The organism is Desulfatiglans parachlorophenolica, assembly GCF_055394735.1.
In genome coordinates this window covers 4,118,164-4,348,849 of record NZ_AP042460.1, presented here as the reverse complement: position 1 = coordinate 4,348,849, position 230,686 = coordinate 4,118,164, and the positions used below count along the sequence as shown (strand labels likewise).

Genomic DNA, 230,686 nt, shown 5'->3' with positions numbered 1-230,686 from the left:
GCCGGTCCGAACAGCAGTGGCAAGAGTACAATTCTGCAATCACTTTTGCTTGTAAGCCAGACTCTGGCCCACAAAGTGGGTAGCCGGTCTGTGGTGCTGAACGGGACCTTAGCGAGACTTGGGCAATTCGACGACCTGCGGTCTTATGAAGGAGAGTTTGACCAAATCACCATCGGCTGGGAATGCCATCCCACCGAAGATGCGCAGATGGCCATCATCGAAAACATGCGCCTCCCTGGCCCGGTAGTAATCTATGGGCGGCGTATCGATTCCATTAAGGAAATTGCCTGCAAGCTGTCCTTTGATACGAATCCAGGAAGCCCAGAACGCGAGTTGTATCAACTTCAGCCACACCTTTTCCTTTTCACGATGTCCCTTCTGGCCCGCGGCGAGGACAATACAGATAGGCGATATGAACTCACCGTCACAAGAACCAAGGATGGCAGGGCGAAAATTGCCAACCTCAATGTAGAAGAACCGGACAATGAAATCTCTCGCGCCAGTTTGGAATACGACATTGTCCTTGATCAAGACTCGTTAGACGAGCTACGCGAGGAACTCATAAGCGCCGAGCCAGTCGGGTGTATCTTGCGGCACTTTCTGCCAGACCGACTTTTCATCCGGGTCAACATGGTCGAGGAGATTGCTCGGTATATTCAAATGGTATTAATGGACGATGCACCACGATACCGCCGTGCGCCATTCTTGGATCGGGAACTCGTGATTCCTGATGCATTGATTATTCAACTGCAGACGGAACTGGGTGAAAAGTACGCTGCGTTGTTCGCCAAACAACCGGCGCTCTTCGAGGTGGGAGCGGGTATGCCCATCCGTGAATGGATCGACCGTACTCGGAAACTGCCACCGGACAAAAGACGCGAATTGCGTCGCGTATTGAGCGAATGGACAGATTTGCAAGCAATGATCGTGGACGTTCTGCGGTCTGAACGGAAGGCCACCGAGTCAGAGTATCAGTTGCTCCCGTATCGCCCACCGGTTGACTTGATGAACGCATCAGCTTACCTGGCAATGTTCTTTTCCAACTCGGTGAAATACCTCGGACCGTTACGTGACGAGCCGAAACCTTTGTATCCACTGGCGGCGCATGCAGACCCGACTGACATTGGACTTCAGGGTGAAATGACAGCGGCTGTCCTCAACCTTCACCGCGAACGGCTCATCCGATATATCCCTTCAGCGGTATTCGGCAAGACGCCTTTCGATCCAAGTCCCGTGCCTCGATCACTTGAAGCGGCGGTTACCGATTGGCTGAAATATCTAGGCGTTGCCGAGACCGCTCATAGCGTGGACAAGGGCAAGTTGGGACATGAACTGAAAGTCTCTCTGTCCGAGGGGGGACCCAATCATGACCTCACTCACGTGGGTGTCGGAGTTAGCCAAGTGCTGCCGATCCTTGTTATGTCTTTGCTTGCTGACCGTGACACCACACTCATTTTCGAACAGCCTGAACTTCACCTTCACCCGAAGGTTCAAACACGACTGGCTGATTTCTTCCTGTCAATCGTATTGTCGGGCAAGCAATGCCTCATCGAGACGCATAGTGAGTATCTCATCAACAGGCTTCGCTATCGGGCTGCTGCGGAAGACAAAAACAATCGTGTAACTGAAAACTTAAAGGTCTACTTCGTAGAAAAGACTGATGGTTCGTCCGTTTTTCGGGAAGTTAAGGTTAACGAATTCGGGGCCATCTTGGATTGGCCGGAAGGATTTTTTGACCAGAGTCAGTTTGAATCCGAGTCGATACTGCGCGCAGCAGCAGCCAAAAGAAAAAGGCAGAGAGGTAAGTAGACCATGCCCAGCGTAACCATTGACGCGGGAGTGTTGGCAGCTCCACCGGAACACGGGTCCGCTGACGATGTCCATCGTTATTTGGAGACACTGCTCGACTGGAGCCAGTTGCTGGACGAGCCATGGGTAGCTATCTACATGAGCGAACAGGCGTCCGAGGCGCTCTTCGCTGACGACTTATTTCCTCTACGGGATCAGCTCAAGCGGCTGTTCAGCGCAACCGGAATCGTTGAATATGACGTCAACACCGTTGCCGCGGTCGTGGACCGGATTCTCCAGTTGACACCATCCTTTGAAACTTACTTCCGCATCCGGGATGTTCTCACAGAAGGACTGACGACCGAACCAGACATTCTCCGGCTGTGTTCAGGTACACGGTTGCAATCCGATCTGGCCCGATGCGTTGTATTGATCGCTATCCTCCGTCGTCACTGTCAGGAGTCGGTGTCCGATCATTCGTTGATTCTGCGCCGCGCCCCGGATCGGATCATCCGGGTTCGTGCCATCATCCAGATGCTCGAACATGAACGTGACGACCTGGGTACGCCACCTGCACCGCCAGAATATTTCGAAGGCGATGTGCTGGTTTGCGATGATTTTAGGGGCCTAATCGGGTGCCTTGATGAAGCAACCATTCTGCTTAAGGCAGCGGATGCTGTCGGTGTTGAAACGGCCGTTCACATTGCAGTTTACAAAGCGCGTTTGGCTCGCGGCATGGACCCAGACTGGGACGACGTTCCACGCTTTAGTGTGGGCAACTGGTTTCTGAATTCATTCCAGAGCCACAATCCGTCACAGACACTTTCCTCCAATTTGCTGCACTCGGTTGTCGACGCGCTCGAAGGCACCAATATGGCTCGAACTCACGCACTGAGAACCGGTGCCGGTGGTGGAAATCCCCAACGAGTGAGAAAGAGTGATCGGGCCAAGGCGTATCGACGCGACATCGATAGCGAGCACCATCTGCACTACTGGGTCTGTGAGGAAGGCATTGTGGAGCTGGCGTCTATGAGTTTCCCGCATGACGACTTCAAGATTCCTGAGTGAGAAGCAATGAACATCACATGGGCATACAGCGAGGAATACGGGCAGGTTGGCAAAGTCATCGAGACCCAGACACTTTGGGGCGAGACGACCTGCCGCGTCTGGCTGCCCGGCCGCGACTCCGTGGTCCGCATCCCGGCTTCCAGGCTCAAGTCCCTGGAGAGCGCGGGCACCGGTTCGCCGGACAACATCGCCTACATCGCCGCCGCCGCGCGGGTAGCAGATGCCCTGACCCAGGACGTCCTGCTCGCGCCCATCGAGTCCTCCGTCATTCCGCTGCCGCATCAGATTCGTGCTCTGTCCCGCGCCATCGCCAATGACCGGGTGCGCTATCTCCTGGCGGACGAGGTCGGTTTGGGCAAGACCATCGAGGCCGGACTCATTCTGCGGGAGCTCAAGCTTCGCGGGCTGGTCAAGCGGACGCTGGTCATCGCCCCGAAGGGGTTGGTGAGCCAGTGGGTCAGCGAGATGCGCTTCCACTTCGGCGAGACCTTCCAGCTCGTGCTCCCCGAGGACATCAAGACCCTGAAACGGATCGCCCCGGTGACGGGCCCGGGAAACGGCGAAAAGGTCAATTCCGACTTGGAGGTTCTGCCCGCCAATGCCTGGCAGATGTTCTCGCAGGTGGTCGTGCCGATGGATTCGGTCAAGCCTCTGGACAAGCGGCGCGGCTGGAGTGCGGCCCAGGTGAGCGAGCACAACCGGGAGCGGTTCGAGGACCTGATCTCCACTGGCTGGGACCTGGTCATCGTGGACGAAGCACACCGTCTCGGTGGCAGCACCGATCAAGTAGCCCGATTCAAGTTGGGCCAAGGCCTGGCCGAGGCTGCGCCATATTTCCTGATGCTTTCGGCCACCCCGCACCAGGGTAAGACCGACGCCTTTCATCGGCTGGTTTCCCTGATCGACGCCCAGGAGTTCCCGGACGTCGGCAGCGTCACCTGCGAGCGGGTCCAGCCGCATGTCATCCGCACCGAGAAGCGCCGCGCTATCGATGCCGATGGAAAGCCCCTGTTCAAACCGAGGCGCACGCAGCTTGGCCCGGTCTCATGGGGAGAGCAGCACCGCAACCAGCAGCACCTATACGAGGCGGTCACCGAATACGTGCGGGAAGGCTATAACCAGGCCATGCGGGAGAAGCGGAGCTACATCGGCTTCTTGATGATCCTGATGCAGCGCCTGGTGGTCTCCAGTACCAGCGCCATCCGCACCACGCTTGAAAGGCGGCTCGAGGCGCTCGCCGCACCCCAGGAACAACTGACATTATTCCCGCTCACCACTGAAGAGGAATGGGCGGACCTGGACGGCCAGGAGCAAATCGACGTGTTGCTCCGCACCCGCCTCAAGGCGCTCAAGAACGAGCGCGCCGAGGTCAAGCTGCTCTTGGAAGCCGCGGCCCGCTGCGAGCAGATCGGACCGGATGCCAAGGCCGAGGCGTTGCTCGATTGGCTCTACCGCCTTCAGTCCGAGGAGAGCGACCCGGAGTTGAAGGCGCTGGTGTTCACCGAGTTCGTTCCCACCCAGGAGATGCTGCGTCGGTTCCTGACTGAGCGCGGGTTCTCGGTCGTCTGTCTGAACGGCTCCATGGACATGGAAGAACGTAAGCGAGTCCAGGAGGCATTTGCCAAGGATGTCCGCATTCTCATCTCCACCGACGCCGGCGGAGAAGGCTTGAACCTCCAGTTCTGCCACGTGGTGATCAACTACGACATCCCCTGGAACCCGATGCGCCTCGAACAGCGGATCGGCCGGGTGGACCGTATCGGCCAGGCCCATGCGGTGCGCGCGGTCAACTTCGTCTTCGAAGGCTCTGTGGAGCATCGGGTCCGTGAGGTACTGGAGCAGAAGCTTGCCGTCATCTTCGAGGAGTTCGGCATCGACAAGACCGGCGACGTCCTCGACTCGGCCCAGGCGGGCCACATGTTCGACGAGATGTATGTCGAGGCGATCCTCAATCCCGAAAAAGTGGAGGAATCCGTGGAGAGCGTGGTCGCCCGCTTGCAGGAGCAGGCCCGCGATGCACGCACGACCGCATCCGTCCTTGGCGCGACGGAGGACCTGGAGCCTGGCGAAGCCCAGCGGCTGCTGACCCACCCCTTGCCCCATTGGGTCGAGCGCATGACCGTGAGCTACCTGAAGGCGCATGGCGGCCAGGCCGAGAGGAGAAGCCAGAGCTGGAAACTCACCTGGCCCGACGGCGAGACATACGAGAATGTGGTCTTCACCGGTAAGGAAGCCGAGAGGCTACCGGCCGCCCGTCACCTTACCCTTGAAGAGCCGAAGGTCCGCGGACTGGCCATGCGGCTCCCGCGTTTTGCGCCGGGCCAGCCGGTTCCCATCGTGTCGATCCCAGGTCTCTCCGAGGAAGTTCAGGGCGTCTGGTCCTTGTGGCGGATCGCGATTGCCACCATGGAGTGGAACCGTCGACGGATCATGCCTCTCTTCCTGGCCGACAACGGCATGGTCTATATGCCGACGGCCAGACACGTATGGGACCAGCTCCTCGCGGCAAGCACAAAGGTCCGGTCCGTTCTTGACGCCGAGGTCTCCCAAGCCGCTTTCGCAAAGCTGCAAAGTGCCGCAGAGGAGCACGGGAAGCCAATCTACGAAGCGCTCGTGCAAGAGCACCGGGGCCGCATCGCACGCGAGCGCGAGAAGGCCGACTACGCCTTTGGCGCGCGCCGCAAGACCGTCGAGCGGATCGGCCTGCCCCAGGTCCGTAATTATCGCCTGAACCTTCTCTCGCAGGAGGAGCGGAGCTTCCAGGAGCAGCTCGATCAGAAGGCCCATGCCTATCCCGAAATGGTGCCGCTGCTTGTGATTCGGGTGGAGGGCGGTGTTCATGAGTAGCTGGCGCGATCAAATCCTGAAGGAATTTACCCCGAAGGTCGCCCGACTCACCCTGGTGGCCGATCCGGACGGACTCCTCCTCGAAGAAGGCATTCTCGAAGGCGTCCGCGAGCGCGGATTCGAGCTGATCCCGTTTGAGGACCACATCGCGTTCCGTTATGCCTACGAGTCGAAGTTCCGCTCCCGCTGGGACCGTGGCGAGCACATGGACCTGGTCGTCGTATTGCGCTCGCAAGCAAGCGACCTCAGTGGGTTGCCCTATGATCTCCTCCAGGCCGGTCGCAGACTCTCCTTCAACCTCGGCGACATCTTCCCGAACCTCAGTTACCCGGTTGTGACCGCCCTGGATCGCGGGGACCTCGATGCCTTGTATGAGGCGCAGAAGAGACATGCACCCGGTCAATTGGGCGACAACGCCACCAAGGAATTCGTCCTCCGGCACGTCTTTGAAATCGCGCCCGAGTTGGTCAAACAGCCATCGGACCTCCTGCGGGTGCTGCTGCGCCGTCACTACCGCGGCCAAAGAATCCCGGCTGACCTCGACGGACGGTTCATCCAGCTTCTGCGCCAGAGTAACGTCTTCGACGACTGGCCACTTGAGACCCTGGTGGCGGACAGAGAAGCCTTCTTCGCGTTCCTGCAAGAGCGCTGGCCGATCTTTCTTGACCGTGAAGCAGCCAAAGGGACGTCCGGCGTTCGTGAGGACGAGAAGCCCTACGGTCTGTCCATTGAGGGACCCATCGAACTCCCCTTCGACCACCATGACATCCGGGTCTACATCGATAACCTGTTCGTCGAGGGGTTGCTGCATTCAGTTCCGCACGAGCATGCGGACACCTTGTCCAAGACCTGGGTAGGCATCGGCGTTCGAACCGCTCCCATCGAAGACAGGTCCCGTCGCCTGGGCAAGCTCATCGACAGCCTGGAGGCATCCATTCCGGCCGAGGACGCGAAGCACACGGACTGGTTCCACTTTGCCCGCGGATGGGCGGAGGCGATCCTGCTGGCGAACGATCAGGCCGAAGCGATTTCCGAACCGACTGACACGCGCATCAAGAACTTGCAGGCACAGGTGGATGCCGGTTTCGCAGCCTGGCTCTTCAAGCGGTATGCCGGCCTGGTCAATCTGCCACCGGTTCCTCCGGTCATGTTGCATCACCTCCCGCGATTTCTTGCCCGCCAAATGGGAGAAGACCGCACCGCCAAGATCGCACTGATCGTGGTGGACGGCCTTGCCTTGGACCAATGGCTGGTGGTCCGCCAAGCACTTGCCACAAAACAGCCCGGGCTGCGATTCCGGGAGCAGGCGGTCTTTGCCTGGATTCCTTCGCTCACCTCCGTTTCGCGCCAGGCAACCTTTGCCGGCAAGGCTCCCATCTTTTTCCCGAACAGTATCCAGACCACGGACAAGGAACCCGCTCTCTGGGCGCAGTTCTGGGCGGATCAGGGCCTTATGCCAAACGAGGTCGTCTACCTCAAGGGCCTGGGCGACGGCGGCCTGGAAAACGTTTCCGAAGCGCTTTCTCATCCCAAGGCAAGGGTCGCCGGGCTGGTCGTGGACAAGGTCGACAAGATCATGCACGGGATGGAAATGGGCACTGCCGGGATGCACAACCAAGTGGGCCAGTGGGCCAAGCAGCCGTACCTGAACACACTCCTCGATCTGCTCTTGGATCGGGGCTTCCGTATCTTTCTGACTTCTGATCATGGCAACCTTGAGGCGGAAGGTTGCGGTCGTCCATCCGAAGGGGCTGTGGCGGACCTGCGCGGCGAACGAGTCCGCATCTATCCCGACGCAGCCCTTCGCGGAAAAGTGAAAGAACGATTTCCCGATGCGCTGGAATGGGGAACCGTTGGGCTCCCCGAAGATTACCTCGCCCTGCTGGCCCCTGCTCGGCGGGCGTTTGTCCAAGAAAAGCAGCGCGCCGTGAGTCACGGCGGCGTTTCAGTCGAGGAACTCATCGTCCCTCTGATCCAAATCGAGAGGAGGGGCGGATGACCAGACGGACCGACCAGATCGGATTCAGTCAGCGGGTACGTCTGGAATGGCTTGAGCAGACAGCCAACCTGATCCTGGCTGGGAATGACAAGGCTGCGGTCAACGATGCCTTGCAGGAGCTGCTGAAGGACAAGGTTTCCGTCGGCGGTCAGGCTGAACGCGGCAACCGCGAGAAGATCATTACGATTCTTCTTAAGACGTGGCTGACGGTTCCGAGCGAACTCGATTCGTTGCGCGTCGAAGGACTGCAGCTCCTCAAACGTGTTCCTCGATGCGATCATCTGGCCATCCACTGGGGGATGGTCATGGCCGTCTACCCGTTCTGGTCGGGTGTAGCCACCCAGACCGGCCGTCTTCTGAGGCTTCAGGGCTCCGCTGCCGCAGCTCATGTCCAGCGCCGGGTCCGCGAGCAATACGGCGAGCGGGAGACCGTTTCCAGAGCAGCCCGCCGCGTGCTGCGCTCGTATCTGGACTGGGGCGTGCTTCAGGAGACCGGCGCAAAGGGCATCTACTCTGGCGGGACAACGCTGGCCATTGATGATTTCCGTCTGATCGCTTGGCTGGCCGAAGCGTCTCTCCACGCCCGTGCCAACGGCTCGGCTCCGCTGAAAGATCTGATCGACAGCCCGAGCCTCTTCCCGTTTCGGATCAAGCCGGTCCACGCCGAGAGCCTTGTGGCTGCGTCATCCAGACTCGATCTTCTCCGCCATGGGTTGGACGACGACCTCGTCATGTTGCGGAAGCAGACGACGAAGGGGGGCGCACCATGAACCTGGCCCAGCGTGTCTCCCAGACCAATCCGCTTTCTGGCGAACCTGGTCAGCAAACGACTTTTACCGCATTTCCAGAAGGCACTCTGCTTGAATCGGGCAAGGTCCCTATTGCCGAGATCGCCGAGCTCGCTCTTCGTGAAGGTCAGTGCACCAATCCGATCTACCGGGTCCATCGCTGGTTTGCACGGCGTCTTGGCTCGCAGTTCAGGGCCATCCTGACTGGCCTATCCCTAAAACCCGAGGAAGCCGACCGGTTCTGGGACCTGTATCTCGGAGACCTGTCTCTGGACGGTGCGGTCGTGCTCGATCCCTTCGTGGGCGGAGGCACCAGCCTTGTCGAGGCCGGGCACTGTGGTGCCCGCGTGATTGGGTACGACATCGATCCGGTTGCCACCTTCATCACGCGATTCGAACTTGAAACAGCTTCTTACGATCCTTTGTCACCGGAAATCGCCGCTCTTTGTGAAACGGTGTCCGCACAGATTAGCCCCTTTCACCGGACAACCGTTCCAGGTACAGGCGAACGCGTGGTTCTCCATCATTTCTGGGTCGAGTGTCGAACCTGCAAAGCCTGCGGAACAACCTTTGAAATTCATCCCCATTACCAGTTGGCGTACAGCAAGGAAAAAGGTCTTCAATGGGTGTTCTGTAAAAGCTGCCATGAGGTCTCGGAGATTCCTATTGCCCGCAAGGAAATCCGATGCGGATGCGGGACGCGCACCCGCATCGCACAAGGAACCCTTGACCAGGGAAAGGTCAGATGCCCAGGGTGCGGTGACGTGTCGGGACTCGGCGAGCGTGGGGATGCGCCAATGCGGCCTGAATGGCGACTCTTTGCACAGGAGTATCTTGAAGAGACACGGACCGGTGTCACTCGCCACTTCAAAACGGCGAGCAAAGGCGACCGTATTCGCTACGGTCGGGCGCGCAGTCTTCTGGAGGATGTTGAAAAGGCCGACGGTGGCTTCGCACCCAGCCGCGCCATTCCGGCAGATGGTCGGTCCGACGCGAGGCCACTGATCCACGGCTTCACCCGATACCGCGATCTCTTCAACGACCGTCAACTGCTCCACCTGACACTGTTGGGCCAAGCCATCACCAGAGTCGAGGACCCGAGGTCGCGCAGGCTTCTGGCCATTGCCTTCAGCGAACACCTTACAACGAACTGCATGTATACGGCCTATGCGTTTGGGTATCGGCGCATTAGCCCAATGTTTTCAATCCACGGGTACCGGCACATCACCAGGCCGGTGGAAATCAACCCATGGCTCGACGGCATCGGACGCGGCACTTTCCCAAATGTCCTCGGCAAGATTGCCAAGGCAGTGGCGTTCGCCGCAGCGCCCACCAATCTGGACCCAAAGGGTGGACGAAAACCAGCGATGATCTATCGCCAAACCGCCGCGAAAGAAGTCTCAACGCACCCATGGAGAGTGCTGGGAGGATCATCCCGGGCTTCGATATCCACCAAGACCTCCGAAAGCCTCGAAGGGATTCCGGATGGCAGTATCGACCTAATCCTCACCGATCCGCCGTATTTCGACAATCTCAGCTACTCAGAACTTTCCGACTTCTACCTGGCTTGGCACCAGTCCCTCGGTATGGCCGAACCTCCTTACGACAATCCGGCCATTGCAGCCCCGATTAAGGAGAACCTCGCTCTAACGGATCGCGGCGACCAGTCTATCGAAGTCTACCGGAACAGCTTGCACCGCATTTTCTGTGAGTGCCGCCGCGTGCTCAAAAAGGACGGAATTATGGTTTTCACCTATCACCACAAGTCACCCGTGGCTTGGGGAGCTCTCGGGGACGCACTTGTTCGTTCCGGGCTGAAATGTGCGACCGTTATGCCCCTGCGCGGTGAAGGTCAGGGTGGACTGCATTCCTATAACGGCACCATCAAATGGGATGCCGTGTTTGTCTGTCGTAAGGGCAATCAGGTGCCGTCAGAGAGTTCGGACAATGTGACGGTTCCGCGTACCGCAATCAAACAGGCTAAACAGCAGGCATCTGCATACGCTGAAGATCTGGGTAAGACTCGACAGATCGGTTTCCGCGACCCGGATCGCCTGAACCTTGAACGCGCCATGATCGTGGCATCGGCTGTTATCGGGCAGGAGAATAGCGATCTGCTGTCACTCCAGGGCGCGCTTGATCTTACGAAAGAACATGGAGGCAGGCAATATGCCGAAACTCGATAAAGGGACGCTTGCCCTAACATTCAAGTTTGACTGTGACCGGTTTCTTAGGTTCAGACTCGCCTCAGATGCAGAAACAGCTTCCCTCGGGATTGAGTCTGACACATACAAACGGCCTGGTATTGAACTTATCAAGGCGGCGGGCCGACGATGGGAAGCCGATAAATATCAGGACCTGATCGCCACGTCGCCGCCTGACACCATCGAGTACGTTGAGCAAACTGACGTTGATGATCTACTCGGCCGCAGACCATTCGACAGAGTCGAAAATCTGCTCAGCATTTTGGAGCGGGAGACCCCGCCGACTGCAATCGTTGAAGGCGAATACGAAGTACCATCGAGCATCACTTCCGGTCTCCAGCAGGCTTACGATACTTATAGGCTGGAGCCGGTAAGAGCGCGGCCAGACATCATTTGGATTAGGTCTTACGGTACTGGCGCTCCGCTAATCGGAGACCCCGACCCTGCACCAGAATATGAGATTCATGTCATCGACGTGAAGATGGCTGCAGAACCGTCGCTTCGCCACTTCACCGAAGTTACCTATTATGCGCTGTCCTTGGCAGCGGCTCTGGTTGAGCGTGGGTTGTCCGGTCGATATGGCGTCAGTGCAGAAGGATTCATTTGGCCAGGTAGCCATGACGCGAACGCATTCAGGAACTTGGTTAGGGATATACAGGCAAAAGGGGAATCCGATCCTGTTACTTTGGCTTTGCTAAAGACACTGGTTCCAGTTCCATACGAGGTCTACCAAGTTCATGTGAAACAGTTTTTCGAGGAACGACTTCTTCGAGTTCTAGGCCAAGCCCCAGGGGATTCTCCGTGGCATGTGGGACCCAAATGCCAGCTTTGCGATTACGTTCGCTACTGCCGACAGGATGCTGAGAATTGTGATCATCTCTCCCGCTTGCCATGGCTCAACCAGGGGCAAGCCGAGTTGATCCGCCAGAACGGAATTGTTACGACCAACGCACTCAGAAATGCCATCGTAAACAATTCGCCCCAGTGGCAGGCAGCGGAATCGTCAAGCCATCAGCTCCGTGCAGATGCATCCATCCTCTCGGTCAGGGCAGAAGCCCTCGCGACGGGCCAGCCCGTGCCCATTGAGGGACGCAGGTGTGCGCTCATGCCTGCGTGGAGCGATCAGAACATCTTCATCACGATCCATTTCGATCCGGGCTCTGGCATCACCTTCGCCATAGGTGCTGCCCGCGTCTACTTCCGGGCCGGAAGAACTCAAGGCGATCCACCGCAGACAGAGGAGCATGTGTTTGTTGTGGACCGAGTGGATTCAATGAATCCCGACACAGAACGGGCCCGTTTGGTGGAATTCATCACACTCGTCTCGGGATGGCTTGAGGATGTTTCCACTACCAATGAAGGATTGCCTGCGGGTCAGCGCGTCTCCTCTCACATCTTTTTCTGGGACATGCTTGAAGTTCGTCAACTGCGTCGGGTATTCGAAAGACACATGAACCACCCAGAGGTCGTTAACCTCATCGAATTACTGATTCGACTTTTCCCGCCTGAACAAGTGCTTCCTGACCCTGACCTCTTCAAGTCTCAGCCGGGGACAATCGTCAAGGATGTTGTGCGGTTGCTACTTGGGCTTCCAATCCCACACGACTACTCCCTTTTTGAAACGGCAAACACACTTTTTCCGGTCAGGAATGAAAATGGCGACCCATATGAGTTCCGGCTGCCATTTGGATTCAGAACGCCCATGAGCGATCAGATTCCGTTCGAACGTGCATACGAGCTTTGGCAAGACACGATCTTCCTTCGTCACTTTGATTCCAGATTCCCGGGCAATCCATCACGATGGAGGAGGTACACACGCGACGAACTTTATGAGGGCATCAAGCATGCGACCAGCACTCACCTTCGCGCGCTTCAGCATGTGGTCCGAAGACTGAGGGAACAGTATCGTGACCGACTCATCTTGCGCAAGGCTCCATTCCGTGCGGCTCCTCCAGCGCAAACGAGAATTCCAGAACGCGCCCGGAGCCTGATCGCTTTTGAGAAGCTGAATGTGGCATGCCAAGAGATCGAGAATCGACAACGGCGATTGCTTCCAGTTGAAGAGCGTGAAGCCCATTTCTTCTCAATACGCGGGCTTAGTCCAGCGATAGGCGCAGAGGTCGAGGCCTGCATTGATGAGATAAGAGCAACTGATGCGAGATTTGTTAGCGCAGAGTTGCGGGCGTTCGCCTTTGCTCCTACATCGCGAGATGCAAGGATTAATGATGGTGACTTCCTGTTGGCGTTATCGAACGAGGATGACGGCATCGAACTCGATGTGCCATGGCGGAACTATCTGGGGCTATCATTCCCGGACGCCCAAACATTGCTCGCCACTGCAGGACTACCTGACAACTGGATGGTCAATATATCCCTCGGAAGGATGCTTCAAGTTGAGGTTGTACGTCTGGAGGCGATGCGGGAGCCTCCCTATTTGGTATTGAGACCCGGGCACAGCGGCCTATTCGGATTCGCTATCAATCAGGGGCTGCTTAATCTGCAACGACCGCTTGTCCTGGACCCACTCTTTCACGATTTCTCGAGTGAGCGGGTTGCGCAAGCGTTGCAAGCAGTGGGAGGCAACCCTCCTCCCATGCGGCGACGAAGGAGGAGGGATTAACCATGGCAGCGCGCAAACAGTATCCACGGGTTGAGCCAGCTCACGGATTGTTGTATGAGCCCAACGGTCTGCAAATGTCCCGCCCTGTGGACCAAGTCGATAACCTGCTGGTAGAGGCGTCTAATTATCTGAAGAACCCTTTTAATCCGAGACAAGAGGAAGCCTTCCGGGCTTCATTTACTCAACGCCTATCCCTTCTTTGGGGACCGCCTGGCACCGGCAAGACGACCGTCCTGGCAGGCATTATCCTCGGTTGGATTGAACAGTCGTGGCGATCCGGCCATTCCATCGTTGTTGGCGTTGGCGCGAGCAATTATAACGCTATCGATAATGTTCTCAGGGAGGTAGCAGATCTTCTTCAACGGCGGCAGGACCGTCAGGGGAATCCCCCATGCCATGTGCGCGTTATACGTCTTCGCAGCCAGTCAGCCAAGCCCCCTTTAGACGGACGGATTGAAGATGTGGCCAGGACGAGACCTGCCGCCACCGCCTTGCCAAGTGCTATTCATGAACGAGCGAGTTGCATTGTCGTCGGCGGAACATGGCAACAGATGGGACATGTGGCGCAGGCTGTATCAGGGAACGACACTCCTGTTGCCGAGTGGTTCGACCTGCTGTTATTGGACGAAGCATCACAGATTCCAGTCGCTCACGCTGCGGCCTATTTTTTGCTGATGCGCGAAGATGGTCATCTCGTCTTAGCCGGAGACCACAAACAATTGGGGCCGATATACGGATTCGAGATGAGGGACAGCGCGCAAGGGCTTTTCGACTGCATCTTTTCGTACATGCGTGAAACCCATGGCAAAGACCCTGTTGCCCTTGACCGAAACTATAGGACAAACACCGAGATATCGGGATGGCCAAGAGAACGCTTCTACAGCGAAGGATATGAGGCGTTCTTCCCTGAGCGCCGACTCTCCATTGTGGTTCCACCAGCGACAGGACAGCCCCCTGCCGATTGGCCTGCGAATCTACCTTGGACTGATGTGTTTCTTCGGCTCCTCGACCCAGAGCTTCCGGTTGTGGTGGTGAGCTATGGGGTACATACTTCGACATTGTCGAACCCATTCGAAGCCCAAATGGTTACGTGTCTGGCTTTGCTATACCGGCGCATCCTGGGAGCCGGCGGACAAGGTCCAGGCGATCAAGAATTCTGGACGGAACACCTCGGCATCGTGACCCCGCATCGAGCGCAGATGTCTACAATCCGAAACCTCTTAGTGGATGCTGCCGGCATGCCGATGGACCCGCCGCCGTTTGTCGATACCGTTGACAGGTTCCAAGGACAGGAACGCGACCTTATGATAGCCAGTTACGTGGTCGCAGACCGCGATTTCGTAGCTGCCGAGGAGGCGTTCATCCTAAACCCGCGCCGGTTCAACGTCACACTTACCAGAGCCCGCAGCAAATTTATCATGTTTGTAAGCGATGCCGTTCTGCAACATCTGCCCGCAGATGCCGATGTGGCCCGGGATGCGGCTCATTTGCAGCTTTTTGCTGAGAACTATTGCACGACAAATAACGAGGAGATCACGCTACCTTTTTTAGAGCGGGGCGCTCTTACGTCCATGCGCTGCAGACTGAGAGGGAAGAGGGATGTCCCGTGACGCTACCAACACAACAGAAGCTGATATATGTCAAGACGAAGAACCTTGCGTCCGAAAGGCTGACGGAAATACTAAACAACGCCGCTTCCGTTCCGCTGGGAACGGCCTGGTATTTGATAGCTTATTGAATCACAACGGTTTTCGGTTAACAGCCGGAGAACGAGAACGGTTATGAAAAGGGTTGCACATGGGGAGCCAGACAAAAATACGGTCGATTAAGCACCGATTTTATTTAAAAGGAAGCCTTGAGCAAGAACAGCTCAGGGCTTTTTCTTTGTCCAAACGTTTCCGGCCCCTTCCAGCTTCTTCCCCGCCCGCCCGGCCATCTCTGTTTTTGGCCGGTTTTTACTGTAACTGGACATAACCCCATGGTTGCGCCGCTATCTGACTGACCGTAGGCCGCATGCCGCCCCGCGATGCGAGGCGCTCCTTGCCTCCAGCCTTTGCCGGCGCCGGATTGCCAACCCCGTTTCCTACCGACTCCGCAAGGCCGGGATTGAAAAGGAACGGACGGCCCACGGCCTGCACACCCCTTTGCCACCCGCCTCTTCAAGGTCACAAGCGACCTTCTGGCCGTTCAGCGCGCCCTGGGGCACCCGGACGTGTCAACCACGCAGATCTACACCCACCTTGTAGATGGACATCTCGAGGAAGCCCTCGAACTCCTCTTAGTGAGTGAATTCGGGTAGACCCAAGCAGGCCAAAGGCGAGCGGTCCTTGACAAACCGGCACTTTGGTAATACATTGGATTCACAATGAACAACCCGGAGGCGCACCATGATCAAGAGACTAACCAAACACGGCAATAGCCTCGCGCTGGTGATTGACCGGGCCGTGCTGGAGCTTCTGAAGATCGATAAGGAAACCCCTTTGGAAATATCCACAGACGGCCAGTCTCTGGTGATCACACCGCTCAGGGACACAGATCAGAATGTAACCTTCAAGGAAGCGCTCGAATCCGTGAACACCCGCTACGGCCGGGCACTCAAGCGGCTGGCGGAATAGGGCGTGCGTCCAATTTTTCTATCATTTGCAGAGGTCCTCGACATTCACCAGGATCAGATCGAACGCTACGGCGGAGAACCCGGCATACGTGACCGCGGGCTTTTGCAAAGCGCCATCGCAACGCCAGCAGCCGGATTCGGTGGGCGCTACCTCCACGAAGACCTGAACGCGATGGCTTCCGCCTACCTGTTTCACATCGTTAAAAACCATCCCTTCATAGACGGCAACAAGCGCACCGGAGCTGTAGCAGCTCTCGTCTTCATGCTTCTGAATGGAATTCAGGTAGGAATCAATGAGGATGACTTGGAAAAAGCCGTACTCGCCGTAGCCGAGGGGAAATGGGACAAGGCGCTCGTCACCGAGTTCATCAGGAAAAACTCCCGACTTGACAGAAAATAGCTGATAAGCCATCCCCTGACCACCTATCAAAAATGTGCAAAGAACACGTCGTATCAGCAATTCTTCCGGCTGCAGGTTGGAGTAGAGTACCGTCGGCTGAGTACATCAAAAAAGACCTTTCTGGTGTTATGCGAAATTCTTTCCGTATTTTCTTGCGCCGGGGTCTTGTTGGCCAGTAAAGCGCTGAAAATTGTAAGGACAGGTACACGCGGTCTTTGCAACCTCGCCCACTTCTGTCAAAGCGTCTTGACCGTCAATGACGCCGTCCAAGCCCAAATCCAGGAGCGCGTTTCAAGGAAATGACTTATGCCCAAGCTAAAACGCCTTCTCGTATCCGCCTGCTTTGAAACCGCCCAGCGCAATAGAAGCTGTTGCCGGAATCGCGGACATGAGATCTGCAAGGGCGACAAATGCTTGATCGTTAAAGAAAATATGTCGTATCGCAAGTACTGCATGGAGTGCGCAAGGTTGATTCTTCAAAATGCACGCCAGGAATCGAACTGTTTATGTGATGAGATCGAGGCGTAGTAACCCATGACGGCGAAAAGTCAAAGCAACACTCAAGGACTTAATGTCCTGATCGTCGATGACGAGGCCAATATTCGCAAGACACTCACGGTCTGTTTGGAGTCGCGCGGCCATCGCGTGACCGCTGTCAGTAATGGAAAGGACGCCCGGGTGGAGTCCGACAGACAGGTGTTCGACCTGGCGTTTGTGGATTTGCGGTTGGGCACGGAAAACGGCCTTGACTTGATTCCCCCCATCCTCGGCGAATGCCCCTGGATCAAGATCGTCGTCATCACGGCTTATGCGTCCATCGACACCGCCGTCGAAGCCATGCGGCGGGGGGCAACTGATTACATTCCCAAGCCATTCACTCCCGAGCAGGTCCAACTGGTCACCGAACGGGTGGCAACCGTTCGCGGCATGGAGCAACGCATTGCGACCTTAAAGGAGGACCTGGAGCGGTTGCATCCGGAGGTTTCGTTCACCTCACAACATCCCGGCATGCAACGCGCCGTGAAACTCGCGCGGCAAGTGGCCGCCTCGGAGGCGGTTGTCCTGCTGCGAGGTCCCAGTGGAACGGGAAAGACAGTACTGGCTCGCGCCATCCACGGTTGGAGCCACAGGGCGGATAAGCCGTTCGGGACCATTTCATGCCCAACACTGAGCCCCGAACTCCTCGAGAGCGAGCTTTTCGGCCATGTGAAGGGCGCCTTTACCGGTGCGCTCCGCGATAATCCAGGTCGGGTCGCCGCCTGCGAGGGCGGGACCTTGTTCTTGGATGAGATTGGCGATTTGCCATTGGCGCTTCAACCCAAACTCCTGCGCTTCATACAGGATCGTGAGTATGAGCGGGTGGGCGATCAACGGACGAGACGCGCGGACGTCCGCATCATCGCGGCAACCAACACGGATCTGGATAAAGCGGTTCAGGCGGGGTGTTTCCGCGAAGACCTGTACTATCGCCTGAATGTGATTCAAATCGATTTGCCACCCCTGATGGATCGCCCGGACGATGTGGAACTACTGGCGGGAAACATGTTGGAGTTCTTCGGCGCGCAAAACCACAAGGTGCTGAAAGGCTACAGCGACACGGCCATCGAGGCCCTGCGCCAATATGCGTGGCCGGGCAATATCCGCGAACTGCGCAACGCGGTCGAGCGAGCCGCGATCCTGTGCGCCAGTGATGTTGTTCAAGTTGAGCATCTTCCCGCGTCCATCGCGCCGCATACTCCACCGCTCCAATTGGGTGACCACGTTTCCTTGAAGATGATCGAGGAACATCACATCCGCCGAGTTGTCGCCTCGACCAAGACCCTCCAAGAAGCCGCCAATATTCTCGGCATTGACCAGGCCACCCTTTGGCATAAGCGAAAGCAAAGCGGAATCTAACAGGCCAGACCTTTCTCTTCCCCGCCCTTGACCTTGCAAAACACAAGGTCGATTCGGAGCCGCCCTTGTCCATCACAAGGGATTTCTTTCCCAACAATGCGTAACCTGTTGCATTTACGCCGACTAAGCGATTGGCACAGCTTGTGCTTTGTTAGTGGGTGGAGGTCTTGGTCATGATTGGAATAAGACAAAAACTGATGCTGGGCTTTGGCGGGTTGCTCGCCGTCATTGCGATTGTCGGCGCGCTGACGATGGTTCAGATCAATGGTGTCCTTCCGGCAGGCGTGCTTAACACGCGGGGCCGGGATGTTATAAGGTAGCGCCATCCCATTTGGATTATATAAGGAGGATGGCGATGGAAACCACTTCGAGGAACCCTGTCCCATACAGCAGCCACTCCCAGCCCGACCTCGTCGAGGTCGAACGCCGGTTTGCCGAGTGGCGCCGGCAGCGCGGCAAGAAGCGCGCCCTGATCCCGCAGGAGTTGTGGGAGGCTGCGGTACAGCAATGCAGAGGGCATTCTGTTTCCGAGGTATGCCGCAGACTGAGGCTTTCCTTCACAGAGCTCAAGAAGCGTCTCTCCTCTGATCATGCCACTCCGGAGCTGATCCAGCTGGACACCACCTGCCTCTTCGGCCAATGGGTCGTCGAGTGCGAACGCGCGGATGGCAGCAGGCTGAGGCTCTCGGGCACCGGTCAACCGCCCGATCCTGAAAGCATTCTCGGGCAGTTTCTCTCATGATCCAGATCACTGCCCACATGCGGATCTTGCTGGCAGTGGACCCGGTGGATTTCCGCAAAGGCATCGACGGTTTGGTGGCAGTATGCCGGCAGAAGCTGGCCGTGGATCCATTCAGCGGCACCCTTTTCATCTTTACCAACAAGTCCCGTCAGGCCCTGCGCATCCTGGTTTATGATGGCCAGGGATTTTGGTTGTGCCATAAACGCTTGTCTCGGGGTCGTTTCTTGTGGAAGTTCGGCCCGGGCACCATCCGCGATCTGGCGGCTGCTCAACTCCAACAGCTTTTGTGGAACGCCGATCCGTTCAAAAAAATCCCGGAGGATTTTCGGCGGATAGAAAAAAATCGACCCATCCCTCAAAAAAGTACTGGCCACAAAAAACGTTCTTTGCTATAAGCAGGGCAACCTTTACCAAGAGGAGGATTACAGAGGTTGCTCATTTGTGGTCGAGACTTCACGCCAACCGATCTGGATTGGATCCGCCGTCAAGTTACCAGCGTGCCGGGATTGAACCGTGCACAGCTCTCACGCATGTTCTGCGAATGGGCCGAGTGGCGAAAGCCCGACGGCGGATTGAAGGACATGAGCTGCCGGGTTGCCCTGCTGCGCCTGTACCGGGCCGGTGTCATCCCGCTTCCAGCGCCAAGGAAAAGGCGCGTCGTGCCCAAGCGGATCCAACACACCCTGACAGGAGAACCCCAATCCCCGATCGAGATCGGCCCCGGTCGCATAAGCCTTTCGATCGAGCCGGTCGACCGGAGATCATCCCCTCTTTGGAATGAGCTGATCGACCGATACCATTACCTGGGCTATGCCCGCATGGGCGGGGCGCAGATGCGCTTTATGGTCTGGGCCGGACAGCATCTGGTTGCGCTTCTGGGTTTCTCGGCCGCCGCCTGGCGTGTCGCCCCGCGCGACGAGTTCATCGGCTGGAGCGACGATCAGCGTATAGAGAATCTACACCGGGTGATCGACAACAGCCGCTTCCTCATTTTGCCCTGGGTAAAATCTTTCAATCTTGCCTCACAGATCCTTGCGCGCACGGCGCGGTTGCTCCCCGATCGGTGGGAAGAGCGCTACCGTTACCGGCCTTCCCTGCTCGAGACCTTCGTCGAAAAGCAGCGTTTCACCGGCGCCTCGTACAAGGCCGCCAACTGGGTCTGCGTGGGGCAGACGCAGGGGCGAGGCAAGTGGGACCGGAAAAAGGCCTGTGACAAACCGGTCAAGACGATCTGGCTCTATCCGCTTGAGCGCCGGTTCAGGGAGGTCTTGTGCCGATGAAAAAATCACCCAAAAAGCTGGTGATATCCGCCGGCGAGTTCGAAGCGCTCCAGGACCGCATCAAAGAACGGAACCTGACCGACTCGGACTACGACGTGCTCCTGGGGCTTGCCGAGATGGTGGCGCGTCTGCGGGAGGTGCTTGCCGAGAAAGAAACCTCCATCGGCCGGCTGTGCAAGTACCTGCTGGGGGCCCCGACCGAGACAGCCCGAAACATCCTCAAGGATAAAACCGAACCGGTCCGGAAAAAAGGCGCCAAACCAAAACCCCGGGGGCACGGGAAAAACGGCGCAGGCCAGTACACCGGCGCTGCCAGGGTGCGCATCGAACACCCCGCTCTGAACTCGGGGGACCCCTGCCCAAGCTGTGAGAAGGGTAAACTATACGAGCTGGCCATGCCGTCGGTCTTTGTTCATATCGTTGGAACAGCCCCTCTCAAAGCCACCGTTTATGAGCGAATCCGCTTACGCTGCAATCTGTGCGGAGATATCTTCACCCCCGAACTGCCCGAAGGGATATCCGAGCAAAAATACGACGATTCCGCTACGCCCATGCTGGCGATACTGAAGTATGGCTGCGGCATGCCCTTCAACCGGATCGAGACCCTTCAAAGGAATCTGGGCCAACCTCTGCCCGCCTCCACCCAGTGGGATATCCTCGATACCGCAGCCGTAGCTCTGGCCCCGGTCATGGATGCCATGGTCTCATTCGCCGCGCAGGGCACGCTGCTCCACAATGATGACACCTCCGCGAAGGTGCTCGCTTTCCTCAAAGAGCAGGATCCGGACAGCAAACGCAAAGGGATCTTCACCACAGGGATGGTCACCGAATCCGAGGGCCATCAGGTCGCCATGTTCATGACCGGCAGGCAGCATGCCGGGGAAAACCTGCACGACCTGTTGAAACGCCGGGCAACGGGGCTCCCACCACCGATTCAGATGTGCGATGCCCTGAGCCGGAACGTATCCAAGGACTTTCAGACGATCCTGGCCAACTGCCTCGCCCATGCCCGCAGGAAGTTCGTGGAACTGGTCGAGCGATTCCCGGACGACTGCGCTCATGTGATCAACGAGCTGGCAACGGTCTATATGCATGAGGCGATCGCCAAAAGCGAAAAGATGTCTCCACAGGATCGACTGGCTTACCATCGGCTCAACACTGAGCCCGTCATGACAGCTCTCGAGGCGTGGTGCCATCAGCAATTTGCGGAGAAGACCGTGGAGCCCAACTCCGGCTTGGGGAAGGCGATCACCTACCTCCTCAAACACTGGAAGGAACTGACCTGTTTTCTCAGGGTGCCTGGAGCCCCGCTGGACAACAATATCTGTGAAAGGGCCCTGAAGTTCGCCATCCTACACCGGAAAAACTCCCTCTTCTACAAGACGCAACGCGGCGCCTATGTCGGGGATCTCTTCATGAGCCTCATCCACACATGTCAACTTTCAGGCGTCAACCCGCTCGACTACCTCACATGGCTCCTGAAGAATACCAAAGCCCTGCAGTCCTCCCCGCACACCTTCATGCCGTGGCATTACCAGGATCAAAACCGCTAACCCCATCCCGGCCGGGGGCCTCTTGGGGCCTCCCGCCCTCCGCTTCATCCTCGCACGCTAAAAATTTTCCACAAGCCGAAAATTTATTGACCTCTGCACGGCTGCCGAAAGGACACGATCAATGAACTCGGCGAGGCCATCGGAATGATCCTCAAGGAAAACTACCGTAGTGTGGCGGCGTGCCAGGACATGAAGGAATCCTTGGAACGAATGGACAGTGGCATGCTGTTCACACTTGCCGGGAATGAACTTGAGGGGAAACATCTCATTGAGGAAAACACCACGAAATTCCAAGACGCCTTGCATGTGCAACTTGGCAATATAACGCTTCCCGGTGAACGCGAAAAGGCTGAGAAAATCCAGGCCTTGTTTGAAGGGTACGTCAAAGTCATACCGCTTGTGACAGAGGTCGGACGATCTATCGAAGAGAGGAAGACCGAGTATTTCTCGAACGTGCAGCCGCTATTCCACGAGATCAAGGACATTGCACAAGACATTTTATTGATGAACCAAACGAACATGAGCGAGGCCAGCAACACCGCGAGAAGCCTCGCGGATACCGCCCATCGCCGCATGTTGACAGCAATCATGGTCTCCGCGTTCCTGGCGCTGCTATTCAGCTATCTCGCTCACCGATGGATTCTACACCCGATCAATCGGCTGATTGAATCCACGAACCAAATACGAGGCGGAAATCTTGACCTGGTTCTTGAAGGCGGCTCGAGAGACGAGCTCGGTCGGCTTTGGGAATCCTTTAATGAGATGGCGGCCGCCCTGAGGCAGGTGCGCAAGGAAGACAGGGTCAACCTGATGCGGACAAGACGTGCGACAGAGGAGGTCTTCAAGGCTCTCCCAACCGCCATCGCCTTGCTCGATCTCGATGGAAAAGTGGAGGTTTCAACTGAAACGGCCGACCGTCAGTTCGGCCTCAAGCCCGACGTTCTAGCAGGCGAGCTTGGATACGATTGGCTGCTTCCCCTGACCCGGAAAGCCCTCGACGAGGATAATATCGTCGAGCGCGACCCCAAGAACGGTTACGTCCAACAGTTCGTTGACAATCGCGAATACTTTTTCCAGCCGATGGTGGTTCCGATTCCAGTCGGCCCGGAGCGTCGAGAGCCCACGGGCCTGGCGTTGATTCTCAAGGACGTGACTCAAGTCCATGAGCAGCAAGAAATGAAGCGCGGCGTTGTATCCACCGTCTCGCATCAACTCAAGACGCCTTTGACCTCCCTTCGCATGTCCATTCACCTTCTGTTGGAGGAACGGATCGGATCTCTGAATGAAAAGCAGATCGAACTCCTCATGGCCGCTAGGGATGACAGTGAAAGACTGGTGGGGATTCTTGACGATCTGCTCGATATCAACCGAATCGAGTCCGGAAAGTCGAGGCTTGCGCTCGATCTCGCCACTCCGAGAACCCTTGTCCGCGACGCTATGGAGCCCTTCCTCGTGGATGCCAAGGATAAGGGAGTGACCCTGGTGAACGATGTGTCGGACGACTTGCCCGAAGTCATGGCGGACTCCGAAAAGATCCGTCATGTGTTCGCGAACCTCCTCTCAAACGCACTTCGATTCACCGGCCCCGGAGGCTCGGTGACCATCAGGGCTAAGCAGGAACAAGATCATGTGGCGTTCCTTGTTGAAGACACCGGCAAGGGCATCCCGAAGGAAGAATTAAAACATGTGTTTGAGCAATTTTATCGAGCGCCCGGTCAGGATGAGAATTCCGGTGTGGGACTGGGCCTGGCCATCGTGAAGGAAATCGTCCGCGCCCATGGCGGGGATGTGGGCGCTGAAAGCGCGCTCGACAAGGGGTCGACGTTCCGCTTCACGCTCCCCCTGAAAGCGGACGCGACAGGAAGCAAGCCGGTTAAAACAATGGAGGAGTAGCCATGCTGTTGGCATTGTATCTGATTCTTGGATTAGTCATTTTCGTCGCGCTGGCGGCCCTTACAGTTGCTTGCGACAAGAAATAAGGAGGCTGGCATGCCCTATCTTTCAGCAATCGTCCTGGTGTTGTGCATGGCGTACCTCGTTTACGCCATCATCGACCCCGAGCGATTTTAACGGAGAAACATCATGTGGATTGTTTTCATAGCGATAATTCTTGGAACAGCGGTATTGCTGTCATGGCCCCTGGGTAAAGCCATGACTTGGGCGATGAACCCCGGCGGCAAGATCGGTGGTGTTCGTGGCGGCGCTGAGAGACTCTTTGAAAAATCGGCGGGCAAGGTTATCGCCAAGGAGCAGACTTGGAAGGAGTATGTGTTGTCCATGCTCCTTTTCAACGGGTTCATGTTCCTTGTCGTGTTCGCGATTTTAGCGATGCAACAGGTGCTTCCCCTCAACCCGGATGTCAAGGGCGCGCTTTCACCTGATCTAATCTTTCATACGGTGGCGTCATTCACATCGAACACGAACCTTCAACACTATTCGGGGGAGGTCTCATTAAGCTATTTTTCGCAGATTTTCGGCTTGATGTGGTTGCAATTCGTTTCCGCCGCCACGGGAATCGCCGCCTTGACCGCCTTGGCCAGAGGGCTCGCCGGCAAAACGTTGCTCGGAAACTTTTATCGCGATCTCATGCGGGCGACCTTTCTCGTGTTGCCGCCACTGGCTGTGGCTGTGGCGGTGTTTCTTCTGCTGGGCGGTGTTCCCATGACCTTGCAGGGCTCAGCTACTGTCAAAACACTTGAAGGCGTTCTGCAAACCATCGCCAGGGGACCGGTCGCGGCTTTCGTGGCTATCAAACAATTGGGCACCAATGGCGGCGGTTTCTTTGGTCCCAACTCGGCGCATCCCTTCGAGAATCCGTCTTTCTTCACCAACATCGTCGAGTGCCTGAGCATCATTCTGATTCCAATGGCATCGGTGTGGATGTTCGGCCGCATCACGGGCCGGATGCGACACGCGGTTATTGTCTTCGCGGTTATGAGCGTGTTGCTGGTTGGAACGGTTGGACTCGCCGTCCATTTTGAAAGCGTTCCAACAGCCGCCTTTAGCGGATTGCCGATTCAGGCAACCGGAAACCTCGAGGGCAAGGAACTCCGCTTCGGTTCCGCCGCCGGCCCGCTATGGGGAACGCTCACAACCGCCACGAGCAACGGATCGGTCGACAGCATGCACGACAGCTTCAATCCGCTTACCGGTCTCATTCCATTGGCGGGAATGTGGCTAAACGTGACCTTTGGCGGAGTTGGCGTGGGTTTGATCAACATGTTCCTGTACATCATCGTGGGCGTGTTCATCTGCGGCATGATGGTCGGACGAACACCGGAATATTTCAATCGCAAGGTTGAAACCCGCGAGATGAAGCTCGCCCTCTTGACGCTTCTGATTCACCCGCTGTTCATCCTGGGCGGAACGGCCTTATTCGCCTTGACCCCATGGGGTGCCTCGACAGTGCACAATCCCGGCGCGCACGGGTTCACGGAAATCCTCTATGAGTTCAGTTCCGCGGCGGCTAACAACGGGTCGGGTTTCGAGGGCTTGGGCGACAACACGGTTCCCTGGAACGTGGCCACCGGCATCATCATGCTGCTGGCCCGATTCGTTCCGATCATTTTGCCCTTGGCCATCGCCGGGGCCTTGGCCGCGAAGAAACCGGCACCGGAAACCACAGGAACCCTGCGAACGGACGCCTTCCTATTCGGCATGGTCATTTTGGGCAGCGTGGTCTTCATTGGGGCGCTGTTGTTCCTGCCGGTGGCCGTCCTGGGTCCGATCGCGGAGCATTTGGCGGCCGGGCTATGAGCCGGGGCATGGGAAAAGAGGGTTGAAGCATGAATAATCATATAAATGAAAGCGTACAATTAAAGCTTGACCGTCGCAAGGCTCGACGGGCCTCGATCCTTGAGAGAGACCTGGTGCGAACCGCCGGGAAACAATCCGTGGTCATGCTGAAACCTTGGGTCATGGCGCGGAATCCCGTGATGTTCGTTACCGAGATCGGGGCGGCGCTGACCACTCTTGTGCTGATTGTGGATCTGTTTCACGAACAGTCGGCGTTCTTCTATACATTCGCAGTGACGGCCATCCTCTGGTTGACCGTGCTCTTGGCCAATTTCGCAGAGGCCTTGGCCGAGGCCCGGGGCAAGGCCCAGGCGGATACGCTGAAACGGACCCGGCGCAAAACCCTTGCCCGAAGAGTGATGAATGGCGTCGAGGAACAGGTGAGTTCCGACGAGCTTCGTAAAGGCGATGTCGTGTTGGTTAGCGCCGGTGAATCCATCCCCAGCGATGGCGAGGTGATCGAGGGAGCCGCGACCGTGGATGAGTCCGCGATTACGGGTGAGTCCGCGCCCGTGGTCCGGGAAGCCGGAGGTGATCGATCCGGCGTCACAGGGGGCACGCGCGTCCTTTCCGACCGGATCAAGATTCGCATCACCGCGGGGGCGGGCGAGTCCTTTCTCGACCGCATGATTGCCCTTGTGGAGGGGGCGGTCAGACAGAAAACCCCCAACGAGCTTGCCCTCACCGTGACATTGGCGGGGCTCACACTTGCTTTTCTGATGGTGACCGGAGCCCTTTGGCCGATCGGTCGATACTTTGGCGTGGACCTTCCGATCCCGACGTTGATCGCCCTGCTGGTCTGCCTCATCCCCACCACCATCGGTGCTTTACTTGCGGCTATCGGGCTTGCAGGCATGGATCGCGCTCTCTCGGCCAACGTGCTGGCCAAAAGCGGCAAAGCGGTGGAATTGGCCGGCGACATCGACACGCTGCTTCTGGACAAAACCGGCACCATCACCATGGGTGATCGCCAGGCAACTGCCTATCATCCGTTGCCCGGGGTGACGAAAGAATCGTTGGCCGAGGCCGCCATGTGTGCATCCTTTGGAGATCAGACACCCGAGGGCAAATCCATTGTCCGGCTTGGAGAGGGGACTCTTGGACCCGGAGCGCCGGGCGAATCGCCACAAGCCAAGGTCATTCCCTTCACGGCGCAGACACGCTTGAGCGGCCTTGATTTGCCCGATGGCCACAGCTACCGCAAAGGCGCTTCCGACGCTGTTTGCGCCTATATCCGTGAACAAGGCGCCTTGATTCCCGAGGCAACCCAGCGACTGGTAGATGATGTCGCGCGCCAGGGAAGCACGCCCATTGTCGTTGCCGAGGGCAAAAACATCCTCGGAGTGGTCGCGCTTTCGGATGTCCTGAAACCCGGCATCCGAGATCGATTTGAGCGGCTGCGGGCCATGGGGCTGCGCGTCGTCATGGTGACGGGCGACAATCCCCTAACCGCGGCGGCTATCGCCAGGCAGGCGGGTGTGGATGATTACATCGCGGAAGCTAAGCCGGAGGACAAACTTGAGTACATCCGGAAAGAACAGCGCGCGGGAAGACTGATCGCGATGATGGGAGACGGCACGAACGACGCTCCGGCGCTTGCCCAGGCGGATATCGGCGTCGCCATGAACTCCGGCACCCAGGCGGCCAAGGAAGCCGGAAACATGGTGGATTTGGATAGCGACCCCACCAAGCTGATCGAGGTCATCGAGATCGGAAAACAACTGCTCATGACCCGGGGCGCGCTGACGACATTTTCCATAGCCAATGATGTGGCGAAATATTTCGCCATCATCCCGGCCATGTTCATGCTGGCGATTCCACAACTGGCGGCCCTCAATATCATGAGATTGGAGACGCCGGGAAGCGCGATTCTTTCGGCCCTGATTTTCAACGCCATCATCATCCCGCTTCTGATTCCCATCGCCATCAAGGGAGTCAAGTATCGTCCCATGGGAGCGGAGAGCATCCTGAGACGGAACCTCCTGGTCTATGGGTTGGGAGGTGTAATCGCACCCTTTGCCGGCATCAAGTTGATCGACCTGGCCTTGAGCTTGACCGGATTGTTTTAGGAGGGATCATGGACGATACGATTGAAAGAACCGGCTTTATCACCCAGGCGGGCACATCGATCAGGATCGTGCTTGTTACGATGGTGATTTGCTGTCTTATCTATCCCTTGGTGGTATTGGGCATTGGGCAGACCCTGACGCCGAATTCTGCCAACGGGTCGCTGGTAAGCAATGGCCGGGGAGAAATCGTCGGCAGTAAGCTCGTTGCCCAGAAGTTTGACCGGCCCGAGTACTTCTGGCCGCGACCATCGGCGGTTGACTATAACGCGGCGGCCGCGGGGGGCAGTAACTTGTCACCCACCAATCCGGAGCTCCGCGAGAGGGCAAAGACCCTGGTCGCCAGGTTCAAAGCGACCGCCGAAGATCCTATTCCCGCAGATTTGGTAACCGCTTCGGGAAGCGGCCTCGATCCGAACATCACGCTTACCGCCGCCAGATACCAGGCGGGAAGGGTCGCCGCGGCCCGAGGTTTATCCAATGAAACCATAATGGAATTGCTGGACAGATATGCGCGCCGTCCGGGGGGAATGCTTACCCCGCAACCGCTGGTAAACGTATTGCTTGTGAATATGGCCTTGGACAGGTTGGGCAAATGAGATGAACGGAAACCGCGCGGACAACTTCCTGCGTCTGATCCGCCGCTCGCAGCGGGGCAGGTTGAAAATCTACCTCGGCTATGCCGCCGGGGTGGGTAAGACGTACCAGATGCTCCAGGAAGGTCACCGCATCAAGGAGGATGGCATCGATCTGACCCTCGGTCTTGTCGAAACGCATGGGAGGGCGGAAACCGAGGCCTTGATCATGGGATTGGAGGTGATTCCACGCCGTAAGGTCACCTATCGCGGGATCGAGATCGAGGAGATGGACCTCGACGCGATCCTGTCCAGACGTCCGAGCGTTGTCCTAGTGGATGAATTGGCCCACACCAACGTGCCGGGTAGCAGGAATGCCAAACGCTACCAAGATGTTGAAGAGCTTCTTGCCGCGGGCATTCACGTCATCTCAACGCTGAACATCCAGCATTTGGAAAGCCTGTATGAAACCGTCGAACGGGCCACGGGGGTCAAGGTGCGCGAGCGAATCCCCGACCGCGTGGTCGCCGAAGCCGACCAGCTTGTCAACGTCGATATTACCATCGAGGACTTGCGGCGCCGCTTAAAGGAAGGAAAAGTCTACACCAAGGAGCGGATTGAAACCGCGTTGGACCATTTCTTCAAGCCGACCAACCTGGAACAGCTTCGTGAGCTGACCCTTCGTGAGTTGGCGGCCCAAATCGATTCGCGCAGACGCGATCCTCAGGCCGAGGATGTTCCCGCAAGCCCGGATCAGGTCATGGTGTGTTTAAGTTCCAGGGGACCGAACAGCGAGGCCTTGCTGCGTTATGCGTCGCGCCTGGCCGGGCGGCTGAACCGTAACTGGTATGCCGTATATGTGCAGACATCCATGGAACAACCCACTGTCATCGACGCGGCAACCCAGCGGATGCTCTCCGACACTCTGACCCTTGCTCAGCAATTGGGGGCAACGGTCTTCACCTACAAGGGCGACGATGTCGTCAAGACCATCCTCCAATTTGCCAAGGAGTATCGTGTCGGGCACATTGTGATTGGTACCCCTGGGAAAAAGGTGCCTTTCTGGAAGCGATTGCGTGGGGAAGGCAGTATCCTGGATCGGTTGGTTACCGAGGGAGCAGGAATTACCGTCATTGTTCTGGACACGAAGGCCATACGGGAAGAGCGACCATCCCCTGAAATAATCCCTCCGGCTGTTGAATCGGATGAAGGACTCAAGGCACGTAAGGACTTCATCGGTGAGGGCGGTGCGGCGCTTTCGAGGACGACTATTCTGGTTTGGGAAAAGGTCATTGAAAAAGAGGATGCAATCAAGCGTCTGCTCGATTCCTGTCGCGAGATTGGTAAGGGGCAGATGGAATCGGCATTGGAATCCGTTCTCGACCGAGAAAAACAAGGCGGGACGTTCGTGGGCGAGGACGTGGTGATTCCTCATGCGCGGATAGCGGGTTTATCTCGCCCTATAATGGCTATTGGCGTCGGCAGAGAGGGTATCCAAGACCAAGAGGCGGGACGGAAGGTTCGGCTAATGATTCTACTGTTATCCCCCATTGCTCCGCCGGAAAGCCATTTGGAGGCGCTCGGCCTGATCAGCAGGATGGCTCGGGATGACCAGTGGCGTAAGGATGTGCTTGCCGCCACGAAACCCGCCGAGATCACGAGGGCCATTCAGATATGGGAAGCTGGTCAACAGGATTCCGTCGAGACGTGACACCGTCAGGATCATCGGGGCCAATATTTTGTCCTACTGTCCCAGGGCCCGACTCGTTGAGCAATCAGAACTCCGGGGATGGCAACCCAAGATGATTTATCTCCATAGTGGATTCACGGAAATATGACTTGACACCGCATCCGGTCCGCCGGGAACGGCCCGCTCTTTGATAACTCGTTGAATGATAAGCGCTTTCGGATTGACATCCGAATGGAGAACGGTTATGAAAAGGGTTGCACATGGGGAGCCAACAACGAATGCAACCCTCTTCGAACCGGTTGCTTAACGAATAGAGCCCCGTATCAGTGATGCGGGGCTTCGTTTTTAATAGAGTTGTAATTACAAAAGGTTACACCGCTCCCGACATTCCCTTCCAAGTTCTCCATTCTCCAGAAAGCCTGCTTTTTCATGTACATCACCGCTTTTTGAGTTCGAAGATGGCTTTTGGACCCCGAAAGGAACGCTGAATTCTCCCGTTCTCCGTTTTTCGGGTCGTCTTGTTTAACAGCCCGGTTGCATCTGGGTGTCCGAATTTATCTTTACGAACAAAAAGAGGTTGCGAATATTTTACCGGATGATATAACATCTGTAATCAAGTTCATTATTACCGTTGGATATCACTCTAAAGGATGACGTGATGAAACCAATCCATCCGGATTACCCGGCATTGGTTAAGGAGGTGCGGCGACAGCTTGCTATCAGCCAGGAGGATTTGGCTCGCGAGTTGGGGGTCAGCTATGCCACGGTCAATCGCTGGGAAAATGGTCAGGCCAAGCCGTCAAAATTGGCCCGGGCGCAGTTGGATGCTTTCTGTGAAAGAATGAAGACGGACGGAGCGTTGGATCTTTCGGGGAGCAAAAATGGTTAAAGGCCAAACTAAATCCAATGGGGCGCATAAATCTGAACGTCAAGCTATCAAGGATTGGCCTGTAACCGAACGTCCACGGGAGAAACTTCTCCAAATAGGGCCTGAAGGGCTCTCAGATGGGGAATTGCTGGCGGTTTTGCTTCGCATTGGGAAGGTAGGACAGTCCGCCGAAGACCTGGCTCGACAGTTGATTTCCATGTTTAACGGCATCAGCGGGATCGATCGCGCTCACGTGGAGGAGCTTCTTGCCATCCCCGGCATGGGCATCGCCAAGACGGCGCAACTGAAAGCCGCCATTGAAATTGGCAAAAGAGCCCGCAGGCAAACAGCCCGACCCAAGGATTTCAGCAATTCGGCGGAGGTGGTTGCTTATATCCGCCCGCGATTTGAAGGCCAGCGCCAAGAATGCTTTCTATCCATCCTTCTGGACGGTCAGAACCGCCTGCTCGCTGAAAGGCTCATTACGGAAGGCATTCCGACGCAAGCCACGGTCTATGTAAGGCGGGTGATGGAAGAAGCTTTGCGTGTATCGGCAAGCGCATTCGTTGTGGCTCACAACCATCCATCGGGGCATCCGAACCCTTCCCCCGGCGATGACAAGACGACGCAGGAACTGAAGCAAGCCGCCGGTCTTCTGAATTTGGTGTTTCAGGATCACATTATCATTGGCGGCGGAACCAGTTACTTCAGTTATGCCGAAAACGACAAATTATAATCGATATTGGGAGTGATGCGTGGCCAAAAAAAGCTATGTAAAAGCAGATGAAATCCAAGTCAAAGGCAGCCAAATTTTTAGCCCTGTCCGACGGAAATGGCTGCCGCTGACCCCTGAAGAACGCGTACGCCAGGAATACTTGCGCGTCTTGACCGAGGCGTATGGTTACACCCTGGACCAGATTTCCGAGGAGATGGATGTATCCGGTCGCGGCAGCGCCCAGGCACGGGCGGATTTTGTGATATGGCGCAGCCCCCTGGACAAGACCAATCAAAAAGCGCCGTTTATCATTATAGAGTGCAAATCGGACAATGTGACCATTAAGGCCCAGGACTATGCTCAGGGAGAGCACTATGCCCGGATGACCCATGCACCTTTTTTCGTGACACACAATTCGCGGGAAACCAAATACTGGCGCGTCAAAAAAGACCGGATGCCCGGATACATTGAAGAAATCGAGAACATCCCCCATGTCGATGCCACGGACAAGGAAATCGAGGAGTTGTTCTCGAAATTGCGCGTGTTCAAAGAGAAAGAGTTTGCCGACCTGCTGCACCAATGCCACAACGTGATCCGCAACCGCGAAAAAAAGGACCCGGCCGCCGCCTTTGATGAAATCGCCAAGATCCTTTTTGTAAAAGTATATGTGGAGCGCAAACTGCTCACCCGCCGCAGCAAGGAAAATCTCTTCACAGTGGATGTGCTCAATCGGCAGATTGCCGAAAACCCACTGGACACGTTATTCCAGGAGACCAAGAAATCCTATTCCGCAGATAGAATTTTTGACGATGATGAACGGATCAACCTGAAACCGGCCACGGGTGAGGAGATTGTTCGTAAGCTGGAAAAATACAACCTTTCCGATACCAGCGAGGATATCAAAGGTGTGGCTTTTGAACGCTTTCTGGGCCGCACTTTTCGCGGAGAAATCGGTCAGTTTTTTACTCCTCGAACCATCGTGGAGTTCATGGTGCACATGATCGACCCCCAGGAGGGCGAGGTGGTCTGTGATCCGGCCAGCGGGTCCGGAGGATTTCTGATCCGCGTGTTTGAGATCGTACGTGAAAAAATCCTGGCTGATGCCGACAGACAGTATAACGATTTTCGGGCAAAGGTTGAAAAGGACAAATCCCTTACAGACACCAAGCGGGCCAAGCTGCTCCAGGAAAAATTCGACGAAATCCAGCAGACCATCGATCAATCCAACGAAGGCTCGCGCCTCTGGAATCTGGCCAACCGCTGCATCTTCGGCACGGACGCCAACGACCGCATGGCCCGTACCAGCAAAATGAACATGATAATGCACGGCGACGGTCATGGCGGGGTCCATCATCATGACGGCTTTCTAAACGTCAACGGCATCTTTGAAACCCGCTTCAATATTGTCCTCACTAATCCGCCCTTCGGCGCAAACGTAGAGCCCTCGGACAAGGTGCTTGAATCCGACATTGCAGTGAAGGATTCAGATGAGCGCCGCTATGTGCGTGAGTTCGGCGAGCCTTATAAAGAAGCCCAGGCGCGGGTAAAGGCCGCCATCAATAAACCCATTGCCAGTCTGTTCGACTTGCCAAAGAGTAATGAATCCAAGATAAAAACCGAAATCCTTTTTATAGAACGCTGCCTGGACTTGCTCAAACCCAGGGGACGCATGGGCATCGTGCTCCCCGAAGGGGTCTATAACAATCCTTCCCTGACCTATGTGCGCCAATTTGTCGAAGATCGGGCTTATCTTAAAGCTGTGGTCAGTCTGCCGCAAGAGACGTTCATCTCTTCAGGTGCCAGCGTCAAAGCCTCGCTGCTTTTTCTCCAGAAATATAGCGATGAGGAAAAGGCGCAGTTCGACCAGATCTATTCGACTGCCAAAGCGGAGATTGAAGCCAAATATGGTGACGAGATTGCGACTGAAATCCAGCGGCTTGAAAATGCCATTGCAGAGGCAAAGGAAAATAAAGATGCCGAGAGCCGAAAATCGCTTCAAAAAGAGCTGAAAGATTACATCAAACATATGGAGGAGAAGAAAGCCGCCGAATCTCGACAGCTATTAAAAGAGCGTTTTGATTATCCCATTTTTATGTATGAGGCAGATAAGGTCGGTATATCCGCCACTGGTGAGGAAGGGCAGAACGAGCTTTATCCGAATGCGAATCAACCGAAAGGGATCGAGAAGAGTTGTTTGGAGTGGTATCGGGAGTTTCTGGCTGATCCAGAATCCTTTTCCGGGACGATAGGAGCTGAAGTATGAGCTTAGCGGATCAAATTCGCCCAAGAGTTTTCTCTATTGGTTTTCAAGACTTGACAACTTGGAGTGTCGCAGCTCAATTTTCCGCTGAATGGAATTGTCCTGTAGAAATCATCAAGCCGTTGGGTCGAATTCTTAAAAGACGGAGTGAAGCAGCGCTCAAAACATTGTCTCCAGAAGCAATGGTTACGTTGCTCACTATTCGTTTCGATGGCTCAATTGAGGCGCGCGAACCGATTCAAATCAAAGATATAAAGGGAAAATTGTTTCGCGTTCATCCTGGAGACGTGGTTTTTTCTAAGATTGATGTGCGCAATGGTTCAATTGGCTTAGCTCCTGACGATATCGAGTGCATGTGTGTAACCTCAGAGTTCCCCGCCTATTCGGTTAAATCTGATAGAGCGCTTCCAGAATATGTAAAACTTCTCTTTAGAACAAAAGCTTTTACAATTTTACTTAATTCAATGATCAGCGGTGCATCAGGAAGAAAGCGCATTCAGCCGTCGCAACTCGAGCTGGCCAAAGTCCCCATCCCCTCACTACATGTTCAACAAGAAATTGTGGCGCATTGGAAAGAGGCGTGGCAACATCAGAAATCGGCAGAAAAGGCGATGATTAAGTTGGTCATCGATCTCCAATCGTATCTTGTCAGGCAGACCCTTTCTTTCAAACAGGTAGCCCGTTCTAAGGTGTTTCTCGCCAACTACGCCGAAATCCAACAATGGGATGCAAAGGCTGGTCGTGCGGCGGCTTTTATTGCTGCCAATCCTGGCTTTGTGAGGCTGGGGGACTTTACGGAAGAATGCTCGGAAACCGTCAAGCCGTGGGAGGCGCCTGAAAAGGAATGGCCTATTTACGGCGTTAATAATAAGGAAGGGGTTTTCCTAAGCGCACATCAACGAGGCGCCAAATTTAACGCACCATATAAAAAAATCGAAAAAGACTGGTTCTTTCATAACCCAACCCGCGCCAATGTCGGTTCTCTTGGCATTGTCCCTAAGGTGCCAGACGATGCAATTACCAGCCCAGAATATCAGGTGTGGCGGCTAAAAGGCGGATATCTGCCGGGCTTCATGGCTTTGCTGACCCGCACAGATTACTTCTTGGCGCTTGTAGCGTTCAATCGGGTGGGAGGTGTCAAGCAGCGGATGTATTATGCAAATCTCGCTGAAATCAGACTGCCCATGATTAAGACTGAAATCCAACAAAAATTTGCGATAAAACGACAAGAGATCCTAAAACGCATTTGGCAGGCCAATGTGATGCTAATGCAAAGAAAAAAGGAGATCGAAAAAATGATCCTCGGCAATCGCTCCGTGGAGGATTTTTAAATGCCCACAGTCAGCCAAACCATCGAATTCGAAGGTTACTTCGCTGAAGGGGTATTGGGTATATTCAAAATCATTCGAGGTTTTGCCGATTTGCGGGATTTGGCGGCGATTTCGGTTCCCTATGAACTAAATGAAGGACCCGAGGCGGGGCGGGTAGTTGGCCACCAGCGCCAATTGAACGAAAAGCATGCTCTGGACATCAAGAAATACCTTGAACAAAGCGACAACAGATTAATACCGGAAATCATTCTGTCCGTTCGTGGTGAGTTTAATAACGTCACCGAGCAAGAAAGAGTTATCGGTGTTGGAACCGGTGAAGGGGCGCTGATTGCCGTCAGTCGCCGATTTGCGGGCAAGCATCAACGGGTTCAACAGATCAGGATTCAGCGCAGCGATCTGGAGGCCGTCAAGCTACAAAAAATGGTTCGCCGTATCGACGGCAATCACCGGCTGGCAATGGCCGAAACCCTTGAGGAAGATCAAATCGTTCCCACCAAGTATTTAGCCCCCTTTTGTCTTATCTTGTTGGGGCCCTCTGAGAATGATGCTGACGATTACGCCGAATCGCTGATCTTCCATACCATCAACAGCACCGCCCTAACGCTTGAATCGGAACACGGATTGCGGCTTTTACTGGGGCAGGACCCGGCCCATGCCATGACACCGGACAATGAGTTCGCGTACAGCCCCGACTTGCACCTGACCCGTCTGCTTTGCAGGCATTTGAACAACTTGCCTGAACAGGTCCGGCAACGGTTTGGTGTTCGTCCATTGAGTTCGCTATGGGAAGCGGCACGGAATCTGATTCAAATGGAGCCGACAATTACAGGAAACCGCGCAGCTCTGACCACCTTTGCCGATGAGCTTTTTGCAGCTCTGGCCGACATATTGACCCGGTTAACATTCCAGCACCCCTCACTCTGCCAGACTTACGCTTTTCTGGAATTGGCCGCCCGCGTCTGGCGTGGGAGCACCGGGAATACCCACGACGAACGAGTGAATGCCGCCGTGGGTTTGTTGGATCGCATCGGCCTATGGCTTGGTGCAGAGGGAATTACCAGCCTGCTTGATCCGCTTTCTCCAGCCAAGCAACTTCTGGAAACCTTCAAGGCTGCTCAACAGCGGGTACCCAAACGGGTATTTCTCGCGCGCTGGTATCCATCCCAAGAGGCAAAGCATAACGCCTTTAACAAGGCAAACTTGCGTTTACAGCAGTTGCAGGAAACGCTTACGGCCATCGAACGGGACCATGGGGTTCGGCTTGATTTGATCGATATGGGTACGGAAGAAGGCGGTGCATTCCCGATTCATAACCGTATGTACGATGCCATTAGATCATCTGATATTATCATCTGCGATTTGACCGGGCAACGCCCCAATGTTTTTGTCGAGGCAGGTTTCGCTCTCAAACACCATGAAAAGAATCGCCTTATTTTCCTTTTCGAACCACGCAACCGGAATGATAAAGTGCCTTTTGATCTGACAACATTTAAGTATGTGCCTATTACGCAAGCTGCTGAGATTCCGAACAAAGTGAAAGCCGAGATTGTTGCCATTTTGCGTGACACAGGCGCGCCAATTTGATCGAGAGGATTGAGACATGAGTACTTTAAATACAATTGAGGATGCCCAAAACTTGCCTTCCGGCGCTCGATTTTATCGCTGCGCGCTGCAGGTCAATCCGTTTGAGTATCTTGTGCGTCACAACAAGCCGACGGCCTTCAGCAATGAAGCGGATTACAATGCGGCGATCATTGACGCATGCCGCCGAATCGGTATCGAAGCTATTGGGATCACAGACCATTATCGCGTCCGGTCGGCACAGTCGCTCATCAAGGCTGCGCAGGCCGCGGGCATTATTGTATTTCCAGGCTTTGAAGCGGTCAGCAAGGACGGCGTGCACCTGCTTTGCCTGTTTGACCCCTCCAAGGATGTCCATTCCCTGGAACGTATCCTTGGGGATTGCGGCATTCATGGCGATGAAACCGTCTCCCCGGCAGGAAAGTACGATGTGATTGAGTTTTTGAAAGAATCCCACGAATGCTGGGGAAGTATTTGTATCGCGGCTCATGTCGCCAGCGAAGGAGGGCTCTTACATCGGCTTTCCGGGCAACCAAGGGTAAATGCATGGACCTGGCCGCACATGTTGGCCTGTGCGTTGCCAGGCCAGGTTAATGACGCCCCCGATGGTATGCGGCCGATCATACAAAACAAAAATCCAGACTATCGTCGTGATCGACCGGTAGCGGTGATCAACGCGCAGGATGTCTCCAGTCCGGAGGATTTGGAAAAGCCCGGTTCGTCCTGCTGGATTAAGATGTCAAATGTTACACTGGAAGGATTGAGGCAAGCCTTTCTCGATCCGGTTTCCAGGATACGCCTGGCCAGTGACCCATCCCCGGAAGAGCATACCGAGTTTATCGCCATGACCTGGCAGGGCGGCTTTTTGGATGGCGCGGCCATTCATCTCAATGAGAACCTCAATGTACTCATTGGTGGACGGGGTACCGGAAAATCGACGATCGTCGAAAGCATCCGTTATGTTCTCGGCATGGAGCCTCTTGGCGAGGAGGCCCTCAAATCCCATAGCGGCATTATCCGGCAGGTCCTGAAAAGCGGTACAAAGATATCCATGCTGATTCGATCTTATCACCCTGATAAGCGTCATTACCTGATTGAACGGACGATTCCCAATCCACCGGTTGTAAAAGACGAGACCGGTAACGTTCTCAATCTGACACCCACGGATGTAGTCCCCCAGACTGAAATATACGGGCAGCACGAGATTTCAGAACTCACGAAAAGCCGGGATAAACTGACCCGGCTTCTGGGCCGTTTTATTGAGCATGATACCGACATCGCAAAACGAAAAAGCAGCGTTCGCCGACAATTGGAGCGTTCGCGCACGCGCCTGCTTGAAACGCTAAAGGAACTTGCCCAAATTGAGGAACGCTTGGCCTCTCTACCGGCGCTTGAAGAAACGTTGCGCCGCTTTCAGGATGCCGGGCTTGAGGAAAAATTGAAGGAGCAAAGCCTGCTTGTGCGGGAAGAACGGGTGCTAAAGACTGCGGAGGAACGCATAGCGCCCTTCAAGGAGTTGCTCAGTCACCTCAATAATTCACTGCCCATCGATATCGCATTTCTTTCTGAAAAAGCCCTCGCCGATTTGCCGGGGAAGGATATCTTGAGTAGAGCAAACGGCATATTGAATCAATTGGCCGAAGAGATGAAGCGAATCGCTGAAGAAATAAAACAAGCGATTGAAAGATCGCAGACCGGATTGGGCGAGATTCGTAAGCGCTGTGAGGAACGGAAAATCGCGGTCATGAAAGCTTACGAGACTATCTTGCGTGACCTGCAGAAATCCAAAATCGATGGCGAAGAATTCATCCGCCTGCGACGGCAGATTGAAGAGCTTCGTCCGCTGAAGGAAAGACAGACTCTGTTGACGCGCGATATGCAGGCACATGAGTCGGAGCGACGCAATTTGCTCTCCGAATGGGAGGATGTCAAGGCCGAGGAGTTCCGGAAAATTGAGCGCGCCGCGAAGAAAGTCAGTAAGAAACTCGAGGGACGTGTTTTGGTCGATGTGGCTGCGGGCGGCAACCGGGAGCCGTTGTTTCAACTCCTACGTGATCAAATCGGTGGTCGATTATCCGAAGCGATCGAGACATTGACAAAGCGTGCGGATTTTTCATTGCCGATTTTCGCATCAGCGTGCAGGGGTGGCCGGGAAACGCTTTCCCGTCAATTCGGAATTCCCTCCAGCCAAGCCGAACGTATTGCCCAGGCAAAGCCCGATGCCATCATGCAAATCGAGGAGCTGGAATTACCGCCGACCACAGCCATCAAATTGAATGTGGCCGCTGACAATCAGCCCCCCATGTGGCAGGCCCTGGAGGATCTTTCCACAGGCCAGAAAGCGACGGCGGTTCTTCTTCTTTTATTGCTTGAGTCAAATGCACCTTTGGTCGTGGACCAACCTGAAGACGATCTGGACAATCGCTTCATTTCCGATGGCATCGTTCCGAAAATGCGTGAAGAAAAACGTCGTCGTCAATTCATTTTTGCCACCCATAATGCCAACATCCCTGTTTTAGCGGACGCCGAATTAATCGTGGGGTTGACAGCTTATGGCGAGGCGGGCCAGGGTAAAGCCAAGATGCCTCAGGAACACATGGGCTCCATCGACACACAGGCGGTCCGCGAAATGGTTGAAGAGATACTCGAGGGCGGCAAGGATGCCTTTGAGATGCGTCGCCTAAAATACGGATTTTAGAAAATTTAGGAATAGCGAGATGACTAAGACAGAGCTTTTAGAACTGATCAAAAATGGCGAAAACTCCGGAGTGGAGTTCAAGCGCGATACCATCGACAACCGGGCAATGGCCAAGGAACTTGTTGCATTTGCTAACCATTTTGGTGGCAGGGTAATCTTGGGCGTGGATGATGATGGTAGCATTGCGGGTTTAACCAGGGAGCGCCTGGAAGAGTGGATCATGACCGTCTGCAGGGATAAGATTCGCCCTGAATTGATCCCTTTTTTCGAGATCATCCGAGATGTGGAACCGGGCAAAGATATTGCAGTCGTTCAAGTCGATCGAGGCTGGGCGGTACATCACATGTGGCATAACAATCACCGTACCTACTATATCCGTGTGGGCACTCTGAGCCGAGAAGCTAGTGCCGAAGAATTGGAGCGATTGTTCCAACAAAGAGGCGCCTTCCGCTTGGAGGTGCGCGGCGTATCCGGCTCATCTATGGCCGATTTCGATTACCGTCGGCTCCGCGACTATTTCGAGAGGGTCCGGCAACAAGCTGTTCCACCAGGCGAGCCATTGCTGGGAGATATTAAAAACCAATGGTGTACACTTCTTGTGAACACAGAATTCCTGATCGAAGATGTCGATTGCAGACCAGCAACTGTAGCAGGTCTATTGCTATTCTGTGCCAATCCGAATCGCTTTTTGCCTCAAGCTGGAATTGATGCAGTCGCTTATCCCGGCAAGGAAAAAGATTATGCCGCGAAGGAACGTTTATCAATCCGGGGCCCGATGACGGCCCTTCTTGGAGATGAAGGCATTGTTGAAAATGGACTTGTTGAACAGGCTGTTGAATTCGTAAGGAGGAATACCGGGGTCGCTTCCTCACTTGCCGCCGGCGCGAGACTCGAACAGAAATGGACATATCCGGAAGAAGCGGTCAGGGAGGCCATCGTAAACGCCCTGGTGCATCGGGACTACCTTCTGTCTGGTACGACAGTGGAGTTGTCTATCTACGAGGATCGATTGGAGGTGATTTCCCCAGGACGTCTTCCTAACGGCATCACCCCCCAGCGAATGCTAACAGGTTGCCGTGCAGCCCGAAACCAATTGCTCAAGGATGTAATGAGAGACTATGGTTATCTTGAACACATGGGCATGGGGGTGCCTCGTAAAATCGTCAAAGAGATGCAGAAACATAATGGGACAGCGCCCGATCTGATCGAGGATGGCGAACTCTTCACGGTAAGACTTTGGAAAAAATGAGCGAAATGAAACCACCGGCAACTGTTGCATTTTATGCAATAGCTGCCGGTAAAAACATTATGTTTGGCACCGGTTAGCAGTTTCCCCCTATTCTCATCTAAAAGGGAATCACCGAGGAATCCTCAGCAGTTCAAAACCTAAGGGCTATGACATATATGAAACCGACCTCTGACAAATGCTTTGATATCGGACTTTTGCTCCTGGTTGACCGGAAATGTGATTCAACATCGTTTCCAGTCCGCCAATAACGGCTTTTATCGGATAATCCCTTGAATATATTATTGTTGCTGATCAAAAACCGAATGGAGAATGGTTATGAAAAGGGTTACGCTCGGGGAGCCAGTTTTAAATCCGCTGATTTCAGCGGTTCTTGTTTAACGCAAGCCCCCGTGGGGTGATCCCCTCGGGGTGTTGTCGTTTCTGGCGTGTCCACGCCCACTTACGCCACCTTTCACATCCTTCCCGATTCTCCGTTTCGAAGCCCGCGGTCCGGGGGCCGGATGCAACCCTGCGGGTTTCGCGCGCTCTCCGAAAATGTCCTTCCCGAATTCTCCCGTTCTCCGTTTTTCGAGTCGCCTTCTTTAACAGCCCGGTTGCATCCGGGCACCCGCTTCGACGTTTCGAACATACCTCTGGCAGGTATCTGCCGAAAGCCGGACCAGTGGGTCCGGCGCAAACGGATTACCAGACAGCGGAAACGGCCGTAAAAACGGAGACCGTTGTAGGTGCCGGGCGAACTCCAACGACGGCCGATGAAATCTTAATTTTCCTTGAATGTTCAGCAATGACCAGACATACTGTTATCACTTAAAAATAAGTGGAAACGTTTTGTCTGGAGCCCAACATGAAAGAAAGACCTGAAGAAATCTTCCGCAATCGTGCCAGAAGTGGCCATAGACCATTTAACGAGTTGCTTCAATATTATGCCATGGAGCGATTCCTCTACCGGCTGTCCCAATCGGTTCACGTCGACCGATTCATTCTCAAAGGGGCTCTGATGTTGAGGGTCTGGCGTTCCCCAGAACTTCGTCCGACCATGGACATTGACATGCTGGGAAGAACGAACAACGAGGAGACAGACATCGTCGCGCAGGTCCATGACATATTGACTGTGGATATTGAAACGGACGGGCTGGCCTTCGATCCTGCTTCCATTCAAGCCGAACGGATTAACGCAGATGCGGATTACGAAGGGATCAGGATTCGGTTCCTTGGCGCATTGGGCTCAGCGAGAATCAATATGCAGATTGACATCGGCTTTGGTGACATCGTTTATCCGGAGCCGGAAAAATTGGATCTACCGACCATGCTGAATTCCCCGGCGCCAAGGTTGCTCTGCTACAGTCGCGAAACCTCTATAGCGGAAAAGTTCGAAGCGATGGTCAAGTTGGGTATGCTGAACAGCAGGATGAAGGATTTCTATGACATCTGGTTATTGTCTCGACAGTTCGATTTTGACGGTCCAAGACTGACCGAGGCCGTTCGCCTGACTTTTGAACGGCGCGGCACGGAGTTGCCCGCGGAAATAGATGCGTTCTATGAACCTTTCGTCGAGAACAAACAGATCCAGTGGGCGGCGTTCAGGAAAAGGCTCGGGCAGGATCACATTCCGGTTTCGTTCAGAGAAATCGCGGCCTCGGTGGACAGCTTCCTATCGCCCATCGTCGCGGTCCTTTCTTCCGGCAAACAAAGCCCCACAAACTGGACAGCACCCGGGCCATGGGCCTAACCTGTTAAACTTCCATCAATAAAACACCTCCCAACCGGTAATCCTGCAAAAGCGGCCACCGGCTCTTCAAGCGCCCGGTGACGGCCAAGCGGTTCGTCACGGATAAGGCCTTCGCCGAACTCCTTGCCTCCATGGACAATCGCGCCTCGCTCCTGCTCGGCCATACCCGTTGGCGCACCCGAGGGGACGAGCGGGTCAACAGCAACAACCACCCGATCCGCGCCGGGGAGGTGATCGGAACCCACAACGGCACCCTCTACAACGCCGATTACCTCTTACGCCGCTGGAAAATGCGGCGCTTCGCCGAGGTGGACAATATGATTTCGGATTTCGGATTGGCGATTGCGGATTGAAAAGAATCTGTTTCGAATACTCACTGTTTCGAAAATCCGCAATCCACAATCCACAATTGTTGCGGCTCTTTGTCTACGGCACCCTGAAGCGCGGTTTCTGGAACGACGACCGCTTCTGCCGGGGCGTCCTGACGGTGGAGGACGCTCTGGTCCGGGGCCGCCTCTTCGAGACACCCTCCGGAATCCCGGTCCTGCAGGTCCCGGAAGAAGACATCCTCGCCGTCGGGACCACCAATCCACTTGCCGACGTGGCCACACAAGCGCACGCGACGGCCCGCATGTCCTATCCCGAGCCAACCCCCGACCGGCTTCCAAAGAAGGGCACAGGCGCCCCCTGAGCCCCAATGTATGGGGAGCTACTCACCTTCGACGATCCCGAGACCCGCCTTCCGGCCATTGACCGACTGGAGGGGTTCCACCCCGGACGGTCCCTGCCTCTACCGCCGCGTACTGGTCACCGTTCGGACAAACGGTGCCGAACTCCCGGCCTGGCCCTATTTGGTGAGGGATCGCTGGACTGGAACATTCAAGAGCGCTAACCAGCGGAATCCGGGGCTGATTTTCCCATCTGCGCTCCTAAGAGCATTTGACAGCTACTGTCAATAACTGTAAATTACGTGACTGCTACAATGCATCCTGGGTTGAATTTTGCCTTGAGGCCAGAGAGGTGCACTTGATGGAAGAAAAACAAGGCTATGTTCTAACCATCGAAGAGTTATCCGCCTACCTATAGATACCGAAATCGACGCTCTACAAGCTCGTTCGGGAAGGCAAGATCCCCTCCCAGAAAATCGGCCGGCACTGGCGTTTCCGGAAAGGAGCCATTGACCACTGGCTTGAAGAAACGCGAGCGAACGAGCCGGGTTCAGGAGGAGATCGCTAATGGCGGAACCACTCGCCGACAGAATCATACGAAGAATCGGCCACGCTGCCGAGCTGTACCACCGTCTTGTCATGCTGGTGGCCCCGGCCGGTGCGGGCAAGACCGCCGCGCTCCAGGATGTCCATGAGCGCACGATGGCTCCGCTGGTCAACGTCAACCTCGAACTTTCCCGGCGCATGCTCGACCTCACCGAGCGCCAGCGGGCGCTGCAGTTGCCCAGGCTCCTCGCGGAGATCGTGGGCGCATCCACAGCCGATGTGGTTCTTCTGGACAACGTCGAGGTCCTCTTCGATGTCTCGCTCGAGCAGGACCCGTTGCGGCTCCTGCAGGGGCTCTCCCGGAACAAAACGGTGGTCGCGGCCTGGAGCGGCTCCATCGACGGAGAGCACATGGTCTATGCGACGTCGGACCACCCTGAATACAAACGATATCCCTTACGAGATTTCCTGGTAGTGAACCCGGAGGCCGTTGCATGAAGAAAAGGAACGAAAGCGCAGGAGGGCAGACGCGATGAAATACGGAGACCTGATCCAATTCGAGCCTATCGAGTCCGTGGTCCAGCTACGGGACACCGACGAGGCCGCTGCTGCCCGGCAGCTTGTCCAGACCTATGTCATCTCCGAAGAGATGGCCGAAAAGCTGATCAGTCTTGTCGTTCCTCAGCTTCAGTTCGACCAGCCCATAGACAACAAGGGGCTGCTGGTCGTCGGCAACTACGGCACCGGTAAATCTCACCTCATGTCCGTGATCTCTGCTCTGGCTGAAAACGGCGATCTCGCAACGTATCTGAACGACAAGAGCGTGGCCAGCGCCGCGGGCAAGATCAGCGGGCGCTTCAAGGTGGTCCGGACCGAGATCGGCGCGACCACCATGTCCCTGCGCAACATCCTCGTGGCCGAACTGGAGGAGCACCTGACCGCAATGGGCGTGTCTTATTCCTTCCCGCCCGCAGACAAGGTGTCCAACAACAAACGTTCCTTCGAAGAGATGATGACCGCCTTCCACCAGGAGCATCCCGACCACGGTCTGCTCCTGGTGGTGGACGAACTGCTCGACTACCTGCGCACCCGCAAGGATCAGGAACTCATTCTCGATCTCAACTTCCTGCGCGAGATCGGCGAGGTCTGCAAGGACCTGCGGTTCCGCTTCATCGCCGGCGTTCAGGAAGCCATTTTCGACAGGCCGCGTTTTTCCTTTGTAGCCGACAGCATCCGCCGGGTGAAGGACCGCTTCGAGCAAATCCTCATCGCCCGCAAGGACGTCAAGTTCGTGGTGGCCGAGCGTCTGCTCAAGAAGACCGCCGACCAGCAGGTGAAAATCCGGGAGTACCTGACACCTTTCGCCAAGTTCTACGGCCGCATGAACGAGCGCATGGACGAGTTCGTGCGCCTCTTCCCCGTGCATCCGGACTACATCGACACTTTCGAGCGGGTCAGCGCGGTGGAAAAGCGCGAGGTTCTCAAGACCCTGTCCCTGGCCATGAAGAAGCTGCGCGGGAAACTGGACGAAACCAAGACCTTCCTAGAATCCCTGCAAGCCTACACCACGACCGGCAAGCTCAAGAACTTCCGCTATGACGCCTCGGAAGTAACCGCCCAGCGGAGTGGGCTCGAATCCCTTGCCGAGATCAAGTCGCTCGAGGAACTGGTGGTCGACCTCGGATCCACGGCCTCGTACCTCTCCACCGCCGAGGCGGTCCTGCCCACCGGTCACGATTGGATCGACATAATGAAAGCGGCGCGAGACGAGGTCTTAGCCCAGATCGGCGATCCGGCCAAGCGGAGCGTTTCAGTATTCCGTCAGCAGACCCAGCGCAAGCTTGGCAACCTCAAAATGGCCTACCGACTGGCCTACCTTTCCATGCACGCCAAAGCGCGACTCGGCGTGAACGAGGACAAGCGCAAGGCTCAGCTCAGGGGCGACGAGCGGCTCAAGAACCTCCAGAAGCTCTCCACCATCGACCTGATGCCGCGCCAGTACCTGTCAGATTTCCAGAACCGGCTCGCCGGATTGAAGAGTTGCTTTGCACCTACCGAGCAGGAACTGGAAGCCTCGCCGGTCTGCCCGCACTGCAACTTCAAGCCGGGCGCGGAATCCCGCCTGAGAGGAACTCCCGCGGCGACGATGCTGGACAACCTGGACCAGGACTTCATACACGCCTTGCAGGGGGTGCTCTCCGGGCTCACCAAGCTCTCGGTCAAGATTGCGGACTTGCGCGACGCCCTGCTCTCGGGCGGCTCACCGGCCACCCCGGCGGGCTGCCAGGCGGAATTACGCCGGAGAACATCCTCCGCCACGAGCCCGTTCCCCGAAATCCCGCGCTTGTGGATGCCTTGACCCGCCTCCGGCTCGTGAATCGGAGCAATCTTGGCGTACGGAGGATGTATCAGGCCCTTTTGATGGAAGGCAAAGAGCCGCCCACGATTCTTGACGAAGGCAACGCGGTACGCGTTATTTTTCGGGCATCCCGGCTTTCGGCCCCTTTCCGGATGTTTGTGGCTGAAGAATCGGATCGAGGGCATCTGCTATCGCTGGAACGGCTTCTCATCATTCAACATCTGTTGCGTTACCCGGAAATCGACACGGCGACCGCGGCCCGCATCACCCAGCAAGGAGAACCCGACGCACGGGATGTGTTGACCCATATGGAAACGGCTCTCGGTTATCTGGAACGCGGCGGAACAGGGCGGGGAACTTACGTGTCCTTTCGGCAGCCGTGCAGAGGTCAATAAATTTTCGGCTTGTGGAAAATTTTTAGCGTGCGAGGATGAAGCGGAGGGCGGGAGGCCCCAAGAGGCCCCCGGCCGGGATGGGGTTAGCGGTTTTGATCCTGGTAATGCCACGGCATGAAGGTGTGCGGGGAGGACTGCAGGGCTTTGGTATTCTTCAGGAGCCATGTGAGGTAGTCGAGCGGGTTGACGCCTGAAAGTTGACATGTGTGGATGAGGCTCATGAAGAGATCCCCGACATAGGCGCCGCGTTGCGTCTTGTAGAAGAGGGAGTTTTTCCGGTGTAGGATGGCGAACTTCAGGGCCCTTTCACAGATATTGTTGTCCAGCGGGGCTCCAGGCACCCTGAGAAAACAGGTCAGTTCCTTCCAGTGTTTGAGGAGGTAGGTGATCGCCTTCCCCAAGCCGGAGTTGGGCTCCACGGTCTTCTCCGCAAATTGCTGATGGCACCACGCCTCGAGAGCTGTCATGACGGGCTCAGTGTTGAGCCGATGGTAAGCCAGTCGATCCTGTGGAGACATCTTTTCGCTTTTGGCGATCGCCTCATGCATATAGACTGTTGCCAGCTCGTTGATCACATGAGCGCAGTCGTCCGGGAATCGCTCGACCAGTTCCACGAACTTCCTGCGGGCATGGGCGAGGCAGTTGGCCAGGATCGTCTGAAAGTCCTTGGATACGTTCCGGCTCAGGGCATCGCACATCTGAATCGGTGGTGGGAGCCCCGTTGCCCGGCGTTTCAACAGGTCGTGCAGGTTTTCCCCGGCATGCTGCCTGCCGGTCATGAACATGGCGACCTGATGGCCCTCGGATTCGGTGACCATCCCTGTGGTGAAGATCCCTTTGCGTTTGCTGTCCGGATCCTGCTCTTTGAGGAAAGCGAGCACCTTCGCGGAGGTGTCATCATTGTGGAGCAGCGTGCCCTGCGCGGCGAATGAGACCATGGCATCCATGACCGGGGCCAGAGCTACGGCTGCGGTATCGAGGATATCCCACTGGGTGGAGGCGGGCAGAGGTTGGCCCAGATTCCTTTGAAGGGTCTCGATCCGGTTGAAGGGCATGCCGCAGCCATACTTCAGTATCGCCAGCATGGGCGTAGCGGAATCGTCGTATTTTTGCTCGGATATCCCTTCGGGCAGTTCGGGGGTGAAGATATCTCCGCACAGATTGCAGCGTAAGCGGATTCGCTCATAAACGGTGGCTTTGAGAGGGGCTGTTCCAACGATATGAACAAAGACCGACGGCATGGCCAGCTCGTATAGTTTACCCTTCTCACAGCTTGGGCAGGGGTCCCCCGAGTTCAGAGCGGGGTGTTCGATGCGCACCCTGGCAGCGCCGGTGTACTGGCCTGCGCCGTTTTTCCCGTGCCCCCGGGGTTTTGGTTTGGCGCCTTTTTTCCGGACTGGTTCGGTTTTATCCTTGAGGATGTTTCGGGCTGTCTCGGTCGGGGCCCCCAGCAGGTACTTGCACAGCCGGCCGATGGAGGTTTCTTTCTCGGCAAGCACCTCCCGCAGACGCGCCACCATCTCGGCAAGCCCCAGGAGCACGTCGTAGTCCGAGTCGGTCAGGTTCCGTTCTTTGATGCGGTCCTGGAGCGCTTCGAACTCGCCGGCGGATATCACCAGCTTTTTGGGTGATTTTTTCATCGGCACAAGACCTCCCTGAACCGGCGCTCAAGCGGATAGAGCCAGATCGTCTTGACCGGTTTGTCACAGGCCTTTTTCCGGTCCCACTTGCCTCGCCCCTGCGTCTGCCCCACGCAGACCCAGTTGGCGGCCTTGTACGAGGCGCCGGTGAAACGCTGCTTTTCGACGAAGGTCTCGAGCAGGGAAGGCCGGTAACGGTAGCGCTCTTCCCACCGATCGGGGAGCAACCGCGCCGTGCGCGCAAGGATCTGTGAGGCAAGATTGAAAGATTTTACCCAGGGCAGGATGGGCGAAGGATGCCCATAAAGTTGATTTCGTTGAAGTCCACTATATCTTTCACCCCTATTTTGGGCAAAGGCTGAAGGTCAAGCGTATCTTTAAGGAGGAGCTTATTGTGGTTTCTCCTGAGGGCAGGAGACTTAGAGGAATACCCTTATGGATGACAGACAAGGAGGCCTGTAAACAGATCAAGATATCCCCCCGACCCTACTGTAGTTGTGACGCCCTAAGGAACTTAAGGGAACTGCTAAGCCATATAGGCGAAGAGTCGTAACCAAGCCCTTGGTCCTGTTTTCGTAACATAGTACCATGCCGCAAACTATGTCGGAAACAGGAGGGATGCAAATGCCAAAGCAGTTACCTTTAAGGTTTGGCGAGGAATGGTCGGTCAAAGTTCTTGCCTCGCTTTCCGATAAGGAGAAATACGAAGCGTTGGATGCCTTGAAAGAGATGCTGTTGGCAGCCTTTGAGGCAACAAGGAAGGGGGGCAAAATAAATGGGTAATGCCGAGATACAAAATGAGCACCTCTTGCGTACAGCTTATGTATATATCCGCCAATCCACTTCGTACCAGAAGGAGCATAACCTCGAAAGTCAAAGAAGACAATATCAACTTGTTGACAAGGCATATGCTTTAGGTTTTAAGGATGTTCAGGTCATTGACGAAGACCTGGGTCAATCTGGAGCCATTGGTTCTGAAAGGAGTGGTTTCAAGAAACTGGTGGCCGAAGTCAGCATGAACCGGGCTGGGATTGTTTTCGGCCTGGAGGTATCAAGATTTTCAAGAAATAATCGAGACTGGTACCATTTGGTTGACTTATGTGCAATATTTAATACTCTTATTGCGGATCAAGAGGGAGTTTATCACCCAGGCAACCCTAATGACCGCATGGTACTGGGTCTCAAGGGAACTATGAGCGAAGTGGAACTTAATCTGATCAAAAGCAGGCTTCATTTCGGTGCCGAAAATAAGGCAAAAAGAGGTGAATTGATTTATCGCTTGCCTGTGGGTCTGGTTAAGACTGATGAAAACAAAATAGAAAAAACCCCTGATTTGAGAATCCAGAAGTCAATCCAGCAAGTTTTTATTAAATTCAGTGAATACCATAGTGCAAGACAAACGTTTTTATGGTTTATACATGAAGAAATTTCATTTCCTGCAATAAGTAACGGGCACTATGGGATGGAGGTTGTATGGGGAAAACCCCGATATCGTGCGATTTACGATGTATTGAAAAACCCTTTCTATGCGGGCGCCTATGTTTACGGCAGGCGCGAGAGCAAGGCCTATGTTGAAGAAGGGGAGATAAGAAAAAGTAAGGGCCATGCTTTAGATATCAAGGACTGGAAAGTCTTAATAAAAGACAATCATATAGGCTATATAAGTTGGGAAGAATATACAAAAAACCAGGAAATCCTCAAAGAAAACAATGCGCGAATGGCTGGTTCCCGCCGAGGCCCCATTTTAAAAGGTAACGGTCTTTTAACCGGTATTTTGAGGTGCAAGCGCTGCGGGAGAAAGCTGTCCGTAGCCTATGGCGGCAAGAGAAATACAGTTCCCAGATATCAGTGCATTGGTGATCGACTTCAACGGGGAGGAAGCGATTGTATAGCATTTGGAGGTCAACGTGTCGATAATGCTATCAATAGGGCCGTCCTTGAAGTGGTGGAACCACTATCGATAAAGGCTTCATTAAAAGCCATTGAAGGTTTACAGAAAAATATCGAGGAACAGGTTAAGCTCATTGATATGGAAATTGAAAACGCTGAATATGAAGCTGAACGAGCTTATAGGCAATACAACAAAGCCGATCCAGAAAACAGGTTGGTATGCCGTGAGTTAGAAAATAAATGGAATATATGTCTTGAAAAAACAGAAGAGATAAAAAGAAAACTAGCTGCCATGAAAGCGCCCATACGGCCTATCACTGAACAGGAAATACAGGAATTGATGCGGCTTTCTGATTATTTGCCCAAAATATGGAACTCGCCTAGCACAACGAATGAGATAAGGAAAAGGATTATCAGAACACTTATAAAAGAGATAATCTGTGACGTTGATGACGAAAAGCACCTGATTCTTTTGGATATTCACTGGGAAGGAGGTGTTCATACCAACCTACAAGTGAAAAAGAATAAAACTGGGGAACGTAACAACAGCACAGACAAGTCGATTGTCGAATTGATAAAGCAGTTAGCGCGACAACTGCCGGATAAACATATCGCTCCTGTTCTTAATAAACTTAAACTGAAGACTGGGATAGGCAACACTTGGACTGCTTGTCGAGTAAAAAGCCTGAGGAACTATAATGAGATTCCACCCTATTGTCCCGGCGAGGGAAACCCCTTTTTAACGCTTGAAAAAGCGGCCGATCAACTGGGGGTGTGTGCTCAAAGTGTCAGAGATCTCATCAACAGGAATGTGATTGTTGCCGAGCAGGTTGTCCCCTACGCTCCCTGGGCGATACAGAAGCAAGAGCTCGAAAAAGAGGAGGTCAAAATGGCGGTCAAGGACATAAAAGAAGGGGCCAATCGGCGAAAGCAGTGTTCACAGTGTGAGAACCAAGCCAATCTTTTTCAATAATATCAACTAGGTGGTGAGGTGAAGTATCATGCAGGGATCCTGGGCAAAATGAGGAAGCGGCTGTTGTCGATCACCCGGTGTAGATTCTCTATACGCTGATCGTCGCTCCAGCCGATGAACTCGTCGCGCGGGGCGACACGCCAGGCGGCGGCCGAGAAACCCAGAAGCGCAACCAGATGCTGTCCGGCCCAGACCATAAAGCGCATCTGCGCCCCGCCCATGCGGGCATAGCCCAGGTAATGGTATCGGTCGATCAGCTCATTCCAAAGAGGGGATGATCTCCGGTCGACCGGCTCGATCGAAAGGCTTATGCGACCGGGGCCGATCTCGATCGGGGATTGGGGTTCTCCTGTCAGGGTGTGTTGGATCCGCTTGGGCACGACGCGCCTTTTCCTTGGCGCTGGAAGCGGGATGACACCGGCCCGGTACAGGCGCAGCAGGGCAACCCGGCAGCTCATGTCCTTCAATCCGCCGTCGGGCTTTCGCCACTCGGCCCATTCGCAGAACATGCGTGAGAGCTGTGCACGGTTCAATCCCGGCACGCTGGTAACTTGACGGCGGATCCAATCCAGATCGGTTGGCGTGAAGTCTCGACCACAAATGAGCAACCTCTGTAATCCTCCTCTTGGTAAAGGTTGCCCTGCTTATAGCAAAGAACGTTTTTTGTGGCCAGTACTTTTTTGAGGGATGGGTCGATTTTTTTCTATCCGCCGAAAATCCTCCGGGATTTTTTTGAACGGATCGGCGTTCCACAAAAGCTGTTGGAGTTGAGCAGCCGCCAGATCGCGGATGGTGCCCGGGCCGAACTTCCACAAGAAACGACCCCGAGACAAGCGTTTATGGCACAACCAAAATCCCTGGCCATCATAAACCAGGATGCGCAGGGCCTGACGGGACTTGTTGGTAAAGATGAAAAGGGTGCCGCTGAATGGATCCACGGCCAGCTTCTGCCGGCATACTGCCACCAAACCGTCGATGCCTTTGCGGAAATCCACCGGGTCCACTGCCAGCAAGATCCGCATGTGGGCAGTGATCTGGATCATGAGAGAAACTGCCCGAGAATGCTTTCAGGATCGGGCGGTTGACCGGTGCCCGAGAGCCTCAGCCTGCTGCCATCCGCGCGTTCGCACTCGACGACCCATTGGCCGAAGAGGCAGGTGGTGTCCAGCTGGATCAGCTCCGGAGTGGCATGATCAGAGGAGAGACGCTTCTTGAGCTCTGTGAAGGAAAGCCTCAGTCTGCGGCATACCTCGGAAACAGAATGCCCTCTGCATTGCTGTACCGCAGCCTCCCACAACTCCTGCGGGATCAGGGCGCGCTTCTTGCCGCGCTGCCGGCGCCACTCGGCAAACCGGCGTTCGACCTCGACGAGGTCGGGCTGGGAGTGGCTGCTGTATGGGACAGGGTTCCTCGAAGTGGTTTCCATCGCCATCCTCCTTATATAATCCAAATGGGATGGCGCTACCTTATAACATCCCGGCCCCGCGTGTTAAGCACGCCTGCCGGAAGGACACGTTGCGTTACCCGGAAATCGACACGGCGACCGCGGCCCGCATCACCCAGCAAGGAGAACCCGACGCACGGGATGTGTTGACCCATATGGAAACGGCTCTCGGTTATCTGGAACGCGGCGGAACAGGGCGGGGAACTTACTGGATTATGCGGCATAACCTTCATCGCCGCCTTTCCGCATCCGGGCATCCAGAGCGTGATCGGCGTATCGCCTGGGAAGCGGCCAAGACACGAGTGTTGAGCATTCTGATGGATCGGGCCAAACGAGGCGAGCCGGGACTCACAAACAAGGAAATCCGCCAAATAACTCGTTTCAACCGGCATCAAGCAACCCGAATGCTCCTTGAAATGCGCGGTGAGAACCAGGAGCTAAAGGCAACCGGCCACGGCGCCGGGGCACGGTATGAATGGAAGAAGGAATGATTGTCAATTGCTTGCCGGGCAATTCCGCGGTATTTAAACCGATAATTGCTCAAATAATTGCTTACGCCCAATATCTTAAGCAATTGACCACGGAAATGGCTCACGGAATGATCCTGCGCCATTTCCAGCCTGGATTGGAACCAAAAATGGGAAACTACCATTGCCTTTCCATTGGACAAAAGGGCCGACATGGTTTCGCATAGAAATGCGCATAGAATTGGCTTCTATGCACGAACAGAGGTGAAATCGCATAGGAGAGCGCATGGATGAGCCGACATATCGACGGCGATAATAGGCCCATTTCCGCTTTAATCGATTTTCCTCCCAGATTGTGGGGATAATGCCCACACAAATGCAAAACATGGAAATACAGCACGTTATCGAGTCAAGGGTCTGGAAAACGAGATCATGATGCCCTTAATGGGATCATCAACGACTGTTTTCGGGTTAAAAGTGACCAAGTAATGCCATATCCCCTGTGAACTTAGTCAGTGGGACAGTGACCAAGTTGATCGCGGACCGGAAATCAAAGGATCCTGAAATGGAGTTTACGGATGGTTAAGCACAATCAGCCACATACCCAAAGGACCATGTTGGAAATGGAAGGTCCCGAGACCCGCGACTCGGGACCCGTGACCTGCTTGGGCATGACGTTCCCGAACGACGAGGAGCGGCGGAAGCATTTCCTCGGCATCCTGCGCGAGAAGCTGAAGGACCCAGAGTTCCGCAAGATCGAGGGATTTCCCATCGGCTCGGACGAGAACATCCTGACGCTCTCCGACCCGCCGTACTACACCGCCTGTCCGAACCCGTTCATTGCCGACTTCATCAAGCGTTACGGTAAGCCCTATGACCCGAGCAAGCTATACAGCCGCGAACCGTTCGCGGCGGATGTGAGCGAGGGCAAGAACGACCCGATCTACAACGCCCACACCTACCACACCAAGGTGCGTCACAAGGCCATCATGCGATACATCCTTCATTACACGGAATCGGGGGATGTAATCTTCGACGGATTTTGCGGTACCCGGATGGCGGGAGTAGCAGCACGGCTGTGTGGAAGCAAACAGGCCATGGCGTCAATGGGCTATCAGGTCAGTACCGATGGAGCGGTTCTGGATTTCAGGAGTAATCGCATATCGCATATAGGAGCACGCCGGGCTATCCTGTCGGCTCTGTCTCCAATCGCCACCTTCATTGAGAGCCTTCGTGCCAAGGGCAAGGATCGCTGGTACGTGTCCGACCCGAACAAAGCGGGCGACCTGGAGAAGCTACGCGAGAGATCTCTGCTCAAGGAGTTGGAGGAATACCGGACGTCCAATCAGAAACGGTTGAAAGTGTTCCGACTCGAGGCGGTCCGTCCCGGGTTCAAGAAGGCCTGGCAGGAGCGCGACTACGCCACCATCATCACCGTGGCCCGCAAGGTTCCCGAAAACGTCCTGCAGGAAGATCCGAAACTTCTCATGTGGTACGACCAAGCGCTCACCCGATCTGGGGAGGAGTGATCCAGGGATGAACACGGATAAACAACGGCTTAAAGTCAACGATTGGAGGTTGACATGGCACACATAGAAGGAATTCGAATCAGAAACTTTCGCGTCTTGCGCGATATCACGCTTGGCAAGCTCTGGAATCTGCAACAGGCGGAACCCTTGACCCCCATGACTGCCGTCATTGGAAAAAACGGGGTTGGGAAAAGCTCATTGTTCGATGCCTTTGGCTTTTTGGCCGACTGTTTGAAATCAGGGGTGGAAGAAGCCTGTGATCTGCGTGGCCGCGGAGGTTTCCAGCGTGTCAGGTCCCAAGGACAACAGGGGCCTATAGAATTTGAGATATACTATAAAGAGGAAGGTAATGCCCGGCCAATAACCTACGAACTGGCCGTGAATGAAAATTCGGCGGGCCGTCCTTATGTGCAAAGAGAGAGACTCAGACAACGGCGAAAAGGACAGAAACACGGCTGGCCGTTTTCATTTCTTGTTTTGAACGATGGGAAAGGAGTTGCATGGAAGGGAGAACAAGAGGGGCGTAAAATTGACGAGGCAAAAATCCAGATTGACATCTTGGAGTTGATTAGGTCCGTTGAGGATATGGAAAAAGAAGAAAGTCGTGAAACGGAAATTGTTGAGCTGGAAGACCCACGGAAACTTGGCATTGCAACTCTCGGATCACTCAAACAGCATCCCAGAATATCCGCATTTCGACGCTTCATTGAAGGATGGTATTTGAGTTATTTCGCGCCTGATGCCGCACGAAGTCTTCCTCTTGCCGGTCCGCAGAAGCATTTGAACATCCACGGTGATAATCTTGGCAATGTCGTTCAGTTTATGGAACGTGAACACCCGAATAAATTTCAGGCCATTCTTGACCGCATCGCTGTTAAGATCCCGGGCATTCAGAAAATTGACACCGACAAAACAGCCGATGGTCGCCTATTGCTAAGATTCAATGACAAGGGCTTCAAAGATCCCTTTTATGCGCAGCAAATGTCCGATGGAACGCTTAAAGTCTTTGCCTACCTTCTGTTATTGGAAGATCCAACACCTCCGCCGTTCCTTTGCATCGAAGAGCCGGAGAACGGACTCTATCATAAGCTGCTGGAATCGCTTGCGACGGAATTTCGTAGTCATGCCACAGGACAAAAAGGCAGCTCTCAAATATTTATAACCACCCATCAGCCCTATTTCGTTGACGCGTTATCCCCGGAAGAAGTCTGGATTCTGGAGAAAGGGGAGGATGGCTTTTCCGATATCAAACGGGTCAGCGACATTGATATTGTGGGACAAATGGTCAAGGAGGGCCTACCTTTAGGCGGGCTGTGGTACAGCGACTATCTGGATGCGAGGTGAATATATGCATTTCGAGATACTCGTTGAAGACCAGTCCGGCAAAAAGGCGCTCGATATACTTGTTCGTGTCCTTTCGGCAGCCGTGCAGAGGTCAATAAATTTTCGGCATGTAAAATTTTTTTAGCGTGCGAGGATGAAGCGGAGGCCGGGAGACCCCAAGGGGCCCCGGGCCGGGATAGGGTTAGCGGTTTTGATCCTGGTAATGCCACGGCATGAAGGTGTGCGGGGAGGACTGCAGGGCTTTGGTACTCTTCAGGAGCCATGTGAGGTAGTCGAGCGGGTTGACGCCTGAAAGTTGACAGGTGTGGATGAGGCTCATGAAGAGATCGCCGACATAAGCGCCGCGTTGCGTCTTGTAGAAGAGGGAGTTTTTCCGGTGTAGGATGGCGAACTTCAGGGCCCTTTCGCAGATATTGTTGTCCAGCGGGGCTCCAGGCACCCTGAGAAAACAGGTCAGTTCCTTCCAGTGTTTGAGGAGGTAGGTGATCGCCTTCCCCAAGCCGGAGTTGGGCTCCACGGTCTTCTCCGCAAATTGCTGATGGCACCACGCCTCGAGAGCTGTCATGACGGGCTCAGTGTTGAGCCGATGGTAAGCCAGTCGATCCTCCGGAGACATTTTTTCGGTTCTGGCGATCGCTTCATGCATATAGACCGTTGCCAGCTCGTTGATCACATGAGCGCAGTCGTCCGGGAATCGCTCGACCAGCTCCACGAACTTCCTGCGGGCATGGGCGAGGCAGTTGGCCAGGATCGTCTGAAAGTCCTTGGATACGTTCCGGCTCAGGGCATCGCACATCTGAATCGGTGGGGGGAGCCCCGTTGCCCGGCGTTTCAACAGGTCGTGCAGGTTTTCCCCGGCATGCTGCCTGCCGGTCATGAACATGGCGACCTGATGGCCCTCGGATTCGGTGACCATCCCTGTGGTGAAGATCCCTTTGCGTTTGCTGTCCGGATCCTGCTCTTTGAGGAAAGCGAGCACCTTCGCGGAGGTGTCATCATTGTGGAGTAGCGTGCCCTGCGCGGCGAATGAGACCATGGCATCCATGACCGGGGCCAGAGCTACGGCTGCGGTATCGAGGATATCCCACTGGGTGGAGGCGGGCAGAGGTTGGCCCAGATTCCTTTGAAGGGTCTCGATCCGGTTGAAGGGCATGCCGCAGCCATACTTCAGTATCGCCAGCATGGGCGTAGCGGAATCGTCGTATTTTTGCTCGGAGATCCCTTCGGGCAGCTCAGGGGTGAAGATATCTCCGCACAGATTGCAGCGTAAGCGGATTCGTTCATAAACGGTGGCTTTGAGAGGGGCTGTTCCAACGATATGAACAAAGACCGACGGCATGGCCAGTTCGTATAGTTTACCCTTCTCACAGCTTGGGCAGGGGTCCCCCGAGTTCAGAGCGGGGTGTGCGATGCGCACCCTGGCAGCGCCGGTGTACTGGCCTGCGCCGTTTTTCCCGTGCCCCCAGGGGTTTGGTTTGTCGCCTTTTTTCCGGACCGGTTCGGTTTTATCCTCGAGGATGTTTCGGGCTGTCTCGGTCGGGGCCCCCAGCAGGTACTTGCACAGCCGGGCGATGGAGGTTTCTTTCTCGGCAAGGACCTCCCGCAGGCGCGCCACTGTCTCGGCAAGCCCCAGGAGCACGTCATAGTCCGAGTCGGTCAGGTTCCGCTCTTTGATACGGTCCTGGAGCGCTTCGAACTCGCCGGCGGATATCTTCAGCTTTTTGGGTGATTTTTTCATCGGCACAAGACCTCCCTGAACCGGCGCTCAAGCGGATAGAGCCAGATCGTCTTGACCGGTTTGTCACAGGCCTTTTTCCGGTCCCACTTGCCTCGCCCCTGCGTCTGCCCCACGCAGACCCAGTTGGCGGCCTTGTACGAGGCGCCGGTGAAACGCTGCTTTTCGACGAAGGTCTCGAGCAGGGAAGGCCGGTAACGGTAGCGCCCTTCCCAACAATCGGGGAGCATCCGCGCCGTGCGTGCAAGGATCTGCGAGGCAAGATTGAAAGATTTTACCCAGGGCAAAATGAGGAAGCGGCTGTTGTCGATCACCCGGTGCAGATTCTCTATACGCTGATCGTCGCTCCAGCCGATGAACTCGTCACGCGGGGCGACACGCCAGGCGGCGGCCGAGAAACCCAGAAGCGCAACCAGATGCTGTCCGGCCCAGACCATAAAGCGCATCTGCGCCCCGCCCATGCGGGCATAGCCCAGGTAATGGTATCGGTCGATCAGCTCATTCCAAAGTGGGGATGATCTCCGGTCGACCGGCTCGATCGAAAGGCTTGTGCGACCGGGGCCGATCTCGATCGGGGATTGGGGTTCTCCTGTCAGGGTGTGTTGGATCCGCTTGGACGCGACGCGCCTTTTCCTTGGTGCTGGAAGCGGGATGACACCGGCCCGGTAAAGGCGCAGTAGGGCCACCCGGCAGCTCATGTCCTTCAATCCGCCGTCGGGCTTTCGCCACTCGGCCCATTCGCAGAACATGCGTGAGAGCTGTGCACGGTTCAATCCCGGCACGCTGGTAACTTGACGGCGGATCCAATCCAGATCGGTTGGCGTGAAGTCTCGACCACAAATGAGCAACCTCTGTAATCCTCCTCTTGGTAAAGGTTGCCCTGCTTATAGCAAAGAACGTTTTTTGTGGCCAGTACTTTTTTGAGGGATGGGTCGATTTTTTTCTATCCGCCGAAAATCCTCCGGGATATTTTTGAACGGATCGGCGTTCCACAAAAGCTGTTGGAGTTGAGCAGCCGCCAGATCGCGGATGGCGCCCGGGCCGAAGTTCCACAAGAAACGACCCCGAGACAAGCGTTTATGGCACAACCAAAATCCCTGGCCATCATAAACCAGGATGCGCAGGGCCTGACGGGACTTGTTGGTAAAGATGAAAAGGGTGCCGCTGAATGGGTCCACGGCCAGCTTCTGCCGGCATACTGCCACCAAACCGTCGATGCCTTTGCGGAAATCCACCGGGTCCACTGCCAGCAAGATCCGCATGTGGGCAGTGATCTGGATCATGAGAGAAACTGCCCGAGAATGCTTTCAGGATCGGGCGGTTGACCGGTGCCCGAGAGCCTCAGCCTACTGCCATCCGCGCGTTCGCACTCGACGACCCATTGGCCGAAGAGGCAGGTGGTGTCCAGCTGGATCAGCTCCGGAGTGGCATGATCAGAGGAGAGACGCTTCTTGAGCTCTGTGAAGGAAAGCCTCAGCCTGCGGCATACCTCGGAAACAGAATGCCCTCTGCATTGCTGTACCGCAGCCTCCCACAACTCCTGCGGGATCAGGGCACGCTTCTTGCCGCGCTGCCGGCGCCACTCGGCAAACCGGCGTTCGACCTCGACGAGGTCGGGCTGGGAGTGGCTGCTGTATGGGACAGGGTTCCTCGAAGTGGTTTCCATCGCCATCCTCCTTATAGAATCCAAATGGGATGGCGCTACCTTATAACATCCCGGCCCCGCGTGTTAAGCACGCCTGCCGGAAGGACACGGAGAATGGGATTGTCTGGATTTCCGGCCTGCCGGGGGCCACATGCTCTTTGACAGTTCATTGAATCACAACGATTTTCGGTTAGCAGCCGGAGAACGAGAACGGTTACGAAAAGGGTTACACCCGGGGAGCCAGATAACCAATGCAAGCCTTTTGGAACCGGTTGCTTAACGAATAGAGCCCCGCATCAGTGATGCGGGGCCTTACCTTTATAATAGCTGTTATTTCCAACACTTACGCCATTTCGACATTTCCTGCCCATTTCTCCATTCTCCTGAAAACCTGCTTTTCCATGTAGATCACCGCTTTTTAAGTTCGAAAATGAGTTGTCGACCCCGAAACGGACGCGAAATTCTCCCGTTCTCTGTTTTCCGTCTTGTCTTGTTTAACAACCCGGTTGCATCCGGGTGCACGAATAGTACTCGGAATCAGCAATCTTTAGTTGCTCCCATATCTCACTCGTTATAACATGCAACAACTTTTTCACGACGAGATTCGCGCAAGCAAATTCAAAGGAATTCATGATGCAGCTGGACCAAAAGGATCTTCCCGCATTGTTCAAGAAAGTCCGCAGGCAATTGGCATTGAGTCAGGAGGGGCTGGCGCGGGAGCTGCGTGTGAGTTTTACCACGGTCAACCGGTGGGAAAACTCACAAGTCAAACCTTCCCAACTCGCCAAGGCGCAATTCGAAACGTTTTGTTCAAGAATGATCAAACAAGGGAAGCTAAAGCTTTGAGCCTCACCGACTACCAGGCCAAGTATTACGCCCATGAGCTGACACGTCGCTTTCCACCTGATAGTGTGGAGAAAGTCACGGTAGCGTTTGCCGGTGCCCAAGTAGACCTCAATCCTCATCAAATCGATGCAGCCCTTTTCGCATTTAAGTCGCCGCTTTCCAGAGGCGCGCTACTGGCTGACGAGGTTGGGCTGGGCAAGACCATCGAGGCCGGCTTGGTGCTATCCCAAAAATGGGCTGAGCGAAGGCGAAAAATCCTTATCATCACGCCATCCAATCTGCGTAAACAGTGGTATCAAGAGCTGACTGAAAAGTTTTTTCTGCCTTGCCGGCTGCTGGAAACCAAATCTTATAATGCCGCTTCCAAACAAGGTGCCCTGCGCCCTTTCGAAACGCCTGAAATTATCATTTGCTCCTACCATTTTGCCAAGAACAAGGCCGAGGACGTTCATTCGGTTTCCTGGGATCTGATCGTGATCGACGAAGCCCATCGGCTGCGTAATGTCTATAAACCATCCAACGTCATTGCCAACACACTGAAAATCGCGCTTGCCGGTAAGGACAAGCTCCTGCTGACCGCCACACCGTTGCAGAATTCGTTGCTGGAGTTGTTCGGCCTGGTGAGCTTTATCGACGAGCACACCTTTGGCGACCTCAAAAGCTTCCGGGAACAGTTCGCCAATCTCAGCCGGGAGCAGGTGTTCAATACCCTCAAAACACGGCTGAAGCCGGTTTGTCACCGCACCCTACGCCGCCAGGTAATGCCTTATATCAAATACACCCAGCGTCTGCCGATCCTTGAAAAATTCACTCCTGCGGAAAGTGAGGACCGGCTTTATCATCTTGTGTCCGACTATCTGCGGCGCGACAACCTTCAAGCGCTGCCGTCCGGCCAGCGTTCCCTGATGACGCTGGTCCTGCGCAAATTACTGGCCTCATCCACCTTTGCCATTGCCGGCGCAATGACAACCATGGCCAACCGGCTGAAAGCCAAGTTGCGCCGCGCCGAATCCGCCAAATCCCTGGAAGAAGCACTGGATAAGGATTATGAGGCGCTTGCCGCCATTGCCGATGAATGGGACGAGGAGGAACCGGTGGAACGCCTTTCCGAGGCGGACCGTAAAGCCATCAAACAGGAAATCGCCGATCTCGATGCCTTTACGCGGTTGGCCACTTCTGTCGAACACAATGCCAAGGGCCTCGCCTTGCTCAAGGCGCTGGATATTGCTTTTTCCAAGGCAGTCGAAATCGGCGCGGCCCAAAAAGCCGTCATCTTCACAGAATCGCGGCGTACCCAGGACTACTTGCTGCGCCTCTTGGCGGACAGCGCATTTTCCGAAGGCATTGTCCTATTCAATGGTTCCAACACCGATGAGCGTTCGAAACAAATCTATGCGGATTGGTTCGAGCGGCACAACGGCACGGACCGCGTGACCGGCTCGCGAACAGCGGATATACGCTCAGCCCTGGTGGATTACTTTCGGGAACAGGGGCGCATCCTGATCGCCACCGAGGCCGGCGCCGAGGGGATCAACCTGCAGTTCTGCTCGCTGGTGGTAAACTACGACCTGCCCTGGAACCCGCAGCGCATTGAACAACGCATCGGCCGCTGCCATCGCTACGGCCAACACCATGATGTGGTGGTGGTCAATTTTCTAAACAGCAAAAATGCGGCCGACATCAGGGTGTTTGAGCTTCTATCCGAAAAATTCAAGCTTTTCGAAGGCGTCTTCGGCGCCAGTGACGAGGTTTTGGGCGCCATTGAATCCGGTGTGGATTTTGAAAAACGCATCGCCGCCATCTATCAGCAATGCCGCAAACCAGACGAAATCCAAGCTGCCTTTGACGAGCTCCAGCGTGAATTAAGCATGGAGATCAACTCGGCTATGACCCGCACGCGCCAGCAGCTGCTGGAAAATTTTGACGACGAGGTCAGGGAAAAACTGCGGATTCGCGATGAGACATCCAAAGCCTATCTCAACCATTTTGAGCGCCTGCTGATGCAGCTGACCCGGCATGAGCTGAACGGGCACGCCGAATTCATCACAGAAGGGGGCTTCCGTTTGTTTTCCCAGCCCTTTGCAGGGTTGGGTGACAAAGTACCGCTGGGCCTTTACGAATTGCCGCGCCGCTCCGGCGAAGCCCATCTGTACCGACTCAGCCACCCATTGGCCGAGGCCATTGTCGCCCGGGCAAAAACACGCCGGTTGCCTTTGGCTGAAATCCGATTTGACTATGGGCGCCATGACGGCAAGGTCTCCATTCTGGAGCCTTTCATCGGACAATCCGGTTGGCTGAATGCCTGGGTTCACACCGTGGAATCCTTGGATCAGGTCGAAGATCACCTCATCCTCGCGGCCATCACGGACCATGAGCGCCCCTTGGATGAAAAGACGGCGGCCCGATTGCTCAGTCTTCCAGGAGACGTTGTCGGGACGATAGCCAAGTCGCAAACCAACGGTGCCTTGCAGGCGGTTTTACAAGAACGTCAGGCCTTGATCCAAAAAGAGATATCCGAGCGTAACGCCCGCTTTTTCGAGGCCGAAGCCGACAAGCTGGACGGCTGGGCCGATGATCTTAAAATTGGTCTGGAACGCGAGATCAAGGAACTGGATCGGCAGATTAAGGAAGCCCGCCGAGCCGCCACCGCCGCATTGACCTTGGAGGAAAAGCTGGCCGGCCAGAAACAAATCAAGGCCCTGGAAGCCCAACGTAATCAGAAACGACGGTTCCTTTTCGATGCCCAGGACGAAGTGGACCGTCAGCGGGAGAAATTGATCGCGACGATTGAGGGCAAGCTGCAGCAAGAGACGCAACTCGTTCAGCTCTTTGAACTGCGATGGAGATTAATATGACGGTCGAAACCCCCATCGAAATGCTTCAACTGCCTGAACAGTTGCGAAATAGGTTCGCGGGGAAACTGCCAGAGGCGGTATCCGGCACTCCACAGGAGCGTGAAAGAAATTTTCTGTCACGGGCATTGGCTGCCTATGCCATTCATAAACTGGGTGGCACGGAATTGGATGTGGCTGCCGCTGCAGTCGTCGATGGCGGTGGGGATGGCGGCATTGACGCAATTTTCCATTCAGCCACGACCAATACCTTATGGATCGCCCAGGCAAAATTTATCTCAACTGGTCGTGGTGAACCCGATCTGGGAGCAGTGGGCAAATTCAAGACCGGCTTGGAAAATCTGATGCAGGGCAACTTCGACGCCTTTCGTTCCAACACGCTTTGGAATCGCATGCTTCCGCAAATCCAGTCGATCTTTGAGCGCGGCGGCTTGCAGATACGCGCCATCCTTGTGTATACCGGTATCAATCTCGTCTCTGAGGACAGAAAACGGCTGTTCGAAGACCTTAAACGTCGCTTTTCAGCAGAATCGGACTATTTTGATATCCTGGTTTGCAATCTCACGACAGTTCATGACTGGTTGATCGGCCTCGACCAAGGCCCCGGCATCCCCAAAGCTGAATTGACCCTGATGAAGCCTAGTTGGATCAGGGAACCCTATGAAACGATTTTCGGCATCATCCCGCTCAAAGAGATTGCCGGACTCTATGTGCTGCACGGCAAGCGGCTGATCGCAGCAAACATAAGGGCATATAAAGGCCGCACGGAAGTCAACGATCAAATCCTTGAAACCGTGCGCGAAGAACCACAGCATTTTTTCTATCTGAACAACGGATTGACCGCCTTTTGTGAACGTCTTGAGGTTCACAATCTCGATCGCGCCAATGCTGAAGCCAAACGCATTACGGCTTACAGCCTATCCATTGTCAACGGCGCACAGACACTTGGTTCCCTGGTTAATTATTTTAAAGAGTTGCCCGAGGCTACACCCCAAGGTTTCGCATTCTTAAAAATCATTTCTCTTGAGCGTTGTTTTGACGAACGTGAATTTGCCGAACGGATCACCCGCAGTACCAACCTGCAAAACCAGATCGGCTCACGAGATTTCGTTGCCTTGGATGAACAGCAGGAAACCATTGCCAATCAGCTCAAGCTGACCGGCGTCGCCTATCATTATAAAACGGATGTTGAACGGCCGGCACCAGATGAGACCAACTTCTCGTTGGAAGACGCTACAACAGCCTGTGCCTGCCTGGACCAGCACGGCGACTGTGATTTTTGCACGAGGGTGCTGGCCAACCGGCAATCCCTCTGGTCCATGGATGAGATCTATCCACCAGAAGAACTGATGCGTAGCAGATACACCAGGGTCTTTCGCCCGGATCGATCCGCACGAACTGTTTGGCGCGCAGTTCAAACCCAACGCTTGGTGATTGCAATCATGCAAGATAGTGCTCGTGCCGAGAGCGGTAGCCGAAGAACGTTTTTTGAAAACGCACGCTGGCTGGTTCTCAATCTGGTTTTTCTCAAACTCCGTTGCGAAAATGGGGCAGAACTCACCTTATCCCAAGAGGAAAAGCACCAAATAACTCGGAGAACTATTGAAATTGCCGAAACGCTATGGCGTGCATGCGAAGCGCTTGGCTTTATAACACGAAGAACGGATATACAACCCGGTTACGATGTTTACGAACAGCCGCGGCATTTTCGATCCATCTTCAGTGCGGCAGCCGATTGCCAGCAGCTTCGCGCCAAAGCGCTATCTTTATTGGCCCAGACGGTGTAGGCAAATGGAGGTTAGAATGAAGACGCCGGATCAGGCAGTAGCAGACAGAATCCTTGAAGAATTCAGGAAAAAGCAAATGCTTTCTGAAAAAGGCCTTCGCAGCATCAGCCATTCATTGCCGACCGGATCGCTGAAATCTGAAGATTGGCGTTTGCTGTTTGAAACAGACCGTTTGGAGAAAGAGACGGACCATGGCGGTGAAAGTCAATAAAATCAGTCTGCAGGGGTTTCGCGGGGCGACGGCGCCCATTGAGATCCCCCTGGATACGACCAAACCCGTGATCCTGATTTTCGGTGAAAACGGTACCGGCAAATCCACCATCGCCGATGCCTTTGACTTCGTATGCAATTGCGGATTGGGATCGCTGGAAGATCGCAGCATGACGGGTCAAAAAAAAGGCTATGTCGCGGCGCTCGGTGGAAGCTCAAACAATCCTAAGGTGGCGCTTTACACCTCAAACGGAAATTTCATCGCATCAATGGCCCGCACCGGCCCGACCGTTTCCCCAGAAAGGGGCTGCCCGGATGCGCGTATCCTCAGACGCAGCAATATCCTTAAATTGCTGAACGCCCAACCCAAGCAACGCTTTGATGAACTAAAGGCGTTCATCACGGTTCCGGGCATCGAAAAATCGGAAAATGCGTTACGAGATGCCCACCGAAATATTAAGGCCGATGTAGACGAGACTGTTAGGGCTCATACACAAGCAAAAGCTGAATTGGACAAGTTTTGGGTTGCCGAAGGCAAGCCCGGCAAAGATCCCCTGCAATGGGCGCAGGCTGAAGCCAAAAAGAATGTCGCGGAATTAGAAAGCGCCATTGATTCAATAGATACAATCACCGAACATTTCAGGGATACCGACACATCGATGCGGTCCCTCAAACTCGACGAGGAGGCGTTATCGAATGCACGAAGCGCCCAGGAAAGCGCCCAGCAGGAGCAGCAAAAAGTGGAGGCTGAGCAACCCAAGGTGGACACACCACTGCTCAAGCTGCTTCAGGATGCAAAGTTTTTCATTTCCGGCAAAAAGCCAGGACAGTGCCCGGTCTGCGAACAGCAAGTCGAACCAGATGCACTATCCGCCCGACTCGATGAGCGTTTGTCTGAGATGAGCGGGCTTTCCTCGGTTGTGAGGGCCGTAACCCAGGCCACGCATGATGTTAAAGGCAAAGAAGCAGTCGTTGCACAGGCGCGGAAATCATTCATTGAGAAATCCAGCGCCCTTGCCAAGACCCTGAAAGAGAGCAGTTTAAAGGAAATTGACGCGTTAAAGCTCGAATGGTCTGAGTTTCAAAACCTGTTGGTCCCTGAGGAATATACAGCAGACCATGAAAAGAAGGCACGCGACTTTTTAATAGCGGTGCAGTCGTGCCGCCAGCCCCTTGAAGCCTCCAAACAAGCCTCCCAGAAGTCAATCAATCAGCGCAATGCCGTCAAAGGGCATCTGGAAATCCATGCCGAAAAACTTCAGGCCGCCAAGGAGCTGACCCAGTTATCCCAAAAGCTTGAGAAAGCAGTGGAAATAGTATCCAGACAACGCAAAAACTACGTGGAAGAGATTCTGGCCGCGATTTCCGGAGAAGTTGAACGGCTCTATACAGCACTTCATCCCGGCGAAGGCATCGGCAAAGTGCGTTTCTATCTCAAAGATAAAGGTATCGGGTCGTTGGAGTTTTTCGCTAATTTCCTCGACATTCCCGATGTTCCGCCCCAAGCTTACTACAGCGAATCCCACCTGGACACGCTGGGCATTTGCGTTTTTATAGCCCTTTCGAAATATTTTATTACGGAAGACACGATCGTTATCCTCGACGATGTTCTGACCTCAGTGGATGGGCCGCACCTAGACCGGTTCATGAACCTACTGCATGCGGAAGCCGGAAATTTCAACCAGGTCATTGTGACCACCCATTATCGCCCCTGGCGGGACCGCTATCGCTGGGCCAAGGGACCGACCGCCAACATCCAGGTTATTGAACTCGGCCCATGGACCCTGCAAAGCGGCCTTCAGCTCGGATATTTCATGACTGCCCTGGAAGAATTGAAAGCCGCTCTTGCCCAGCCGGTTTGGGACCGACAAGCGATCGCTTCCAAAGCAGGCATTGTATTGGAATCTCTGCTCGATTTTCTAACTTTGAAATATCGTTGCTCGGTGCCGCGTAACGCTCGCAACGAATATACTTTGGGGGATCTGGCTGGCGGCATCGATGCCAAGCTGGCCAAGACGCTTTGCTGCTGTCTGCCATCCGGCAATAATGGTGATAAGGTCGAGCTTGCGCTCAAACCATTAATCGATGCCGCCACTAGTGCCCACTGGGTTCGCAACTGCGTGGGCTGCCATCTTCATACGCTAGGCAGTGAAATTACAAACAATGATGTGCGTGCATTTGGCCAAAGCGTCCTTGTACTGGCGGATGCACTGATTTGCAAATCTTGCGGCGCATTGCCTTCCCGCAGACCCTCAGGCAGTCACTGGCAGTGCACCTGCGGCAATCTTGAACTTCATCCCCTGGTCAAACCAGGGGCAGACCTGAGGACTGTTGCTGATGAATTCTAAACAAAAACTGGGACTCACCTGGATCGGGAAAGAGAATCGGCCGAAGCTGGAGCCGAGGATTCTACTGGAAGATCCCGAGAAGTCTTATCATGCCAAGCATAAGGTGTCCGAAAAGGATATTTTCGACAACCGGTTGATATTTGGAGACAACCTGCTGGCATTGAAGGCCTTGGAGCAAGAGTTTTCAGGAAAGGTGAAGTGCGTTTATATTGACCCCCCATTTAATACCGGACAAGCATTTGAACACTATGATGACGGAATAGAACATTCTTTATGGCTCTCATTAATGAGAGATAGAATACAAATTCTTTTCAATTTATTACATCCAGATGGAACAATTTGGGTACATATTGATGACAACGAGGTCCATTATTTAAAAGTCATGATGGACGAACTGATCGGCCGTCAAAATTATATTACATCAATTGTGTGGCGAGCAGCAGATTCTTCAAACAACGATGCGAAACAGTTTTCGATTGATCATAACACAATACTTGTATATGCAAAAAATTTTAATTGGTTATCCAAATTACTTCCTAGAAAAGAATCAGATAATAAACATTATAAAAACCCAGATAATGACCCCCGTGGCGCTTGGTTCCAAGGTAACCTTTCTTCTCCGAACCCGCGGCAGAATTTGCGTTATAATATAGTTTCACCAACTGGGAAATCAATTTCCCCACCGGCCAATGGTTGGCGCTGGAGTAGGGAACGAATGAATGAAATGATCGCATCAGGAGAAATCATTTTCACAAAAGATGGGGAACGTTTAATCAAGAAAACGTATTTGGCTGACCAAAGTGGACTGTCACCGTCTTCCCTTTGGTCTGATATTGATCAGACTGGGCATAATCGACAAGCAAAATATGAACTAAAAAAGTTATTTCCAATGGTTAACACATCGGATTTGTTTAAAACACCTAAACCAGAAAAACTTATTAAGCGAATATTGGAAGTCTGCACCGACTCTAATGACCTCGTCCTAGACTCCTTCGCCGGCTCCGGCACCACCGGTGCAGTAGCCCACAAAATGGGACGGCGCTGGATCATGGTGGAACTGGGAGAGCACTGCCACACCCACATCATCCCCCGCATGAAAAAGGTCATCGACGGCGAGGACCCCGGCGGCATCACCAAATCTGTCAACTGGAACGGCGGCGGCGGATTCCGCTACTACCGCCTGGCGCCGTCGCTGCTGGAAAAGGACAAATGGGGCAACTGGGTGATCAACAAGGCCTATAACGCCGCCATGCTAGCTGAGGCCCTGTGCAAGCTGGAGGGGTTCACCTACGCACCCAGCGACGCGATCTATTGGCAGCACGGCCACTCCACTGAACAGGATTACATCTATGTAACTACGGCCAGCCTGACCCACGACCAGCTCCAGCAGCTCTCCGACGAGGTGGGGCCTAATCGGACGTTGCTGGTGCTATGTACCGCTTTTCGTGCGCGGGCCGACCGCTTTCCCAACCTGACGGTCAAGAAAATCCCCAGGGCGGTTTTGGCCCGCTGCGAATGGGGCCACGACGATTACAGCCTGCGGGTGGAAAACCTGCCCCAGGCGCCGCCGTCCAAGGGACAGATGGATTTGTTTGGAGAGGAGCCGGATTGATGGATGTGATTCTTTACCGCTCTGCTGACGGTGCAGTGCACTTGGATGTTCAGTTGGAACGGGAAACCGTCTGGTTGAATCAACGCCAGATGGCGGAACTTTTTGATAAAAACACAGACACCATCGGGTTGCACGTTCGCAACATCTACAAGGAAGGTGAGTTGCCCCGCAAAGGAACTACCGAGGAATCCTCGGTAGTTCAAAATGAGGGGGGACGAAAGGTTTGCCGCCAGGTATCTTTTTACAACCTGGATGTCATTATTTCAGTAGGTTACCGGGTCAAGTCCAGGCGCGGCACCCAGTTTCGCCAGTGGGCCACGCGCGTGTTGCGCGAGCATCTGGTGCGCGGCTTCACCCTCAACGAAAAGCGGCTTCAGGAGCAGGAACAGAAACTGGATGATCTGCGGCGCACCGTCGGCCTGTTGGAACAGACCCTGGTCCATCAGGCCATCGGCCTGGACGAGGCCAAGGGGCTTTTGCGGGTCATCACCGATTATGCCTATGCCCTGACCACCCTGGACCGTTTTGACCACGGGACCCTGGCCATTGAGCAGACCACGCGCCCGGCGGCATACCTGATGACGTATGAGGTGGCCATAGAGATCGTCGCGGCCATGAAAACCGGGTTCGGGGGGTTGTTCGGCCTGGAAAAGGACCAGGGGTTCAAAAGCGCCCTGGGCGCTGTCTACCAGACCTACGGCAGCGAAGAACTCTATCCGAGCATCGAGGAAAAGGCCGCCAATCTGCTTTACTTCGTGGTCAAGAACCACGCCTTCAGCGACGGCAACAAACGGATCGGTGCCGCCCTGTTCATCGCTTTTCTGGCCGGCAACCATGCGCTTTATCGAGACGACGGTTCCAAGCGCATTGCCGACAATGCGCTGGTGGCCTTGACGCTGCTGATTGCCGAGAGCCGGCCTCGGGATAAGGATACCATCGTTAAAGTGATCGTGAGCCTGATCAACCGGGCCAACGTGTAATGGGGGATCCTGGAATGAACCGAGATGTGAATGCCATCTGCGGGCGCTTGAGCCTGCGGCCGCCCCAGCGCACCTCGCTGGAAATCCTCCAGCGCATCACCGAGATCGCTCCGCCCGGCAAGGGGACCGCTACGGCCGCCCTGCTGGCGTCCATTCAAAGCGAATTTGCCACGGTAACGGATTTTGAGCGCGAATTTCCCTCCCTCTGTTTTGCCCTGGCCACAGGGGTGGGCAAAACCCGGTTGATGGGCGCTTTTATCAGCTATCTTTACCTGGATCACGGCATCGGCAACTATTTTGTGCTGGCGCCCAACCTGACCATCTACAACAAGCTGATCGCTGACTTTACCCCCAACACGCCCAAGTACGTGTTCAAGGGCATCGCCGAGTTCGCCGTGCACCCGCCCACGGTGGTGACGGGTGACACTTATGAGAGCGGCATCGGTGTGCGTGAGGCGTATCGTTCGCACTATTCCTTGTTCCCGGAACTGGATGGCGTTCATATCAATATCTTCAACATCTCCAAGATCAACTCCGAATTGCGCGGCGGCAAGTCGCCCCGCATCAAACGGCTTTCCGAATACATCGGCGAGAGCTACTTCGATTACCTGGCCGGGCTCCCAGACCTGGTGCTGCTGATGGACGAATCCCACCGCTACCGGGCCAGTGCCGGGGTGCGGGCCATCAACGAACTCAAGCCCATTTTGGGATTGGAATTGACCGCCACCCCCTTTGTGGAGTCCGGCCGCGGGGCGATACCGTTCAAGAATGTGATTTATGACTACCCCCTGGGCAAGGCCATGGCCGACGGCTTTGTCAAGGAACCGGCCGTGGTGACGCGCAAGAATTTCAACCCGGCCGGCATGTCGGCCGAGGAGATCGAGCGCTTGAAGTTGGAGGACGGCATCCGTCTGCATGAAAGCGTCAAGGTGGAGCTGGAGACCTATGCCCGCGAGAGCGGCAATGCCATCGTCAAGCCGTTTTTGCTGGTGATCGCCCGCGACACCACCCATGCGGGGCAATTGCTGCAATTGATCCAGTCAGACAATTTTTTTGAGGCGCGTTACAAAGACAAGGCTATCCAAGTGGACTCCAGCCAGACCGGCAGGGCGGAAGAGGAGATGATCGAACGGTTGCTGAAGGTGGAGCATGCCGATGAGCCCACCGAGATCGTGATCCATGTGAACATGCTCAAGGAGGGCTGGGATGTCACCAACCTTTACACGATTGTCCCGCTACGGGCGGCCAATGCACGTATCCTGATCGAGCAGTCCATCGGCCGCGGTCTACGCCTGCCCTATGGCAAACGAACCGGTGTGATGGCTGTGGACCGATTGAACATCGTGGCCCATGACAAATTTCAGGAAATCATCGACGAGGCCAACCGGCCGGATTCGGCTATTCGCTTGCAGGCGGTGGTGCTGGATGACTCGGATCTTACGCGCAAAACCGCCACCATGGTGTCGCGGCCCAGGCTTGAAGAAAAATTGGGCCTAAAGCCCGCACAGGTGACGGCCAATACGCAAATGGCCGGCAAGGATGAGCCACCGGTATTCACCAAGCCTGAGGAACAAAAGGTGGCCCAAATGGCCTGGGAGGAGATCCGCAAGCTGTCCAATCAGCCTCAAGTACTGCCGAGTATCGAGCATTTGCAGAAACCGGAGATTCAGGCCGCCATCGTCAAGGCGGTGGTACAACGCCAGCCGTCACCAGAACAAATGGCGCTGGAGGGTTTCACGGAAAAACCGGATATCGCCGCAGTGGTAGCCAAAACCAGTGAGCTGGTCACCCAGCAGACCATCGACATTCCGCGCATCCTGGTCGTGCCCCAAGGGGAGGTCAAAACCGGGTTCAGGCCTTTCACTTTGGATTTGAAAGGCCTGAATTATCCCGCTGTTTGCGATGAACTGTGGATTCAGCATCTGCGCACCAACCAACTGGAAGTATTGGCCTTGGGAAAGGGTGGTGTCGAAGAGACGCGTTTGGAAGATTACGTTGTTAGCGGTCTGATCAACTTCGATGATATTTCTTACGATGATCACGCGGATCTGCTGTACGATCTGGCCGGACAGATCGTCCGCCACTTTCGAACCTATTTGTCCGAAAAAGAAACCCGCAAGGTTTTGCGCTGCTACCAGCGTGACATCACTCGCTTTGTCCACTCCCAAATGCAGGCCCACTACTGGGAAGAGGCGGTCGGCTATGACGTGAAGGTCAGCAAGGGGTTTACCGAACTGAAAGAGAGCGCCTATTCTTATTCCGTGACAGAACCACCGGCCGATTATCGGGTATCGCCTGAGGACAAAAGCAATATGTCCAAGTTTCTGTTCGGGGGGTTCCAGCGATGTCTGTACTCGGTGCAAAAATTTGATTCCGAGGCAGAACGAAAACTCGCCTTGATCCTTGATCGCGACTCGCTCAAATGGCTCAAGCCCGCTAAGGGGCAGTTCCAAATCTTTTATCGGCACGGTGCCGACCATCTCGAATACCAACCCGACTTCGTGGCTGAAACCGCCGATACCATATTCATGCTCGAACCCAAAGCCAGTACACAGATGGAAGACCCCATCGTTCTCACCAAAAAGGAAGCCGCCGTTCAATGGTGCGTCAATGCGACCCGCTATGCCCAAGGCTATGGCGGTAAACCATGGAAGTATGTGCTGATTCCTCACAACGAGATCGCTGCGAACGTAACCCTGGATGCACTGGCGGCAAGGTTTGGCACCTAGAATTCATTCTTCGATATAGACAGGCTTAATTTGTAATCTTTTCATCTTTCAGACGGTTATGAAGATGAGTCCTGACGATGGATCGTTAAAAAACACACACCCCAAGCAGGGAAGCCTTTTTGAGGGGGCTTCCTCATTTGAAGTACCGGAGCTGCCGGCGGAAAACCGGTCCCTGCTTCCAGTCTGGGACCGTGCACTGACCCATCGTCTGAGGGTTTTACTCCACACCGCACCGCTGCATGAGCTGAGGTCGGGCGACAGTCGAAGGGACCCGGAGCTGCGTCATTACGACTCAATCGCCCTGACGATGAAGGTCTTCGATCTGATTATCGACAGTGCCGGACTGGATCGGGAAATCGATCGCGATCGCGTTGAAAAGGAACTGAAACCGCTATTGACTCAGATGGATGTTGCTGCAGGGCTGGCCCCGGACCCCTCCAGGCATGACGCCATGGTGGACCGCGTTCTGGGCGGCTTAAGGAATGATGCGAACAGGCGTCGCCCGTTTGAGGAGGTCTATACAGATTTCGAGGATGATCTCAGTGCCCAGCCGCGTAAACTGGAGTTTCGCATTCTCGTGGACTATCACCATCCTTCCGGCGGGACGGTTCTGCGGCTTTCCAATGAGGCCATCAACCTCTACCTGAACGCGCTCGAGCTTGACATCGAGGACGCCCAGGCGGCCGCCGAAGCGGTGGTCAGCTCTCAACTATTACGGGGGCGGTTCGATGAGGCGGTCCAAACCGCCCGCAATGCCCGATGGCAGTCACTCCGGTTTGCCGAAAAGGTCTCCGCCATCATCCGAGAAACACGGCGCGACCTCTCCAGAGTGGATTGGAGGGAGGCGGTCCCCAAGCTCCTGGAAGAAGCGCTCATCCATCTCGATACACGCCTCACCATCGAACAGAACATCATCAACGCTGCCAACGAACGCCTCGAGATCCTGGATCAGGGAGATTCCGCCGCATCGGCCGTAGCGGAGGTCTCTCGCCTCATCCGCGATTGCCGGCTGCGCCATGTCGAATTGCATCATCAGCTGATGGGGGCGCGGAATGTCTTTTTAGACGAACAGGCGCGGCAATCTTTTTCGTCGGTTCCGCTGACTCCCCATCCCAACCTGCTGGCCGGCATTCTGGACCCGGTACTCAGGCTTGGCAGAAAAGATTCCAAGACGGTCACGGATGACGTTTTTCCGAGCTTTTTCGGCGGGCAAGCCCCCTCCGTCCTTTCGCTTTCGGACCTGGTCCCATGGCTCCTCCGGCCTCGAAGGGAGTCGCCTCAGTTGGAGGTGGAGGTCCGTGGGACGGATCTGGCAGCGGGCGGCATCGATCGGGCGCGGTTTCATCCTGCCGATCGGGCCCGGGTAGATGAACTGTTGTCCGAACTGGGGGGACCGGTTACCCTCTCGGTACTCATCGCGCGTCTTCGGGAGTCAGGGGCCTCTCCCGCTGCCGTAGAGCTCACGACCCTGACCGCTCTGCATGCATTTGCCCCGGATCACGCGGAGAGCCTGCCTCTCCGGGTGGAACGGTTGCCGCAAACGTTTTCGGTGAGCGGGTTCTACGGTGACGACCTGACCTTGAGTCCCGGGGGGGTTGAAAACGATGGCGGAGAATAACGACGCCTTCCTCGCCGGGAGGCTCATTCAATGGGGTCTGGACCCCCGGGCGAGACCGGCTCAGGAGGCAGAGTACCAGCGGCTCGTGGAACGGTATATGGATCGGGAGGAGTTCCGCGGCCTGGTCCGGGAGGTCTCTTATGGGTTGGGCCTCCTCATCCTCGACGTGGGAGAGCACGGACTGATCTTGGCGCCGGCAGAGGAATCCCTTTTCGCGTTTCGCCCGGCCCAGTTCAGGCCCGCCTCCGCCAGCACGGACGACCGCCTTGTGGACGGATTGATCCAGTTGGCCATTGCCGCAACCATTTTCCCACGGGACCGCGATCTGGACGAGGATTCGTCAATTGCCCGGCCCGCTACCACAGTCGAAGAGGTGGAAGAGACCCTGAGGACCATCTGCCAGAGATTGGAGGAGGAAAGCAGAGGAAACCCGGACCCCTCAGCCTCCGATGAGGACATGGGGCTTTACGAGGCCTGGCGTGTGTTCAAGCGCCGCTTGAGGGCCATGGAGACCAGGGACGATCGGAAGGCCCAGCGGACCACCCTCCGCGCAGTGGAATACGGGCTCGAGCGGCTGAGAGAATTCGCCTGCTTCACGAAGGTCCAGCATAAGGATGAGGTCGGCTTTCAACCCACATATCGCTATCAGGTGCTGGTCAAGCAGATGGCGGCGACCGCCGCATTCCAGGCCCTCCAGCGCATCATGAAAGGAGATGGGCTTGCCTAAACTGGCAAGAATCCGCTTCGTTTCTATCGGTCATCCCAATGCCCGGTTTACCGATATGATCCTCGACTTTCGAGATGCCGGAGACGATGCCGTGGATTCCACCATTTGGCTTAGAAACGGCGGGGGAAAATCTTCCATTTTGAATCTCTTCTTCGGCATGGTCCGGCCCGACCGCCGCGAGTTTCTCGGTGGCCGCGCCGAGGCCAGGCGAAGGCGCATCGAGGACTATGTTCAAAAAGAGGATCATTCTGTGGTGGCGGCCGAGTGGCAGCTCGATACCCCTGCCGATCAACTGACGTTCAACGGATCGGCCCATCGCTACGTGACCGGCACCTTTTATGAGTGGCGAACCGCCGCTGGAGGCCCCTCTCTGCGCCGGCTTTTCTTTTCCGGCCGCGTTCCGGAGGAACTCTCAGCCATACGTCTGGAGGACCTACCCCTTTTTACTGAGACGGACGGGGTTCGCCGTCGTCGGACCATGGCAAGTTTCCGCCAGGAATGGATGGATCTCCGGAATCGGTATCCCCACCTGGGTATCGTGGCGACCGAAAATCAGGGTGAATGGCAGGATGTGCTGGATGCAGCCGGAATCGACCCGGAGCTATACGCGTATCAGGTTCGTATGAACCAGCGCGAAGGAGGAGTGGATGAGTTGTTTCGTTTCGACAGCCACGAACAGTTCGTCGATTTCCTCCTCGAACTGGTGATCGATCCGGCCCTGGGCGCAAGAGTGAGCCGCAATATCGGGGCATACCGGAGAGAGCTCAAGGAGAGAAAGGACCGCCTGATCCCGGAGCGCGAATTGGTGGAGGGGTTATCCCTGCGACTCGCACCTCTCGAGAAACTGGCCGAAGAAAGGCGGCTGTTGAGTAGCCGCTCCATTGAGTTAGCCGCTACCTCGAGAGGACTGAAGACCTACATCACCGAACACTCCGAATCCCTCAAAAATGAAATCGCCGAATTCGAAGAAAAGGCCAAGGCCGCAGAGGCGGAGGCTTCAAGCAATCTGGCCCAGGCCCAAGCAACCGAGCGAAGAGCGGCCGCCTTGGGACGCTTTGCGGCCCGGGGGAATCTCACTTCAGCCCAAAAAGAACTTGAACGGATGAAGCAGGAGCTGGCGGAAGCGCAGCGGCGCCTGAAAATCTGGGATGCAGCCTTGCCGCTCCGAAACGCCCTTCGTGCCGAAAAGAAGGCGAAAAACCACCAGGAGGAACTGGAGCGAAGGCAGAAGGCCTATGCGCCCGATCTCGTGCGGCTCGAGGAAGCAGCGGCAAGGTATGCCAATGCGCTGAAGAATCGAGCCACTCGGCTACGCCAGGAGGAGGCCCGCGACCTTGGATCGGAAAATGAGGCCCGCGAGGAGGCGGCTCAGTGCAATCGATTCCAAACCGAATGCCGAGAGCGCCGTGCAGTTGCTGAAACCCAGATCAAGAGCATAGAGGAATTCCTAAATGAGGCAGATAGGGAGAAGGAGCGGCTATTGAACGAGGGATTCCTCCTTGCCGGGGAGGACGGAAGGACCGCCCTGGAAAGACTTGGGAAGGAAATTTCCGATCTGAAGGAACATCGTGAGACCCTGGTCAGGGCCCTGGAAGCGGCACGCAACAAGGTGAAGGGCATAGGCGAAGAAAGGGTAAAAACTGCTGATGAAGCTGGCCGGATAGGTTCCCAGGTGCAGGAATTGGAAAGACAATTGGAGGAGGCTCTGCAACTCAGGACTGAACTTGAATCCGATCCGACACTCTGCCGGCAGCTGGAAGTAGAATCCGTAGATCTGGAGCGGATAACGGATGCGGCCTTCCTCCAGCTTCAACAATTTATGAGACGGGTGCTCGACCAGGTTGTCCGGTTGAAGATCGAGCGGGCCGAGGATGAGCGCGCAGTCATGCATATCGAAGAAAAAGGTTTGCTGCCGGCTGGGAGGGATACCGAGCAGGTCATCGAGTTTTTGCGTGAGAAGCTGGCGGCCGTATGGTCCGGGTGGGGCTACGCTGAAGCCAATACCCCGGGCCCGGAACGGATGAGGGAATGGCTCAGGCGATGGCCGCAGCTCCTAACCGGGGTGATCGTGCGGGACGATGATTTCCAAAAAGCGGTCGAGATGCTCCAAGACGGGGCATGCAACCCTGAAACACCGGTAGCCGTAGCGCCTCAGAGCGCCATCTACAGCGACTCCTCTCCCTCCTGGATAGTGGTCGGCCCCTCCTCGGAAGGTTTCTTCAACCGAAAGGCGGCCCGGGAAGACCTGGCCAGACGCCGAAGCCGGTTGGAAAGCACGGAATCTGAGATCCGTCTGCAGGAAGGCTGGCGAGAAGAGGTGGAAGAGGTAACCGGCCGGTTGCGTGAGTTCAGAAGACGATACCCGTTGGGTTGGTTTACCGACCAAGAGACGCAGTTGGAAGTCAAGAGGAAAGGGCTCGAGAACCTTGAATATCGAATAAAGGGACTCGAACTGGAGGCGGCTCGCTTCGAATCCGAAATCGAGCGGAAAGAATCGGACATGAAGAAGGCCGATAAGCATCTCTCCATTCTGGAGAAAAAGCAGATCAGAATCGGACAGCACGTGAGCCGCTACGAGGACGAACTCGAACAGCACCGCCAAAGACTCTCTGAGGCGCAGCAAACACTATATAGGGCTGACGAGGAGTCCATTCGCTGGGAGGAGGAGGGGAAAGAAGCGGTACAGAAGGCCGCGAAGCATGCCGAAACGGCTCGGCAAAAAGGGCAAGAGGCTCGTGCCGTGGAAGAAGAACTCCGAAACATCGCATACCTCTCTCAGCCCCCCTCACCCGTAGCCGGTCCGATTGACGAGCTTCGCGACCAGTACCAACAAGCCAAATCGGTCTATGAAGGAAAGATCGGGGAAGAGACCTTGCTTCAGCTTCAAAAGCGGGAGCTGGTCCTCGCCAGCGAAGAGCGCCGGAAGCTGGCGCAGAAGCTCGATTCCAGCCTGGACGAGGCTGCCGTACTGGGTGCACTCACCACCTTGTCGGACCCGTCCGACGCGGAAGCGAAGCGAGATGAGTCTACGCGCGCCTTTTCTTCCGTCAGTGGGGCTGTGGGCCGACAGACTCAGATAGAGGAAGGCTGCCAACGCAGTTTGGAACAGGCTGATGACCGATGCCGGTCGTTGGGCCATGTGCCGGAGTTCTCAACGGAAGAGGAGCCGCGGGGGCCCATTCAGGCTGAAGAGGAGGCAAAAGCATTAGACCGGAAGGCTACGGAAAACCGGAACCGGGCGGCCATTCTCAAGGAGGAAGCATCGGTCTCGTCATCACGGGCAAGGGAGTCCCGGCATCAGGTGGATAGTTTGAAGAAAGACGGCGACCATCTCGGCACCGTTCTTGAGAGTTATCGCAAGTTTCTCCCTTCGGATGAGGAGATATTGCAGGTGATGACAGAGCTTCCAGCCGACGAAGGGGAAGTCGCTGATGGGATCAGAAATCTGGATATCGGCTTGCGCGAGATCAGTGAAAAAAGCGAGAGCCTGAACAACGAACGTCGGAATGCCATCAGTAAAGTTCGTTCGTGGGCGACGGAGAAGCGTTTTGAAGACCTGCAGAGTCACATCGCAAGACAATTTGCCCTTTTCCAGCCAGAAGAACTGGAGGAGCGCGCTGGAACCTGGCAGGAGGAACTCCGGCTTCGAACGCAAATGATCGACAGTCAGCTCTCCGACATGAACCGGCACCGAGATACTCTAATATCAGAAGTGCTGGCCGCAGCCGAAGAAGGTCTGGCAGTCCTCAAGTCGGCGGCTTCCCGTTCGCTCCTTCCGGATCATGTGCCTGGGCTCGGGGGTTCCCAGTTTCTGCGGATCCTGACGCATGTTCCGGAGCAGGATGGGGAGCGGCGCGGCCGCATCGGCGAACTGGTAGACCTGCTGGTCGACTCGGGAGAGATGCCCAGCGGTATGGGGCTGGTGCAGCAGGCCGTCCGCCGCCTGGCCCGCCCCATTCGCGCACGGGTTTTAAACCCTGATCCTGATCTGGAACGCCAGTCCGTCGATATTCCCGACATGGCGCGCTTCAGCGGCGGAGAACAGCTGACCGGCGCCATCCTGCTTTACTGCACACTTGCTCAGCTTCGCGTCCGGACCCGGGGCTTATCGCGCAAGCCATCGACGGTCCTGCTCCTCGACAACCCCATCGGCCGTGCTTCCCGCGTTCGATTCCTCGAGCTCCAACGCGAGGTCGCCCGCGCCATGGGTGTGCAGCTGATCTACACGACGGCCGTGAACGACCTTGAAGCTCTCCGCTCACTCCCGAACATCATCCGTATACGCAATCAACGAATCGACCGGAACACGGGATATCGGGTGATCGAGCAGGACAACTTCGAGAGCAGGCTCGAGGCGGCAAGAATCGTGAGGAGTGAAGACGAAAGAGCGGAGGAATAAGGAGGAAAAACAGGGATGAGCCGTCATGCTTGATTCCAAAAGGCTTGAGCGCCTTGCGAACCTCATCCGGCGCCATTCCCGCAACCGGATCGACCGTGAAGACTTGTGGCGCATGTTCGCCACCGCTTTTCCGGCCCGCCCACAGGGTTCGGAAGAACGCCATTTGTTTCTCGAAGCGCTAAACGCGTTGAAACGGCAGGGACTTCTTCGCCTGCCGCCCCCGCGCAGCCCGCGATGGGATCGAACCTTGGGCCCGGCTGTCCCGGCCTCCGTAGACCGGGTGAGTGCCCCCTTGCCGGGCAGAGACAACAGCTGGCGCTCATTCCCCTGGCATCCGGCACTTCAGTGGGTTCCGGATCTGGTTCAGATCAGTCGTCAGCGGATCGAGTTTCTTCATTCGGTCCACGAAGCCATGGTTGGCGGCTGGTTGGAAAAGCCCGCGCCGCTCAAGTACCGCTCCCTTCAACTCACTGGAGATGAGAAAGGGTTGACCCGTCTCGTCAGCACGCAGCTTTTCGGGCCAGGGAGGTTGAGCCTTGAGTTGCTCGGTTGTGTGCGGGAAGCCATCCCTTTGGCCTGGGAGTCCGTTTCTGATCATCCCTCCATACTCATATTCGAAAACGCAGGACCTTTCTGGTGCGCCCGGCAAGCACTGGGCAAGATGTCTGCCCCTCCCTATGGCATGGTGGGATACGGCGGTGGGAAGAGCTTTCAGGCGTCGCTGAAACATCTCTTGACCATCGGGCGCCCGCTCGAGTCGATTTTTTACGTGGGCGATATGGATTCTCCCGGCCTCAGGATCGCGGAGGCCGCGCACCATGCAGCAGCCGAGATCGGTCTGCGGCAGATCCTGCCGGCCCCTGGCTTTCATCTGGCTATGCTCGAGACCGCAGGCCGGTTTGGACATGCCAAAGGCTGGCCTGCCGAATCCAGAGGAACCCCGATAGAACCTGGTAGCGCTTTTCTCAGAGGCCTTTCACTGGATCTTCAGGAGAGAATCCTTGCCATAGTCAATTCCGGCCGGCGGATCCCCGAAGAAGTGTTGGGCCCTGACGAAATGGAGGTCATCTGGAGGAAAGGTGTGAATCATCCTTGACAAATCTCGAACGAAAGTTTTCACACACGATATGGCATTGTCCCACCTCAGTGAACTAAAGTGCAGCGGCGCTCATTGTGGCAGTATTGGCGCCAGCGGCTTTTTAGGCGGTTTTCCGGTAAAAAGAACCTTCAATACGAGCAATGGTACGGCACAAATTGACCAGATAATTGGCTCCGATTTAGCGTGCCGGCGGACGAAATTTCCGCAGTCATTCTCCGAGTCAAAATATAAGGCCCAATGCGCTCTGATGATGGAATAAGCAATATCGATGGATACAGATGATCTATCTGAAATGGCGTGGAAGATTATCGATCGGGACGCCCAAATTTCCGATACCTTGAAGGTAGATCTCGATGCTCGGAGCAGCAGATATCGCAACGAGGATGATTGTTCCACGGGATGCTAAAATTTCTGCAGAGGGTTGTTGGAGAGCCTAATGACTATGTGTATTGCTGGAGCCTTGAAGAGGAGGAAGGGGTTATTGCAGTCATAATGAGGTAAATCGTTTTGGAACTGTCATGCCAGGCAAAGGACCAGGTTAAATGCCTTGGAGGCGGCTATAACGCCCGATGGCAAAAAATCGCCGAGTGGTAATTCGGTAACGTCGAATGAATTGGGTAATGAATTTGGAAATTGCCATTAAATCCGTTTCTCTTGGAGAAAGCGTCCCGCTCTTTAAAAAAATTATAAAATTACAATTGGTTGGCTTTACCCACCAACCGGAGAATATTATGAAAAGGGTAGCACACGGAGAGCCAGCCAAAAATACAGCCAATTAAGCACCGAGTTTATTTAGTGTCCATCCGGAAATGATTTTCTTATAGAACCCAGTTTCCAATCCGGAAATGAGGATTTTTGGCCAATATCAAGGAAATCAAGCGTTTGTGCGGAGACGACCTGGTGGTCGCCGCACAAGCAAACGTGCAGATCGACGCCGAGATTGGCCAAAAATCCTCATTTCCGGATTGGAAACTGAGTTCGACCGCGAAATCATTTCCGGATGGATACTAATTGGGCTCTTGCGGAAAAACGTCAACCGCGCAAATCAGTCTGAAGTGGCAAAAAAGATGATAAAGTCATTTATGGAACATACGGAGCATTATAGAAGCCCGTCAAAAATCATCTCTTTATAGACGGCAACAAGCGCACCGGAGCGGTCGCAGCCCTCGTCTTCATGCTTCTGAATGGAATTCAGATAGAAGTCAGTGAGGATGGCCTTGAAAAGGCCGTACTCGCCGTAGCCGAGGGGAAATGGGACAAGGCGCTCGTCACCGACATATTCCGCTGTTACGAGACGGCTGCGCACAAACCGGGTATTCTCACCTTGACGGAGTGTTCCCGGCCATCGTCAGTGAGGGGAATCGTTTTGTCGTGTCGTTCAACTCCATCAACAGTCATGCTGGCCCCAACTTTGTCTTCGCGCGTTTGCAGGACCTCGATGTGGTAGACGGTCTCCCGATACCGGTAGTGAACCTTGAACGCCTCCCAATCCACGGGGAGGCAAGGCGCAACATACAGCTTGTCCACTTCCAGCCTCAGCCCAAGAAGTGATTCAATGATCAACCGGTACATCCAGCCGGCCGAGCCTGTGTACCACGTCCATCCACCGCGACCGGTGTGGGGCGAGAGTGCATAGACGTCGGCCGAGACAACGTACGGCTCTACTTTGTAGATCGCAACCGCCTCTGGAGACCTCGCATGGTTCACCGGGTTGATCATCGCGAACATTTCCCATGCGCGGCGGCTGTCACCCAATGCAGCGAACGCCATCGCCACCCAGATCGCCCCATGGGTGTATTGCCCGCCATTTTCTCTCACACCTGGGACATATCCTTTGATATAGCCAGGATTCAAATCTGATTTGTCAAAAGGCGGATCCAACAGCTGGATCAGCGAACGTTCCCGGCGAACGAGACGCTTATCCACCGCCTCCATGGCCAGGCGAGAGCGTTCGGCATCTCCCGCACCGGAAAGAACAGACCAGCTTTGCGCAATCGAATCAATCTGGCATTCGGGGTTGCTCGCCGACCCAAGCGGCGAGCCGTCGTCGAAGTAGGCGCGGCGGTACCACTCTCCATCCCAGCCATCCTGATCAAGATTCCGGCGCAGTTGGGCCGCCTCCCTCTGGCAACGTTCGACGAAAGGCAGGTCCCCGCGCGTACGGGCAATCTCAGAAAACTGCATGAGCACTTCATAAAGGAAAAACCCCAACCAGACGCTTTCGCCCTTGCCGTGTTCACCCACAATATTCATGCCGTCGTTCCAGTCCCCGGAGCCAATGAGCGGCAGGCCGTGCTCACCGAATCTGAGCCCTCTCAGGACCGCTCGCCGGCCGTGTTCGTAAAGACTCGCTGCTTCTTCCGACCAACTGGGTAGATCGTAATAAGAGTCCTCCTCCGGGTTTACCGGGCGGCCCTCGATGAAGTGTATAGACTCGTCCAGCACCCCGGTGTCCCCGGTGCTGTGAACATAGCGGCAGGTCGCCAGCGGCAGCCAGAGGTAATCATCAGAGCAGTGGGTACGCACGCCCCGTCCCGAGGGAGGGTGCCACCAGTGCTGGACGTCTCCCTCGCGGAACTGACGGGCCGCGCAGCGGAGTAAATGTTCGCGCAAAAGGCGCGGTTCGGCGTGGACGAGGGCCATCCCGTCCTGCAACTGATCGCGGAAACCGAAGGCGCCCCCCGGCTGGTAGCTTCCGCTTCGCGCCCAAAAACGGCACGCCAGAGTCTGGTAAAGGAGCCATCCGTTGGCCAGCACATCGAGGGACGGGTCCGGTGTTTCCACCTGCACGGCGCCGAGCGTCTGATTCCAGTAATGCCAAACCTCTTCGAGCGCCTGGCGTGCCGCGAAGGATCCCCGGAAGCGACGCGTCAGATTGCGGGCATCATTGGCGTCCCTTCCTACGCCGAGCGTAAAGATGATCTCACGCTCTTGCCCATCGCCCAGATCAAAGGGAACCTGGATCGCGGCGCAAGGATCCATAGCGGCCCCCACCTTGCCGGAAAGCCGCGACCGGGTCATGGCAGCCGGACTCCGAAGCGTGCCGTTACGACCAATAAACTCCGTCCGGTCGCCGCTCACGGTCCGAACCGCATCGTCCGCGTCGAAAAAACCCACCCGGCCGGCAAATTCCGTGTTGTAGGGGTTCCGCGCGAAGAGCGTCCCACTCCCTGGGTCGACTTCGGTGACCACGTGCATGGCCGATTTCGGCCGCAGTTCGCCCAACACCCATTCCACGTATCCCGTGGCCGAAAGTCGCCGGGATCGGCCGCACTCGTTGCGCACTTTCAACACTGTAAACTTGACCGGCGCGTCCAGGGCAACATAAACCCACAGCTCGGAGCGGATGCCAAGTTCCACGTGCTCAAAGACGCTGTAGCCGAATCCGTGCCGGCTGACGTAAGGCCTCGCTCCGCCGCTTGGCAACACAGTAGGGGACCAGAAGTGGCCCGTCTCTTCATCTCGGAGATAAAAGGCTTCTCCGCTCAAATCGCTCACGGGATCATTGGTCCAGGGGGTGAGACGAAACTCGTGGGCATTTTCGCTCCACGTGCAGCCTTGGCCACTCTCCGAGATGAGGGTTCCAAAGTGTGGGTTGGCGAGCACATTCACCCACGGCGCCGGAGTCACTTGCCCACGCCCGGTCGTAATGACATACTCGCGCCCATCCTTGGTAAATCCTCCCAGCCCATTGAAGAAGGTCAGATCGCCACGAGGCAAAGCGGCGACCGGCGCCGGGTCGGCGTCGGTCAGGCGGGTTCGGGTCGGCGTGAGACGCGGCACGGTTACCTCTCCGAGACGGCGGCGGCTGATCTGGTCTGCCAGGGCCCCCCGACTGTCACTGAGGATGGCTCGAGCAACCGTTTGGATCAGAATCCGGTCCTCGTTCGATATCTGGTCCGCAGGTCTTACAAAGATGCCACCGGGTCGATCGGTTACATTGGCTTCGATGCCGGCGGCTATCAGTCCCATAATCTCTTCGTTGAGGAGCTGCCGATATCCGGCATGATCTTCGTTCCAGATAACCAGGTCCACCGCCAATCCTTTCAGGCGCCAATACGCGTGGGCCTGGACCAGTTGGCGTGCCAGACCGATATTTTCCGGGTCGCCAATCTGCAGCAACACAATCGGCAAGTCGCCGGAAATGGAGTAGCCCCACAGACCGGATTGTCCGCGACGGTTCTTGATGAGGAGCGCCGGATCGGCCCGCAGCGAGGAATCGGCATAAAGGATCGCACTGGCCAGGCGCTTATAGAGCTGCGCGTCGGCCTCAGTGGCGCCGATCTGCCGCAAGACTACCTGGCTGTGTGACCACGCCAGATCGAAGACGCGATCTGCCAGACGCCGATCCTGGTACTTCTCGACCAAACCCAGGCAAACTTCACGAGTGTCCCCGACGCCGGAAACCATGTTGATCGTTGCCTCTTCTTCCGGATCGAGCGTGATGCGACGACGGATGGCGACAATCGGATCGAGTACCGAGCCCTCGCTGCCCGAAAGCGAAGCAGACCCACTCATAGCCCATGGGTCGGCGGCAGTTCTGCCGCGGCCGATAAACCGGCTGCGGTCGGTCTCATAGGAAATTTCTCCGGTGTCCGCCCCGTGCACGGCCATCAGATGAAACATCCATGCGGTGGGTTCACCGGGGGAGCGGGGCCGGCGGGTACAGAGAATCGCCCGCCGCTCGCGGAGGATTTCGGTTTGAACAAAGAGGTTGCTGAACGCCGGATGCGCGGCATCCGCCTCCGGCGAGGCCATGACGACTTCCGCATAACTCGTGACGTCGATCACCCGGCGCGTGCGAGAGCGGTTGGCGATCCGGATTCTGCGCAGCTCGATGTCATCCTCAGGTGAAACAGCGATCTCCGTATGGGTGTCGAACCCGCTATAGCTGCAGCGGAACTCCGCCCCCCCCTCCGAGAAAATCGCTTCGTAAGGGTCCGATCGTTTAAGCGTCGGCTGATAGGCGGTCGACCAGAACTCCCCGCTTGTCTCGTCGCGGAGGTAACAGAAGGTGCCCCAGTTGTCGCAAGTGCTGTCTTCTCGCCATCGCGTGACGGCCATGTCTTTCCAGCGGCTATACCCGCCACCCGCGTTTGTGACCATCACGTGGTATCTGCCGTTCGACAGAAGCTGCACCTCAGGTATCGCAGTGTCCGGACTGCGGAAAACCCGCACCGGCGTCTCCAGCACCGTGGATGTCGCCTGCGAATCGGAGAGTTCGGCGGTGTGCCAATAGAACGTCGAGGCCTTGGGAATACGCTCCTGGAGCAACAACGTGGTCGCCTGAAACAACGGGTCCGACTCAAATCGCCTCTGCATCGGCCGGTCCAGGAGCAGATAGGCCAGGGCGAGGAAGCTCATGCCCTGGTGATGGGCCATATAGGACCGGACCACGGCGCTCGATTGCCCGCGCGGCAGCCGCGACGGGGTGTAGTCGATAGCTTCATAAAGTCCGTATTTCCCAGCCAGCCCTTCCGCAGCGAGTCGCTGCAGATTCAGGCATGCCTCCTCGGGCGCTACCATCAGGGCGAGCGCCGAGGCATACGGCGCAATGACCGAATCCTCTGCGAGCCCGCGTTTAAGCCCCAGGCCGGGCACACCGAATGCGCGGTATTGGTAGTTGAGATGAATGTCGGTTCTATTGTAGCCTGACTCCGAAATACCCCACGGCAGCCCGCGGCCCTTTCCATACTCAATCTGCCTTCCCACCGCAGCCTGGCAGGTCTGGTCAAGCAGGGTCTCTTCGTAGGTCGGCATCACCAAGAGCGGCATGAGGTATTCAAACATCGAACCGCTCCACGAAAGCAGGACCGGTTTTCCGCCGACGGTGGTGAGCAGGCGGCCCAGGGCAAACCAGTTCTCCTGGGGCAGTTTGCCCTGGGCAATTGCCACGAAACTGCACAATCTCGCCTCTGAAGCCAGCAGATCGTAGTAACTCGCATCCCGGCGCCTTTCCGCAACGTTGTAGCCGATCACCAACAGATGACGCGCTTTGTCGAACAGGAAATCATACTCCATATCGGCCAATTCGCCGGATTGCCGCACCAGGCGTTCGATGACCGCAACCCTTGCTTGCGCGCGGCGACTTGACTGAGTGATGAGCCGGCGAAGTTCACTCAGCCGCTCGTTTTCCTCGGGGGTTGCCTCCGAGCCGAGGCGGTCTTCAATAGCCGGCAGCCACTCCCCCTCAAATCCGGCCAATTCGCGCAGGGTGGGAATCTCATCGAGGCCGTCAAAGTTGTTTCGTCCGTCCCGAGTGGGCAACGGCAGTAAGGACCACGGCGTGAGAAACGCCAGCTCATCGAGGGCGTCCTGGCATTGCCGGGCAAAGGCGCGGGCCCACCCGCCCGCTTGGCTTGCAGGATCCGCGTCAAGGCTGCTCGCCACCTCCGCGGCGGATGTCACCAACCGGCCAAGTAACAGCCGCGCCGCTGCGAGCTTATTTGGCCGGGCAACGGATGCCGACGTCAGTTCCTTCCGGAGTTGACCGAGTTGGACTGGAGCGGCTTCTCCAGCAGCATCCACGAGAATCCGCAAGGTGTCACTGAGTCCGTCAAACCATCGCACCTCCAGGATACGGTGCTCGGGAAGGGCGAGGAGACCCGGCCGCAAGGTCAGCAGGTGACCCGCGAGGTTCCCGCTGTCCACCGTCGAAATATAGGTCGGTTGCAGCGGCTTCAGAGACTGGGTGTCATACCAGTTGTAAAAGTGGCCTTGGTGGCGTTCCAGGGCTTCCATGGTGTGGAATGCATTCGCCGTGCGTTCGATGAGTTGTCCGGCCGAAATGTAGCCGAAGTCGTAAGCGGACAGATTCGCCAGGAGTGCAAGTCCCATGTTGGTGGGCGAGGTACGATGCGCGACCACGGGGGCAGGATGCTCTTGATAGTTGTCCGGCGGCAGCCAATGATCTTCCGGGCCGACCAATGTCTCGAAGAACGCCCAGGTCTTTCTGGAAAGCGTTTTGAGAAAGAGGGTCTGATCAGCCGTCAGCCTTGTTCGCCGGCGGGTAAGAGGCCGGCTGATCCACCAGGCGATCGCAGGAGAGGCAAGCCAGAGGCCCAGGATGGGCCACGCCACACCGAGCGCGCCCGGCCTCGAAACGGCCAGGTAAATCCCGACGGCAACGGCCAGGACGGGGGCAAACCACATTGTCCGCCAAGAAGCGGCAAGATCCGCGCCGTTTTGGCGATACGCGTCGGTCGATGGGTTCCACTCCAGAAGTCGTTTGTGGCTGACCCACATTCGCCAGGCCGTGCGCACAATCGCATCCAGGCTGAAGTAGGCCTCATAGGGGAGACAGGTGAGTGTGAAAGCCGCCTGAGCGGAGTGCTGGCCAGCCGCGCGCATCGTGTCCGCCAGATGCTGACGCAGCCGCAAATCGCCCGGTTTCTGAAACAGATCCAGTAAAGAGACCATCCCGGGGGGGATCAGGACAATGCCGATTACGGCGAGGGTCCATAGCCAGGGCGGGGACAAGACAGCCCAGCCGAGGAGCAGCAACGAGGTTAACGCCGCCGAAACAAGGCTCCGGCGAAGATTGTCGAAAATCTTCCATCGGGACACCCCGGAAAGCGGATTCTTGCGGTGGTTTCCCCCGTGACCGGGAACGCCCGGCAGCAGCCAGCGGGCGATTTGCCAATCCCCGCGAATCCAGCGGTGCCTCCGGTTCACGTCCGCGCTGTAGCGGGATGGATATTCCTCGTACAGGAGCACATCGCTGAGCAGCCCCGCCCGCGCGTAGCATCCCTCCACAAGGTCATGGCTGAGGATGCGGTTCTCGGGAAAGCGCCCCTTGAGGGCCCGCTCGAATGCATCGATATCATAAATTCCCTTGCCAATGAATGAACCTTCACCGAACAGGTCCTGGTAGACATCGGAGACAACGCGGGTATACGGGTCGATGCCTGGCTCACTCCCACACAATCGCGCGTATCGCGACCGGTTGATTCCCGGCAAGCTCCCAGCCACCCGGGGCTGAAGGATGCCGTATCCCTCATCGATCCGCTGCCTGTCCTCATCGTAGCAAGGCCGATTCAGCGGGTGAGCCATGGCGCCCACAAACTGCCACGCCGAATCGCGGGGCAGCTGCGTATCCGTGTCCAGCGTGATCACATACTTCACGTTCGATAACACGGAAACATTCCCAACGATGAGGCAGAAGCGATCCGTTGTGCCGCCGCGCAGAAGTGAATTCAAATCCGCAAGCTTTCCTCGCTTCCGCTCGTAGCCCATCCAAATCTGCTCCTGCGGATTCCAGCGGCGCGGACGATGAAAGAGAAAGAACGTATCGGCTTTAGGGTCTCTGTACTTTTCGTTCAGTTCTTGAATTCTTCTTTGAGCCAGCCCCAACAGAGGTTCATCCTCCGGAAGCGTTTCCTCAGGTGCATCCCGGAAATCCGTCAACAGACCGAAGTGAAGGTGTTCGTCCCGATTGGCCAGGAATCGAACTTCCAGTGCCTCGACCAGATCCTCGACGTTTTGCGCGCTCGTGAGCATCGTCGGAATCACGGCCAGAGAGCGCGCTTCCAGAGGAATTCCTCCGGAAAAGTCCATTCGTGGAAGCAGGCGCGGCGTTGTCATTAACGTCGCCAGCCAGTTTACGAGTGCCACAGCCAGATGGCTTGCGCCCAGCAGCAAAGGGAGACCTATCAGCGCGACCAGCCAATCCTGGTATCCCATGGTACGCGCCTTCAACAATAGACTTCCGGTGAAAACAGCCGTAATCAGGGTGATTGTGCCCAGATAGAAGGGCAAGGGGAACTGCCGGCTCAATCGCTGAAGCGCCTCCAGGTGAGATCGGCGCACCTGCGCCGCCCCTTCGAGTTGCTTTAATCCCTTGTCGATCAGGTAGAACCCGACATGGGCTGCTCGATCGTTGCGGTTGTTTTTGGCTGCGGCCTCGCAGGCCAATCGGATCGCTTCACGGGCCAACTCGCTTTCGGATTGTCGGCTGCGCTTTGCGATCTTTTCCACGGCGTGACGGTAGCGATCTCGGGTGGCAAAATCCATCCTGCCGTAGACGCCACCAGGATCCGAACGTAGGGTCTGTTCGACGGCGCTCATCGTTTCGACGAACCTGCGCCAGTCCGTCGCTCCCAGAAATCGAAGGCTGCCGATGCTGTTGCTCAGGGAAACCTGATCGGCGGCCTGTTTTTGGTTCTCCGCCTGCACCAGGTGCTCGATCGTCAGGCCGGATTCGGAAAGGCGCTGTTCAATCCAGGTGAGAGGCAAAGCCAGGGCGGGACTTTGTCCCTGCAAGCGGCGCGAAAACTCCGCAACAAATGAACTCACCAGCGGCGGGTTCGACCGGGCCATATCTGAAATCACGAGAATCAGGCTCTTCGGGTCTTTCTCCGCAATCTCCGTCATCTGGTCCGCCCAGTAGTCCGCGCTGTTGCGATCCACCCGGTCGGCGGCAATGCGCGCCCCAACACGACGCAGGTTTTCGATCAGGGCAAGGCGCAACATGATCGGGACAGCCCACAATTCGCCAAGCTTCAGAATGGTCACTGTCTGGTAGGCAGCCACAAAACTGCTGAGACTTTCCGGATCCGCCCTCCCATCGCCATGCGAAATAATCTCCAGCGCAATGTCATACACGCGTGGACGCCCTGCCGACGGACCGTTCAGCAAGCGCGGCAGTTCCAGGCTGTAACCCTTGGGCAAATGCCGCCGGGCCAGCCGTATCTGTTCTTCGATCAGATAGAAGTTGTCGAGCAGCCATTCCCCGGCCGGTACAATCCGGCGGTTGGCCTTGACTGCCTCCGTCAGCAGGTTGCGGGCTCCAATCAAGGCACCTTCATTCTCAGCCAGACGCGTAAGAAGTCGGTCCGAAGCACGTCCCAAACTCAGCTTGTGCATATCCGCCAACGCCTTGCCGTGCCGCTTCATCTGGTCGCTGCTGAGCAGTTCCGCTCGCAGCGGCGGCTCGCCGCCGGCGTACTCTTGTGCCAGGCCGGCTTTGCCGGGATGCGCCCTCAAATGGAGCAGGCTCCGGAGGATCCTCCTGCCGCTTAGCCTCACTCTTGGTATCTCCTTTGAAGCAAAAGGATGTCACAAATCCCACCCTTTTTGCTTTTGATTCAACGCTTGTGCATTATGAATGAGACCCCCAAGGGCTCCCCTCGACGTTGCCTTGAAAGCATGATGGGAGGCTCGCTTGGCAGAGAGCATCCTCAGGCCTGCCCTCAGCATGCAGGAGGTTAACAGGCCGTTCAAAAACACCCATCTGCTGCGTTGCGCTCGGATTAAAGCTTTGCTTGGACACGGTTGATCACCGAAGCTCTCAACTGGTCAACTTACCGATACAGCTCGATAAATCCCATTGCAAGCTGACTTTTTTACATCTATTTTTCATTTTCCCAAACTGATTTACTTTTATCCTTTTTTTCTTTCCGCTTTTCTTTTGGCGTGGACTTGCTCTTTTTCTGTTCTTCTCGTTTACCTTTATCTTTTTTCCCTTTATCTCCCATCTCAACACCTTTTCCTTCAAAGAAAACTATTTATTTGATAAACACAGATATTTACTTACATAACTTCAGGATTTCGCAAGTTCGCAACAAACGCATTATCCACAAGCAACCACCTGATTTCCTTGGTCTTGGCTAATGTCCATCCGGAAATGATTTCGCGGTACAACCCGGTTTCCAATCCGGAAATGAGGATTTCTTGTCAATATCAAGGAAATCAAGCGGTTGCGCGGAGGCGACCTGGTGGTCGCCGCACAAGCAAACGTGCAGATTGACGCCGAGATTGGCAAAAAAGACCATTTCCGGATGGAAACCAGCTTACTGCAATGTCCAAAGCTCATTCAATCACCCATCATTTGCTCGCTTTTTCCAGATCTAATGTTGCTATTCCGGATGTGGCTGCCGACAACATCTTTCTTAGCTCCTCTCCCTGCACACTTTCCTTCTGCGAAAGAAGATGGGCCAACTCATCAAGCACCGCTCGCCGCTCCGAGAGGATCTTACGCACGCGTTGGTGGGCTTCCTCGACAAACCGCGCCACCTCTTCGTCGATTTGAGCGGCTTTCGCTTCACTGTAATTTTTGCTTGGAGAAAAACTCTCCGGAAGAAACATCGGCTGATGAGGACGCTCATAGCTCACCAGTCCCAGGCGATCGCTCATGCCATATTCCGTGACCATGGACCGGGCAATATCCGAGGCCCGCTGCAAGTCGTTCTGGGCACCGGTTGAGATTTCGTTAAAAACCAGTTCCTCCGCTACCCTGCCACCTAAAAGAACGGCCAAGCGATCTATCAACTCCGAGCGCGTCATTAAATAACGATCCTCAGTGGGCTGTTGCTGGGTATATCCGAGCGCCGCAATCCCACGGGGGATGATGGAAATTTTATGCACAGGGTCGGCATACTCAACAGACTCGGCCACAATCGCATGTCCGGACTCATGGAAGGCGACAATTTCTTTCTCCTGAGCATTCATCATCCGGCTCTTTTTCTGAAGACCCGCAACCACCCGCTCAATGGCCTCATCGAAATCCGCCACCCCTACCACTTCTTTATTATTTCGGGCAGCCAACAGCGCGGCTTCATTGATGATATTGGCCAGATCCGCTCCCACGAAGCCGGGGGTGCGGCCGGCTATCATGCGGAGATCTACTTCGGGACCTAAAAGCACATTTCTGGAGTGGATTTTCAAGATGGCTTCCCGTCCATTGATATCTGGCCGGTCTACCAGGACCTGCCGATCAAACCGTCCCGGACGCAACAAAGCGGGATCCAGAATTTCCGGCCGATTGGTGGCGGCCATGATGATGACCCCTTTATTCGTTTCGAACCCGTCCATCTCCACCAGAAGTTGATTGAGCGTTTGCTCTCTTTCATCGTGTCCACCCATGACATTCATCCCCCGGGCCTTGCCCAAGGCATCCAACTCATCGATGAAGATGATACAGGGAGCCTGATTGGCGGCCTGAGAGAAGAGATCACGGACGCGAGCCGCTCCTACGCCGACAAACATCTCCACAAACTCAGACCCGCTGATGCTGAAGAAAGGCACTTTGGCCTCCCCGGCCACGGCCTTGGCCAGAAGGGTTTTGCCTGTCCCCGGCGGGCCGACCAGAAGCACCCCTTTGGGTATCCTTCCCCCCAGTTTCTGGGATTTTTCCGGAGTGCTCAGGAATTCAACCACTTCCCGCAGCTCTTCTATAGCCTCATCGATGCCTGCTACATCACTGAAGGTGACCTTTGTCTCACTCTCGGCAAAAATCTTGGCTTTGCTCTTGCTAAAAGACATGACCCCCATCCCCGGCCCCATCTTTTTCATGGCAAATCGCCAGATCACAAAAAAAACGGCTAGTGGAAGAACCCAAGAGAGCAGGCTGCTCAAGAATTTGCTTTCGTACCGCCCCGAATAACTGACATTGCGTCCATCAAGATCCTTGACCAGATCCGGATCATTCACGCGAACGGTCGTAAACTCCTGAACTGGCGATCCTGTCAGCGTTCCTTTTATATTTTCAGGGCCGATGACTATTTTGTCTACAACCCCTCCGGCGATGTATTGTTTGAATTGACTGTATGGAATCGTCTCCACTTTTGAAGAAGAGAAAAACGGCTGCAGATAAGAAAGAAAAAGCATGGCTAGCAGGAAATACCAGATGCTGAAACGAGTCTTTGGCGGCAATCCAGTCTTATTTTTCTGATGATCATTGGAGCCGAATATGGAACGAAATTTATCTTTCAAGTTGACTATCGGATCTTTATTTCCATTGGATGCCATTTCATTTCCCTATATTTTCCTGCGAATACATACCCTAACTTATTGAAGTTACGAATAACTCCATTTGACTCGCGAATGATTAACTACTTATAATAAACTATAATGTTCCAAATTTGATTGAGCGTCCACTGTTTATTCCAAGGTTTTCGATACCGATCGGAAAAGATGGTTCTTTAAGCCCAGCGTGGCCTTCATAATATTCTTACTCGCCTCGGCCATGCCTCAGCGCTAAGGAGATTACGGTTTTTATTCTGGATTTAATGACATTCCGTGAAACTGCCCTCATCGGGCGCTTCGATTCCCACAAAAACTGTATCAAATCAAGATTTTACCATCATATCCAGGAGTTCAGGGTCATCCGCGAGATTAATGGAGGCTTCTGTGAAAAAGACACATCCCTTTTTATCTCTGCGCCATTCGATCAGGGCGGGAAATAAATGGGTTTTGAGGTATTCGGTGTTCCCAATAAAATTGTCGTCAACAAAGAATATACTGCCCCGCCAGCCGCAGGCATCAATGAGGTCCAGTTCCGAGATGACTTGTTTAGGTCTTTTTAGTCGTGCCCGATGGCCGAATAATGTGGTCACATTGCAGAATTCACAGTTGAACGGACACCCTCTCGAAAACTGAATGTTCATGGACGCATAATGTTTCATCCTCTGGAGATCCCATGAGGGGGACGGAGTATCACAAAGATCGCAGAAACCGGAAGCCCTGTAGATTTTTTCGGTTTTCCGTTTTCCAAGTCCGACAGAAAGGCGGGAAGTGTCAGTTCCGCCTCGTCGAGCACGAGATGATCCACCGCTTTGAATTCATCAGGTTCAGAAGTAAAAAGCGGACCGCCGGCCACGACTCTTAAACTTGAAGCGTTACAGCGGGTGATGATTTCTTTGGCCGATTTCCGCTGAATCGCCATGCCTCCGATAAAAGCCATATCCGCCCATAAAAGGCCTTCATCCGTTAGGGTATCCGCATTTACGTCCACAACGCGCTTGAGCCATTTCTCTGGTAACAGGCTGGCGACGGTGAGCAAACCAAGCGGTGGGAAGGCCGCCTTCTTCCCGATAAAGCTTAACGCGAAAGTGAACAACCAAAAGGTATCCGGAAATTTCGGGTAAATAAGGAGAACATTCATATTAACAGGACCATTTCTGCTTAGATATATTAAGATTCAATCTATTTTTTCCTTACCGAAATGACGGCTTCGATTCCTTCAGACTCTGAAATCGTATAGATTTTGATTTTTAACGGCTCGCGTAAGAGGCTTTTTGTTCCGAGCAAAACACCGAATATCTCAGATTTGATATGATCGTCCAGGTCATGCCTGTTTTACCATTCGAAAATCAGGTTAAAAACATTCTTGTCTCCGATATCACAGAAAATCCCATAACTCAGATATCCATTTTTTTCTCCAGTGGTTCAACCATTGACAATAGAGTTTGCATAACTTCTTTCTGTTTTTCCGGAAGCACAACCATTATTATTTTTATTACAAACATTGAGGACACCAAGCGGCAATATCAGCCTTTTTGTGATTTAAATTGCTTTTAATATCGTTCAATATGAAGGTGACTGTAACACAATCACTCACCACCATGAAATGAATTTAGTGAAGCCAAAACGGGAATACTTCTGACGCTGTGAACTATATTTTCACATTCAATCCTTGTGCCAAGTCGCTCACTTTGTTGTTGCACTACTCATCCTTTTGATATTTATTCAAAATTAGCTTGACAAGTGCTACCAGTTCCCCCATTGGCAAACAAATAAAAACGGTCATATATATCCAATGGCCAAATATGGCCTATTTAAACTTTTTTTGCTGTTGCGAAGGGCAATGAAGAAAGGCGGGGTTACATCACAACAGAAATTGGCCCTGCAGAGTATTTCTTGGGTGGAGTCGATGCATTTGGTTTATTTTCGCAGGTTGCTCCATTGAAATGAGAATTCACGGTTTTCCAATCCCAAATTTACGCAATCGAGCGCGCAAGGTGCTCCGCTTGAGCCCAAGGATAACGGCTCCGCTGCTCTTTCCGCTGACCTTCCAGTGGGTCCCCTCAAGTACCACGAAGGCTTTCAGTGCCAACCTGATCAAACGCGAGTTTCTACTGGACCGGAGAACCGTGCACAGTTCCACCCAGAGGATTTTTCAAGGGATTAGGGTCAAAATCAGGCATGATGAACGGATTGGGGAACAGCGTCGAGCGACATCTCTTATCGACCGAGGGTCAGGACTTCTTGGACGTCACCGAGCGCCAAGAAGTACGTCAGGGGTAGCAGCGCAGAAAGGCGAAATCCCGTATGCTCATAAAATTGGGCGGCCTTCTCATGCAAGGCATGACCAAGCAGGACCCGGATGCCTGCAATTTCTGCCGCTTGCAACGTCCGAAGCACAGCGTCACGAAGCACAGCGTCACGAAGCAGGCCAAAGCCAAAGCCTCGCCCTCGCCACTCCTCGTCAAACGCGAGAGGCGGCCTAACACCATGATGGGAATGGGACCGGGCATGCTGCGCCGCACCTTAGACGGGGCCTCGGAGGCGGCCACGGGGCATGCGAGCATCGAATGGGGCATAAGGCCGAAGACATCGAGAGAGGTGCGCCTCGATCGAAGAATTCAACCGATTCGAGGGACCGCCATCAATCATCGTTCGAAGTTCTGTTTCCGTAGGCCGCCAGAACCGCCTGTTCCATACGGGCGATTTCCTCGTCCGACATAAAATCGAAGTGGCTCGCGCGTTTGCGTGCCGAAAGTCTGCCATTGTTTTCCAGGCAGAACCGAATGAAAAGGTCGATCTTCCGGTCGGGCATGTCCACGATCTCCTGGATGGCATTCTTTGTTTCATCGTAGTTCGCCCGGAACGCCAATTCTCGAGCGAGTTCCATCTCGATGGTCTGATCGATGAATCGGAAGAGCGCCTCCACCTGGGGGGTCATATCGATATAGCGGTACCACCTGGCCGTATCGTTGTAAACGGTCATGCGGCCTTCTTGATCGAGCGAGTATTCCACCAGGACCATCAGATCCCGCGAGAACACTTCGAGAGATGCGTCATAGTCGGCAGGGTTTCTCAGCATGGATGCCGAAATGGGAAACATGATGCCTTTGGGTGTAAATCCCCGGCGGGAAAGAATGTTGTGGATCAGGAAACGGTGGATCCGGCCGTTGCCGTCTTCGAACGGGTGCAAAAAGACGAACCCATAGGCGATGACGGCGGCGTGGACGACGGGGGACGCATCGCTCGCGTCCATGCGCTTGTGGGCGGCTACCAGACCCCCCATCAGGCCGGCCAAATCCTCAGGCTTCGGACATGCGAAGTGTATCCTTTCCTTCTGCCAGGCGATTGTCTCTCCGACATAGTTCTGGCTCGTCCGGTAGTCCGAATCGCGAAACCGTGGATCGACGATGCGACTCTGAAGTTCGATCAGGCGCGGTTTTTCGCAAAAGTCCTCCTGCTCGGCCAGTTGAAGCAGCGCTACGAACCGCTCGGTCCGGGTCGATGTGGGCTTGATATGTTCAATCTCAAAAGATGATTTTGTCTCCTTAGTGTAAAGATAGCCAAGCGCCCTCCTCAGCAATTCCGGGGAATAGCTGGACACCAAGTTGCGGCATCGCTCGGGAAGATCGGCTGCTTCGAAGTGGCGAAGGGTGTCAGTACGGCGAACGGTTGGGCAAAATCGTGGGTCGCCCAGCAAATTGTCGTTGATTCGTTGACGACGGACCTGGCGGGCTGGGCTGACCGCGTAGTATTTATCCGGATCGAGCAGATCGATGTAGTTGCCCCGCTTCACATCACGCAGCGGAAGCCTTTTGCCGCTCAGAAACTCGCAAAGATACCACAGCCTTCTCGCGTATTTGCCGGTTGGTTTGGACCGGACATATTCGAGGAAATCTTCCTCTGCAACCTTTTGAAACAGGCTGGCGAGTATCGCGAGATTCGTACCATCATACTTGAGCGCAAATTCGAGATGACCGCCCAGTGCATCCCCCGGCCAGTACTTGGGCGGGTATACCTCCTCGACGATGCCCCCGCTCGAGTCGATCCGGTGGATTCCGCTGGTAGTCACCAGGGACCTGTGCCAATTGGGAAAAACATCGAGGTCGTATCGCTCGATAAGAGCCGCATACCCTGCGGGTCTGTCAGTCGATCTATCCTGATCGATTTCCGCCATGGCTTCTCCCGGAAAAATGATTACTGCACTAGAATTATCGTTATTTTTTGACATAAATCAAGAAAAATCATTACGGGATGCCGTTCCCTCTCATTCCCAACCCACCAGGAAAAATGAGTACGGCACCAGAAAAGCAGTTTCAGAACCAGTTTGTAAGGGAAATTTCGTTATGCCAGATTCGTTCGGGCTCTTTCCAGTGAGGGCCACACTCGCAACTCAGCCTCCCGCCAAACCAACGTCCCTTCCCCTCCTACGATGGATAAACCGAGCGGCGGGCCCATCCCGCCACACAGCGCAAATGTCGCGCCCACAAGGGCAAAAAAAGCGAGAGGACTCCGCTGGAAACACGAGCCGACATGATACCCGAAAGCCCCGTATCCGGGGCAAGCGCTCAGACACCGCCGTGGCGACTAAGGCGCCTTTCCTGGCCGGAATACCCAGCCAGGGGGCAAACCCCTGATCGGCACCCAGAAAACGATACAGGCGCGGCCTGGGGCCCCGTGTACGAGGAACTGCTGACTTTTGACGACCCCTAGCTCCTCCCGGCCATTGAACGGTTGGATGGGTTTCATCCCGGCTTGCCCTACCTTGGCGGCGGGGCTTTAGCCTTCCCAAGTCAAGGACCTCCGTTTCAGCCTGGCTCAGTCTCGCTGACTGCAGTGCCAGCAGCCAATTCGAGCACTAATGGTGATAAACCTGCCTATTTAATACCAACACTACTTCTTCTGATGGACGACAAGAAAGCGTTTGAAATTATAAATCGTTCGTACGATACTTCAATTTTCAAGTGACCGGATATGAACATCATTTCTTTCAGGTTCCCTTTGGATCTGAAGGGAGGATGATGTTTTATATCCAGGTTGGCAGATCCCGGCTAGTCCGTGCGCTTCGTAAACAAACGGGGCTCACTCAGGAACAATTCCCGGCCAAGCTCGGCCTCACTTTCCCAGCCATCAACCGCTGGGGAACTCCCAAGTCAAACCTTCAAAGCTGGCAATGGCGCAATTTGAAATTTTTTGGCTGAAGATGATGAAACAGGGAAAGCTGGATCTTCCAGGGATGTCCAAATGAAAAAGACCGAACCGCATTATGTGGGACATCGGGCACGCTTGCGTGATCGCTTTCTCAAGTCAGGCATACAAGGCATGGCCGACTACGAGGTCGTAGAGCTGCTTTTGACCCTGGCGATTCCGCGCAAGGACGTGAAGGAACCGGCCAAGCGACTGATCCGGAAATTCGGCAATCTGAAGGGCATCCTCGATGCGCCGGTGGAGGAATTGCGGAAGGTCGAGAAGATTGGAACAGTCACTCCGGTTGCGCTGAAGATTATCCGAGCAGCGGCCACCACCTACCTGCAGCAGAATGCCGAAGGCCGCGAGATCCTGTCGGATGCTGCAACCATGGGTGACTTCTGGCGCATGAAATTGGGAGGGCTGACCAACGAAGTCTTTCAAGTGGCGTATCTCGATTCCGCCAGCCGGCTGCTGCGCGACGGCGTAGAGACGCTGGAGGAGGGTACCATCGACCGCGCCAATGTGTACCCACGGCGAATGGTTGAGTCGGCCCTACGTTGCGGCGCGGCGGCTCTGGTGCTGGCGCACAATCATCCCAGCGGCAATATACAACCCAGCGAGCAAGACAAACTGCTGACGCGCGCCTTAGTCCTGGCAGCCGAAGCAGTGCAGTTGAAGATCGTCGACCACCTCATCGTGTCGGCGGACGACGTGTTCAGCTTCCGCAAGGCGGGCCTGTTATGACCGTTGCGCCGGAAATTCTGAAGCATTACCCGGATCTGAACGAGGCCCAGCGCAGGGTCATCGCTCACCAAGATGGGCCGCTGATGGTCATCGCCGGTCCCGGTTCCGGTAAAACCTACAGTATTGTCTTGCGTGCTTTGAATCTGTTGCTGCTCGGTAAAGCTGAACCCAGCCAAATGGTGCTGTGCACCTTCACCGAAAAGGCTGCCTTTGAAATGAGGGATCGCATTGGTGCGGCGGCCCGCAAGGTCGCCTTTGAAAACGACCTGTCGGAGCTGCATGTTACGACCCTTCACGGCCTATGCAACCGATTCATCGCAAAACATCGCCATCATTCACCACTGGGAAATAATTACGAAACCCTCGACGAACTGACGCAGTTGCTTTTTATTTTCGAACACTTCGACCAGATCGTCGGAGCGCCGGAAAATGACCTTTTCCTGCATCGCTGGAAAACAAAGTGGACCGCCATCGAGGGCGCGCGCAATTACTTTGACAAGATCACCGAAGAACTGGTGGAGATCGATCAACTGGCCGGGTCGGCCGATCCATTCCTTCGGTCCATCGCAGGAGCCTATCGGGCTTACGAGTCTGCCCTCTACCAGAACAACCGCGTGGATTTCGCCCACCTGCAACGGATCGCCTATGATCTCCTGGCAGACAGAACCATTTGTGTCGACTTGACCAAAGACATCCGGTACGTGCTCGTCGATGAATATCAGGATACCAACACGGTTCAGGAACAGCTTTTGCTGAAGCTAACCGAGCATTCCGGCAACCTGTGCGTAGTCGGCGACGAGGATCAGAGTCTCTATCGGTTCCGGGGTGCCACGGTGCGCAACATCCTCGAATTCCCGACACGGTTTTCTCGGTGCCCGGTGATCAAGCTGACCCTCAACTATCGTTCCCACCGCGACATCGTTGAACGATACGACCGCTGGATGGCTTCTATCGACTGGTCCAACCCTAATGGAACCGCCTTTCGCTACGACAAAACCATCCAACCTGCTCCAGACGGTGTGCATCCGGGGTATCCGGCCGTCATGAGCATCTGGGGCCGGGACCATCGCGATGAAGCCCAACGCTTTGCAGACCTGGCAGCCTTCTTGAAAAAAGAAGGTGTCGTGGAAGATTACAGCCAAATTGCCTTGCTGCTGCACAGCGTAAGGGAAAATCACAGCCGATCCTATCTTTCCGCACTGGAAGCACGCGGCATCCCGGCCTTCTGCCCTAGAGCGCGGGCCTATTTTGATAACCCTGAAATCGGGCTTATTTTGGCCTGCTTTGCCCTGATTTTCGGGTGGCACGGAGATGGTGGCCGCGGGCAATTGGCTGGTGCGGCGGCGGATCTAGCCCGTTATGTGGATAGGAACCTTGTAGAACTGGCCGCTAAATTTGCTCCACCGCTCCCGCTGGCACACCAACTGCGCCGTTGGGTAGATGAGATCGCCGCGCTTGAATCGGGGCAATCCCTGGACCTTCGGCCGGCCGACTATTTCTATCGGATTCTTGCCATCGATCCTTTTCCCGGTTTCCTGAAAAACGAGAATCGCGCCCGCAACCTAGCCATTTTCAGCCAGTTGCTCAACACCTTTCAGAATTACTACCATTACAACATTGTTACTTTCGGCAATCGGGAGTATCTGCGCTTTCACCTATTCAACAGTTTCTTTCGCCTGCTTTATGACGGCGGCATCAATGAGTACGAAGACCCGGACCGGCCCTTTCCAAAAGGCCATGTTCAGGTCATGACCATCCATCAGGCCAAGGGTCTTGAATTTCCGGTGGTGGTGGTCGGCAGCCTCAGCAAACAACTCTCCACGTCCAAGAGGATTGACCGTGATCTTTCGCCATTTTACCGGCGACCGGTTTTCGAGCCGGAAAACCGGATCACCCTGTTCGACCGCATGCGTCTGCATTACGTGGCATTTTCCCGCCCCCAGAGATTGTTGGTACTGACCGCCCATGAACCGCCCAAGGATCATTTCGCATCGATCTGGCAGGGGCTTCCCCAATGGCCCTATGTGGAAACAGAACTGCTGGCAGCCCAGCGTTTTACCCTGCGGGAGCGCATGCCGGTGAAGAAATGCTACAGCTTCACCGGCGATTTGAAGATCTACGAGACTTGCCCTCGGCAATACCAGTTCTTCCGGGAATACGACTTCACGCCCTCCCGTTCGGCGGTGATCTTTTTCGGGCTGCTGGTCCATCAAACCATTGAAGACATCCATCGCACAGCAATGGATGGACAGCTCGACAACCTTAATCAGCCGCAAATCCGGTTCTTTTTCGAGCGCAATTTTAGGTTTCTCTGCCTGAGCGATGTGCGCCCTATCGGCGATGCCGCCAAGGAAGGAGCCTTTACCCAGGTAATGAATTATTTCCGCCAGAACCAGGCCGAAATGCGCCGGGTCATCCAGACCGAGGTGGATGTCTCCCTGGAAAAGGACGGCTATATCCTCGTCGGCAAGGTGGACCTGTTGATGGGGCAGGACAACAAGCTGGAGTTGCTGGATTTCAAGACCAGCGAGCGCAGCACCGACCCTACACTTCTGTCCACCTACGAGGATCAGCTCTGCACTTATGCCCACGTGCTGGAGCGGCGACACGGCAAAAATCCTGAACGCCTCTTGCTCTACTGGACCGCCGAGCCGGACAAATCCGCCGCGCTGATGGAAATCCCCTATCGCCCGGATAGAGTGGAAGCGGCCGGACGGCGGTTTGACCAGGTGGTAACCCGCATTCAGGCGCGGGATTTCACCGTGAACCGAACGCCGGAAAGCAAGGTGTGCAAGGAGTGCGACTTGAAGGCCTTGTGCGGGGCGGAAGGAAAAATATGATTTTGGATTGCAGACTTCGGATTTTAAAATCGGATGGCCATTATGACCATTGAACCCTTATGGAAGCAGCCCGAAGGCAAGACCCTCGACTTCAAACGGGACATATCCTCCCCCAAAGGCTTGATAAAAACACTGGTGGCCTTTGCCAATACGGCCGGTGGCAAGGTCATCATCGGCGTGGATGACAAAAGCCGTGCGCCTGTCGGCATCACCCACCCTCTGGATGAGGAAGAGCGCCTCTGTAGCATGATCGCCGATGCCATCAGTCCGAGACTCGTCCCGAGTGTGGAGATGGTTACGGTCGAGAACAAGACGCTGTTGGTGGTTGAAGTCTTTTTGAGCGGCACCCGGCCCCACTGGGTCAAAGCCGAGGGACCGGAAACGGGCGTATACCTGCGCCTGGGGTCCACCAACCGGCAGGCCGACCGGGAGTTGATCGCCGAACTGCGGCGTTTGGTGGAAGGCATTGCCTTTGATGAACTGCCCATGGCCGACTTGAGCGTTGATGATCTGGACCTGGCGGCGCTCAAATCGATGTTTCGCGGCAAGCATGATCTGGACGAAAAGGAAATGCTGACCCTGCGGCTGCTGACAAAAGACCAAAGCCGGCTGGTTCCCACCAAGGGCGCTGTCTTGCTTTGCGGCAAGGAGCGGGGGCTGCATTTCCCCGATGCCTGGGTGCAGTGCGGCCGGTTCATCGGCCGGGACAAGGCGCGCATCTTCGATCACATCGACCTCAACGATCATTTGCCCCAGGCGGTGGAGAGCATTATGCTGTTTCTCAAGAAACACGCCATGCGCGGCGCCGATTTCTCCGAGGTGCGACGCAAGGATGTGTGGAGCATTCCCCTTGGGATTCTGCGCGAGGTGGTGATCAACGCTCTGGTGCACGCCGATTATTCCCAAAGGGGCGCCCCCATCCGGGTTGCTTTTTTCGATGATCGCATCGAGGTTGAAAACCCGGGCATCCTGCTGCCCGGTATGACCATCGAAGACATGCGCCGGGGCGTCTCCAAGATCCGCAACCATGTCATCGCGCGAATTTTTCGGGAGCTGAACCTGATCGAGCAGTGGGGCAGCGGCATCCCCCGCATTTTGAGTGAGGCCGAAGCGTTGGGCCTGCCGGATCTGCAAATGGAAGAGATCGGCATGCGGGTGCGGGTGACCGTGCGTTTGGCTGAACAAATCAACATCCAATCCCCGTCTCCCGAATTAAAGGACCAAGCCAGGACCAAGTCGGGACCAAGTCGGGACCAAGTTAATATCTTGCGTAACTGCCTTGAAGAAAAACCAATAGTAGATCTCATGGCCCTGTGGGGCCGAAAAAACCGCACCAAATTCAGGGACCAAGTTCTCAAGCCGCTGATGGCCATGGGCCTGATTGAATTGACCATTCCGGATAAACCCCGAAGTCCCAAGCAACGGTATCGGCTCACCGCATTAGGAAAAGAATTCTTGCGCAAAACCAATCGCGATAAGGAAAGCGGATAGATGAACCTGAAACAGGCCATCCTGGCGATCATGGACCGTGACACGCTCAAGGCGGTGGTCGATGACATGGAAATGGAAGCTGTGGACCGCCGAAGCGTTGAAGATATGCGGGCCAAGGTATCCCACAGCCGGCGGGCGGAACCGGAAACGCTGCTGGCGCACCTGAGCGAAAAGCAGGTCAAGGCGGTGTGCGAGCAGATGGCCGTCAGTTCCAAGGGCCGGCGCAAGAAATTGATAGAACAGCTTTTGAATCCAACTGGGGCGGCAGCACAGATACCGGCAAAGCCATCGCAGCCCAGTTCGATGAAGACCGTGAAACAGAACAGAAAACAAGCTCAAAAGGAGTCGCCCCCCATGGCGGATAAGCAGAACAATGGCAATCAGAATGAACAGAAACAGGCCCCCGTGCTCCTGCCTGACCCGCCGGCTGGGATGATGCGGGTCACCCGCACCGAGCTGGTCTGGCCGGGCAAGTACAACGAGGACGGCACCCTTAAGGAGGTGCCACGGGTGAGCCTGCCCTTCCAGGTGATCGAGACGGTCAACGAGACACGGGCGACCCGGGAGGCGAAAAAAGGCAGCATCCAACAGGGGCTCTTCGATGTGTATGAAGGCAAGGAGGGCGACAGCTTCGAGGAGGGCTGGAAGAATAAGCTCATTTGGGGTGATAATTTGCTGGTGATGGGGTCATTGCTGGAAAAGTTCGCCGGGAAGATTGATTTGATTTACATTGATCCGCCGTTTGCGACAGGAGCGGATTTCTCGTTTGAAGCTGACGTGGGAGATGTAGGTTTCGAAGTGCATAAACAGCAATCAATTATGGAGGAAAAAGCTTATCGAGATACTTGGGGAAGAGGGTCTAATTCATATATGATAATGATCTATGACAGACTCAGATTAATTCGCGATCTTTTATCTGAGACCGGTAGCATATACATTCATTGCGACTGGCACGTTGGTCATAGCCTGAAAATAATAATTGATGAAATATTTGGAATTGATAATTTTAACAATCATATCACTTGGAAGCGAAGCACTCCTCGTGGAAATGCAGGGTCACGCTATGCAGAACTGACAGACTATATTCTATTTTACACAAAAACCTCTGACTCGATTTGGAACCCTCAATATGGAAAGTATAGGGAAGAGTACGTTGAAAAGTATTATGGCTACAAAGATGAAAAAACTGGCAGATTTTTTCAACCAACTAGCCTGTTGGGGCATACTGGGATAAATCCAGTGCGACGTTGGCGTGGTATTTCAAAGCCATGGCGATACCCACCACACAGATTAGACGAATTAGATGCAGCAGGATTATTGTATTGGCCACCAAAAGGCGAAGTACCAAGGTTGAAGCGCTTTTTAGACGAACAAAAAGGAACTCCGATTCAATCCTTATGGGATGATATACCTCCGGTAAACTCACAAGCGAAGGAGGATACGGGTTATGATACTCAGAAGCCTGAAGCGCTATTAGAGCGTATCATCAATGCTTCATCAAATGAGGGCGACCTTGTCGCCGACTTCTTCTGCGGCTCCGGCACCACCCTGGCAGTGGCCGAAAAGCTCGGGCGCCGCTGGATCGGCTGCGACCTTGGCCGCTGGGCCGTGCATGTGACCCGCAAGCGCCTCCTGGGTATCGAAGACTGCAAACCATTCGAAGTCCTCAACCTAGGCAAATACGAGCGGCAGTACTGGCAGGGAGTCACCTTTGGCGAGAAGAAGGATAAGCATATAACCGAACAGGCCCTTTACGAATACCTGGCGTTCATCCTCAAGCTCTACGGCGCCCAACCGGTGGCAGGTCTCACACACCTGCACGGCAAAAAAAGCCGGGCCATGATTCACATCGGCGCGGTAGATGCGCCGGTGACTATCGCCGAGATCGACGCGGCGGTGGAAGAGTGCGTTCAGCTCAAGCAGCACGAGCTGCACGTGCTGGGCTGGGAATGGGAAATGGGGCTCTACGACCTGATGGTGGAGGCGGCCAAAAAGAAGGGCGTCAAGCTGGTGCTGTTGCAGATCCCCCGAGAGGTCATGGAGCAGCAGGCCGCGGCCAAGGGCGATGTGCGCTTTTTCGAACTGGCCTACCTGGAGGCCGAGGTTCAAAAGCCGGAGATTCGACCCGGCGTTAAAATCAAAAAAAGTGATCCCGCCGTGCAGGTGGCCCTCAAGGATTTCGTAATCCCCAACACCGAGCTGATTCCCGAGGAGGTGAGGTCCAAGATCAAGAAATGGTCTGATTATATCGATTACTGGGCCGTGGATTGGGATTTTCAAAACGACACCTTCATGCAGGGCTGGGTGGCCTTCCGCACCCGCAAGGAGCGCAAACTGCCGCTGGTCTCCGATCCGCACGTCTATGACAAGCCGGGCAGTTACCGCATCCTGGTCAAGGTGATCGACATCTTCGGCAACGACACGTCCCAGGCCATGGACGTTGAGGTGCCTCTGCCATGAAGGGGGAGATATCGGAGAAACTGCATGAATTGATGAATCTGCCGGCGGAAACCGAATGGATCGAGTTTAAAGAGGCCAAGAACAACATTGATTCAGATGAGCTGGGCCGCTATTTTTCCGCCCTGAGCAATGAGGCAAACCTGAATGCCCAAACCGCCGGTTGGCTGATCTTCGGAGTAACCAATCAGCCACCGCGGCAAGTGGTGGGATCGAATTATAGGCTCCAGAAACCGGGGTTGGAAAAGCTCAAACATGAAGTTTCAAGAAACACCAATCATCAGATGACGTTCACTGAAATTCACGAGATGATAATAGACGGCCGGCGTATCCTCTTATTTCAGATTCCACCGGCTCCCCGGGGGGTTCCGACCACTTGGCGAGGCGTTGCCTACGGCCGCATTCATGATTCTCTCGGGCCTTTGAGCCTCCATAAAATCGATATGATCCGCAGGCAGGTGGTGGAGGACTGGTCGGCCGGTATCTGTGAGGGGGCAACGATCCATGATCTCGACGATCGCGCTATTATGCAGGCAAGGGAAAATTTCATCCGGAAACATCCAATGTTGGCCCAGGAAGTGGGCCAATGGGATGACAGCACTTTTCTGAAAAAAGCCAAAGTATGCATTTCCAGAGGCATCACCCGGGCCGCCATTATCCTGCTTGGAAAAAATGAAGCTGAGCACTTTTTGTCTCCTGCCATCGCCAAAATCACCTGGCTGCTCAGAAATGACCAACAGATTGAAAAAGACTATGCCCATTTCGGCCCCCCTCTGTTGATGGCAGTCGAGCTGTTGTTTTCAAAAATCAGAAATTTAACATACCGGCACTTGCCCAGCGGGCGGTTATTTCCGATCGAGTTGTCTCAATACGACGTCTGGGTGATCCGGGAAAGCCTTCACAATTGTATTGCCCATCAAGATTACCTGCTGGGAGGGCGCATCAACGTGGTTGAGGAACCGCATTCGCTCCTCTTCACGAACCTCGGTGATTTTCTGCCCGGAAGCGTGGATGAAGTCATCCGCAGGGATGCGCCGCCTGAATTTTATCGCAACCGTTTCCTAGCCGAGGCCATGGTGAACCTCAACATGATCGACACCATCGGCAGCGGCATCAAACGCATGTTCACCAAGCAGCGGGACCGCAATTTTCCCATGCCGGAATACGATTTAAGTGAACGAGGAAGGGTGAAGGTTCGTATCATCGGCAAGGTCATTGATGAGCGATATACCCGGATGTTGATGCAGCGAACCGACCTCAGCTTGCAGGAAGTGATCGCTTTGGACAAGGTTCAAAAAGGCAAGCCGGTCACCGACGATGAATTTAGGATGCTGAAGAAGAAAGGGTTGATCGAAGGCCGCCGCCCTAACCTTTTCGTGTCGGCGGAAGTTGCCGCGGCAACGGAAACAAAAGCCGATTACATCCGAAAACGAGCATTCGACAAACAGCATTACATGAAGATGATCGAAAGCTACCTGAAAAGGTTTCAGGTAGCCACGCGAGCCGACTTTGATCAGTTGATTCTTGAGAAAGTGTCGGACGCGCTGACGACCGACCAGAAAAAAAACTTGGTTACCAACCTTCTGCAAGAAATGAGGCGGGCAAAAATCATCAGGGTTGTCGGAAACAAACGAGGCGTAGGAACGCAGTGGGAATTATATAACAAGCATGAAAATGGTCCTGGTTAAGCCACGATTTATGCCATCGGCTGGACAGCTGTGCGCATAAACATTTTAAAAGATTAAATTTTTTAAATGTATAGCGCTATTTAAACTATACTGATTATACAATTCTGCCTTCCAGGACCGAGATGGCGTTACCGCAACAGGCTTGTATTGATGAACTTTTTTTATCAATATTATTAAAAAATGATGTTTATTGAATATATATGGATTTTATAATCCAATACTTTGTTTCAATATCAATAAATCCATAAATAAAGTTTGAGAAGCAAAATTGGAGGCCCAATGTCCCGTTCGGTCATTGCCTATGATAAGGATCTGCCGGAAATCCCCGGGCGCCTGCCCTGGCTTAAACCCAATGCCCATCTGGTCAAAGACGGAAGGACCGAAACCGGCTGGCGCGTAGCACCCAACCGCAGAGAGAGCAGACTGCTGCTGGTATCCAAAATCCGCAAGGCCGTGGACAACTGGCGGGATCAGGGGTATCCGGGCGCATCGGAGGTCACCCGGCGGCTGTTTGAATACTGGTTCGAAGAAGACCATGATGTGTCCGGGTTCGTGGCGCCTTTCCGCTATTACTTCTGCCAGCGGGAAGCCGTGGAGACCCTTTCATGGCTGGTGGAGATCGCCGGCAAGCGGGATGCCGCGGACCTGATCCGAACATACGCCGAAACCTACAAAAAGGACCTCTTTTCCGACAACATCGTCTTTCAGACCACCATGGACGGCCGCCGCCAGATTGTACGCTATGTGCCGGAGCTGGACAAGGAGGGGGTTCAGGATCTGCCGCCGGAAAACCTCTGCCGCATGGCCTTCAAGATGGCCACCGGTTCCGGTAAGACCTGGGTCATGGCCATGGTCATGGTCTGGTCGCATTTTCATCGCAAAATGGTTCCAGGATCGACGCTTTCGACTAACTTTTTGGTGGTCGCCCCCAATGTGATCGTTTACCAGCGGCTTGAAAAGGATTTCGCAGCCAACCGGGTATTTTATCAAATCCCGCTGATTCCGCCGGAGTGGCGCGCTTTATTCAGCCAGAAAGTGATCCTGCGTGGCGAAGCCTCCGAACCCGATCCCTCCGGCAATCTGTTTTTGACCAACATCCACCAGCTTTACGAATCCCGCGACCAGACCTGGAGCCCCGCCAATGCCGTGGAAACCCTGCTGGGGAAAAAGCCTTCCCAGGATCTGGCCGCTTCGGGACAGCGATCCATGCTGGAGCGGGTCAAGTCCTTGAAAGACCTGGTGGTCCTCAATGACGAGGCCCATCACGTGCACGACGAGGACCTGGCCTGGAGCCAGTCACTATTGGCCATTCACCGCGTCCTGCCCAAGGGCCTTTCCCTTTGGCTGGATTTTTCGGCCACGCCCAAGGACCAGAACGGCATGTATTTCCCTTGGACGGTCTGCGACTACCCGTTGGCCCAGGCCGTGGAGGACCGTATCGTCAAGGCGCCCCTGATCGTCACCAAGGAGGATGACCCCAAGCAGCCAGCCCAAGACCCGGACAATGTGACCAAGGAAAACGTGGCGGAAAAATACGGGTACTGGTTGCGCGCAGCGGTCCAGCGCTGGCAGGAGCATGATCAGGTTTACAAGAAATTGGGTCAACGGCCGGTGTTGTTCATCATGGCCGAGAAGAACGTGTTTGCCGACGCCCTGGGAGAGTATCTATGGAAGACCAAGGAGTTCGGGTTAAGGGAAAACGAGGTGCTGGTGATCCACACCGACGCGGCCGGCGAGATTACAAAAAAGGATCTTGAAAAGGCTCGTGAGGCGGCCCGGGACATCGACAAAACCGGAAGCCGCATCAAGGCCATCGTCAGCGTTATGATGCTGCGGGAGGGATGGGATGTGCGCAACGTCTCGGTCGTCCTCGGTTTGCGGCCCTTCACTGCCAAGGCCGAGATCCTGCCCGAGCAGGTCATCGGCCGTGGACTGCGCCTGATGACGCAAATCGGCCCGGACAAAACCCAGACATTGGAAGTGCTGGGCACCCGCAACCTGCTCAAGGTGGTGCGCGACCAGCTCGAAGCCGAAGGCGTGGGCGTGGCCACCACCGACAAGAAAGACCCGCCGCTGCCGGTAATCATTGCGCCGATTCAGGAGCGAGTGGCTTACGATATCAACCTGCCGATCACCAAGCCGCGCCTGGTGCACAACGTCCGCAAATTGGCGGATCTGCGCGTTGAAGGGCTGGACGCCATCTATGAACAGGCAGAGCTAGCGGAAGTCTTTCGGATTCGGTTGAAACTGCAATTTGCTACCACACAGACCGAAGTGCACCAGGCCGAAATCACCGGCGATCTGCCCCAGGCCCGGCAATTGATCGCTTCCATTGCCAATAAGGTGATCGAACGAGCCAAGCTGCCCAACCGATTTGCAGAGCTGTACCCCATTGTGCGCGACTATGTCGCCGCCCGCTGTTTCGGCAACCCGGTCGATCTGGAAACGGAAGCCTTGCGGTCCCACCTGGCTCGGCTCGAACTCCAGGAAGGCATCGCCAAGTACCTGGCTCGCAAGATAGCTGAACTGACCTTGGAGCGCCGGGCCATCGAATTCGAGAAAGCGGATTTCAAGCTGTCTCAAACCCAACCCTTCAGCTGGCGGCGCAACCTCCCACCGCTTGCCGCGGCCAAAACGGTTTTCAACTACGTGGCCACCTACAATGATTTCGAACGTCGTTTCGCCGAGTTTTTGGACCGCGCCTCGGACGTGTTGCGGTTCGCCGCACTCGGAACCACCGAACAGGGCGAGTCCGGAACCCAGTTCCGGGTGGATTACATCAAGCCCAGCGGGGCCATCGGCTTTTATCACCCGGATTGGGCAGCCGTGCAGGAAGCAGGCGGCAAAGCAGTGAACTGGATCATCGAAACCAAAGGCCGGGTATGGGAAGGCACCCGGGCTAAAGACGAGGCCATCGGTTCCTGGTGCCGCCGGGTCTCCGAACAAACCGGCGAACAATGGCGCTTTATCCGGATAAACCAAAAAGATGTGAACCTGCTGAAATCCATTTATCTATCCGATCTGGTTGACGGCCTTCAAAGCCGCGCACCCCTCATTTTCAAGGGTGGGGAATAGATTTCAAGTCGCTTCCAACAATGTTTCGGCCAATGGCGAATCGTGGAAATGAAAGCATGGGACCACGAATACGTCAACATGGAAGTTCCGAGACACTTCGGGTTCAGCAAAAACGGTTCATGCCATTTTCAGTTAGGTCTGGTCCAAGCGGGGACGGATTCCGACTGCATCCTGCTCGATGAGGCCTCACGGGTGGATGTGGCTCACTCGGTTCTTCCGTTTGCAGCTCTGGCGGCAAGTGGTGTCGTTGTGGTTGGGGGTGATCCAATGCAACTCCGCCGATCCACCAAGCAAAAACACCAGTGGACATCGAAGCGATAATCGGCTTTGTCTTTTCCTCTGTGTCCATGTAAGTGAAACACGCCCCCCTTGAAAATTTAGTCTAGGGCGGGTAAGGATAATGGCCATGAGGGAGATGGATGGCGATTCGGGGTGGGAATATGAGATCGCACTCCATGCGGAAGCGCTTTTTGGTAAAGAACGCGAAGAGGATAAGGGCTGAGCTGAAGCGATGAGCGAATATCAATACTACGAATTCCTGGCCATTGACCGGCCCTTGACACCGGATGAGATGGCCGAGCTGCGGGCGATTTCGACACGGGCCAGGATTACGGCGGTCAGCTTCACCAACGAATACCATTGGGGTAATTTGAAGGGCGACCCCCTCAGCCTGATGCAGCGCTATTTCGACGCGCATGTCTATGTGGCCAATTCGATGACCTGTTTATTCATAATGCGGTTACCTATCGATGCCTTGACTGAAGAGACGTCCAAAGCCTTTGCCGTGTCTTACCGGTTGGATATCAAGGCCACCAGAACCCATTGGATCATGACCTGGACTTTGGCGGAGTCGGAAAATTACGACCGTTTCGGCGTGGAAGACGGCCACGGCTGGATGGCAAGACTGGCACCGCTGCGGGATGAACTACTGCGCAGGGATCTGCGCAGTCTATACATCGGGTGGCTGGCGGCGGCCGCCGGGGAAATGATGGATGACGATGCGACGGAACCGCTGTCCTTGAACGGGCTGGGAAACCTGAGCGCAGCCCAGCAGGCCCTTGCCAAATTCCTCGAGGTTGACCCCGATCTGCTGGCAGGAGCCGGGATGGGCTGCCCGGCAGCGCCGAAGGCGGAATTTTCACGCCAAGAAATGGAAAAATGGATCGATGCCTTGCCCCGGGAAGAGGTGAATTCGATCCTGAAGCAGCTGCTGGAGGGCGAAGGGCAGCAGGCCGAACGGTCGCTCAAGAACCGGTTCGCATCATGGCGGCGAGGCCTTCAGGCAGCCGAGACCGGCGCATCTCGGCGTACTTTGGGAGAGCTGCGGCAGAATGCCGAAATGGCCCGCCAAATAAGGCTCGAAAGGCAAGAACACGACCGCAGGCAGCGGGAACTCAAGCGCCGAAAGGAGCGGGATGCGTATCTGAGGAGATTGTCCAACGATTTTCCCAAGGCATGGGCATCGGTTCGGGAACCCGTCGAGCGCGGATCCGGGCTCGGGTATGACGAGGCCTGCCGTGCGCTTGTCGACATTTCCGAAGCCTACACGCTTTATTCGACCAAGAAGCGATTTCAACAGGAATTGAAAAAATTCATGGCAAAGCACCTGCGGCGCAAGGCGTTGATTCAACGCCTGGTAGAGGCCGGAATCTGGGAGGATCGATAAAAAATGAGCACGCGAAGCCCTAAAAACGATCGGGAACTCCGCGCCCTGGATGAGTTGATCGAGGAAATCACGGTCGACCCCTACGGTGATGATGAGCAGCTCTGGGCTTTCCGGCAAGCCTTCGAGGATGAGGTCCCACTGCCGGCCGACGGGTTCGTCATCGGTGAACCGGTTTCGCTGATGGCGGTGGACTACGATGGCAATGAACGGCGCGGTTTGACAGCAAGATGCCGTCGCGAGGATGGGTCCAAATATGTGGTCGCGGCCCCCGATGTCGTGTTGCCGCAAGCCTCGGCAGGTGCACGCTATATCGCCGCCTACCGGCAACCGTCCCTTTCTGCGCTGCATGCACGGCTATGGATTGTGCCTCTGGCGGCTTGGACGTTTTGAAGAGGCGGAGCACCTATTGCAAAAGATGCTCTGGCTGAACCCGTCCGACAACCTGGGCGTGCGCTTTGTCATCGATGACGTGAAGGCAAAAACAGCCTGGGAGGATCGTGAAAACGAGTGAGGAGGTGCGGCAAGCAGCCTGCCCAAAAGAAGATGATCGTCAAGCAGCCTATCCTGTTTCATCGGAATCGGCCTGATCTTTGATACCCCATTGATATTCAAGGGCTTCGGTAAACTCTGGAAAAAAGAGAACGATTACGAAGAATATTGCATACGGGGAACCGAAGATACATCCGCTGATTTCAGCGGTTTTTATTTAACGCACGCCCCCTTGGGGATCACCCAACGGGGTTTTGTCCGTTCGGCCTGGTCCTCCGATTTCATCCCACCTTGGAAAAGTACCGCGGCCAAGTCATCGAGGCACACCCGCAGGCTATCCGCTCGGTTCTGTGATGTCAGCGGGCGCGCATCGGCTCGAAGGCCGGGACTTTGCATTTTTCGGCAGCCTTTGCGAGGGATGCGTCCTGTGTGGCGAGGGGAAGATCGAAGCGCATGGCGAGGTCCAAATAGGATGCGTCATAGATGGAAAGCCCGTGTTCCCGAGCGAGTGAGACGATCTCCTTGAGCATCCGCTCGGGGGTTTCCTGTTCAACCGTGATGGGCAAGCCGCCCAAAAGGGCGAGAAAGCGCACGATCGCTGCGCGACTAAGTCGTTTTTTCCTTTCAGCCACAAGCAGTACATTGCCCACTTCAAGGGGCCAGATGGCAGGCACCAAGGCCTCCGCGGATTCGAGGCTTTCGAGGACGGCCTCCGCGTAGCTGTTTCCCTCATCCTCGAAGCACCATGACATGACGACGGAGTTGTCGACCACGAAACGCGCGGACATCAGCGCCTTCCCTCGTCGATCATGTCGCGAACCGAAAGTCCGTCAAGGCGGTGGGCGCTTCGAAACTGTTTCAATTGATCGATGACGTCCCGCACGGGAGTCCTTTTCGAGGAATCCGCAGGTTGCAGGGTCGCGACAGGTACGCCGTGCTTCGTGATCGTTATTTTCTCACCCTTGGCGACACGCTCCAGAAGTTGCGGGAGATGTGTTTTTGCCTCGTAGGCTCCGATTGTCTCCATAAGCTCCCTCCACAAATAAACCAGTCTACAACTAGTCTAAAAAAGTCCGCCCCGAAAGGCAAGTTTTTTTCATACAATAAAAACACTAAAATCGTTCAGCTTTTATGATTAGAGCAGGGCATCTTTTTCGTATCTGATCGTAAAAATCCTCTGTTCTGCAATGCTGCCCTCTTTCGATTGAGAAGAATGAAAGCGCTGGAGGGTAAGACCTTTTTACGCGGAGGGCGGTCGGCACGGCATCGAGCAGGTCGGCGGATCCCGTCAGAACACCGTGTGAATCCTTTGATCCCCAGGCGGAGAACAACTCCTGGGCCTCCTCGAGGATCTTCCGGCCGAGGACCAGTCTGAATTCGACATGGCCAAGGGAGCGCTGATAGGGACAGAGAAATGCACAGGCAAGGGGGATCGCCTTTTGCCAAAGGAGGGGCTCCATTTCCGTATACAACCGGAAAAATCAGTTCGTGAAAAACGACACCTCTCGCGGTGCCGCCCGGGATGACCGGCAATGCATCGTGTGCGGCACGTTCTCGGCCCATTTTTTTGCCCGGGTGGACGGTGCCCGATACGAGCGCTGCGGCACTTGCGGTGCAACGTTTCTGAATCCGGCCCAAAGGTTGTCGAGCGAAGAGGAGTCCGCGCAGTACCGCCTGCACCGAAATGATCCGGATGATGACGGCTACCGCCGATTCCTGTCGAAGCTTGCAGATCCGCCGCTGCAACGGTTGCCTCTACAGGCGAAAGGGTTCGACTATGGATGCGGTCCGGGACCGGCGCTTGCCTGCATGTTGAGTGAGGCGGGGCACCATGTGCGATTGTTCGACCCGCTTTTTTTCCCCGATTCAGAAGCGCTCGAAGATCTCTATGATTTCATCATCTGTGCAGAGGTCATCGAGCACTTTCATCGGCCGGCCGAGGAATTCGCCCGGCTGGACCGGATGTTGCGCCCCGGCGGGTGGTTGGGCCTGATGACCTGCTTCCAGACGGACGATGAGCGTTTCGCAGCCTGGCATTACCGCCGGGAACAGACCCATGTGGTTTTTTTCAGAGAGGCCACGCTGCGTTACATCGCGCGTCAGTACCGGTGGCGCTGTGAAATCCCGGTAAAAGATGTCGCCTTGATGCAAAAGCCTTGTGATACGGAAGCCATGCACAGAAAAGCCTGATCTGGATCGTCTGCGGCCGGGCCGAGGGCGGACGATGATCCCCGGAGCGTCGGCGAAGACGCCGCCTTGCGCCGGGAAGAGCTGAACGAACCGGCATCCTTGTGCGGTGCGAGGCTTCAGTCGTCGAAGAAAACGAAGCCCCCGGCGTGGATCACCGCATCGGCCCCGACCTGGCCGGCCGGTTCGTCGATCACCCCGAGCCTCCGATGAACTCGCTGATCAGCAGGCATCTGAACCAGCTATTCTGCCGATTCCGGCAGTTCGAGCAGAAACCGCCATGCCGGCACCACCTCGATGGTCCCGCCACCGGTCTCGATCCGTTCGTCCTCGTTCCGGGTCACGATGGTTCCAGTTTTCAGGCCCATTTCAGCCATGGCTTCACTCAAAGCCGTAATCTCCCATTTCCGCGTCTGCGGCTCCGCCAGAGACTCGCACACCTGGACCAGCATCCGCGGTCTGCCGCGCACCGGGGCGATGAAATCGACCTCCCGGCCGTTAGAATTTCCGGTTACCGCCATATCCGGTAATAATTATCGCCGGTTGCAAGCCCTGGTTTTCAAGAAATACTCCCGGTAGGAGGCTCTTCCGCTGACCCCAAAACCCGACCATTGACGTTCCTTCCCCACTTCCGATCCATAACCCCAGGAGCGGGCTTTCCCTGACACACGGTCCGAATGTTGCGTGCGGAAGGCCTGGAAGGATGAACTCGAAGAGCCGCTGGTGAAGAGCCGCCTCAGTTCCTGGCGCACATTCGCCGTGTGCGATGAATTATACCGAGAAGCCCTGCTGCATCATTGTGCGCCAAGTCCCGAGTATCCCGGAAGTCGTTCCCACGCCGGTTGCCTGTCTTACGAGGAATCAAGGCTGGATTGTCCCCTCGCCCTCGACCACCAGGGCGATCAAAAGAGGATTCATGTGGCAATCTACCCCGATATACGCTACTTTTTCGGGGCTGTCCTCCGTTTTAGGATTTTTTGCCGGCGTGCATCTTACACCACGCACCCGCCCGTTTCATATTGATTTAAGGAGAAACAAGAAATGGATTCTTGATCAGATGAAGCATGCCGTATTCAAAGGAAAGACCGTAAAGCCGCCAACAATTGGAGCATATAGAAAGGAGCGCCGTGAGCCCCAAAAGACGAAAAGAGGTCGATCCCCTGGAGCGAGCCATCGAGGAGGTCCTTTGTCCGGGAACGTTCATCTCCTACAACGCCGCAGGGAGATTTATGAACGAGGTCCAGCGAATCGCTGAAGACATCGAGAAGATGATCGAGCAGGAACCGCAGCGAGCTGTACACCTCTGCGAGCTTTTTATTGCAGCGTGCCATGAAAAGGCCGAAGAAATCGACGACTCGAACGGTGATTTCGGGATGCTGGTCGAAGATTTGTTTCGTGGTTGGATCCAAGCCCGCCAGGCATTGAAGGCCGACGCAAATGACACAGCAAAGGCCCTGCTTTCCTGGATGGAAGACGATCCCTATGGGCTAAGTCATGATCTCGATCGCGTAGCGGTCGAGGTGCTCGATGAACAAGGCCTGGACGCACTCATGCGGCAGGTTCGAGCCCGATTCGATGCCGCTCCGGCCCTCGATGAAAAGGAGAAAAATACCGGGGCATACACCCGCCGGAGGTGGCGTAACGTCCTGAAAACCTTGCTCGCCGGTTTGCGGGACGTCGAATCCTACATTGCAGTCTGCGAACAGACCGGCATCGAACCTAAAGACTGTAAGATCATCGCTGAATTATACCGGAGCAGAAAGCGTCCCGAAGCCGCCCTTTCCTGGGTCGAGAGAGGCCTGGAGGTTAAACGGGCGGAGAAGAAAAAATCCTTTGAAGCACCTGAACTGCCCGGAATAAGGAGAACCCTATTGGCCAAGCTTAAGCGGTCCGATGAGGCGCTTCAATCCGCCTGGTCAGAGTTTCAAGACTACCCTTCGCCATACACCTACAAGGAGCTGATGCGCTTCGTACCTGCCAAAGAAAAAACGGCTTGGCATCAAAAGGCCATGGAAGCCTCGGAGAAGGCGGATCTGACCACGCAAATCGATCTCTGGCTCGAAAAAAAGGAGATCGAACGGCTTGCAGCGCGCGTGCGCAAGGCCACCGATGAAGAACTGGAGGCCTGCAGCCACTTTTCGACAGAACCATTGGCGCGCAAACTGGAGCGTTTAGATCCCGAGATCTCCGCCAGGGTATACCGTGCGCTTTGCATGCGGATCGTCAATGCGGGCAAGAGCAAGTACTACCACGCCGCCCTCGACCATATCCGTCGCGCAAAAAAATGCTACGTCAAGGCAGGGCGTGATGCCGAATGGCAGGCGGTGATCGCAGATGTGCGCGAGAGACACTCTCGGAAAGCCGGGTTTATGCCCGGATTCGAAAACATCGTTTCAGGAAAACGAAATAAGGTCACCCCCCCGTTTTTAGATCGTGCAAAGTTGCGGTGGTCGAAAAAAACGACGAAAAAGTGATCGAATCGGATGATGGAGGCTATGGCCGGACCCATGAATGGCCGCTGTTGTTTGTTGGTCCATCCGGCAACCGGGAATGAGCTGGGATTCATCACTCAATCGACGAAATCCATCCGGAACCTAAACCCGTTGTTGTATACTGAATCATTGAAACCCACGACAGGCACCGTATGGATTGAACCTCCATCGACACGTTCTGGGCGGGACACAGGGAAAATCGCGATTTTCACTGTGAGGGCATCTTGGAGTAGGCCACTGTCCCGGCGGTGCTGCATCATGGACCCTACGGCGCTTTCCCCTGCCGTAAACTGATGGGTTCCCGGGCTGGGAACCAAAGGGCGTGGAGCGGCTTTCCAGTTGCAGCCGGTCTGACCTGCACGGCGGGTTACCGGTCCATCCACACCCGGCGAACCGGGGCTTTCTGAAAAGGAATCCGTATCATGCGGCAGGATCTTGTCTCTGAATACGACTACGTGGTGATCGGTTCGGGATTCGGGGGCTCGGTTTCGGCCCTCCGGCTCGCGCAGAAGGGCTACCGGGTGGCCGTCCTCGAAAAGGGCAGACGCTACCGGACCGAGGATTTTCCGCAAACCAACTGGAATCTCCGCAAGTACCTGTGGCTCCCACGCCTCGGCCTTTACGGCATCCAGGTGCTCACTCTTTTCAGAAACGTCTTCGTGCTCAGCGGCACCGGCGTCGGGGGCGGCAGCCTCGTATACGCCAACAACCTCCTCATCCCTCCCGACGAGGTCTTCCGAAAGCCCGAGTGGGGGCCCGGAGACTGGAAGGCGAAACTGGCCCCGTATTACGCCAAAGCGCGCGACATGCTCGGGGCCGTGAGATGCCCTCAGGTGGGGCAGGCAGACAGGCTGCTCGCCGAAGTGGGCCGGGAGCTCCGGGGCGAGGACACCTTTCACGTCAACGACGTGGGCGTCTTTTTCGGGCCGCCCGGGAAAACCGTGCCGGACCCCTATTTCGACGGGGAAGGGCCGCCGCGCACCGGCTGCACCCACTGCGGCGCGTGCATGATCGGGTGCCCGGTGGGAGGCAAGAACACCCTCGACAAGAACTACCTTTACCTGGCCGAACGGGCGGGCGCGAGGATCTTCCCGGAGACCGAGGCCACAGCGATCCGCCCACGTGCCGGAGGCGGCTACACCGTATTCACCCGGCAGCCCACGGGCCTGCGTCACCCCCGCCGCACCTTCACGGCCCGGGGCGTCGTCCTGAGCGGCGGCGTTCTCGGCACCGTGAAACTCCTCCAGAAATGCAGAGATGCCGGCTTTCTCCCCGGCCTCTCCCCTCGGCTCGGGGACGGCGTCCGCACCAACTCCGAAGCCCTGCTGGGGGTCAAGGCCAACGACCCCGGCGCCAACTACTCCGACCAGATCGCCATCACCTCGGGCATCAACCCCGACCCCACCACCCACATCGAGGTGGTCCGCTACAACCGGGGCTCCGATGCACTGGCGCTCCTCACCACCCTCCTCACCGACGGCGGCGGGCGGATGCCCCGCGCCCTCAGGTTTCTCGGCACCGCCCTCAGGCGCCCCGGGGCCTTCCTGCGATCCCTCTGGCCGTTTGGATGGGCCGCCCGCACCCCCATCCTGCTGGTGATGCAGACCGACGAGAATCAGATCCGTCTGGATTTCAAACCCCGCTGGTGGCGGCTCGGCTGGGGAAGAACACGCGAGATCTCCACCCTGCTCCACCAGATCATCGAACGGGAGGGGTTCGGGGACATCCTCGCCGATGGGGTGAAACGGGCCGCCCTGAGGCTGGGGAAAGGAACCGAGTCGCTGGCGGTTCACGCGGGCGGGCAGGAACTCCCCATGCACGACTCCCGGCTCGACCCGGGCTACGCCATCGCCTACCAGTGCGAACCCACCCCCGGGAGGCACACCATCTCTTCCTATCTCTACGCCGACCTCTTCGGGGTGGACCGACGCTTCCCGCAGGCACGCCGCCGGATCCGGGCCGCACGCACGCGCACCGCCCGCCATGTCGAGCGCTACCGCGCCGGTTCCGTCTACATGCAGCTGATCAACGGCGCCGGCCTGTGCCTGTTCGGCGCCCTGACAAGCCCCCTCCCTGTAGTGGACTACCTGAACGCCGCCACCGGATGGGATCTTCCGGCTGACGCCTACTTCGACACCGGAGAAAGGATCCTTTCCCTTCGAAAAGCCTTCAACGCCCGCGAAGGCATCAAACCCGCAGATCAACGCCTCAACCCGCGTGCCCTCGGCCACCCGCCCCTGCAGCGCGGCCCCCTCAAGGGCAGACGCCTCGACATGGACAGGCTCGAACGGTGTTTCTACGAAACGATGGGCTGGGACCTCGAGACAGGCGGACCCACGCAGGAGACCGCGGTGCGGCTTGGCCTCGAGAAAATTTGCAGTATTTGATGGGAGTTGACGAGTCAGCTGGCCATGCACCGACGGCATTCAGGCTGCTCTGCCTATGAGTTCTTTGTGGTCCGCCGGAAGAGCTGAATGACTCAGCACCCTTTTCGAGAAATCTGCGGGATGCAGCGCCGCCGCAGGCACTCCGCGTTTTGCGATCGGTATCCGCTCACCCCTGGCGATACGCGCCAGGAGTTGTGTAGCGCGGGGCGAAGAACTCTGCCCCATTACTTACCCGCACTCCGGCGGCGCTCGATCAGAGCCAGCAGCTCGTGCCCTATCGTCTGCTCAGGATGTGCGGATACCATTCTTTCCGCCACCTTTCTCGCTTCGGCCAAACGGTTTAGGTTGAGGTAGAGACCAGCCAGCGCATAGAGATAGTCCATGTTGACAGGTTCCACATTCAAGGCGCTTCGAAACGCTGATTCAGCTTCTGAATCCCGGTGCAGCTTTTGGAGAAGCAGACCGAGATTGTATTGGATCCGCGAACGCGCCGGCAGGCCTTTGGCCGCCCTCACCAGATACTCCAGCGCCTCTTCATTTTTCCCCAATTCGGCAAGAAGGAGGCCGAGGGAGTAGGCAACATCGTAGAGTTCAGGGTGGCTGTCGACCACATCGCGGAATAGGCCCTCAGCCTTCTCGTTTTCCCCTTTCGAATGGTATAGCATGGTGAGATTGACCTTGGCCGGGTAAAAGAGACCGTCGATTTTCAGGGCCGCCTCGTAGTTCCGGATGGCCTCGGCCGGGCGGTTGAGGACGGCACAGAGGTTGGCCAGGTTGTAACGACCGTAAGCGAAGTCGCCGGCGTATTCCATGGATCCGATGTATTCCTGCAACGCCTTCTGAAACACCTTCCGCTGATCGGCGCTCAGAGTCTTGGAGGGCTCGCCCGCGAGCGCACTCGCCGCTTCCATGCGCACGGCTGCAACAGGATCATAAAGGAGCGGTGCAAGGAGTTCGGTCTGTCCTTTCGCACCGGAACGAGAGAGGCTCTCAACTGCGGTTCGGCGGATCAGGGCTTCATCGTCCATCAGTGCCAGTTCAAAGGTTTTTGCTGCGATATCCTCCCACGGGTAGCCTGTCAACAGCGACAGGGCCGTGGCCCGGACAATCACGGGATAAAGCGGATCCGCGGCAAGGCGGATGAGATCTTCCTTCGCCTCCGGGTGCCGCTTGCGCCCCTTTTCGATGATGGTACCGTAGTGCGGCCTGTTGCCGGGGCCATACCACCTGGTTATGGCATCTGCGGACCACTGCACGGTTTTGTCGATGTGGCAGCGGTTGCAGGCATTGGGCGTGCCGATCTTTGTGCTGAGGTCCGGCCTCGGGATGCGGAGGCTGTGATCCAGGCGGTAATGAATCCCCATGTAGGTGCGGCCTGGCATGTGACACTGGACGCACTCGGCGCCGATGCCCACCTCGAAGAGCACCCTGCCGTCGTCCGATTTGACGGGATCCCCACTCTCCCCCTTCTGCTTGTGAAAGTGGTGCTCCCGGGAATCATATTCCGCCCCCCGGTGACACTGAAGGCAGAGCGTATTCCCCTCCTTGACCACTTTCAGACTGTGGACATCGTGACAGTCGCTGCACCGCACATCCCGATGGTACATTTTGCTCTGGGTGAAGGAACCGTAAACATAGACCTCGTCCAAGATCTGGCCGTCAGAAAAATAGAGATCCTCGGTCAGCAAGCTGGGGAGCAGGGTGTCCAGCAAATCCGCTTCCGCGTGGGTGTAATCCCCCAATGCCGCACGCCGAGAATGGCACGGGGCGCAGAGTTCCACCTGTCCGCGCGACGCGATCCCGGATGTCTTCACCACGAGTTCATAGTTCTCCACCCAGGGCCTGGCCATGTCCGGCATCTCGGCCCACTGCACGTGGCGGGAGCCGGGTCCGTGGCAGGCCTCGCAACCGACATCGATGTCCGACCACGTCGTCTTGTATGTATCGGTCTCGATGTCATAGTCCTTCTTCAAGTTCGTAGAGTGGCACTCGGCGCACATGCCATTCCAGTTCTGTCCGGCATTGGTCCAGTAAAGCCAATCTTTCGGGTCCAGAGGTTCCTTCGGGTACAGGTGATACCACTTTTTCTCCCTCACATCCCAGGCAATGGGAAGACACTGGAGCCGGCCACCGGGAAAAGGCACCAGATACTGCTGCAGCGGGAACCAGCCGAAGGTGTAGGAAACTTCGAAATCACCCATCTCCCCCTCAGGTCCCTGCGTATACACATAGAACCTCCCATCCTTTCGGGAAAAGCGGGAAATGATCCCGTGGGCCTGAAAAATCGCGGTCTTGAAATCGCCTAGGACTGTCTTTTCATTGGCCACGTCCATGGCATGATCATGGTTGGAGTTCAGCCATTTGTCATACTCCTTCTGGTGGCACTCCTTGCACTTCAGGCTGCCGGCAAACGTGGCCGTCCCCCCCTCGACCTTCCCTGTTCTAAAGACGCCCGCCTTTTCGATCCTAAAATAGTAGATCGGGATCGAGAAAACGATCACGAGGGTTGCCAGGAATCCAGCGATTCTCCAGTTTCTCATATCCACTAGCACAAATAAGAGGAAACAGCATACAGATCGCCATCTATGAAGGCGTACACTTCCTTTATTTTCAAACCCATCTTATGACTTAGGTTCATCCGTGTCATCGACTCTTCTCTGCGTAAACAACCTGCTCTGCGCGAAACACGCTGCGTTTGATCACCTGGTTCGTATCCACCTTCACAATGTCGTTCTCAATGAAGACGGGGTGCAGATCCAGAGGCCGTGGAGCAGGTGCGGTCAACACCTCGCCCCGGATGTCGTAGACTGACGCGTGACAGGGGCACATGAACTTCATCTCTTTTGATACCCATGGCACCGTGCAGCCCAGATGAGTGCACTTGCACGACAGAGCGAGGAATCCCCCATCCTCCAATCGCACGAGATAAAACCGGCCTCTTACGAAAGCCGTCACGGAAGTCAGGGCGAATTTGTCCACCGATCCCGCCTCTAGGATCCCCTGGAGGTAGTCGCCTTTTTCCCCTGTCTTTCGAGGGTGGAAAAAGGCAAGGACCAGCCCCAGCAATTCCAACAGGGCGAGGCCTCCCAGAATGACCCAGAGCTTGTTCAAAAAACTTCGACGCAACGCATCGGGCCCTGGAGGGTTTTCTTTCTTTTGGTTAGCGGTTCCCGTTTTCTTCACTTTTTCATTCGAATGTGTTTCGGATTTCGATATTCGGATTTCAAATTACCTCTGAATTGCCGTTGTGCGGAGGCGACCTGGTGGTCGCCGCACAAGCAAACGTGCAGATTGACGCCGAGATTGGCCAAAAAGACCATTTCCGGATGGAAACAAATTCTGCTTCTGACCCATTGTAACCCAGTCAAGTTCCTATGCTCCAAGGCCACATCAGTTTCATACCCTCTCCTCTGAACCATATCCCTGTGACGGTCAAGACGAGGAAAGCCACCAAAAACATGACAAACAACATCTGAACAGCCTCGGTGCTGCTAGCCACAAACTTCCATTTCAGAAAGACATAAAAGGCCGCTACCGCAGCCAAAACCGCCGCAAGGGGAACCAACCCGTTCGTGATCCATGTGGGGGCGGTAGGCAGTCGGCCTGCGGCTTCGATCAGGTACTCATCGGCCAGAAGGGCAAGCGGCGTCCCAATGAACGTAGTCAGACCCGCAACCAACGCCATGCTCCTTCCCTTGGTTGATGCAAACCACACTCCTGCCGTGTTCATTTCATAGTTCAGGTAGGGAATAGCGAGGAGCGCGATAAGCATCAGTATGGGAATGAAAAACAAAGCAAAGAGCGGATGAAAATGCAGGAGGATTTCCTGTATCCCCATGAAGTACCAGGGGGCCTTGGTCGGGTTCGGGCTGAGACCGGGATTGGCCTTGCTCCCCAGCGGCGCGTTGAAAATCATGGAGAAGACCAGCATGAAAGCGAAAAGCGCCAGGGCCACCACGACCTCCCTCAGGAGCAGGTCGGGAATGGCCGGAACAGGTTGACTGTGTCGTCCGTAACGCTGGCCGGGCGACCGAGGTACGACCAATCCTCCCGCTTTTCGTATGCGCCAGAAATGAAAAGGCAGAAGGATCAGAAGGGTTGCCGGGAGTATAGCCGTGTGTATGGCATAAAACCGCGAGAGGGTGGCCGGACCGATCTCAGACCCGCCCTGAATCAGCCTTTGGAGCCAGAGGCCGAGTCCAGGAACATATTCCAGCATGCCCGTGCAGATTGTGACCGCCCAGAAGGCGAGCTGGTCCCAGGGCAGCAAGTATCCTGTAAAATTGGAGAAAAGAATGACCAGAAAAGAAGCGGTGCCGATCACCCAGTTGAACTGGCGCGGCGCGTGAAAAGCGCCCGTGAAGAAAACGCGCAGCATGTGCAGAAAAGCCACAAGAATGAGGGCGTTTGCGCTCCAGTAGTGGATGTTCCTGATCAGCCGTCCGAAAAGGACTTCATTCTGGAGATAAAGGATGGATTCGTACGCTTTTTCCGGAATGGGCCGGTAAACAAACTTCAAGAGCACACCCGTGCCCAGGAGCATGGAAACCAATACAACGGCCATCCCCCCCAGCCCCCACGTGAGGGTCCACCGGAGAGTTTCCTGCGGAACGGTCCGGGGCCGGAAATGAAGGATCAGGCTGTTGAAGAACCTGCGGTATCCTGCCCCTTCTGCCCGAAGCGCGCCTGGAAAAATGGAATAGCGGATGCGCTGAAAGAGGCTGGGCCGATTCGGCATCTCGTTTTGCTGCGGCATATGACGCTCTGTAGCAGGCCGTTGAAAAACGTTCCTCTGCTGCGTTACACACCCGTGTCACTGCCGCGCACTTATAGGTGCGCTTCATTCCACGGAATTTCGCAATCCTTGCATCCGGCCCTTTTTCGATGGCCTGCAACAAGGAGTTTTTCAACACGCTGCCAAGCAAACCTTTGAAAAGAGGATGTTACTTTGTGTCCATCCGGAAATGAGCATCGGGCACAACAAAGTTTCCAGTCCGGAAATGAGGATTTTTTGTCAATATCAAGGAAATCAAGCGTTTGCGCGGAGGCGACCTGGTGGTCGCCGCACAAGCAAACGTGCAGATTGACGCCGAGATTGGCAAAAAGAACATTTTCGGACCGAAACCAGTCTATCTATACAGTGAACCTGCGGCGTTGTCACTCCACAATGCAATGAATCTCAGAATCGGTAATTGACACTGATGCCGACAATATGGACATAATTGGAAGAATATTCGCCGGATACCGTCCCCGCCAACGGACCCCGGGTCTGGTTGATGGGAGCATTTCCCGCATCCAGAAAGGTGTATGCAAATCCGAGGGTCACTGTCTTACTGTAGTCCCAGATCAAGCCTGCGGAGTATCGCCACGTCCTGTCCAGGGCCATGTCCACCGTACGGTATTCGTCGGATACGGGCGATGTGTCATGGGCAACCCCTGCGGTGACACGCCACTGGGGATGAAAGCGGTAGCGTGCGCCAAGAGCGAAATGCCATGTGTCATCGAAATTGCGGTCCTGGGTAACGGTGGCCGACGTGGTTGAGCTGATGCTCAACGGAATCTGCCCGAACTCGCTCCAGTCCTGCCACCCGATGTTGCCCATGACGGCCCACCGGCTGTCGATCTCATGAAAAAAGCTGAACATCACGCTTTGAGGAATGGTTATCTCCATGCTCAATTCAGAGCCGACAAGACCGAGGCCTGTGAGGATTGCGCTCATTCCGGGGCTCAAGCCGTTGAAGTCAGGCACCTCTTCGAAGGACAATTTGACCGGGCTCGAATAGGCGAGACCGAAACGGGTGCCCTTACTCGGCTCGGCCAGGACGCTCAGTGTGCCGCCGACCCCGAGATCCTTGTCCTCAAACTCGAGTTGTCCGTCGGAGCCGGCCAGGTTGTTGATAGCAGCGCGGGAATAATACTCTGCGAACACGATGCCCACTCCGCCCCCGAGGGACAGCCAGTCGTTCACCTTATAGGCTAAAGTCGGCGCGGCTGAAAGGGTGAGGAAGTCACTTTCCTGGACGTAATACCGGCCCACCCAGTCGTCTTCGTACTTCACGCCCAAGCCGAAAAACGAGGCAATGGAAAATCCGAGGCGCCACTGATCGGCCAGGGGGTGAACGTAAAAGAAACCCATGCCGGGGATCACACCGTCGGCATTGCCGAAGCTGCCCGACGGGGTGGTCCGTGAATCCGGGGAGAATTGGATATCCAGAAACAGGGACTGAAAACTGGCCATGCATTGGGGCGTGTTCAACCGGGTCATGCCGGCGGGGTTGCTGAGAGCTGTGGAAGCATCCTCGGCTCTTGCCGCGACCCCCGCATTCGCTGTGCCCACCTCCGGGGTTCCACGCTCGTACAACCAGAGCCCGGCTCCCAAGGCCGATGAAGGCAACAGACAACAAAAAAGCAAGGTCAGAAACCCATGCCGGTAAGGAAATGCCATCGCCGATCCTCCCTTCTGTTTTCCCTAGATTCGATCCACGTTCCGTCCGCCGCAACCCGCTCGCCTGGCACGAATCTTATGAAGCCGTTGAAAAATCCTCTTTGCACTGGCCGTTGAAAAACGCCCTGTGCGGCGTTACGCTCATCCCGCGTCACTGCGGCACACTTATGTGTGCGCCTCATTCCACGGGATTTCGCAAGCCATGCATCTGGCCCTTTTTCAACCGCCTGTTATGCCAGGGCGCGCCTGGACAGGGGTCATTTCGGGTAAATTTCCTTCCAGTCCTTTTTCATATCGACCACGGTCCAGCCCTTTGCCTGCGCCTCATCGAGCCCTTTGTCGAGGCGGCCGATGGGCGACCTTCGATCATAGGCCCACTCACGGTCGGCGTCCGTGTGGTGGACATAGAGACAAAAGTGCAGGCCCTTTCCGGCAGCCGTGTACTGGAGCATTTGCAGGTCGCCGTCGGAGTTGCCGAAGGCCGCGATCGGACGCCGGCCGATGTGGGAATCGATGCCGATGGGTTTCCCGGGTCCGTCGTCAATGAAGTCCACTTCCGGCAGCCGCACGAGCACGGGCCTGCCTTCACGAAGCTCGAACCTTGTCTTGATGCTGGAGCCGATAACCTGCTCCGGCGGAATGCCGTACACCTCCTCGGTCCAGGGCCTCATGAACTCGATGCCGCCGCCGGAGACGATGAAGGTCTTAAAGCCGTTCCCTCGAAGGTAGACAAGCAATTCGAGCATGGGCTGAAAGATGACGTCGGTAAAAGGCCTGTTGAACCGGGGATGCTTGGCTGTAGCGAGCCACTCTCTGACAGCCCCTTCAAACTCCTCCGTGGTCACACCGGCATGGGTAGCCATGAGCACTTCGACCGCCCCTTTTTCGCCGGTAGCCGCAAGGGCCTTCATGTCGTTTTCCAGTACCGCCTTGAAAGGATTTTTCTCTTTCCACTCCGGATGGTGCGCTGCAAGCGCCTTCACCCGGTCAAAGGCAAAAAAGGCCTGGAAGTACATGGGCTGCTCGGACCAGAGGGTACCGTCGTTGTCAAAAACGGCAATGCGCTCGGTGACCGGCACAAAAGTCGGGGAATCCCGCTTTGTGACACTTTCCACGAAGGCGACGATGGCCTCCTTTGGCGCGGTGTCGTTCCAGGACGGCAAGGGATCTTCCGCTGCCAAGGTTTTCGCGGGCAAGACGATAGAGATTGCGGCAGCCAGCAACAGCAACGGAACCCAAATATTCATCACTGAACGCTTCATAGTGTTTCTCCTTTTCGAGGATTCAGCAAGGGCAATGCCGATGCGCTTTCATGGACCATGTGAGCTTTCTTAGCGGTAAGGGTTTTGCGAAAAGCCCGGGCCAGTTTGTCTCCCTGCCAGGGAACCCCTTCCATGGAGCCGAAAAGATGACGCTGCAATTCGAGGACGGCATAATGAAGCTCAGGGTCGAGCTGAAACGAAGCGTCCTGCGTTTCCCGCCACGCGATCCACGCCCTTTCGGCAACGGGGGCATCGCGCCGGCGGCAGCCACGGAGGAGCTTGCGCCCGGCCGCGCGATCCGGGGGATTGAACGCTTTCCACCATGGCCTCACCCATGCCGACAGGCGCCGACGCTGCCAGGAGATTAGGGCGACGGCCGAAACCGCACCGAACAACAAGGGCCATGCGAGGCGCGCGGCATCAACTTTTCCGGCCGCCGCTGAGAGGGCCGGCGGAGCCACGACGAAGGTCGCTGCCGGCAGCGTCTTGGACTGAAGCGTCTCCGTGTTCGGGTTCCACCACACGTAGGTGAGCGCGGGCACCGTGAAGGTGCCGGGCTTCGCCAGGAGATAGGTGAGCGTGTCCCGGCGCAGGCCCAGGAACCGGCCGCGCTCCGTGTCGTCGCTGACTTCGGGCCGGCCCGCATAGACGCGGATGCCCCCGGGCGCCGCAACCGGCGCAGGAGCCAACGCCATGCCGGTCATTTGCGTGGCGCGCTGGACGATGGTTCGTTCGAACGCGGCGCCGACCTGCGCAGGGCCGGGCTGAGGGTTCCACGTCTCGGTGATGTCCATGGATTCCGTGGTGACGAGGAAGCCGATGCCGTCGCTGCCCGGCGGACGCCGGATGGCGACCTCCCAGACAGGGGTCTCGGACTGCCGGTCCTGCGCGGGTCCGGTGAAGCCTTCGCGGCTGGCGAAGCGCACGGAGAAGGCCGGCACCGTCAGCAGCCCCGCCTTCTGTGAAAAGAGGGCGAATTCGTGCTCCTGCACGAACCAGCTCTCCCCCTCGAGATCCTGCGACGACACCACCGGACTGCCGATCTTCACGAGGAGGGCAGCGGGGACCTGCGGCAGGTCGAAGCCGGCCGTGCCTTCGAACGGACCCGGGGCGCGCAGATCGACATAGAACCGCACGCGCTCACCGACCCAGGCCTCTGTTTCCGGCACGCGCACGATCACCGGCGCCACCTCCGCCCGCGCCGCGGAGCCGAGCGCAACAAGGGCCATCATCAGCACCAGCAGGCTCTTCATGGGCGCCCTCCCTGGGAGCGCACGGCTTCCTGGTAGGCGAACTTGGCCTTCAGAAAATCCGCCGGGCGCGTCTGCACGCGGCGGAGCCAGAGGGCCTGGATTTCCTCGTCCGAAAGCGGTTTGCCGCCGGCGGTCTCGGTGGTCTGCGCATCGGAGCCTTTCTTGCCGCTGTCGAAAAGGATCTTGTCGGGTTCCACCTTGCCTTCGCTCACGTTGCCGCCTTCGATGTCCAGCGCCTTGGCGCGGGCAGCGGCGAGAGCCCTGTTTTCGTCCGCCTCTCTCCATCCGAGCCGCTTTTCCAGGGCCCGTTCATAGCAGGAGATGGCGGCCTCGTACCTGCCGAGCATCACCCGGGCATTACCCTGATTGTACAGCGCCTCGGCGGTGTCGCTTCGGCCGAAGGCCTGGGCGGCCTTCTCGAACTCCCCGGCACGATACCACGCGACGCCTTGCCAGCGCGGATCGTGAAAAACCCGGGCCGCCTCCACGAACCGGCCGCGCTCGAAATCCCGCCGGCCTTGCTGGTCCGGGGTGAACCACAGGCCGGCCCAAAGTCCCGCCAGGACAAGAAGCGTCTCTTTCATGACGGCCCCTCGCCGCCCTCCACCCGGCGGAAGGATGCCAGCAGAACCAGGCTCACCAGCGGGACGAGCCAGTAGCCCGCCTCCTGCCAGCGCCCGCCCTGATCGCCCCGCTGGGCCAGGGGTGCTCTCGCGGCGTGGCGCACGAGGGCCGTCACATCGCGGCCTTCGACGTCCAGGGGTTCGACACGGGCCTCGAGCATTCGGGCGGCCTTGCGCAAGGCCTCGCTCTGGGCCGATTCCGGAGCGCAGAGGGCGATGAACTGCACCGGAAACGGGAAGTCCTTCGCCAGGGCCTGGAGCGCGGCCGGATCGGTGTCCACGCTGTCGGCCAGGACGGCGAGGCTGCCTCCCTGCCGACCCTCGGCGAGCACGCGGGCGGCTTCCCGCAGGGCCAGGTCGAGGCGATCACCGGGAAGCGGCATGATCTCGGGGCTGACCTCGGCGGCCATGCGGGCCACCACGCCGGTATCCCGCGTCGGCGGCAGCACCAGGTGGGCCGAACCGGCGTAGGCGATCAGGCCGAGGGGTTGGCCTTTGCGCGCTTCGGCCAGGTCTGCGATCTTCAGCCGGGCCCGTTCGAGCCGGGAGGGCGGAGGATCGGGCGCGGCCATGCTGACGTCGGCCTTGAGCAAGACCAGGAGCGGCGTGGCGTCATCGGCAAAGGGGCTGGGCTCCAGCCGCCACGTCGGCCCGGACAGGGCCACGATGGCCAGCAGCCAGGCCCCGAGGACCCAGCACCCGGAAGAGCGACGGGGCGGGCCGACCACCAGGGCCTTGAGCAATCCCGGGGCGATCTGCTCCCGCCAGCCGCGGAGGGGGTCGGAGCCGCGCCGCCAGGCCCACCACACGCCGAAGGCCACCGGCACAAGCAGCAGCCCAGCGGGCCGGATGAAGTGAAAGTCGGCCAGGATCGCCGTCATGCCTGCACCTCCAATCGACCGCTGATGGGATGAACGCGCACGGCAGCAGGCCGTTGCATCGGAACGGGGGCCCGCAGCTCGAGGAGGACCTGCACCGACCTTTCTCCCAGCCAGAGGAGCAGCGCGGCGAGCAGGGGCCAGAAATACAAGTCTTGCCGCGGCCGGTGGCTGACGACCTTCACCTGTCGCGTTTCGATCCTGTCCAGCTCCTCGTAAATACCCTCGAGTTGCTCCCGGTCGGCGGCAAAGAAATAGGAGCCGCCGCTGCTTTTCGCCACGTTGCGGAGCGTCTCCGCGTCGAGTTTCTCCTCGCCCACCGTCGCTGGATCGCCGATGGCCACCGTGTGGATGCGGATGCCGCGCTCCCGGGCCACCCGACCGGCTTCGGCAGGAGGCACCTGGCTGGCGGTGTCGTTGCCGTCGGTCAAGGCGATGATCGTCTTGGCCGGGGCGTCGCTTTGATCGAAGAGACCGATGCCCAGCCCGATGGCATCCCCCAAGGCGGTGCGGGGTCCGGCCATGCCCACGACCGTCTCGTCCAGCAACCGCTTCGACAGACTGAGATCCGTGGAGAAGGGCGACTGCAGGAACGGCGCATCACCGAAAACCACGAGTCCCACGCGGTCACCCTTGCGCCGGAGGAGGAAATCGCCCACCACCGCCTTCACGGCGCTGAGACGGTCCATCTTCACCCCAGCGGCGTTCTTGAAGTCCTCCTGCCGCATGGAGCCTGACAGATCCACGAGCAGCAGCAGATCGCGCGTGGGCAGATCACGCTCCAGCGGGGGTCCCAGCCACTGCGGGCGGGCAAGCGCGGCGAGCATCAGCAGCCAGATCAACAAGGGGATCACGAGGGGCCCCCACCCCCGCGTGGCTTTGCGGGCGAGGGGTTCCCCGGCGAGGGCGACCCGGATGCGCTCCCCAAAGGGTACGCGCACCGCCACCCAGGCGGCACGGCACGGCGGCAGGACCACCCGCACCAGACAGGGCAGGGGCAGCAGGGCGAAGGCCCAGGGATGAGCAAGGGTCAGCATGTCCGTCCCTCCCCCTGCCCTTCGGGAGAAACCAGGCGGTGCCCGGCGATCCAGCGGGCTGCATACTCGCGGAGCGCACCGAACTCACCATCAGATCCCGGACGTTCATAGATGCCGACGCTGAGCAGCCGGCGCACTTCAGGGGGCATGACCACGGTGCTCTGCATGGACAGCCAGTCGGCCCAGCGGGTCCCCGTCATGGCCGCGACGACGGGCCGAGGCACGACGGCGAGCGCGGTGCGGCGAAGGAGTTCCGCGACTTGCGGCGCGCCCTGCAGGGCCGCCAATTCCCGCAGGGCGGCGCGGCGGTAGGCATCCGCCCGCCACCGTTGCCACCCGCGCCACGCCAGCCATCCGACGCTCAGGAGCAGCAACCCGAACAGGACATACCAGCCTGGGGCGAGCGGCCACCACGGTGCGGCCGGCGGAAGCACGAGATCGTGCAGACGGTCCAGGCTGGTCGGGTCGGGGCTCATGGCCGGTCGGGCCTCCGGCAAAAGCGCGCGCCGAAGAGGTCGCGCAGTTGGTCCACGGCGGGAAAGGCTGCCGAAACGGGAAGCACCGGAACGCGCAGGGCGCGAAAGATGTCCATCCACGTATCGAGGCGCGCAGCGGAAGCCCTCTGGAATGAAGCGGCAAAGGTGTCCCCCGGGGGAAGCGCCCAGGTCGCGCCGCGGTCGGCCGCGACCATGCCGGGCCCGCCCTGCAGCGAGACCCCGAGCGGGTCATAGACGGCGATGCCGAGCATGTCGTTGTGGCCGGCCAGCAGGGTGGCCAGGCGTTGGGTGTCGGCGTCCGCACCATCGAGGTCACTGATGAGCACGACAAGATAATCATGGTCGGCACGGCGCAGTGCGGCTTCGAGCACCTGATTCAAGGTGTTCCTGCTCGTCCGGGCAGGACTCGTCCCGGGTCCTGCCGCGAGCATCTGATTGAGCCGCACCACCTCGTGGAGCAGTCGGAGCACGCGGGTGCGGCTGCGGTGTGGCGTGATGTCGATGATCTCATCGTCGTTGAACACGATGCCGCCCACGCGCTCCCCGGAGGAAAGGGCACGCCAAGCCCCCAGGGCGGCGACCTCGGCGGCGGTCACGGACTTCATGGCGCGGCGGCTGCCGAAGAACATGGGGCGGCGCTGGTCCACCACGAGCAGGACGGGCCGCTCGCGCTCCTCGGTGTAAACGCGCACGTACGGGGAACGAAGCCGCGCCGTGGCCCGCCAGTCCATCGTCCGGATGTCGTCCCCCTCCCGGTAGCAGCGGAGTTCCTCGAAGGCGAGTCCGCGGCCGCGCAGGCGCGAGGCATGGCGGCCTGCCAGGAGGGAGGTCACGGGTTGACGGGGGAGGAAGCTGAATCCGCGCGCATCGGCCTTGAGGCGGATCAGATCCTCGAGACCGACGGTGACACGGGTCCCGGGGCAGTCAGCCGCAGGCCGTGAGAAGGGGTTGGATGTCGCCTCTTTCATTGCTTTCGGCTTCCCTGGTGTTATTCCCCTCGTCATACGGACGCCACCTGTGCCAGCAGGGTTCGAATGACGTCGTTGCGGGTTTTTCCGGCGGCCTCCGCTTCGTAGGAAAGATGCACCCGGTGAGCAAGGCAGGCCGGTGCAACGGCGCGAATGTCGTCCGGCGAAACGAAGTCCTGCCCGTGTAGCCACGCATGGGCGCGGGACGCGGCATCCAGGGCCAGCGTTGCACGCGGGCTGGCCCCGAGGCGGATCCAGCGGGCCAGGTCGCCGCCATGGCGCTCCGGTTCCCGTGTGCCGATCACCAGGTCCACCATATAGCGCTCCGCAGCCTCCGCAACGTGCACCGAGTTGACTTCCTTGCGTGCGGCAAAGATCAGTTCCTGCGCGACCTTCGGCGGCGGCTCGGCGGGCGCACCGGATTTCTCGCCGCGCACGAGGCGCAGAATGGCCGCCTCGTTTTCCGGGGGCGGATACGGCATGTGGATGTAGAGAAGGAATCGGTCCATCTGCGCCTCGGGCAGCGGGTAGGTCCCCTCCTGCTCGATGGGGTTCTGCGTCGCGAGGACGAGGAACAGGCCGGGCAACGGGTAGGTCTTTCCAGCCACGGTGACCTGCCGCTCTTCCATGGCTTCGAGCAATGCCGCCTGCACCTTCGCCGGCGCGCGGTTGATCTCGTCGGCGAGCACGAGGTTGGCGAAGATCGGACCCGGCAGGAAGTCGAAGGCCCCCTTCTGTTCGCGGTAGATCTCAGACCCTGTCACGTCGGAGGGCAGCAGGTCCGGGGTGAACTGGATGCGGCTGAACCGGCTTTCCACCAGACGGCCGAGGGTCTTGATCGAACGCGTCTTGGCCACGCCGGGCAGGCCTTCCACGAGGACGTGGCCGTCGGCGAGAAAAGCGATGAGCAGGCGCTCCACCACGCTTTCCTGTCCGATGATGGCCGCGTTCATGGCGGCGGCGATGCGCTGAAACGCTTCCTGGGGATTCATGGTGCGCTCCGGAAGAAGGTTGGGACGGTCGGCTGAGGCCGGGCGCAGCCGACGAGAGTGGGGCGCGCCCGGCCGGATGGAGTCAGCGTTTCACTTGTTGCCGCCCACGCCCTTCGTCATCATGTCCATCACCTGATCGATGGTGTAGCTGGAGGGTCTTTGCCGGGGCGGAAACTCCTTGAAGGTCCCCAGGAATTTGCCGACCCCCTGCTGGGCCGGAACGATGACGAAGGCATGCCGGAAAAGCCAGTCAAAGTAGGTGGCGGAAACCTCGGGGGCACGCTCGAACGGGTCGGCGCGAAGGTTGTACAGCTTGGGTGCCCGCAGCATGACGAACGGTTCAAGCCACAGCCGGGCGCCTTCGGCGCGCTGCTCGGCAAAGACGAACTTCCAGTGGTTGTACCGAAGTGCCAGGAGGTCCCCGTCATCGCTGAAATAGAAGAACTCCTTCCGGGGCCACTCCTTGGCATCGCCCTTGAGTGCCGGCATGAGATTATAGCCGTCCAGGTGCACCTTGAAGGTCTTCGTGCCGGCCTGGTAGCCCTTCAGGAGCTTCTCCTTCACGTCCGGCACCCCGGCTGCGGCCAGCAGCGTCGGCAGCCAGTCCTCGAGCGAAGAGATCTCGTTGATGACCGTTCCCGGCTGGACCACCCCCGGCCACCGGACCACGCAGGGCACGCGGAAACCGCCCTCCCAGTTCGTGCCTTTTTCACCCTTGAAGGGGGTCGTGCCGCCGTCAGGCCACGTAAACACCTCTGCGCCATTGTCGGTGGTGTAGACCACGATGGTGTTGTCGGCGATCTTCAGGTCCTCGAGCTTCTCGAGGAGCTGGCCCACATGGCCGTCGGTTTCCACCATGCCGTCCGGGTAGACCCCCGATCCGGTCTTTCCTTTCGACGCCGCTTTGAGATGCGTCCAGATATGCATCCGGGTGGTGTTGAACCAGACGAAGAAGGGCTTGTCCGCCTTGTGGGCGCGGTCGATGAAATCGAATGTCGCGTTCAGGAATTCCTCGTCCACGGTCTCCATCCGCTTCGTGGTGAGGGGGCCCGTGTTCTCCACCTTCCCGTCGGCGGTCGACTTGAGCACACCCCGGGGGCCGTACCGCTGCCGGAAGGCGGGGTCCTTCGGATAGTCCTCGGATTCCGGCTCCTCCTCGGCGTTCATGTGGTAGAGGTTCCCGAAGAACTCGTCGAAACCATGGTTCGTGGGGAGGAATTCGTCCCGGTCACCCAGGTGGTTCTTTCCGAACTGCCCTGTCATGTAGCCGAGGGGCTTGAGCAGTTCGGCGATGGTCGGGTCCTGGGCACGGATGCCGAGGTCAGCGCCGGGCAGACCGACCTTGGTGAGCCCGGTGCGAAAGGGCGTCTGGCCGGTGATGAAGGCGGCCCTGCCGGCCGTGCAGCTCTGCTGGCCGTAGAAGTCGGTGAACATCGCGCCTTCCCTCGCGATACGGTCGATGTGGGGCGTGCGATACCCCATGGTTCCGTGGCTGTAAGCACTGATGTTGAACCAGCCGATGTCGTCGCCGAAGATGACCAGGATGTTCGGCTTCTGCCGCTCGGCCAGGGCAGACCCCATACTCGCCCAGAGCGTAACCAGCATGAAGCACAACACCTCTTTCCATGGGATCCTCATCGTGTTCTCCTCTCTCTATCCTTCGTGGGTCCAATCCAGACAGCAGGCGACACCGCGCCGTCTGCTCCGGCGGCTAGTTCCGCGGCCTGACCAGCGTTTCGATCTTCAGCAGGCGCTTGAACGCATCTGCAGCTTTCAAGGTGGTGTAATTGACACCTGCCATGTTCAGGCTGTTCCCCTCCTGGAAGGGGTATTGAGGAATCGTGGACAGAAACCGCTTGACCTCCATCTGTACCGGCACGAAGATCCACATGTTGTCGGCCGCCCAGCGGTTGTACCCGGCATCGGCCTCGAACGGAGCCTTCTCGTAAGGGTCTGCGCGGAGATTCACGATGAGCGGCCACCCGGGCACGGACCGGGTGCCGGTGGCGATGTTGCCCTGCAGCGTTGCGAAATGGATCTTGAAATCGCTTACGCGAACGGCGTTCAAGTTGCCGTCGGGATCGAAGTAGAAGATGGATTCACGCGGCCCTTTGGTAACCTGGTTCTGGAAGTATGGCAGGAAGTTATAGCCGTCCGCGTGCACCTTGAACGTGCGCCCGTTGGCCTGGCAGCCCTCTTTCAGCTTCTCCACGACGTCGGGCTCGCCCGCCGCCGCCAGCAGGGTCGGCATCCAGTCCTCCTGGGAAATGATGTCGTTGTAAACGCTGCCGGGTTTGATCACACCGGGCCACCGCACGAGCATGGGCACGCGGAAACCGCCTTCCCAGGTGGTGCCCTTCTCGCCGTGGAAAGGCGTGGTGCCACCGTCGGGCCAGCTCACCGTCTCGGCGCCGTTGTCCGTGCTGTAGATGACGATCGTGTTGTCGGTCAGGCCGAGGTCGTCCAGTTTCTTGAGCAGCCTGCCCACCATGTCGTCGTGCTCCGCCATGCCGTCCGGGTAGATGCCGATGCCGGTCCTCCCGTAGGATTCCTTCTTCAAATGGGTCCACACGTGCATCCGGGTGGTATTGAACCACACGAAAAAGGGCTTTTTCGCCTGGGCGTTGCGATCCACGAAGTCGACCGCCCGGGCGAGGATCTCCTCGTCGATGGTCTCCATACGCTTGGTGGTCAGCGGGCCGGTGTCTTCGATCTTCCCGTCGGCGGTGCTGCGAATCACGCCGCGCGGGCCGAACTTCTTCCTGAACTCGGGGTCCTTGGGGTAATAATAGGTCTCCGGCTCCTCCTCGGCGTTGAGGTGATAGAGGTTGCCGAAAAACTCGTCGAAACCGTGGACCGTGGGAAGGTGCTTGTCCCGGTCGCCCAGGTGGTTCTTCCCGAACTGTCCCGTGGCGTAGCCCTGCTCCTTGAGCAGATCGGCGATGGTGGGGCTCCAGTCCGGGATACCCTGCTCGCTGCCCGGCATGCCGATGGTCAGCAGCCCGGTGCGGAAGGGGTGCTGCCCGAGGATGAAGGACGCCCGGCCCGCCGTGCAGCTCTGCTGTCCGTATGCGTCTGTGAAGAGGGCGCCTTCCCTGGCGATGCGGTCGATGTTGGGCGTCCGGTACCCCATGACGCCCTGGCTGTAGGCGCTGACGTTGTGGACGCCGATGTCGTCGCCCCAGATAACCAGGATGTTGGGTTTTTGTCGCTCCGCCGACGCGGGTCCTGCAACCCACAGGACTGCGACAGCTATGAAGCACAGCGCTGTTTTCCAATAGATTCTCATTTCCTTCTCCTTTCCGCGTTCCGCGAATGAGGCGTTACGGTGTTTTCCTCATTCGCCTCAGACTGTCGATCCCCTCCCACGGTAAATCGTGGCCGAACCTGACCTTTGCGGTTTCGCTCAGCACGTCCAGCGCCCCCAGAAGCGCGGCCCCGCTGGCGGAACGAACATAATGTTCAAGTCTTTCCCGCGCCTGCCATCGAACCGAAACAAAGAAGACCTCCCCATCCTCCACATTGAGCCAAATCCTGCAGTCCCTGCATCCTTTCTCCCTGCGAATCGTGGGAAGGATGGCCTGCAGCGTCTGATAGAGTTCCCGGTACTTGCCCGGCCTGGCTCTTATCTCGATCGTCAGCTCCATGGATAGCCGTTCTCTCTTGGGGGCCTTGCGATTCATGGGGGCCGCGCCCCGTGTCTGAAACAGGAGATCCAAGAAGCGTTCCGAAAGGCAAAATCCTGAAGAACAGTCCTGGAATGGTTGATTTTATTGATTTATCGGTGGGCTAAGAAATGGAGGGAATTCAGGAAAACTCTCAACATGCTGCGGATCCTCAATATATTGAGAGCTATCACAGGGCTTTTTCAGGGCGCTGGATACCCAGCTTATTGATCCGGAATCGAAGGGTGCTCGGGTGCAGCCCGAGCAGGGAGGCGGCTCCCCCCACCCCGTCAATCTTCCAGCGGGTCTTCTGGAGCACTTTGAGGATATGTTCCCTTTCTACGGCGACGAGTTCTTTGACTGAGTCCTCCCCCGCTTCGACAGACTCCCCTTCAAGCCGGTCCGCAAGCCTCAGCACCGGTCCTGCGCTGGTGATCACGGCTCTTTCGATCACGTGCTCCAGTTCCCTCACATTACCGGGCCAAGAGTACGCCTGAAGGGATTTCATAATGCTCTTCGGGACGGTCTCGATCTGCCTGCCGATCTTCCGGCCATACTTATCGACAAAGTGACCGACCAGCTGCGGGATGTCGTTGGCCCGCATCCTGAGAGGCGGCATCGAAACGGGGAAAACGTTCAAGCGATAAAAGAGGTCCTCCCGAAACCGGTTTTTGCGCACCTCAGCTTTCAGGTCCCGGCTTGTCGATGCAATCACCCTCACGTCCACTTTTATCGTCCGGGGGCTTCCCAGCCGCTCGAACTCCCCATCCTGGAGGACTCTCAAAAGCTTTGGCTGGAGTTCCAGTGGCATCTCGCCGATCTCGTCCAGGAAAATCGTGCCGCCGTTTGCAACCTCGAAGCGGCCGACCTGTCTTGCATGAGCCCCCGTGAAGGCACCCTTTTCTCTCCCGAAGAGTTCGCTCTCGATGAGGTTCACCGGCAGGGCGGCGCAGTTCACGGTGATCATCGGTCTGTCCTTGCGAGCGCTCATTTCATGTATGGCATGGGCCACCATCCCTTTGCCCGTGCCGGTTTCGCCGAGAACCAAAACCGTGGCATCGGTCGGGGAAACCTGCCGGACCTTGAAAAAAACATACTGGAGCGCCTCGCTGTTTCCGACAATCTTCTGGAAACCCTTCCCTTCCTTGATTTCTTCGCGGAGACAAAGGTTCTCTTTCTCCAGCTGCAGCTTCAACCGCTCGATCTCTTTCAGGCGTTCCCGGAGTTCTTCCTCCATCTGTTTTCGTTCGGTCACATCGATGGATACCCCGGTCAGGCGCTTTGAAAGTCCCGATCCGTGGGAAGGCGGATTGCCGCGGGACGAAATCCAGCGGATCATCCCGTCCGGCTCCACAATCCGGTATTCCATGTCGAGAGCCTCTTGCCTTTCCAGACTCTCCCGCACCAGCAAGCTGACGCGGCCGCGATCATCGGGGTGGACCGCAGCCAGGAACCGATCAAAAGCCATTTCCTCGTCCGGTGCAACATGGAGTAACTCCCGGAGCTTTTGAGTGGCCCAGACGACAGATCCATCCATCTCCATCATCCAAAGACCCGCTTCCGCCGCGGAAGCCGCGATGCTCAGGCGCTCCTCGCTTTCGCGGAGGGCCGTCTCGCTTACGCTCCGTTCCAGGGCGTTGACGAACACATCCCCCAGCAGGCGCAGCTGGGGGATGTGTTTCTCCGGGCAATTTCGACCATTTTCGGCAGAGCTGGTGCCGAGGGTGTATTCCGAGGATCTCAACGCCGCGATAGGAATATACAGGCCGGAGCGAATGCCCCACTTCTCGAATGACTGTTTGTCGATCGCAGCCTCCTCCGGCAACTCCTCGAGGCTTGCAAAAGAAAAAGAATTCCGCTCCTCCGCCAGCTTCTTGACCGCCCAGGGGAAAAGCGAAAGAGGAAGAATCGTTTTGACGGGAAAGGCAGAAACGCCCGCAGTGTCGGCGCTATGGGTAATCTGCCAGGACGTCTTTCCGGGAAGAAGTCGAAGCAGGGAGCAGCGATCTATCCGAAAAAACTCCAAGGCCGCCTGTAAGGCGCTCTGGATTTCATCATCGACTCGCTCGGGAGGAAGGGCGATGAATCTCGCGGAGAAGTCAGCCAGCAGCTTTTCAAACCCCAGGCGCTTGCCGGGCGCTGACCGCTCAACCGAGTCTTCGAGATTCTTTCCACTCACCGAAGTCCTCTTCTTTTACGTCAATCCTGACCACGGATCTTACGGGCGAAACCGATCCTCGGAACACAGAAGATCCTGAATCGTTTTTCTAACCTGGTTCTCAGAGAAGGCCCTTTCTGAATCGCCTCGGCAAAAAACCTGCCCTTCGGTTGAGAGGGCCAATGGATGGAAAATGTAGCACAGATGGGGACTTATGACAACTACAATCCATCACAGAGTGCAGGGTCCATAGCGGAAGAATGGAATGGTCAGTAATGAGGGCATCTGTTTCGAACACGACCGCTTTGAGCACGTCCTCGAGCACCTTGACTGCAAAATATAAGGATCTTGATCATGCTGCGTCGCCGACTGCATGAGGACAAGAAAAAAACCGGAAAGCGGACCCACGTGCACCTCGGAGCGGATCAAGCCGCATAGTCCATCGAAAGAGCGGCGCATGTCGTAGGGAGACCGGTAAAGATCGATGCACGTGACAGCGCTCAGGGCAAACATGCGCCCTGACAGATTCTTGACAGCGTTTCGATGGTGGAAAGGAGTACCGGCGGGTGGAATCCCTTTTCGCTTGAATCATAAGAAACCCAAAAAAGGGCTTCGACACTCACGCCGACTTTTGTATAATATTCGCTAATTTCTTATGATCGGACCGGATGGGGACCGATGGGGCAATCCTGCACCGGAATTTTCGCTTAACCGAAGGACTGAGGCCGTTCCGGATGAGACGAGACCCTGTACGACCGGAGTCAATGATGGAAAACCGATGGCTCTCTGTAAATGAGATTACAGCTTATCTCGGCATAATGCGGGATACTGTCTACAAGTGGATATCTGAAAAGCAGATGCAGGCACACCGTGTTTCACGAACAAATAGCACCGTTCTTGCCTGGGCGATCCCCAATTCGAGAGATGATTCCGTAAGTTCCATCACTTTCGGGACCGTTCCGAACGTGTCGTCCTCCAGATCCCGGTGGGATGCGACAAGACAGATCCGATGCCCTTGGTCCTTTCTTCCGACGCAAGAATCGGGAAGGCCTCGGAGGTCCCGATAAATTCTATGGAGGCAACGCCTTTATGACAAAGCACATATCCCGTAAAGGCATCTGGGGAGGCCGCCTGTGGCGGCCGGCTCTCCTTGCGGCAATCCTCATAGGCGGCGCGCTCTGCGCCTGGTGGTTGACCGGCCGGGCCGACCGTGACATGCGCGAGAACCTGCTCCGCCAAGCGCGACTCGTAGCCAAGGCGGTGGATGTCTCACATATCCAGGCCCTCACCGGCACCAAAGCCGACCTCGACTCGCCCGAATACCTGCGGCTCAAAGCACAGCTCGGCGCGGTCCGTTCGGCCAACCCGCAATGCCGCTTCCTCTATCTCATGGGGCGCAGAACAGATGGGACGGTATTCTTCTTTGTGGATTTGCAGGATGATGCCAAAGAGGATACTCCCCCGTGTCAGCCGGGCGAACCCTATGAAGACGCAAGCGCTGAGCTTCAGGATTGTTTTGTTTCCGGGAGATCGTTCGTTGAAGGACCTATGCCGGATAAGTGGGGCTTTTGGGTCTCTGCCATCGTCCCACTGACCGACCCGAATACCGGTGAGGCCATCGCCGTGCTGGGCATCGACATCGACGCCCGGGACTGGAAATGGAACGTGGCCGCCGGGGTTGCGCTGCCCGGGGGGCTCGTCCTGATACTACTGATTGGCCTTACCGCAGCATTGTTTGCCTCCGGGCGCGCTTCCGCGTCGCCCAAGCCGGTCCTGCGGCGTTTGCTGCCGGCCCTGGCGGTCCTGCTGTCGCTGCTGTTCGCCGCCGGGGGGGCGCTTTTGTGGTACCAGCATCGCGAACGACTGAGCGGGAGAGCGGCGGTGGTGTGGGCCGAAGTCGAGCACGAGCTGCAACGAACCTTGGAGCAGCAGGCCCGGGAGCTGGCCGCGGCAGCGCAACCCATTGCCATGGATGCCCGTGTGCGCCAGGCGATCCTGAGCTGTGACGCGGAGCCACTGCTTTCCGACTGGCGCGACTTGTACGAAACGCTGCACAGGGAAAACAACCTCACCCACCTCTCTTTCTTCGATCAAAACCGCATCTGCCTGCTGCGGGTCCATAACCCTGACAAACGTGGAGACACCATCGACCGTTTTACGGCCATCGAGGCCGAGCGCACCGGCCGGACCGCCTCGGGCATCGAGTTGGGGCTACCGGGTACCTTCACCTTGCGGGTAGTGCAGCCCGTCCTCGACGGCCGGACATTACTCGGCTACGTGGAATTGGGCAAGGAGATCGATGATATCCTGGAGACGATTCTCCTGCACCGGCCCGGCACCGAGGTCGCTGTAACCATCAGAAAGGAAGCGCTCGAGCGCGAGACCTGGGAAGCGGGCATGCGCATGCTTTCACGCGAGGCCGATTGGAATCGCCTGACCCACTCGGTGATCATCTACACCTCGCAAGGCCGCCTGCCCGACGCCTTCGCGCCGCTGGCCGACCACGACCCGGCGGGCGGTCCCGGCCAAGGCGCGACGGATTGGGAGATCGCCGACGAAGGCAAAGTCTGGCGCGTCATGGCGTCACTCCTCAAAGACGCCTCTGGCAAAGAAGTCGGCTGCCTTCTAGTCATAAACGACATCACCGCCATGAAGGCCGCCTTCAACCGCGATATGGCCCTGACGGGCGCGGCCAGCGCGGTCCTACTGGCGGCGCTCCTGGCACTGGTTTTCGTGATGCTGCGCCGCACCGATGCAGGCATCCGCGCTCAACAAGCGGAATTACGTAGGAGCGGGGAGCACCTCACGGCCACGCTGCGCTCCATAGGCGATGGAGTGATCGCCTGCGACGATGAGGGGCGGGTTACGAGCCTCAACCTTGCTGCCGAGGCCCTCACCGGCTGGAGTACCACCGAGGCGGCGGGACGGCCCTTGGAAGAGGTTTTCCATATCATCAATGCCCAGACCCGCGAGACAGTCGACAACCCGGTGGCGCACGCCCTCAAAGAGGGGGTGAATGTGGACCTGGCCAACCACACCGCGCTTCTCGCCCGGGATGGTGCGGAATACCAGATCGCCGATTCTTGTGCGCCCATTCGCGACGCCTCCGGGGCCGTCATCGGCGCAGTGCTCGTGTTCCGCGACGTAACCAAAGAATACCGGCGGAGGGAGAAGGCTCGCTTCGACTTGAAGTTTCGCAGCCTTGTCGCCGAGACGTCGGCACATTTTGTAAACGTGACCGACAGCGATTCCTTCGACGAGGCGGTTGACGCGATGTTGGCCGGACTCGGCGATCTGTTCCAGGTGGACCGCAGCTACCTTTTCCGCCTCTCCGAAGATCTGTCCACCATGGACAATACCCATGAGTGGTGCGCCTCAGGAATTACAGCGCAAGAGGACCGTATCCAGCGGTTTTCCTTGGACGGGCTGCCCTGGTGGAAAGCCCGAATGCTCGAATTGCGTCCCGTACAAATTACCCAGGTAGGTACGCTCCCCGCTGAGGCGGCAGCAGAAAAAAAGGAGTTCCAATTCCAAGGTATTCAGTCCCTGCTCTGTCTGCCGATCTGTGACAACCATAAGAAGCTGATCGCATTTTTGGGGTTCGATGCCGTATACGCACCTCATATCTGGCCGGAGGAGCAGATCGACATGCTCAAGGTGCTCGCGGATATCATCGGCATCACCATCGTCCGCATGGAAGCCGCTATCGCCCTGGCCGAGAGCGAACGGCGTTTCATGGACGTGTTGTACGCCTCCGACGATGCGATCCTGCTCATCAGCAAGAATACGTTCGTCGACTGCAACGAGGCCACCGCCAGGATGCTGGGTTACAACACAAGGGAAGAGTTCCTCCAGACCCATCCATCGGAATTGTCACCCCCGGAACAGCCTGACGGGCGAAGCTCCTTCGAAAAGGCCGAGGAGATGATGCAGTTGGCCTTAGAGAAGGGGTTTCACCGGTTCGAATGGATACACCGACGGGCCAATGGTGAAGATTTTCCCGTCGAGGTGTCTTTAACTCCGATTGTTCATGAGGGACGGACTCTCCTCTATTGCATCTGGCGCAACATTACCCAGGAGAAGAAGTCCCAGACGGCTCTCCACAACGCCCACGCTCGCACGCGCGCCCTGATGGAGTCCGTTCAGGCTGGGATTGTAATGATTCGCGCTTCGGACAGGATTATTGTCGAGGCCAATCCGGCCGCGGCGCGTATGGCGGGAGTCGAAGTCGATGACCTGGTCGGGAAAATCTGCAACCAGTACATTGGTCCCGCCCAGCCGGGCAATTGCCCCGTTTTTGATCTTGGCCAAGAAATGGACAACGCAGAGCGAACCATCCGCCGGGCGGACGGCACGCTTGTTCCAGTCTTGAAAACGGTCACACGTGTTCGTCTCGAAGGCGAGGAACACCTGCTGGAGAGCTTCGTCGATATCACGGATCTGCAGTCGGCGCGCAATGAGCTTGAGAAAACCAACACCGCATTGAAGGCGTCCATTGCCCGTGCCAACGAAATGGCCAGGCAGGCCGAGATGGCGAGCATCACCAAGAGCGAATTTCTAGCCAACATGAGCCACGAGATCCGAACGCCCATGAACGGCGTGATCGGCATGACCGAACTGCTCCTCGACACCGAACTCTCCGAGGAGCAACAGCGTTACGCGGAGATCGTCCGGTTCTGCGGCGAGTCGCTGTTGTCGCTCATCAATGACATCCTGGACTTCTCGAAGATCGAGGCCAAGAAACTCGATCTGGAAACCCTGGACTTCGATCTGCAAAGTCTGCTGGACGACTTTGCCGCAACCATGGCACTCAAGACGCACAACAAGGGCTTGGAGCTGATCTGCGCCGCCGATCCGGACGTGCCGACGCTGCTTTCGGGCGACCCGGGCCGTCTGCGCCAGATCCTCACCAACCTGACAGGCAACGCTGTCAAGTTCACGCAGCAAGGGGAAGTCGCGGTGAGGGTTGCCCTCGCACACGAACAACCACAAGACGACAAGGGGGTCCTGTTGCGTTTTTCCATACGGGACACAGGCATTGGCATCCCGAAGGACAAAATCGGAATGCTGTTTCAGCAGTTCACCCAGGTCGACGCCTCGACGACGCGTCAGTTTGGGGGCACGGGTCTGGGCTTGACCATTTCGAAACAGTTGGCCGAGATGATGGGTGGATCTATCGGCGTTAACAGCGTCGAAGGAAAAGGCTCGGAATTCTGGTTCACAGCGCGCTTTGGCCTGCGGGCGGAAACGGCGCAGGCGGAGACGCACCTCACCGAACTGCGAGGAGTGCGCGTGCTGATCCTGGACGACAACGCCACCAGCCGTGAAATCCTCACCATCCGCCTCACTTCCTGGGGCATGCGCCCGGAAGAGGCCCCCGACGGGCCATCGGGACTGCAGGCACTCCAGCGCGCCCTGAGCGAGGGCGACCCCTTCCAGTTGGCTGTGGTCGACATGCAGATGCCCGGGATGGATGGCGAAGCCGTGGGCCGAGCCGTCAAGGGGGACACCAAACTGGCCGATACGCGCCTGGTGATGCTCACTTCGCTGGGGACCCGGGATGACGCGAAACGTTTCCAGGAGATCGGCTTTTCCGCATACGCGGTCAAGCCGATCCGTCATGAGGAGCTTAAGGAGGTCCTATCGCAGGTTCTCGTCAGCGGCGCAGAGCATACGATTCAGCCCATCGGGACGCCCCACACGGCCCGAGAGGCAATGCCCCGGTTTGCGGACGGCAAGACCCGCATCCTGCTGGCCGAGGATAACATCACCAACCAACAGGTAGCCCTGGGCATTCTAAAGAAGCTGGGCCTTAAAGCCGACGCCGTAGCCAACGGGCGCGAGGCCATCGAGGCGCTCAAGACCCTGCCTTACGACCTGGTGCTCATGGACGTCCAGATGCCCGAAATGGACGGTTTGGAAGCCACCCGGCAAATTCGCAATCTCCAATCATCTCGAATCCCGAATCGGAACATTCCCATCATCGCCATGACCGCCCACGCCATGCAGGGCGACCGCGACAAGTGCCTTGAAGCCGGCATGAACGACCATGTGACCAAACCCGTTTCGCCTCGAGCCTTGGCACAAGCGCTGGAGAAATGGCTGCCGAGAGAGGCATCAGGCTTTAGGAGTCAGTATTCAGGATTCAGAATCCATGAAGATTTATCACCAAGTACTCAGCACGAAGGAGTGATTTTCGACCGAGTCGGCATGCTGGAGCGAGTGATGGGAGATGAGGAACTGGCCGCTGAGATTATTGAAGCATTCCTGACGGACATGCCCCGGCAGATCAAGGGCCTGCGGGAATATCTGGAGGCCGGAGATGCCGCAGGGGCTGAGCGCCAAGCCCACACCATCAAGGGCACATCGGCCAATATGGGCGGCGAGGCCCTGCGGGCCTTGGCCTTCGAACTGGAGGAAGCAGCCAAGGCTGGTAACCTTGAGAGTATGAAAACGCGTCTGGATGAGCTGGTCGCGACCTTTGAAGAGTTGAAGCAAGCCATGGAAGGAGAAACATCATGAAAACACTGCTTGTCGGGGACAGCTTCACCGTCTGACTGCTGCAGGGCCTCCTGAAGAGTTGCGGGCTATGCAACATCGCGGTTAAGGGCAAATAGGGACTGAAGGCTGCGCGCGAAGTGGGAAAACTCTACTTTAGAACCTCCCATCAAGGTAACAGTAACCACCACTAGCGAAAATTTTTCACAAAAGATATGCCATGTAAAGAACCATGAAGTCGACCATTTTATGAGGGAGACTAAAATTCTAACCTGCTTTTCAAGTTTCTAAGCCAAATCAGCCTATTGACACATTTAAGGGAAAAGGATGGGGAGAACTCTTCTTTGAAGAGCATAAAAACAGGGACTTCAATCAGATCATCATCGATATCATATGGGAGAAAAAAGTCAATTTAAGACGGGAGGTATGTTATAAGAGATTCGGCGGCAAAATCCTCGAACTCTCTGTGACCGGTTCATTCCTGAGAAAACTCAATAGGATGGCCGGCATGGTCGTGCTGATAAACGATGAGACCGAATTGCATCTGGCCCATGAGAAGGAAAAGGCTGCCCTGGAGGAAAAACAGCGATCGAGCACATAAGGGCGATCTGAATGTGGACAGTATGCCTGGGAAAGGGACTCGAATGATCATACGTATCCCAGAAGGTGTGCCCGTGCATGCGTGATGAGAGGAACCGGGGAACACTGTAAGGAAGGATGAGTATGAGAATTGCGAGTTTCGAATAAACAATTGGAGTTCCAAGCAAAAGTCCATTTTAAAACTTGTGGTACAGCAGTTTTGATTCGGTCTATCTTGATACTCGCTTGATTTGATCATAGACAAAGAATAGATTGAAAATCAGCTAAAATCTTGCATATTACAACGAAACACCCATTGATAAGATGAGCTGGATCGAATGGACATCATTGTTGAGAGCGTCGATGGTATAACGCTCATTCAGCCATTATTTGAATCCATCAACTTCGGCAATGTTGGGGAATTCAAATCCAGAATCAAGGGACACATGAAACCCCACAGCAGAATAGTCCTTGATATGCAGGAAGTGATGTTTGTGGACAGTTCCGGAATTGGGGCAATCCTTTCCTTTAGCAAAGCCATGGCCGCTGCTGAAGGTTCTCTGAGTCTCTGTTCTTTGACCGAACCGGTACAAAATCTGGTCAAACTCGTTCACCTGAATCGGCTTCTAGAGATCTACCCCACAAGGGAAGCGGCTACGAGATCACTGGCGACTAAACCCTAAGAGGAGTGACATATCGTGACGCCGTGCATTGTCATGCGATCTCACAATGACATGCCCCTCATTCAAGAAACTCTCGAGGCGCTTCACCGGCAGGACCATCCTTTTCGGCTCATGGCCTTCGACAACGATTCCACGGACGGCACCCTCGAAGAACTTAAACGATACACCGCCGACATCGAGACCGTTCCTCGGGGGACCTATGTGCCCGGCCGGATTCTAAACCGTGGCATGGCCATGTCCACAGAAGAAAGGGTGGTTTTTCTCAACTCCGATTGTACGCCACAGCATCCGGAATGGCTTCGGAACCTGCTCCGGAGCTTTGATGCAGACCGGGTTGCTGCGGTCTTCGGAAGGCAAATCCCCCGTCCGGGCTGCCACCCGCTCCTTGCCAAAGATACAGAAAACACCTATGGGGATGGCTCTCGGCAGGCCTACTGGCGGCATTGCTTTTCCATGGCCGCATCGGCCATTGACAGATCCGTCTGGGAAAAAATGCCTTTTCGGGAAGAGATCCAATATTCGGAGGACATTGACTGGACTTGGCGCGCAAGGTTAAATGGGTGGCACATCCGCTATGTACCGGATGCTGTGGTGATGCATTCCCACAATTACACTCTCAAGCAGTTTTACCGAAGGCACTACGGAGAGGGTAAAGCAGAGGCCATTATATTCAATTGGTCGCCTTGGGAGAGATCTTTGCTGAGATATTCTTTGGCACCGTATGTCAGCCAGGTTATGAGCGACATCCGATACAGCGTCGTCAAAGGAATCTTGGGGGCTGCGGTCTATTCACCCGTCCTTCGCATGGCCCAGTTGCTGGGCCGAAGAAAGGGCTTCCGCGCTGGGCTACAGGAGCATGTACCTTGACGATACCTTATACCAGGGATGGGTCCCCCCAATTCAACCAATGGTTGGACCAGACACTAAGGGATTTTGCCGATGAGGTGGCAGGGGTCCTGCGAGACAATCTGGTAGCCTTGATCCTTGGCGGGGGCTATGGTCGGGGTGAAGGCGGGCTCTTGCTCCTCGAGGGCCGTGAGCGGCCTTACAATGATTTAGACTTCGTCCTCATCGTAAAGGATAAAGCCGGTCTTCCCATGCAGCCACTCGATGCCATCCGTCGCAGGTATGCCCAAAAACTCGGCATTCACGTGGACTTCAGCCGACCCTTGACCCTGCGGAATGTGGAGCGATGGCCCCACCGCCTCGTGTGGCATGACTTGGTCAACGGTCACGTGGTATTGAAAGGCCCTCAGGATATCCTCGAAAAACACGCGCCGGCTGTACTGCAAGAGCCACTTCCCCTCATCGAGGCCACACACCTCCTTCTGAACCGCGGAAGCGGGGTCCTGTGGGCCAGAGCCGTGGTTCGGGGAACCAAACATACCTCAGAAGAGGATTTTATACGCCGCAATTTCTACAAATGCGCTCTCGCACTGGGGGATGCCCTCCTTATCGCCTATGGACGCTTTCAAACGGCCTATTTCAAAAGGGATCGTATTTTTTTTGGGCTCTCCGGCGATCATCCGGATGTGGCCGCCTTGGAACTTCAGGGACTTTATGAAAAGGCCTTGAGATTCAAATTCCGACCCGATGCCTTTGCCTCTGAAAACCTTGAGGAAAAGGACCTCCAAGACTTAGCCCATCGATGGGGCGCCGTATTTCTGCACGTTGAACAACGCCGAACCGGGAGGCTGTGGAAAGGGCTGGACCAATATGTTCACTGGAAGGGACTTCGAGAACCTGAAGAACATACATTGATGGGAATCCTCCGGAACATCCTTCGAAATCGTCAGATGGGGATCTGGTCATGGCGTTATCCGCGTGAATCGCTCTACCGTCGGCTTCCCGCTCTCCTGGAACTGACCCATGGATCTGTTTTTGACTGGCCCGGGGAAACCAGCCGTTTTTTACAGGTTTGGGACCGTTTCAACTGAGGATGGCCATGACAGTCGACTTAATGCGGAATTTCGGAGAAGTCCTTGGATTTCCCGTGCTCTCACTTCAGTTCATTCAGGAAAACAAATACTGCGCCATTTATCGGGCAAATACGCCGAATGGCCTCAGGATCATCAAGAAATACCATGGTGGAGACCCTACCCTGGCCCGGGAGGAAGCCAAGGCCCTCGATTTCTACCATGATCTGACCCTCCAGGATCCAGACCTTCTGAGGTCCGGGAAAAGCCTCCTCCGGGAAGGCAGGAACCTGCTGTGCATTGGCTTTGTGGAAGGGGATCCCATGAGCGATGTTCTGTGCCGGGCCAGACGCGACCCGGTGTTGCAGGCTCAGATGGTGAGGGTTATGGGGATCCTGGGCCGGGTCCTTCGCAAGATGTACGACCAGACCAGGGCACCGGGGGCGGAAACATCCCCTTTTATTTTCGAATACATGGACTATTGCTCCGGAAGGCTGGAACAGGCTGTTTTTTTTTCAATGTTCTTCAGGGGACTCCAGAAAGAGGCCAAAGCCCTCGGATGGGAACTGGCGGGCGCCGACATCGACCCATCTTTTGTACACGGTGACTTTGTTTTCAAAAACATCCACATTCAGGGGGACCGAGTGGGGCTGATCGATTTTGCCAACACCAACCCCCGCAGTCACCCGTTGAACGACATCTACAACCTGCGCATAGCTCTCAGCAATATGGTGCTTCCCATTCGTTTCAAAAAAAGGCTAATGACGGGTCTATACGAGGGCTTCGGCAGGGTTTTCTTCCCGGAAACAGCCCATCGTTTCTACTATGAATACCATCGCAGGCGGTGGCTGATGCTCAAGCTCCTTTCCAAAGGGATCCGTGACCGTGTTCAGGGCATCCGGGGCCATTTCACTTTTGCCCGGCCCTTTGCGGAGCACGTTAGTCGAATCTGTGCAGACCATGCATAGCCCGGTGCTCTGAAATATCACCCACTTTCCTTTCCGCTATGCCAGGCGGGCGAATACGGAGGCCGAAGGCCCTTGACAGTCGCTTCTTTATTGGGCATCGCCACCTTCCTTCTGGGGGTCCCCTTTGTAACCGGGGCCCTGTACGCCCTGCCGCAGCTGCGCCGACTCATGCTGGGCATCATGGTATTCACCACCTGCCATGTAAAAAAACCCTTCTACATGGAAGTCTTTTTTGAGGCCTATCGGGGGGTGGACAGGGGGTTTGCCGTCACCATTCCAGATCTCCTCTTTTTCGGTTTCTTTTTCTGGTTGCTCATGGGGGGCAGCCATCAGAAACTGATCCTCTGGCCGTACAATTCAACCCTGTGGCTGCTCTTGATTGCCATCTCGTTCTTGTCTCTCATGGGCGCCAAGATGCCCTATTACGGCCTCTTCACCATCCATAAATTCATCCGCGCGCTTATCTTATACTGGGTAATAGTCAATATCGTCCGGGACAGAAAGGACGTGGATATTGTACTCACGGCACTCATAGCGGCGGTCCTCTTCCAGGGCCTTAATGTGTTTTTCGACAAATACCTCACTCGGGCGGTTGTGAACCGTTCCGTTGGAAGCTTTCCGCATCCCAACACCCTGGCCATGTACATTGATCTCATCATTCCCACCATCCTGTCGCTGATCCTTTCAGGCTTCCTCACGAAAATGAAAAACCGCTGGGCAGCGGCGGCGTTGTTTGCAGGGATGCTCTGTGTGGTGTTTTCCAAATCAAGGGCCGCTCTAGTGATCATGATAGGCGCGTTGTGCGGGGTGGCGATTATCTCCATTCTGATCAAGCCAACAGCCCGCAAGATGAAGATCATATTTATCGGATTTCTCCTGGTGGATATGGTCGGGGTCGCCGTGGCCCCGCGTGTCATCAAGCGCTTTCAGAGCGCTCCGGAAGCGTCTGAACAGACCCGGAAGTATTTCAATTACGCGGCTCAGGCCATGGCCCGGGACAACCTCTTCGGCACCGGTATCAATTCCTATTCGTGGATGCTGGAGAATACGGATTACTATTGGTATGTCTATCCAGACGCCCTGAACACCGTTGACGACCCGGATGAGTTCAAGGAAAGCAAGCAGGGGCAAAGCCGCCTGGGAACGGCCCATCACATCTATTTGCTCTTCGCCGCCGAGACCGGCTGGGCAGGGATGTGCATCTTCGTCTTATTCATTGGTCGCTTCTATCTCTGTAACATCATGTTGCTTTTCAAGACCCATAACGAATATTACCAGACGATCCTGTTAGGTCTGCTGCTTGGGTTTACGACGCTCCATCTCCAAGGACTTCTGGAATGGATCTTTCGTCAAACTCAGGTCCTGTATCTTTTTTTCCTTTTATCCGGGCTCATGGTGGCCATTGGCAATATGCCAAAGTGGGATTCGGCCCAGATGTCCGCCTGATCTGACCAAAGAAAATCAAATGAACGACCAACAAGAATCCAAATCCGCATCCAACCATACCTCACCAAGTACACGGACCCGAAACCGTTCCCGCTACATCCTTACCAATACCCTTTCCAGCTATGGCAGGGACCTCGTTGACACCATCACCTTTTTGGCCCTGATCCCCTTTATTATCAAGGCCCTGGGAAGCGAGGCGTTTGGGCTGTGGTCCCTGATCTGGTCTTTTCTGGCTTTTTTTGAACTGGCCGACTTGGGGTTTGGGGCCTCCGTTGTCAAGTATGTCGCCGATGCGAGGGGTCGGGAGGACTCGGGCCGGCAACAGGCTGTTGTCTGCACCCTCTTCTGGATCTACGTGGCCCTTGGGGGCCTCGTGATGGCCGGAGTAGCCGCGAGTCTTCTCTTTTTCAACGAGGTCTTTAACATTCCCGTGAATCAGGCTGAATCGGCTAAATCGGTCCTCCTGATCATCGGCGCCCGTTCAGCCCTTTACATGCCTTTGGGCATGTTCCGAGGGGTCCTTGTAGGACATCAAAAAATGAAAGTAGCCAACGGCTACAAGGTGTTGGGCGGACTCGCCTACTTTTTCGGTGTCATCCTGTTCCTGAGCCGAATTCCCGATCTATGGGTCCTGGCAGTCATCAATGCCGTCATGGGTGTGCTCCCAATGTTTGCCATGCTGGTCCATGTGAGGATCACCGTACCGGACATGAGGCTGCACCCCAAATACTTTGACACGTCACTGGTCCGGGAGCTTTCCTCATTTTCCATCTATTTTTCGCTGATACAAATCGCCGGGCTTATCGCGACGCGCGTGGATGCTATCGTGATCAAGCTGTTTATGCCCCTTGAGATGGTGGCCATCTATTCGGTTGGCATTCGTCTTTCCGGAAAGGCGGAACAATTCTGCTCTCACCTGGTCAAGGCCCTGACGCCGGTAGTGGCCGAACTTCACGGTGGACAGGACCATCAGAACATCCGCGCGCTCTGGTATCGAGGCAGCAAGCTGACGATCGCATTTGCCACGCCGCTCCTGTTGGGCCTTGCGCTTCTGGCCGAACCCCTGATCGTTTCGTGGACCAGCCCGGAATTCAGTGCCTCCGCCCCTGTCTGCCAGTGGCTGGCAGCCGCTGGCATGGTGGCAGTCGTTCACGGGAATACGGAAAACCTGCTGAGCATGAGCGGGCACCAGAGGTTTTTGGCCTTTTCCATACTCGGATGCCAATTTCTCAACTTGGCGTTGTCTCTTGTCTTCATCCATATCAACGGCATCACTGGGGTGGCCATGGCGACATTTATAGCGTATGTACCTGTTTATGTAGGATTGATTCAGATCCGTGCCTGCAAAATTCATGGAAAATCCCCGTGGGACTTTTACCGCAGCACCTTTTTTCCCAGCGTCGTTCCCGGACTCGCCATGGCCGGTTTCCTCATCGGGATCAAGCAATATTGGCTCTTGACTAGTTTGTTGAAAGTAGCCATAGTGGAATGCCTTGGCATACTGGTCTTCGCCGGACTATTCTGGATGATCGGTTTCAATTCGATAGAACGAAACTACTTTAAGAAAAGGATATTTTATCGCATATTTCGCCCCAGATCTTGAAGTTAAAGTGTCATACTGTCACAAAATAAAAAATCGTTTAGTTTTGTTCGACACAAAAATCATATTTTAGTTTAAATATTTTTCAATCTTTACATTTTTTATCTTCCTACGTTCATTTGCAGATTACTTACTATTAAATGTATGATACCAAGTTATCATATAAATATCATCATTTACTAATCCATTTAGCGTAAGAGGAAAAGGGGATGGCGGATACTCCAACGCCTGAAACACTAGGGACTACAAGCGGCTTTGCTTTCGAACCGCTGACCATCCTCATTGGGGTGCTGCGTCATTGGAAAATTTTCGTCCTTTTTTTTATCTTATCAATCCCTCTTGGCGTATTGGCAGCCATCACTTTCGGCACCCGCATCTGGGAAGCCGAAACTGTCATGCTATACAACCCCAGGGATCTGGGAGATGACAGCGTTCTTAGAAATCCGCCCCTTGAAACCCAGATCCATATGGTAAAGATCCTATCCAATCTTGAAGTTGTAAGGGAAAGACTGCAGCTCGCCACCTCTCTCAAGGCTTTGGCCGCCGCATGTGATATTTACGTGCAACGAAAAACGGCCCTCTTCTTTATCAAAGTCAAATGGGACGATGCTCAGCAGGTTGCGGCTATCGCCAACACCCTGAGAGACGTTTTCCTGAATCACCAACTTGAACTGCTAAAGAAGGCAGCGGCCAGGGAGCTGCTGGCGCTGGAGGTTCGTTTTCGCAATGTCACCGAACAGCTGAAGAGAGACGATCAGAGGCTTCAGGAATTCATATCCAAAAACAAGATCGTTGATCTCGATCTGGAGGTAAAATGGAATCTGGAACAGTTGACGTCCCTCGAACTGCTCCTATCCAACTCAAGGGTCGATAAGGATACGCTGGCCTTGCAGCAGGCCAACCTCGAGGAGAAAATACAGTTCTTGCAAGCGGAGGCGGCAAAGGAAAAGGCAGCGGCTGCGCAGACCACCGGCCTGGCCGACCTGAACATACGCATCGAACGTCTTCGAAGGGCTATCTATGACGACAAAGTCCAGCGGGCGGATAACGCTGACCTGGTCAAGACCGAGCTCGCCTTCCAACGAGCGAAAAAGTTGTATGACAAGGGACTGATATCCAGGGCCGACTATGACGAAACCCACGCTGATTACGAAAAGGCGCAGGTCAACGCCCTCGACACAGAGCAAATAACGGAGTGGAAGCGCCAGCTCGGCGTTCTTGAAAAAATGGTAATCCCTGAAAAGGAGAGCTTCAGGTCGGAGGCCGGTACCATGCTTCAGGAACTGCAACTCAAGGCCCTCTCCATGGAGCTTGAAGCAGTTTCCCTTGCACAAAAGGTAAGCCATTTGGAGCAGGAACGGCAACGGGTCAAGGCAAGGCTCGGTGTGTTGACAGACCTGCAGCGACATTACTCCGAACTCATGCGCGAGGTCACGGCAAGGGAAACAGAGAAAATGGACCTGGAAAAGACACTCGCGAAAGTCCGCAGGATCTATGAATCCAATACCTCTGACTTCACTGTGATTTCGCCGGCCAAGGTCCCCCTTTACAGGTATAAATCAAACCGGAAATTGATCGCCATGGCCGTCGTCTTCCTCGCGAACATGATTGGATTGACCATCCTGCTGGGTCTCGAGCTGTTCGATACGACCATCAAATCCGCTGCAGAGCTATCGCAGAGATTCTCTCTCCCTGTGCTGGGGGTCCTTCCCCATATGAAGAATGCGGATAGGCTCTTTCCGGATGACAGGGACTTCGCCCTTATCGAGCCGTTTCGCATTATCTCCCATCGCCTGTTGCAGCATGTTCCGCAGTTGGGAGCCCGCATCATGATCGCAAGCGCCGAGAAAGCCGAGGGGAAGACCATGGTGGCTGTCAACCTGGCAGCTGTCCTGGGCCGTCAGGACAAGCGCGTGCTGGTGGTAGACGCTCAGGTACGTGCGCAGGAAAGCGAACGTGATCTTCGATACCTGATATCGGAAAAGAACAGGCCTCTGACCGGTCTCGGCGAATATCTTTCGTTTCAGGCGGATAGTGTTCAGGACATCATCTGGCCCACTATGCTGCCGGGTGTTGAGTGTATTCCCCATGTGGAACAGGCTGTTATACCTGATCTTTTGGCCTCCAACCGTATGCGGGAGCTACTTGATGAGACCCGTCAGAACTTCAGCACGATTATTATTGACGCACCTGCGGCGAATCTCTATGTGGATGCCGAGCTGATTGCTGGATTGTGCGATGCCATCCTTTTTGTGGTGCGCAGTCGCACCTGTCCGGCATCACTCCTGAAAAAGGAGATTGAGCGGCTTAACGGATCGGGTACGCCCATTATTGGATTTATTTTAAACGGTGTGGATAATCTCTATCTCAACAGGGTTTGAACGTAATGCCGAGTGCTGGACATACTCTTGATATTGGTTACGGGATGCTGATGATAGGAGTTCAATCCCTCCTATTCCCTGCTGCTCCCTGCCGGCTGGATGATCGCTTGTATGGGTAGGATGAATCGGGCACTGTAATGCCTTGAATCGTCAGACTTCGGCTCGACCGCATTGAGCCTGCCATTCCGAATTTTATCGAGAAAATTCCTATGAACATTCTACAAATACCACGACGCTTTGTCAGAAGCCACTGGGGGGGCACGGAGACGGTAATCCTCGAGACCTGCAAACGTCTTCTGGAAATGGGGCATCATACCGAGATCTTCTGCTCCAATGCCCTGGCGAAGGCGGATAGAGAGATCATTGGGGGCGTTAAAATCAGCCGCTTTCCTTACTTCTACCCCTATTTCGGTCTGTCTGCAGACGCTAAACATCTTCTGGACAGAAAAGGGGGCAACCTCTTCTCATTCCAATTGATGCAGGCGCTCAAGCTCTATCCGGAGCTGGATTTGGTTCATCTGCATACGGCCAAACGACCCGGTGGGATCGGCCGCTACGTGGCCATAAAACGCCGCATTCCTTATGTCGTGTCTCTGCACGGCGGTGTCTTTGATGTGCCCCATGAGGAGGCAGGCTCATGGACTGCGCCAGCCACAGGGGCTATCGAGTGGGGCAAGATCTTGGGATGGTGGGTGGGTTCCCGCCGTGTGCTCGACGATGCGGCCGCCATTCTATGTGTAGGACTTGAAGAACAGCGGCAAATCCGCCGGAGATATCCCCAAAAAAAGGTTCTGCACCTTCCCAATGGCGTGGATCCTGACCGGTTTGCCATAGGAAATGGGACGGCATTTCGGAGACGCTTCGGGATTTCCCTGGATGCATATGTCATACTGACCGTAGGTCGGATCGATCCCCAGAAAAACCAGGTGTTTGCCGTAGAAAGTCTGCCTCAGCTAATGCAGATCCATCCTGAAGTCCACCTGGTCATGGTTGGTCCTGTGACCAATGATCCCTACAAAGAAAAGCTGTTTGGACGGATCGCGACGCTTGGCTTCACTGATCGGGTCACGATCGTCGGTGGTCTGGATGCCGGAAGCCAGGAACTGGTGGATGCCTATCACGGGGCCGATGTCTTTTTTCTTCCGTCGGTCCATGAGCCTTTTGGCATCGTGATTTTGGAGGCTTGGGCAGCCGGCCTCCCCGTCATCGCGACCCGGGTCGGTGGGATACCCTCTTTTGTCGCCGACGGCCAGGACGCTCTCCTGTTTGACGTGAATGACACGGCAGGCCTGTCAAGGGCGGTCCGGCTATTGAAAGAACAGCCGGAGACATCTTGCAAACTCTCGACCTCGGGCCGGTTGAAGGCCAGAAACCAATATAGTTGGGACGCCGTTACTCGATCCCTGGAAAGGATCTACGAGGAGGCCGTGCGTGAAAATCCTTTTCGTCAATGAAATCTGCGGCTATTTCGGCGGCGTGGAGCAGAACCTCGCCGACACCGCATCAGGGTTACGCGCCAACGGTCACATGTGCTTCCTGGCTCACGGAAAAACTTCAACCCGCGATCCAGAGGCGTATAGGGTCCTCTTTCAGGGGGTGATCCCTTGCCGTGATTTAAACACCAGCCAAGAGACACCTTCAGCGCGGCCTCTTGCCGATATTATTAAGCGCGTCCATCCCGATGTTGTTTACCTTCACAAGGTCCCCCACATCGCACCATGCCTAAACCCTTCAGTAGCGCCGCGTGTTGTGCGAATGGTCCATGATCACGACCTCTGCTGCCCGAGACGACACAAGTATTTTATCCACAGCGGCCGGATCTGTCACAGCCCAATGGGCCTTCGATGCTGGCTCGATGGAGCGTTTATCGCAAGAAGCCCTGCATCCCCGACAGGGTTCGCCTTTGTCGATATCCACCGAAAACGCCGTGAAATGCGGCGGAACTACAGGCTTGACGCCATCCTGGTAGGAAGTCGTTTTATGAGGAACGAACTCCTTCAAAACGGTTTTCCTATGGAAAAGGTCCATATCCTGCCGCCAGTCGTAAAAATGACACCCGTCCATGTGACGCCCCTTCCGAACGCGCCCCGAGTCCTGTATGTTGGTCAACTGATTCGCGGCAAAGGTGTGGACCTGCTCATCAAGGCCTTGCATCGGTTGACATGCGACTTCACGGCCATAATCGTGGGGACCGGCAATGCGGAGCCCGGACTCAGGGCGCTCTGCAGAAAACTAGGTCTTGACGGCAGGGTGAGTTTCCGGGGTTGGATCCCGAACAATGCGCTGAAGGCGGTTTATTCGAGCGCCAGGGTCGTCGTCGTCCCGTCGCGCTGGCCCGAACCCTTCGGTATGATCGGGCTCGAGGCCATGCAGCATGCAAGACCCATTGTGGCCTTTGCCGTAGGGGGCATACCGGATTGGCTCGAGCACGGCGCCAACGGACTATTGGCCCCCGAACAAGATGTGGGGGCCCTTGCCGCCGCCATAGAAGCGATCCTTACCAATACCTCCCTCGCCGCCCAAATGGGGGAAGGGGGGCTTCATTTGGTCCACACCCATTACGCCTTCGACCGATATTTATCCGATGTGGAAGCTCACCTGAGGGGAGACACGAAGTGACCGGAACGGCAGACAAAGACCCTTACCTCCATGCGGTGATGCAACGGCTCAGCCCGAGCATCCGCGATTCTCTGACCCCAGCACAAAAGGCTGCCATTGAAGAAGCCCTGATGGAAAGCCACCCGAAAAAAAGCCATCTTTTAGATCTTCGTCTCAACATTCCACTCTTTTTTGGGCGGTATTACCTGGTTTTCCTGATGGGAAGGGACCGCCGTATCGCAACGCGCCGGTCGGAAATGAGGCGGCAGAAGAGCCTCTATTTCTCTTCGATTGCCCTCTTTTGTCTGATGTTCTTATCTCCATTCGTCATAATTATTCTGTTGATTGTTTATGCTGTCAAATCCGCTCTCGGCATCGACTTATTTCCGGATTGGCATTTTAAAGATATGCTAAGGCTTTGGTAGGAACAAGGCATATGTCAACATAGGAGTGCCTCCAATGAAGATCGGCATAACCACCTTTGGCGGTGACGGCGGAAAGTCAGGCATCAGCCAGTACATCATTCGACTCCTAAGGACCTTTGACCTAATGGCTGAGGGGATAGAGTTCGAAGTCATGGTCTATGAAGACGAGCAGTCCCTATTTGTACCGTCTTCATCGGGCATGCAACCTCTCTGCTTTACAAAGCAGCTCCGAAACCCCGTCGTTAATCTGGCATGGCATCAGACGGCTTTGCCTGGATGGTGCCGGAAAAAAAGATACGACGTCCTGTTTCTCCCCGCGGGCAACCGGCGACTTCCCCTCAGGGTCCCGTGCCCAACTGCGGGCACCGTCCATGACTTTTCCAGCATCCATGTGGCGGAGAAATACGATCCGCTCCGAATGTTCTACATCAAGCGGCTTCTGCCATTCTTGATCCGCAGACTTACCATGGTCCTGACTATCAGTGAGAGTAGCAAGCGGGATATCGTCCAGTATGCCCGCGTGCCCGAGGATCGGATAATGGTCATACCCCTTGGCGTAGACATGAACACTTATCTCCCAAGAGATCGGCAGTATTGTCTGAAGGGGATAGATCCAAGATACCGAATTCGAGCCCCCTATGTTCTTTATATCTCCAGGATCGAGCATCCCGGGAAGAATCATGTGCGCCTGATCCAGGCCTTTTCGCGTCTCAAGTCCCGGACCGGAGCCCCTCATCAACTGGTCCTGGCCGGCAGTGACTGGTTTCGAGCCGAAGAAGTCCACCGTGAAGCGGAACAATCGCCTTATGCCCGCGACATTCTTTTTACCGGATTCGTGGCGGCGGAAGATCTCCCGCTGCTCTATGGAGGCGCCGATCTGTTTGTGTTTCCCTCCCTTTATGAGGGATTCGGCATGCCGATCCTGGAATCCATGGCCTGCCGCATTCCAGTGGTCTGTTCCAATCTCTCCTCCCTGCCGGAGGTGGCAGGGGATGCTGCACTGCTCTTTGATCCGTATGACGTGGAGGACATGGCATCGATTATGGAAAAGGTCCTCCTCAGCAAGGAACTTAGAGAAACCTTTGCAGAAAAGGGATGGCGGCGGGCACAAGGCTATACCTGGGAAACCACGGCCCGAATGACCATCGATGGCCTTCGCCGCGCTGTTGAAAGGGTTCTCTGATGGGCAATCGGCCTTACATGGTGGGAATCGGAGGACCTTCATGCTCCGGGAAATCATCCATCGCCCAACACCTCAAGGCGGTCTATGCCATGCAGCAGACCGTGGTCCTCTCCCTCGATGCCTATTACCACAACCTTTCGGACCTGAATTTAGAAGAGCGTGAGCGGCGGAATTTTGACCACCCCGCGGCCTTCGAGATGAATCTGCTCTACCGACAGGTGGAAACCCTGGCACGGGGAGAAGCGATTGAACAGCCTGTTTATGACTTCACGACCCATACGCGCTTACCGGACAAAACACGGGTAGTCCCCGGGGCAATAGTGGTGGTGGAAGGGCTTTTCTCCCTTTACTGGGAACCTGTCCGTCGCCTTTTCCACACCCTGGTCTTTGTGGCAGTACCAGAGGATATCCTTCTTCGACGTCGGATCGATCGGGACCTCAGCGAACGGGGCCGAACCAGGGATTCCGTGCTGCGTCAGTATGAAGAAACCGTAAGGCCCATGACCTTCAAATACGTGCTTCCCACCCGTCCGTTTGCCCACGTGGTGGTAAGCGGCGCAGATCCACTTGAGACGACTGTAGGGCAAATTATCGCGCATATTGGGGCCGCATCGGGAAATCCGTTGTCGATCGAGCCTTAAAGATGAAAAAAGGACCCTTTCCGAATAGTGATTATTGACAACATGTCGCCCCTTGAAAGGCCCTGAGGCCGTCGCCTGTAAACCTATGACCGAGGATACGATGTGGACTGAAGAAAATGATCGAGCCGTTCGTCCGGTTCCCGACGCGCAGCGGGTGATCCTCATGGAGGAACTTTACCAAAGATACGGCGCCCACACAGGCCCTGGCGGACTTGGGCTAAAGCTCCGTTACTGGCGGAAAAAATACGCCTGGCTCCTGGTGGTGGGAGGTGCCAAGACACTCAAACGGGGCATGGACATCCTCGTTGCAGGGATTTCCGTTCTTCTCTTATGGCCCCTCTTTTTTGCTATTGCTCTGCTCATCAAGTTGACCGACGGCGGGCCGGTCCTCTTCTGGCAAACCCGTGTTGGACAGTATGGACGCGAATTTCCCTTCCCGAAATTCCGGTCGATGGTTGTGAATGCTGAGCAGTTGAAGGACGCGCTTCTGGATCAAAGTAACCACAAAGACAGCATTACTTTCAAAATGAAAAAAGACCCGAGAATTACCTGGATCGGCCGCATCATACGTAAACTGAGCATCGACGAACTGCCGCAGCTCTGGTGTGTTCTAAAAGGGGACATGTCTTTGGTGGGACCCAGGCCACCCATACCCAGGGAGGTGGCGGAGTATTCTCTGAGAGACCGACGACGTCTGGATGCCGTACCGGGCCTGACGTGCATCTGGCAGGTCAGCGGTCGGGGGGATATTCCGTTTCGGGAACAGGTGGAACTCGATGTTCAATACGTCGAGAGCCAGAGTCTGTGGCTCGACCTTCGACTGCTTTTTCAGACAATTCCGGCAGTGCTCCTGGGTAAGGGGGCCTATTGAATCGAGGATACCGCCACCATGACCGAAGACAAACACTTCTCTGATGAGAGGACCCGGGAAGTCGAAACCCTATATCGGCGTTTTTCCAGGGTGGGCCGTGCCCGCATGAGGGCGCGGCGTGTCGTCCGCACCGCCATCTGGACCCTGATAGTGCAGCCGCTTTCCGGGACCAAACGGGCCCTGGACCTTCTGGTCTCCTTGTGCTGTCTGTTGGGACTTTCTCCGGTGCTGATGCCTGCCTATTTCCTATCGGGAGGCCTGAAACGGATTCCCCGTTTAGGCCGCTACGGGATGCATTTCGATGAATTCGCGTTCGACGGCGAAAACAGCGCGGGGGGGGAAATTCTTCGGATTTTTCATCTGATGCGCTGGCCGGTACTGTTGAATATCCTTTGCGGACACATGTCCTTTGTTGGGCCCAGACCCGTATCCGCAGGTGAATTGAGTCCGACAGAAACGGCGGTATGGCGCCGTTACAATGTACGTCCCGGTCTTATTTCCCTTTGGTGGGTCCGTCAACGGGCTAACATCGCCTATGGGGCCGAACTGGAGGCAGACCTGGAATATGTTGAAACCCATGGTTTCTGGGCTGATGTTGGACTCTCACTGCGAGCTATCCCGGCCATGCTTTACGGCGGCGGGGTGCCTACAGCCCAGAGTCGAATCACTCTTCTTCGAATACCCATGCATAATCTGACCATGGCCGAGGCCATCGAAGACATCCTGGCAAGGCTGGGCTGTGAAAAACCATCTCAAGTCTGCTTTGTCAATGCCGATTGCGCCAATATTGCCCATAAGAATGCTCGATACCTTGAAGTGCTTCAGAATGCAGATCTCTGTCTGGCGGATGGCATCGGCCTCAAGCTGGGGGCCAAGATCCTGGGACAGGACATTAGGCAAAATGTGAACGGCACAGATCTGTTTCCCAGACTCTGCGAATCCCTCTCAGGAACCGGAAAGGGGATCTTTCTGCTGGGCGCGCAGCCAGGGATTGCAGAAGCCGTGGCCCGTTGGGTCGCAGAAAACGCCCCCGGGACAACCGTATCAGGTTTCCGACATGGATATTTCCCTCCAGAGGAAGAATCCCACCTTCTGGAGGAAATCCACCAATCCGGGGCAAGCCTCCTCCTTGTGGCCTTTGGGGCGCCCCGCCAAGACTTGTGGATCAACGAGCACCTCCATGAAACAGGCGTCAGACTGGCTATGGGGGTGGGGGGGCTGTTTGACTTCTATTCCGGTCGCCTTCCCCGTGCCCCGCTGTGGATGAGGGAAATGGGCATGGAGTGGATCTACCGTCTGATCCAGGAGCCGGGTAGACTGTGGAAACGATATCTCATTGGAAATACCGTTTTTCTCTTCCGAGTCATCCGTGATCGCCTATTCGGGACTCACGGGCAAGCTCAGGACTCTGTCAAGGAGGCGTAAAGAAATGCTGGCTGTTGTCATCTCGCCCGGGTTGTGTCCGGATCTCAATGCCCTGAACGAACGGTATCCCACTCCCCTGCTGCCTCTGGTGGATCGGCCGTTCATCCAGCATGTAGTGGAATTCCTCGTCCAGCAGGACATTACCGATTTCAGATTTGTCCTGAGTCATCTTCCGGAAAGGATAGAGAGGTTTTTAGGGGATGGATCCCGTTGGGGGAGCAAGTGTCAATACCATCTGACCAAAGACCCCCGACGCCCATACGAATCCCTCAAGGCTTTGCGCCTGGACCGGGAGCAGGGGCCGGTCCTTCTATGCCAGGGGGACCGGATGCCCCAGATCTCTCTGAAAGAGATAGACCTGACATCCGGCACCCCCGTTGGCTTTTTTCTGGACAGGTCGCGTAAGAGTAACAACGATCATGAGGAATGGACCGGATGGGCCTTGGTACCGTCCTCATTTTTTTCGGAAGGGCCCATCTCCGGCACTGAGGAAGAGATGGTGCAAAAGGTCCTCGCAGCGTGCCTCGAGGGTGGAACCCGGGCAACGGTTCCAACGATGCTGGATATCCGTTCCTGTAAGGGCCTCGTCGATGCTCATCGCATGGTCCTGGACAAAACCTTCGGAGGGCTTCTTCTGGCCGGACGGGAGGCAGACCCGGGTATCTGGATCTCCCGCAATGTCAACCTTCACCCTACCGCAAAACTCGTTCCCCCGGTCTTTATTGGCGGGGATACGCGCATCGGCCCTGGAACCCGGCTTGGACCTTACGCGGTCATCGGACAGAACTGCATCCTGGATTCTGGTTCCTCGGTTGTCAACTCGGTCGTCTTCCCGGGGAGTTATGTGGGAGAAGCCCTGGAACTCTCCGATGTGATAGTCGATAGAAACCGTCTGATTAACTTCCGCCTTAGCACAGCTGTCTCTATTACAGATAACTTTATTCTTGGCGGTCTCACCCCCAAACACGTGAAGGCACGTCTCTTCTCCCTTCTGTCCAAGGCCACAGGCGCCGTCCTATTATTGGTCCTTTGGCCCCTGATCCTCCTTACGGCTCTCTTTCTCAAGGTCTTCCGTAAGGGCCCTGTAAGATACCACAGGGAAGTGGTTCGCATCCCTGCCTCCACCGATCCTTCGCTCTGGCGCACCTTTTCTTACTGGACCTTTCTTCCTGACAGAAAAGAAACCTCAACCAGGGGGGGAACGCTTCGATCAGGATTCAGAGACATCTTCCTTCGTGCCCTCCCCTCCCTCGTTCATGTGGTCCTGGGTCGGATGCGGATTGTGGGCTTGGATCCCCGCACCCGGGAAGAAATCCTCGGCCTGAGCGAAGACTGGAGGGCCTTGTACCTCCACGCCAAATCAGGGATCGTCTCCGAAGCCTTGGTTCATTGCGGCGCTCAGCCTACAGAAGACGAGACATACTCAGCCGAGGCATTCTATTCGGCCATGGTTGGATTCAAGCACGATCTCCAGCTACTCTGGGGCTATGGTACACAGCTTTTTGTCGGGAAAAAGGGCTGAGACAGTCCAAGGCGGCATTCTCTTATCCCTGGAGCTTCAGGAAGTCTGCTTCGTAGTGTTCGAGATCGACCTCGGTTCTGTTCATATGGCCCTTATTCATGAGACAAGACCCCCAGGACGCCGGCAGCAACGGCCATGTCCACGATGGTGAATTCGGACATGGGGACCAGTTCGTGGGCATCCCAGTAACGCCGCAAAATGGGGTAGGGATCCGCGGGGGCCTGACCCCGTGGGTACAGGTTCTCCGGATCCTGGGCTGCCCGATAAAAGGGGTTGTTCCGGGTCAGGTGGGCCGCCACCCCGAAGACCGGAATGCCTGGGACAGGTTCCTCCACTCCATCATACAGGGATGGCATGTGGAGGGGATCCTGGGGGGAACGGCTTCCCATGCCCGTGACAAAACACACGGACAAGGGGTTGGCCCCAAATTGCACGTCCAGGTTCTGAAACGCCCCGTTCAGGTAGCTATCGTCTTTTGTCAGAAACCAGGCCTGTAGCAGGAGAAAGGCATACTCTGCGCTCTGGGAAAAGGATCCCCAACCGATCCACTCCGGCACGTCCAAACGGGCCGAGCTGGCATAGGGCTGAATAGCACCTTTCTGCAGCGATTCCTGGGCCTTTCGAAGGAGATGCTCGCGGATATCTTTCTGGACGTCCGGGCTCGCATCCGGCCAGCGGGACTGCAAGTAGGCCCAGCAGGCATAAGGATAGGCGTGCTGCCAGGGGCTCCAGCCCCAGGCGTGGTCATGTCGTTTCCACCAGGATATGAACCAGGTGCCGTATTCCGCCTTTCCTGTGCTCCGGTACAGTTCTGCTGCGGCCCAGAGCCGGTTGTCCCCATCCTCCGGGTCGTTGTATTCCCCTGTCACCACCCCTTTTGGATTGCGAAAGCCTCCCGCGGGGAGGGCCTCGGGATGGTGCTCCAGAAATTCCCACCCCAGCTCGGCCCTTTCCAGGAAGGTGCGGGAGGCCTGTTCATCGTATGCCCGCCAGAGCCTGGCGGCAAGGGCCAGCACGGCTGCAGCCATGGCCGTGTCGTGGGTGGTCATCTCGAACAGATAGCGGGGGTTCTCTTCCTCCTCAGGCATTCCCTTGAACCAGCTTTCGGACGTGACCTTGTGGTAGAACCCACCGTTGGCGTGCTGCATGCGGCAAATCCAGTCCAATTCCCATCGGGCCTCATCCAGGATGTCGGGGATTCTGTTTCCGCTCTCCGGAATGCCCATGTCCCCGTCTGAAAAAGCCTTTGAGTCGAGCTCGTAAGCGGTCAGAAGATGCCACAGCGCTGCGGCGCTGGTGGGCATGTATTTTCCGTAATCGCCCGCGTCGTGCCACCCGCCGTGAACGTCTGCCATCTTACCCGGGATTTCACCCGCATAAAGGGGCGATTTTAAAAGAGATTCGTGAAAAAGCGCGTCTATGCGCCTGGCCTCACGGTCCTGTTTGTGGCACAGGGGCCGCGCATGAACCCCAGCGAAGGCGTTGCGAAGGGCGGTCCCGCATCGCTGATAGTAGAGCCCCCTGGCCATGGTTCGGGCCGGCTCTCTCAGAATGTCCGGGTCCACGGCAAAGGGATCTGAAAGCCCGACCCCGGGCACATGGGCCTGGTAGATCCCCGGTGTTTTCAGGGATGAGAAATCAAAAGAATAGACGTCCTCGCCTGAGAGAGGCCAGTTGGCAACCTCCTGTTTTAAAGGCACCCGGAGGACTGTCGTAGAACTGGAGACATCACGGATCGAAACCATGGGGAGGTCTTTAGGCAGGCGAATGGGGCCGTAGCGGAGGGCAAAGATCCCATGGATGGAATCTCCGATCTGAAGATCCTCCAGTTCCCAGGAGTCAGGGGTACTGCTTAGGACAATCCCGTTTTCCCCCACGGCCCACATCCTGCCCTCATGCTGTCTGGCTATTCCTAAAAGACCCTTTGAGGTCCCGGTTCCCAACGCTGCGAACCCGCTGCTGCCAAATCCCTTCTTGTACCACATCGACCCCTGGTCTCCCGTGATCCATACATCCCCCCCCAGGCTGGCGATTACGGATCGAAGGACAAGGGATGTGGGTGGTGTGGGCCCAAAGAGGCGCCATCGGCCCTGCCGCTGCACCAACACTGTTCCTTTCTCCCCTACGGCCCAGAGCCAGTCTTCGTGGTGTCCGTTTATGCCATAGAGCGCCGCTGTCGTGGGAGAATCCTCCTTCACCCATGCCTGGCCGCTCCACCGAAAGAGAAGACCCCCGTCCCCCACGGCCCATGCCGTGTCCTGCGGTCCAGCCCAGATGCCCCTGAGAACGCCGATGGTCGGGGCAGCAACGGGCATCCAGGCCCTGTTTTCGTAGCGAAGAGTGGTTCCGGCTGCGCCGACGGCCCATCCGATGCCCGTTGGGCCGAAATAAATGGCGACAAGGTCTTCCGTCGTCGGAGAGGCAACCTGTCGCCACCCGGATTTATCTGAATGGATAATCACGCCGCCGTCGCCCACTGCCCAGACATCGTCCTCACGGGTCGCACAGACCGCCCGCAGGGTCGCATTCGTCAGGGCTGGGACCTGATTCCATTTCCCCGCCCGGTCCCACGTCAAAACGAGTCCCCTTTCTCCCACGGCCCAGGCGCCGCCCCCGAGGTCCCCGGCATATCCCCCCACATATCCCCGCTTAGGCCGCTCCGGATGGTACCCGATCTGATTGACCTTGACATTGGGGTTGCGAAGAACCTCGTCATCATAGACGAAATCGTATGACGCAGAGGTCATGGGATTCCGGAAATCATCCGTAATCCATTGAACTTCCAGATGATAACAGTGGCCATTGCGTAAGGGAACGGCGAATTGAATGAAGACATGATACCGCCCGACAGGACCCCCGTTGTCGCTGAATCCCTTCAACTGGGACTGAATCCCCGCAGCTACGGGGTGCACAGGGAGTTGATACATCGGGTCTGTGGAACTGGTCAGGAGATAACAGGCCATCTGCCGAGCGCTTTCCTTAAGAAAGGGGCGATCAAAGGTAAGTCTCAGCAGTCGGTTGGTTTCGGGAAACGGGGCATCATTCCCGTCAACGATGACCACCGGCCCCTCCTGTTTTACCAGACAGACACGGTCCAGAAGCAAGGCCCTCCGATCCTGATCCGTTCCAAAAGTGATGGCCTCCACATTGCTCAGATCCCAGTTGTCCGTGACCAGGTCCGCCAGCGGGATCTCCGCCTGTCGCCATTTCTCATGCTGTCTGTTCCCATTCAGATATTTCTTGATGGATACAGTCTGGCTGCTGCGGTCCCAGGTCTTCAGGGTGATGCTCTGGTCTCCAAGGAACGGATCGAGATCCTTGATATGGAACACGAGGGCGTCAAAGGGCCGAAAGTCCATTCTCCCCTGGCCGCCGCAGTAAAGCCGTAAGACCGGCCGGTGCCACGGATCCGGGAGAAGCCGAATGCCCCACCCGCCATCCATGCCTTCCTCCGAGACTTCCTCGGCATGGGATAGACAGGCAGGGTCCATGGGTCCTTCGTAAAGGACCTGGCCCCTAAGGCATTCCTGGGCCACAGCAGGGAGGGGCACTCCTGCCATCAAAGCGGTGATGTTGCCCACGAGGAAAACCGCCGCCCAAAGGATTCCGAAGGCCTTTGGCCTTGTCGAGCTTGTATGCCGATCCATCAAATCACACTCCCGACCACGGATGCACTCGAATAAACACGGATAGAAAACACGGCTTGCCGATGCCAATCGGACTTTCTCGGTGTTTCTCTCTCCAACCTTTCACCTATAACCCTGAACAGGGATCAATCAGTCGAATCCTCTTTCTCCTCAATGATCCTGGCCGGATTCCCGGCGATCACGACATTATCACAGAATGCGGCAGTGACTACCGACCCGGCACCAATGACTACATGATCGCCGACATCACCTTTTCCGGTAAAAACAACGCTGTCGCCAACCAAAACATCGCTTCCGATTTTTGGGACATGATTCCAGCTTCTGGTAAACCTGACATTACCATAAATGGAAACCCTGTTGCCAATTTCCATTCCTTTCGTGAAAAGAACGCCCCGAGGGTGAGAAAGCCTCAGCCCTTCACCAATTTTCACTCTTTTGGCCATTTCCAAACCATGAACGTGATAAAGGTATCTATAGGCAATAAATGTCGGTAGATGCATCCGCTCCAGCCACTGGTAGATCCGAATCCAGATCACGGCATTAAAAGAATTGGGCACAATCAACGCTTTCACAAAACTTATACGCGTGACCTTGTTGAATGCTCTATCTACTCGAATCACAATTGAATCATCCTATCAGCTGAGCTCAATTCCTTTATCTGCATTCCATTTTAGATCAAGAAAAGCCCCAGCGTTAGATTTTTGATAAGACCGACGGCGTCGGGCCATAACTGCTTGCAATTAATAACCACTAACTGGTCTCCATCCGGAAATGATTTCCCGGTACAACCCGGTTTCCAATCCGGAAATGAGGATTTTTGGCGAATATCAAGGAAATCAAGCGTTTGTGCGGAGGCGACCTTTAGGTCGCCGCACAAGCAAACGTGCAAATCGACGCCGAGATTGGCCAAAAAGACCCTTTCCGGATTGGAAACTGAGTTTTTCTTTCATAGCGTTTCTCGAAGGGAGCAGTCGAGTTCCCTCGTCAAGCGATCCACCCAGGGTTTCCTCAAAATCGTCAGATGGTTCCCTGGTATCTTGAAGGAGCGCACATTCCGGCTGGTCCGCAACCAGAGGTTCTGCGGATCCGGGATAAATCCTTCCTCTAATTCTTCCCCATTAAATAGCCGAATCGGGCAGCGGGGCGTTGTGGACATGCGGTAGCGCAGCACGGCCTCCTGATTCATCCGGTAGACACGGTCCCGGTTGGCCAGGGGACCGGAGGCAAGCCCCAGAGAAAAAAGGCGATCGATGTTCCCGTGCCGGGTGTTTTGCCAGTAGCGGTAGCGGTTCCGGACATAGGAGAGCCAGCCTTTGGGCCCCATACGGACCAGGGAGAAAAACCGATCCACCTGGTAAGCTGCTGCAAAAATGTCCGTTCGGGGGAAAGGGGTCTCAAAGAGAAAGAGCACAACCTCGTCGTCCCCCTGCCGCTGGATTTGGACCGCCATCTCCGTTGCCACAATACCCCCGAAGCACCAGCCAGCCAGGAAGTAAGGACCAGCCGGTCGAAAGGCACGCAGCTCCTTCAGGTAGCAGGCTGCCATGTCCTCCACACGGGAGTGGGCCTTTTCCCGGTCCCTGAGACCCAGAGATTGAAAGCCATAGCAGGGTTGGTCCGGTCCCAAGCCCTGCACCAGGTTCATGTAGCCCAGCACATCTCCCGGTGTGGAGTGAAGAAAAAAGAGGGGGTGACGTTTCCCATAGGGTTGAAGTTCCACCAGACACGTCCGGTCTTCTCCCGAAACGAGCTGGGCGGTCTGGACCACCTGGGCCAAACGTTCAATGGTAGGGTTTAACATAAACTGGGCCGGAGTCAACCAGAGACCTGCCTGATTGACCCGGTCAATGATCTGTAGACTCAGAAGGGAATGTCCCCCCAGGTTAAAGAAATTGTCGTGGATACCGATAGGTTCCCTGTCAAACACCTCTTCCCAGATGCGGACCAAGACCTCCTCGATGGGATTACGTGGAGCCGCCACGTCTATTGAATCTCTCTCGGGACGAGAGGATGGCGACGGAAGTGCTCGAAGATCCACCTTTCCCCCGGGGGTGAGAGGCAGCGCATCCAGGAACACCACCTCGGAGGGAACCATAAAGTCGGGGAGGGCCTGCCCCAGCAATGATCGAATCCCGGACTCGTCCCGCTCCCATCCGGATTCCGGCACTACATAAGCCACCAGGCGCAGCGTGCCATCCTGGGATGGTGCAGCGGTCACTGCCGAACCAACTACACCCGAAAGCCCGTTGAGCGCCGCTTCGATCTCGCCCGGCTCCACTCTAAAGCCCCGCACCTTGATCTGCCGGTCCACCCGCCCCAAAAACAGCAGGGATCCGTCCGGAAGGTATCGCACCCGGTCCCCGGTCCGATACAGGCTGGCTCTTTTGTGGAAAGGACTTGAGACAAAACGGATCCGATTTTGCTCCGGCCGATTCAAATAGCCCCTGGCCAAGCCTTCGCCGCCAAGACAGAGTTCACCCGGTACACCGGCAGGAAGAAGCGTCATTTCCGGGCCAAGAACATAGGCCGCCACATGGCTTAGAGGTCTTCCGATGGGGACCCTTTCCACCCCACCCCTCATGCACCGCAAATCCTGGGCCGTGGCCACCACCGTCGCCTCTGTGGGGCCATAGGTATTGATGAGGCGGACCCGAGAACCCACCATCCGCTGCCAACTTACCAGCCGGTCGGCCCGCGCCTCTTCCCCGCCGATAATGACCATGCGGAGCGAGGCAGGGACCATGGTTTCGGAACATGCTTCCATCTCCGCCACCCATGCGTGCCAAAAGGCCGAAGGGAGGTCCAGGACCGTCACGCCCAGGTCGGTGCAGATTTGCACAAAGTCGGGGAAGGTCCGAATCATGGCCTCCGATCGAAGGACAAGGGCGGCTCCAGCAGCAAGCGTCGGAAAGATCTCCTCCACACTCGCATCAAAGGTAGGTGAGGCAAACTGAAGAATTCGATCCTTGGGGGTGAAACCGTAAAGGGATAGGGCCGCCTGGGTAAAAGCGGCAAGGGACCGGTGTTCGATGAGCACACCTTTGGGCGTCCCTGTTGAGCCGGAGGTGTAAATGACATAGGCCGGGTCTTGCAGATCGGGGGAGAAGTTGAGGTCCGCCGAAGAAAGCTTCGCTACCTCCGGCCAGACCTCCTCCGCGCAGATGATTTTAAGTGACGTGCTGCCAAGGGACTGCGCGAATTCCACGTTGTCCCGGTCCGTCAAAAGGATCGGGCTCTCGGTATCCTTCAATATGAAGCGGTTGCGGTCTGTGGGATGGTGTGGATCGAGAGGCACATAGGCCGCCCCGGCCTTATGGATGGCCAAAAGCCCGACGATAAGAAGAGGGGAGCGATCCATCAGGACCGTCAACAGTTCGTCCGAACCAGCCCCCTGAGCAACCAAATAACGGGCCAACTGGTTGGCCCGTTCGTTCAACTGTGCATAGGTCAATCTTTCGGACCGGCCTCTGCGGATCCCAGGGGCTTCCAGGGCCGTCTGGTCCGGCCTTTGCCTGGCTTGAGCCTCTATCCGTCTGTGAACACAGAACGGCTCGCTGATCGGCGCCTGTGCCCCCCTCCTGCCGCTCCAGACCTCAAGAAGCTGCTCTCTTTCAGAAGAAGAGAGCATGGTGAGACGAGAAATCTGCACTTGGGGACGGACACCTGCGTCGTCCAAAAGGTTCCTGAGGTGTTGGAGCATCCTCTCGATGGTGGTCGGTTCAAAAAGGTCTGTAGCATATTCCAAGACGAGTTTGATATTCGTTCTGGTTTCATAGCACCAGAGGGTCAGATCGAAATTCGATCGAAAGGTCTTGAGGTCCATAGGTTGACAATGAAGCCCGGTCAGTTTGAGAGGGGGAAAAGGCATGTTCTGAAGAACCATCATGACCTGAAAGATGGGCGTGCGGCTCAGGCTACGCTCGGGGTGGACCTCCTCTAAAAGCCTTTCAAAAGGTAGGTCCTGATGGGCATAGGCCCCAAGTGCAGTGTCCTTGACGCGCTGAAGGAGATCCTCAAAGGGAGGGTTCCCCTGGAGGCTGGTCCGAAGAGCCAGGCTGTTGATGAAAAAACCCACCAAGTCTTCCATCTCGGACCGGTTGCGGTTGGCGATAAAGGTCCCCACACACAGGTCTTTCTGATGGGTGTACCGATACAGAAGGACTTTGAAACCAGCCAGCAGGACCATGAACAGGGTGACGCCCCGGGCCCGCGCCAGGACACGCAGCTGATCGCATAGCGCCTCGCCGAGAAAAAGAGTCTGGCTGTCTCCTCGGTAACTTCGAACGGCAGGCCGGGGGTGGTCCAGGGGGAGGTCCAAGGGCTCGGGCAAGGACCGAAACCGGTCCTTCCAGTAGCACAACTGAGTCTGCATTCGATCGGTCACCAACCAGTTCCTTTGCCACTGGGCCACATCGGTGCACCGGATAGCAAGTTCCGGCAGCAGAACAGTCTCTTTCTCAACCGCCCCCCTGTAAAGGAGCATCCATTCGCGGATCAGCACCCCCATGGACCATCCATCCGAGATAATGTGGTGGATCGTCAGCACCAGCACATGACGCTCCGGATCCATCTTCACCAGCAGAACCCGGTAGAGGGGCCCTTGGGTGAGATCGAATCCGCGATGGCACTCCCGCTCGGCCAGCATCTCGGCTTCGAGCCCCCGGCCCGCCTCAGGGAGATGAGTCAGGTCCAGCATCTCCAGAAACAGAGGTTGGGGTTGCGAAATGCTTTGAACCGGCTGCCCCTCCATTTTCTGGAAAGTCGTGCGAAGCGATGGGTGACGGGCGATAAGCCCGTCAAAGGCCTGTTTGAGGGCCGGGACCTGAAGGGGACCTACAACCCGGTAGGCGAGACAGATATTGTAGGCCGGGGTGCCGGGTTCCAGTTGATCCAGGTACCAAACCCGAAGCTGGGAGAAGGAAAGGGGCGGTGGGCCGACATCTTCGACAGGTTTAAGGGGGAGGGCCTTCTCTAACGACAGGCCCTGTTGGAGAGCATCTATTTCCCGGGCCAGCGCCTCAGGCGTAGGGGCCTCGAACACGGTCCTGACAGGAAGATCCAGCCCGTAAACGTCCCGAATGCGGGAGACGAGGCGGGTGGCAAGGAGGGAATGCCCACCCAGATCGAAGAAATGGTCCTCGACACCCAATCCAGTGACCTCAAGAACTTCCTGGAAAAAGCCCAGGATGGCGGCCTCGAGAGGGGTGCGGGCCTCCCCCCTGGCGCCTGCGGATACCGACGGGCCTCTCACCCCCGGATCGGGGGGCGGTAGGGCGGCTCGATCGGTCTTCCCGTTGGGCGTCACCGGCAGGCGGTCCAGAAACACAAAGGCCGTGGGAATCATGTATTCGGGAATGAGATCTTTGAGATGCACCCGCAGGTCCTGGATCCCAACCATCTCCCCTTGCCGGGAGACCAGATAGGCCGTTAGTTGCAGACGCCGATACCGATCCTCCCGAAGCAAAACCGCCGCATCGAGGACCCCGCCATGGAACCTGAGCGCGGTTTCGATTTCGCCCGGCTCGATCCGAAATCCCCTGAATTTGATTTGAAAGTCTGTCCTGCCCAGAAACGCGAGGTTGCCATCCTGCAGAAGGCGGACCCGGTCACCGGTCTTATAGAGGCGGGCACCCGGGTCCTTGGAGAAGGGGTCCGAAACAAACCGTCCGGCAGTCAGCTCTGGACGGTTCCAATAGCCCAGGGCCAGCCCTTGGCCGCCGATGTAGAGTTCCCCGGCGCTTCCCTGCGGCACAGGGAGCAGCTGTTCGTCCAGTAAATAAAGGACCGTATTCTGGACCGGCCGACCAATGGGCGTATTGTCATGGATGGGCTGATCCGGAGAAATCGGGTAGAGGGTAGCACATACCGTGGCCTCGGTGGGGCCATATCCATTAATGATTAGAAGACCAGGGATCGCCTCCTGGATCCCCAAAAGACTTTTTTCAGGTATGGGCTCCACCCCGACCAGGAGCCGCCGCAAGCGGCTCTCTGTAGGGTTTTTCCGGGTCCAGTCCAACAAGTCCGAAACCATGAAGGGAGGCAGATAGGCACTGGTAATTCGCTTCTCGGCCAGCCACGACACGAAGCGGGGGCCATCGGATCTTATGGCCTCCGGTACGATGACCAGGGTGGCCCCATTTAACAAACATGAAAAGATCTCATAGACCGATACATCGAAATTGAGGCTGGTCCACCAACTGCAGCGGTCATCCGGCCCCACGGGCTGAAATGTCTGAAAATGGCTCAGCAAGTTAACCACTCCGCCATGATGGCACACCACCCCTTTGGGCCTCCCTGTGGAACCGGAGGTATAAATGATATAGGCGGGCGTATCGGGTTGGCAGGGAGCCTGTGCCGGAGCGGAAGGCCCACCGCGCTGAATCGGATTTTCGTCGATGGGCCGCACAACAGCCCCAATACCATCGAAGAGGGGCGCGTAGGCCAACCGGGTCAGGATCAGGGAGCTTTGGGTGTCGGCGGTCATATCCTGAAGCCGGCGTGCCGGATAAGAGGGGTCGAGGGGCACATAGGCGCATCCGGCCATGAGCGTCCCCAAAATCGCTGTGATGACATAGGTCGAACGGTCCATACAGATACCAATGAGTGACCCAGGCGCAACGCCCATGGCCCGGATTTCGCCGGCCAGGGCCAGTGCTTGATCCTTCAGTTCCCCGTAGGTCAGCTCGTCCTGCCCGTATATTACCGCCACGGATCCCGGCCATGTTTCCGCTTGGGTCAGAAACCGGTCATGGATGGAGACAGGATGGGGTAACTCCCTTTCCACCCCCGACATACCGGGGGAATTTTCTCTGGACACGGCGATCATGTCTTTTTTGCCTGCAGTCATTCCTTTTTCCGCTTAAGGCAGATTACTCAACGCTCTCGGTTGATAGTTGCTTTTCAAAATACAAATCGCGGTTTATCCTGTGCCCATGACGCAGCGTCCGTTGTCAGAATGGGCAAAACCGAGTTCCCCGCCTCCGCTTGGAAACAGCGAGGTCCATATCTGGCGAGTGCACCTTCCCGCTGTCGTGCCCTCGCTTCATGTTTTAGGACGAAGCCTTTCCCTGGAGGAGCAGGTCAGGGCGGCCCGGTTTCGCCATCCCTGGAGCAGGACATCCTTCGTAGCAGGAAGGGGCATCCTGCGACAGCTTCTGGGAAGCCATCTCGGCCTCGACCCTGAGGCGGTACCCATATCTTTGTCTGTTTACGGAAAACCCGAATGCGCCTTTTCGGGATCGGGCATCTCCTTCAGCCTTTCCCATTCAAAAAACCTGCTCCTTCTAGCCCTGGGTAGAGCCAGATCTTTGGGCGTGGATGTGGAATATGTGGACCGAAACGTCCCCGCCCTTCAACTGGCACGGCGGTTTTTTGCAGATGAAGAGGCACTAGCCATCGCTTCGCGGAAAGGCGACGTCAGACACCGCCTTTTTTTCGAGATCTGGGTCCAAAAAGAGGCCTGTCTTAAGGCAGTGGGCCGGGGGCTCTCGATTCCGCTCGATACATTCATGACTACACTCGCCTGCAACCCGCAGATTTTTCATGTTCCAGGCATAGAGGGCCATCACAAGGCCATGTTTCTTCGCGGGTTTTCACCTTTCGCCGAATACGTTGCGGCCCTGGCCACAGACCCGCCACGCCCCAGGCTGAACCTTCTGGACTGGCAAGGCCCTAAGAAATGAAATAAATGCCGTCACACGTTATTTTGGTGAATATGACCCAACATGTCAAGACGCTCGGGCTTATAAAAAATCATCTTGTACTTTTCCCCTAGGGCTCAGTGTGGTATAGAACTTTACGAGCGTTACAGGTTCAAGGTACAGTTCTGCCTCTTCCCGCGGGGGCATCCGATTTGATCTTTGGAAAGACTTATCAGAGGAGGAACATTGGTAGATCGAACGTCAACATTGAACGTTGAATGAAGGGGCTGGAACAACTGTTAACAGATAGCCACATGGTTTTTCATATCATGAATTCAAAATCTGACATTCAAATCTCAAAACGAAGTCGGTTTCAGGCTCTAGACCCCACCGAGGATGGATCATCCGGCACTTTACATGCCCACCGGTGGAAATGGAAAAATTTGTTTACGATTTCCATTGCCGCGGCTGCGGCCGGATCACTGATAGCTCTGCTGACGGGATGTCTGGTACCGGCACGGGGACCTTCCAACAACCTTATACATCCTGAAACGAGTCAGGAAGAAAAAAAGGAAGGTCTTCCCATCCCGCCACCGTTCGAGCCGATCGAAAAAGTGCCCCCGGCCTTGGGCGTTCCTCCCGCAGGACCTCTGGAGCTATCGCTGCCCCGGGCCATCCTCTTCGGACTGGAAAACAATCGGGAATTTCGGGTCGAACACCTGGTACCCCAGATCCAGTACACTTATGAAGTTGAAGAACAAGCGGTCTTTGATCCACTCATTTGGGCCAACGGCGGCCTCGGTCGGGAAAGGACCAAAGCCAGGACCGTGAATCGATCCTTCGGGGCCGACGCTGGGATCTCACAGCCCCTTCCCTTCGGCACGATTCTCGATCTCACTGTGGGGGCGGACCGGTCCCTGGACGACCCGAATACTCAAGATCCCGACGATACCTATCGCAGCTACGCAAACATAGGAATCACCCAGGCCCTGCTGCAGGGGGCTGGACAGGACGTGAATCTTGCCAGCCTTCATCAAGCCCGGATCGATACGCAGGCCTCGGAATATGAACTACGTGGACTGGCCGAGGCCCTCACCGCGGCCATTGAAGATGCCTACTGGGATTACACCCTGGCCCAGGAAGAACAAACGATCTACACAAAATCCCTGGATCTTGCCAACCGTTTAACCCAGGAAACACGGGAACGGATCGAACTGGGGCAGGTAGCCAGGACCGAGATCTACTTTGCCGAAGCTGAGGCCGCAGTGCGTCAACAGAATCTCATCGATGCGCGAAGTCGTCTGGAGACCAACCGCCTCATACTCCTTCGCCTCATCAATCCCCCGGGGAAATCCCTGTGGAATCGGCAACTGCGGATCCTGACCCCTCCGGAGGCCCCGGATGCCCGAATTGCGGATATTGAAGCTCATCTCGCTTTCGCCCACCGAATGCGGCCTGAACTCAACCAGGCCAGACTGGCCGTGGAGCGGGGAGGTCTGGAGCTAGTCAAGACCAAGAACGGGCTCCTGCCGAGGCTGGATCTCTTCATCACCCTGGGCCGATCGGGCTACTCTCGCTCCTTTGGCAATTCTTTAAACGATATAGGGCATAGCGACGAGGGCATGAATGTTCTGGCAGGATTCCGCTTTGAATTTCCACCCATCAATCGGGGGGCAAAGGCTCGGCACGAAAGGTCTACGCTGCATTTGGCCCAGGATCAGGAAGCTCTGCAAAACCTGACCCAACTGGTGGAAGAGGATGTGCTCTCCGCAGTGGTGGAGATCAACCGGGCCTGGGAGCAGATTCGGGCATCGGCGCTTAGCGTGACATACCAGACGGAAAAACTGCAAGCCGAGATTGACCGGTATCGACTCGGCAAATCCACCATGTACCGGGTGGCCCAAGCCGAACGGGACCTGGTGGAAAGCCAGGTCTCCCAGGTACAAGCCCGCATCGACTACCTGAAATCCCTCACGCGGCTCTTCCTGGGTGAAGGCTCCCTTCTCCTTCGACGCGGGATCGAGGCACCAGGTCGGGAACCGGTGAAACTGGCAAAACCGGAAGGCACTGCACCATGGATACATTATTGACAACCTGATGATCGTCTTCAAAATACCATCCTGGAGAAAGCCGGAATCCAATCCGTTTCCGGATGCCTTATCGAGCCCAATATGAGGAAAATGTCTATTTTATTTCGCCGATTTTATAAGGGGAGAGCACGTCGCTGCGCCCTTTCCTGCCATCCGTTCAATTCTTGGTCAAAATGGAGTGGGAGACATCGCCATGAAGAAGATTGCCATTTTCATGTTCATCGATGCGATGGGATGGGAGATCATAAAGGACCGGCGGTTTCTTGAGGATCTACTCCCGCACCGCCTGCCGGTCCAGATGCAGTTCGGCTACTCGTGCACCGCCATTCCCACCATCCTGACGGGCGAGCGGCCCGTGGTTCACAAACACCTCAGTTTCTATTATTATGCACCGGACAAATCCCCCTTTAAGTTGTTCCGCCGTCTGGGTCTCGGCCTTCTCCCCCGGTCCATCTTCGACCGATGGTGGGTTCGACACCAGCTTTCCAAATTATTGAAGAGGCACTACGGCTACACCGGCTATTTCGAGCTGTATGCCATGCCCTTTGACCGACTTCCCTATTTTGACTATATCGAAAAAACCGACCTTTTCGCGCCCGATGGGCTCCACCCGGTCAAGAACCTTGCCGATGTTCTCGAGGAACGGGAATTCCCCTATCATATCTCCAACTGGCGGCTCCCGGAGGAAGAAAATATCCGTGCCCTCATCCGGGATGTGGAAAAGGGAGACATTCGGTTTGCCTTTCTCTACACAGCGGCCATGGACGCCCTGCTGCATCGCGTGACCAAAAACGGCCCGGAGGTAGATCTCAAGCTCAACTGGTATACCGGACGGATTCGAGGCCTTTTAAAGGCAGTGGAACGATCGTATCAGGACATCAGTCTGACGATATTTTCCGACCACGGCATGACCACCCTGGCCGGGGTGGTGGATGTGCAGCGGCAAGTGGAAGGTCAAGGTCTTCGATTCGGGAAAGATTTTGTGGCCACATATGATTCCACCATGGCCCGGATCTGGTTCCTGAACCAGGGAGCCATGGGCATCCTCATGGATGTCCTGCAAAACATCCCCCACAGCCGTCTGCTGACTTCAGAGGACAAGTTGCGCTACGGGATCGATTTCGAGGATCACATGTATGGAGACGAGATCCTGCTCATGGATCCAGGATGGCAGATCGAGCCCTGCGACATGGGACTCAACGCCCTGCCGGCCATGCACGGATTCGCCCCCGAGCATGAGGACTCCTATGCCGCCATCCTTTCTTCCGATCCCCTGAACATGCCTTTTGACAACGTAGCCGACTATTTTCGCCTCATGATCAGCAAGATGGCATAACGGAACCGCGGAAGTACGCGCGCTCTTGGATGGTATATCATCTACGGTCGGGCGATTTTTCGACTAAAAACTCATGGCAGCAGCCGTGCTGTCGTCATAGATCCCGAAGATCCGGTGCAACCGCGTTAGTTCAAAAACCGACCTTACCTGGTTCTGCAGGGCCGAGAGCCTGATGTCTCCCCCCTGCTTGTTGACCGTACGAAGGGATGACACCAAGCTCCCGAGTCCCGAGCTGTCGACGAAATCCACTTCCGCCATGTCAATGACCAAGTTTACCCGGTTTTCCTTGCTCAACAAACCGATCTTTTCTTTGAAATCCCTGGCCGAAGCGGCGTCCAAACGCCCTTTGAGTTTCAATACAGGCACACTGCTAATTGTTACCTCACCTATTTCCATTTGTTGCCTCCTTAGCTTAACGTTGAGCAGTAATCAATTGCTGAGCCGATTGATAAAATACTTCACGACGGACACCCATTGGGATCCCTTTAAAAGCCTACATCGTCTCGTCAACAATTCTAATCCGATTATGTGGTCTCTTTCTGAGGAAGCCTTTTCTTGAGTGTCAAACAATTGACTCCTCCCTCGGATCGATAGGCCACACTGTCCATGATTTCCCTCATGATGCCCAACCCCCTTCCGCCCTCTGGAATATCCTCGATGCCGCAGTCATCATCGACCTGGTGTTGAATAGCCGCCTTTTCCAACAGACAGGCATCCATAGAAGGGCCGATGTCACAGATATCCAGCACCACATCTTCTGTCGTAAATGTCAATACAATCTTTACCTCATGCCCCGCCTTTTCTCCATAGCAGTGTCGAATGCTGTTGGTGACGGCCTCAACGGTACACAGTTCAATATTAAAGGCATCAATGGTAGAAAAAGAGGCGGCCAGGCACAACCGGTTCAGCGCCATCCCAACGAGCGGAACATTCTCCATACGGCTGTCAATCAGAAACGTAACCCGTTTAAAATCCATTAGCCACCTTGATTTCTGTTTGCCTTATCCTTTATCTCGATCCCTAAAAGGGTGACATCGTCTCGCGGTGGATGGTTATTCCCATAGGCCATCAGGGCATCGATCACCCCATCCACGACCTCGGCAATCGGTCGTTCCCTCAATTGCAGCAATGCCTCAACAAACCGTTCTTGACCGTAAAGTTGCCCTGTCTCGTCCTCATACTCCGGTATTCCATCCGTATAGATGAAGAGTTTATCTCCCGGATCGACGCGTTTCTCTCCCTCTTCGAAAGGGAGTACACCCCCCATCCCGATAATTGTGCCCCCCTCTTCCAATAACTCCAATCGTCCATCTCTGCGGAGGAGGATCGGAGGAGGATGGGCCGCATTGCTGTAGCGGATAAGGCCCGCTTCCACATCCAGTATCAGGTAGGTGATGGTAAAGTACTTGTTAAACCGCTCGATAGGGTACTCCCGGTCCAGCAGATCGAGCACCTCCGACGGGCCCCGAATCTCATAATAGGGGGGAGGTTGGATCGCCTTCTTCATGAGCAATCCCCTTTGGGGACGAAGCAACTGAGAAGCCGATACCGTCACCAGGGCAGAAGGGACCCCATGGCCGCTCACATCCAGCATGTATATTCCCCAGCGGGTCTCATCCAGTCGAATCACATTGAAGATATCCCCTCCGATGCTGTCACAGGGCATGAACCGCCATGCGACCGACACGTTTTCCATTTCCGGGGCACCGTGGGGAAGGAGGCTCTGCTGAATCCCGGCAGCCGCCTCGAGGTCTTCGTTCAACCGCCTCTGCTTTCGCATCAACTCATCGTTGGCCTCCACAATCTCCCTCGTGAGCCGCGCAATATTCAACTGGGTCCTGACGCGGGCAAGGACCTCCCCCCTGTCAAAGGGCTTGGTCACGTAGTCGGCCCCTCCGAGATCGAGGCCCTTGATCTTGTCTTCCACCTGGGTCTTGGCAGAGAGAAAAATAACGGGAATGTGCGTGCTCCGCGCATCTTTTTTCAGTTCCGCGCAAACCTGGTATCCATCTTTTTTGGGCATGATGATATCCAGTAAAATCAGGTCGGGCAATTCCTTCATTGTCAGTCCAATAGCCTCTTCCCCGTCTGCTGCCTCGATGAGTTCGTAGCCTTCCTTCTTCAAAATTCCAGACAGAAGCTTCCGATTCACCAGATTGTCATCGACAATGCAGATTTTTTCAGGCACAAGGTCCTCCTTTGCCTCACAGGGTCAAATTTCACTCTTCGTGGCTTCATCAAACCCTCGAGGGCGTTCTTTGTTGTCCATCCGGAAATGGCTATCCAGCGCAACCCTGTTTCCTATCCGGAAATGAGGATTTTCTCCCAATCTCAAAGCAATCAAGCGTTAGTGCCGAGGCGACCAGGTTAACCGCACAAGCAAACGTGCAGATTGACGCTGAGATTGGCAAAAAAGACCATTTAAGGAAGGAAACCCTCTAGATTCGCACACAAGCTCGCCCCAGCCCGGTTCAGGCATGTCTCCGGGTCGAGGAACCATCGGCTTTCACAAGCCCCTCAAAGATGCCTCCATCTTGTCATCGGAAATCCCTATGTCCGTATCAACAACCACGATAATCCCCCAGGAGCTGAAAAAATAGCTGAATCCGATCAGAATAAACAGAAAAAAATGGGGCTTGTGAAAGCGATTCATACACTTACCATTTGTGGCTCAGCAGCAAACATGATATGGGTTCTGATCCGATCTTGCGGATCGACAAGAAGTGGGTCAAACTGAGCCGATACCGGGCCGTCTTGCAGACGTTGACTCCGATCGCCTTTCACCGTAAACGTAAGCCCATAACGCTCATATCTCATACTCTGAGCTATTTAGTGTCCATCCGGAAATGGTCTTTTTGGCCAATCTCGGCGTCAATCTGCACGTTTGCTTGTGCGGCGACCACCAGGTCGCCTCCGCGCAAACGCTTCATTTCCTTGATATTGGCCAAAAATCCTCATTTCCGGATGGACACTATCTTAACGGCTCAGGATTTCAGGTGTTTTCAGTTCGCACCCTACAACAAGCCAGGGAAACGATCAAACGATCGCCCCCTTTTGCCGTCATCCTCGACATTCTGCTCAAGGGCGAGGATGGCTGGGGATTTCTGACGAAACTCAAGTCCGACGAGGCGACCCAGCATATCCCGGTCTTTGTCGCCTTGAGGTTGGAGGACCAGCAAAAAGGTTTTTCCATCAGCGCCGAGGATTTCGCCACCAAGCCGGTGGAGCGCAAGTGGCTTCTGGCCAAGCTCCGGGAAGTGGCACAGCGCCTACCTATCGAGAAGATACTGATCATCGACGATGACGAGGTCGCACGCCACATCTTCAAGGGACAGCTTGCCGACACCAAGTATAGGCTACCGGCGGTAAAGAGGGCCTGATACGGGCCGACGAGGAACAGCCGAGCATCATCTTTCTCGACCTCATGATGCCGGATATAGACGGTTTCGAAACCCTCTCGCGGCTCAAAGCCTCGCCCAGAACCGAACATATCCCGTAATCATCCTGACTTCCAAGGTGCTGGACGAGGCCGAGCGCCGGGATCTCAACGCCCGGGCCTTGGCAGTGCTTTCCAAAGAATCCACATCCCGGGAGGCGGCGGTCGTCAGGATCCGCGATACGATCGCGCAAATCGCAGAGGGGCAATAAGGAGAAAAACAGGCAGCATAAGGATAAGCCGACTATCCTGGTAGTGGACGACAACGACGCGGGCTGTTACGCCATAGTCAGGGTGATACAGAAAGAAGGGTTCCCGGTCATCGAAGCAGCCACAGGCGGCGGTGCCCTGGAAAAGGCGGCTACAGGGCCGGGCTTGATCGTCCTAGACGTGAACCTTCCGGATATCAATGGATTCGAGGTCTGTCGCAAGCTAAAGGAAAATCCCCTTACAGCCCATATACCGGTCCTGCACATCTCGGCCACCTATCTGGACAACAGGTCCAAGGCACAAGGATTGAATATGGGCGCGGATGGCTATCTGACTCAACCCGTAGAACCGCCGGTCCTGCTTGCCACCATCAACGCCCTGCTCCGAATAAAGCGGGCTGAGGAAAACCTTGCTGAGCGGTTCCGGGAACTGCAGCGATGGCATAGTGTAATGCTCGACCGGGAGGATCGAATCATCGAACTGAAGCGAGAGGTCAATGCGCTGCTAAAGCAGGCCAGCAAAGAGGAAAAGTACAAGATCATGGAATGACGGACTTGTTTCAGCAGACACTTTGTCTGAGGCACAAGATCCAGGAGGAACCCATGGCAACCACGGTGCAGATCGCCGATATCAGGACCGGCCGATACGCGAATCCGCTGTTGCTGGCGCTGATCGCCGCCGGTCTGGCCGGCAATCATTTCACTTTCTCCATCCTGAACGTCCATTTCATCTTCGGCAGCATCTTTGCCATGCTAGCCCTCCAGATCTTCGGCTGGGGCAGGGGTGTTATTGCCGCCGCCGTCATCTCCAGCTACACCTATTTGACCTGGAACCACCCGTGGGCCTTTATCACAATGACTGGGGAGTCGGCAGTCGCGGGCTGGCTCTTCACCCGCCGCCGAGTCACCCTGGTCACAGCCGACGCCCTCTACTGGATGATTCTCGGCATTCCGATGGGATTGTTCTGCTTCTATATCCTCTCCGGGTTTCCGGCCAGCAACAGCCTCTTCCTCATCACCAAACAGGCCTTCAACGGCATCGCCAACGCCTTGGTGGCCCGGCTGGTCTTCACCAGCTTCAGCCGACCTTCAGAGGCGGAACGAATCTCCCTCCGTGAGGTCTTCACCAACCTTGTCCTTCTGTTTGTGTTGCTGACATCCATTATTCTGATGATCCAGAACGCCAGGAGCGATCTGGCCGATACAGACAGGGAAATCCGTCTGATTGTGGAGCGAAACAGCCACAATATGACGGACAGACTTCAGAGCTGGGTCGCAGGGAAAGAAGCAATAGTCGTCCATCTAGCTCAACTGGCGGAAACGCTATCCCCTTTAGAGATGCAGGCACGCCTGGAACAGGCCGATATCTCCGACCCGGGCTTTCTGCGCATCTGCCTGCTGGACAGGGAAGGCATCGCCGTCGCCTACTCCCCCACGGTGGACGAACTGGGCCGGCCCAACATCGGGAAGTCCTTTGCGGACAGGCCCTATGTGCCACTCCTCCGCCAGACCTTGAAGCCCATGCTCTCCGAGGCAATGCCCTCGCGCTTCAGCCACACCGGTTCGGAGGTAATCCTCCTGGCCCCCGTGCTGGTAGACGGCGAGTACAACAGCGCTGTGGGGGGCATTATGGATTTCGACCATATTCGGACGATTCTCGAGAACCATGCCCTCGGCCGGGATTTCCAATACACCCTGGTGGATAAGAACGGCAGCGTGATCCTGACCAACCGCGGGGATCAAGAGGTCATGAAACCCTTTTCCATGGGAAAGGGAAGTTTTGAACCAATCACCGGTCTCCACAGAAAATCCTTGCCGCCTGCAACGAATAGCAAGGCGTCTCCAAGCGACATTGAAAAGGGGATCCGGCAGTGGGTCCCTCAGCTTGCCCCCGGCGCCTCCACCATCGACCTCTGGGGTAAATCCATATACGTGGCCGAATCCGCCGTCGGAGATCTAGCCGAATGGCGCCTTATATTGGAACAGCCGGTTTCATCGTTTCAGGAAAGGCTCCACAACGAATATTCGGGGAAGTTCTTCCTCTTGTTCAGCATCCTGATCGTCTCATACGTCGTCGCCGCGTGGGTGACCCGGCGCATGGTTGCGGGAATTGAAGAACTTGGTCTGGTCAGCCACAACCTGCCGGCCAGACTCGAGTCGGGCGAGCAAATCGTCTGGCCCGAGAGCACCATCCGGGAAATTCATTACCTGACGGACAACATCCGGGAAATGGTCGCTTCCCTGCGGGAGCGGTTTCACGAGATCCAGCGTCTCAACGTATCTCTGGAGCAGCGGATCGAGGAAAGAACGGAGGACCTGCGCAAAAGCGAAGCGTTTCTTCGGAATATTCTCGAAAACATCCCGGTCGTGATCTTCCTGAAAGACGCAGACACCCTTCGTTACGTGATGTGCAACCGGGCCGGAAAAGAACTCATAGGATACTCCCGGGAGGAACTGGTAGGTAAAAACGATTATGATCTTTTCCCCAAGGAGCAAGCGGATTGCATAGCAGAGAAGGACCGGGAGGTCATTTCCGGCGATCAGATGATCGATATCCCGGAACAATCCATTCAAACCCGGCATCTCGGTAAGCGGATTTTGCACACCAGGAAGGTTCTCCTCTTCGACGGCCAAGGTAGGCCGGAGTATTTACTTGGAATATCGGAAGACATCACCGAGCGCAAACGAAGCTATGATGCGCTTCAAGAGGCGAATCGAAATTTGCGGGCGAGCCAAAACGCGATGCTCAGCATCCTGGAAGATCTGAAAGCGGAAAACCAGGTCAGACAGGCGAAAGAGGCTGAACTTCAGAAGGTGACCATGGCCGTCGAGCAGGCCGGCGAAATGGTCTTGATCACCGATCCCGAAGGAACGATCCTGTATGTCAATCCGGCCTTCGAAGCCGTCACCGGTTATAGCCGGGAAGAAGCCACCGGACACAATCCACGGCTGCTCAAAAGCGACAAGCAGGACAAAGCCTTTTACCAGGGCCTCTGGGGAACCATCTCCAATGGCCGCATCTGGAAAGGGCGTATGGTGAATAAGCGCAAAGACGGCAAATTCTATACCGAGGAGGCGACGATCTCACCGGTCAAAGATGCATCGGGTCAGACGCTCAATTACGTGGCGGTCAAGCGCGACATCACACAGCAATTGCGTCTCGGTAAGGAAAAAGACACGCTTCAGGAGCAATTTCAGCAGGCCCAGAAACTCGAATCCATCGGCCGGCTGGCCGGCGGCGTGGCTCATGATTTCAACAACATGCTCAGCGTTATTCTCGGTTACGGAGAGATTATCCTCGAAAAACTGCACCAAGGAGACCCCCTGCAGGAGGATATCAAAGAAATAGTGGCGGCCGGTCACCGGTCAAAGGCCCTGACCCGGCAGCTTCTAGCCTTCAGCCGCAAGCAGGCCCTGCAACCCGAGGTACTGAATCTGAACGATCTGATCCTGGACCTTGAAAAAATGTTGCGCCGGTTGATCGGTGAAGACATTGAACTGGAGCTGATCCTTGGCAAAGACATCGCCCGGGTACCGGCCGATCGGGGACAAATCGAGCAGGTGATCCTGAACTTGGCAGTCAATGCCCGCGATGCCATGCAGCAAGGCGGCAAACTGCTCATCGAAACCGCCGATGTGGAACTGGACGATACCTATGCAGAGAAGCATCCCGGGGTCGAACCGGGAGAATACGTGCACCTGGCCGTAACAGACACCGGGTGCGGCATGGATAAGGAGATCTTGCGTCATATTTTCGACCCGTTTTTTACCACAAAGGAAAAAGGCCGGGGAACCGGCCTGGGGCTTTCCTCGGTCTACGGCATCATAACCCAGTCAGAGGGCAACATCTGGGTTTGCTCCGAGCCGGGCCAGGGCACGACGTTCAAGATCTACCTCCCGCAAACCGAGGCCTTGCAGCGGCCGGCAGCCGCCAAGCACGAGGCGGTTTCGCACGATGGGGGCGGCAAACATATCCTGGTAGTGGAAGACGAGGAGAGTCTGCGCAAACTGATGGCAAGCCTCCTTTCACGTTTAGGTTATAAGGTGACCTTGGCCGCCAACGGCGGCGAAGCGTTACTGCTGGTGGGAAAAAAGGGGTTGCCGCCTGACCTCATCATCACCGACGTGGTCATGCCGAACATGAGCGGCAAAGAGTTGATCGACCGGCTGCGCCGTAACCATCCTCATCTCAAAGTCCTTTATATGTCGGGCTATACGGACAACGCCATCGTTCACCACGGCGTATTAGACCCCGGTATACCGTTTATCCAGAAACCGTTCAACATCCGTAACCTTGCAGAAAAAGTGCAGAGCGTTTTGCGGGGAGAAGCGTGAGCCTTCCAGGCCTGGACACGGTAAACGAAGCGGGTAGCGCATGAAGCCCGGAGACTATGACGATGCCGCCGACATATGCGAGCCGGACCTGACCCTGGCTCGCGCCGACGTTTATTCCGCTGCGGAATTCGCCAACGTCCGCCTGCGCCACCTCGAATCCTGTTTCACCCAAAAGGGCGGCCGGGAGGCCATCCTGGCCCGGGGCTTCGAAGTCTCATCGGCGAAGACATCGACCTGGCCTGGAAGCCCAGCCGTAAACTCTGGCCGGTCAGGATGGACGCCGCCCGAAGCGGCCGCGGGCGGCAAAACCTTCATTCTGCGTGTCCAAGGGGCATTGTTCGACAAGTCTTCTGAATGGGATCCATACCTTTTTGCCAACCGGTCAAAACAAGACCATTCTCCAGGCCGTGCCGACCCTGACCGAGCGGGGAATGCTCTTCTTCGCGTTTCTCACACTCCTGGCTGCCCTTGGTTTCCGCAGGTTCCGCATCGGGTAGAGAAGTGAGCGGGATATGCGGTTTTCCCGCACACCGTTTCGGGAGGATCTTCACCCTTCCTCTGCACTCCCGCCCAAGCCGCCAGCACCCATCTGCCCCTCAATCCGGGCACAGACGCCACCCGGTGTTCTGTCCCCTTCAGGCAAGGCACCACTGTCTCATCCGCATAGGTTGAGATACGCCCCGAAGTCTCTCTTCTACGCCTCGCCTGTCCCGGATCCCGTCCGCCTCGTTCCAGCAAATATCAAGGTCCTCGGTTGAAAGGGGCGCCGCCCCATCAGCACCCGGAGACCAGGGTCCAGGCATATGGCTTCGTATCCATGGCGAGCTGCTGCCTCGAGTGGCATAGGCGGCCGGCCGTAAAAAAATTCGTTGATCCTGACGACGGCGGAACCCGCTGGACAGGGGCTTCAAAAAACCCATCCGGAAAATCCGGCACGCGAGCCCCCTGCATGGTTATAAATGGTCATAAATAGATTCACGGCGACCGACAATCCCTGTAGACTATGGGACAGCTATGAAGGATGCTGCGGTGGTTGCCTGACATGCCCATCCTTTTCTGGATCGGCATAATGCTGTGCATTTCCCAGTCAGCCATGCTGTCCGGACTCAATTTCGTCTTTTTTACAGTCAGCAAGCCGGAGTTCGAGATGTGGGCAATCGAGATGCACGCCATGTCATGGCTTTGAGGCAGGACGCCAATTTTCTCCTGACCACAATCCTCTGGGCCAATGTCGCGGTCAATGTGCTCGTGGCCCTACTTTCGGGGTCGGTGTTAGCCGGGGTCACAGTGTTTCTGCTTTCCACGTCGATCATCACCCTCTTCGGGGAAAGCTTCCCCCAAGCCTATTTTTCAAGGCACGCCCTGAAATTCGGATCCGTGCTCTAGAACAGCACCCGGCGGATCATCACCGGCGGTGATATTCTCGGAAGGCGCTTACGGGCATTGTGCAAAACCCTTTCCTGGACTGAAACATGCTCGGCCATCTCGGGGGGGCATGCCCGGAAAGGAAGTAGGGTTACGATTGGTTGCAGCATTGCTAACCACATGAAATATCGAAAGAAACGGGGAGGTATTTTATGGATAGAATCAACCTTGATCGACTTCGGCGAGCGTTCATCGACCGGCATTTCGGCTGGTGTGTTTCCCTTTATATGCCCACGCACCGGGCTGGAAAGGAAACGGAGCAGGACCCGATCCGCTTCAAAAACCTCCTGCGCCAGGCGCAGGAGCGGCTGCAGGCCGAAGACATGCGCTCAGCGCAGATCCAGGATCTCTTCAACGCCCCTCAGCGTCTCCTGCAGGATCAATCATTCTGGAGAAAGCAGAGTGACGGGCTGGCGGTGTTTTTCTCCGAGGATGCCCTCGAGTTTTTCAGGGTCCCGATCGATTTTCCCGAATTGATCGTCGTCTCGGACCGCTTTCACGCCAAGCCTCTGCTGCGCCAGTTGACCAGCGACGGCACGTTCCATATTCTGGCGATCAGCCAGAACCAGCTCCGGCTGCTGGCAGGAACGCGCCACACGGTCGATGAAATCGAGCTGGAAGATGTGCCGCTGAATCTTTCCGAGGCCTTTCCGGAGGGCATCCCGGAAAAGCAGCTGCAATTTCATACCGGGACCCGCTCGACTTCAGGGGGTAAACGCGCCGCCGTCTTTCACGGACACGAACTCGGCAACGAAACCAAGAACCGCATCCGGCAATGGTTCCGAAGGGTCGATAAATCCCTGCGCGATTTGCCGCCGGAGGGGTCCTCCCCTCTGGTGCTTGCGGCGGTCGACAACCTTTTTCCGCTCTATAAAGAAGTCAACACCTACCCCTTCCTGATGGATGAAGGCATCCCGGGAAACCCCGAACGGATGAAACCCGATGAGCTTCACCAAAAGGCCTGGGCCATTGTCGAACCGGTATTCAAACAGGAACGTGAGGATGGCGCCGCCCGGTACCGGCAGCTGGCAGGCACCGGGCAGACGACGGCCGAGGTCACCGAGGCGGTCCTGGCGGCGCTTCACGGGCGGATCGAACTGGTCTTCGTCCCCGTCGGGGTGCAGGTCTGGGGCAGGCTCGATCCGGAGGCTCAGACCGTCGACGTGCACAAGAGCCATGAACCCGGCGATGAGGACATCCTGGATTTTACGGCTATCCAGACGCTCCTCACGGGGGGCAGGGTATACGCGGTTTCGCCCGAAGAGGTCCCGGACCAGGCCCCCCTTGCAGCTGTGCTCCGTTATTGACGTCACGGCACATTCCAGTAATGACGTCCCATCAGGACAACCCATTCAAGAAGGAGGCGACACCATGACCATCACCCTGCCCGAACTTCCTTTTTCCAAAGAGGGGCTTTCCCCGGCGATCAGTGCCACCACGTTGGACTTCCACCATGGGAAGCACCACCAAACGTATGTGGCAAACCTCGACAAACTTCTGGAAGGGACGGATCTGGCCGGAGAGACCCTGGAAAACATCATCGAGAAGACCGCCGGGAGCCCCGACCGGGCCGGCATCTTCAACAACGCGGCCCAGGTCTGGAACCACACCTTCTACTGGCACTCCATGAAGCCGGGCGGCGGCGGGGCGCCCTCGGGCGCCGCAGCCCAAAAGATACAGGCGGATTTCGGCGGTCACGATGCCTTCGTGAAGCAGTTCAAAGATGCCGCCCTGACCCAGTTCGGCAGCGGCTGGGCCTGGCTGGTCCTGCGGGAGGGAAGGCTGGCGGTCATGAAAACATCCAATGCGGACACCCCCATCGCCCATGGACTGAAGCCCCTTTTGACGGTGGACGTGTGGGAGCACGCCTACTATCTCGACTATCAGAACCGGCGCGGAGATTACCTGGATGCCTTCATCCAGAAACTCATCAACTGGGATTTCGTAAACGCCAACCTGGGCTGAGGAACAGGCGAGGGGCCTTACGCCGCCATAGCAAAGGGATAAAAAGGTTTTGAGGTCCTGAGAGAGTTATAAAGAGGCGCCTTGACCGGTTTGAGGAACGTGAAGCTGGAAAAAGGGCTCCCCGCTTTGGATCGCGCCAAGCTGCGCCGTTCGGAAAGACGGCGAAAAAACGATTGAATCGGATGATTGAATCAGGATCCAACCCCTCCAGCATCGAAGATGCCTTTGACCGTCATGACAGGAGGACAACCAATGGAGAATCGTGATCTGATACCCGACCATCAACTGGATGAGGTCGGTCTCCACCACCTGGGGCAGGTGTACTGGAACCGTTCCACCCCGGAATTGTACGAACATTCCATCCGCCGCTACGAGGGGCAAATCGCGCACCTGGGGCCTTTGGTGGTATCCATGGGCCAGCACACGGGCCGGGCGGCCAAGGACAAGTATGTTGTGGACGAACCGAACACGACCGGGGATGTCTGGTGGGGCAAGGTGAACGTGAAGTACCCGGAGGAGCGGTTCAAGGCCCTCCACGAACGGATGGCCGCCTACCTGCGCGGAAAGACGGTCTTTGTGCAGGACTGCTACGCGGGGGCGGACAAGACCTACCGGCAGGCCGTGCGGGTCGTCTCGGAGTTCGCCTGGCACAACCTTTTCGCCCGCAACATGTTCATCCAGCTGCCTAGGGAGCGGGCCCCGATCAAGTCCTTCGTTCCGGATTTCACCGTCCTGCACTGCCCCCAATTCCACGCCGACCCGGACGACGACGAGACCCGCAGCGGGACCTTCGTGGCCCTCCACATCTCCAGGAAGCTCGTGCTGATCGGCGGCACCGCCTACGCCGGGGAGATCAAGAAGTCCATCTTCACGGTCCTCAACTTCCTGCTGCCCGAACGGAACGTGCTCTCCATGCACTGCTCCGCCAACGCCGGCAAGGCCGACCCGGACGACGTGGCCATCTTCTTCGGTCTGTCGGGTACCGGAAAGACCACGCTGTCGGCGGATCCGGAGCGCCTGCTCATCGGCGACGACGAACACGGGTGGTCGGACAAGGGGATCTTCAACTTCGAGGGCGGCTGTTATGCGAAGGTGATCAAGCTTTCGAGCGAATCGGAGCCCGAGATCTACGAATGCACCCGCCGTTTCGGAACGATCCTGGAAAACGTGGCGATGAACACGAGACCCTGCGCCGCCTCGACCTGGATGACGCGAGCCTGACCGAAAACACCCGCGCCTCCTACCCGTTGAGCCACCTGCCCAACATCGTGCGTTCCGGCATGGCCGGCCACCCGCGCAACGTCATCTTCCTGACAGCCGACGCCTTCGGCGTCCTTCCCCCGATCGCCCGCCTCACGGAGGACCAGGCCATGTACCACTTCGTCAGCGGGTACACGGCCAAGGTCGCCGGGACGGAGAAGGGCGTGAAGGAGCCGAGCGCCACCTTCAGCGCGTGCTTCGGCGCCCCCTTCATGGTGCGCCATCCCTTCGTCTACGCCGAACTGCTGGCGAAAAGGATCAAGATACACAAGGCGAACTGCTGGCTGGTCAACACCGGCTGGACGGGAGGCCCTTATGGGGTGGGATCGCGCATGAAGATCGAATTCACCCGCGCTCTTTTGAAGGCCGCACTCGACGGCTCGCTCGAAAAGGCCCGCATGCGGCCCGAACCGGTCTTCGGGTTCCAGGTGCCGACCGAATGCCCGGGGGTGCCCTCGAAGATCCTCGATCCCCGAGCTACCTGGCCGAATCCGTCGGACTACGATGCACAGGCAGGCAAGCTGGCCCGGCTTTTCCGGGAGAACTTCGCCCAGTTCGAAGATCAGGCTGCAAAAAGCGTCATCGATGCGGGGCCTCGAATCGGCTGATTCAGCAGGAGGTAAAGCCACCCTGCCGACTGACCGCAGCGACGCGAACCTCGGCCGCTTGCGAAACGGGATCGGACTCGCCGGAATCTGCGAGTCCGATCCCGTTTTCCTGTTTTTCTCTACTGCGGACGATCTGAAAAGGCTGTCAGGCGTCTTTCCGGTAATGACGGGCTTCCGCCGACAGGAGGTCGAAAAATGCCGGCCCGGCCCTTTCCACCAGGGCCGCGAACCTTTCTCCACCCTTGCTGTACTCCTTATAGTACCGAACACAACACTCCAGCAGATGCAGGATTGTATCCGCATCGTAGAGGCCGGGGAGTTCTTCCGCCAGTCTCGGGTGACGCCCGAGCTTGCCCCCGATCAGCAGCCGATACCCCCGCTCCCCGCAGCCTATGGTGCCGGTGGGACAGGCTCCGATGCACTGTCCGCACCGGACGCAGCGGTCCCACTCGAACACCGGGCCGTGGCCGACCGGGTCGACCGCCACGGCCGCCTCCCGGCACACCTCCTGGCAGGCGCCGCATCCACTGCAAGGGATTTCCGTTCGCAACGGCGCAGCCGCACCGATCAACCCGATATCCTTGATTTGCGGCTGGGAGCAGGCATTCGGGCAGTCTGCCAGGGCAACGCGGAATTCATGATGAAGCTTCAAAGGGCCGGGCACCGTTCGCTCCAGAAAGCCCCGCAGATCCTGATCGAGGAAGACCTTTTCAATCGACTGCACCAGGCCGCTGTCTTCGATGACCCGATTGGGGCACCCTTGCGATCCGAAGCAGGCCTCCACCTGAAAACCCTGCACCTCTTCGCCCATCCGGCTCAGAAAGCGCTTCTTCGCCGCCTGCACGTCGTCCAGCGTGACCACCTGGCGTCCTTCCGCCGAAACCTGCGCCTCCACGCGCTGGCGGACCCGCTTCCGAACAAAAAACGGCGCCTTTTTCACCTCTGCCTCGGCATCTGCCTGCCACTTCATCATCTGCATCCACCCATCTCTCGTCTCTCACCGGCTATCGAACGTTCACCTTCGACTCCTTTACAGGCGGCTTCAGATCACACCGGTCGCCAACGCCAGGGCAATCACCACCAGAAGCCCGCCGGTCAGGGTCTGGATCGTCGCCATGGTGATCTTGTGAAGGAAGCGCTTGCCGGCCATGACACCGAGAAAGGCGGCGAGGGTCCCCGTAAGAATCAGGGGCCACTCTTCGGGCCCGATCGGATTGGCGGCCCTTGCCATCAAGAAGGTGGCCGCATAGGTGGCGATCCGCGCCATGTCCACCATGAACCCGATCAGGGCGTTGGTCCCCACGAAGGCCTCGGTGGAAATCCCCACCTTGGCCAGAAATGCCGATCGCAGGGCGCCCTGGTGCCCTGAAAAGCCGCCGAAAAAGCCTGAGAGGAGGCCGCCCAACAGGAGATGCCTGCGGTCGAATTTCAGCGCCCGCAGCTGCGGCAGAAGCTCGAAACAGGCAAACCCGAGCATCAGGACCCCCATGACCAGCTTGATCGGCGTGATGACGGCGGTCCGCCCTCCGATCGCGTAGCGGGCTATCTCTCCCAGATGGGAGACATAGCCGAGGGCGGCCGCCCCGGCAAAGGCGGCGAGGATGGCCGGCACCCCGAAGCGGACGACGAGCGCCCTGTCAGCGTGTTTGCCGACCACTGCGATCTTGAAGACGTTGTTTGCGCCATGGACCACCGCCGTGGCGGCGACCGCGACCTCGAGGGGAAAGAACAGGGCAAAGACCGGCATCAGAATCGTACCCAGGCCGAAACCGGAAAACAGCGTGAGCCCCGAGACAAATAGCGCGGCGACCCCGACAATCACGAAATCCACTGGATCCCCCTCTGCTGCCTGCAATGGACCACCGGATTTGCCCTGCCCGTGGGCCCCCCCGGGCGGGGTGAGTCCGATGCCGGGCCAGCGCAAAACAAACCCATCATTGAGTCAAAAGGTCAAGACCTTATCGGCGTCCATGGAAAGTCCATAGAGGTCATCCATCCATCCGATAGGGCAGGAGGCTGATCCCACAAGACTGTGGGATTTCATGCAGACGCCTCAGACATAGAAATCACCCTCGAACTGATTCATCTGCCCCATGACGTCGAACTGATCACTGCCGGCCTGTTCGAAAAGGACCCCTTTGCCCAGCATGAAGACGCTGACCTCGTCCCCCTTCTTCACGCCGACATTGGCCAGCCTCATGGCGTTGTAAATGGTCTCCCCGTCCTCCGTGGTAATGATGAACAACACCTTCATGGTCGACCTCCGTTAAGGTTTTTTGATAAGAATTCCTCCATCTTTTGTCTATCCGTCGCTACATCGAGAGGCAGCCATTCATCCTCGAACAGAACGTTGGTCGAGCTCCTGAAAAGATACCCTCTGGCCTCTTCGGAATCGATCGTGTAGATGTTCACATCCAATTTCCCGTTGAATTTCTCTTTCATGTCGTTGGCTACGCCTATAGCCTTTCTGCACGAAAGTCAACCTGGGTTGCCGCTGTGAAATACCATCAATTTGGGCATGCTCCGTCACTCCTGATATCTATTCATCCGATTTGTATGCAAACACGGTCTTGATGCTGACCCTTCAAAAATCACGCGGCATCCGGGACACCCCAGAGAAAGGATTGCCGTCGATCCAGCCGCCCATGCTCATCCGGGAAATCTCCCTTCCCTTTCAAGTTTGGACAGCAGAAACGTCGCGCCCCTCAAGGAGAGACCGAGTTTTTCAGCCAGCATTTCGTTATCCAACCGCCCGTGCTTTTTGGAAAGCGCCAGCACCTCCGCCTCCAATTCATCCAGCCAGTCTTCGAAAAGCACCAGCAGCTCCGGATCCGCAATCGAAAGCAGCAGTTCCGATTGCGCAACCTTGTTCACCAGACTCTGACACATCTCCGTCGGGTCGACACCTTCGCCCATGCATTCCGCCAGTCACAAATGCACCATGCTGGAAACCTTGTCGCCCTCCGACCGCTCGATCAGATTCATCAGAAAACGTTCCCGGGCGTCCTGATCCAGGTCCTGCAAAAGCCGTCCCAGGATCCTGGTGATTTCCGGCAGGGCTTCTTCCGGGGCCATACCGGCGATACTCTCGAAAAGTTTATCCATACCCTCAAGCTACCTCGTGTCCATCCGGAAAGGATTTCCCGCCAACCCATCGACCAATCCGGAAATGAGGATTTTGCTTCACACCCTTCGGGTGCTCCGTCCCACCCCTACGGGGCGGGTCCCGGTTTCCTCACACGCTTCTCGTGCCGGGATATCATCCCCGGAATCCCTGGCCTTCGGCCGACAGGCCAAGGGCCATATCGCTTAACATCTTCAACACATTCATAATTCTCTTGTCCGCCAAATCATAGTAAACAAAGGGGCCTTCCCGCTCCACCCTGACCAGCAGGGATCGTTTCAACTCCTTCAAATGGTGTGAAACCAGCGGCTGCGACAGATCAACCTCCTCGACAATCGCGGACACCGATTTTCTGCCACCGCTGATAGTCATCAGGATTTTCAGACGATTGCGGTCCGAAAGACTCTTCGCAAGAAAGGCGGCACGCTGAAGTTCTTCGTCGCCCGGCTGGTGCTGCGGCGCACACGCATCGCTGCAAATGCCAGACGTCCGATCCGGGGGCTTCCTATGCTCCATTTTGCCTGTCATTCAAAGCCGCACCTCAATCGCGCCTCCACCTCCGGGCCGCTCCCTGTCGCACACTGTCAAGGTTTTTTCCTATTCGGTCCGGAGTTTCAAAGGCGACGGCACCCGCAACCTGTCCCGATCGACAATACGGGTCACAGGGCCGGCCGGCGCAAGGAACGAACCATGATATGTTATCGTTTGGAAGGACAGTTCCTCCGCAAAGGCAACCCTGCAAAGAAGATCCGCCTGAACCCGACAGAGGCGGCATGTCTACCACGCCCAGTATTGCTGCCGGAGCGGACAATATAAATGTTCGTTTATATGTTTATCTCCATTTTGTCAAATGGATTCGGCAAGGAGGAACCTTGCGAGCAACCCCCTTCTTTTCTGGAACGATTGAATCTTAGTGGTTCCGGTTTCGGTAAAAAGCCCTTGGCCCCCCCACTTCGACGGGTTCTCAAGCCGACGGCCGCGCATGGCACTCTGCTCGCGGACCGGGCGCCGGGGGTCAAACCGCTTCCGCGTCCTTTCTGTACTATCTTCTCTCACGAAAAAGAATCCCTCGCGAAAAGCGGTTTCCGCCCGGCCTCGAGGAGGGTATGATAAAGGAAAGCGGCGCGGTACGAAGCGCTGACAGTCGTATTCTTGGCCCGTTTGGACTCAAGCGGACGCTTGCGGCGCGCAAGCCAGGATCCGACCGCTCAGACGCCTCCGGCCCGGACATCCCGAGCAGCGAATCCATTACAGAGGAAAAAACATGTTGACTCGCTCGAACATTCTGATCGGCATTTCGGTGGCGATCCTCACCATCTCCCTCTGGGCATTCATGAACCGCCCCGAGCAGGAGCCGCGCTGGCCTCCACGGATCCAGGGCTTTTCCTTTTCCCCCATGCGGGCCGGAGACGACCCGGTGCGATCGATCTACCCGAGCGAAGAGGAAATCGATGCCGACCTGGCCCTTCTCTCCGGCACGACCCACGCCATCCGCACCTACACCGTGGATGGCGTCCAGGGCCGGATACCGGAACTCGCTGAAAGACATGACATCAATGTGGCGCTGGGGGCCTGGATCGACGCCCGGCTCGATCGGAACGAAGAGGAGATCCAGCGACTTCTGAAGATCCTCGCCAGACCCCGCAACATCGTGCGCGTCCTCGTGGGAAACGAGGCCGCCCTCCGAAACGATGTTCCGCTGGAACAGCTGTTCACCTATCTCGATCGGGTGCGCAGGGCCACCGACATCCCCGTCAGCACGGCGGAGCCCTGGCACGTCTGGGTCAAGAACCCCGAGCTTGCGGAGCACGTCGACTATCTCGCCGTCCACATGCTCCCCTATTGGGAAGGCATCCATGTAGACAGGGCTGTGGACTACGTCGTCGAGCGGATCGATGAACTGAAGACCCTGTTTCCCGGTAAACCCATCGTGATTGCGGAGGTGGGCTGGCCCAGCAACGGGCGGACCCGGGTCGCAGCGGTGGCATCGATGTCCCACGAGGCGACCTTCCTGAGGCGCTTTTTGGATCGGGCCGAAAAGGAAGGGTACATCTACTATGTGATGGAGGCCTTCGACCAGCCCTGGAAACGCAGCACCGAGGGGGCGGTCGGGGCCTATTGGGGGGTCTATGACGTCGAGCGCAGGGTTAAATTCCCCTTTGTCGAACCGATTGTGCCGATTCCGCGGTGGTATATCCTGGCCGGCATCTCGGTGCTCATCGCGGCCATAGTCCTTGCTGTGCTCTTCATCGACAGCCGGACGCTCCGCAAGCGGGGGCGCAGCTTTCTGGCCCTGATTGCCTACGCCTCGGCCACGGCCGGCGTGTGGATCGTTTATGATTATCTCCATCAGTATCTGACGCTGACCACGATCATCGTGGGGATCCTGCTCTTCTGCGGGATGGTGGGGGTCATTCTGGTCCTCCTGACCGAGGCCCACGAGTGGGCGGAGGCGATCTGGATCACCGGGAGGCGGCGATCCATCGAGCCGGTTCTGGACTGCCCCGATGCCGACCTGCCGTTTGTCTCCATCCACGTCCCGGCCTACAACGAACCCCCGGAAATGCTGAAACAGACCCTCGATGCCCTGGCCGCCCTGGATTATCCCCGCTTCGAGGTCATCGTCATCGACAACAACACCAAAGACCCCGACATCTGGAGGCCGGTTGAAGCGCATTGCAGGGAACTGGGCCCGCGGTTCCGCTTTTTTCACGAGGATCCCCTGGCCGGCTTCAAAGCGGGGGCGCTGAATTTCGCCCTTCGACAGACCGCCCCGGAGGCCCGGGTCATCGGCGTCATCGACAGTGACTACCGGGTCAATCCGCAGTGGCTGCGTGCCCTGGCACCGCACTTCCGGGGAGATGCCTTCGCGCTGGTCCAGGCTCCTCAGGATTACCGCGATGAGCACGAAAGCCTGTTCAAGTTCATGTGCTATGCGGAATACCGGGGCTTTTTCTACATCGGCATGATCACCCGCAACGAGCGCAATGCCATCATCCAGCACGGCACCATGACCCTCGTGCTCAAGAAGGTGCTGGAAGGGGTCGGAGGATGGAGCGAATGGTGCATCACGGAAGACGCCGAACTGGGGCTTCGAATCTTCGAGGAGGGATATCAGGGCACTTACATCCCTCAGAGTTTCGGCAAAGGCGTCATGCCCGACTCATTCCAGGATTACAGGAAACAGCGGTTTCGCTGGGCCTACGGCGCCGTCCAGATCCTCCGACGCCATTTCCGCCATATCTTCGGCCTGCGCAGGAGCAGGCTGACATGGGGGCAGCGGTATCACTTCCTGGCCGGCTGGCTGCCGTGGATTACCGACGGACTCAACCTGATCTTCAATCTGGGGGCGATCGCCTGGTCGATGGCCATGATCACCAATCCCCGGAAAATCGACTCGCCGCTGATGGAACTCTCCCTGCTGCCGCTCGCCTTCTTCGCCTTCAAGGCCGCCAAGATGCTCTACCTCTACCGCACGCGGGTGAATGCCACGCTCCGGCAGACCGCTGCAGCTGCCCTGGCGGGCCTGGCGCTCTCGCACACCATCGCCAAAGCCGTCATCACGGGGTTTTTCACCAGCGGTCTGCCGTTTTTCCGCACGCCCAAGTGGTCCCGCAAGAACGCCTTTTTCCAGACCCTGGGCTCGGCCTGGCAGGAGGCCTGCTTGGCCCTGGTGCTTTGGGGATCGGCCGTCGGCGTCCATCTTTCCAAGCCGGTCCGAGACCCGGACCTCAACCTCTGGATCGTGGTCCTGCTGGTCCAGTCGCTGCCCTACTGCTGTGCGGTCGTCGTCGCCTTCATCAGCAGCCTCGGAAAACCGACTGCGGCGGTTTCGAGCGGGAAAACGGAGGAGAAGGCACGGGCGGCAACCTTTCAACAGGGAGATGAAACCTTGAAATCCTGAAGGCGCATCCCGGCTGGATCGTGTCCAGCCGGAAATGGTTATCCCGCGCAAAACGACTGCACTCGGATTATTTACGGCAACGGCCTGCAGTCCAGAAACCTGCTGCGGGCTGAAATCGACACGCGGCGCGGTGCCATCGCTCTGACAGGCAATGATGAGGTGAATTATCTGTTTGTCCAAAAGGCGAAGGAACAAACCAGAGGGATTACCCTCTGGGCTGCCTTGAAAATGGACTCGGAGACCCTGACCAGGAAAATGTTGCACAGATCCGGGATCCACCTCATTTTCGGCGCGCCGATCGACGTAGAGATCTGGGATCGCCGCTTCAATTCGAACCAGGTGTACCTCCAGCAGTGGCAAAGCCGATCCAACCCTCCGCGACACGCTGACGGCTGTCATCTGATGACGGGGTATCCGGGCAGCGGTTTGATTGCCGCCGCCATGCGCAGAGAAAAACGGCTGTCACCCGTCGCCGACGGCACGCGCTTCAAGAAAGGAGACGACGTCTATTTTTTCGTGTTCGAACCCGAAATAGACGCAGCTCGAGAATTTTTGAAGCGCACGGGTTGGCGATGCCTCGACCGCAGGGACCAAGAAGCTTTCACGACCTCGACCTGCCATCTCCTTCAGAGAAAAACCCAGCCTTCCTGCGTTCAGCCGGAACCGGAAGACGAAATCCCAGGCCCCCTCAAATGAACGGGCTGGATTACCGAACGGCGACGGATTGGAGACGAGTTGAAAAGTCCTGTCACGGTGTGCATCTCTGCCCGACGAACAAAAGAGTCCTGCTGAAGGGCAAAAAAATTGACGTCTTTCAAATGATATGCTATAGGGTGGCTTCTGAAATCTGCGGCCGAAGCCGCTCATATTTGGATTTAGGGCTGGTCCCGCACATAGCGTATTCCTGCCGCAAACCGGCAGGACCAACTTGAACAATACGGCCACGAAGGTCTATGCACCCGATAAGAGGGGGCGCTTTCGTGGTTTTTTTTGTTTGCAGGGCTGACGAATCACAAGAACGTCAGGCAGGGATCTTCGGGCCATAGACTTGGCTTATGCCTTGCGATCTGCGGCCGGCCGCAGATCAAACCAGCCCGTGCCCGATTCGGGGTGCTCCTCGAGAGGGCATGAGCATTTCCGTCAGCGCATTTCCAGGGAAAGAGAATACGATAAAGCACCTCATGATGTTGGTTGCCGTTGCAGTCGGCTCGATGCTTGCGACAACCAGTTGGGGAGGCCAAGGCACCCTGCAGACGGCAGGCCATTCATCAGACCAACCGCTCGAAGAACGGGATGCCGCTCCCACAGCTTCTGGATCGAGTTCTCCCAGGCTTTTCAAGAAAATCGTCGACACCACGACGTTCAACTGCATCATGGCCGGCGCGTATCAGTACGAGAGCCCGGGCGGGGCCGGCGAAGCAGATGACTTCGGGCGCGGCGCCCTGGCGATTCAGCCGGAAGTCAGCATCAGTCCGACCCCGGCCGACGAGATCTTCTTCAAGCTGGGCTTTGGCGCCGGAAGCGGTCTTAACATCGAAAAGCATTCGTTCGCCCTCGCCCCCTGGGCCGCGGACCTGGAAGACGACGTCAAGGATATCAACGGCCGCAATCGGGATTACCTCCTGACAGCCTGGTACAGGCACCTGTTCACCTTCGGGGAGGGGCACACGCTGGGCCTCACGGGCGGCGTCATCGATGCCACCGATTATCTCGACGAGAATCGATATGCCAACGACGAATATTCCCAGTTCATGAACGAGGCCCTGGTCAACGGTCCCAATGCATTTCTGCCCTCCTACGACATCGGAGGAGCGCTGGAATGGGAGTACAGCATCTTTGCTTTGAAGGGGGTGATCATGCAGATCGGTGAAAACGACGAAGGCGATGCTTATCATTTTTACGGCCTCGAACTGAACTATAAGCTGGACACCCCCGTTGGGGAGGGCAGCTACGGAATCCTCCTAGATACGACCGGCAGTGATTTCAGCGAGGCAGAGGGGCCCGGCAAGGAGGGCCTGAAAGGTGCCGGCATCTCGTTCGCTCAGTCGCTTGGGGATTGCCTGGGGGCCTGGATTCGCTTCAGATGGTGTGACGACAAGGCGGCCGTCGACTTCAAAAACCTGTACTCCGGAGGATTCGACATCAGCGGCAAGCTCTGGGGCCGGGAACAGGACAACATCGGCATCGGGTATGCGCGGCTGGGCGGCGGCAACCAGGATATAGACCGGGTCCAGGTGGCTGAGGCCTATCTGCGATGCGGGCTGAGCGAGATCTTTGCCGTGACCCTGGATGTGCAGGTTCTGGACGACCGCTATAAGGAGGGTACCGGTGAGGATGTCGACGGATGGATCACCGGTGTGCGGTTGACGGCGGAATTCTAGCCCACCATCCGGCCATTCATTTCATCCAGAAAAATGGATATCGACTACAAACCGCTTTTTGGCTCGTGCCTTCTGTGGACACCCGAAATAGGATCGTATTTGCAGGGAACCATGAATCCATCCAACACGAGGTTACACATCATGCACACCATCGTTTCTTTTTTGACCGCTGCGATTCTGACCGTTTTGATGACGGCATCCAATCCGGCATGGGCCCACTTTGGCGCCGTCATACCATCCGACGACATCGTGACCAAGGATGATCCCAAGACGTTGAGGCTCCAGGTCAAGTTCATCCATCCCATGGAGATGCATTACATGGAGATGCTCAAACCCAGGCAATTCGCCGTTGTCCACGGCGGCAAAAAGACCGATCTGCTGGACAGTCTCCAGGCATCCAAGGGAAAAAGCCCTGATCAGACAGAAGCATCCACCTTCTGGACCGCCGATTTCGAGATCCGCAGACCGGGGGACTACACCTTCTACACGGAGCCTGCCCCTTACTGGGAGCCGGCCGAGGACCGTTTCATCGTTCATTACACCAAGGTATGCGTCAATGCCCTGGGTCTCGAAGAAGGCTGGGATCGACCGGTTGGGTTGGAGACGGAGATCGTGCCTTTGACCCGCCCATACGGGTTGTGGACCGGCAACGTCTTTACAGGCCAGGTGCTGCTCAAAGGCAAACCGGTCCCGTTCGCCGAAGTGGAGATCGAATACCTGAATGAATCGCCCGGGAATCGTCATGCCGTCGTCCCCCCGGCGGACCCTTACGTAACACAGGTGGTCAAAGCGGATGCCGGCGGCTTTTTCACCTACGCCATGCCGAGGGCCGGCTGGTGGGGATTCTCGGCCCTGACAAAGGCCGATTGGACGCTCAAACAGGACGGCCAGGAAAAGGAAGTGGAGATCGGGGCCGTATACTGGGTGCATACTTTTGATATGAAATAGTTTCCATCCGGAAATGGTCTTTTTTGCCAATCTCGGCGTCAATCTGCACGTTTGCTTGTGCGGCGACCCACAGGTCGCCTCCGCGCAAACGCTTGATTTCCTTGATATTGGCAAAAAATACTCATTTCCGGATTGGAAACCGGGTTGCACCGGGAAATCATTTCCGGATAGATACGAAATAGTTTCTATCCCGGAAACAGCCCGTTTATCCCTGGGATGGATGCAATATCTATGGAGGACCACATGAAGGTCATGCGTTACGGGGTTTTTACGGTGGTTACGCTTCTGCTGCTCCATGGCGCGGCACTGGCGCACAGGGTGAATGTCTTTGCCTACGTCGAAGCAGGCAAAATTTACACCGAAGGCTACTTCCCAGATGGCAAACCGGTGGTCGGCGGCAAGGTGCTGGTTCATGACAGCACAAACCGACTGCTTCTGGAGGGGACGACAAACGATGAGGGGCTGTTCAGCTTCGACATCCCCCTGGACGATGACCTGACCATCGTCATCGACGCAGGTATGGGGCACAGAAACAGCTTCGAATTGAAAAAGGCTGACGTGGAGGCCGGCAGATGACTTTGGTGCAAAGAGGCTTCATCATCAGCCTTCTGTGTCTTCTCCCGATCGGCCTGCCGGGCTCCCTTCCCGCGCAGGACTCTCCGGAGAACCGGACTGAGGCCCTGGCTGCGCTCCTGAAAGAACAGAACAGCGCCTTGTCAGGGGATCTACGGCGCATTCAGCGTGAAATCGCCGCATTGCGGGCCGATCTCGAGAAGCCTGGGGTAAAAGACATCTTTGGCGGTATCGGCTACATCTTCGGCCTCTTCGGGGTCGCTGTCTTTGTCGCCGCCCGGCGTAAAGGATAGCCTGTTCAACCGCCGGTCGCTCCCGGGGGCGGCGCGATGCCGATATATTTTTGATGCCGGCGCGTTTCAACACCCGAAAACTCCCATTTTCGGTCTTCCTCAGGCCTCCTGAGTGCTCACCATTCAGTCTCCGAAGGTGCTTCGGCCGATGCCACCACGCCTTCGACAGCGCCATGGAAAGCCGCGCATTGCGGCCCATGCAGACAAAACCGCTTGGATCGACGCAGGCATCCATCAGAAAGCGCCTCTCTAAACAAGAACCGTTTCGATGGGGGTTTCACGTGAAACACGCGCCGGCCCCCCGGAGGATTTCAATAGCCCGGAAGCTGCGGCTATGGATTCAAGGTCCGTTTCAATGCGCGGCCCATGGTTCATGAGGGGCCGGATCCCGGGCCTTTGCACCGTCATACGCCACAACCCCTGTTTTGTCCAAAAACCCCCAACCTATCCAGCCTGTACCATCATTCTTATTTGTGGATTGCCCTTCACGTAATGCCCTATAATGCCTGTTGCATGGCCCTTTGGTTCAGGTCACCCTGGAACGGCCTTTTTGCACGATTTCGGCGGCCATCTTCACATCTCTTCCGCCTGTGGGCCGTCCTGGTCAGGACGTCTGTGCAGCAGGCGCTGTTTCCTTACGGAAACCCGTTTGAGCAAACGCACTGAATTCTTATAAGTCTCCGAGGAAAATCCGCTTGACGCTCGAGATCATCATGCTCCTTGCGATCGTCGCCGCAGCCTTCGTCCTTTTTGTCGGCGGCTGGCTGAGGGTGGATGTCGTCGGACTGCTGGTGCTCTCCGCCCTGGCGCTGACGGGGCTGGTAACCGCCCAAGAGGCGCTGGCCGGGTTCAGCAGCCCGGCGGTGGTCACGGTATGGGCCTTGTTCATCCTGTCCGCCGGGTTGACGCGCACCGGCATCGCGCACCAGCTTGGGAGGCCGCTGCAGCGCTTCGCGAAGGGCGGCGAGGCGCTTCTCATGACCGCCCTGATGGTTGCGGCCAGCCTTCTCTCGGCGCTCATCAACACGGTCACCGTCGCGGCCATTCTGCTCCCCGCAACCATGGACCTGGCCCGCCGCAGCGGACGCCCGCCATCCAGACTGCTCCTGCCGCTGGCGCTCGGGTGCCTCCTCGGGGGTCCGTTCACCGGCATCTCCACCCCTCCCAACATCCTGGTGACCGACGCCATCCGCAGCGCCGGCCTGCGCCCCTTCGGGCTCTTTGACTTTACACCGATCACCGGCGCCATCGTGGCGGTCGGCATCCTGTTTATGGTGCTGATCGGCAGGCGATTGCTCCCGAACCGCACCGCGCCCCAGGAAAGCGCCGACCACCATTCCATCGGCTCGTCCTACCAGTTCGACGCCCATATCTTCACCACCCGCATCCCGAAGGGGTCCCCGTTAGACGGCCGCACTCTCGCCGAAAGCCGGCTCGGCTCGGCCTTATATTTGACGGTGCTGGCACTTCAGCGGAAGCGGGTGCTGATGCTCGCCCCCCGCCCGAACGACATTCTGCAGGCGGGAGATACGCTTGTCGTGCACGGCAGCCCGGAACTCCTGCAGCGTTTTCGCGCCAGCCAGCACCTGCAGTTGGAGCCCGTCGAACTCGCTAAACACCTCTTCCCGCAATGCCTACAAATCGCCGAGGCGCGCATTCCCGAAGGCTCGCCGCTGGTTGATTCCACCCTGGCCGAATCTGGTCTGCGGCGGCAGCATCGGGTCCATGTGCTCGCACTCCACTCTTCGGCTGAAACCGAGGTCAAGGACCTGGGGCGCCATCGACTCGCCGACGGGGAAAGACTGATTCTGCAGGGAGAGCCCGAAACCCTCGAAAAGCTGACAGCCCTCGGGCTTATCTCGGACTTGCATATCGTGCCGGAGCACGAGGCAGGAATACTTGCCGGCGAGCGCACCGAACTTCTGCCTGTGCGCGTTCCTCCCGGATCGGTGCTCTCAGACCACAACCTGATTGAGAGTCGTTTGGGAAACGGGTTCGGTCTGACGGTGGTCAGCCTCGCACGCGGAGAGGAAGTGCTGTGCATGCCATCGCCGGACGAGAAGATACAGGCCGGCGACCTGCTTGTGCTGCAGGGCTCGGCGCGTGATCTCGAGGTGCTCGAAGGCCTTCAGGATCTTGAAATCTCGGAACGGTCCCCCAGCCTAACCGCCGAACTGGAATCCCAACAGATCGGCGCAACCGAGGTTCTGCTCTCGCCCAGAACCAGCCTGGCCGGCCGAACCCTCGCCGACCTCCTTTTCCGCGAGCGATACGGCATCAGCGTTCTGGCTATTTGGAGAAAGGGCCGGGCCTATCGGACCGGCCTTCAGGACATGCCGCTCCAATTCGGCGACGCCCTGCTGGTCTACGGACAGCGCCGGAGTCTCGAAAACCTGGCCCGCGACCCCGATTTCCTCGTACTCGACGAAACGGCCGCCCGCGCACCACGTCTCGAAAAAGCGCGGATTGCTGTAGCCATCATGCTCGGAGTCCTCGCAAGCGCTATCCTAGGCCTGGTGCCCATCGCCATTGCTGCGCTTACCGGCGCTTCGCTCATGGTGCTCTTCGGCTGCCTGAGCATGGAGGAGGCCTACCGGGCCATCGAGTGGAAGGTCGTCTTCCTCATTGCAGCGATGCTGCCTCTCGGAGCGGCCATTGAAAACACGGGGGCGGCCCAGATGGGAGCCCAAGCCCTGGTCGCCGCAGTCGGAGATCTCGGGCCGCGCTGGGTTGTGGCCACGCTCTTCATCGTCACCGTGCTCGGCACCCAGATCATCCCCACGGCGGCCCTGGTGGTCCTGATGGCGCCGGTGGCGCTCAGCGCGGCCGCGGCGCTCGGCATCTCACCCCACCTCCTGATGATGACCGTAGCCATCTCGGCCTCGTCGAGCTTCGCAAGCCCCCTCTCCCACCCCGCTCACCTGCTCGTCATGGGACCCGGCGGCTATCGCTTCATGGACTATGTGAAGGTCGGGGTCCCGATCACCCTCATCTCGCTGCTTGTCTCCGTCGCATTGCTGCCGATCCTGTGGCCCCCTTTTGGATAGTCTTCGTTCACAGAAGTGAGCCAATAGGTCCGGTCGAGGCCCGCTAAAAGCTTTTTCGATCGGTCCAGAATCATGGCGGCGACATCAGCCGGAACCCCGTCTTACCTCTCCTACAACCGGAAGATTCCGAAGGTCGACCAATGCACCGCCTTTTGCAGAGAACATCTGTCAGACCTTGTTATTCACCACATAATATCTTGATATTTTTACACTTAGCGATATTGAAGTAAAGTTTCCCTGCATATTGCTGCTTCGTGAAATCCTCAAGAAAGCACTCGATCCCATAACATCGTGGCTTGCCAATGTGTTTTTCGCCGTAAGAAACCGGTTGACATATACTCCAATATGGAATACTCCAATATGGACATCAATCCCGCGATCCGTTCCACCAGCTATTTGAGGCAGAACGACTCCAAGGAGAAGAAACAATGGGCTTAAGAATAACAGCAGTATTGTTCGTGTTAGCCTGGGCGGCGGTATCCGCTGAAGCAATGCCCGCGGATCAACCCGATGAGGAAGTGTTTGAAATAGATCCAATTGTGATTTCGGCGACTTTGGCAGAGCAAAGATTGTCTCAGGCACCTTCCTCCATCGAGGTAATCACCCAACGGCAAATCCAGGAAATGGGAGCCACAACGGTGGCCCAAGCCCTGGAAGAAGCCGTGGGCCTGATTCTGACCACCGAATCGGGACGTGTGGTACGTCCCTCCATACGGGGTACCGATATGGACCATACACTTTTGCTTGTGGATGGCAGGCGGTTGGCGCCCGGATTTCGAAACATGTCCGATATCAACCAGATCCCGACACTTATGATCGACCGCATAGAGGTCGTCCGAGGTCCCACATCCGCTCTGTTTGGCAGCGATGCCCTCGGCGGGGTGATCAATATCATCACTCGCAAGCCTCCCACCGAAACCATGGCCGCGGGTGTGGACCTGCGCGCTGGGAGCAACACCCATGCAGGCGGTGACACCGTTCTCCCCCAGGCCTATGGGAGTGCATCCATCAAACCCGTTCGTTTTATCATCGGTAGCCAGTACAAAAAGGTGAACGGCTGGGACTATGACGGTGCGCCTCCCGACGACGGAGATGACCTGGAACAGGAATATGTTTCGGGCCAGGCATCGGTGGACATAATCAAGGATCACACCCTCAGTTTTGGAGGATACTACAATCGCTTTGACCGTAATGGACTGAGATATCTGGAAAATACAACGAAAGAACGCGCTGCGCGCGACGATACGAGTGATGTGTTCCTCCGTTATGACGGGAGATTTGCTGAGGATTACGATCTGATGCTCCAGAGCTACAACGGAGAATATCAGAACGAGGTTGATGTTACACCTTCGACAGGGGATACTTCCGTTGAAAAAAACCAGCTCAATCAGCTGGAGGGGCGATTTGCGGCAAGATTTTCAGACTCTGCGATAATGACCATGGGAGGCGAGTACCGTCAAGACAGCACCAAAGTGTCGGGCAATCCCTCTCAGAAGTATGAGACCGACAATACTGCCGGATTCGGGCAGATAGACCTGACCTTCTTTCAAAAATTCAATCTGGTTGCGGGATTGCGTCTGGACGATCACAGCGACTTCGGATCGGAGTGGAGCCCCAGGGTGATCGGGAGCTGTAGGCTCACAAAACAACTTCGCGTGAAGGCTGGTTACGGACATGGATTTCGTGCCCCGGTTCCGTATGAACTCTATGAGACATCCTACAGAAGGCAAGCTAAGGACATATACCTGCCGAACGAAGATCTTCAACCCGAAGTAGCCGATAGCTATGAAATCGGCCTGCAATCCAGTTTTCCGGTGTTAAGGGGGCTTTACATGGAAGCAACCTACTTTCATGAAGAAATCGAAGACATGATCGAATCGGTATTACAGTCCGTTTCGGGCAAAGGCAAGTCAGAAACAAGAACATACAAATACCAAAACATATCCCAGGGTGAATCACAAGGGATCGAGTTCTTGGGGAACCTGCGAATTCCCTATGGATTGAAAATCGGCGCAGGTCTGACCTTTCTCAAGACGGAAAATGAGGATACCGGATATCAACTCACCGGTCAGCCCGATTTCAAAGGCAACCTCAATGCAGCGTGGCACAGTCTGAAATGGGGTTTGCGGGCCAGAATCGGCTACACCTGGTATTCGGGCGCTGAAGACGGTCAGGGCGGCCCATTGGACGACCATTCGACTCTTGACGCCTACCTGGCCAAGGAACTGGGCCGTGGCTTGGCGGTCTATTGTGGGATGAAAAACATCCTCCACGATGATGATTGGCCTGTGTTTGCTTACACGGGTTTGCATTGGGAATATTGATGTCGTTGAATTGCTGTAACCCTATCAGGATCTGGTCATTCCCGCTCCACCATCTGTGAGGAGTTTGCAATGAAGACGTCCGAATCTTTGGGCCGCTCCACGGCCAAGCGTTTCATGCTGGCATCCTTGGCGTTTCTTATTCTGGCGTGTTTGGAAGGACTGATGCACCCCACGAAGTTTGCCTTCAAAGGCATTTATGCCAATCTGTTTGGTCTGGATCCACAGTACATCAAGCCATTCTTCGCCTATTTCCTGACCAAGATTCATGCCCATATGGCCCTGGCGGGATGGGTAACGACCGCTCTTATGGGACTTTTCTACTATGCAGCCGAGGGCATTACGGGGTGTCATCGCTACTCTTCCTGGGTATGCGCAGCCAATCTCGCCTTTCAAATCCTGGGCGTTCTGGTACTGTGCCTGGGCTGGCACCTGATCGGGATCGCATCGATTCCCACCGGTTATGAAGCGGGCAGCCCGGGGTTTCGGGCTGCAGCGCGGAATGTCATACCCTTGGTAGTGGCAGGTGGCCTCATGTTGCTTACCTCCTGCCTGCTGTTCACTTACAACATCACCGCCACCCTGTCGATGCGGTCTTCGGACACACGGAATCCTTAGAACCCGCGTCGCCCGCGTGTGATGCCCCAGAACGACGGAGGAATCGAATTTTCCATGAAGGATGTGCACCAGAAGAGAACCTCGACCGCCTATCTTCTGCGCCTGTCCAAGATCCAGTGGGGATGGCTGGCAGGAAGCGTGTTGGTCTGTGCTGCCATGGTAGCAGTCGGCTGGTTCATCGAGCCGAAGGGCGGCCGGCCTGTACCGTCTCTAGCGACGACAATGAGCATCCGCGACATCGCGCCGAAACTCGGCGTGACCGGCAAGGCGCTCGCGCGCGAACTCAGCCTGCCACTCGACGTTCCGAAGGGAAAGTCTCTCAAGGAACTGGGCGTCGCCCAAAACGATTTGGAACATGCAGCGGCCCACCTCCTCGGACATCAATCCGGAACGCTCAAGTACTACGTATTTGCGGCGCTGGTCTTATGGGCTCTCGTCTTCCTCACACGGCTGGGACGTCCCGACGATTCGCCCCCTTCAGAGCGGCGGGTATGGTACCCGCGAGCACCCTATATGGCCACCCTGACGATCGCCGTGGCAGTCTGCGGGTTTGCCCTGGGCAAATCCCCGAACCCGATGGAAGGCGCCGTCAAGCTCTTCAAGTCCATGGTCGGGCTCTATCCCTCGGTATGGGAAAAAGGTGCCGCGCTGGCGTTTTTTCTCGTGCTGGCCGTGGTGGGAAACAAGCTGGTATGCGGCTGGGCGTGCCCTTTTGGGGCCTTGCAGGAATTGTTCTACAGTCTTCCGTTTTTCAAACGGATCAAACGCCGGAAGATCCCTTTCCTGCTTTCGAACGCGATCCGCGGGACCCTGTTCGTGGTGATGTCGTTCCTGTTGTTCGGCATCGTAGGCGAACGAAAAGGCTTTGTCGTCTATCACTACATCAATCCCTTCAACCTCTTCAATTTCGAGTTTGATCAGGTTTCTGTCGCGGTCACGATTTTCGCGGTATTGTCCGCGGCATTTGTGGTCTATCGGCCGTTTTGCCAGTTTATCTGCCCTTTCGGATTGATTTCCTGGCTTGTGGAAAGACTGAGCCTGACACGGGTGCAAATCGACGCCGACCGTTGTACTCACTGTGGTGCATGCACTCACGCGTGTCCGCTGGAGGCGGCTGAGCACAAGGTGGCGGGCCGCATCTTTGCCGCCGATTGCTACAGCTGCGCTCGGTGCCTCAACATCTGCCCGGAGGATGCGATTTCTTTCCGCCCGGTATGGCCACGCGCCCCGAAGCGCCGGACCATCGTACCTCAAGTCCAGAAAGATCGGTCCATCCGGCAGTTGGAAGGAAAACCTTAGAAACATCTTTTTTTCGCGGGGCCTCGAACCACCCGCGAGCGCGCATGTAGGGAGGAAATGACTCATGAGGCGGAAATTTGACTCAGGAATGTGGATCCTCATTGCCTCGATCTTCATCGTGATATTGGCCTATGCGCCCACCTCTGCCCTAGAACCAACCCAAGGCAAGGGTCGTCTATTTTTGGTGAGCATGGGCACCGGCGACCGTGACAACATGACAATCCGGGCACAGAAGGTCGTTCTTGCCGCTGACGTGGTGCTGTCCAGCAGACACCTTCTCGAAACGTTCGCGGATCTGCTCGAGGGCAAGGCGGTCCATGAAATTAGACATGCATTGTTCAAGAAAAACTGTCCGCACCGGCTTGAGAACCCAGGAGCTTTTGAGGCCGAGGAGCGTAAGATCCGCAATCTGGTGAGGGAAAGCGTGGCCACAGGCAAAACCGTGGCCGTGCTGGACAACGGGGATCCCACCATTTATGGCCCACACATCGCGTTTTTGACCGAGTTCCCGGATCTCAATCCCAAGATCATACCCGGCATCTCCTCCTTCAACGCGGCCAATGCGGCCCTGGGCAGGGGGGTTACCAGCGGCATCGTCAGTCGCTCGGTGATTCTGACCGGCGGCATCGGAACCACCGGGTCATCTGATTGCCGAGACACCCTGTCCAAGCTTGGCGAAACCCAGTCGACCATGGTCATCTTTACCATGCGCGTAAAGCTGCCCAAGGTGGTGGAAGAGCTCAAACTGAACTATCCCGGAGACACCCCCGTGGCCATCGTGTGCCAGGCCGGCTACCACGATAAGGAGAAGGTGCTTCTGGCCACCCTGGACACCGTTCTCGATACGATCAAAGACATGGAACTGCCCTTCGAGCATTTGGTCTACGTGGGTGACTTTCTGAAATAGCCGCCAAGGCGGCCGGCGTCCCGCTCCCCCTTATCTCCTTGTTCGTCTCGGTCTCACTGCTGCCGATCCTGTGGCCACCTTCCGGATAGTCTTCGGTCATAGACGTGAGCGATGGGTCCGGTCGAGGCCTGGAAGAGGCCTTTTCGATCAGTCCGGGATCAAAACGACGCTCACCCTGCACACCAGCATCGAAGGCCGCCAGGCCGGACACCCGAAATTCCTGCCGCGAGCCAAATCCTGGAGCAGCCGATCCGCTCGCCCCCGGATCGAACTGGAGGATCGAGCAGAGCGCGGAACACCTTCGGAGCTGCATACCCAGGATATCCTATAGAATATCAGCATGATGGCCTGGATATCACCTTCGCACGCCCCCCCATATCCCTCGAACGACCAGCGGTTCACTCTCTCCTATCTGACACACCGACCGGTTTCTTTCCCTCCCCTTCATAACCACACCGATATAATCATTCCGAAGGCTTCATCTTTAAATATCGGAATTTCCAGTTTGACAGATCGGCATCATCTTCATATGATGCTCATAATACCTTCTACAAGGAGTTCCTGCATGGATTGGTTTCCTGGCTTCACCTGAGCGTATAACGCGTTTCTGCCCGTGCTTGGCAGGCGCAAGGTATGGCCGGAAAACTGATTTATCCGCTCTATTCGTTTCATTCATATCCCACTGTTAGATTCCAGCCATCCAACCTGCGCTCGAGGCACATTCCCAAAAACTCTGTCCAAAAAACAGAAGCGATGCCGCCCATTGTGCAATGGCATTTTCCGGGATGGTTACCTCAAAAATCAGCGGTACAGCCTAAGAAATTGGCATGGGATACGTGCAACCATCCAACAAAGCACCATCTCTTAATGGATATCATTGGACATGTAACGCAATAGTAGGAATAAACACAGGCGTCGCTTATACATTTTCCTGATTATTTTTCCCAATGTAATGGACACAGGATGAACATATCGATAGGTTATAAGCTTTTGCTCGTGCCCATTCATTCCTGCTCTTTCACCGCCATCTTTTTCTGTAACTTTGAGGGAAGACAGTTGCACAATGTCAGCACTCAAAAAGCTATTGAATTTTTCTATAGTTACAAACGGTCAGTTGATTTGAATCATTGGGTTTTAGCTGGGAAGGCGTAGCCCACTCTCCAGTTTCTTCAATGGCGGGCTATAGACTAATCTAAACAATTCATTAAAGGAGGCAGCATGTCGGTTATGAAAAGAAAAGGATTCTTGTTGTCGGCATTGTGTTGTGCAATCTTTTCCTTTGTGTTCCTGTCGAGCGCCAATGGACGCTGCGCGGAGATCAACGAGGTCGAAACGGAAAAAATTGCAGTCGACTTGGTCAGAGACGTTCAGAAAGGGGGGTACGGAATCGTACGGACAGATGAGCTGAAACAGTGGATGGATCAGAAAAAAGATGTCCTCGTTATTTGCACCAGTCCCGAAGAAGGCTACAAAAAGGGACATTATCCAGGCGCGGTAAATTTTGCATTCCCTATACCTGAGCTGAAGGACATGGGCGAAGAAGAAAAGGCCGCCTTCGTTAAAGTGCTGGGGCCCGAAAAGGACCGTGTACTCGTATTCTACTGCGGATTCACCAAGTGTACCCGCTCCCATAATGGTGCGATGTGGGCCAAGAAGTTGGGCTACCATAACGCCTATCGATGTCCGGGGGGTATCAACGGGTGGATCTCGGCCGGCTTCCCGGTTGAAAAGGCGGATTAAACGATAAAACCCGGTGAATGTCCCAGCGTCTCATTCCGGGGAGAGTTCCTTCATCCCCGGATTGGCATTTTTACGAATCACAATAGCTCCGTTGCTGGTTGCTCTTGAGGCTGATGATATGGCAGTCTTTATACATCGGAGAACAAGATTTAACAGGCGTCTCGAAGTGCTGAGGCGTGGTGATAAAAAGTCCGCTATCGCTGCAGAAAAGGCAGACGCATTAATTAAGAAGCTCTTCGAAGAAGATCTCGCGTTTTTGGCAGAAACATACAGTCAAACCAAACACGGGGAACTGCGAATCGATAAATGCAGAAAATACGACTTGGGCAGCGGTTACCGCCTGATCTGCATAGAATATGGCGGCGATCTTTTCATTACTTATGTGGGTACACATGACGATTGCGATCGCTGGATCGAGAACAATAGGCGCTTCGAACCCGATTTAAGTGACGTCATAGAAGAAAACACTCTAACAAAATGCGAAGAGAACGGCAATGCGCCCATCGACCCAGGACGCGATGAAGACATGGACTATGACGATATACTCATGAAGCAGATCGATGAGAATGTGCTCAGAAAGATTTTCTGTGGTCTGTGCGGGAAAAATTCCGAATAGAGAATCTCCGCAAGAGCTTCTAACTCCAAGAAGCCTGCCGGATCCCTCAAGAGAAGAGCATGAGAAATTCGATCAGAAAACCTGTCTTTTTGCAGGGCATGCACCGATGGACGTCGGATCACACGGACTTAGGACATGCAGTGATGAGAAGGCTCACATATCGAGCATATCCCAACCCTGCACTCCTTTCAAGAGGCGGTGGAATGCAACTTTTCATGGATATCCACTCGATGCGATCCTTGCGCCTCTGCCGCGTGCGTGGAAGTCGCTATTCTATGCCCTGTGTTTCACATAGAGCATCCGCGGACTACGGACTGTATCCCTGGAATATTCAATAGTGGCGCAATACACAACTTCAATATGGGGAACCATATGGCTATTCGCCAAGAAGGCTATTTTCCCCTTCCGTCCGATCCACTCCGGCAGACGGGGGAAGAAGATCGCCTCGTTTATGTGCCGTTCGATACAAATGCACCAGACTGTTTTATTTTTTCGGCTCTCGATACGCCGAGATCACGTTAAAGGAGCGGGAGAAAATCAGTGACGCGGTTCCTGGGCGAAGTCGGGACCTCCGTTTCGAGATGATTACCGATTCCCGGGCGATCGCCCAAGGCTCGCTCCAAGGCAGCTCCAGCTTCTTAACGAATTTTACAATAATGGAGATACTGTGCTCTAAAGAAGGCATCCCCTTCACAGCTTGAGCAGGCCTTTCCATTTCATTTGCTCGAATACAGATGAGGATCGATATCGATGAAACAGAAGCCGCTTGAAGCGCTGTATATTGGAGACGTCATGGTAGTTGGTGGAGGGATCAGCGGCATACAGGCCGCGCTGGATCTTGGCACTGCCGGTTTTAAGGTCTATTTTGTCGAGAAATCGCCCACCATTGGCGGTAAGATGGCCCACCTTGACAAAACATTCCCCACGAATGACTGCTCCATGTGCATTGAATCTCCCAAGTTTGTTGAATGCAAAAGGCACCCCAATATAGAGATGTTGACCTATGCGGAAGTCGATCGCGTGGAAGGGAGAGCAGGGGCATTTACGGTAACCGTCATCAAGAAGCCCAGATATATTGATGAAGCCAAGTGCACGGGCTGTACAACGTGTATGGAATACTGCCCGGTCCTGTACCCTGATGAATTCAACCAGGGGATATCCAAAAACAAAGCCATCCACATATACTTTGCTCAGGCTATTCCTCTTGTCCCATATATCGATGAAAGCTGTCTTTATCTAAAAGAGGGAAAATGTGGAATTTGCAGGGGGGTCTGTCAGTCAAACGCCATTGATTTTACCCAGAGACGGGAAAAAGAAGAGATAAAGGTTGGCGCTATCATTTTGGCTCCCGGCATCGAGGCCTTTGATCCAAGGATCAGAGAGGAATATCGCTATGGAAAATACGAAAATGTAGTCACCGCCCTGGACTATGAACGGCTGTTGTGCGCTACAGGCCCATTTGAAGGCGAGATATTGCGCACTTCAAACAGAAAGCATCCCCATAAGATTGCCTGGATTCAGTGCGTTGGTTCGCGGCGGGTTACCCCCGGCGACAACAGTTATTGCTCCGCAGTATGCTGTACCTATGCTCAAAAGCAAGTCATCTTGACAAAAGATCATGACGAATGGGCGGAGTGCACCATTTTTCATAACGATCTTCGGTCCTACGGCAAGGATTTCGAACGTTTTCAACAGAGGACAGCAAGCCTTCCGAACATTCGCTTCATCAGAAGCTACGCATCTATTACCAGAGAAGATCCAGAAACCAAGAATGTGATCATACGATATTCCACACCTGACGATGGCGTAAAGGAAGAAGAATTCGACATGGTCGTATTATCCGTCGGTTTGGCCCCTCCTGCAGAAGTGGACGGTTTGGCGGAAACATTCGGCATCGAACTCGATTCCCACGGCTTCTGCAAGACCAATCCTATGAACCCGATGGAGACCACCCGGCCGGGGATATTTGTAAGCGGGGCCTTTCAGTGTCCCATGGATATCCCCGAGTCGGTCCTGAGCGCCAGCGGTGCGGCTTCCCAGTGCGGCGAACTCCTTGACTACCGTCGGGGCAAACTTGCCAGGGAAAGGGTGTATCCCCCGGAAAGAGACGCATCCCAGGAAGAGCCAAGGATCGGCGTTTATGTGTGCCATTGTGGGGCCAATATCGGAAGAGTGGTCAATGTCCCTGAAACGGTACAATACTCCCTAAGCCTGCCCAATGTGGTTCACGCGCAGGAGAGCCTTTTCATATGCTCCACTGAAGCCGCCGCCATGCTGGCAAAGGATATCCAGGAAAGAGGGCTGAATCGCGTCATTGTTGCCGCCTGTACCCCGAGGACCCACGAGCCGCTATTCCGGGATACGCTCAGGGAAGCGGGAATCAATCAGTATTACTACGATATGGCAAACATCAGAGAGCATTGCTCCTGGGTTCACTCCAAAGAGAAGGAGGCGGCCACTGAAAAGGCAAAAGATATCATCCGCATGTCCGTTGCGCGGGTTCATCATCTGGAGCCATTGCAGGAATTTCATTTGCCGGTCAACAAGAGGGCGCTGGTGGTCGGAGGCGGCATCGCCGGCATGGTAAGCGCACTCTCCATTGCCAATCAGAACCACGAGGTTTACCTGCTGGAAAAGGATGCCGAACTGGGTGGAATGGCGAGACGGCTTTATTACACCCTGGACGAGGAGATGGATGTTCAAGCCTATTTGACCGATCTCATAGGAAGGGTATACAAACACCCGTTGATTCATGTCTATACTAAAGCAACTATCACCGAAACAAGAGGATATGTGGGGAATTTTACAACCGAGATCCAATCGAAAAGAGGGCTTTCGACGATAAGACACGGTGCGACCGTCATCGCCATCGGTGCCGATGAATCCACGCCCGCTGAGTACCTTTACGGTAAAGATGACCGGGTCATGACCCATCTTGGTCTGGAAGAGAAGATCGCGAAAAACGAGGAAAGGATCATTCATGCTCAAACCTTGGTGATGATCCAGTGCGTTGGTTGCAGAAATGATGACAGAAATTACTGCAGCCGCGTATGTTGCAGCCATGCCATCAAGAACGCATTGAAGCTGAAGGAGATCAATCCACAAGTAGACATCTACGTCCTCTATAGAGACATGATGACCTATGGATTTTCTGAGGACTACTACCGGCAAGCATCGAATAGCGACATCAGGTTTATCCGCTACGAGGCGAGCACACGACCTCAGGTGGAGGCGGTCGAGCAGGGCGGTCGGCGCTGTCTGAGAGTAACGGTGACAGATCCCGTACTTGCCGGGGAGTTGGCCATCGACGCGGATATCCTCTCCCTGGCGGCCGCTGTCGTTCCTTCTGCCGAAAGTGAGAACATATCCAAGAGATTCAAGGTGTCTCTGGGGACCGACGGCTTCTTCCAGGAAGCCCATGTCAAATTAAGGCCCGTAGATTTTGCCGCAGAGGGGGTATACCTGTGCGGGATGGCCCATTACCCCAAGCACATTCAAGAAACGATCAAACAGGCATACGGGGCAGCCGGGAGGGTTTTAACGCTCCTTTCAAACGACACGGTCGTGGCCTCGGGTTCTGTTTGCGAGGTAGCTGAAAGGCAGTGCATAGGGTGCGGGGCATGCGCTTCGGCATGCACCTATGGCGCCATAGAGATCCTCGACACCAGACAGGGCAAAAGGGCGACGGTCATTCCGGTTTTGTGCAAAGGCTGCGGCCTTTGTAACTGCAAGTGCCCGACAGGAGCGATACAACTCAAGCACTATACCGATGATGAACTCTGCAGCCAGATCATCGCGGCCGGCTCCAGGTGGACGGGACCGGAAATGCTGCACAGGGAGGCATAACAGAAATGGGGACGGAACTGAAGTTCAAGCCAAGGATAATCGGGTTGATATGCAATTGGTGCTGTTATGGAGGCGCGGATCTGTGCGGCGTTTCTCGTTTTCAATATCCACCCCACATCAGATTGATTCGCGTGATGTGCTCCGGAAGAGTGGATCTCAAGCATATTCTACTGGCCTTTTCAACCGGACAGGACGCGGTCTTTGTTGGAGGGTGCCACATTAACGACTGCCATTATAATCCCGAAGGCAATTACGATGCCCTCAGCATGGTGAATTTGTGCAAAAAGTTATTGGAGTACATAGGGATAAATCCTAACAGGCTAAGGATCGAATGGGTATCTGCCGGAGAGGGAATTCGCTTTGCCAACATTATGAATGAATTCGGCCGGGAAATAGAATCCTTGGGACCTCTTGGTCAAAGCGAAGGGATCGACCCCGTTGAGCTGAGGTCCAGACTGGAACAACTGACTCGGCTGATCCCCTATCTCAAACTGACCATGAAGGACAAGCTGGCGTTCCATGATAGGATTCAGGCCGATCAAGAGGGATATGCCGGTCTTTACACGAGCGAAGAGGTAGAGCGCTTGCTGAGCGAAGTGCCGACGTATTCTATTGACGCGGATAAGTGCCAGGGCTGCATGATCTGCGCCCGGCGATGCCCGGTAGAGGCCATTTCGGGGGGCAAGAAAGAGTGCCACGTGATCGATCAGGAAAGATGCATCAAATGCGGCACCTGCCTTGAGGCCTGCCCCCCGCGGTTTTCAGCCGTGAGAAGGAATGAAGTCCTCTTCCTCTGACGACATCTCACTTGAACCGCGAGAAATAAATGGCGGAAAAAGGCGGGCGGGCGTAATTGGAAAACGGGCGGAAAACCAGGGTCCATTCGGGCACAGCCATCACCGGCATCCTCATTGTTTTCATGGAAACCCAACGCCTGGAACCCGGTGAAACCGCGCGACTCGCCATGCAGTAGACGAGGCCCCTTGCCTCACTTCCGGGATGATCCAATCATCGTCACGTCCCTGTTGAATAAACCCTGCGCCATCGCCGCCGGGGAGCTCCTGGGGACCCCTTGGAGAATACCGGGGAAACATTATCAGATGGATCGGCCCGTCACTTCTTCCTCGAGCCGCTGGAGGATATGATCGGTGAGTCTCCCGAACAGCGGATTCGCGCGGCTTCGCGGCCTCTCCATATCAATGGGCAGGACCTCCCTGATCCGACCCGGTCTTGCCGACATGATCACAACCCTGTCCGCCAGATACACGGCCTCGTCCACGCTGTGCGTTACAAACAGGACGGTTTTCCGGTGGCTCTCCCAGATACGGAGAAGCTCTTTTTGGAGCAGAATGCGGGTATGGGCATCGAGTGAACCAAACGGCTCGTCCATCAACAGGATTTCCGGGTCCTTTGCGAAGGCCCTGGCAATCGCCACCCGCTGGCGCATGCCCCCGGACAATTCGTGCGGGAATGCGTGGGCAAACTCGGACATGGCCACCACATCGAGATAGTGCCTCGCAATCTTCCATCGCTCACGCTTCTTCATGCCCGAGAATTCAAGCCCTACGGCTACGTTGTCGATGACCTGCAGCCACGGAAAGAGCGAATAGTCCTGAAAGACCATACCGATCTCGGGACCGGGCCGTTTGACCTCCCGTTCGCGAAACAGAACGCTGCCCGTGCCGGCAGGTTCGAGGCCGGATATGATTCTCAGGATGGTGGATTTTCCGCATCCCGACGGCCCGACAATACAGATGAAATCGTTTTTCCCGACGGAAAGATTCACCGAATCCACAGCCCGGATACGCTCTCCGTTCTTCGTTTCAAAGGTTTTGGAAACGTTCACCGCTCTCAGGATCACTGTCATACCAGCCACATTCCATCAAACCGCCCATTTTTGTGATGTCACGCGGATGTGTTTTATTTCGCCATCCGCCGCCAGGAATACTTCCTGCTTTCGACGTAGGAAAACAGCCGGTCCATTACCGCTCCTACGATCCCGATGCTGATCATTCCGGCAATGACAATATCGGTCGAAGCAAGGGTATACGCATGGGTAATCAGATACCCCACCCCGGAAATGCTGCCCGGCAACATTTCCGCCGATACGAGACACATCCACGAAATACCCAGGCCGATCCTCAAACCATTGATGATAGAAGCCATAGCCGCAGGCAGAAGCACCTTGCAAAACACCTGGTACTCGCTCGCGCCCAGGATCCTTGCCGAATCGATCAGTGTTCGATTGACACCCTTCACCCCATGGATCGAACTGGTGAGAATCGGATAAAACCCCCCGATAAAGATGATAAAAATCATCGAAAACTTCAGATTGTTCAGGTAAACATACATCCTGCCGGTTTCGAGGCCCAAGGCCGTCGCCATGGATGCGACTCCAAACCAGGCCATCACCAGCGGGACCCATGCCAAAGGGGGGATGGGGCGAAAAAGGTTGAGAAAAGTGTCCATCAGTCTGAAAACCAAGGCGTAATAGCCCATGACGACACCAAGGGAGACACCAAGGGCCGCTGCCATCATATAGCCCATAAGGACCCGGACCAGGCTCACAACGACATTGCTTGCCAGCGAACCCATGCTTATCAGATCGTCGGTTGGATTGGACAGGAGGGCAATTACGCTGTCCACCCGGGGCAGAATGACCTGATTGCCGATCCGCCAGGCGAAAAGAATCCAGACGATGAACAACAAAACAGGAGCTATAGTTGGAACCAGCAGAAAAGCGATTTTTCCCTTCATAGACCTTACAGCAAATTAAATGAGGCCCCGGCTGCCGCCGGGGCCTGGATAGACGGACGAAGACAAAACCAGAATCAATTTTTGGCGAGAGACATCTTGACGAAACGAAAATCATAGATCTCCGTATCGATTTCCTCGAACGCCTTTCCCTTCAAACGGCCGTTCAACTTATCCATACTATTGAGCATATCCAGAAAGATGGCTTCTCCCCGCATCCAGTTCTGACTTGGGTTCGTCGTATAGATAATGGTCGATTTCTCAATCGCCTCAACGGGGACACCAATCCACTTGGAGGTTATTTCCGCTGCCTCACGCTTGTTCCGATTGCTCCACTTGCATGCCGCGGTCATCAAGTCGGTCAAGGCCTGGGCAATTTCAGGGTGCTTGTCGATCAGTTCGTCACTGGCCCCCATGACGCAGCACGGGAAATCGTGCCATTCCCCTGGAGGCTGTTTAGAGGACTTCGCTCGTCGGCCGCCAGGGCCAGGACCTGGTTCATTTCCCGGCGCATTTGATTGTGGAGTTCGATCTGATATGCCAGCCGTTCCCCTGCAGGAGCCGTTCCCGATCTTTCGGCCAGAAAAGCAGCGAAACGCCCGATCTCGCTGCGCCAGAAGGCCCTAGCCCCGCTCTCCTCCTGGGAATACGGCAGGTGCATGAGGTACAGGGGCTTCAGTTGCGCGAGAAACTCATACATCTTTTTTTTCCCGTCACAGGTCGTTTCACCTATTACAAAATCGGAGAAGCTGAAAAAGGGGCACGTATCGCTTGCGGCGTACCCATAGCTCGACTTGATCAACGGACAGAGACTCGAAGGCAGAACCTTCTCGGCATACGCGATCGGAGCTTCCTTTTTGCCGCAGAGCCCGACAGGGATCATGCCTGCCGCCCGGATCAACTCGGTCGGAGCATAGATACAATAAATCCCGGCAATCGGTATGCCGCTGTGCCGGCACATCTCCAAATCTCCAAGGGATCGTTCGGAAAGGCGCTCGAAATAGCTATAGCTCTCTGGGATCATAAATCTATTCCCCGGCCAGCAGCGCTGCGCCGAAGGCGCCCACGGACTGCGGATCCTCCGGGACGAGGACCCTGCGGCCGAGCCTTTCCTCCAGCAGCCGGCGCATGCACGGATTCTTGGCAACACCGCCGGTGAACACGATATCCCCCCCGGAAGAAACCCGGCTGATCATGCTCGCAGCCCGGCGTATGACGCTGGCGTGCAGGCCGAGGGCGATCTCCAGCCGGTCGTTGCCCTTCGCGATCAGGGAGGTGACCTCCGATTCGGCGAATACGGTGCACATACTCGATATGCTGAGTTCTCTAACCGCTTTGAGGGCCTCCCGGCCGAATGCGTCGATGGCGAAACCCAAGGTCCTTGCCATAATCTCCAGGAACTTCCCGGTACCGGCCGCACAGCGGTCGTTCATCTCGAACTTCTTCACCTTGCCGTTTTCGAACAGCGCAATAGCCTTGCTGTCCTGCCCACCGATGTCGAGCACGGTTTGGGCCTCGGGGAAGATCGCCCGTGCACCCCTGGCATGAGCCTTGATCTCCGTCACCGTCGGTGCATCGAAGGAGATCTCGAAAAGATTTCTGCCATAGCCGGTGGCCATGATCCGGTCGAACGTCACCTCCTCGGTCAGCCGCTTCGCCTCGGTCATCGGGTCGAACCCGGTGTCGGCCTGCAGGCTGGAGACGACCTCCCCCGCTTCATCGACAACCACCAGTTCAATGGTACGAGAACCAATGTCGATTCCTGCAAAATACATGTGTATCCAAACCCCTCTTCGCCCAGGATGCATGCACCCTGAAAATGCCTGTGAAAAACACCGGCCTTCCCTTCTGGAAGAAATGGCCCACCGGGGAAAACCGGCAGTCGGACAGCGGTCTTGCTCCAAGATAAAAGATGGGACAGCCCGAACCGGAAACAACTCGAGGCAACCCTTGAGATCAGCGAAAAAACCCGTCTAAGAGACATTGCCGGCAGGATGGCCTACCGAAGCTGTTCGATGAACGCCTCCACCCGCGTCTTCAACTGGCCGACGTCCTCCATGCTGTAGTCGGTCTCGATACGCAAACAGGGAATCTCCATGTCCTCCAAGGCCTTTTCGACCGGCATGGACTCCATCAAATAAGGCTGGCAGAACTGGAGTCCATAATGGATCACACCATCCGCATTGTAGGCGGCGACCATCTCCCGGATGTGCTCGAGCCGATCGGGATTCGGCGTAAAGATGGCGCAATCGATTTCGAAATATCGATCGACGATCGCATCCAGCATGTCATCCACGGTTTCACCGGATTCATCCGTAAGATTGCGGGTGCCGCGTTCGCCCACGCAGGACTCCTCACCCACGATCACCGCCCCGGCGCCTTCGACGATCATGGGCAGCTTCCAGTTCGGGACCGCCTGCGGACAGCCGGATACCAGGATACGCGGGGTCTTTTCGGGGAAGACGCCTTTCTTCAGCTCGATCCGCCGCTCCAGTTCGTCGCAGATCTTGTTCACGGATTCGGTAAACCGCGCCGGATTGTCATAAAAGAAGACCTGGTTGACCAGCAGGGCATCCAGGCCCGATACGGGCGCCGGGTCGGCATTCCGGAGCACCGACAGCCGATGAACAGCGGCGCGCTTCGCATTGACCGTACGTATCGCCTGTTTCAGCGATTCGCCGGTCACCGGAATCCCGGTGAGATGCTCGACGGCATCCTTGAAACACAAATACTCCGCCTTCAGAAGGGCCTTCCCGTTTTGGGATTTGACCTGCGGAAGATCCATGACATAGAGATTTTTGACGAGATCTTTCAAGGACTCGTAGGCCTTCTTCTTGCCGTCGCAGGTATTCTCCCCTACGATCATGTCCGCGCTCTCGAGGTAGGGACACACTTTGCCGATCTTGAAGCCGAAAGACGATTTGATCAGGGCGCAGGTATTGCGAGGCAGGAGTTTTTCCACATCCTCCATGGCAAAGTCCGCCCCCGAGCAAAGCCCCACCAGGGTGGCATTGGCGGCCAAGATGATTTCCTCCGGCACGAAAACGCAGTAGGAGCCGATGATCTTCCGCCCGGCTGCCTTCTCATCCACCAATTCCTTGATCCTGAGTCCATGAACCTCGCTCATGACGAAGTCGAAGTAACCCATCCCCTCCGGACGGTCTTTCTGCGACATATAGATGTCCTGATACGCCTGTCCCAACACCGCCAGCAACGCATCGTGAGCCCCCAGGTCGAGCCCCAGGTCCGCCCACATGGATCGGTAATCCTCTGCCATGGTATGCTCCTTTCGATTTTCTCTTCGGTTGAGCTTCCGCTTTTTGCATCGGTCATCCAAATGGAACGACCCCTATACGTTCCGATGCCTGTTTGCCCGCCGACAGCGTTCGGCCATATAGCCCCATGAAACGATGCCTCCGGCGGCCGGCGGCGTGCAGGACTGACGGGCAGGCTCGCGGCGCGCGGTTCCTCGGCGCGAACCTGCGCAGTACGATCGAGCCCTTCGCCCGATTACCGAGCCTCCAAGAGACCGCCGGAACGCGTGAACAAAAGGGTTTAATAGTATAAATTTTACCGATTTGTCAAACAGGAAATATTAATACGTAAATCGATCTTCATCGGAGGACACAATGGTTTGCCTTACACCTGCCGACACCTCGAAACCCTTGTGGGAGTTCAGTTCATACCGGACACCTCTCGGACCTCGGGCAGGAAAGCCTTGCGGGGAAACGGGATTCTCTGCGGCGCTGTCAAAAAGGCGCGAATTCAAGCCTCCCGGGGCGACATCCATTGAGACCCGGTCCTCGGCATTTGTCTCCATGCCCTTCGGACGACAAGGGGCTTCTTGCATGGCAGGCCTTTCAGCCTATCAGACCTGCCCTTTAAAGATTCACTCGTGTGGAGGTTCGTTGGACGCACGGCAGAAAAATCGGCCTTGCCGGGCGGGATTTTCATGGTATGGTATTCGGGGTTTCAGATGGGTCTTCGGCACCCGTCCGGGCCAGCCGGGCATAACCGCTCGCCGGGCCGGAACCTGTGCCGACATCCGCTAACGGACAGTACACGGGTAAGAACAGATGACGGAACCGTCGCCGATCATTGAAGTCGCCGGCCTCGCCAAGCGCTTTGGCGATGTCACGGCCGTTGAATCTGTGACCTTTGACATCCAACAAGGCGAATTGTTCGGTTTCCTGGGCCCCAATGGCGCGGGCAAAACGACGACCATCAACATGCTTACGGGTCTGGCGCGCCCGGACTCGGGGACGATCCGGATCGGCGGCATCGATTGCACAGGCCGGCCACGGGCGGCCCAGCACCTGATCGGAGTCGTCCCCGATGAAAGCAACCTCTATCCCGAACTCACCGGTTCTCGGAACCTCACCTTCTGCGGGGCCCTTTACGGCATGCCCAAGCAAGAAAGGTACGAGCGAACCCGCGAGCTGCTGGACCTCTTCGGCCTGACCGCAGCCGCCGACCGCAAATTCAGCGGCTATTCCAAAGGGATGAAGCGCAAACTCACCATCGCTGCGGGGATGATTCACCAGCCTCGGATCCTTTTCCTGGATGAACCGACGACCGGGATCGACGTGGCGAGCGCCAGGCAGCTGCGGCAGCTCGTCGCCGAATTGAACCGGGCCGGCACAACCGTCTTTCTGACCACCCATTACATCGAGGAGGCGGAGCGTCTCTGCCACCGGATCGCTTTTATCGTCTCGGGGCGCATCGTGCGGGTCGATACGGTAGAGAGCCTGATTCAGCCCATCCGGGAAAAGCATGCCCTGGAAATTACCTGTGAGAACGATTCAACCGATCTGCGGGGCCGACTCGGAGCATCCTTTCCGGGGTATGCCTTCGCAAGGCCGAGGCAGGGGCTGATCCGCGTGGAGGCCGATGAACCGGTTCGGGTTGGACCGCTGGTCCGCTTTCTCGAGGATCAGGGGGTCGAGGTCACAGAAGCGCGCAGGATGCGGCCGACGCTCGAGGATATCTTTGTTGGAATCACCGGCATCGAGGCGGACGCCATGCGAAAGGAAAAGACCAAGGCGGGAGGCGGCAGCCGATGAAACTCTGGATCGCCTTCTGGAATATCCTGGTGAAAGACATGCGGACCTACTATCTGAAACCGCCGAATATCAGCTGGGGGATCGTCTTCCCCCTCGCCTGGACCGGGATGTTCTTCATCAAATCCGGAAGCGGCCTCGAGAGCATCCTGCACCTACTGCCGGGCGTGGTGGGCATCTCCATCCTCTTCGGGACGACCTCCATGCTCGCCGTCACGGTGACCTTCGAAAAGAAAAACCGCTCGTTCGAGCGGCTGCTTCTCGCGCCGATCCCTTTCGAGTTCCTGATGCTCGCCAAGACCAGCGGCGCCATCCTCTTCGGGATCGCCAACGCCTTCGTGCCCGTTGCAATGGCCGCATTCTTCATCGATCTGGCCGGCATAGCCTGGGGCATGTTCACCTGCGCGGTCGTCCTGATCGCCGTCGTCTCGACCTTTCTCGGACTATTCATTGCCGTGGCGGTAAGAGAGGTCTTCGAGGCGCAGACCTTTTCCAATTTCTTCCGCTTCCCCATGGTCTTCCTGTGCGGGCTTTTCTTCCCCATCGACAGGCTCCCCGTATTTCTGAAACCCCTGTCCTTCATCCTACCCCTGACTTACGGGGCGGACATCCTGCACGGGGCCGTGCACGGCAGGCACATCCTCCCCTTCGCCCTGGACTGGCTCATCCTGGGGATAGCTTGCGCCTCGCTCTTCGCGGTGAGCCTGTGGAACATCCAGCGCAAGTGGATCGTCTAACAGGCCGTCCCGAGCCTCTTCGCCTGATGCCGGATGGGGACCCGAAACCCCTTCAAAACCCCGGAAGTTTGAACTTCATGGTGACTTCCCCCGTCCGCCGGTCCACCTGGATCATGTTCTGACCGTCTGAGAGCGGGCTCAGCTTTTGGCCTGTCGCCATTTCGAGCAGGCCGCTGATGAACTGCAGCCCCGAATTCATGACCACCTCGAGCCGCTCCGGCGACTGGGTTTCCGCGGGCACCGGACCAGCCGCCCCACGCGGCGCCTCATTCGAGGCCGTCCGACACTCGGGAGCGTTTTCGGCGGACGTCTCGGCCTTCGCAGCATGCTGATCCTCCGGATATGCCTGCGTCTCCTCTGCCTCGTAGGTAAAGGGCGGAGCGTCGTCCTGGAGGGCCTGGGGATTCAGGTAGTGGGGCGTATCCTCCGGCAGTTCCTCGGAGTGCCTTTGCTCCGGTGAAACGATCACAGGCTCTTCCCCCATCATCTCCCGGAGTTTGTTGAGGATCTCCGCACGCTTTTCCCGGCTGAACTCCACGGTGTCGGGTCCGCCTTCGAAAACACCTTCGAAGACATCCCGTTTGAGCTGGAGGCCTGCCAGGATCTTCTCTTCGATGCTGTTCTTCGCGATCAGGTTCACCACGTTGATGCACCTGCTTGCCTGGCCGATGCGGCTCACCCGCCCGATCCGCTGACTCAGCCTGGCCGGATTCCAAGGCAGCTCCACATTGATGATGCAGTCCGCCGCCTGCAGGTTCAAGCCTGTCCCCCCCGCATCGGTCGAGAGAAACACCTTGCAGTCGGGATCGTTCGTAAACCGGTCGATCAGGTTCTGGCGTTTGCCGACGGGGACCTTGCCCGAAAGCTCCACAAACGGTATGGCCGCGCGGGACAGATGCTTCCCTATCAGATACGTCATCGTCGTCCATTCACTGAAGATCACCGCCTTGCGACCGTTCTGGATGATGAGTTCGTCGAGGATCCCCTCGAGTTCGACCATCTTGGGGGAAAGATTGGTGTTCCGATCCACCAGATAGGTCGAATCGCAGACCATGCGCATCTTGAGGAGGAGTTCCTGCATCCGCCGGATATCCATCGGCGTGAGGAATTTTTTGTTCAAAAGGGGCAGCAGGCTCTGCAGATAGCCATTGTGGATCTGGGCCTGTTTCGTGCTCAGTTCGACGTAGTAGTTATTGACGATTTCATCGGGCAGCTCGGACAAGACCTCTTTCTTTCGTCTGCGGATCACAATCCCCTTCAGCCGCTCGTGCAGCCGATCGAGGTTGCGGTAACCGAGGATCCGGCCTTTCTTGTCCCGGCTCAGCATGAAGTGGTCCGCGGCGAACTTCCAGAGCGGGGCGAGCAGGTGCGGATCGAGGAACTGCACAATGGAGTAGACGTCCTCGAGCTTGTTTTCAAGGGGGGTACCCGTCAGGACCACGGCGTGTTTGCGTGGGATGGATTTGACCGCCTCGGCGGTCTTGGTGGCGAAGTTCTTGATCCGCTGTGCCTCGTCCAGGATCACCAGGTCGGGTTTGAAACGGGCAAGAATCGTGATGTCCCTCAGGACCGCCTCGTAGTTGGTGATCTTGAACAGGGCCTCCGAATCGTAATACAGGGCGCGGCGCCGCTTCGCATCGCCCGCCACCACGACAGCCTTTTCCGAACTGAAACGTTCGATCTCCCTTTTCCACTGCTCCTTGAGAGAGGCCAGCGTCACCACCAGGATCCGATCGAATCCAAAGATCTCCTTTTTGAGCACTCCGAGGGTGATCGCCTGGAGGGTTTTTCCGAGCCCCATCTCGTCCCCGATGAGAGCCGCCCTCCGGTAGAGGGCGAACTGCACCCCCTTTTCCTGATAAGGATAGAGAACTGTCCGGATCTTCTCGAGGGAAGGAACGCCGTCCCCGGCCAACTCCTCCAACTGCTGCGCCATGAGGTAATCATCGATATGATTCAACACAGACTCCTGGACCCGGCAACCTTTGTTCCCTTTGAGTCCGGAAAGGAGCCGAAGAAAATCAGCCGGATCATCGCATGAAAACAATCCTTCGGAATCGAAGTATTTTCGCAGTACGGGCTGAATGTCCCGGATCTCGTCTTCAGGGCGCTCGCAGAAAAGCCGGGGCTTCTCATGGACCGAATCCCAGTAGATATCCACAAAAGGAAACCGCTCCCTGCCGATCCGCTTCGACAAACCCGGTATCCTTTTGACATGCTCTTTCAGTGCGATCAAATGTTTGCACGTGCCAAGGCGGTTCGTCAGGAAGTCCGCGCAATTGCAGTGGCCGAGGCCGGTCTGCGGCTCGTGCAGCGTGACCGTGTATTGCTGGCCTCTCGTCGTTTCGACGAGGTGCTCGCCCTTGATCATCTCCCCGAGAGTAATATCGAAGCTCTCCGTCCTGGCGCGCTTTCTCCGGTCTTCGAGCGCCTGCTGCCTGATCTCCTCCGGGCCCAGCCAGGGCTCTGTCATCTCGGCATCCCCGACAGGGACCATGGACATCTCACGCGTCCGGAAATCCAGCCGGTCCATCAGGTCGAGCAGCACGGCCACCGTATGTTTGCACCCGTTACCCGGATAGGGACAGGAGCAGGAGGAGCGAAGACCACCGTTCGCAAATTGCAGGGATACGATGTAATCTCCATAGCTTCCATCCACTTCATAGATGTAGGCCCCTTTCTCCTCGTCGGCTTCCCTGCAGCAGAAGGCGCCGTTCTCGAACAGTCTCCGGCCCCTCAGAAAGATGACGGGGCTGTCGGCGATGCAGTCGCGGATAAACTCCTCGGTCAATTCGAGCATGAAATCTCTCCCTTCCTCACCCTTTCGTTCTTTCCTTCAGCCTTGTCCGGCATCGCCGCACGCGGAGGGAAACCGGCCTTCGCGGGCCGGGCTCTCCGAGCGCAATGGCTTGAGGCTGTATGCATTTTCTCTTTCAAGACCCGAGCGGTTTTTTCGTTTCCACCCCGCATTCCGCCGGCGGATGCTTTTCGCCGCCCGGCTGCGCCGCCCCCCCACCGTTCAATCCCGGAAGAACGTCCCGGAAGGCCTCTCCGTAGATATCCCAGATGGTCACGAACAGGGCGGCGATGATCGGACCCAGGATGAATCCGATCACCCCGAAGAAGGCAATGCCGCCCAGGGTCGCGAAGAATATCATCAGATCGTGCATCTGGGTGTCCTTCCCGACGAGCCGCGGCCGCAGCAGGTTGTCCAGGCTGCCGACCACAACCCCGCAGAAAACCACCAGTCCGACCGCCTTTAGATAGCTTCCGCCCAGTGCCAGTATGATGGCCGCCGGCACCCACACAAGGGCCGAACCAACGGCAGGGATGATCGAAAGCACCGTCATCACCGTGCCCCAGAAAACCGCGGCATCGATGCCCACTACAGCGAAGGCCAGGCCTGCCAGGATCCCCTGCAGCATGCCGATCACCGCCGTACCTTTCAGCGTCGCCCGGGTCACCGAGGTGAAACGGTCCAGCAGCCGTCTTTCGTCCCGCTCTTCGAGCGGCAGGTAGTAGAGGATCCGATCGAGGAGTCGCCTGCCGTCGATCAGGAAAAAATAGCTGACGTAGAGAAACACGAAAAACATGAAGACGAAGTTGACGGTCCCGATTGCCCCGGCCGACAGGTTGTTGACCAGCAGCGAACTGGCTTTGCCGGCGAGTTCACCGGCCTTGCGCAGGATCTGATCATGGTAAGGCAGGATCTGCTCGTAAAAAGGGATCTTCTGGAGATAGGCCGTCAAACCGGCCGGTTCGGCGATCTGCCGCTGGACCCAGGGCGTGACCGTCTGGCCCACCTTCAGGGCCTGGGCCGTGATAATCCCCGCCAAGCCGGACAACGGCACCAGGATGACGAACCCGAAGAGCAGCAGGGTCAGAACAGACCCGGCCCCGGGGCGGTCGCCGAGCAGGCGGGTGAACCGACGAAAGACCGGCTGCGCCATCGCGGAAAAGATGCCCGCCAACAGGATCGCCATCAGGAACTGCCGGATCATAGCGATAAAGAGCGCCGATATCAAAACGACCAGGAGCAGCAGAACGAAGATATTGACGGTGCGACGCGGCATGGCATTCCTCCGTTTCATCGCCTCGGGTGACTTCTCCCGCTGATGGGTGTCATCCGGGAAGGGATTACCGGCGCGACCAGGTTTCAAATCCTGGAATAAAGCTTCTTTCTTACAAGCTGCATTGGTTCGGTCCCCCCTTCGGGCTGGGTCCCGGTTGAGCCAAGACCATGAAAACCGAGCACTTGCGCCAAGGTGATATGCAGGCCGTCCCGCAATCAGAGATTCAGATAAAAGCCCGCGATCGGCCGAAAACGTTCTTTTCGGAGGGACATGAATCGGGGCCGGACCCAGCCTCGATCGGACGACGCTCGGACATGCCCCGGGCAGGGAGCCGA

General features: G+C 56.3%; 171 protein-coding genes and 4 pseudogenes (1 of these 175 cut by a window edge). 115 read left to right on the top strand and 60 right to left on the bottom strand.

Going from position 1 to position 230,686, the window contains the following annotated elements; all coding sequences use genetic code 11:
- From ACZ500_RS20075 to ACZ500_RS19895, 37 genes are all read left to right on the top strand, one after another.
- Positions 1–1,809: the 3' portion of an AAA family ATPase gene (locus ACZ500_RS20075; RefSeq protein ID WP_464229228.1), read on the top strand. It extends 81 nt beyond the left edge of the window; only the last 1,809 of its 1,890 coding nucleotides appear in the window; the start codon falls outside the window, past its left edge; it ends in the stop codon at positions 1,807–1,809.
- Positions 1,810–1,812: 3 nt separating this feature from the next.
- On the top strand, positions 1,813–2,856 hold the full coding sequence (locus tag ACZ500_RS20070; RefSeq protein ID WP_464229226.1) for a hypothetical protein: 1,044 nt from the start codon (positions 1,813–1,815) through the stop codon (positions 2,854–2,856).
- Between the two features lie 6 nt (positions 2,857–2,862).
- Positions 2,863–5,703: a helicase-related protein gene (locus ACZ500_RS20065; RefSeq protein WP_464229225.1), complete on the top strand. Its 2,841-nt coding sequence runs from the start codon at positions 2,863–2,865 to the stop codon at positions 5,701–5,703.
- Positions 5,696–7,702, top strand: a complete 2,007-nt coding sequence (gene pglZ / locus ACZ500_RS20060; protein WP_464229224.1) for a BREX-3 system phosphatase PglZ — start codon at positions 5,696–5,698, stop codon at positions 7,700–7,702. Before ACZ500_RS20065 ends, pglZ begins: the two co-directional genes overlap by 8 nt.
- A complete protein-coding gene (locus ACZ500_RS20055; protein ID WP_464229223.1) occupies positions 7,699–8,472 on the top strand; it encodes a hypothetical protein in 774 nt (257 codons plus the stop codon). Before pglZ ends, ACZ500_RS20055 begins: the two co-directional genes overlap by 4 nt.
- Complete coding sequence (locus ACZ500_RS20050) at positions 8,469–10,676, top strand: DNA methyltransferase (protein ID WP_464229222.1); 2,208 nt, start codon at positions 8,469–8,471, stop codon at positions 10,674–10,676. The genes ACZ500_RS20055 and ACZ500_RS20050 overlap by 4 nt, the downstream gene beginning before the upstream one ends.
- Positions 10,660–13,314, top strand: coding sequence for a hypothetical protein (locus ACZ500_RS20045; RefSeq protein ID WP_464229221.1), 2,655 nt, complete (start codon positions 10,660–10,662; stop codon positions 13,312–13,314). Before ACZ500_RS20050 ends, ACZ500_RS20045 begins: the two co-directional genes overlap by 17 nt.
- A gap of 2 nt (positions 13,315–13,316) precedes the next feature.
- Positions 13,317–14,924 (top strand): DEAD/DEAH box helicase, encoded by a 1,608-nt coding sequence (locus tag ACZ500_RS20040; protein ID WP_464229220.1) that lies wholly within the window; start codon positions 13,317–13,319, stop codon positions 14,922–14,924.
- Between the two features lie 569 nt (positions 14,925–15,493).
- Complete coding sequence (locus ACZ500_RS20035; protein ID WP_464233098.1) at positions 15,494–15,613, top strand: hypothetical protein; 120 nt, start codon at positions 15,494–15,496, stop codon at positions 15,611–15,613.
- A gap of 88 nt (positions 15,614–15,701) precedes the next feature.
- Positions 15,702–15,929, top strand: coding sequence for an AbrB/MazE/SpoVT family DNA-binding domain-containing protein (locus ACZ500_RS20030; protein ID WP_464229219.1), 228 nt, complete (start codon positions 15,702–15,704; stop codon positions 15,927–15,929).
- 3 nt (positions 15,930–15,932) lie between these two features.
- Positions 15,933–16,328 carry a type II toxin-antitoxin system death-on-curing family toxin gene (locus ACZ500_RS20025; protein WP_464229218.1) on the top strand — a complete coding sequence of 132 codons (396 nt, stop codon included), beginning with the start codon at positions 15,933–15,935 and terminating at the stop codon, positions 16,326–16,328.
- Between the two features lie 534 nt (positions 16,329–16,862).
- Positions 16,863–18,224, top strand: a complete 1,362-nt coding sequence (locus tag ACZ500_RS20020; RefSeq protein ID WP_464229217.1) for a sigma-54-dependent transcriptional regulator — start codon at positions 16,863–16,865, stop codon at positions 18,222–18,224.
- Between the two features lie 173 nt (positions 18,225–18,397).
- The gene (locus ACZ500_RS20015) at positions 18,398–18,544 is read left to right on the top strand and encodes a hypothetical protein (RefSeq protein ID WP_464229216.1); all 147 of its coding nucleotides are present in this window, start codon (positions 18,398–18,400) and stop codon (positions 18,542–18,544) included.
- A gap of 35 nt (positions 18,545–18,579) precedes the next feature.
- Complete coding sequence (locus ACZ500_RS20010; protein ID WP_464227918.1) at positions 18,580–18,966, top strand: hypothetical protein; 387 nt, start codon at positions 18,580–18,582, stop codon at positions 18,964–18,966.
- Positions 18,963–19,361, top strand: coding sequence for an IS66 family insertion sequence element accessory protein TnpB (tnpB, locus tag ACZ500_RS20005; RefSeq protein ID WP_464229190.1), 399 nt, complete (start codon positions 18,963–18,965; stop codon positions 19,359–19,361). Before ACZ500_RS20010 ends, tnpB (ACZ500_RS20005) begins: the two co-directional genes overlap by 4 nt.
- 102 nt (positions 19,362–19,463) lie before the next feature.
- Positions 19,464–20,246: a Druantia anti-phage system protein DruA gene (locus tag ACZ500_RS20000; protein ID WP_464233097.1), complete on the top strand. Its 783-nt coding sequence runs from the start codon at positions 19,464–19,466 to the stop codon at positions 20,244–20,246.
- Positions 20,243–21,799 carry an IS66 family transposase gene (tnpC, locus tag ACZ500_RS19995; protein WP_464229194.1) on the top strand — a complete coding sequence of 519 codons (1,557 nt, stop codon included), beginning with the start codon at positions 20,243–20,245 and terminating at the stop codon, positions 21,797–21,799. The genes ACZ500_RS20000 and tnpC (ACZ500_RS19995) overlap by 4 nt, the downstream gene beginning before the upstream one ends.
- A 144-nt stretch (positions 21,800–21,943) precedes the next feature.
- Positions 21,944–23,692, top strand: a complete 1,749-nt coding sequence (locus ACZ500_RS19990) for a HAMP domain-containing sensor histidine kinase (RefSeq protein ID WP_464229215.1) — start codon at positions 21,944–21,946, stop codon at positions 23,690–23,692.
- A gap of 96 nt (positions 23,693–23,788) precedes the next feature.
- A complete protein-coding gene (gene kdpF, locus ACZ500_RS19985; RefSeq protein WP_464233096.1) occupies positions 23,789–23,869 on the top strand; it encodes a K(+)-transporting ATPase subunit F in 81 nt (26 codons plus the stop codon).
- A gap of 12 nt (positions 23,870–23,881) precedes the next feature.
- Entirely contained in the window at positions 23,882–25,555 is a 1,674-nt protein-coding gene (kdpA, locus tag ACZ500_RS19980; RefSeq protein WP_464229213.1) for a potassium-transporting ATPase subunit KdpA, read from the top strand.
- Positions 25,556–25,584: 29 nt separating this feature from the next.
- A complete protein-coding gene (gene kdpB, locus ACZ500_RS19975) occupies positions 25,585–27,663 on the top strand; it encodes a potassium-transporting ATPase subunit KdpB (RefSeq protein WP_464229212.1) in 2,079 nt (692 codons plus the stop codon).
- Between the two features lie 8 nt (positions 27,664–27,671).
- Positions 27,672–28,259: a potassium-transporting ATPase subunit KdpC gene (kdpC, locus tag ACZ500_RS19970; protein ID WP_464229211.1), complete on the top strand. Its 588-nt coding sequence runs from the start codon at positions 27,672–27,674 to the stop codon at positions 28,257–28,259.
- 1 nt (position 28,260) lies between these two features.
- Positions 28,261–29,946, top strand: coding sequence for a PTS sugar transporter subunit IIA (locus tag ACZ500_RS19965; RefSeq protein ID WP_464229210.1), 1,686 nt, complete (start codon positions 28,261–28,263; stop codon positions 29,944–29,946).
- A gap of 637 nt (positions 29,947–30,583) precedes the next feature.
- On the top strand, positions 30,584–30,814 hold the full coding sequence (locus ACZ500_RS19960; protein ID WP_464229209.1) for a helix-turn-helix domain-containing protein: 231 nt from the start codon (positions 30,584–30,586) through the stop codon (positions 30,812–30,814).
- Positions 30,807–31,529 carry a RadC family protein gene (radC, locus tag ACZ500_RS19955; protein WP_464229208.1) on the top strand — a complete coding sequence of 241 codons (723 nt, stop codon included), beginning with the start codon at positions 30,807–30,809 and terminating at the stop codon, positions 31,527–31,529. Before ACZ500_RS19960 ends, radC begins: the two co-directional genes overlap by 8 nt.
- Before the next feature lie 19 nt (positions 31,530–31,548).
- The gene (locus ACZ500_RS19950) at positions 31,549–33,771 is read left to right on the top strand and encodes an N-6 DNA methylase (protein WP_464229207.1); all 2,223 of its coding nucleotides are present in this window, start codon (positions 31,549–31,551) and stop codon (positions 33,769–33,771) included.
- On the top strand, positions 33,768–35,099 hold the full coding sequence (locus ACZ500_RS19945) for a restriction endonuclease subunit S domain-containing protein (RefSeq protein ID WP_464229206.1): 1,332 nt from the start codon (positions 33,768–33,770) through the stop codon (positions 35,097–35,099). The genes ACZ500_RS19950 and ACZ500_RS19945 overlap by 4 nt, the downstream gene beginning before the upstream one ends.
- Positions 35,100–36,683 carry a ParB N-terminal domain-containing protein gene (locus ACZ500_RS19940; RefSeq protein ID WP_464229205.1) on the top strand — a complete coding sequence of 528 codons (1,584 nt, stop codon included), beginning with the start codon at positions 35,100–35,102 and terminating at the stop codon, positions 36,681–36,683. It begins immediately after the preceding gene.
- A 16-nt stretch (positions 36,684–36,699) separates the two neighbouring features.
- The gene (locus tag ACZ500_RS19935) at positions 36,700–39,378 is read left to right on the top strand and encodes a TrlF family AAA-like ATPase (protein WP_464229204.1); all 2,679 of its coding nucleotides are present in this window, start codon (positions 36,700–36,702) and stop codon (positions 39,376–39,378) included.
- Between the two features lie 19 nt (positions 39,379–39,397).
- The gene (locus tag ACZ500_RS19930; protein WP_464229203.1) at positions 39,398–40,627 is read left to right on the top strand and encodes an ATP-binding protein; all 1,230 of its coding nucleotides are present in this window, start codon (positions 39,398–39,400) and stop codon (positions 40,625–40,627) included.
- An 844-nt stretch (positions 40,628–41,471) separates the two neighbouring features.
- On the top strand, positions 41,472–42,356 hold the full coding sequence (locus ACZ500_RS19925; protein WP_464229202.1) for a nucleotidyl transferase AbiEii/AbiGii toxin family protein: 885 nt from the start codon (positions 41,472–41,474) through the stop codon (positions 42,354–42,356).
- 77 nt (positions 42,357–42,433) lie between these two features.
- A complete protein-coding gene (locus ACZ500_RS19920; protein ID WP_464229201.1) occupies positions 42,434–42,709 on the top strand; it encodes a class II glutamine amidotransferase domain-containing protein in 276 nt (91 codons plus the stop codon).
- 56 nt (positions 42,710–42,765) lie between these two features.
- A complete protein-coding gene (locus tag ACZ500_RS19915) occupies positions 42,766–43,047 on the top strand; it encodes a gamma-glutamylcyclotransferase (protein WP_464229200.1) in 282 nt (93 codons plus the stop codon).
- Between the two features lie 395 nt (positions 43,048–43,442).
- Positions 43,443–43,592 (top strand): helix-turn-helix domain-containing protein, encoded by a 150-nt coding sequence (locus tag ACZ500_RS19910; RefSeq protein ID WP_464233095.1) that lies wholly within the window; start codon positions 43,443–43,445, stop codon positions 43,590–43,592.
- Positions 43,592–44,068 carry a BREX-3 system P-loop-containing protein BrxF gene (brxF, locus tag ACZ500_RS19905; RefSeq protein WP_464229198.1) on the top strand — a complete coding sequence of 159 codons (477 nt, stop codon included), beginning with the start codon at positions 43,592–43,594 and terminating at the stop codon, positions 44,066–44,068. The genes ACZ500_RS19910 and brxF overlap by 1 nt, the downstream gene beginning before the upstream one ends.
- A 34-nt stretch (positions 44,069–44,102) precedes the next feature.
- Entirely contained in the window at positions 44,103–45,929 is a 1,827-nt protein-coding gene (locus ACZ500_RS19900) for a DUF6079 family protein (RefSeq protein ID WP_464229196.1), read from the top strand.
- Positions 45,851–46,324, top strand: coding sequence for an ATP-binding protein (locus tag ACZ500_RS19895; protein ID WP_464233094.1), 474 nt, complete (start codon positions 45,851–45,853; stop codon positions 46,322–46,324). Before ACZ500_RS19900 ends, ACZ500_RS19895 begins: the two co-directional genes overlap by 79 nt.
- Positions 46,325–46,407: 83 nt before the next feature.
- Here the strand turns inward: ACZ500_RS19895 and tnpC (ACZ500_RS19890) are convergent, their stop codons facing one another.
- Positions 46,408–47,964, bottom strand: a complete 1,557-nt coding sequence (tnpC, locus tag ACZ500_RS19890) for an IS66 family transposase (protein ID WP_464229194.1) — start codon at positions 47,962–47,964, stop codon at positions 46,408–46,410.
- Positions 47,961–48,191: a Druantia anti-phage system protein DruA gene (locus ACZ500_RS19885; RefSeq protein ID WP_464229193.1), complete on the bottom strand. Its 231-nt coding sequence runs from the start codon at positions 48,189–48,191 to the stop codon at positions 47,961–47,963. Before ACZ500_RS19885 ends, tnpC (ACZ500_RS19890) begins: the two co-directional genes overlap by 4 nt.
- A 397-nt stretch (positions 48,192–48,588) precedes the next feature.
- Between ACZ500_RS19885 and ACZ500_RS19880 the strand changes: the two genes are divergently transcribed.
- Together ACZ500_RS19880 and ACZ500_RS19875 are read left to right on the top strand one after the other, a co-directional pair.
- Positions 48,589–48,747 (top strand): hypothetical protein, encoded by a 159-nt coding sequence (locus ACZ500_RS19880; protein WP_464227922.1) that lies wholly within the window; start codon positions 48,589–48,591, stop codon positions 48,745–48,747.
- Positions 48,740–50,827 carry a recombinase family protein gene (locus ACZ500_RS19875; protein ID WP_464229192.1) on the top strand — a complete coding sequence of 696 codons (2,088 nt, stop codon included), beginning with the start codon at positions 48,740–48,742 and terminating at the stop codon, positions 50,825–50,827. The genes ACZ500_RS19880 and ACZ500_RS19875 overlap by 8 nt, the downstream gene beginning before the upstream one ends.
- Positions 50,828–50,853: 26 nt before the next feature.
- On the opposite strand, the gene ACZ500_RS19870 is transcribed toward ACZ500_RS19875, so the two are convergent.
- The 3 genes from ACZ500_RS19870 to ACZ500_RS19860 all read right to left on the bottom strand — a co-directional run bounded on the left by ACZ500_RS19870 (position 50,854) and on the right by ACZ500_RS19860 (position 52,253).
- On the bottom strand, positions 50,854–51,360 hold the full coding sequence (locus ACZ500_RS19870; RefSeq protein WP_464229191.1) for a Druantia anti-phage system protein DruA: 507 nt from the start codon (positions 51,358–51,360) through the stop codon (positions 50,854–50,856).
- Positions 51,361–51,471: 111 nt separating this feature from the next.
- On the bottom strand, positions 51,472–51,870 hold the full coding sequence (gene tnpB / locus ACZ500_RS19865; protein WP_464229190.1) for an IS66 family insertion sequence element accessory protein TnpB: 399 nt from the start codon (positions 51,868–51,870) through the stop codon (positions 51,472–51,474).
- Positions 51,867–52,253, bottom strand: a complete 387-nt coding sequence (locus ACZ500_RS19860; RefSeq protein ID WP_464227918.1) for a hypothetical protein — start codon at positions 52,251–52,253, stop codon at positions 51,867–51,869. Before ACZ500_RS19860 ends, tnpB (ACZ500_RS19865) begins: the two co-directional genes overlap by 4 nt.
- A gap of 29 nt (positions 52,254–52,282) precedes the next feature.
- On the opposite strand from ACZ500_RS19860, the gene ACZ500_RS19855 reads away from it, so the two are divergent.
- The 3 genes and pseudogenes from ACZ500_RS19855 (at position 52,283) to ACZ500_RS19845 (ending at position 55,611) form a co-directional block, all read left to right on the top strand.
- Complete coding sequence (locus ACZ500_RS19855; protein ID WP_464229189.1) at positions 52,283–52,762, top strand: hypothetical protein; 480 nt, start codon at positions 52,283–52,285, stop codon at positions 52,760–52,762.
- A 590-nt stretch (positions 52,763–53,352) separates the two neighbouring features.
- Positions 53,353–53,961: pseudogene (locus tag ACZ500_RS19850) on the top strand (class I SAM-dependent methyltransferase); the annotation flags it as partial.
- 360 nt (positions 53,962–54,321) lie between these two features.
- Positions 54,322–55,611, top strand: coding sequence for an AAA family ATPase (locus ACZ500_RS19845; protein ID WP_464229187.1), 1,290 nt, complete (start codon positions 54,322–54,324; stop codon positions 55,609–55,611).
- 181 nt (positions 55,612–55,792) lie between these two features.
- Here the strand turns inward: ACZ500_RS19845 and tnpC (ACZ500_RS19840) are convergent, their stop codons facing one another.
- From tnpC (ACZ500_RS19840) to ACZ500_RS19825, 4 genes are all read right to left on the bottom strand, one after another.
- Positions 55,793–57,349, bottom strand: a complete 1,557-nt coding sequence (tnpC, locus tag ACZ500_RS19840; protein WP_464227924.1) for an IS66 family transposase — start codon at positions 57,347–57,349, stop codon at positions 55,793–55,795.
- A complete protein-coding gene (locus ACZ500_RS19835) occupies positions 57,346–58,128 on the bottom strand; it encodes a Druantia anti-phage system protein DruA (protein ID WP_464233093.1) in 783 nt (260 codons plus the stop codon). The genes tnpC (ACZ500_RS19840) and ACZ500_RS19835 overlap by 4 nt, the downstream gene beginning before the upstream one ends.
- Before the next feature lie 102 nt (positions 58,129–58,230).
- Entirely contained in the window at positions 58,231–58,629 is a 399-nt protein-coding gene (gene tnpB, locus ACZ500_RS19830) for an IS66 family insertion sequence element accessory protein TnpB (RefSeq protein ID WP_464227919.1), read from the bottom strand.
- Positions 58,626–59,012, bottom strand: a complete 387-nt coding sequence (locus ACZ500_RS19825; RefSeq protein WP_464227918.1) for a hypothetical protein — start codon at positions 59,010–59,012, stop codon at positions 58,626–58,628. Before ACZ500_RS19825 ends, tnpB (ACZ500_RS19830) begins: the two co-directional genes overlap by 4 nt.
- Positions 59,013–59,621: 609 nt before the next feature.
- Here ACZ500_RS19825 and ACZ500_RS19820 point away from each other — a divergent pair.
- The 12 genes from ACZ500_RS19820 to ACZ500_RS19765 are packed head-to-tail and all read left to right on the top strand — an operon-like array spanning position 59,622 to position 80,195.
- On the top strand, positions 59,622–59,837 hold the full coding sequence (locus tag ACZ500_RS19820) for a helix-turn-helix domain-containing protein (RefSeq protein ID WP_464229186.1): 216 nt from the start codon (positions 59,622–59,624) through the stop codon (positions 59,835–59,837).
- On the top strand, positions 59,834–62,692 hold the full coding sequence (locus tag ACZ500_RS19815; protein WP_464229184.1) for an SNF2-related protein: 2,859 nt from the start codon (positions 59,834–59,836) through the stop codon (positions 62,690–62,692). The genes ACZ500_RS19820 and ACZ500_RS19815 overlap by 4 nt, the downstream gene beginning before the upstream one ends.
- On the top strand, positions 62,689–64,476 hold the full coding sequence (locus ACZ500_RS19810) for an AIPR family protein (RefSeq protein ID WP_464229183.1): 1,788 nt from the start codon (positions 62,689–62,691) through the stop codon (positions 64,474–64,476). Before ACZ500_RS19815 ends, ACZ500_RS19810 begins: the two co-directional genes overlap by 4 nt.
- A 16-nt stretch (positions 64,477–64,492) precedes the next feature.
- Positions 64,493–64,687, top strand: a complete 195-nt coding sequence (locus ACZ500_RS19805; protein WP_464229182.1) for a hypothetical protein — start codon at positions 64,493–64,495, stop codon at positions 64,685–64,687.
- The gene (locus ACZ500_RS19800; protein ID WP_464229181.1) at positions 64,668–67,034 is read left to right on the top strand and encodes an AAA family ATPase; all 2,367 of its coding nucleotides are present in this window, start codon (positions 64,668–64,670) and stop codon (positions 67,032–67,034) included. The genes ACZ500_RS19805 and ACZ500_RS19800 overlap by 20 nt, the downstream gene beginning before the upstream one ends.
- Positions 67,024–68,646: a site-specific DNA-methyltransferase gene (locus tag ACZ500_RS19795; RefSeq protein ID WP_464229180.1), complete on the top strand. Its 1,623-nt coding sequence runs from the start codon at positions 67,024–67,026 to the stop codon at positions 68,644–68,646. The genes ACZ500_RS19800 and ACZ500_RS19795 overlap by 11 nt, the downstream gene beginning before the upstream one ends.
- A complete protein-coding gene (gene rhuM / locus ACZ500_RS19790; RefSeq protein ID WP_464229179.1) occupies positions 68,646–69,626 on the top strand; it encodes a RhuM family protein in 981 nt (326 codons plus the stop codon). Before ACZ500_RS19795 ends, rhuM begins: the two co-directional genes overlap by 1 nt.
- Positions 69,627–69,640: 14 nt before the next feature.
- A complete protein-coding gene (locus ACZ500_RS19785; RefSeq protein ID WP_464229178.1) occupies positions 69,641–72,355 on the top strand; it encodes a DEAD/DEAH box helicase in 2,715 nt (904 codons plus the stop codon).
- 58 nt (positions 72,356–72,413) lie between these two features.
- Positions 72,414–73,973, top strand: coding sequence for a hypothetical protein (locus ACZ500_RS19780; RefSeq protein ID WP_464229177.1), 1,560 nt, complete (start codon positions 72,414–72,416; stop codon positions 73,971–73,973).
- Positions 73,960–74,700 (top strand): hypothetical protein, encoded by a 741-nt coding sequence (locus ACZ500_RS19775; protein WP_464229176.1) that lies wholly within the window; start codon positions 73,960–73,962, stop codon positions 74,698–74,700. The genes ACZ500_RS19780 and ACZ500_RS19775 overlap by 14 nt, the downstream gene beginning before the upstream one ends.
- Positions 74,693–79,099, top strand: coding sequence for a coiled-coil domain-containing protein (locus ACZ500_RS19770; RefSeq protein WP_464229175.1), 4,407 nt, complete (start codon positions 74,693–74,695; stop codon positions 79,097–79,099). The genes ACZ500_RS19775 and ACZ500_RS19770 overlap by 8 nt, the downstream gene beginning before the upstream one ends.
- A gap of 25 nt (positions 79,100–79,124) precedes the next feature.
- A complete protein-coding gene (locus tag ACZ500_RS19765; RefSeq protein WP_464229174.1) occupies positions 79,125–80,195 on the top strand; it encodes a hypothetical protein in 1,071 nt (356 codons plus the stop codon).
- Positions 80,196–80,990: 795 nt separating this feature from the next.
- Here the strand turns inward: ACZ500_RS19765 and ACZ500_RS19760 are convergent.
- The 10 genes from ACZ500_RS19760 to ACZ500_RS19715 form a co-directional block, all read right to left on the bottom strand.
- On the bottom strand, positions 80,991–81,146 hold the full coding sequence (locus ACZ500_RS19760) for a hypothetical protein (protein ID WP_464229172.1): 156 nt from the start codon (positions 81,144–81,146) through the stop codon (positions 80,991–80,993).
- A gap of 151 nt (positions 81,147–81,297) precedes the next feature.
- Positions 81,298–81,504 carry a hypothetical protein gene (locus ACZ500_RS19755; protein ID WP_464229171.1) on the bottom strand — a complete coding sequence of 69 codons (207 nt, stop codon included), beginning with the start codon at positions 81,502–81,504 and terminating at the stop codon, positions 81,298–81,300.
- A complete protein-coding gene (locus ACZ500_RS19750; protein ID WP_464229170.1) occupies positions 81,486–90,224 on the bottom strand; it encodes a glycoside hydrolase family 94 protein in 8,739 nt (2,912 codons plus the stop codon). The genes ACZ500_RS19755 and ACZ500_RS19750 overlap by 19 nt, the downstream gene beginning before the upstream one ends.
- A 323-nt stretch (positions 90,225–90,547) precedes the next feature.
- Entirely contained in the window at positions 90,548–90,673 is a 126-nt protein-coding gene (locus ACZ500_RS19745) for a hypothetical protein (RefSeq protein ID WP_464229169.1), read from the bottom strand.
- A gap of 132 nt (positions 90,674–90,805) precedes the next feature.
- On the bottom strand, positions 90,806–90,970 hold the full coding sequence (locus ACZ500_RS19740; RefSeq protein WP_464229168.1) for a hypothetical protein: 165 nt from the start codon (positions 90,968–90,970) through the stop codon (positions 90,806–90,808).
- 52 nt (positions 90,971–91,022) lie between these two features.
- Positions 91,023–92,804, bottom strand: coding sequence for an ATP-dependent zinc metalloprotease FtsH (gene ftsH / locus ACZ500_RS19735; RefSeq protein WP_464233092.1), 1,782 nt, complete (start codon positions 92,802–92,804; stop codon positions 91,023–91,025).
- Between the two features lie 461 nt (positions 92,805–93,265).
- The gene (locus ACZ500_RS19730) at positions 93,266–93,583 is read right to left on the bottom strand and encodes a hypothetical protein (RefSeq protein ID WP_464229167.1); all 318 of its coding nucleotides are present in this window, start codon (positions 93,581–93,583) and stop codon (positions 93,266–93,268) included.
- Between the two features lie 14 nt (positions 93,584–93,597).
- Positions 93,598–94,080 carry a hypothetical protein gene (locus ACZ500_RS19725; protein WP_464229166.1) on the bottom strand — a complete coding sequence of 161 codons (483 nt, stop codon included), beginning with the start codon at positions 94,078–94,080 and terminating at the stop codon, positions 93,598–93,600.
- A gap of 1,079 nt (positions 94,081–95,159) precedes the next feature.
- A complete protein-coding gene (locus tag ACZ500_RS19720) occupies positions 95,160–95,369 on the bottom strand; it encodes a hypothetical protein (protein WP_464233091.1) in 210 nt (69 codons plus the stop codon).
- Between the two features lie 214 nt (positions 95,370–95,583).
- The gene (locus ACZ500_RS19715) at positions 95,584–97,116 is read right to left on the bottom strand and encodes a Fic family protein (protein WP_464229165.1); all 1,533 of its coding nucleotides are present in this window, start codon (positions 97,114–97,116) and stop codon (positions 95,584–95,586) included.
- An 841-nt stretch (positions 97,117–97,957) separates the two neighbouring features.
- On the opposite strand from ACZ500_RS19715, the gene ACZ500_RS19710 reads away from it, so the two are divergent.
- The 9 genes from ACZ500_RS19710 to ACZ500_RS19670 all read left to right on the top strand — a co-directional run bounded on the left by ACZ500_RS19710 (position 97,958) and on the right by ACZ500_RS19670 (position 112,480).
- Positions 97,958–98,140 (top strand): helix-turn-helix domain-containing protein, encoded by a 183-nt coding sequence (locus ACZ500_RS19710; RefSeq protein ID WP_464229164.1) that lies wholly within the window; start codon positions 97,958–97,960, stop codon positions 98,138–98,140.
- Between the two features lie 43 nt (positions 98,141–98,183).
- Positions 98,184–98,873 (top strand): JAB domain-containing protein, encoded by a 690-nt coding sequence (locus tag ACZ500_RS19705; RefSeq protein ID WP_464229163.1) that lies wholly within the window; start codon positions 98,184–98,186, stop codon positions 98,871–98,873.
- 83 nt (positions 98,874–98,956) lie between these two features.
- Positions 98,957–101,713 carry an ATP-dependent DNA helicase gene (locus tag ACZ500_RS19700; protein ID WP_464229162.1) on the top strand — a complete coding sequence of 919 codons (2,757 nt, stop codon included), beginning with the start codon at positions 98,957–98,959 and terminating at the stop codon, positions 101,711–101,713.
- Between the two features lie 42 nt (positions 101,714–101,755).
- Positions 101,756–103,204 (top strand): ATP-binding protein, encoded by a 1,449-nt coding sequence (locus tag ACZ500_RS19695; RefSeq protein ID WP_464229161.1) that lies wholly within the window; start codon positions 101,756–101,758, stop codon positions 103,202–103,204.
- The gene (locus ACZ500_RS19690; RefSeq protein WP_464229160.1) at positions 103,205–105,664 is read left to right on the top strand and encodes a site-specific DNA-methyltransferase; all 2,460 of its coding nucleotides are present in this window, start codon (positions 103,205–103,207) and stop codon (positions 105,662–105,664) included.
- Positions 105,661–107,349 carry an RNA-binding domain-containing protein gene (locus ACZ500_RS19685; RefSeq protein ID WP_464229159.1) on the top strand — a complete coding sequence of 563 codons (1,689 nt, stop codon included), beginning with the start codon at positions 105,661–105,663 and terminating at the stop codon, positions 107,347–107,349. Before ACZ500_RS19690 ends, ACZ500_RS19685 begins: the two co-directional genes overlap by 4 nt.
- 279 nt (positions 107,350–107,628) lie before the next feature.
- Positions 107,629–110,424 (top strand): DEAD/DEAH box helicase family protein, encoded by a 2,796-nt coding sequence (locus tag ACZ500_RS19680; protein WP_464229158.1) that lies wholly within the window; start codon positions 107,629–107,631, stop codon positions 110,422–110,424.
- A 511-nt stretch (positions 110,425–110,935) separates the two neighbouring features.
- A complete protein-coding gene (locus ACZ500_RS19675; protein ID WP_464229157.1) occupies positions 110,936–112,090 on the top strand; it encodes a hypothetical protein in 1,155 nt (384 codons plus the stop codon).
- 3 nt (positions 112,091–112,093) lie between these two features.
- Positions 112,094–112,480: a hypothetical protein gene (locus ACZ500_RS19670; protein WP_464229156.1), complete on the top strand. Its 387-nt coding sequence runs from the start codon at positions 112,094–112,096 to the stop codon at positions 112,478–112,480.
- A gap of 455 nt (positions 112,481–112,935) precedes the next feature.
- Here the strand turns inward: ACZ500_RS19670 and ACZ500_RS19665 are convergent, their stop codons facing one another.
- On the bottom strand, positions 112,936–113,367 hold the full coding sequence (locus ACZ500_RS19665) for a type II toxin-antitoxin system VapC family toxin (protein ID WP_464229155.1): 432 nt from the start codon (positions 113,365–113,367) through the stop codon (positions 112,936–112,938).
- Positions 113,367–113,606, bottom strand: a complete 240-nt coding sequence (locus ACZ500_RS19660; RefSeq protein ID WP_296993719.1) for a type II toxin-antitoxin system Phd/YefM family antitoxin — start codon at positions 113,604–113,606, stop codon at positions 113,367–113,369. Before ACZ500_RS19660 ends, ACZ500_RS19665 begins: the two co-directional genes overlap by 1 nt.
- 461 nt (positions 113,607–114,067) lie before the next feature.
- Between ACZ500_RS19660 and ACZ500_RS19655 the strand changes: the two genes are divergently transcribed.
- Positions 114,068–114,769: a class I SAM-dependent methyltransferase gene (locus tag ACZ500_RS19655; protein WP_464229154.1), complete on the top strand. Its 702-nt coding sequence runs from the start codon at positions 114,068–114,070 to the stop codon at positions 114,767–114,769.
- 239 nt (positions 114,770–115,008) lie between these two features.
- On the opposite strand, the gene ACZ500_RS19650 is transcribed toward ACZ500_RS19655, so the two are convergent.
- Positions 115,009–115,287 (bottom strand): hypothetical protein, encoded by a 279-nt coding sequence (locus tag ACZ500_RS19650; RefSeq protein WP_464229153.1) that lies wholly within the window; start codon positions 115,285–115,287, stop codon positions 115,009–115,011.
- Positions 115,288–115,869: 582 nt separating this feature from the next.
- Here ACZ500_RS19650 and ACZ500_RS19645 point away from each other — a divergent pair.
- Together ACZ500_RS19645 and ACZ500_RS19640 are read left to right on the top strand one after the other, a co-directional pair.
- Complete coding sequence (locus ACZ500_RS19645) at positions 115,870–117,240, top strand: DUF6880 family protein (protein ID WP_464229152.1); 1,371 nt, start codon at positions 115,870–115,872, stop codon at positions 117,238–117,240.
- A gap of 440 nt (positions 117,241–117,680) precedes the next feature.
- Positions 117,681–119,645 (top strand): aldehyde ferredoxin oxidoreductase C-terminal domain-containing protein, encoded by a 1,965-nt coding sequence (locus tag ACZ500_RS19640; protein ID WP_464229150.1) that lies wholly within the window; start codon positions 117,681–117,683, stop codon positions 119,643–119,645.
- 224 nt (positions 119,646–119,869) lie between these two features.
- On the opposite strand, the gene ACZ500_RS19635 is transcribed toward ACZ500_RS19640, so the two are convergent.
- The 17 genes from ACZ500_RS19635 to ACZ500_RS19555 all read right to left on the bottom strand — a co-directional run bounded on the left by ACZ500_RS19635 (position 119,870) and on the right by ACZ500_RS19555 (position 139,444).
- Positions 119,870–122,185: a multiheme c-type cytochrome gene (locus ACZ500_RS19635; RefSeq protein WP_464229149.1), complete on the bottom strand. Its 2,316-nt coding sequence runs from the start codon at positions 122,183–122,185 to the stop codon at positions 119,870–119,872.
- A gap of 103 nt (positions 122,186–122,288) precedes the next feature.
- Positions 122,289–122,756, bottom strand: coding sequence for a QcrA and Rieske domain-containing protein (locus ACZ500_RS19630; protein ID WP_464229147.1), 468 nt, complete (start codon positions 122,754–122,756; stop codon positions 122,289–122,291).
- Between the two features lie 68 nt (positions 122,757–122,824).
- Complete coding sequence (locus tag ACZ500_RS19625; protein WP_464229146.1) at positions 122,825–122,965, bottom strand: hypothetical protein; 141 nt, start codon at positions 122,963–122,965, stop codon at positions 122,825–122,827.
- Between the two features lie 44 nt (positions 122,966–123,009).
- Entirely contained in the window at positions 123,010–124,209 is a 1,200-nt protein-coding gene (locus ACZ500_RS19620) for a cytochrome b N-terminal domain-containing protein (RefSeq protein ID WP_464229144.1), read from the bottom strand.
- 615 nt (positions 124,210–124,824) lie between these two features.
- Positions 124,825–126,090, bottom strand: coding sequence for an OmpP1/FadL family transporter (locus tag ACZ500_RS19615; RefSeq protein ID WP_464229143.1), 1,266 nt, complete (start codon positions 126,088–126,090; stop codon positions 124,825–124,827).
- A 257-nt stretch (positions 126,091–126,347) separates the two neighbouring features.
- The gene (locus ACZ500_RS19610; protein WP_464229142.1) at positions 126,348–127,352 is read right to left on the bottom strand and encodes an HAD family hydrolase; all 1,005 of its coding nucleotides are present in this window, start codon (positions 127,350–127,352) and stop codon (positions 126,348–126,350) included.
- On the bottom strand, positions 127,349–128,605 hold the full coding sequence (locus ACZ500_RS19605; protein WP_464229141.1) for a BatD family protein: 1,257 nt from the start codon (positions 128,603–128,605) through the stop codon (positions 127,349–127,351). Before ACZ500_RS19605 ends, ACZ500_RS19610 begins: the two co-directional genes overlap by 4 nt.
- Entirely contained in the window at positions 128,602–129,189 is a 588-nt protein-coding gene (locus ACZ500_RS19600; protein WP_464229140.1) for a tetratricopeptide repeat protein, read from the bottom strand. The genes ACZ500_RS19605 and ACZ500_RS19600 overlap by 4 nt, the downstream gene beginning before the upstream one ends.
- Positions 129,186–130,109: a vWA domain-containing protein gene (locus ACZ500_RS19595; RefSeq protein WP_464229139.1), complete on the bottom strand. Its 924-nt coding sequence runs from the start codon at positions 130,107–130,109 to the stop codon at positions 129,186–129,188. The genes ACZ500_RS19600 and ACZ500_RS19595 overlap by 4 nt, the downstream gene beginning before the upstream one ends.
- Entirely contained in the window at positions 130,106–131,143 is a 1,038-nt protein-coding gene (locus ACZ500_RS19590) for a VWA domain-containing protein (RefSeq protein WP_464229138.1), read from the bottom strand. The genes ACZ500_RS19595 and ACZ500_RS19590 overlap by 4 nt, the downstream gene beginning before the upstream one ends.
- Positions 131,137–131,619 carry a DUF4381 domain-containing protein gene (locus ACZ500_RS19585; RefSeq protein WP_464229137.1) on the bottom strand — a complete coding sequence of 161 codons (483 nt, stop codon included), beginning with the start codon at positions 131,617–131,619 and terminating at the stop codon, positions 131,137–131,139. The genes ACZ500_RS19590 and ACZ500_RS19585 overlap by 7 nt, the downstream gene beginning before the upstream one ends.
- Positions 131,616–132,608 carry a DUF58 domain-containing protein gene (locus ACZ500_RS19580; protein WP_464233090.1) on the bottom strand — a complete coding sequence of 331 codons (993 nt, stop codon included), beginning with the start codon at positions 132,606–132,608 and terminating at the stop codon, positions 131,616–131,618. Before ACZ500_RS19580 ends, ACZ500_RS19585 begins: the two co-directional genes overlap by 4 nt.
- Before the next feature lie 32 nt (positions 132,609–132,640).
- Positions 132,641–133,600: an AAA family ATPase gene (locus ACZ500_RS19575; protein WP_464229136.1), complete on the bottom strand. Its 960-nt coding sequence runs from the start codon at positions 133,598–133,600 to the stop codon at positions 132,641–132,643.
- A 90-nt stretch (positions 133,601–133,690) separates the two neighbouring features.
- Complete coding sequence (locus ACZ500_RS19570; RefSeq protein ID WP_464233089.1) at positions 133,691–135,205, bottom strand: arylsulfatase; 1,515 nt, start codon at positions 135,203–135,205, stop codon at positions 133,691–133,693.
- 106 nt (positions 135,206–135,311) lie between these two features.
- Entirely contained in the window at positions 135,312–136,889 is a 1,578-nt protein-coding gene (locus tag ACZ500_RS19565; RefSeq protein ID WP_464229135.1) for an arylsulfatase, read from the bottom strand.
- Positions 136,890–136,923: 34 nt separating this feature from the next.
- A complete protein-coding gene (locus tag ACZ500_RS19560; RefSeq protein WP_464229134.1) occupies positions 136,924–137,283 on the bottom strand; it encodes a putative quinol monooxygenase in 360 nt (119 codons plus the stop codon).
- Positions 137,284–137,455: 172 nt separating this feature from the next.
- Entirely contained in the window at positions 137,456–139,444 is a 1,989-nt protein-coding gene (locus ACZ500_RS19555; RefSeq protein WP_464229133.1) for a sigma-54 interaction domain-containing protein, read from the bottom strand.
- Between the two features lie 647 nt (positions 139,445–140,091).
- On the opposite strand from ACZ500_RS19555, the gene ACZ500_RS19550 reads away from it, so the two are divergent.
- From ACZ500_RS19550 to ACZ500_RS19470, 17 genes are all read left to right on the top strand, one after another.
- The gene (locus ACZ500_RS19550) at positions 140,092–140,490 is read left to right on the top strand and encodes an excisionase family DNA-binding protein (RefSeq protein ID WP_464229132.1); all 399 of its coding nucleotides are present in this window, start codon (positions 140,092–140,094) and stop codon (positions 140,488–140,490) included.
- A 22-nt stretch (positions 140,491–140,512) separates the two neighbouring features.
- The gene (locus ACZ500_RS19545; protein WP_464229131.1) at positions 140,513–145,945 is read left to right on the top strand and encodes a PAS domain S-box protein; all 5,433 of its coding nucleotides are present in this window, start codon (positions 140,513–140,515) and stop codon (positions 145,943–145,945) included.
- A gap of 893 nt (positions 145,946–146,838) precedes the next feature.
- Positions 146,839–147,183, top strand: a complete 345-nt coding sequence (locus ACZ500_RS19540) for an STAS domain-containing protein (protein ID WP_464229130.1) — start codon at positions 146,839–146,841, stop codon at positions 147,181–147,183.
- A gap of 51 nt (positions 147,184–147,234) precedes the next feature.
- Positions 147,235–148,050, top strand: a complete 816-nt coding sequence (locus ACZ500_RS19535) for a glycosyltransferase family 2 protein (RefSeq protein ID WP_464229129.1) — start codon at positions 147,235–147,237, stop codon at positions 148,048–148,050.
- A complete protein-coding gene (locus ACZ500_RS19530) occupies positions 148,047–149,120 on the top strand; it encodes a hypothetical protein (protein WP_464229128.1) in 1,074 nt (357 codons plus the stop codon). The genes ACZ500_RS19535 and ACZ500_RS19530 overlap by 4 nt, the downstream gene beginning before the upstream one ends.
- Positions 149,121–149,128: 8 nt before the next feature.
- Positions 149,129–150,067: a phosphotransferase gene (locus ACZ500_RS19525; protein ID WP_464229127.1), complete on the top strand. Its 939-nt coding sequence runs from the start codon at positions 149,129–149,131 to the stop codon at positions 150,065–150,067.
- A gap of 72 nt (positions 150,068–150,139) precedes the next feature.
- Positions 150,140–151,513 carry an O-antigen ligase family protein gene (locus ACZ500_RS19520; RefSeq protein WP_464229126.1) on the top strand — a complete coding sequence of 458 codons (1,374 nt, stop codon included), beginning with the start codon at positions 150,140–150,142 and terminating at the stop codon, positions 151,511–151,513.
- Positions 151,514–151,532: 19 nt separating this feature from the next.
- Positions 151,533–153,116, top strand: coding sequence for an oligosaccharide flippase family protein (locus ACZ500_RS19515; protein WP_464229125.1), 1,584 nt, complete (start codon positions 151,533–151,535; stop codon positions 153,114–153,116).
- Positions 153,117–153,322: 206 nt separating this feature from the next.
- Entirely contained in the window at positions 153,323–155,494 is a 2,172-nt protein-coding gene (locus tag ACZ500_RS19510) for a GumC family protein (RefSeq protein WP_464229124.1), read from the top strand.
- Between the two features lie 209 nt (positions 155,495–155,703).
- On the top strand, positions 155,704–156,948 hold the full coding sequence (locus ACZ500_RS19505) for a glycosyltransferase family 4 protein (protein ID WP_464229123.1): 1,245 nt from the start codon (positions 155,704–155,706) through the stop codon (positions 156,946–156,948).
- Positions 156,949–157,021: 73 nt separating this feature from the next.
- A complete protein-coding gene (locus ACZ500_RS19500) occupies positions 157,022–158,113 on the top strand; it encodes a glycosyltransferase family 4 protein (RefSeq protein ID WP_464233088.1) in 1,092 nt (363 codons plus the stop codon).
- Complete coding sequence (locus ACZ500_RS19495; RefSeq protein ID WP_464229122.1) at positions 158,110–158,517, top strand: hypothetical protein; 408 nt, start codon at positions 158,110–158,112, stop codon at positions 158,515–158,517. Before ACZ500_RS19500 ends, ACZ500_RS19495 begins: the two co-directional genes overlap by 4 nt.
- 34 nt (positions 158,518–158,551) lie before the next feature.
- Positions 158,552–159,700: a glycosyltransferase family 4 protein gene (locus tag ACZ500_RS19490; RefSeq protein ID WP_464229121.1), complete on the top strand. Its 1,149-nt coding sequence runs from the start codon at positions 158,552–158,554 to the stop codon at positions 159,698–159,700.
- Positions 159,700–160,341, top strand: coding sequence for a uridine kinase (udk, locus tag ACZ500_RS19485; RefSeq protein WP_464229120.1), 642 nt, complete (start codon positions 159,700–159,702; stop codon positions 160,339–160,341). Before ACZ500_RS19490 ends, udk begins: the two co-directional genes overlap by 1 nt.
- A 100-nt stretch (positions 160,342–160,441) precedes the next feature.
- Entirely contained in the window at positions 160,442–161,212 is a 771-nt protein-coding gene (locus ACZ500_RS19480) for a sugar transferase (protein ID WP_464229119.1), read from the top strand.
- Positions 161,213–161,230: 18 nt separating this feature from the next.
- On the top strand, positions 161,231–162,637 hold the full coding sequence (locus tag ACZ500_RS19475) for a WecB/TagA/CpsF family glycosyltransferase (RefSeq protein WP_464229118.1): 1,407 nt from the start codon (positions 161,231–161,233) through the stop codon (positions 162,635–162,637).
- Positions 162,638–162,641: 4 nt separating this feature from the next.
- Positions 162,642–164,159, top strand: a complete 1,518-nt coding sequence (locus ACZ500_RS19470) for a sugar transferase (RefSeq protein WP_464229117.1) — start codon at positions 162,642–162,644, stop codon at positions 164,157–164,159.
- A gap of 92 nt (positions 164,160–164,251) precedes the next feature.
- Here ACZ500_RS19470 and ACZ500_RS19465 read toward each other — a convergent pair whose 3' ends face one another.
- The 4 genes from ACZ500_RS19465 to ACZ500_RS19450 form a co-directional block, all read right to left on the bottom strand.
- Positions 164,252–167,806, bottom strand: coding sequence for a glycoside hydrolase family 9 protein (locus tag ACZ500_RS19465; protein WP_464229116.1), 3,555 nt, complete (start codon positions 167,804–167,806; stop codon positions 164,252–164,254).
- A 125-nt stretch (positions 167,807–167,931) separates the two neighbouring features.
- Complete coding sequence (locus tag ACZ500_RS19460) at positions 167,932–168,426, bottom strand: hypothetical protein (protein ID WP_464229115.1); 495 nt, start codon at positions 168,424–168,426, stop codon at positions 167,932–167,934.
- Between the two features lie 50 nt (positions 168,427–168,476).
- Entirely contained in the window at positions 168,477–168,716 is a 240-nt protein-coding gene (locus ACZ500_RS19455; protein ID WP_464229114.1) for a hypothetical protein, read from the bottom strand.
- Positions 168,717–168,752: 36 nt separating this feature from the next.
- The gene (locus ACZ500_RS19450; protein WP_464229113.1) at positions 168,753–174,653 is read right to left on the bottom strand and encodes an amino acid adenylation domain-containing protein; all 5,901 of its coding nucleotides are present in this window, start codon (positions 174,651–174,653) and stop codon (positions 168,753–168,755) included.
- An 85-nt stretch (positions 174,654–174,738) separates the two neighbouring features.
- Between ACZ500_RS19450 and ACZ500_RS19445 the strand changes: the two genes are divergently transcribed.
- The 3 genes from ACZ500_RS19445 (at position 174,739) to ACZ500_RS19435 (ending at position 178,872) form a co-directional block, all read left to right on the top strand.
- Positions 174,739–175,488: a 4'-phosphopantetheinyl transferase family protein gene (locus tag ACZ500_RS19445; RefSeq protein ID WP_464229112.1), complete on the top strand. Its 750-nt coding sequence runs from the start codon at positions 174,739–174,741 to the stop codon at positions 175,486–175,488.
- A gap of 584 nt (positions 175,489–176,072) precedes the next feature.
- Positions 176,073–177,536, top strand: a complete 1,464-nt coding sequence (locus ACZ500_RS19440) for a TolC family protein (protein WP_464229110.1) — start codon at positions 176,073–176,075, stop codon at positions 177,534–177,536.
- A gap of 193 nt (positions 177,537–177,729) precedes the next feature.
- Positions 177,730–178,872, top strand: coding sequence for an alkaline phosphatase family protein (locus ACZ500_RS19435; RefSeq protein ID WP_464229108.1), 1,143 nt, complete (start codon positions 177,730–177,732; stop codon positions 178,870–178,872).
- A 63-nt stretch (positions 178,873–178,935) separates the two neighbouring features.
- On the opposite strand, the gene ACZ500_RS19430 is transcribed toward ACZ500_RS19435, so the two are convergent.
- From ACZ500_RS19430 to ACZ500_RS19420, 3 genes are all read right to left on the bottom strand, one after another.
- Positions 178,936–179,268 carry an STAS domain-containing protein gene (locus ACZ500_RS19430; protein WP_464229106.1) on the bottom strand — a complete coding sequence of 111 codons (333 nt, stop codon included), beginning with the start codon at positions 179,266–179,268 and terminating at the stop codon, positions 178,936–178,938.
- Positions 179,269–179,396: 128 nt separating this feature from the next.
- Positions 179,397–179,849, bottom strand: coding sequence for an ATP-binding protein (locus ACZ500_RS19425; RefSeq protein ID WP_464229104.1), 453 nt, complete (start codon positions 179,847–179,849; stop codon positions 179,397–179,399).
- Positions 179,849–181,060 (bottom strand): PP2C family protein-serine/threonine phosphatase, encoded by a 1,212-nt coding sequence (locus ACZ500_RS19420; RefSeq protein WP_464229103.1) that lies wholly within the window; start codon positions 181,058–181,060, stop codon positions 179,849–179,851. The genes ACZ500_RS19425 and ACZ500_RS19420 overlap by 1 nt, the downstream gene beginning before the upstream one ends.
- A 658-nt stretch (positions 181,061–181,718) precedes the next feature.
- Here ACZ500_RS19420 and ACZ500_RS19415 point away from each other — a divergent pair.
- From ACZ500_RS19415 to ACZ500_RS19370, 10 genes and pseudogenes are all read left to right on the top strand, one after another.
- A complete protein-coding gene (locus tag ACZ500_RS19415) occupies positions 181,719–182,252 on the top strand; it encodes a response regulator (RefSeq protein ID WP_464229102.1) in 534 nt (177 codons plus the stop codon).
- Positions 182,249–182,371 (top strand): response regulator, encoded by a 123-nt coding sequence (locus ACZ500_RS19410; protein ID WP_464233087.1) that lies wholly within the window; start codon positions 182,249–182,251, stop codon positions 182,369–182,371. The genes ACZ500_RS19415 and ACZ500_RS19410 overlap by 4 nt, the downstream gene beginning before the upstream one ends.
- 17 nt (positions 182,372–182,388) lie before the next feature.
- Positions 182,389–182,520: a hypothetical protein gene (locus tag ACZ500_RS19405; protein WP_464229101.1), complete on the top strand. Its 132-nt coding sequence runs from the start codon at positions 182,389–182,391 to the stop codon at positions 182,518–182,520.
- A 43-nt stretch (positions 182,521–182,563) separates the two neighbouring features.
- A complete protein-coding gene (locus tag ACZ500_RS19400; RefSeq protein WP_464229100.1) occupies positions 182,564–183,067 on the top strand; it encodes a response regulator transcription factor in 504 nt (167 codons plus the stop codon).
- 53 nt (positions 183,068–183,120) lie between these two features.
- The gene (locus ACZ500_RS19395) at positions 183,121–186,852 is read left to right on the top strand and encodes a PAS domain S-box protein (RefSeq protein ID WP_464229099.1); all 3,732 of its coding nucleotides are present in this window, start codon (positions 183,121–183,123) and stop codon (positions 186,850–186,852) included.
- A 371-nt stretch (positions 186,853–187,223) separates the two neighbouring features.
- Positions 187,224–187,349, top strand: a complete 126-nt coding sequence (locus ACZ500_RS19390; protein ID WP_464229098.1) for a hypothetical protein — start codon at positions 187,224–187,226, stop codon at positions 187,347–187,349.
- 545 nt (positions 187,350–187,894) lie between these two features.
- Positions 187,895–188,235: pseudogene (locus ACZ500_RS19385) on the top strand (DUF21 domain-containing protein); the annotation flags it as partial.
- 194 nt (positions 188,236–188,429) lie between these two features.
- Positions 188,430–189,584, top strand: a complete 1,155-nt coding sequence (locus ACZ500_RS19380) for a baeRF3 domain-containing protein (RefSeq protein ID WP_464229097.1) — start codon at positions 188,430–188,432, stop codon at positions 189,582–189,584.
- A gap of 64 nt (positions 189,585–189,648) precedes the next feature.
- Positions 189,649–190,242: a superoxide dismutase gene (locus ACZ500_RS19375; protein ID WP_464229096.1), complete on the top strand. Its 594-nt coding sequence runs from the start codon at positions 189,649–189,651 to the stop codon at positions 190,240–190,242.
- 252 nt (positions 190,243–190,494) lie between these two features.
- Positions 190,495–192,110 (top strand): annotated as a pseudogene (locus ACZ500_RS19370) (phosphoenolpyruvate carboxykinase).
- A 145-nt stretch (positions 192,111–192,255) separates the two neighbouring features.
- Here ACZ500_RS19370 and ACZ500_RS19365 read toward each other — a convergent pair.
- From ACZ500_RS19365 to tsoR, 6 genes are all read right to left on the bottom strand, one after another.
- On the bottom strand, positions 192,256–193,083 hold the full coding sequence (locus tag ACZ500_RS19365) for a PCP reductase family protein (RefSeq protein ID WP_464229095.1): 828 nt from the start codon (positions 193,081–193,083) through the stop codon (positions 192,256–192,258).
- 69 nt (positions 193,084–193,152) lie between these two features.
- Positions 193,153–193,965, bottom strand: a complete 813-nt coding sequence (locus ACZ500_RS19360; RefSeq protein WP_464229094.1) for a TSUP family transporter — start codon at positions 193,963–193,965, stop codon at positions 193,153–193,155.
- A gap of 87 nt (positions 193,966–194,052) precedes the next feature.
- A complete protein-coding gene (locus ACZ500_RS19355; protein ID WP_464229093.1) occupies positions 194,053–194,364 on the bottom strand; it encodes a DsrE family protein in 312 nt (103 codons plus the stop codon).
- Positions 194,361–194,630, bottom strand: a complete 270-nt coding sequence (gene tsoX / locus ACZ500_RS19350; protein WP_464229092.1) for an HSGNPxU motif (seleno)protein TsoX — start codon at positions 194,628–194,630, stop codon at positions 194,361–194,363. The genes ACZ500_RS19355 and tsoX overlap by 4 nt, the downstream gene beginning before the upstream one ends.
- Before the next feature lie 129 nt (positions 194,631–194,759).
- A complete protein-coding gene (gene tsoA, locus ACZ500_RS19345) occupies positions 194,760–195,215 on the bottom strand; it encodes an LULAXC motif selenoprotein TsoA (RefSeq protein ID WP_464229091.1) in 456 nt (151 codons plus the stop codon).
- 154 nt (positions 195,216–195,369) lie between these two features.
- Positions 195,370–195,750 (bottom strand): ArsR/SmtB-type metalloregulator TsoR, encoded by a 381-nt coding sequence (gene tsoR / locus ACZ500_RS19340; RefSeq protein ID WP_464229090.1) that lies wholly within the window; start codon positions 195,748–195,750, stop codon positions 195,370–195,372.
- Between the two features lie 748 nt (positions 195,751–196,498).
- Here tsoR and ACZ500_RS19335 point away from each other — a divergent pair.
- From ACZ500_RS19335 to ACZ500_RS19255, 17 genes and pseudogenes are all read left to right on the top strand, one after another.
- Positions 196,499–199,138 carry a glycosyltransferase family 2 protein gene (locus ACZ500_RS19335; protein ID WP_464229089.1) on the top strand — a complete coding sequence of 880 codons (2,640 nt, stop codon included), beginning with the start codon at positions 196,499–196,501 and terminating at the stop codon, positions 199,136–199,138.
- Between the two features lie 6 nt (positions 199,139–199,144).
- A pseudogene (locus ACZ500_RS19330) lies at positions 199,145–199,363 on the top strand (NAD-binding protein); the annotation flags it as partial.
- 30 nt (positions 199,364–199,393) lie between these two features.
- Positions 199,394–199,834, top strand: a complete 441-nt coding sequence (locus tag ACZ500_RS19325) for a hypothetical protein (RefSeq protein ID WP_464229088.1) — start codon at positions 199,394–199,396, stop codon at positions 199,832–199,834.
- A gap of 485 nt (positions 199,835–200,319) precedes the next feature.
- Positions 200,320–201,519 (top strand): carbohydrate porin, encoded by a 1,200-nt coding sequence (locus ACZ500_RS19320; protein ID WP_464229086.1) that lies wholly within the window; start codon positions 200,320–200,322, stop codon positions 201,517–201,519.
- A gap of 141 nt (positions 201,520–201,660) precedes the next feature.
- Positions 201,661–202,467: a DUF4198 domain-containing protein gene (locus tag ACZ500_RS19315; RefSeq protein WP_464229085.1), complete on the top strand. Its 807-nt coding sequence runs from the start codon at positions 201,661–201,663 to the stop codon at positions 202,465–202,467.
- A gap of 13 nt (positions 202,468–202,480) precedes the next feature.
- On the top strand, positions 202,481–202,714 hold the full coding sequence (locus ACZ500_RS19310; protein ID WP_464229082.1) for a hypothetical protein: 234 nt from the start codon (positions 202,481–202,483) through the stop codon (positions 202,712–202,714).
- Positions 202,711–203,043, top strand: coding sequence for a carboxypeptidase regulatory-like domain-containing protein (locus ACZ500_RS19305; protein ID WP_464229081.1), 333 nt, complete (start codon positions 202,711–202,713; stop codon positions 203,041–203,043). The genes ACZ500_RS19310 and ACZ500_RS19305 overlap by 4 nt, the downstream gene beginning before the upstream one ends.
- A complete protein-coding gene (locus tag ACZ500_RS19300) occupies positions 203,040–203,333 on the top strand; it encodes a hypothetical protein (protein WP_464229080.1) in 294 nt (97 codons plus the stop codon). Before ACZ500_RS19305 ends, ACZ500_RS19300 begins: the two co-directional genes overlap by 4 nt.
- 695 nt (positions 203,334–204,028) lie before the next feature.
- On the top strand, positions 204,029–206,380 hold the full coding sequence (locus ACZ500_RS19295; protein ID WP_464229078.1) for an SLC13 family permease: 2,352 nt from the start codon (positions 204,029–204,031) through the stop codon (positions 206,378–206,380).
- 428 nt (positions 206,381–206,808) lie between these two features.
- Positions 206,809–208,704, top strand: a complete 1,896-nt coding sequence (locus ACZ500_RS19290; RefSeq protein ID WP_464229077.1) for a TonB-dependent receptor plug domain-containing protein — start codon at positions 206,809–206,811, stop codon at positions 208,702–208,704.
- A gap of 69 nt (positions 208,705–208,773) precedes the next feature.
- Positions 208,774–209,319, top strand: coding sequence for a hypothetical protein (locus ACZ500_RS19285; RefSeq protein WP_464229076.1), 546 nt, complete (start codon positions 208,774–208,776; stop codon positions 209,317–209,319).
- Between the two features lie 54 nt (positions 209,320–209,373).
- The gene (locus ACZ500_RS19280) at positions 209,374–210,618 is read left to right on the top strand and encodes a 4Fe-4S binding protein (RefSeq protein WP_464229075.1); all 1,245 of its coding nucleotides are present in this window, start codon (positions 209,374–209,376) and stop codon (positions 210,616–210,618) included.
- Between the two features lie 64 nt (positions 210,619–210,682).
- Positions 210,683–211,525, top strand: a complete 843-nt coding sequence (locus ACZ500_RS19275) for an SAM-dependent methyltransferase (protein ID WP_464229074.1) — start codon at positions 210,683–210,685, stop codon at positions 211,523–211,525.
- A 1,227-nt stretch (positions 211,526–212,752) separates the two neighbouring features.
- Complete coding sequence (locus ACZ500_RS19270) at positions 212,753–213,265, top strand: rhodanese-like domain-containing protein (protein WP_464229073.1); 513 nt, start codon at positions 212,753–212,755, stop codon at positions 213,263–213,265.
- Between the two features lie 61 nt (positions 213,266–213,326).
- Positions 213,327–213,881, top strand: a complete 555-nt coding sequence (locus tag ACZ500_RS19265) for a hypothetical protein (protein WP_464229072.1) — start codon at positions 213,327–213,329, stop codon at positions 213,879–213,881.
- 750 nt (positions 213,882–214,631) lie between these two features.
- Positions 214,632–217,727, top strand: a complete 3,096-nt coding sequence (locus ACZ500_RS19260) for an FAD-dependent oxidoreductase (protein WP_464229071.1) — start codon at positions 214,632–214,634, stop codon at positions 217,725–217,727.
- Positions 217,728–217,732: 5 nt separating this feature from the next.
- Complete coding sequence (locus tag ACZ500_RS19255) at positions 217,733–218,524, top strand: hydrogenase iron-sulfur subunit (RefSeq protein ID WP_464229070.1); 792 nt, start codon at positions 217,733–217,735, stop codon at positions 218,522–218,524.
- Positions 218,525–218,823: 299 nt separating this feature from the next.
- Here the strand turns inward: ACZ500_RS19255 and ACZ500_RS19250 are convergent, their stop codons facing one another.
- The 6 genes from ACZ500_RS19250 to ACZ500_RS19225 form a co-directional block, all read right to left on the bottom strand.
- On the bottom strand, positions 218,824–219,594 hold the full coding sequence (locus ACZ500_RS19250) for an ABC transporter ATP-binding protein (RefSeq protein WP_464229069.1): 771 nt from the start codon (positions 219,592–219,594) through the stop codon (positions 218,824–218,826).
- A 53-nt stretch (positions 219,595–219,647) separates the two neighbouring features.
- Positions 219,648–220,484: an ABC transporter permease gene (locus ACZ500_RS19245; RefSeq protein WP_464229068.1), complete on the bottom strand. Its 837-nt coding sequence runs from the start codon at positions 220,482–220,484 to the stop codon at positions 219,648–219,650.
- Between the two features lie 74 nt (positions 220,485–220,558).
- On the bottom strand, positions 220,559–220,897 hold the full coding sequence (locus ACZ500_RS19240; protein ID WP_464229067.1) for a hypothetical protein: 339 nt from the start codon (positions 220,895–220,897) through the stop codon (positions 220,559–220,561).
- Positions 220,876–221,505: a 2-hydroxyacyl-CoA dehydratase gene (locus ACZ500_RS19235; RefSeq protein ID WP_464229066.1), complete on the bottom strand. Its 630-nt coding sequence runs from the start codon at positions 221,503–221,505 to the stop codon at positions 220,876–220,878. The genes ACZ500_RS19240 and ACZ500_RS19235 overlap by 22 nt, the downstream gene beginning before the upstream one ends.
- Before the next feature lie 4 nt (positions 221,506–221,509).
- Entirely contained in the window at positions 221,510–222,256 is a 747-nt protein-coding gene (locus ACZ500_RS19230; RefSeq protein WP_464229065.1) for an acyl-CoA dehydratase activase, read from the bottom strand.
- Between the two features lie 224 nt (positions 222,257–222,480).
- Complete coding sequence (locus ACZ500_RS19225; protein WP_464229064.1) at positions 222,481–223,758, bottom strand: double-cubane-cluster-containing anaerobic reductase; 1,278 nt, start codon at positions 223,756–223,758, stop codon at positions 222,481–222,483.
- Positions 223,759–224,557: 799 nt separating this feature from the next.
- On the opposite strand from ACZ500_RS19225, the gene ACZ500_RS19220 reads away from it, so the two are divergent.
- Together ACZ500_RS19220 and ACZ500_RS19215 are read left to right on the top strand one after the other, a co-directional pair.
- Positions 224,558–225,544: an ABC transporter ATP-binding protein gene (locus ACZ500_RS19220; protein ID WP_464229063.1), complete on the top strand. Its 987-nt coding sequence runs from the start codon at positions 224,558–224,560 to the stop codon at positions 225,542–225,544.
- Positions 225,541–226,278 carry an ABC transporter permease gene (locus ACZ500_RS19215; RefSeq protein ID WP_464229062.1) on the top strand — a complete coding sequence of 246 codons (738 nt, stop codon included), beginning with the start codon at positions 225,541–225,543 and terminating at the stop codon, positions 226,276–226,278. The genes ACZ500_RS19220 and ACZ500_RS19215 overlap by 4 nt, the downstream gene beginning before the upstream one ends.
- Positions 226,279–226,330: 52 nt before the next feature.
- On the opposite strand, the gene ACZ500_RS19210 is transcribed toward ACZ500_RS19215, so the two are convergent.
- Positions 226,331–229,078, bottom strand: a complete 2,748-nt coding sequence (locus ACZ500_RS19210; RefSeq protein WP_464229061.1) for a DEAD/DEAH box helicase — start codon at positions 229,076–229,078, stop codon at positions 226,331–226,333.
- A gap of 133 nt (positions 229,079–229,211) precedes the next feature.
- Positions 229,212–230,351, bottom strand: coding sequence for an AI-2E family transporter (locus tag ACZ500_RS19205; protein WP_464229060.1), 1,140 nt, complete (start codon positions 230,349–230,351; stop codon positions 229,212–229,214).
- Between the last annotated feature and the right edge of the window lie 335 nt (positions 230,352–230,686).

Coding starts and splice junctions, on each gene's coding strand:
- ACZ500_RS19615 (WP_464229143.1), bottom strand. CDS start 126,090: ATGGCATTTCCTTACCGGCATGGGTTTCTGACCTTGCTTTTTTGTTGT.
- brxF (WP_464229198.1), top strand. CDS start 43,592: ATGGCGGAACCACTCGCCGACAGAATCATACGAAGAATCGGCCACGCT.
- kdpF (WP_464233096.1), top strand. CDS start 23,789: ATGCCCTATCTTTCAGCAATCGTCCTGGTGTTGTGCATGGCGTACCTC.
- ACZ500_RS19680 (WP_464229158.1), top strand. CDS start 107,629: ATGTCCCGTTCGGTCATTGCCTATGATAAGGATCTGCCGGAAATCCCC.
- ACZ500_RS19780 (WP_464229177.1), top strand. CDS start 72,414: ATGAAGATGAGTCCTGACGATGGATCGTTAAAAAACACACACCCCAAG.
- ACZ500_RS19415 (WP_464229102.1), top strand. CDS start 181,719: ATGGTCTTTTTGGCCAATCTCGGCGTCAATCTGCACGTTTGCTTGTGC.
- ACZ500_RS19765 (WP_464229174.1), top strand. CDS start 79,125: ATGCTTGATTCCAAAAGGCTTGAGCGCCTTGCGAACCTCATCCGGCGC.
- ACZ500_RS19635 (WP_464229149.1), bottom strand. CDS start 122,185: ATGAGAAACTGGAGAATCGCTGGATTCCTGGCAACCCTCGTGATCGTT.
- ACZ500_RS19325 (WP_464229088.1), top strand. CDS start 199,394: ATGTTGCACAGATCCGGGATCCACCTCATTTTCGGCGCGCCGATCGAC.
- ACZ500_RS19675 (WP_464229157.1), top strand. CDS start 110,936: ATGAGCGAATATCAATACTACGAATTCCTGGCCATTGACCGGCCCTTG.
- ACZ500_RS19505 (WP_464229123.1), top strand. CDS start 155,704: ATGAACATTCTACAAATACCACGACGCTTTGTCAGAAGCCACTGGGGG.
- ACZ500_RS19395 (WP_464229099.1), top strand. CDS start 183,121: ATGGCAACCACGGTGCAGATCGCCGATATCAGGACCGGCCGATACGCG.
- ACZ500_RS19700 (WP_464229162.1), top strand. CDS start 98,957: ATGGTCATCGCCGGTCCCGGTTCCGGTAAAACCTACAGTATTGTCTTG.
- tnpB (WP_464227919.1), bottom strand. CDS start 58,629: ATGATCCAGATCACTGCCCACATGCGGATCTTGCTGGCAGTGGACCCG.
- ACZ500_RS19255 (WP_464229070.1), top strand. CDS start 217,733: ATGGGGACGGAACTGAAGTTCAAGCCAAGGATAATCGGGTTGATATGC.
- ACZ500_RS19215 (WP_464229062.1), top strand. CDS start 225,541: ATGAAACTCTGGATCGCCTTCTGGAATATCCTGGTGAAAGACATGCGG.
- ACZ500_RS19560 (WP_464229134.1), bottom strand. CDS start 137,283: ATGAATCGCAAGGCCCCCAAGAGAGAACGGCTATCCATGGAGCTGACG.
- ACZ500_RS19545 (WP_464229131.1), top strand. CDS start 140,513: ATGACAAAGCACATATCCCGTAAAGGCATCTGGGGAGGCCGCCTGTGG.
- ACZ500_RS19220 (WP_464229063.1), top strand. CDS start 224,558: ATGACGGAACCGTCGCCGATCATTGAAGTCGCCGGCCTCGCCAAGCGC.
- ACZ500_RS19305 (WP_464229081.1), top strand. CDS start 202,711: ATGAAGGTCATGCGTTACGGGGTTTTTACGGTGGTTACGCTTCTGCTG.
- ACZ500_RS19210 (WP_464229061.1), bottom strand. CDS start 229,078: ATGCTCGAATTGACCGAGGAGTTTATCCGCGACTGCATCGCCGACAGC.
- ACZ500_RS19235 (WP_464229066.1), bottom strand. CDS start 221,505: ATGATCCCAGAGAGCTATAGCTATTTCGAGCGCCTTTCCGAACGATCC.
- ACZ500_RS19445 (WP_464229112.1), top strand. CDS start 174,739: ATGACGCAGCGTCCGTTGTCAGAATGGGCAAAACCGAGTTCCCCGCCT.
- ACZ500_RS19260 (WP_464229071.1), top strand. CDS start 214,632: ATGAAACAGAAGCCGCTTGAAGCGCTGTATATTGGAGACGTCATGGTA.
- rhuM (WP_464229179.1), top strand. CDS start 68,646: ATGGATGTGATTCTTTACCGCTCTGCTGACGGTGCAGTGCACTTGGAT.
- ACZ500_RS19595 (WP_464229139.1), bottom strand. CDS start 130,109: ATGACGGCGATCCTGGCCGACTTTCACTTCATCCGGCCCGCTGGGCTG.
- ACZ500_RS19320 (WP_464229086.1), top strand. CDS start 200,320: ATGATGTTGGTTGCCGTTGCAGTCGGCTCGATGCTTGCGACAACCAGT.
- ACZ500_RS19825 (WP_464227918.1), bottom strand. CDS start 59,012: ATGGAAACCACTTCGAGGAACCCTGTCCCATACAGCAGCCACTCCCAG.
- ACZ500_RS19800 (WP_464229181.1), top strand. CDS start 64,668: ATGGCGGTGAAAGTCAATAAAATCAGTCTGCAGGGGTTTCGCGGGGCG.
- ACZ500_RS19900 (WP_464229196.1), top strand. CDS start 44,103: ATGAAATACGGAGACCTGATCCAATTCGAGCCTATCGAGTCCGTGGTC.
- ACZ500_RS20065 (WP_464229225.1), top strand. CDS start 2,863: ATGAACATCACATGGGCATACAGCGAGGAATACGGGCAGGTTGGCAAA.
- ACZ500_RS19730 (WP_464229167.1), bottom strand. CDS start 93,583: ATGAACATTCAGTTTTCGAGAGGGTGTCCGTTCAACTGTGAATTCTGC.
- radC (WP_464229208.1), top strand. CDS start 30,807: ATGGTTAAAGGCCAAACTAAATCCAATGGGGCGCATAAATCTGAACGT.
- ACZ500_RS19820 (WP_464229186.1), top strand. CDS start 59,622: ATGATGCAGCTGGACCAAAAGGATCTTCCCGCATTGTTCAAGAAAGTC.
- ACZ500_RS19685 (WP_464229159.1), top strand. CDS start 105,661: ATGAAGGGGGAGATATCGGAGAAACTGCATGAATTGATGAATCTGCCG.
- kdpA (WP_464229213.1), top strand. CDS start 23,882: ATGTGGATTGTTTTCATAGCGATAATTCTTGGAACAGCGGTATTGCTG.
- ACZ500_RS20045 (WP_464229221.1), top strand. CDS start 10,660: ATGCCGAAACTCGATAAAGGGACGCTTGCCCTAACATTCAAGTTTGAC.
- ACZ500_RS19710 (WP_464229164.1), top strand. CDS start 97,958: ATGATGTTTTATATCCAGGTTGGCAGATCCCGGCTAGTCCGTGCGCTT.
- ACZ500_RS20030 (WP_464229219.1), top strand. CDS start 15,702: ATGATCAAGAGACTAACCAAACACGGCAATAGCCTCGCGCTGGTGATT.
- tnpC (WP_464229194.1), bottom strand. CDS start 47,964: ATGAAAAAATCACCCAAAAAGCTGGTGATATCCGCCGGCGAGTTCGAA.
- ACZ500_RS19875 (WP_464229192.1), top strand. CDS start 48,740: ATGGGTAATGCCGAGATACAAAATGAGCACCTCTTGCGTACAGCTTAT.
- ACZ500_RS19335 (WP_464229089.1), top strand. CDS start 196,499: ATGTTGACTCGCTCGAACATTCTGATCGGCATTTCGGTGGCGATCCTC.
- ACZ500_RS19585 (WP_464229137.1), bottom strand. CDS start 131,619: ATGAGCCCCGACCCGACCAGCCTGGACCGTCTGCACGATCTCGTGCTT.
- ACZ500_RS19620 (WP_464229144.1), bottom strand. CDS start 124,209: ATGGCCGTTGTATTGGTTTCCATGCTCCTGGGCACGGGTGTGCTCTTG.
- ACZ500_RS19225 (WP_464229064.1), bottom strand. CDS start 223,758: ATGGCAGAGGATTACCGATCCATGTGGGCGGACCTGGGGCTCGACCTG.
- ACZ500_RS19250 (WP_464229069.1), bottom strand. CDS start 219,594: ATGACAGTGATCCTGAGAGCGGTGAACGTTTCCAAAACCTTTGAAACG.
- ACZ500_RS19960 (WP_464229209.1), top strand. CDS start 30,584: ATGAAACCAATCCATCCGGATTACCCGGCATTGGTTAAGGAGGTGCGG.
- ACZ500_RS19795 (WP_464229180.1), top strand. CDS start 67,024: ATGAATTCTAAACAAAAACTGGGACTCACCTGGATCGGGAAAGAGAAT.
- tnpB (WP_464229190.1), bottom strand. CDS start 51,870: ATGATCCAGATCACTGCCCACATGCGGATCTTGCTGGCAGTGGACCCG.
- ACZ500_RS19315 (WP_464229085.1), top strand. CDS start 201,661: ATGCACACCATCGTTTCTTTTTTGACCGCTGCGATTCTGACCGTTTTG.
- ACZ500_RS19650 (WP_464229153.1), bottom strand. CDS start 115,287: ATGGCGGTAACCGGAAATTCTAACGGCCGGGAGGTCGATTTCATCGCC.
- ACZ500_RS19245 (WP_464229068.1), bottom strand. CDS start 220,484: ATGAAGGGAAAAATCGCTTTTCTGCTGGTTCCAACTATAGCTCCTGTT.
- ACZ500_RS19290 (WP_464229077.1), top strand. CDS start 206,809: ATGGGCTTAAGAATAACAGCAGTATTGTTCGTGTTAGCCTGGGCGGCG.
- ACZ500_RS19515 (WP_464229125.1), top strand. CDS start 151,533: ATGAACGACCAACAAGAATCCAAATCCGCATCCAACCATACCTCACCA.
- ACZ500_RS19625 (WP_464229146.1), bottom strand. CDS start 122,965: ATGGTCTTTTTGGCCAATCTCGGCGTCAATCTGCACGTTTGCTTGTGC.
- tnpC (WP_464229194.1), top strand. CDS start 20,243: ATGAAAAAATCACCCAAAAAGCTGGTGATATCCGCCGGCGAGTTCGAA.
- ACZ500_RS19670 (WP_464229156.1), top strand. CDS start 112,094: ATGAGCACGCGAAGCCCTAAAAACGATCGGGAACTCCGCGCCCTGGAT.
- ACZ500_RS19270 (WP_464229073.1), top strand. CDS start 212,753: ATGAAAAGAAAAGGATTCTTGTTGTCGGCATTGTGTTGTGCAATCTTT.
- ACZ500_RS19540 (WP_464229130.1), top strand. CDS start 146,839: ATGGACATCATTGTTGAGAGCGTCGATGGTATAACGCTCATTCAGCCA.
- ACZ500_RS19510 (WP_464229124.1), top strand. CDS start 153,323: ATGGCGGATACTCCAACGCCTGAAACACTAGGGACTACAAGCGGCTTT.
- ACZ500_RS19605 (WP_464229141.1), bottom strand. CDS start 128,605: ATGAAGAGCCTGCTGGTGCTGATGATGGCCCTTGTTGCGCTCGGCTCC.
- ACZ500_RS19490 (WP_464229121.1), top strand. CDS start 158,552: ATGAAGATCGGCATAACCACCTTTGGCGGTGACGGCGGAAAGTCAGGC.
- ACZ500_RS19660 (WP_296993719.1), bottom strand. CDS start 113,606: ATGGAGACAATCGGAGCCTACGAGGCAAAAACACATCTCCCGCAACTT.
- ACZ500_RS19785 (WP_464229178.1), top strand. CDS start 69,641: ATGAACCGAGATGTGAATGCCATCTGCGGGCGCTTGAGCCTGCGGCCG.
- tnpC (WP_464227924.1), bottom strand. CDS start 57,349: ATGAAAAAATCACCCAAAAAGCTGAAGATATCCGCCGGCGAGTTCGAA.
- ACZ500_RS19725 (WP_464229166.1), bottom strand. CDS start 94,080: ATGAATGTTCTCCTTATTTACCCGAAATTTCCGGATACCTTTTGGTTG.
- ftsH (WP_464233092.1), bottom strand. CDS start 92,804: ATGCTTTTTCTTTCTTATCTGCAGCCGTTTTTCTCTTCTTCAAAAGTG.
- ACZ500_RS20055 (WP_464229223.1), top strand. CDS start 7,699: ATGACCAGACGGACCGACCAGATCGGATTCAGTCAGCGGGTACGTCTG.
- ACZ500_RS19845 (WP_464229187.1), top strand. CDS start 54,322: ATGGCACACATAGAAGGAATTCGAATCAGAAACTTTCGCGTCTTGCGC.
- ACZ500_RS19430 (WP_464229106.1), bottom strand. CDS start 179,268: ATGGAAATAGGTGAGGTAACAATTAGCAGTGTGCCTGTATTGAAACTC.
- ACZ500_RS19525 (WP_464229127.1), top strand. CDS start 149,129: ATGACAGTCGACTTAATGCGGAATTTCGGAGAAGTCCTTGGATTTCCC.
- ACZ500_RS19855 (WP_464229189.1), top strand. CDS start 52,283: ATGGCGCTACCTTATAACATCCCGGCCCCGCGTGTTAAGCACGCCTGC.
- tsoR (WP_464229090.1), bottom strand. CDS start 195,750: ATGGAGCATAGGAAGCCCCCGGATCGGACGTCTGGCATTTGCAGCGAT.
- ACZ500_RS19745 (WP_464229169.1), bottom strand. CDS start 90,673: ATGGGAGATAAAGGGAAAAAAGATAAAGGTAAACGAGAAGAACAGAAA.
- ACZ500_RS20040 (WP_464229220.1), top strand. CDS start 13,317: ATGGCAGCGCGCAAACAGTATCCACGGGTTGAGCCAGCTCACGGATTG.
- ACZ500_RS19600 (WP_464229140.1), bottom strand. CDS start 129,189: ATGAAAGAGACGCTTCTTGTCCTGGCGGGACTTTGGGCCGGCCTGTGG.
- ACZ500_RS19435 (WP_464229108.1), top strand. CDS start 177,730: ATGAAGAAGATTGCCATTTTCATGTTCATCGATGCGATGGGATGGGAG.
- ACZ500_RS20010 (WP_464227918.1), top strand. CDS start 18,580: ATGGAAACCACTTCGAGGAACCCTGTCCCATACAGCAGCCACTCCCAG.
- ACZ500_RS20015 (WP_464229216.1), top strand. CDS start 18,398: ATGATTGGAATAAGACAAAAACTGATGCTGGGCTTTGGCGGGTTGCTC.
- ACZ500_RS19705 (WP_464229163.1), top strand. CDS start 98,184: ATGAAAAAGACCGAACCGCATTATGTGGGACATCGGGCACGCTTGCGT.
- ACZ500_RS19695 (WP_464229161.1), top strand. CDS start 101,756: ATGACCATTGAACCCTTATGGAAGCAGCCCGAAGGCAAGACCCTCGAC.
- ACZ500_RS19380 (WP_464229097.1), top strand. CDS start 188,430: ATGGATAGAATCAACCTTGATCGACTTCGGCGAGCGTTCATCGACCGG.
- ACZ500_RS19475 (WP_464229118.1), top strand. CDS start 161,231: ATGACCGAAGACAAACACTTCTCTGATGAGAGGACCCGGGAAGTCGAA.
- ACZ500_RS19740 (WP_464229168.1), bottom strand. CDS start 90,970: ATGGTCTTTTTTGCCAATCTCGGCGTCAATCTGCACGTTTGCTTGTGC.
- ACZ500_RS19375 (WP_464229096.1), top strand. CDS start 189,649: ATGACCATCACCCTGCCCGAACTTCCTTTTTCCAAAGAGGGGCTTTCC.
- ACZ500_RS19860 (WP_464227918.1), bottom strand. CDS start 52,253: ATGGAAACCACTTCGAGGAACCCTGTCCCATACAGCAGCCACTCCCAG.
- ACZ500_RS19240 (WP_464229067.1), bottom strand. CDS start 220,897: ATGGGGGCCAGTGACGAACTGATCGACAAGCACCCTGAAATTGCCCAG.
- ACZ500_RS20070 (WP_464229226.1), top strand. CDS start 1,813: ATGCCCAGCGTAACCATTGACGCGGGAGTGTTGGCAGCTCCACCGGAA.
- ACZ500_RS19945 (WP_464229206.1), top strand. CDS start 33,768: ATGAGCTTAGCGGATCAAATTCGCCCAAGAGTTTTCTCTATTGGTTTT.
- ACZ500_RS19550 (WP_464229132.1), top strand. CDS start 140,092: ATGGGGACCGATGGGGCAATCCTGCACCGGAATTTTCGCTTAACCGAA.
- ACZ500_RS19565 (WP_464229135.1), bottom strand. CDS start 136,889: ATGAGAATCTATTGGAAAACAGCGCTGTGCTTCATAGCTGTCGCAGTC.
- ACZ500_RS19575 (WP_464229136.1), bottom strand. CDS start 133,600: ATGAATCCCCAGGAAGCGTTTCAGCGCATCGCCGCCGCCATGAACGCG.
- ACZ500_RS19570 (WP_464233089.1), bottom strand. CDS start 135,205: ATGCTGGTTACGCTCTGGGCGAGTATGGGGTCTGCCCTGGCCGAGCGG.
- ACZ500_RS19590 (WP_464229138.1), bottom strand. CDS start 131,143: ATGCTGACCCTTGCTCATCCCTGGGCCTTCGCCCTGCTGCCCCTGCCC.
- ACZ500_RS20020 (WP_464229217.1), top strand. CDS start 16,863: ATGACGGCGAAAAGTCAAAGCAACACTCAAGGACTTAATGTCCTGATC.
- ACZ500_RS19925 (WP_464229202.1), top strand. CDS start 41,472: ATGAAAGAAAGACCTGAAGAAATCTTCCGCAATCGTGCCAGAAGTGGC.
- ACZ500_RS19930 (WP_464229203.1), top strand. CDS start 39,398: ATGACTAAGACAGAGCTTTTAGAACTGATCAAAAATGGCGAAAACTCC.
- ACZ500_RS19805 (WP_464229182.1), top strand. CDS start 64,493: ATGAAGACGCCGGATCAGGCAGTAGCAGACAGAATCCTTGAAGAATTC.
- kdpB (WP_464229212.1), top strand. CDS start 25,585: ATGAATAATCATATAAATGAAAGCGTACAATTAAAGCTTGACCGTCGC.
- ACZ500_RS19365 (WP_464229095.1), bottom strand. CDS start 193,083: ATGATGAAGTGGCAGGCAGATGCCGAGGCAGAGGTGAAAAAGGCGCCG.
- ACZ500_RS19205 (WP_464229060.1), bottom strand. CDS start 230,351: ATGCCGCGTCGCACCGTCAATATCTTCGTTCTGCTGCTCCTGGTCGTT.
- ACZ500_RS19450 (WP_464229113.1), bottom strand. CDS start 174,653: ATGACTGCAGGCAAAAAAGACATGATCGCCGTGTCCAGAGAAAATTCC.
- ACZ500_RS19935 (WP_464229204.1), top strand. CDS start 36,700: ATGAGTACTTTAAATACAATTGAGGATGCCCAAAACTTGCCTTCCGGC.
- ACZ500_RS19580 (WP_464233090.1), bottom strand. CDS start 132,608: ATGAAAGAGGCGACATCCAACCCCTTCTCACGGCCTGCGGCTGACTGC.
- ACZ500_RS19990 (WP_464229215.1), top strand. CDS start 21,944: ATGATCCTCAAGGAAAACTACCGTAGTGTGGCGGCGTGCCAGGACATG.
- ACZ500_RS19285 (WP_464229076.1), top strand. CDS start 208,774: ATGAAGACGTCCGAATCTTTGGGCCGCTCCACGGCCAAGCGTTTCATG.
- ACZ500_RS19715 (WP_464229165.1), bottom strand. CDS start 97,116: ATGGCGGAAATCGATCAGGATAGATCGACTGACAGACCCGCAGGGTAT.
- ACZ500_RS19275 (WP_464229074.1), top strand. CDS start 210,683: ATGAGGCGGAAATTTGACTCAGGAATGTGGATCCTCATTGCCTCGATC.
- ACZ500_RS19230 (WP_464229065.1), bottom strand. CDS start 222,256: ATGTATTTTGCAGGAATCGACATTGGTTCTCGTACCATTGAACTGGTG.
- ACZ500_RS19280 (WP_464229075.1), top strand. CDS start 209,374: ATGAAGGATGTGCACCAGAAGAGAACCTCGACCGCCTATCTTCTGCGC.
- ACZ500_RS19690 (WP_464229160.1), top strand. CDS start 103,205: ATGAACCTGAAACAGGCCATCCTGGCGATCATGGACCGTGACACGCTC.
- ACZ500_RS19500 (WP_464233088.1), top strand. CDS start 157,022: ATGTGCTTCCTGGCTCACGGAAAAACTTCAACCCGCGATCCAGAGGCG.
- ACZ500_RS19965 (WP_464229210.1), top strand. CDS start 28,261: ATGAACGGAAACCGCGCGGACAACTTCCTGCGTCTGATCCGCCGCTCG.
- ACZ500_RS19940 (WP_464229205.1), top strand. CDS start 35,100: ATGCCCACAGTCAGCCAAACCATCGAATTCGAAGGTTACTTCGCTGAA.
- pglZ (WP_464229224.1), top strand. CDS start 5,696: ATGAGTAGCTGGCGCGATCAAATCCTGAAGGAATTTACCCCGAAGGTC.
- ACZ500_RS19640 (WP_464229150.1), top strand. CDS start 117,681: ATGCGGCAGGATCTTGTCTCTGAATACGACTACGTGGTGATCGGTTCG.
- ACZ500_RS19425 (WP_464229104.1), bottom strand. CDS start 179,849: ATGGATTTTAAACGGGTTACGTTTCTGATTGACAGCCGTATGGAGAAT.
- ACZ500_RS19880 (WP_464227922.1), top strand. CDS start 48,589: ATGCCAAAGCAGTTACCTTTAAGGTTTGGCGAGGAATGGTCGGTCAAA.
- ACZ500_RS19480 (WP_464229119.1), top strand. CDS start 160,442: ATGTGGACTGAAGAAAATGATCGAGCCGTTCGTCCGGTTCCCGACGCG.
- tnpB (WP_464229190.1), top strand. CDS start 18,963: ATGATCCAGATCACTGCCCACATGCGGATCTTGCTGGCAGTGGACCCG.
- ACZ500_RS19810 (WP_464229183.1), top strand. CDS start 62,689: ATGACGGTCGAAACCCCCATCGAAATGCTTCAACTGCCTGAACAGTTG.
- udk (WP_464229120.1), top strand. CDS start 159,700: ATGGGCAATCGGCCTTACATGGTGGGAATCGGAGGACCTTCATGCTCC.
- ACZ500_RS19310 (WP_464229082.1), top strand. CDS start 202,481: ATGGTCTTTTTTGCCAATCTCGGCGTCAATCTGCACGTTTGCTTGTGC.
- ACZ500_RS19465 (WP_464229116.1), bottom strand. CDS start 167,806: ATGGATCGGCATACAAGCTCGACAAGGCCAAAGGCCTTCGGAATCCTT.
- kdpC (WP_464229211.1), top strand. CDS start 27,672: ATGGACGATACGATTGAAAGAACCGGCTTTATCACCCAGGCGGGCACA.
- ACZ500_RS19470 (WP_464229117.1), top strand. CDS start 162,642: ATGCTGGCTGTTGTCATCTCGCCCGGGTTGTGTCCGGATCTCAATGCC.
- ACZ500_RS20050 (WP_464229222.1), top strand. CDS start 8,469: ATGAACCTGGCCCAGCGTGTCTCCCAGACCAATCCGCTTTCTGGCGAA.
- ACZ500_RS19775 (WP_464229176.1), top strand. CDS start 73,960: ATGGCGGAGAATAACGACGCCTTCCTCGCCGGGAGGCTCATTCAATGG.
- ACZ500_RS19610 (WP_464229142.1), bottom strand. CDS start 127,352: ATGAAGCGTTCAGTGATGAATATTTGGGTTCCGTTGCTGTTGCTGGCT.
- ACZ500_RS19665 (WP_464229155.1), bottom strand. CDS start 113,367: ATGTCCGCGCGTTTCGTGGTCGACAACTCCGTCGTCATGTCATGGTGC.
- ACZ500_RS19300 (WP_464229080.1), top strand. CDS start 203,040: ATGACTTTGGTGCAAAGAGGCTTCATCATCAGCCTTCTGTGTCTTCTC.
- ACZ500_RS19535 (WP_464229129.1), top strand. CDS start 147,235: ATGCCCCTCATTCAAGAAACTCTCGAGGCGCTTCACCGGCAGGACCAT.